The 225,461-nt window shown below is 74.6% G+C and carries 193 protein-coding genes, 6 tRNA genes, 1 pseudogene and 1 riboswitch (2 of these 201 running past the window's edge); of the genes and pseudogenes, 72 read left to right on the forward strand and 128 right to left on the reverse strand.

Annotation, left to right across the window (positions count from 1 at the left end; genetic code table 11):
- Positions 1 to 297, forward strand: partial view of an isoprenyl transferase gene (locus E7744_RS07325; protein WP_137773552.1) — the final stretch only. Its footprint begins 561 nt before the window's first position; only the last 297 of its 858 coding nucleotides appear in the window; the start codon falls outside the window, past its left edge; it ends in the stop codon at positions 295 to 297.
- On the opposite strand, the gene E7744_RS07330 is transcribed toward E7744_RS07325, so the two are convergent.
- Positions 189 to 1,391 carry an alpha/beta hydrolase gene (locus E7744_RS07330; protein ID WP_137773553.1) on the reverse strand — a complete coding sequence of 401 codons (1,203 nt, stop codon included), beginning with the start codon at positions 1,389 to 1,391 and terminating at the stop codon, positions 189 to 191. The genes E7744_RS07325 and E7744_RS07330 overlap by 109 nt on opposite strands.
- Positions 1,392 to 1,549: 158 nt before the next feature.
- Between E7744_RS07330 and E7744_RS07335 the strand changes: the two genes are divergently transcribed.
- Positions 1,550 to 2,689, forward strand: coding sequence for a quinone-dependent dihydroorotate dehydrogenase (locus E7744_RS07335; RefSeq protein WP_137773554.1), 1,140 nt, complete (start codon positions 1,550 to 1,552; stop codon positions 2,687 to 2,689).
- On the opposite strand, the gene E7744_RS07340 is transcribed toward E7744_RS07335, so the two are convergent.
- Positions 2,664 to 3,257 carry a DUF3043 domain-containing protein gene (locus E7744_RS07340; protein ID WP_137773555.1) on the reverse strand — a complete coding sequence of 198 codons (594 nt, stop codon included), beginning with the start codon at positions 3,255 to 3,257 and terminating at the stop codon, positions 2,664 to 2,666. The genes E7744_RS07335 and E7744_RS07340 overlap by 26 nt on opposite strands.
- Positions 3,258 to 3,318: 61 nt before the next feature.
- On the opposite strand from E7744_RS07340, the gene E7744_RS07345 reads away from it, so the two are divergent.
- The 6 genes from E7744_RS07345 (at position 3,319) to E7744_RS07370 (ending at position 9,563) form a co-directional block, all read left to right on the forward strand.
- Positions 3,319 to 4,797, forward strand: coding sequence for a dipeptidase (locus tag E7744_RS07345; RefSeq protein ID WP_137773556.1), 1,479 nt, complete (start codon positions 3,319 to 3,321; stop codon positions 4,795 to 4,797).
- A 124-nt stretch (positions 4,798 to 4,921) separates the two neighbouring features.
- Entirely contained in the window at positions 4,922 to 5,314 is a 393-nt protein-coding gene (locus E7744_RS07350; protein ID WP_137773557.1) for an iron-sulfur cluster assembly accessory protein, read from the forward strand.
- A gap of 324 nt (positions 5,315 to 5,638) precedes the next feature.
- The gene (gene coxB / locus E7744_RS07355; RefSeq protein ID WP_137774919.1) at positions 5,639 to 6,532 is read left to right on the forward strand and encodes a cytochrome c oxidase subunit II; all 894 of its coding nucleotides are present in this window, start codon (positions 5,639 to 5,641) and stop codon (positions 6,530 to 6,532) included.
- On the forward strand, positions 6,532 to 8,238 hold the full coding sequence (ctaD, locus tag E7744_RS07360) for a cytochrome c oxidase subunit I (protein WP_137773558.1): 1,707 nt from the start codon (positions 6,532 to 6,534) through the stop codon (positions 8,236 to 8,238). Before coxB ends, ctaD begins: the two co-directional genes overlap by 1 nt.
- Positions 8,235 to 8,636 (forward strand): cytochrome c oxidase subunit 4, encoded by a 402-nt coding sequence (locus E7744_RS07365; protein WP_137773559.1) that lies wholly within the window; start codon positions 8,235 to 8,237, stop codon positions 8,634 to 8,636. The genes ctaD and E7744_RS07365 overlap by 4 nt, the downstream gene beginning before the upstream one ends.
- A gap of 246 nt (positions 8,637 to 8,882) precedes the next feature.
- Entirely contained in the window at positions 8,883 to 9,563 is a 681-nt protein-coding gene (locus E7744_RS07370) for a dienelactone hydrolase family protein (protein WP_137773560.1), read from the forward strand.
- 258 nt (positions 9,564 to 9,821) lie between these two features.
- Here E7744_RS07370 and E7744_RS07375 read toward each other — a convergent pair whose 3' ends face one another.
- The 4 genes from E7744_RS07375 to E7744_RS07390 form a co-directional block, all read right to left on the reverse strand.
- Entirely contained in the window at positions 9,822 to 11,570 is a 1,749-nt protein-coding gene (locus E7744_RS07375) for a cytochrome b (protein ID WP_137773561.1), read from the reverse strand.
- A 5-nt stretch (positions 11,571 to 11,575) separates the two neighbouring features.
- On the reverse strand, positions 11,576 to 12,655 hold the full coding sequence (locus tag E7744_RS07380; RefSeq protein ID WP_137773562.1) for a ubiquinol-cytochrome c reductase iron-sulfur subunit: 1,080 nt from the start codon (positions 12,653 to 12,655) through the stop codon (positions 11,576 to 11,578).
- Positions 12,656 to 12,723: 68 nt separating this feature from the next.
- Positions 12,724 to 13,527: a c-type cytochrome gene (locus E7744_RS07385; RefSeq protein WP_137773563.1), complete on the reverse strand. Its 804-nt coding sequence runs from the start codon at positions 13,525 to 13,527 to the stop codon at positions 12,724 to 12,726.
- Between the two features lie 96 nt (positions 13,528 to 13,623).
- Entirely contained in the window at positions 13,624 to 14,202 is a 579-nt protein-coding gene (locus E7744_RS07390) for a heme-copper oxidase subunit III (protein WP_210417086.1), read from the reverse strand.
- A gap of 258 nt (positions 14,203 to 14,460) precedes the next feature.
- Here E7744_RS07390 and trpD point away from each other — a divergent pair, with 258 nt between their 5' ends.
- On the forward strand, positions 14,461 to 15,507 hold the full coding sequence (trpD, locus tag E7744_RS07395) for an anthranilate phosphoribosyltransferase (RefSeq protein ID WP_137773565.1): 1,047 nt from the start codon (positions 14,461 to 14,463) through the stop codon (positions 15,505 to 15,507).
- A 76-nt stretch (positions 15,508 to 15,583) separates the two neighbouring features.
- On the opposite strand, the gene E7744_RS07400 is transcribed toward trpD, so the two are convergent.
- Together E7744_RS07400 and E7744_RS07405 are read right to left on the reverse strand one after the other, a co-directional pair.
- Positions 15,584 to 15,874, reverse strand: a complete 291-nt coding sequence (locus tag E7744_RS07400; protein WP_137774920.1) for an Lrp/AsnC family transcriptional regulator — start codon at positions 15,872 to 15,874, stop codon at positions 15,584 to 15,586.
- A gap of 90 nt (positions 15,875 to 15,964) precedes the next feature.
- Entirely contained in the window at positions 15,965 to 16,402 is a 438-nt protein-coding gene (locus E7744_RS07405; RefSeq protein WP_137773566.1) for a DUF3054 domain-containing protein, read from the reverse strand.
- A gap of 99 nt (positions 16,403 to 16,501) precedes the next feature.
- Between E7744_RS07405 and E7744_RS07410 the strand changes: the two genes are divergently transcribed.
- Together E7744_RS07410 and E7744_RS07415 are read left to right on the forward strand one after the other, a co-directional pair.
- Entirely contained in the window at positions 16,502 to 17,233 is a 732-nt protein-coding gene (locus E7744_RS07410; protein ID WP_210417087.1) for a winged helix-turn-helix transcriptional regulator, read from the forward strand.
- Positions 17,230 to 17,811, forward strand: coding sequence for a hypothetical protein (locus E7744_RS07415; protein WP_137773567.1), 582 nt, complete (start codon positions 17,230 to 17,232; stop codon positions 17,809 to 17,811). The genes E7744_RS07410 and E7744_RS07415 overlap by 4 nt, the downstream gene beginning before the upstream one ends.
- A gap of 42 nt (positions 17,812 to 17,853) precedes the next feature.
- Here the strand turns inward: E7744_RS07415 and E7744_RS07420 are convergent, their stop codons facing one another.
- A complete protein-coding gene (locus E7744_RS07420) occupies positions 17,854 to 18,309 on the reverse strand; it encodes a VOC family protein (protein ID WP_137773568.1) in 456 nt (151 codons plus the stop codon).
- A gap of 76 nt (positions 18,310 to 18,385) precedes the next feature.
- Positions 18,386 to 20,023, reverse strand: coding sequence for an AarF/ABC1/UbiB kinase family protein (locus E7744_RS07425; RefSeq protein ID WP_137773569.1), 1,638 nt, complete (start codon positions 20,021 to 20,023; stop codon positions 18,386 to 18,388).
- Positions 20,024 to 20,117: 94 nt separating this feature from the next.
- Between E7744_RS07425 and E7744_RS07430 the strand changes: the two genes are divergently transcribed.
- On the forward strand, positions 20,118 to 21,950 hold the full coding sequence (locus E7744_RS07430) for a SulP family inorganic anion transporter (RefSeq protein ID WP_137773570.1): 1,833 nt from the start codon (positions 20,118 to 20,120) through the stop codon (positions 21,948 to 21,950).
- Here E7744_RS07430 and E7744_RS07435 read toward each other — a convergent pair.
- On the reverse strand, positions 21,947 to 23,227 hold the full coding sequence (locus tag E7744_RS07435) for a CapA family protein (protein ID WP_168199783.1): 1,281 nt from the start codon (positions 23,225 to 23,227) through the stop codon (positions 21,947 to 21,949). The two genes, E7744_RS07430 and E7744_RS07435, sit on opposite strands and share 4 nt — an antisense overlap.
- A 131-nt stretch (positions 23,228 to 23,358) precedes the next feature.
- On the reverse strand, positions 23,359 to 24,084 hold the full coding sequence (locus E7744_RS07440) for a metalloregulator ArsR/SmtB family transcription factor (RefSeq protein WP_137773572.1): 726 nt from the start codon (positions 24,082 to 24,084) through the stop codon (positions 23,359 to 23,361).
- A gap of 77 nt (positions 24,085 to 24,161) precedes the next feature.
- Between E7744_RS07440 and E7744_RS07445 the strand changes: the two genes are divergently transcribed.
- The 3 genes from E7744_RS07445 to E7744_RS07455 are packed head-to-tail and all read left to right on the forward strand — an operon-like array spanning position 24,162 to position 28,840.
- Positions 24,162 to 26,879: a multicopper oxidase domain-containing protein gene (locus tag E7744_RS07445; protein WP_137773573.1), complete on the forward strand. Its 2,718-nt coding sequence runs from the start codon at positions 24,162 to 24,164 to the stop codon at positions 26,877 to 26,879.
- Between the two features lie 28 nt (positions 26,880 to 26,907).
- Positions 26,908 to 27,348 carry a VOC family protein gene (locus tag E7744_RS07450; protein WP_137773574.1) on the forward strand — a complete coding sequence of 147 codons (441 nt, stop codon included), beginning with the start codon at positions 26,908 to 26,910 and terminating at the stop codon, positions 27,346 to 27,348.
- A gap of 52 nt (positions 27,349 to 27,400) precedes the next feature.
- Complete coding sequence (locus E7744_RS07455; RefSeq protein ID WP_137773575.1) at positions 27,401 to 28,840, forward strand: amidase; 1,440 nt, start codon at positions 27,401 to 27,403, stop codon at positions 28,838 to 28,840.
- A gap of 60 nt (positions 28,841 to 28,900) precedes the next feature.
- On the opposite strand, the gene E7744_RS07460 is transcribed toward E7744_RS07455, so the two are convergent.
- Together E7744_RS07460 and E7744_RS07465 are read right to left on the reverse strand one after the other, a co-directional pair.
- On the reverse strand, positions 28,901 to 29,098 hold the full coding sequence (locus E7744_RS07460) for a hypothetical protein (protein ID WP_137773576.1): 198 nt from the start codon (positions 29,096 to 29,098) through the stop codon (positions 28,901 to 28,903).
- A gap of 132 nt (positions 29,099 to 29,230) precedes the next feature.
- On the reverse strand, positions 29,231 to 30,298 hold the full coding sequence (locus tag E7744_RS07465) for a glycosyl hydrolase (RefSeq protein WP_137773577.1): 1,068 nt from the start codon (positions 30,296 to 30,298) through the stop codon (positions 29,231 to 29,233).
- 284 nt (positions 30,299 to 30,582) lie between these two features.
- Here E7744_RS07465 and E7744_RS07470 point away from each other — a divergent pair, with 284 nt between their 5' ends.
- On the forward strand, positions 30,583 to 32,991 hold the full coding sequence (locus E7744_RS07470) for a bifunctional polysaccharide deacetylase/glycosyltransferase family 2 protein (RefSeq protein WP_137773578.1): 2,409 nt from the start codon (positions 30,583 to 30,585) through the stop codon (positions 32,989 to 32,991).
- A 169-nt stretch (positions 32,992 to 33,160) separates the two neighbouring features.
- Here E7744_RS07470 and E7744_RS07475 read toward each other — a convergent pair whose 3' ends face one another.
- From E7744_RS07475 to E7744_RS07485, 3 genes are all read right to left on the reverse strand, one after another.
- On the reverse strand, positions 33,161 to 33,562 hold the full coding sequence (locus E7744_RS07475; RefSeq protein ID WP_137773579.1) for a hypothetical protein: 402 nt from the start codon (positions 33,560 to 33,562) through the stop codon (positions 33,161 to 33,163).
- A 234-nt stretch (positions 33,563 to 33,796) separates the two neighbouring features.
- Positions 33,797 to 34,126 (reverse strand): DUF4190 domain-containing protein, encoded by a 330-nt coding sequence (locus tag E7744_RS07480; protein WP_137773580.1) that lies wholly within the window; start codon positions 34,124 to 34,126, stop codon positions 33,797 to 33,799.
- 428 nt (positions 34,127 to 34,554) lie between these two features.
- Positions 34,555 to 36,954 carry an excinuclease ABC subunit UvrA gene (locus E7744_RS07485; protein ID WP_137773581.1) on the reverse strand — a complete coding sequence of 800 codons (2,400 nt, stop codon included), beginning with the start codon at positions 36,952 to 36,954 and terminating at the stop codon, positions 34,555 to 34,557.
- 88 nt (positions 36,955 to 37,042) lie between these two features.
- Between E7744_RS07485 and E7744_RS07490 the strand changes: the two genes are divergently transcribed.
- A complete protein-coding gene (locus E7744_RS07490; protein WP_137773582.1) occupies positions 37,043 to 37,723 on the forward strand; it encodes a maleylpyruvate isomerase N-terminal domain-containing protein in 681 nt (226 codons plus the stop codon).
- 196 nt (positions 37,724 to 37,919) lie between these two features.
- Positions 37,920 to 38,267, forward strand: coding sequence for a hypothetical protein (locus E7744_RS07495; protein ID WP_137773583.1), 348 nt, complete (start codon positions 37,920 to 37,922; stop codon positions 38,265 to 38,267).
- Between the two features lie 22 nt (positions 38,268 to 38,289).
- On the opposite strand, the gene E7744_RS07500 is transcribed toward E7744_RS07495, so the two are convergent.
- The 3 genes from E7744_RS07500 to E7744_RS07510 form a co-directional block, all read right to left on the reverse strand.
- Positions 38,290 to 38,874: a hypothetical protein gene (locus tag E7744_RS07500; RefSeq protein WP_137773584.1), complete on the reverse strand. Its 585-nt coding sequence runs from the start codon at positions 38,872 to 38,874 to the stop codon at positions 38,290 to 38,292.
- A 20-nt stretch (positions 38,875 to 38,894) separates the two neighbouring features.
- Complete coding sequence (locus E7744_RS07505) at positions 38,895 to 41,036, reverse strand: FAD-dependent oxidoreductase (protein WP_137773585.1); 2,142 nt, start codon at positions 41,034 to 41,036, stop codon at positions 38,895 to 38,897.
- 62 nt (positions 41,037 to 41,098) lie between these two features.
- The gene (locus E7744_RS07510) at positions 41,099 to 43,249 is read right to left on the reverse strand and encodes a S9 family peptidase (protein WP_137774921.1); all 2,151 of its coding nucleotides are present in this window, start codon (positions 43,247 to 43,249) and stop codon (positions 41,099 to 41,101) included.
- A gap of 41 nt (positions 43,250 to 43,290) precedes the next feature.
- Here E7744_RS07510 and E7744_RS07515 point away from each other — a divergent pair, with 41 nt between their 5' ends.
- From E7744_RS07515 to E7744_RS07525, 3 genes are all read left to right on the forward strand, one after another.
- On the forward strand, positions 43,291 to 43,818 hold the full coding sequence (locus E7744_RS07515) for an NfeD family protein (RefSeq protein ID WP_371415327.1): 528 nt from the start codon (positions 43,291 to 43,293) through the stop codon (positions 43,816 to 43,818).
- Positions 43,819 to 43,876: 58 nt separating this feature from the next.
- Entirely contained in the window at positions 43,877 to 45,037 is a 1,161-nt protein-coding gene (locus E7744_RS07520; protein ID WP_137773586.1) for an SPFH domain-containing protein, read from the forward strand.
- Between the two features lie 99 nt (positions 45,038 to 45,136).
- Positions 45,137 to 45,484, forward strand: a complete 348-nt coding sequence (locus E7744_RS07525; RefSeq protein WP_137773587.1) for an RNA polymerase-binding protein RbpA — start codon at positions 45,137 to 45,139, stop codon at positions 45,482 to 45,484.
- A 97-nt stretch (positions 45,485 to 45,581) separates the two neighbouring features.
- On the opposite strand, the gene E7744_RS07530 is transcribed toward E7744_RS07525, so the two are convergent.
- The 15 genes from E7744_RS07530 to E7744_RS07600 all read right to left on the reverse strand — a co-directional run bounded on the left by E7744_RS07530 (position 45,582) and on the right by E7744_RS07600 (position 63,880).
- Positions 45,582 to 46,313: a polyprenol monophosphomannose synthase gene (locus E7744_RS07530; protein WP_137773588.1), complete on the reverse strand. Its 732-nt coding sequence runs from the start codon at positions 46,311 to 46,313 to the stop codon at positions 45,582 to 45,584.
- Between the two features lie 122 nt (positions 46,314 to 46,435).
- Positions 46,436 to 47,593 (reverse strand): amidohydrolase family protein, encoded by a 1,158-nt coding sequence (locus E7744_RS07535; RefSeq protein WP_137773589.1) that lies wholly within the window; start codon positions 47,591 to 47,593, stop codon positions 46,436 to 46,438.
- Positions 47,590 to 50,673: an RNA helicase gene (locus E7744_RS07540; protein ID WP_137773590.1), complete on the reverse strand. Its 3,084-nt coding sequence runs from the start codon at positions 50,671 to 50,673 to the stop codon at positions 47,590 to 47,592. The genes E7744_RS07535 and E7744_RS07540 overlap by 4 nt, the downstream gene beginning before the upstream one ends.
- 86 nt (positions 50,674 to 50,759) lie before the next feature.
- Positions 50,760 to 51,545 (reverse strand): twin-arginine translocase subunit TatC, encoded by a 786-nt coding sequence (gene tatC, locus E7744_RS07545; protein WP_371415394.1) that lies wholly within the window; start codon positions 51,543 to 51,545, stop codon positions 50,760 to 50,762.
- Between the two features lie 90 nt (positions 51,546 to 51,635).
- Positions 51,636 to 51,905 carry a Sec-independent protein translocase subunit TatA gene (tatA, locus tag E7744_RS07550; RefSeq protein WP_137773592.1) on the reverse strand — a complete coding sequence of 90 codons (270 nt, stop codon included), beginning with the start codon at positions 51,903 to 51,905 and terminating at the stop codon, positions 51,636 to 51,638.
- A 31-nt stretch (positions 51,906 to 51,936) separates the two neighbouring features.
- Positions 51,937 to 54,003, reverse strand: a complete 2,067-nt coding sequence (locus tag E7744_RS07555; protein WP_137773593.1) for a YafY family protein — start codon at positions 54,001 to 54,003, stop codon at positions 51,937 to 51,939.
- Between the two features lie 7 nt (positions 54,004 to 54,010).
- Positions 54,011 to 54,406, reverse strand: a complete 396-nt coding sequence (locus E7744_RS07560) for an FKBP-type peptidyl-prolyl cis-trans isomerase (RefSeq protein WP_137773594.1) — start codon at positions 54,404 to 54,406, stop codon at positions 54,011 to 54,013.
- A gap of 71 nt (positions 54,407 to 54,477) precedes the next feature.
- A complete protein-coding gene (locus E7744_RS07565) occupies positions 54,478 to 55,497 on the reverse strand; it encodes an FKBP-type peptidyl-prolyl cis-trans isomerase (RefSeq protein WP_137773595.1) in 1,020 nt (339 codons plus the stop codon).
- A gap of 76 nt (positions 55,498 to 55,573) precedes the next feature.
- Positions 55,574 to 57,028 (reverse strand): Pup--protein ligase, encoded by a 1,455-nt coding sequence (pafA, locus tag E7744_RS07570; protein ID WP_210417088.1) that lies wholly within the window; start codon positions 57,026 to 57,028, stop codon positions 55,574 to 55,576.
- 20 nt (positions 57,029 to 57,048) lie between these two features.
- Positions 57,049 to 57,246 (reverse strand): ubiquitin-like protein Pup, encoded by a 198-nt coding sequence (locus tag E7744_RS07575; RefSeq protein ID WP_137773597.1) that lies wholly within the window; start codon positions 57,244 to 57,246, stop codon positions 57,049 to 57,051.
- Positions 57,247 to 57,279: 33 nt separating this feature from the next.
- Positions 57,280 to 58,830 (reverse strand): depupylase/deamidase Dop, encoded by a 1,551-nt coding sequence (gene dop / locus E7744_RS07580; protein WP_137774923.1) that lies wholly within the window; start codon positions 58,828 to 58,830, stop codon positions 57,280 to 57,282.
- Positions 58,831 to 58,970: 140 nt separating this feature from the next.
- On the reverse strand, positions 58,971 to 60,695 hold the full coding sequence (arc, locus tag E7744_RS07585; protein ID WP_137773598.1) for a proteasome ATPase: 1,725 nt from the start codon (positions 60,693 to 60,695) through the stop codon (positions 58,971 to 58,973).
- Positions 60,696 to 60,802: 107 nt separating this feature from the next.
- Positions 60,803 to 61,876 carry a tRNA (adenine-N1)-methyltransferase gene (locus tag E7744_RS07590; protein WP_210417089.1) on the reverse strand — a complete coding sequence of 358 codons (1,074 nt, stop codon included), beginning with the start codon at positions 61,874 to 61,876 and terminating at the stop codon, positions 60,803 to 60,805.
- A gap of 37 nt (positions 61,877 to 61,913) precedes the next feature.
- The gene (locus E7744_RS07595) at positions 61,914 to 63,071 is read right to left on the reverse strand and encodes a site-2 protease family protein (protein WP_246858347.1); all 1,158 of its coding nucleotides are present in this window, start codon (positions 63,069 to 63,071) and stop codon (positions 61,914 to 61,916) included.
- Positions 63,068 to 63,880 (reverse strand): HAD family phosphatase, encoded by an 813-nt coding sequence (locus tag E7744_RS07600; protein WP_256376007.1) that lies wholly within the window; start codon positions 63,878 to 63,880, stop codon positions 63,068 to 63,070. The genes E7744_RS07595 and E7744_RS07600 overlap by 4 nt, the downstream gene beginning before the upstream one ends.
- A 116-nt stretch (positions 63,881 to 63,996) precedes the next feature.
- Between E7744_RS07600 and E7744_RS07605 the strand changes: the two genes are divergently transcribed.
- On the forward strand, positions 63,997 to 64,878 hold the full coding sequence (locus tag E7744_RS07605; RefSeq protein ID WP_137774926.1) for a PAC2 family protein: 882 nt from the start codon (positions 63,997 to 63,999) through the stop codon (positions 64,876 to 64,878).
- A gap of 29 nt (positions 64,879 to 64,907) precedes the next feature.
- Here the strand turns inward: E7744_RS07605 and mshC are convergent, their stop codons facing one another.
- From mshC to E7744_RS07620, 3 genes are all read right to left on the reverse strand, one after another.
- Entirely contained in the window at positions 64,908 to 66,185 is a 1,278-nt protein-coding gene (gene mshC, locus E7744_RS07610; protein WP_137773600.1) for a cysteine--1-D-myo-inosityl 2-amino-2-deoxy-alpha-D-glucopyranoside ligase, read from the reverse strand.
- A gap of 61 nt (positions 66,186 to 66,246) precedes the next feature.
- A complete protein-coding gene (locus E7744_RS07615; protein ID WP_137773601.1) occupies positions 66,247 to 67,080 on the reverse strand; it encodes an undecaprenyl-diphosphate phosphatase in 834 nt (277 codons plus the stop codon).
- 123 nt (positions 67,081 to 67,203) lie between these two features.
- Positions 67,204 to 67,464: a hypothetical protein gene (locus E7744_RS07620; RefSeq protein ID WP_137773602.1), complete on the reverse strand. Its 261-nt coding sequence runs from the start codon at positions 67,462 to 67,464 to the stop codon at positions 67,204 to 67,206.
- An 81-nt stretch (positions 67,465 to 67,545) separates the two neighbouring features.
- Between E7744_RS07620 and E7744_RS07625 the strand changes: the two genes are divergently transcribed.
- Entirely contained in the window at positions 67,546 to 67,782 is a 237-nt protein-coding gene (locus E7744_RS07625) for a DUF5703 family protein (protein WP_137773603.1), read from the forward strand.
- Here the strand turns inward: E7744_RS07625 and E7744_RS07630 are convergent.
- Positions 67,772 to 68,971 (reverse strand): acyl-CoA dehydrogenase family protein, encoded by a 1,200-nt coding sequence (locus E7744_RS07630; protein WP_137773604.1) that lies wholly within the window; start codon positions 68,969 to 68,971, stop codon positions 67,772 to 67,774. The two genes, E7744_RS07625 and E7744_RS07630, sit on opposite strands and share 11 nt — an antisense overlap.
- Before the next feature lie 32 nt (positions 68,972 to 69,003).
- Positions 69,004 to 70,335 carry a M20/M25/M40 family metallo-hydrolase gene (locus E7744_RS07635; protein WP_137773605.1) on the reverse strand — a complete coding sequence of 444 codons (1,332 nt, stop codon included), beginning with the start codon at positions 70,333 to 70,335 and terminating at the stop codon, positions 69,004 to 69,006.
- A 147-nt stretch (positions 70,336 to 70,482) separates the two neighbouring features.
- Here E7744_RS07635 and E7744_RS07640 point away from each other — a divergent pair.
- The 4 genes from E7744_RS07640 (at position 70,483) to E7744_RS16160 (ending at position 75,228) form a co-directional block, all read left to right on the forward strand.
- A tRNA-Leu gene (locus E7744_RS07640) sits at positions 70,483 to 70,566 on the forward strand.
- 173 nt (positions 70,567 to 70,739) lie between these two features.
- Positions 70,740 to 71,642: a hypothetical protein gene (locus tag E7744_RS07645; RefSeq protein ID WP_137773606.1), complete on the forward strand. Its 903-nt coding sequence runs from the start codon at positions 70,740 to 70,742 to the stop codon at positions 71,640 to 71,642.
- A 105-nt stretch (positions 71,643 to 71,747) separates the two neighbouring features.
- Entirely contained in the window at positions 71,748 to 73,973 is a 2,226-nt protein-coding gene (gene malQ / locus E7744_RS16155) for a 4-alpha-glucanotransferase (RefSeq protein ID WP_246858348.1), read from the forward strand.
- Between the two features lie 10 nt (positions 73,974 to 73,983).
- Positions 73,984 to 75,228 (forward strand): glycosyltransferase, encoded by a 1,245-nt coding sequence (locus E7744_RS16160; RefSeq protein ID WP_246858349.1) that lies wholly within the window; start codon positions 73,984 to 73,986, stop codon positions 75,226 to 75,228.
- Here E7744_RS16160 and E7744_RS07655 read toward each other — a convergent pair.
- The 3 genes from E7744_RS07655 to E7744_RS07665 all read right to left on the reverse strand — a co-directional run bounded on the left by E7744_RS07655 (position 75,213) and on the right by E7744_RS07665 (position 78,924).
- Entirely contained in the window at positions 75,213 to 76,121 is a 909-nt protein-coding gene (locus E7744_RS07655) for a MaoC/PaaZ C-terminal domain-containing protein (protein ID WP_137773607.1), read from the reverse strand. The two genes, E7744_RS16160 and E7744_RS07655, sit on opposite strands and share 16 nt — an antisense overlap.
- A 16-nt stretch (positions 76,122 to 76,137) precedes the next feature.
- Positions 76,138 to 77,484 (reverse strand): 3-oxoacyl-ACP reductase, encoded by a 1,347-nt coding sequence (locus E7744_RS07660; RefSeq protein WP_137773608.1) that lies wholly within the window; start codon positions 77,482 to 77,484, stop codon positions 76,138 to 76,140.
- Positions 77,485 to 77,556: 72 nt separating this feature from the next.
- Positions 77,557 to 78,924 carry an acetyl-CoA C-acetyltransferase gene (locus tag E7744_RS07665; RefSeq protein WP_137773609.1) on the reverse strand — a complete coding sequence of 456 codons (1,368 nt, stop codon included), beginning with the start codon at positions 78,922 to 78,924 and terminating at the stop codon, positions 77,557 to 77,559.
- 97 nt (positions 78,925 to 79,021) lie between these two features.
- Here E7744_RS07665 and E7744_RS07670 point away from each other — a divergent pair, with 97 nt between their 5' ends.
- The 3 genes from E7744_RS07670 (at position 79,022) to E7744_RS15815 (ending at position 83,969) form a co-directional block, all read left to right on the forward strand.
- On the forward strand, positions 79,022 to 79,831 hold the full coding sequence (locus tag E7744_RS07670; protein ID WP_246858350.1) for a TetR/AcrR family transcriptional regulator: 810 nt from the start codon (positions 79,022 to 79,024) through the stop codon (positions 79,829 to 79,831).
- Positions 79,828 to 82,011: an acyl-CoA dehydrogenase gene (locus E7744_RS07675; protein ID WP_137773610.1), complete on the forward strand. Its 2,184-nt coding sequence runs from the start codon at positions 79,828 to 79,830 to the stop codon at positions 82,009 to 82,011. Before E7744_RS07670 ends, E7744_RS07675 begins: the two co-directional genes overlap by 4 nt.
- Before the next feature lie 110 nt (positions 82,012 to 82,121).
- Entirely contained in the window at positions 82,122 to 83,969 is a 1,848-nt protein-coding gene (locus E7744_RS15815; protein WP_168199784.1) for a glycosyltransferase family 2 protein, read from the forward strand.
- A 69-nt stretch (positions 83,970 to 84,038) separates the two neighbouring features.
- On the opposite strand, the gene E7744_RS07690 is transcribed toward E7744_RS15815, so the two are convergent.
- The 9 genes from E7744_RS07690 to glgA form a co-directional block, all read right to left on the reverse strand.
- Positions 84,039 to 85,058, reverse strand: coding sequence for a UDP-glucuronic acid decarboxylase family protein (locus E7744_RS07690; protein ID WP_137773611.1), 1,020 nt, complete (start codon positions 85,056 to 85,058; stop codon positions 84,039 to 84,041).
- A complete protein-coding gene (locus E7744_RS07695) occupies positions 85,048 to 86,139 on the reverse strand; it encodes a glycosyltransferase family 9 protein (RefSeq protein ID WP_137773612.1) in 1,092 nt (363 codons plus the stop codon). Before E7744_RS07695 ends, E7744_RS07690 begins: the two co-directional genes overlap by 11 nt.
- The gene (locus E7744_RS07700) at positions 86,129 to 87,580 is read right to left on the reverse strand and encodes a PfkB family carbohydrate kinase (protein ID WP_137773613.1); all 1,452 of its coding nucleotides are present in this window, start codon (positions 87,578 to 87,580) and stop codon (positions 86,129 to 86,131) included. The genes E7744_RS07695 and E7744_RS07700 overlap by 11 nt, the downstream gene beginning before the upstream one ends.
- A 46-nt stretch (positions 87,581 to 87,626) precedes the next feature.
- A complete protein-coding gene (locus E7744_RS16165; protein ID WP_246858351.1) occupies positions 87,627 to 89,459 on the reverse strand; it encodes a glycosyltransferase in 1,833 nt (610 codons plus the stop codon).
- Complete coding sequence (locus E7744_RS07710; RefSeq protein ID WP_137773614.1) at positions 89,456 to 90,415, reverse strand: glycosyltransferase family 4 protein; 960 nt, start codon at positions 90,413 to 90,415, stop codon at positions 89,456 to 89,458. The genes E7744_RS16165 and E7744_RS07710 overlap by 4 nt, the downstream gene beginning before the upstream one ends.
- Complete coding sequence (locus tag E7744_RS07715) at positions 90,403 to 91,557, reverse strand: glycosyltransferase family 9 protein (RefSeq protein ID WP_137773615.1); 1,155 nt, start codon at positions 91,555 to 91,557, stop codon at positions 90,403 to 90,405. Before E7744_RS07715 ends, E7744_RS07710 begins: the two co-directional genes overlap by 13 nt.
- Complete coding sequence (locus E7744_RS16575; protein WP_137773616.1) at positions 91,554 to 93,182, reverse strand: HAD-IIIA family hydrolase; 1,629 nt, start codon at positions 93,180 to 93,182, stop codon at positions 91,554 to 91,556. Before E7744_RS16575 ends, E7744_RS07715 begins: the two co-directional genes overlap by 4 nt.
- Positions 93,179 to 94,819, reverse strand: coding sequence for a carbamoyltransferase C-terminal domain-containing protein (locus E7744_RS07725; RefSeq protein ID WP_137773617.1), 1,641 nt, complete (start codon positions 94,817 to 94,819; stop codon positions 93,179 to 93,181). The genes E7744_RS16575 and E7744_RS07725 overlap by 4 nt, the downstream gene beginning before the upstream one ends.
- 185 nt (positions 94,820 to 95,004) lie before the next feature.
- Positions 95,005 to 96,201 carry a glycogen synthase gene (gene glgA / locus E7744_RS07730; RefSeq protein WP_137773618.1) on the reverse strand — a complete coding sequence of 399 codons (1,197 nt, stop codon included), beginning with the start codon at positions 96,199 to 96,201 and terminating at the stop codon, positions 95,005 to 95,007.
- A gap of 78 nt (positions 96,202 to 96,279) precedes the next feature.
- Here glgA and glgC point away from each other — a divergent pair, with 78 nt between their 5' ends.
- Positions 96,280 to 97,524, forward strand: a complete 1,245-nt coding sequence (gene glgC / locus E7744_RS07735) for a glucose-1-phosphate adenylyltransferase (RefSeq protein ID WP_137773619.1) — start codon at positions 96,280 to 96,282, stop codon at positions 97,522 to 97,524.
- Positions 97,525 to 97,607: 83 nt separating this feature from the next.
- Here the strand turns inward: glgC and E7744_RS07740 are convergent, their stop codons facing one another.
- The 3 genes from E7744_RS07740 to E7744_RS07750 are packed head-to-tail and all read right to left on the reverse strand — an operon-like array spanning position 97,608 to position 101,007.
- Positions 97,608 to 98,453, reverse strand: a complete 846-nt coding sequence (locus E7744_RS07740) for a transglutaminase family protein (RefSeq protein ID WP_137773620.1) — start codon at positions 98,451 to 98,453, stop codon at positions 97,608 to 97,610.
- Complete coding sequence (locus E7744_RS07745; RefSeq protein ID WP_137773621.1) at positions 98,450 to 99,373, reverse strand: alpha-E domain-containing protein; 924 nt, start codon at positions 99,371 to 99,373, stop codon at positions 98,450 to 98,452. Before E7744_RS07745 ends, E7744_RS07740 begins: the two co-directional genes overlap by 4 nt.
- Positions 99,367 to 101,007 carry a circularly permuted type 2 ATP-grasp protein gene (locus E7744_RS07750; RefSeq protein ID WP_246858352.1) on the reverse strand — a complete coding sequence of 547 codons (1,641 nt, stop codon included), beginning with the start codon at positions 101,005 to 101,007 and terminating at the stop codon, positions 99,367 to 99,369. The genes E7744_RS07745 and E7744_RS07750 overlap by 7 nt, the downstream gene beginning before the upstream one ends.
- 114 nt (positions 101,008 to 101,121) lie before the next feature.
- On the opposite strand from E7744_RS07750, the gene pepN reads away from it, so the two are divergent.
- Complete coding sequence (gene pepN / locus E7744_RS07760; protein ID WP_210417090.1) at positions 101,122 to 103,953, forward strand: aminopeptidase N; 2,832 nt, start codon at positions 101,122 to 101,124, stop codon at positions 103,951 to 103,953.
- 43 nt (positions 103,954 to 103,996) lie between these two features.
- Here the strand turns inward: pepN and E7744_RS07765 are convergent, their stop codons facing one another.
- Positions 103,997 to 105,088, reverse strand: a complete 1,092-nt coding sequence (locus tag E7744_RS07765) for a biotin/lipoate A/B protein ligase family protein (RefSeq protein ID WP_137773622.1) — start codon at positions 105,086 to 105,088, stop codon at positions 103,997 to 103,999.
- A gap of 119 nt (positions 105,089 to 105,207) precedes the next feature.
- On the opposite strand from E7744_RS07765, the gene E7744_RS07770 reads away from it, so the two are divergent.
- The 4 genes from E7744_RS07770 to E7744_RS07785 are packed head-to-tail and all read left to right on the forward strand — an operon-like array spanning position 105,208 to position 107,539.
- Positions 105,208 to 105,717, forward strand: coding sequence for an RNA polymerase sigma factor (locus E7744_RS07770; RefSeq protein WP_371415328.1), 510 nt, complete (start codon positions 105,208 to 105,210; stop codon positions 105,715 to 105,717).
- Positions 105,714 to 106,370 carry a methylated-DNA--[protein]-cysteine S-methyltransferase gene (locus E7744_RS07775; protein WP_137773623.1) on the forward strand — a complete coding sequence of 219 codons (657 nt, stop codon included), beginning with the start codon at positions 105,714 to 105,716 and terminating at the stop codon, positions 106,368 to 106,370. The genes E7744_RS07770 and E7744_RS07775 overlap by 4 nt, the downstream gene beginning before the upstream one ends.
- Positions 106,367 to 107,005 carry a DNA-3-methyladenine glycosylase I gene (locus E7744_RS07780; protein WP_137773624.1) on the forward strand — a complete coding sequence of 213 codons (639 nt, stop codon included), beginning with the start codon at positions 106,367 to 106,369 and terminating at the stop codon, positions 107,003 to 107,005. The genes E7744_RS07775 and E7744_RS07780 overlap by 4 nt, the downstream gene beginning before the upstream one ends.
- Positions 107,006 to 107,014: 9 nt before the next feature.
- Positions 107,015 to 107,539, forward strand: a complete 525-nt coding sequence (locus E7744_RS07785; RefSeq protein ID WP_137773625.1) for a hypothetical protein — start codon at positions 107,015 to 107,017, stop codon at positions 107,537 to 107,539.
- Positions 107,540 to 107,690: 151 nt separating this feature from the next.
- Here E7744_RS07785 and E7744_RS07790 read toward each other — a convergent pair whose 3' ends face one another.
- The 4 genes from E7744_RS07790 to E7744_RS07805 form a co-directional block, all read right to left on the reverse strand.
- Positions 107,691 to 107,948 (reverse strand): type B 50S ribosomal protein L31, encoded by a 258-nt coding sequence (locus E7744_RS07790; RefSeq protein ID WP_137773626.1) that lies wholly within the window; start codon positions 107,946 to 107,948, stop codon positions 107,691 to 107,693.
- A gap of 98 nt (positions 107,949 to 108,046) precedes the next feature.
- Complete coding sequence (locus E7744_RS07795) at positions 108,047 to 108,871, reverse strand: RNA methyltransferase (RefSeq protein ID WP_137774932.1); 825 nt, start codon at positions 108,869 to 108,871, stop codon at positions 108,047 to 108,049.
- A 58-nt stretch (positions 108,872 to 108,929) separates the two neighbouring features.
- A complete protein-coding gene (locus E7744_RS07800; RefSeq protein WP_137773627.1) occupies positions 108,930 to 109,778 on the reverse strand; it encodes a sulfite exporter TauE/SafE family protein in 849 nt (282 codons plus the stop codon).
- A 39-nt stretch (positions 109,779 to 109,817) separates the two neighbouring features.
- Complete coding sequence (locus E7744_RS07805) at positions 109,818 to 110,582, reverse strand: ABC transporter ATP-binding protein (protein ID WP_210417205.1); 765 nt, start codon at positions 110,580 to 110,582, stop codon at positions 109,818 to 109,820.
- Between the two features lie 128 nt (positions 110,583 to 110,710).
- Here E7744_RS07805 and serB point away from each other — a divergent pair, with 128 nt between their 5' ends.
- A complete protein-coding gene (serB, locus tag E7744_RS07810; protein WP_137773629.1) occupies positions 110,711 to 111,673 on the forward strand; it encodes a phosphoserine phosphatase SerB in 963 nt (320 codons plus the stop codon).
- A gap of 102 nt (positions 111,674 to 111,775) precedes the next feature.
- On the opposite strand, the gene E7744_RS07815 is transcribed toward serB, so the two are convergent.
- Positions 111,776 to 112,579: an SDR family oxidoreductase gene (locus tag E7744_RS07815; protein WP_137773630.1), complete on the reverse strand. Its 804-nt coding sequence runs from the start codon at positions 112,577 to 112,579 to the stop codon at positions 111,776 to 111,778.
- A gap of 5 nt (positions 112,580 to 112,584) precedes the next feature.
- A complete protein-coding gene (locus tag E7744_RS07820; RefSeq protein WP_137773631.1) occupies positions 112,585 to 113,319 on the reverse strand; it encodes a beta-ketoacyl-ACP reductase in 735 nt (244 codons plus the stop codon).
- Positions 113,320 to 113,466: 147 nt separating this feature from the next.
- Between E7744_RS07820 and E7744_RS15955 the strand changes: the two genes are divergently transcribed.
- The 3 genes from E7744_RS15955 to E7744_RS07835 are packed head-to-tail and all read left to right on the forward strand — an operon-like array spanning position 113,467 to position 115,131.
- Positions 113,467 to 113,922: a DUF3099 domain-containing protein gene (locus tag E7744_RS15955; protein WP_137773632.1), complete on the forward strand. Its 456-nt coding sequence runs from the start codon at positions 113,467 to 113,469 to the stop codon at positions 113,920 to 113,922.
- Positions 113,919 to 114,206 carry a hypothetical protein gene (locus E7744_RS07830; protein WP_137773633.1) on the forward strand — a complete coding sequence of 96 codons (288 nt, stop codon included), beginning with the start codon at positions 113,919 to 113,921 and terminating at the stop codon, positions 114,204 to 114,206. The genes E7744_RS15955 and E7744_RS07830 overlap by 4 nt, the downstream gene beginning before the upstream one ends.
- A complete protein-coding gene (locus E7744_RS07835) occupies positions 114,199 to 115,131 on the forward strand; it encodes an SURF1 family protein (RefSeq protein ID WP_137773634.1) in 933 nt (310 codons plus the stop codon). The genes E7744_RS07830 and E7744_RS07835 overlap by 8 nt, the downstream gene beginning before the upstream one ends.
- 66 nt (positions 115,132 to 115,197) lie before the next feature.
- On the opposite strand, the gene E7744_RS07840 is transcribed toward E7744_RS07835, so the two are convergent.
- On the reverse strand, positions 115,198 to 116,796 hold the full coding sequence (locus E7744_RS07840) for an ABC-F family ATP-binding cassette domain-containing protein (protein ID WP_137773635.1): 1,599 nt from the start codon (positions 116,794 to 116,796) through the stop codon (positions 115,198 to 115,200).
- A 141-nt stretch (positions 116,797 to 116,937) separates the two neighbouring features.
- On the opposite strand from E7744_RS07840, the gene E7744_RS07845 reads away from it, so the two are divergent.
- From E7744_RS07845 to E7744_RS07860, 4 genes are read left to right on the forward strand one after another with little or no spacing between them, the layout of a single operon-like run.
- The gene (locus E7744_RS07845) at positions 116,938 to 117,534 is read left to right on the forward strand and encodes a biotin transporter BioY (RefSeq protein WP_246858353.1); all 597 of its coding nucleotides are present in this window, start codon (positions 116,938 to 116,940) and stop codon (positions 117,532 to 117,534) included.
- 5 nt (positions 117,535 to 117,539) lie between these two features.
- Positions 117,540 to 118,451, forward strand: a complete 912-nt coding sequence (locus tag E7744_RS07850) for an energy-coupling factor ABC transporter ATP-binding protein (RefSeq protein ID WP_137773637.1) — start codon at positions 117,540 to 117,542, stop codon at positions 118,449 to 118,451.
- Positions 118,448 to 119,140 (forward strand): energy-coupling factor transporter transmembrane component T, encoded by a 693-nt coding sequence (locus E7744_RS07855; protein WP_168199785.1) that lies wholly within the window; start codon positions 118,448 to 118,450, stop codon positions 119,138 to 119,140. The genes E7744_RS07850 and E7744_RS07855 overlap by 4 nt, the downstream gene beginning before the upstream one ends.
- Positions 119,137 to 120,051, forward strand: coding sequence for a neutral zinc metallopeptidase (locus E7744_RS07860; RefSeq protein WP_137773639.1), 915 nt, complete (start codon positions 119,137 to 119,139; stop codon positions 120,049 to 120,051). Before E7744_RS07855 ends, E7744_RS07860 begins: the two co-directional genes overlap by 4 nt.
- A 104-nt stretch (positions 120,052 to 120,155) precedes the next feature.
- Here E7744_RS07860 and E7744_RS07865 read toward each other — a convergent pair whose 3' ends face one another.
- From E7744_RS07865 to E7744_RS07890, 6 genes are all read right to left on the reverse strand, one after another.
- Complete coding sequence (locus tag E7744_RS07865; RefSeq protein WP_137773640.1) at positions 120,156 to 120,482, reverse strand: metal-sulfur cluster assembly factor; 327 nt, start codon at positions 120,480 to 120,482, stop codon at positions 120,156 to 120,158.
- A gap of 8 nt (positions 120,483 to 120,490) precedes the next feature.
- Positions 120,491 to 121,255, reverse strand: coding sequence for a Fe-S cluster assembly ATPase SufC (sufC, locus tag E7744_RS07870; protein WP_137773641.1), 765 nt, complete (start codon positions 121,253 to 121,255; stop codon positions 120,491 to 120,493).
- 75 nt (positions 121,256 to 121,330) lie between these two features.
- Positions 121,331 to 121,666, reverse strand: coding sequence for a non-heme iron oxygenase ferredoxin subunit (locus tag E7744_RS07875; protein ID WP_137773642.1), 336 nt, complete (start codon positions 121,664 to 121,666; stop codon positions 121,331 to 121,333).
- The gene (sufD, locus tag E7744_RS07880) at positions 121,666 to 122,892 is read right to left on the reverse strand and encodes a Fe-S cluster assembly protein SufD (RefSeq protein ID WP_137774933.1); all 1,227 of its coding nucleotides are present in this window, start codon (positions 122,890 to 122,892) and stop codon (positions 121,666 to 121,668) included. Before sufD ends, E7744_RS07875 begins: the two co-directional genes overlap by 1 nt.
- Positions 122,893 to 122,966: 74 nt before the next feature.
- Positions 122,967 to 124,427 carry a Fe-S cluster assembly protein SufB gene (sufB, locus tag E7744_RS07885; protein ID WP_137774934.1) on the reverse strand — a complete coding sequence of 487 codons (1,461 nt, stop codon included), beginning with the start codon at positions 124,425 to 124,427 and terminating at the stop codon, positions 122,967 to 122,969.
- Positions 124,428 to 124,453: 26 nt separating this feature from the next.
- Positions 124,454 to 125,278 (reverse strand): metalloregulator ArsR/SmtB family transcription factor, encoded by an 825-nt coding sequence (locus E7744_RS07890; RefSeq protein ID WP_246858354.1) that lies wholly within the window; start codon positions 125,276 to 125,278, stop codon positions 124,454 to 124,456.
- 189 nt (positions 125,279 to 125,467) lie between these two features.
- Between E7744_RS07890 and E7744_RS07895 the strand changes: the two genes are divergently transcribed.
- The 3 genes from E7744_RS07895 to E7744_RS07905 all read left to right on the forward strand — a co-directional run bounded on the left by E7744_RS07895 (position 125,468) and on the right by E7744_RS07905 (position 128,464).
- On the forward strand, positions 125,468 to 126,526 hold the full coding sequence (locus tag E7744_RS07895; RefSeq protein ID WP_137773643.1) for an ABC transporter ATP-binding protein: 1,059 nt from the start codon (positions 125,468 to 125,470) through the stop codon (positions 126,524 to 126,526).
- A complete protein-coding gene (locus E7744_RS07900) occupies positions 126,523 to 127,329 on the forward strand; it encodes an ABC transporter permease (protein ID WP_137773644.1) in 807 nt (268 codons plus the stop codon). Before E7744_RS07895 ends, E7744_RS07900 begins: the two co-directional genes overlap by 4 nt.
- Positions 127,330 to 127,450: 121 nt before the next feature.
- Complete coding sequence (locus E7744_RS07905; RefSeq protein ID WP_137773645.1) at positions 127,451 to 128,464, forward strand: heme A synthase; 1,014 nt, start codon at positions 127,451 to 127,453, stop codon at positions 128,462 to 128,464.
- Positions 128,465 to 128,778: 314 nt separating this feature from the next.
- Here the strand turns inward: E7744_RS07905 and E7744_RS07910 are convergent, their stop codons facing one another.
- On the reverse strand, positions 128,779 to 129,768 hold the full coding sequence (locus tag E7744_RS07910; RefSeq protein ID WP_137773646.1) for a heme o synthase: 990 nt from the start codon (positions 129,766 to 129,768) through the stop codon (positions 128,779 to 128,781).
- Positions 129,769 to 130,017: 249 nt separating this feature from the next.
- On the opposite strand from E7744_RS07910, the gene tkt reads away from it, so the two are divergent.
- The 6 genes from tkt (at position 130,018) to pgl (ending at position 138,428) form a co-directional block, all read left to right on the forward strand.
- Complete coding sequence (gene tkt / locus E7744_RS07915; RefSeq protein WP_137773647.1) at positions 130,018 to 132,207, forward strand: transketolase; 2,190 nt, start codon at positions 130,018 to 130,020, stop codon at positions 132,205 to 132,207.
- Positions 132,208 to 132,237: 30 nt separating this feature from the next.
- The gene (gene tal / locus E7744_RS07920; RefSeq protein WP_137773648.1) at positions 132,238 to 133,359 is read left to right on the forward strand and encodes a transaldolase; all 1,122 of its coding nucleotides are present in this window, start codon (positions 132,238 to 132,240) and stop codon (positions 133,357 to 133,359) included.
- Between the two features lie 94 nt (positions 133,360 to 133,453).
- Positions 133,454 to 135,076 (forward strand): glucose-6-phosphate isomerase, encoded by a 1,623-nt coding sequence (locus E7744_RS07925; RefSeq protein ID WP_137773649.1) that lies wholly within the window; start codon positions 133,454 to 133,456, stop codon positions 135,074 to 135,076.
- Positions 135,069 to 136,649: a glucose-6-phosphate dehydrogenase gene (gene zwf / locus E7744_RS07930; RefSeq protein ID WP_137773650.1), complete on the forward strand. Its 1,581-nt coding sequence runs from the start codon at positions 135,069 to 135,071 to the stop codon at positions 136,647 to 136,649. The genes E7744_RS07925 and zwf overlap by 8 nt, the downstream gene beginning before the upstream one ends.
- Positions 136,649 to 137,590 carry a glucose-6-phosphate dehydrogenase assembly protein OpcA gene (locus E7744_RS07935; protein WP_137773651.1) on the forward strand — a complete coding sequence of 314 codons (942 nt, stop codon included), beginning with the start codon at positions 136,649 to 136,651 and terminating at the stop codon, positions 137,588 to 137,590. Before zwf ends, E7744_RS07935 begins: the two co-directional genes overlap by 1 nt.
- Positions 137,580 to 138,428, forward strand: a complete 849-nt coding sequence (gene pgl, locus E7744_RS07940) for a 6-phosphogluconolactonase (RefSeq protein ID WP_137773652.1) — start codon at positions 137,580 to 137,582, stop codon at positions 138,426 to 138,428. The genes E7744_RS07935 and pgl overlap by 11 nt, the downstream gene beginning before the upstream one ends.
- 77 nt (positions 138,429 to 138,505) lie before the next feature.
- On the opposite strand, the gene secG is transcribed toward pgl, so the two are convergent.
- The 12 genes from secG to uvrA all read right to left on the reverse strand — a co-directional run bounded on the left by secG (position 138,506) and on the right by uvrA (position 152,446).
- The gene (gene secG, locus E7744_RS07945) at positions 138,506 to 138,757 is read right to left on the reverse strand and encodes a preprotein translocase subunit SecG (RefSeq protein ID WP_137773653.1); all 252 of its coding nucleotides are present in this window, start codon (positions 138,755 to 138,757) and stop codon (positions 138,506 to 138,508) included.
- A 68-nt stretch (positions 138,758 to 138,825) separates the two neighbouring features.
- Entirely contained in the window at positions 138,826 to 139,641 is an 816-nt protein-coding gene (gene tpiA / locus E7744_RS07950) for a triose-phosphate isomerase (protein WP_137773654.1), read from the reverse strand.
- The gene (gene pgk, locus E7744_RS07955) at positions 139,638 to 140,903 is read right to left on the reverse strand and encodes a phosphoglycerate kinase (RefSeq protein WP_137773655.1); all 1,266 of its coding nucleotides are present in this window, start codon (positions 140,901 to 140,903) and stop codon (positions 139,638 to 139,640) included. The genes tpiA and pgk overlap by 4 nt, the downstream gene beginning before the upstream one ends.
- A 47-nt stretch (positions 140,904 to 140,950) precedes the next feature.
- Positions 140,951 to 141,961 (reverse strand): type I glyceraldehyde-3-phosphate dehydrogenase, encoded by a 1,011-nt coding sequence (gene gap / locus E7744_RS07960; RefSeq protein WP_137773656.1) that lies wholly within the window; start codon positions 141,959 to 141,961, stop codon positions 140,951 to 140,953.
- 108 nt (positions 141,962 to 142,069) lie between these two features.
- On the reverse strand, positions 142,070 to 142,693 hold the full coding sequence (locus tag E7744_RS07965) for a superoxide dismutase (protein ID WP_137773657.1): 624 nt from the start codon (positions 142,691 to 142,693) through the stop codon (positions 142,070 to 142,072).
- A 137-nt stretch (positions 142,694 to 142,830) separates the two neighbouring features.
- The gene (gene whiA, locus E7744_RS07970; RefSeq protein ID WP_137773658.1) at positions 142,831 to 143,820 is read right to left on the reverse strand and encodes a DNA-binding protein WhiA; all 990 of its coding nucleotides are present in this window, start codon (positions 143,818 to 143,820) and stop codon (positions 142,831 to 142,833) included.
- A 90-nt stretch (positions 143,821 to 143,910) separates the two neighbouring features.
- The gene (yvcK, locus tag E7744_RS07975) at positions 143,911 to 144,951 is read right to left on the reverse strand and encodes a uridine diphosphate-N-acetylglucosamine-binding protein YvcK (protein WP_137773659.1); all 1,041 of its coding nucleotides are present in this window, start codon (positions 144,949 to 144,951) and stop codon (positions 143,911 to 143,913) included.
- Positions 144,948 to 145,841 (reverse strand): RNase adapter RapZ, encoded by an 894-nt coding sequence (gene rapZ, locus E7744_RS07980; RefSeq protein ID WP_137773660.1) that lies wholly within the window; start codon positions 145,839 to 145,841, stop codon positions 144,948 to 144,950. The genes yvcK and rapZ overlap by 4 nt, the downstream gene beginning before the upstream one ends.
- A gap of 19 nt (positions 145,842 to 145,860) precedes the next feature.
- The gene (uvrC, locus tag E7744_RS07985; protein WP_137773661.1) at positions 145,861 to 147,942 is read right to left on the reverse strand and encodes an excinuclease ABC subunit UvrC; all 2,082 of its coding nucleotides are present in this window, start codon (positions 147,940 to 147,942) and stop codon (positions 145,861 to 145,863) included.
- Between the two features lie 17 nt (positions 147,943 to 147,959).
- Positions 147,960 to 148,634: a 1-acyl-sn-glycerol-3-phosphate acyltransferase gene (locus tag E7744_RS07990; RefSeq protein ID WP_137773662.1), complete on the reverse strand. Its 675-nt coding sequence runs from the start codon at positions 148,632 to 148,634 to the stop codon at positions 147,960 to 147,962.
- A gap of 69 nt (positions 148,635 to 148,703) precedes the next feature.
- A complete protein-coding gene (locus E7744_RS07995; RefSeq protein WP_137773663.1) occupies positions 148,704 to 149,462 on the reverse strand; it encodes an HAD hydrolase-like protein in 759 nt (252 codons plus the stop codon).
- Positions 149,459 to 152,446 (reverse strand): excinuclease ABC subunit UvrA, encoded by a 2,988-nt coding sequence (gene uvrA / locus E7744_RS08000; RefSeq protein ID WP_371415329.1) that lies wholly within the window; start codon positions 152,444 to 152,446, stop codon positions 149,459 to 149,461. Before uvrA ends, E7744_RS07995 begins: the two co-directional genes overlap by 4 nt.
- Before the next feature lie 145 nt (positions 152,447 to 152,591).
- Here uvrA and E7744_RS08005 point away from each other — a divergent pair, with 145 nt between their 5' ends.
- Positions 152,592 to 153,440 (forward strand): alpha/beta fold hydrolase, encoded by an 849-nt coding sequence (locus tag E7744_RS08005; protein WP_137773664.1) that lies wholly within the window; start codon positions 152,592 to 152,594, stop codon positions 153,438 to 153,440.
- Positions 153,441 to 153,475: 35 nt separating this feature from the next.
- On the opposite strand, the gene E7744_RS08010 is transcribed toward E7744_RS08005, so the two are convergent.
- Positions 153,476 to 153,889 carry a GntR family transcriptional regulator gene (locus E7744_RS08010; RefSeq protein ID WP_371415330.1) on the reverse strand — a complete coding sequence of 138 codons (414 nt, stop codon included), beginning with the start codon at positions 153,887 to 153,889 and terminating at the stop codon, positions 153,476 to 153,478.
- Between the two features lie 123 nt (positions 153,890 to 154,012).
- Here E7744_RS08010 and E7744_RS08015 point away from each other — a divergent pair, with 123 nt between their 5' ends.
- Positions 154,013 to 154,693: an MBL fold metallo-hydrolase gene (locus tag E7744_RS08015; protein ID WP_137773665.1), complete on the forward strand. Its 681-nt coding sequence runs from the start codon at positions 154,013 to 154,015 to the stop codon at positions 154,691 to 154,693.
- A 28-nt stretch (positions 154,694 to 154,721) separates the two neighbouring features.
- On the opposite strand, the gene E7744_RS08020 is transcribed toward E7744_RS08015, so the two are convergent.
- Entirely contained in the window at positions 154,722 to 155,567 is an 846-nt protein-coding gene (locus E7744_RS08020) for a methyltransferase domain-containing protein (protein WP_137773666.1), read from the reverse strand.
- A 103-nt stretch (positions 155,568 to 155,670) separates the two neighbouring features.
- Here E7744_RS08020 and E7744_RS08025 point away from each other — a divergent pair, with 103 nt between their 5' ends.
- The 3 genes from E7744_RS08025 to E7744_RS08035 are packed head-to-tail and all read left to right on the forward strand — an operon-like array spanning position 155,671 to position 160,314.
- Entirely contained in the window at positions 155,671 to 158,307 is a 2,637-nt protein-coding gene (locus E7744_RS08025; protein WP_137774937.1) for an RNA helicase, read from the forward strand.
- A gap of 43 nt (positions 158,308 to 158,350) precedes the next feature.
- On the forward strand, positions 158,351 to 158,935 hold the full coding sequence (locus E7744_RS08030; RefSeq protein WP_137773667.1) for a GNAT family N-acetyltransferase: 585 nt from the start codon (positions 158,351 to 158,353) through the stop codon (positions 158,933 to 158,935).
- Entirely contained in the window at positions 158,932 to 160,314 is a 1,383-nt protein-coding gene (locus E7744_RS08035) for an alpha/beta fold hydrolase (protein ID WP_137773668.1), read from the forward strand. The genes E7744_RS08030 and E7744_RS08035 overlap by 4 nt, the downstream gene beginning before the upstream one ends.
- 33 nt (positions 160,315 to 160,347) lie before the next feature.
- Here the strand turns inward: E7744_RS08035 and E7744_RS08040 are convergent, their stop codons facing one another.
- From E7744_RS08040 to coaE, 4 genes are all read right to left on the reverse strand, one after another.
- On the reverse strand, positions 160,348 to 161,562 hold the full coding sequence (locus E7744_RS08040; RefSeq protein ID WP_137773669.1) for a globin domain-containing protein: 1,215 nt from the start codon (positions 161,560 to 161,562) through the stop codon (positions 160,348 to 160,350).
- Between the two features lie 161 nt (positions 161,563 to 161,723).
- Entirely contained in the window at positions 161,724 to 162,986 is a 1,263-nt protein-coding gene (locus E7744_RS08045) for a TerC family protein (RefSeq protein ID WP_137773670.1), read from the reverse strand.
- Positions 162,987 to 163,249: 263 nt separating this feature from the next.
- Positions 163,250 to 165,424, reverse strand: a complete 2,175-nt coding sequence (gene uvrB, locus E7744_RS08050) for an excinuclease ABC subunit UvrB (protein ID WP_137773671.1) — start codon at positions 165,422 to 165,424, stop codon at positions 163,250 to 163,252.
- Positions 165,425 to 165,511: 87 nt separating this feature from the next.
- Positions 165,512 to 166,228 carry a dephospho-CoA kinase gene (gene coaE, locus E7744_RS08055; protein WP_246858355.1) on the reverse strand — a complete coding sequence of 239 codons (717 nt, stop codon included), beginning with the start codon at positions 166,226 to 166,228 and terminating at the stop codon, positions 165,512 to 165,514.
- 96 nt (positions 166,229 to 166,324) lie between these two features.
- Here coaE and E7744_RS08060 point away from each other — a divergent pair, with 96 nt between their 5' ends.
- Complete coding sequence (locus E7744_RS08060) at positions 166,325 to 167,023, forward strand: YigZ family protein (protein ID WP_137773672.1); 699 nt, start codon at positions 166,325 to 166,327, stop codon at positions 167,021 to 167,023.
- The gene (locus tag E7744_RS08065) at positions 167,020 to 168,366 is read left to right on the forward strand and encodes a class I SAM-dependent methyltransferase (RefSeq protein ID WP_246858356.1); all 1,347 of its coding nucleotides are present in this window, start codon (positions 167,020 to 167,022) and stop codon (positions 168,364 to 168,366) included. The genes E7744_RS08060 and E7744_RS08065 overlap by 4 nt, the downstream gene beginning before the upstream one ends.
- A gap of 166 nt (positions 168,367 to 168,532) precedes the next feature.
- Here E7744_RS08065 and rpsA read toward each other — a convergent pair whose 3' ends face one another.
- From rpsA to polA, 3 genes are all read right to left on the reverse strand, one after another.
- A complete protein-coding gene (rpsA, locus tag E7744_RS08070; protein WP_137773673.1) occupies positions 168,533 to 169,987 on the reverse strand; it encodes a 30S ribosomal protein S1 in 1,455 nt (484 codons plus the stop codon).
- Between the two features lie 157 nt (positions 169,988 to 170,144).
- Positions 170,145 to 171,482 carry a GNAT family N-acetyltransferase gene (locus tag E7744_RS08075; protein WP_137773674.1) on the reverse strand — a complete coding sequence of 446 codons (1,338 nt, stop codon included), beginning with the start codon at positions 171,480 to 171,482 and terminating at the stop codon, positions 170,145 to 170,147.
- Complete coding sequence (polA, locus tag E7744_RS08080) at positions 171,469 to 174,339, reverse strand: DNA polymerase I (protein ID WP_371415331.1); 2,871 nt, start codon at positions 174,337 to 174,339, stop codon at positions 171,469 to 171,471. Before polA ends, E7744_RS08075 begins: the two co-directional genes overlap by 14 nt.
- On the opposite strand from polA, the gene E7744_RS08085 reads away from it, so the two are divergent.
- Positions 174,338 to 174,889 (forward strand): hotdog fold thioesterase, encoded by a 552-nt coding sequence (locus E7744_RS08085; RefSeq protein WP_246858357.1) that lies wholly within the window; start codon positions 174,338 to 174,340, stop codon positions 174,887 to 174,889. The two genes, polA and E7744_RS08085, sit on opposite strands and share 2 nt — an antisense overlap.
- A gap of 11 nt (positions 174,890 to 174,900) precedes the next feature.
- On the opposite strand, the gene E7744_RS08090 is transcribed toward E7744_RS08085, so the two are convergent.
- Positions 174,901 to 174,982, reverse strand: a tRNA-Leu gene (locus E7744_RS08090).
- A 142-nt stretch (positions 174,983 to 175,124) separates the two neighbouring features.
- Here E7744_RS08090 and E7744_RS08095 point away from each other — a divergent pair.
- Positions 175,125 to 175,802, forward strand: a complete 678-nt coding sequence (locus tag E7744_RS08095) for an ANTAR domain-containing response regulator (protein WP_246858358.1) — start codon at positions 175,125 to 175,127, stop codon at positions 175,800 to 175,802.
- A gap of 9 nt (positions 175,803 to 175,811) precedes the next feature.
- On the opposite strand, the gene pyk is transcribed toward E7744_RS08095, so the two are convergent.
- From pyk to hisI, 11 genes and pseudogenes are all read right to left on the reverse strand, one after another.
- On the reverse strand, positions 175,812 to 177,305 hold the full coding sequence (pyk, locus tag E7744_RS08100; protein ID WP_137773677.1) for a pyruvate kinase: 1,494 nt from the start codon (positions 177,303 to 177,305) through the stop codon (positions 175,812 to 175,814).
- Between the two features lie 154 nt (positions 177,306 to 177,459).
- Positions 177,460 to 178,923 (reverse strand): annotated as a pseudogene (locus E7744_RS08105) (glutamate synthase subunit beta); the annotation flags it as partial.
- Complete coding sequence (gene gltB / locus E7744_RS08110; protein ID WP_137773679.1) at positions 178,916 to 183,760, reverse strand: glutamate synthase large subunit; 4,845 nt, start codon at positions 183,758 to 183,760, stop codon at positions 178,916 to 178,918. The gene gltB and the pseudogene E7744_RS08105, both read right to left, overlap by 8 nt.
- A 141-nt stretch (positions 183,761 to 183,901) precedes the next feature.
- Positions 183,902 to 185,029: a prolipoprotein diacylglyceryl transferase gene (gene lgt, locus E7744_RS08115; RefSeq protein WP_137773680.1), complete on the reverse strand. Its 1,128-nt coding sequence runs from the start codon at positions 185,027 to 185,029 to the stop codon at positions 183,902 to 183,904.
- On the reverse strand, positions 185,026 to 185,928 hold the full coding sequence (gene trpA, locus E7744_RS08120; protein ID WP_137773681.1) for a tryptophan synthase subunit alpha: 903 nt from the start codon (positions 185,926 to 185,928) through the stop codon (positions 185,026 to 185,028). Before trpA ends, lgt begins: the two co-directional genes overlap by 4 nt.
- A complete protein-coding gene (gene trpB, locus E7744_RS08125; protein WP_137773682.1) occupies positions 185,928 to 187,238 on the reverse strand; it encodes a tryptophan synthase subunit beta in 1,311 nt (436 codons plus the stop codon). The genes trpA and trpB overlap by 1 nt, the downstream gene beginning before the upstream one ends.
- Positions 187,239 to 187,309: 71 nt before the next feature.
- On the reverse strand, positions 187,310 to 188,134 hold the full coding sequence (gene trpC / locus E7744_RS08130) for an indole-3-glycerol phosphate synthase TrpC (protein WP_137773683.1): 825 nt from the start codon (positions 188,132 to 188,134) through the stop codon (positions 187,310 to 187,312).
- Positions 188,134 to 188,415 (reverse strand): HGxxPAAW family protein, encoded by a 282-nt coding sequence (locus E7744_RS08135; protein WP_137773684.1) that lies wholly within the window; start codon positions 188,413 to 188,415, stop codon positions 188,134 to 188,136. The genes trpC and E7744_RS08135 overlap by 1 nt, the downstream gene beginning before the upstream one ends.
- 107 nt (positions 188,416 to 188,522) lie before the next feature.
- Positions 188,523 to 189,116 carry a Trp biosynthesis-associated membrane protein gene (locus E7744_RS08140; RefSeq protein ID WP_246858359.1) on the reverse strand — a complete coding sequence of 198 codons (594 nt, stop codon included), beginning with the start codon at positions 189,114 to 189,116 and terminating at the stop codon, positions 188,523 to 188,525.
- Entirely contained in the window at positions 189,113 to 190,708 is a 1,596-nt protein-coding gene (locus E7744_RS08145) for an anthranilate synthase component I (protein ID WP_137773685.1), read from the reverse strand. Before E7744_RS08145 ends, E7744_RS08140 begins: the two co-directional genes overlap by 4 nt.
- A complete protein-coding gene (gene hisI, locus E7744_RS08150) occupies positions 190,701 to 191,135 on the reverse strand; it encodes a phosphoribosyl-AMP cyclohydrolase (protein ID WP_137773686.1) in 435 nt (144 codons plus the stop codon). Before hisI ends, E7744_RS08145 begins: the two co-directional genes overlap by 8 nt.
- A 39-nt stretch (positions 191,136 to 191,174) precedes the next feature.
- Here hisI and E7744_RS08155 point away from each other — a divergent pair, with 39 nt between their 5' ends.
- Positions 191,175 to 191,840 carry a TIGR03085 family metal-binding protein gene (locus tag E7744_RS08155; RefSeq protein ID WP_137773687.1) on the forward strand — a complete coding sequence of 222 codons (666 nt, stop codon included), beginning with the start codon at positions 191,175 to 191,177 and terminating at the stop codon, positions 191,838 to 191,840.
- Positions 191,841 to 191,896: 56 nt separating this feature from the next.
- On the opposite strand, the gene E7744_RS08160 is transcribed toward E7744_RS08155, so the two are convergent.
- From E7744_RS08160 to E7744_RS08230, 15 genes are all read right to left on the reverse strand, one after another.
- Entirely contained in the window at positions 191,897 to 192,208 is a 312-nt protein-coding gene (locus E7744_RS08160) for a dsRBD fold-containing protein (protein ID WP_137773688.1), read from the reverse strand.
- A 188-nt stretch (positions 192,209 to 192,396) separates the two neighbouring features.
- The gene (locus tag E7744_RS08165) at positions 192,397 to 193,152 is read right to left on the reverse strand and encodes an N-acetyltransferase (protein ID WP_137773689.1); all 756 of its coding nucleotides are present in this window, start codon (positions 193,150 to 193,152) and stop codon (positions 192,397 to 192,399) included.
- Positions 193,153 to 193,240: 88 nt separating this feature from the next.
- Positions 193,241 to 194,011: an imidazole glycerol phosphate synthase subunit HisF gene (gene hisF / locus E7744_RS08170; protein ID WP_137773690.1), complete on the reverse strand. Its 771-nt coding sequence runs from the start codon at positions 194,009 to 194,011 to the stop codon at positions 193,241 to 193,243.
- Between the two features lie 59 nt (positions 194,012 to 194,070).
- Positions 194,071 to 194,922 carry an ATP phosphoribosyltransferase gene (gene hisG / locus E7744_RS08175; RefSeq protein ID WP_137773691.1) on the reverse strand — a complete coding sequence of 284 codons (852 nt, stop codon included), beginning with the start codon at positions 194,920 to 194,922 and terminating at the stop codon, positions 194,071 to 194,073.
- Positions 194,923 to 195,008: 86 nt separating this feature from the next.
- A complete protein-coding gene (locus E7744_RS08180) occupies positions 195,009 to 195,272 on the reverse strand; it encodes a phosphoribosyl-ATP diphosphatase (protein WP_137773692.1) in 264 nt (87 codons plus the stop codon).
- 134 nt (positions 195,273 to 195,406) lie between these two features.
- A complete protein-coding gene (gene ribH / locus E7744_RS08185; protein ID WP_137773693.1) occupies positions 195,407 to 195,874 on the reverse strand; it encodes a 6,7-dimethyl-8-ribityllumazine synthase in 468 nt (155 codons plus the stop codon).
- Entirely contained in the window at positions 195,871 to 197,214 is a 1,344-nt protein-coding gene (ribB, locus tag E7744_RS08190) for a 3,4-dihydroxy-2-butanone-4-phosphate synthase (RefSeq protein WP_137773694.1), read from the reverse strand. Before ribB ends, ribH begins: the two co-directional genes overlap by 4 nt.
- Positions 197,211 to 197,909 (reverse strand): riboflavin synthase, encoded by a 699-nt coding sequence (locus tag E7744_RS08195; RefSeq protein ID WP_137773695.1) that lies wholly within the window; start codon positions 197,907 to 197,909, stop codon positions 197,211 to 197,213. Before E7744_RS08195 ends, ribB begins: the two co-directional genes overlap by 4 nt.
- A 48-nt stretch (positions 197,910 to 197,957) precedes the next feature.
- Positions 197,958 to 199,046 (reverse strand): bifunctional diaminohydroxyphosphoribosylaminopyrimidine deaminase/5-amino-6-(5-phosphoribosylamino)uracil reductase RibD, encoded by a 1,089-nt coding sequence (ribD, locus tag E7744_RS08200; RefSeq protein ID WP_137773696.1) that lies wholly within the window; start codon positions 199,044 to 199,046, stop codon positions 197,958 to 197,960.
- Positions 199,043 to 199,786, reverse strand: coding sequence for a nicotinamide riboside transporter PnuC (gene pnuC, locus E7744_RS08205; protein WP_210417091.1), 744 nt, complete (start codon positions 199,784 to 199,786; stop codon positions 199,043 to 199,045). The genes ribD and pnuC overlap by 4 nt, the downstream gene beginning before the upstream one ends.
- 107 nt (positions 199,787 to 199,893) lie before the next feature.
- Positions 199,894 to 200,037: riboswitch (FMN riboswitch) on the reverse strand.
- 131 nt (positions 200,038 to 200,168) lie between these two features.
- Positions 200,169 to 200,846: a ribulose-phosphate 3-epimerase gene (gene rpe / locus E7744_RS08210; RefSeq protein WP_137774943.1), complete on the reverse strand. Its 678-nt coding sequence runs from the start codon at positions 200,844 to 200,846 to the stop codon at positions 200,169 to 200,171.
- An 8-nt stretch (positions 200,847 to 200,854) separates the two neighbouring features.
- Positions 200,855 to 202,537 carry an RsmB/NOP family class I SAM-dependent RNA methyltransferase gene (locus E7744_RS08215; RefSeq protein ID WP_137773697.1) on the reverse strand — a complete coding sequence of 561 codons (1,683 nt, stop codon included), beginning with the start codon at positions 202,535 to 202,537 and terminating at the stop codon, positions 200,855 to 200,857.
- A complete protein-coding gene (locus tag E7744_RS08220; RefSeq protein WP_137773698.1) occupies positions 202,534 to 203,652 on the reverse strand; it encodes a methionyl-tRNA formyltransferase in 1,119 nt (372 codons plus the stop codon). The genes E7744_RS08215 and E7744_RS08220 overlap by 4 nt, the downstream gene beginning before the upstream one ends.
- A complete protein-coding gene (def, locus tag E7744_RS08225) occupies positions 203,649 to 204,206 on the reverse strand; it encodes a peptide deformylase (RefSeq protein WP_137773699.1) in 558 nt (185 codons plus the stop codon). The genes E7744_RS08220 and def overlap by 4 nt, the downstream gene beginning before the upstream one ends.
- Positions 204,203 to 205,150, reverse strand: coding sequence for a cytochrome (locus E7744_RS08230; protein WP_246858360.1), 948 nt, complete (start codon positions 205,148 to 205,150; stop codon positions 204,203 to 204,205). Before E7744_RS08230 ends, def begins: the two co-directional genes overlap by 4 nt.
- A 177-nt stretch (positions 205,151 to 205,327) precedes the next feature.
- Here E7744_RS08230 and E7744_RS08235 point away from each other — a divergent pair.
- From E7744_RS08235 to E7744_RS08250, 4 genes are all read left to right on the forward strand, one after another.
- A tRNA-Gly gene (locus tag E7744_RS08235) sits at positions 205,328 to 205,401 on the forward strand.
- 18 nt (positions 205,402 to 205,419) lie between these two features.
- Positions 205,420 to 205,490 (forward strand) — tRNA-Cys (locus E7744_RS08240).
- A gap of 68 nt (positions 205,491 to 205,558) precedes the next feature.
- Positions 205,559 to 205,630 (forward strand) — tRNA-Val (locus tag E7744_RS08245).
- A gap of 31 nt (positions 205,631 to 205,661) precedes the next feature.
- Positions 205,662 to 205,738 (forward strand) — tRNA-Gly (locus E7744_RS08250).
- Positions 205,739 to 205,813: 75 nt separating this feature from the next.
- On the opposite strand, the gene zapE is transcribed toward E7744_RS08250, so the two are convergent.
- On the reverse strand, positions 205,814 to 206,920 hold the full coding sequence (zapE, locus tag E7744_RS08255) for a cell division protein ZapE (RefSeq protein WP_137773700.1): 1,107 nt from the start codon (positions 206,918 to 206,920) through the stop codon (positions 205,814 to 205,816).
- Positions 206,921 to 207,240: 320 nt separating this feature from the next.
- Between zapE and E7744_RS08260 the strand changes: the two genes are divergently transcribed.
- From E7744_RS08260 to E7744_RS08270, 3 genes are all read left to right on the forward strand, one after another.
- On the forward strand, positions 207,241 to 208,140 hold the full coding sequence (locus tag E7744_RS08260) for a sulfurtransferase (RefSeq protein WP_137773701.1): 900 nt from the start codon (positions 207,241 to 207,243) through the stop codon (positions 208,138 to 208,140).
- Between the two features lie 101 nt (positions 208,141 to 208,241).
- A complete protein-coding gene (locus E7744_RS08265; protein ID WP_137773702.1) occupies positions 208,242 to 208,748 on the forward strand; it encodes a SufE family protein in 507 nt (168 codons plus the stop codon).
- Between the two features lie 5 nt (positions 208,749 to 208,753).
- Positions 208,754 to 209,275: an aminoacyl-tRNA deacylase gene (locus E7744_RS08270; RefSeq protein WP_246858361.1), complete on the forward strand. Its 522-nt coding sequence runs from the start codon at positions 208,754 to 208,756 to the stop codon at positions 209,273 to 209,275.
- Between the two features lie 8 nt (positions 209,276 to 209,283).
- Here the strand turns inward: E7744_RS08270 and E7744_RS08275 are convergent, their stop codons facing one another.
- From E7744_RS08275 to E7744_RS08295, 5 genes are all read right to left on the reverse strand, one after another.
- Positions 209,284 to 210,039, reverse strand: coding sequence for a GPP34 family phosphoprotein (locus tag E7744_RS08275; RefSeq protein WP_137773704.1), 756 nt, complete (start codon positions 210,037 to 210,039; stop codon positions 209,284 to 209,286).
- The gene (gene pgsA / locus E7744_RS08280; RefSeq protein ID WP_137773705.1) at positions 210,011 to 210,661 is read right to left on the reverse strand and encodes a phosphatidylinositol phosphate synthase; all 651 of its coding nucleotides are present in this window, start codon (positions 210,659 to 210,661) and stop codon (positions 210,011 to 210,013) included. The genes E7744_RS08275 and pgsA overlap by 29 nt, the downstream gene beginning before the upstream one ends.
- Entirely contained in the window at positions 210,661 to 211,350 is a 690-nt protein-coding gene (locus tag E7744_RS08285) for an HIT domain-containing protein (protein ID WP_137773706.1), read from the reverse strand. Before E7744_RS08285 ends, pgsA begins: the two co-directional genes overlap by 1 nt.
- The gene (thrS, locus tag E7744_RS08290) at positions 211,347 to 213,371 is read right to left on the reverse strand and encodes a threonine--tRNA ligase (protein WP_137773707.1); all 2,025 of its coding nucleotides are present in this window, start codon (positions 213,369 to 213,371) and stop codon (positions 211,347 to 211,349) included. The genes E7744_RS08285 and thrS overlap by 4 nt, the downstream gene beginning before the upstream one ends.
- A gap of 106 nt (positions 213,372 to 213,477) precedes the next feature.
- On the reverse strand, positions 213,478 to 214,128 hold the full coding sequence (locus E7744_RS08295) for an HNH endonuclease signature motif containing protein (RefSeq protein ID WP_137773708.1): 651 nt from the start codon (positions 214,126 to 214,128) through the stop codon (positions 213,478 to 213,480).
- 936 nt (positions 214,129 to 215,064) lie between these two features.
- Between E7744_RS08295 and E7744_RS08300 the strand changes: the two genes are divergently transcribed.
- Complete coding sequence (locus E7744_RS08300; protein WP_137773709.1) at positions 215,065 to 215,727, forward strand: dihydrofolate reductase family protein; 663 nt, start codon at positions 215,065 to 215,067, stop codon at positions 215,725 to 215,727.
- Positions 215,728 to 215,769: 42 nt separating this feature from the next.
- On the opposite strand, the gene E7744_RS08305 is transcribed toward E7744_RS08300, so the two are convergent.
- The 3 genes from E7744_RS08305 to E7744_RS08315 form a co-directional block, all read right to left on the reverse strand.
- Entirely contained in the window at positions 215,770 to 219,672 is a 3,903-nt protein-coding gene (locus tag E7744_RS08305) for a DNA polymerase III subunit alpha (RefSeq protein ID WP_137773710.1), read from the reverse strand.
- Positions 219,672 to 220,001: a DUF6504 family protein gene (locus E7744_RS08310; protein ID WP_137773711.1), complete on the reverse strand. Its 330-nt coding sequence runs from the start codon at positions 219,999 to 220,001 to the stop codon at positions 219,672 to 219,674. The genes E7744_RS08305 and E7744_RS08310 overlap by 1 nt, the downstream gene beginning before the upstream one ends.
- Before the next feature lie 466 nt (positions 220,002 to 220,467).
- Positions 220,468 to 221,166, reverse strand: a complete 699-nt coding sequence (locus tag E7744_RS08315) for a maleylpyruvate isomerase family mycothiol-dependent enzyme (protein ID WP_137773712.1) — start codon at positions 221,164 to 221,166, stop codon at positions 220,468 to 220,470.
- Between the two features lie 266 nt (positions 221,167 to 221,432).
- Between E7744_RS08315 and E7744_RS08320 the strand changes: the two genes are divergently transcribed.
- The gene (locus E7744_RS08320) at positions 221,433 to 222,854 is read left to right on the forward strand and encodes an aromatic acid/H+ symport family MFS transporter (RefSeq protein ID WP_137773713.1); all 1,422 of its coding nucleotides are present in this window, start codon (positions 221,433 to 221,435) and stop codon (positions 222,852 to 222,854) included.
- 141 nt (positions 222,855 to 222,995) lie between these two features.
- Here E7744_RS08320 and E7744_RS08325 read toward each other — a convergent pair whose 3' ends face one another.
- Positions 222,996 to 225,461, reverse strand: partial view of a LuxR family transcriptional regulator gene (locus tag E7744_RS08325; RefSeq protein WP_137773714.1) — the 3' portion only. 366 nt of this gene lie beyond the right edge of the window; the window shows 2,466 of its 2,832 coding nt (coding positions 367–2,832); the start codon falls outside the window, past its right edge — the gene reads right to left on this strand; it ends in the stop codon at positions 222,996 to 222,998.

Below are 225,461 nucleotides of genomic sequence, written 5' to 3' on the forward strand. Positions count from 1 at the left end.
CGGGAGGACACCATCACCCGCCACCTCGACGAGCCCGACGTCCCGGACGTGGACCTGTTCCTGCGCACCTCCGGGGAGCAGCGGCTGTCCAACTTCCTGCTGTGGCAGTCCGCCTACGCCGAACTGGTCTTCCTGGACACCCTGTGGCCGGACGTGGACCGCACCACGCTGTGGGACGCGGTGGAGGCCTACGCCCGGCGAGACCGCAGGTACGGGGGAGCGGTGGACCGCTCCACGCCCGTCCCGGCCGCGTCCCCGGCGGCCGCCGTGGAGAGGCCGGCCGGCTCCCCGGCATAGGCGTCCAGCCACGTGAGCATCTCCGCGGCCGCCGCCTCGCGGATCGGCCGGGGGGAGGCCATGACGTCGTGCAGCGCCCCCGCGTGCCGCACCACGGTGACGTGGCGTCCCAGCCGCACGGCGCGCTGGGCCAGCACGTCCACGTCCAGCACGATGTCCGCCGCCGTCATGTCCTCCGACCACCGCGTGCCGAAGACCGTCCGGTCCGAGAGCATCACGTAGATGGGCTCGGCCAGGCCCAGGCCGGCCGCCACCTGCGCGTGACCGGCCATGACCGCCTGGAGCCAGCCGCCGGGCACCTCGAACGAGAGCTGCGGCCGCCACAGCGGGTGCAGCGACCACTCCCCGTCCGCGGCGTCCGAGATCGAGCGCCAGTAGTGGTCCACCCGCGGCAGCTTCAGGAAGGTCTTGGGCTGCACCCGGGCCACCGGGTCGAGGACGGCCTGCGCCATCAGGCGCACGAGCGTGGAGCCCTGCATCTCGAGCCAAGGGCTGTTCAGGACGAGGGCCCGGGCCCGGCCCGGGTGGCGGGCCGCCCACAGGGACAGGGTGAGGCCCCCCGTGGAGTGGCCCATGAGGACCGGCGGGGCCGGGTGGTCCTGCGCGATGGTCCGCAGGGCGGAGCCGATCTCGTCGTCGTACACCTGCAGGCTCTCGACCCACCCCGGCGTCTGCCCCGGACGCAGCGAGCGGCCGTACTTGCGCAGGTCCAGGGCGTGGAAGGCGAAGCCGTGGTCCTCCAGCAACCGGGCCAGCGGGGCGTTGTAGAAGTAGTCGGACCAGCCGTGGACGTACAGCAGCGGGACCCGGCCCGTGCCCCGGACCACCTCGGCGTCCGGACCCGGGCGCACCGGCCGGACGAGGGTCGCCGCGTTGGGCCCCTCCTCGTCCACCTCGAGCGGGATCGTCATCCGCTCGAACCCGGGCAGGATGTCCGGCACCCACTCGCCGGGTGGCGAGTCCGTGAGCAGCTCGCCGGACGGCCCGGGGAGCACCTCCTGCGCCGGGCGCGGGTCGTCCGGGTGCTGCGCGGCCTCCCGCCCGTCGAGGGCATCGCCCGCGGGCGGCTCGGCGGGGACGGCATCGGCGGGCATGCCGCCAGACTACGCGTCCGGGTGCGCCCCGGGCGGCGGACCGCCGGGCGCCTCCCCGCCCGGGGCGGACCGCCGGGCCGCGCCCGTCGCCGGGGCCGGCCGGCGTCGCGGCGGCGCACGTGGCCACGGAGCGCCCGCGGCCGTGGTTCGATGGAGTCATGCCGACGCACGATGCCCCGACCGTTCCCCCCGCCCGCCCGCAGTCGCGCCTGCCCCGCGTCTACCCGGCGTTCTTCGACGCCGTCTTCTCCGGCATGGACGCCGAGCGGGCCCACCACATCGGCTTCGGCATGATCCGCGCCACCGAGGCCACCGGCGTCTCGGCGGGGCTGCGCCGGGCCACCCGCCCGGCAGCCGCGCTGTCCACCCGCGTCATGGGACTGGACTTCCCCTCCCCGTTCGGCCTGGCCGCGGGATTCGACAAGCAGGGCCTCGGCACGGCCGCCCTCGCGGACCTCGGCTTCGGCCACATCGAGGTCGGCACCATCACGGGCCAGGCCCAGCCGGGCAACCCGGCCCCGCGGCTGTTCCGCCTCGTCGAGGACCGCGCCCTCATCAACCGCATGGGGTTCAACAACGACGGGGCGGCCGCCGTCGCCCCCCGTCTCCGGGCCACCCGGAAGGCGCTCACCCGGCGGTTCGGCCGGCGGCGGCCCATCCTCGGGGTGAACATCGGCAAGACCAAGGCGGTGCCGCTCGAGGAGGCCACGGACGACTACCTCGTCTCCACCGCGGCCCTGGCCCGGCACGCCGACTACCTCGTGGTGAACGTGTCCTCGCCCAACACGCCGGGGCTGCGCCAGCTGCAGGACATCGAGGCGCTGGCCCCGCTGCTGGCGGCCGTGCGGGCCGAGGCGGACCGCACGACCGGGCGGCACGTCCCGCTGGCCGTGAAGATCGCCCCGGACCTGGCGGACGAGGACGTGGACGCCGTCGCCGCGATGGCCGTCGAGCTCGGGCTGGACGGGGTCATCGCCACCAACACCACGATCGGGCGGGAGGGCCTGCGCACGCCCGCGGCCGAGGTGGAGGCGATGGGCGCCGGGGGGCTGTCCGGGGCGCCGCTCGCCCGCCGCTCGATCGAGGTGCTCACCCGCCTGCGGGCGGCCCTGCCGGGCTCGGTGGCGCTCGTCTCCGTGGGCGGCGTGACGACCGGCGAGGACGTCCGGGAGCGGCTCGAGCTCGGCGCCGACCTCGTGCAGGGCTACACGGCGTTCCTCTACGAGGGGCCGTTCTGGGCCGCCCGGATCAACCGCGAGCTCGCGCGGGGGATCAGGCGGGGTACTGCCCGCGCTTGACCTGGGGCTTGGGCAGGCGCAGGCGGCGCAGCTGCATGGCGCGCATGACGCCGTACCAGAGCACGCCGCGCTCCACCGCGCCGAACTTCGCGGTGAGCCGCCGCTTGAGCTGGAGGGCCACGAGGATGCCCTCGAGGACGACCAGCAGCACGAGCGCCCAGAGCGAGAACGTCAGCCACAGCTGGACGGAGGAGCTCGGCAGGAACGCCAGGAAGACGTAGACGAGGACGATGACCATGAGCCACTCGCCGAGGCCGAGGCGCGCGTCCACGAAGTCGCGGGCGTAGCGCTTCTGCGGGCCGCGGTCGCGCAGGGGCATGTGCCGCTCGTCGCCGGTCTCCATGGCGACGCGCATCCGGTGGCGCTCGGCGGCCTCGGCCTCGCGCTGGGCGGCCCGGGCGGCCTTGCGGTCGTCCGGCACGAGCGGGCGGCGACGGGCGGCCTCGCGCTCGGCGCGGGTGGGCGTGGGGCCCTTCTTCTGGCGGTCGGCGGCGCGGACCTCCTCGGCGGTCACGGCGGGGGCGGCCTCGGGGGCGGGGGTCTCGGAGGTCTTCTTGCGTCCAAACACCCGTCCATTCTAGGGTGCCCGGCTCCTGCCACGGCGCAGGCCGGTGGCTAGGCTGGGGCGCATGCCACAGCCGCAGTCCTCCCCGCAGCCGTCCTCGCAGCAGTCCCCGCAGCAGTCCCCGCAGGCCGCGCCCGCCGACCCCGCCCTGGTGGCCCGCCTCGCGGCCGCGGTCGACGAGCGGATGCCCCAGACCATCTCCACCCTGGAGGACCTCGTCGCCATCCCGGGCATCGCGTGGGACGCGTTCGACCGCGAGCCGCTGGAGCGCTCCGCCGAGGCCGTGGCGGAACTGGTGCGCGGCCTCGGCCTCGAGGACGTCGAGGTCCTCACCGAGCCCCGGCCGTCCGCGGACGGGACGGAGCGGCCCGGGGGACCGGCCGTCGTCGGGCGCCGCCCCGCGGCCCCCGGGCAGCCGACCGTCCTGCTCTACGCGCACCACGACGTCCAGCCCGTGGGGGACCCGGAGCTGTGGCGGACCCCGCCGTTCACCGCGGTCGAGCGCGGGGGCCGCCTGTACGGCCGCGGCGCGGCCGACGACAAGGCGGGCATCATGGTGCATCTGGCCGCCCTGCGGGCGGTGCTCGACGCCGGCGCGGACCCGGGCGTGGGCGTCACCTTCTTCATCGAGGGGGAGGAGGAGGCGGGCTCGCCGACCTTCCGGCGGTTCCTCGAGCGGCACCGCGAGCGGCTGGCCGCCGACGTGATCGTGGTGGCCGACTCGGGGAACTGGCGGGTCGGCGTGCCGGCCCTGACCACCTCGCTGCGCGGGCTGGTGGACGGCGTCATCGGGGTGCGCGTGCTCGAGCACGCCGTGCACTCCGGGATGTACGGCGGGCCGGTGCTGGACGCCCCGACCCTGCTCGCGCGGCTCATCGCGACCCTGCACGACGACGACGGCGCCGTGGCCATCGCCGGCCTGGACCAGCACCGCCACGCCGCCATCGAGTACCCCGAGGCGGACTACCGGGCCGATGCCTCGGTCCTGGAGCCGGTGCGGCTGGCCGGGCGCGGCCCGCTGGCCGACCGGTTGTGGAACCAGCCCGCGCTGAGCATCATCGGCACGGACGTCCCGCGCATCGAGGTGGCCTCGAACACCCTCCAGCCCGAGGCCCGCGCCAAGTTCAGCCTCCGGCTGGGGCCCGGGACGGATCCCCAGCAGGCCCTCGAGGCGGTCCGGCGGCACGTGCACGCGGTGGCCGAGACGGCGCTGTTCGGCGCCGAGGTCATCTTCGAGCCGGGGGAGACGGGGCAGCCCTTCGCCACGGACACGGACGCCCCGGCCGCCCGGGCCATGCTCGGGGCGCTGCGGGACGCGTGGGGCGTGGAGCCCGTGGAGACGGGGATCGGGGGGTCCATCCCGTTCACCGCGGACCTGCTCGAGGTGTTCCCCGGCGCCACCCTGCTCATCACGGGCGTCGAGGACCCGGACTCCCGGGCGCACTCGGCCAACGAGTCCCTGCACCTGGGGGACTTCCGCAACGCCGTGCTTGCCGAGGCCCTCCTGCTGGCGCGCCTCGGCGGCACGGCCGCGACTCGCTAGACTCGACGGACCCGCCGGGAATGATCCGGACCCCCCGGACGTTGGCACGGGGGACGGCGGCACGCCCCGCCGACCCCCGGCCGACCCCGCAGGGGAGAGCACACGCGCAGACCTAGGAGCGATCATGAGCGTTTCCGCAGAATCCACCGGGACCGAGATCCCCGCCGCCCAGCCCGCCGACGGCCTGGACGCCCACGAGGTGACCCTCACGGACGTGGCCGCCACCAAGGTCCGCACCCTGCTGGAGCAGGAGGGCCGCACCGACCTGCGCCTGCGCGTCGCCGTCCAGCCGGGCGGCTGCTCCGGCCTGATCTACCAGCTGTACTTCGACGAGCGGGTGCTCGACGGGGACACCCTGCGGGACTTCGACGGCGTCGAGGTCATCGTGGACAAGATGAGCGTCCCGTACCTCACCGGTGCCACGATCGACTTCGAGGACACCATCTCGAAGCAGGGCTTCACCATCGACAACCCGAACGCCGGCGGCTCCTGCGCGTGCGGCGACTCCTTCCACTGATCCTTCCGCTGAGTCGCTGACGCGGCGCCCGGGACCACCCCGGAGCCGCCCGGAACCACGGACCGCGCCGAATGCCCGGACCCCCTCGGGGGTCCGGGCATTCGGCGTCCGTGCGTGTCATGGGGCAGACGATCCGGGCGGTAAGCTCTACAGTAGGTAGTAAACCTAGGGGTCCCCCTGTGGCGTCGCCGTCCCAGCCCACGCGCTGGCGCGATCGGTCCGGCCACGGGAGGCATTCGCACTCAAGATGAAGAGGAAGGGCCGTCTGTGAGATCGCAGAATCAAGCCGGCAGCCGTGGCAGGCGTCTCCTGAAGGGGGGAGCGCTGGCCGTCGTGGCAGCCCTCGTGCTGTCCGGTTGCTCGGAGCAGGTCCAGCGCGGCTGGCTGCCCGGCACGCGGGAGACCACCAACCAGTCCGCCCAGTTGACCGACCTGTGGGTCAACTCCTGGATCGCCGCCCTGGTCGTGGGGCTCGCGGCCTGGGCGATGATGCTGTGGTGCATGGTCGCCTACCGCCGCCGCAAGAACGACAAGGGCTACCCGCGCCAGCTGGCCTACAACGTGCCGCTGGAGACGCTGTTCACCGTCATCCCGATCATCATGGTGCTGACCCTGTGGGGCTTCACCGATCGCGTGCAGCGCTCGGTGGACACGCCGGTCGAGGACTCGCCGCTGACCGTGGAGGTCTACGGCAAGCAGTGGGCGTGGGACTTCAACTACACCTACGAGGGCCAGGAGAAGCACCTGGCCGGCGTCCAGGCGCAGCTCACCGGTGAGCCGGGCGTGGAGGAGAAGCTCCCCACCCTGTACCTGCCCGAGGACGTGCCGGTGGAGTTCGAGCTGAAGTCGCGCGACGTCATCCACTCGTTCTGGATCCCGGCGTTCCTGCGCAAGCTGGACATGGTTCCCGGCAAGACCAACTACATGTACCTGACGCCCCAGGAGGCCGGGACCTTCCAGGGCAAGTGCGCCGAGCTCTGCGGCGAGTACCACTCCGAGATGCTGTTCAACGTGGAGGTCGTCCCCGAGGACGAGTTCCGCCAGCAGCTGTCCCGGATGGAGGACGGCCACCTCGGTGCCGAGTACAACCGCAACCCCAACCAGAACCCTGACGGACAGCGCGACCAGGAGGTCCAGCTGCAGGGTGATGGCACCACGCGCCACGACGCGGGTGGACCGACCGGCGGCGAAGAGACCACGGGTGAGGGAGACAACTGATGACCACCTATGAGTACGCCACGGACGAGGTTGCCGCGCAGCCTCGCGTGGTGCCTGTCTCGAAGGGCAGGATCGTCGTCAACTGGCTGACGACCACCGACCACAAGACGATCGGGTACATGTACCTGATCACCTCGTTCATCTTCTTCTGCGTCGGCGGCGTCATGGCGCTGCTGATCCGGGCCGAGCTCTTCGAGCCGGGCATGCAGCTGCTGCAGACGAAGGAGCAGTACAACCAGCTGTTCACCATGCACGGCACGATCATGCTGCTGATGTTCGCGACGCCGCTGTTCGTCGGCTTCGCGAACGTGATCATGCCCCTGCAGATCGGCGCGCCGGACGTGTCGTTCCCGCGACTGAACGCCCTGGCGTTCTGGTTCTTCCTGTTCGGCTCGATCATCGCCGTGGCCGGCTTCCTCACCCCGCAGGGCGCGGCCTCCTTCGGCTGGTTCGCCTACGCGCCGCTGTCCAACACGACGTACTCGCCGGGCGTGGGCGGTGACCTCTGGGTCTTCGGCCTGGGCCTGCAGGGCTTCGGCACCATCATGGGTGGCGTCAACTTCATCACCACCATCCTGACCATGCGCGCCCCGGGCATGACCATGTGGCGCATGCCGATCTTCACCTGGAACACGCTGATCACGGGCATCCTGATCCTGATGGCGTTCCCGCCCCTGGCCTCCGCGCTCTTCGCGCTCGGCATGGACCGGCGCTTCGGCGGCCACATCTTCGACCCGGAGAACGGCGGCGCCATCCTGTGGCAGCACCTGTTCTGGTTCTTCGGCCACCCCGAGGTGTACATCATCGCGCTGCCGTTCTTCGGCATCGTCTCGGAGATCATCCCGGTCTTCAGCCGCAAGCCGATCTTCGGCTACAAGTCCCTCGTGTTCGCGACCACGGCCATCGCGGCCCTGTCCGTGACCGTGTGGGCGCACCACATGTACGTGACCGGCTCCGTCCTGCTGCCGTTCTTCTCGCTGATGACGATGCTCATCGCGGTCCCGACCGGCGTGAAGTTCGTGAACTGGATCGGCACCATGTGGCGCGGCTCGATCACCTTCGAGACCCCGATGCTGTGGGCCCTGGGCTTCATGGTCACCTTCCTCTTCGGCGGCCTGACCGGCGTCATCCTGGCGGCCCCGCCGCTGGACTTCCACGTCTCGGACACCTACTTCGTGGTGGCGCACTTCCACTACGTCGTGTTCGGCACCGTGGTGTTCGCGATGTTCGCGGGCTTCTACTTCTGGTGGCCCAAGTTCACCGGCAAGATGCTCAACGAGCGCCTGGGCAAGATCCAGTTCTGGATGCTGTTCGTCGGCTTCCACGGTACGTTCCTCATCCAGCACTGGCTGGGCGTCATGGGCATGCCGCGCCGCTACGCGGACTACCTGGTCGAGGACGGCTTCACCGTCATGAACCAGTTCTCCACCGTGTTCTCCTTCCTCCTGGGCGCCTCCCTGATCCCGTTCTTCTGGAACGTGTACATCACGGCGCGCAAGAGCCGGAAGGTCACCGTGGACGATCCGTGGGGCTTCGGCGGTTCGCTGGAGTGGGCCACCTCGTGCCCGCCGCCGCGCCACAACTTCCACTCGCTGCCGCGCATCCGCTCGGAGCGTCCGGCGCTGGACCTGCACCACCCTGAGCTGCTGCCGACCTCGCCGCAGCACGAGCCCGAGGTCTTCGGAGAGATGGCGGCTGCCAAATGAGAACCAGTGTCAAGCTGTTCACCATCATCGCCACCTTCTTCGTGATCGTGGGCACCGTGTACGCCTTCTGGGTGCGCTGGAGCGAGTGGGCGGGCATCCCCGCGATCTACGCCCTCGCCGGCCTGGGCTACATGATCGCCCTCTACCTGTGGCTCACCGAGCGCCGCTTCGGGCTGGGCCCGGACGACGACGAGAACGGGGAGATCTCCGCCTACGCCGGCACCTATGGGAACTTCGCCCCGTGGAGCTGGTGGCCGCTGGGCCTCGGCATCGCCTGCGCCGCCCTGGTGCTCGGCCTCGCCGTCGGCTGGTGGATCTTCTTCGTCGGCGTCGGCCTGGGGCTGTACTTCCTGGTCGGCTGGGTCTTCGAGTACTCGAAGGGCCAGCACGCCCACTGACTCCCTCCGCGGCAGTCCGTCCGCGACGGCCCGGGCCGGAACCCTCTGGGGTTCCGGCCCGGGCCGTCTCGCGTCTCCGGGAGCCTCCCGCCGCCGTCGTCGCGGACGCATCCCGGTCCTTCCCCCAACGGTGCCCGACGCCTACCCTGACGGCGTCGGGCACCCCGCCCGGGAGTCCGGATCCGGGAGTCCGGACCCGGGCCGGGGACGTGGCCGGGCCGGCGTCCCACGGAAGGGGAGGCAGCGATGCAGGACGGCGAGGTCCCGGGGACCAGCCTCATCCGGGCGGGGACCGTGCGGATGGAGGGCGTCCTCCGGATGCCGGCGGACGGCGCCCCGGTGGTCGTCTTCGCCCACGGCAGCGGCAGCGGACGGCACAGTCCCCGCAACCGACTGGTGGCGTCCGTCCTGCAGGAGGCCGGGCTCGGCACCCTGCTCCTGGACCTGCTGACGCCGCGGGAGGCGGAGGACCGGCGCGCCGTGTTCGACATCCCCCTGCTGGCGCGGCGGCTCGCGGCGGCGGAGGAGTGGATCCGCCGGCAGCCCGCGAGCCGGTCGTCTCCCGTGGGGTACTTCGGCGCGAGCACGGGAGCGGGCGCGGCCCTGTGGGCGGCCGCGGAGCCCGGCGCGCGGGTGCGGGCCGTCGTCTCGCGCGGGGGACGGCCGGACCTGGCCGGGCCGCGGCTCGGGGCCGTGCAGGCACCCACGCTGTTGATCGTGGGTGGAGCGGACCACCGCGTGCTGGAGCTGAACCGGGAGGCCCTGGTCCACCTGCGCTGCGAGACCCGGCTCGAGGTCGTGGAGGGCGCGACCCACCTGTTCGAGGAGGCCGGCACGCTCGAGCGCGCCGCCGGCCTGGCGCGTGACTGGTTCCTCCAGCACCTGCCGGGGCACGACGGCGAGGGCGCCACGACGGGGAGGGCGTAGGCCCGCGCGGCGTCCGCGGCCGGGGCGGCACGTCCCTCGGTGGCCCCCTCCTCTCCCAGCGGTGCGTGCCCTCCCAGCCCCGCCGGGGCGCCCTCGGCGGCCGTGCGGACCCGTGCACTGCGGGAGTCCCGTGGGCGGGACTCGCGGCCCCAGCGGCCCGTGAGCGGCGTGCGCCCGGACCGCCGTGGTGTTCCCCGCAACGCAGGAAGGGCCCCGCCGAAGCGGGGCCCTTCCTGGGATGTCAGTCCGTGCGCCGGCTCAGTGGCCGATGGAGGACTGGCTGGAGCCGGCACCGACCGGCGCCGGGACGTCGTGGTGGTCGTGGGTCTTCGCCTCGACCAGCTCCTCGCGCGTCACGGGCTCCACGCGGTCCTCGTAGAACCAGCGGCTGATCTTCGCGCGGCGCTTCTCGCCCGCGGAGACCTTGCCGTCCGCACCGGGCTGGGCCGGCAGCGGCTTGCGGGACTCGAAGCCGATCAGCTTGTAGAGGTGGAAGTCGTCCAGGCGCTCGTGGCGCTCACGGAACTCACCGTCCGGGGTCATCTCGATGACACCGGCCTCACGGCCGTGGAGGACGATCTCGCGGTCCTTGCGCTGCAGGGACAGGCAGACACGCTTCGTGATGATGAAGCCGATGAACGGCCCGAAGACGAAGATCGCGCGCAGCCAGTACGTCACGTCGTTGAGGGACACCATGAAGTGCGTGGCGATGAGGTCCGACGACGCCGCCGCCCACATGGTGCAGTACCAGACGATGCCGGCCACGCCGATCGCGGTGCGGGTGGGGGCGTTGCGCGGGCGGTCCAGGATGTGGTGCTCGCGGTCGTCCTTGCTGATCCAGCGCTCGATCCACGGCCAGGCGATCATCGTGCCGATGAGGATGGCGGCCGGGAGCATCGGCAGGAGCACGTTCCACACGATGGTGTTGGTGCCGCCCGGGAACAGGTTCCAGACGTTGGCGACCTCGGAGTGCGGGGTGAAGCGGTCCTCGCCGAGGAACGGCAGCGGGATCTGCCACTCGAACGGGAAGGCCCACAGGAAGCCCGGCATGAGGCGCAGCGCGCCATCCACCCAGCCGATGTACCAGTCGGGCTGGGTACCGGCGGAGACGGGGGAGGGGTCGTACGGACCGTAGTTCCAGATCGGGTTGATCGTGAACAGGGCGGAGATCAGGGCGATGATGCCGAAGACGATGAAGAAGAAGCCACCGGCCTTCGCCGCGTACACCGGGCCGATCGGGTAGCCGACGACGTTGTTCTCCGTCCGGCCGGGGCCGGGGTACTGGGTGTGCTTGTGCACGACGACCATGAACAGGTGGGCGACCACCATGAGCAGGATCAGGGCCGGCACGATCAGCACGTGCAGGATGTACAGGCGCCCGATGATCGCGTCGCCCGGGAACTCGCCGCCGAACAGGAAGAACGAGATGTAGGAGCCGACGATTGGCAGGGCCTTGATGACGCCGTCGATGATGCGCAGGCCGTTGCCGGAGAGCAGGTCGTCCGGCAGGGAGTAGCCGGTGAAGCCGGCGGCCAGGCCCAGGATGAGCAGGACGCAGCCGACGACCCAGTTGAGCTCGCGCGGACGGCGGAACGCGCCGGTGAAGAACACGCGGAGCATGTGCACGGACATCGCGGCCACGAACAGCAGGGCCGACCAGTGGTGCACCTGGCGCATGAACAGGCCGCCGCGGACGTCGAAGGAGATGTCCAGGGACGAGGCGTACGCGGTGGACATCTCCACCCCGTACAGCGGGCGGTAGGAGCCCTCGTAGGTGGTGTGCGCCATCGAGGGGTCGAAGAAGAAGGTCAGGAAGGTTCCCGACAGCAGCAGGATGACGAACGTGTAGAGCGCCACCTCGCCGAACATGAACGACCAGTGGTCGGGGAAGATCTTCCGGCCGAACTCCCGGACGACGGGGGACAGGCCCACCCGGGTGTCGACGAAGTTGGCGATCTTCCCCGTGGAGGTCGATGCCCTGTACTCAGTGGTGGTCGAGGTACTCATGGGTATCAGCCACGCTCCCAGTAGGCCGGTCCGACGGGCTCGTGGAAGTCGCTCTGCGCGACCAGGAAGCCCTCTTCATTGACGGTGATCGGCAGCTGCGGCAGGGCGTGGCCCGCCGGGCCGAAGACCACCTTGCACTCCTGCGTCAGGTCGAAGGTCGACTGGTGGCAGGGGCACAGCAGGTGATGGGTGTGCTGCTCGTACAGCGCGACGGGGCACCCGACGTGCGTGCAGATCTTGGAGTAGGCCACGATGCCGTCGACGTGCCAGTCCTCGCGTCCGGGCGAGATCTGCAGGTCGTCGGGATCGAGGCGCATGACGAGCACGACGGCCTTGGCCTTCTGGTTCAGCATGTCGTGCGGATCGAGCTCGTTGAGCCCCTCGGGGATCACGTGGAAGGCCGAGCCGATGGTGACGTCCGAGGCCTTGATCGGGGTGCCGGTGGGGTCGCGGACGAGGCGGACGTCCGTGTCCCACATGGTGTGGCTCAGCCGCTCGACGCCGAAGTTCTCGGTGGCCAGCTCGCTGCGGTTGTCCGTGTCGTCCAGGTCGCGGAAGATCGCGATGGCCGGCAGGGGGGCGAGGGCGACGGCGCCGATGAGGGTGTTGCGGATCAGCGGGCGGCGCTTGATCTGCGACTCCTCGAGGATGTCGTCGATCATGCCGGTGGCGACCTGTCGGTCATCGTCCGTGCGCACCTCGTGGCGGAGCTCCGAGACCTCGTGGTCCGGCATGAGCGTCTTGGCCCAGTGGACGATGCCGACGCCGATGCCGAGCATCGCGAAGGCGGTGCCCAGGCCCAGCAGCAGGTTCTGCAGGCGCACGGTGGAGATCGGGGTGTCCGGACCGATCTGTCCGACGGCGAAGTAGCCGATGAAGAACACGAGCGTGCCGATGATGGACAGTCCGAAGAGGAAGGCCACCTGGCGCTCGGCGCGCCGGGCGGCGCGCGGGTCCTCGTCTGCCAGCCGGGGCCGGTGCGGCGGGAGGCCGGGGTTGTCGATGGCGTACTTGCCCGACTCCTCCACACCGGCGTGCTCAACGGTGCCCGAGTGTCCCGGGCCTCCGTGGCTTAGCTCAGACATAGATCTGAATCCTTTGCTTGAGTGATGGTGACGTTGTGTGTGGCCGGCGCCCCCACGGCGCCGTCAGGTCAGGAGGACCGGGAGGTCAGCCAGACCATGAAGCCGATGATCAGCGCCAGACCCGCCGTCCAGACGAAGAGGCCCTCGGAGACCGGGCCGAGCGAGCCGAGCGTCGCGCCGCCCGGGGAGCCCTGGTCCTCGATCTGCTTGAGGAACGCGATGATGTCCCGCTTGTCCTCCGGCTTGAGGTTGGCGTCGGAGAAGACCGGCATGTTCTGCGGGCCCGTGGCCATGGCCTCGTAGATGTGCTTCTCCGAGACCTCGGCGAGCGACGGGGCGTACTTGCCGCGGGTCAGGGCGCCGCCGGCCGCGGCGGCGTTGTGGCACATGGCGCAGTTGACGCGGAACAGGGTGCCACCGTTGCCGAGGTCGACGTCCTCGTGGTCGGTGTCGAGGTACTCGTCCCCGGGGATGGCCGGACCGGCGCCGAGGGAGGAGACGTAGGCGGCCAGCTGCATGGTCTGCTCGTCGTTGAACTGCTGCGGCTTGGTCTGGGCCTGGGGACCCTGCATCTGCATGGGCATGCGGCCCGTGCCGACCTGGAAGTCGACGGAGGCGGCGCCCACGCCGACCAGGCTGGGGCCGTTCTCCGTGCCCACGGCCTCGTAGCCGTGGCAGGTGGCGCAGTTCGCGTTGAAGAGCTTCTCGCCCGCGGTGACGTCCTCGGCGCTGTAGCCGGAACCCGTGGTGGCAGCCTGGGCCTGGTTCATGGTGCTGGCGACCGAGTACAGGCCGCCGGTGATCAGAAGTCCCAGAAGCAGCAGCGCGAGCCCGGCGATCGGGTGGCGCCGTTTCTGTGAGAGTGCCTTCACGGTTGGTTCCTAACGTTTCTCATGTGACCGGAGGAGGGTGACGGTCCGTCTCCGGTCGACCTCGGGGTGGTGCGGGTGTGCCGGTGACGGCGGGGCCTATTTCAGGAAGTAGACGATCGCGAACAGGGCGATCCAGACGACGTCCACGAAGTGCCAGTAGTAGGACACGACGATGGCCGAGGTGGCCTCGTGGTGGCCGAAGCGCTTGGCGAGGTAGGCGCGTCCGATGATGAACAGGAAGGCGATCAGGCCGCCGGTCACGTGCAGGGCGTGGAAGCCGGTGGTGATGTAGAACGCGGAGCCGTAGGCGCTGGCGTCGATGGTGACGCCCTCGGAGGTGAGCACGGCGTACTCGTAGGCCTGCACGGACACGAAGAAGGCGCCCATGACGAAGGTCAGGATGAACCACTCGACCATGCCCCAGCGCTTGAGCGAGAACAGCCCGCCGGTGCGGCGCGGCTGCAGCCGCTCGGCGGCGAACACGCCGGCCTGGGCGGTGAAGGAGCTCGCCACGAGCACGAGGGTGTTGATGAACGCCAGCGGGACGTTGAGGATCTCCGTGTTCTCGGCCCACAGCTCCGGGGAGGTGGAGCGCAGGGTGAAGTACATGGCGAAGAGGCCGCCGAAGAACATCAGCTCGCTGGAGAGCCAGACCATGGTGCCCACTTGCACCATATTGGGTCGGCTGGGGAGCCCGGTCGCGGGCCTGGGGAGGGCATGGGTTGCAGTCGTCACCCGTTCATTATGGCCCTAAAACAGGGAGGGGCTCCAATGCGACGAACGTTTCGGCGTTTCGCCCTGTTCCCGCTCCCGGGCGGTTCACACGGCATTGCTGGATTCCACCCAGCAAGCTCGGAGGAACGCAGGTCACGGCCCGTGCAACAGTCCGTCGTGCGCCCGGTCCCGGCGCGGGGTGGGGACTAGCATGTGCGCGTGAGCACTCCCACCGATTCCCTGTCCTGGCCGTCCGTCTTCAGCCTGCTGCTGGGCCGTGAGGACCTGACCACCGCCCAGGCCATGTGGGCGATGCGCGAGATCATGTCGGGCAACGCCACGGACGCCCAGATCGCCGGGTTCCTCGTGGCCCTGTCCGCGAAGGGCGAGACGGTCCAGGAGCTGCTCGGCCTCACGCAGGTGATGCTCGAGAACGCCGTGCACCTCGAGATCCCGGGGGAGACCCTGGACATCGTCGGCACGGGCGGGGACAAGCTGGGCACGGTGAACATCTCGACGATGTCCTCCCTCGTGGCCGTGGGCGCGGGGGCCACCGTGGTGAAGCACGGCAACCGCGGCGCCTCGTCCACGGCCGGCGCCGCGGACGTGATCGAGGCCCTCGGCGTGGACCTCGGGATGCCCCTGGACAAGGTCGTGGAGTGCGCGCGCACGGCCGGCATCACCTTCCTCTTCGCCCAGGGCTACCACCCCTCGATGAAGTACGTGGCGCCGGCGCGCAAGCAGCTCGGCGTGCCGACCGTGTTCAACTACCTGGGCCCGCTGACCAACCCCGCCGGGGTGCGCGCCCAGGCGCTCGGCTGCGCGAGCGCCCGCATGGCGCCGTTGCTCGCCGGGGTGCTCGCCGACCGGGGCCTGCGCGGCCTCGTGTTCCGCGGCAGCGACGGCCGGGACAAGATCACGACGTCGGGGCCCTCCACGATCTTCGAGGTGCGGGACGGCGCGGTGCAGGAGCACGAGCTGCAGCCCCAGGACTTCGGCATCCCCCTCGCACCCGTGGAGGCCCTCGCCGGCCGGGACGGTGCGTACAACGCCGGGATCGTGCGTGAGCTGCTGGAGGGGCGGCCGGGCCCGGTGCGCGATGCCGTGGTGCTGAACGCCGCGGCGGGCCTGACGGCCTTCGACACCTCGGCGGAGGGGCACCTGTTCGAGCGGATCCAGGCCAACATGGCCCGTGCCGTCGAGTCCATCGACTCCGGTGCCGCCCAGTCCGTGCTCGACGCCTGGGTGCGGGTCTCCCACTCCTGACGGGCCGGGCACGCGGCGTGCCGGGCGCTGGGTCCCGGTACCGCCGCGGCGCGCCCGTCCCGGGGCCTCCCCGTGCTCAGCGCTCGGTGTTCTCGAACCCCAGGGCGAAGCCCTCCTCGAGGTCGTGGCGGGAGTACGCGCGGAAGGCCAGCATGGTCTCCGTGTCCCGCACGCCCTCGACCTTGGACAGGTGGTCGGCGATGACGTCGGCGAGGTCGTCGAACCGGCGCAGGCGGACCATCGCGATGAGGTCCCACTCGCCCGTCACGGAGTACACGGCCGTCACCCCGTCCAGGTCGGCCAGCTCGGCGGCGCACTCCGGGATGCGGGTGGGGTCGGTCTTGATCATGACGAAAGCGGTGACCATCACGGTTCCTCCTGGCTCGGTGGCGTTCGGCGGGACGCCGGGACCGCCGCAGGTCAGCGCGGGCGGGGCCGGTCGCCCCCACGGCTCATCCTAGGTCCGCGAGCCGCGCCGCGGCCGCGTGAGGAGCGCCGTGACGCCGCGGCGGCCGAGCAGGAAGGCGCCCAGCACCGCGGCCGTGACCAGCTGGAACGAGGGAGCGGCGGTCTCGCCCAGGAGCACGCGCAGCACCAGGCCGCCGGCCACCGTCCCCAGCCAGACGACGACGCCGGCCGGCCACGGCCGTGCCCAGGTCCGCCGGGGGCGCGTCAGCGCGGTGGTGGCGGCCCAGGCGAGGAGGAAGGGCAGGGCCGTCCACAGGATGCCGGCGAGGTCGAGCCCGGAGGCGTGCGCGCGCCGGCCCAGGGCGGCGAAGAGGACGATGAGCAGGGCATCGGCCGCCAGGGCCGGGACGACGGAGCGGGCACCCCGGGACGCGTCATCCGTCCCGGAGCGGTCGGCCGGCGGTCGGACGGTGCGGGGGGAGGCCATGGTGTGATCCTAGGCGACCGGGCCCGGGGAAGCGCTTCGGCCAAGTTCCACAAGTCGGAGTCCTTGTGATTCCATCCACAATGCCCTAGGTTTGTCGTCATGATCGTGATGACCATGGACCAGCGCGGGTCCACCACGGGCCCCGACCGGGTGGGCACCCTCCTGGAGGGGCTCACCGCGCACGGCCCCGAGCGGGGGATCGTCCGCCCGTTCCAGCGCACGGCGGGCGACGAGGTGCAGGGCCTGCTGGACCGGCCCGAGGCCGTGGTGGGCATCGCCCTGTCCGCGGCGCGGTCCGGCCACTGGAGCGTCGGGATCGGGGTCGGGGAGGTGCGCGAACCGATGCCCCGCGAGACGCGGGCCGGCGCCGGTCCCGCGTTCGAGCACGCCCGCGAGGCGGTCGAACGCGCCAAGCACTCGCCCGGGCGGGTGGCCGTGGCGGCGGGGCAGGGGCCGGACACCCCGGAGGCGGGCCTCGTCGAGGCCGTCGAGGCGGGCCTGCAGCTGCTCGCCGAGCTCGAGCAGCGGCGCAGCGAGGAAGGCCAGGCGGCCGGCCGGCTGGTGGACGCCGGGATGACCCAGCAGGAGGCGGCCCGCGAGCTGGGGATCAGCCAGCAGGCCGTGAGCGCCCGGCTGCGCTCCGGGCTGTGGCACGAGAGCCGGCGGCTGGCGTCCGTGGTGTCCGCCATGCTGGAGGACCTGGACGCCCGGTCGGCACGGAGCCCGCGCGGGGACCACCCCGGAGGAGGCACCCGCGACCCGGAGGGCGGCCAGCGCCGAGACCCCCGGGGCGACCGGGAGCCTCGAGAGCACGGAGGAGACGCATCGTGAACGCCCCATCCCTGGCGGCCCTGGTCCTGCTCGTCCTGGCCGGGCTGCTCGCCGTCCCGCAGTACTTCGACCGGCACCGCGGACCGGGTGCGTCCCACCGCGTCCTCTACGCCACCGCGGGGCTGCAGCTGGTGCTCGTCGGCGCCGCGGCGGTCACCGCCCTGGCCTCGGGCGGGGGACAGGGCTGGGCCCTCGCCGCCCCGATCGCCGCCGCCGCCGCGACCCTGGGCGGCGGTGCACCCACCCGGTCGGTGCTGCAGCTGTCCTTCAACGCCTCCCATCCCGAGCACCAGCCGACGCTGACCGGCGCCGACGGCGAGGTGGTCTTCAACGAGGAGGCCGATGTGCAGCCGGTGCTGCGCGGGGGCGCGTGGATCGGGGTGCTGGAGCGACTGGCCGTGTCCTCCGCGCTGCTGATGGGCTGGCCCGAGGGCCTGGCGATCATCCTCGCGGTCAAGGCCCTGGGGCGGTACTCCGAACTGGGCAAGTCCGGTGCCGCGGAGCGGTTCATCCTCGGGACCTTCGCGAGCCAGCTCTGGGCCTGTGCCTGCGTGGGCGTGGCCGTGCTCGTGGCCTGAGCGTCCTGCGGGTCTCCGGGCCTCCGGGTCGCGGACCCGGGGCTAGAGGCAGAACTCGTTGCCCTCCGGGTCCTGCAGCACCGTCCAGGCCCACGGCCCCTGCCGTCCGGCCCCGACCCTCCGGGCGCCCAGTGCGAGGAGGCGCTCGAGCTCGGCGGCCCGCCGGCCGTCGTCGGCCCCGGGCTCCCGCAGGTCCCAGTGCACCCGGTTCTTCACCGACTTGGCCTCCGGGACGGTCTGGAACAGGATCCGGGGCCGGTCCGGGGCGCCGCCGTCGCCCGGGGGCGGGATGATCGCCGCCCCTGCCCGCCAGACGAGGCGCCCCCGGTGCGTGGTGGTCTCCGCCTCGGTGGCCTGCCCCTCGGCGACCATCCGCCGGATGAACGCCTCGTCCTGGACCTCCACGTCCCAGCGCAGCGCCTCGGCCCACCAGTCGGCGAGCTCGTGGGGCCGGGCGCAGTCGACGCAGAGCTGGATGCCGTACGGGGGAGGGGCCATGGCGACACCGTAGGCGGTGGGGGGCCGCGCCGGAAGCGCCGGCGGGCGCACGGGACGGCGGACCTGGCCCGCGGGGTCAGCGCCGCCGTCGCCGGGCGGTCCGCAGCAGGTAGCCGCCCAGCAGTCCCGCCGCGCCGGCGGAGGCCGTCGCCACCGGTCCGCGCAGCACCGCCGCCCGGCCCGTGGTGGTGGCCACGACCCCGCCGGCCACGTTGATGAAGGCGGCCGTCAGCATCCCGGCCACGAGCCGGTTGGCGGTCTGCTGGTCCCGGGAGCGCTGCCGCTCGGTCTCGGCCGGGTCCAGGGTGAGCTGCGGGCCGCCGCGCTCGATGAGGTCCAGCAGGCCCTGCACGAGCCGGGGTGCGTCCGTGCCCGCCTGCCGCAGTTCCTGGGCGATCCGGCCGAGGCGGCGGCGCAGGGCCTCGGGGGAGTAGCGCTGGAGCACCAGCCGCCGGGTGAACGGCGCCAGGACGGAGGCCAGCTGGAAGTCGGGGTCGAGGGCCTTGCCCAGCCCCTCGGCCATGAGCAGCATCTTGAACAGCATCGCCAGGTCGTTGGGCAGGTGCAGCCGGTGCCGCCGCAGGGTGCCGAGGATGTCGTTGATGAGGGCGGAGACGGGGAAGTCGGCCAGGGTGTGGCCGCTGAACCGCTCGATCAACACGGACACGTCCTGCTTGAGCGCGGCGCGGTTGACGGGGCCCGAGGACTGGTTCAGGCGCAGCAGGGCGTCGGTCGCGTGCGAGGTGTCCCCGGCGACGATGGCCACGAGGATGTCCCCGAGGCGCTCCTTGAGGTCCTCGTCGAGCGTGCCCACCATGCCGAAGTCGATGACCCCCAGGGCGCCGTCCTCCTCCACGAAGAAGTTCCCGGGGTGGGGGTCCGCGTGGAAGAAGCCGTGCTCGAAGACCATGGTGCACAGCACCGCCCCGGCGCGCCGGGCCAGTTCCGCGCGGTCGATCCCCGCCGCGGCGAGGGCGTCCACGTCGTCGATCTTGATGCCCCGGATCCGCTCGAGCGTGAGCACCCGCGAGGTGGTCGTCTCCCAGTGCACGACGGGGATGTGCACGTCCGGGTGGCCGGCGAAGTTCGCGGCGAACCGCTCGGCGTTGCGCGCCTCTGCGAGGTAGTCCAGCTCCTGCCGCAGCGTCTGGGCGAACTCCCGGACCAGCCCCGTGGCGTCGTTGTCCCGGGCGAAGTCCCAGCGGCGCGTGGCCATCTCGGCCAGGTTCTCGAGGATCTCCAGGTCCTCGTTGACGGTCTCCACCACCCCCGGCCGGCGCACCTTGACCACCACGTCCTGCCCGTCGAGCACGGCGGCGTGGGCCTGGCCGATCGAGGCGCTGGCCAGCGGCTGGGACTCGAGCCGGTCGAAGACCGCCGTGGACCCGAGCTCCTCGGCGATCGCGGCCATCACCTGCGCGGCGGGGATCGGCTCCACCCGGTCCTGCAGCGCCTTGAGCTCGCGCACGTAGGGCGGGGGCAGCAGGTCCGGGCGGGTGGAGAGGATCTGGCCCAGCTTCACGAAGGCGGGGCCGAGCTGCTCGAGGGCGCGGCGGACCAGCTCGGGCCGGGTGTAGGCCCGGCCGTCCTCGCGCCGCGGCATGCGCCGGAACGGGAACCGGCCCGAGAGCCCCAGCGCGCTGACGACGAAGCCGAGGCCGTTGACCGAGAGGACCTCGGCGATCTCCCGGTAGCGCTCCCGCCTGGAGCCCATGGCCGTCCACCTCCTGTCACGCCCGGTCCATGGTGAGTGTGCCACACCCGCGCGGGGGCGGGTCAGCGGGGTCCCGGCGCGGTAGCCTGCACGCATGTCCTCCCGCGGCTCGCTGGACCGGGTGGCGCGCTGGGCGCCCGGGATCGGGGTGGCGGCCCGCTACGACCGCCGCTGGCTGTGGCCCGATGTCCGCGCCGGCCTGGTGCTCTCGGCCGTGCTCATCCCGGTCGGGATGGGGTACGCGCAGGCCTCGGGGCTGCCGGCCCACACGGGGCTGTACGCCACGATCGTGCCGATGCTCGCGTACGCCGTCCTCGGCCCGTCCCGGCTGCTGGTGCTGGCCCCGGACTCGGCGCTGGCGCCGGTCCTGCTGGCCGCCGTGGTGCCCCTCGCCGGGGGCGCGGAGCACCGCGCCGTCGCCCTCGCCGGGCTCCTGTCCGTCCTGGTGGGGCTGCTGCTGCTGCTCGCCGGGGTGCTGCGCCTGGGCTTCGTCACGGACCTGCTGTCCCTGCCGATCCGCACCGGCTTCCTCAACGCCCTGGCCCTGCTCGTGCTCGCCTCCCAGCTGCCGGGCCTGGTGGGGGCCGACGTCGGCGCCGGCGACCCGGTGGGCCAGGTCACCGGCACCGTGGCCGCGATCGCGGCGGGCGGGGCCTCGCCCACCGCGGCCGGGCTCGGCGGTGGCGCCCTGGCGCTCATCGTCCTGGGCCGGCTGCTGCCCCTCGGGAAGGCGGCGGGGCTGGTCGTGGCCGTCGTGGCCGCCTCGGCGGTCACCGCGGCCCTGGGGCTGCAGGACACCGTGCCCGTGGTCGGGGAGATGCCCCGCGGGCTGCCGGCGCCCGCGCTCGGCGGGCTGGGCTGGGCGGACGTGGGGACCCTGGCCGGGCCCGCGGTGGCCGTGGCGCTGATCTCCTTCGCGGACACCGCGGCCCTGTCCCGGGCGTTCGCCGGCCGGCACGGCGAGGCGGTGGACGCCAACCGGGAGATGACCGGCCTGGGCCTGGCCAACCTCGCCGCCGGGGCGCTCGGCGGCTTCGCGGTGTCCGCCTCGGGCTCGCGCACGCCCGTCGCGGAGCAGGCCGGGGCCCGGTCCCAGCTGGCGCACGTGGTGGCGGCGGCGCTGATCCTGGTCTTCATGCAGGCCCTGCCCGGGGTGACCCGGTACCTGCCGGAATCGGTGCTGGCGGCGGTGGTCATGGTGGCGGCCCTGAGCCTGCTGGACGTGCGCGGCCTCGTCCGGCTGTGGCGCATGGACCGGACGGACGCCGTGCTGGGCACGGCGGCCCTGCTGGGCGTGCTGCTGGTGGGCGTGCTGGAGGGGCTGGCGGTGGCGGTGGGGCTCGCGCTCGTGGCCGTGGTGGTGCGGGGCTGGCGGCCGTACCGCACGGAGCTGGGACTGGTGAGGGGCCGGCGCGGCTACCACGACCGCCGTCGCCACCCCGAGGCGGAGCGGGTCCCCGGGGTGCTGATCCTGCGGTTCGACGCCCCGCTGTCCTTCCTCAACGGCGCCCTGTTCAACCAGTGGGTGCGCCGCGCCGTCGGGCACGCCCTGCGCCAGGTCGAGGCGGCCGGCGGCGAGCGCCCGGGCACGCTCGTGCTGGCGGCCGAGCCGGTCACGGACGTGGACACCACCGCCGCGGAGGAGCTGGCGGACGTGGACGACTGGCTGGCGGGCCGGGGGCTCACCCTCGTGTTCGCGGAGCTGAAGGGACCGGTGAAGGACACCCTCGAGCGGTACGGGCTCGCCGAGCGCTTCGGGCCGGAGCGGTTCGCCCCCACGGTGGGGGCCGCCGTGGACGCGGTCACGGGCGCGCTGCGCGAGGACATCGCCGAGGGCCCGGGGGACCGGACGGACATCGCCGGGCCGCCGGGACTGCCCGAACCGGGGCCGGCCGACGGGCCGTCCGGTCCGCGCGGTCCCGCCTAGGACCCGGCCCGGGGGCCGGACGCGGTGCGCTCGGCCAGCCCCTCGACGTCGAGCGAGCGGATGGCCTGGCGCGTCCTGGCGGCCGAGGCGTCCATCCGCCCGGCCAGCCCGGGGTGGTCCGCGCGCTCGAAGGGGATGACGAGGACGCGGGCGGGGCGGTCGCCGTCGAGCGGGGTGATGAGCGTCGGCGCGTACTCCGCGCCCCTCACCGCGAAGCGGCCGTCCCGTCCCTCGGTGAAGGTCAGCTCGACCATGGCGCCGTCATAGCTGTGCGGCGCGCCCAGCTCCTGGTGGGCCAGCAGGTTGCCGGTGCCGTAGACCACCCAGACGCCGTTGACCACGTCCACGGGCTGCACGGAGTGGGCGTGCTGGCCGAAGACCACGTCCACGGCGCCGGAGGCGGTGACCTCCTCCACGAACGCCACCTGCTCGGCGTTCGGGGCGGTGACGTACTCGCTGCCGGCGTGCAGGTGCACGGCCACGATCTCCGCCCCCGCCGCGCGCGCGGCCCGGGCGTCCGCGATCGCGGCCTCGGCGTCCAGCAGCGGCACGGACCACTCGCGGCCGGCCGGGTGCGGGATGCCGTTGAGGGCGTAGGTCTGCGAGACGATCCCCACGCGCGTGCCGTCCTCGGCCACGTGGACGAAGGGGGCCTCGGCCTCGCGGGCGGAGCGGTAGCTGCCCACCGCGCCGATCCCGGCCTCCTCGTGCACGTCGAGGGTGCGCACGAGCCCCTGCCAGCCGGCGTCGAGGGCGTGGTTGGACGCGGTGGTGCACACGTCGAACCCCGCGGCCGCCACCGCCCGGGCGGCCTGCGGGGGCGCCGCGAAGGACGGATAGGCCCGGTAGGGTCCGCCCTCCGGGGCGAACGGCACCTCGGCATGGCACACGGCCAGGTCGGCCGCCGCGGCGTACTGCCGCACCGACTCCAGCTGCGGGAGGAAGTCCATGGTCCCGCGGCCCGTGCGCGCCGCGTCGAGCTCGGCGCTCTCCCACAGCTCGTCGTGCCAGAGCAGGTCCCCGGAGACGTTCAGCGTGAACGTGCGCGGCCCCTGCCCGGGACCGGGATCCGTCCCGGCGTCCGGTCCCGACGGCGGCGCCCCGGGCGCGGGGCCCGGCCCGCCCGGCGACCCGGCGGGGAGCTCGGCCTCCGGCGCGGCGGCGCAGGCCGGGAGGGCGAGGACCCCCGCGGCGAGCAGGGAGGTGGCGAGCAGGCGCGCGGGGCGGCGACGCGGGGACGGCACCCGGCCGGTCGCGCGGGGACGGGGGCGGGTCATGGGCCCATCGTGGCATGCCGCCGCGGGGCGGGCGTGTCGACGGGCGACACGGACCGTCATCGCGGTCGCCGGGGCCCGTGGCGGGTCCTCCCGCGGCGTCCGATGCCGTCCGGGCCCGGGCCGGCGGGCGCTCAGTCCGTGGCGCCGCGCACGACGACGCGGCAGGCGTGGGGCAGAGCGAAGGGCTCGAGTTCGGCCCGCCCGGGCACGTTCCAGGCGTCCAGCACGCCCTGCAGCATCGCCTCGTGGATCCCGCAGACCGCCCGGAGGTGCTCGCGCGCCTCGGCCACGAGCGGGCACGTGCGCAACTCGAGGCCGCCCCCGGCATCCTCGGCCGCGGCGAAGCCCTGCGCGTCGAGGATCCCGGCCAGTCCCTGCCGGACGGACGCGGCGGGGGCCCCGGCCGGGGGCGCCGGATGCCGTGCGGCGACCTGCGCCCCCCAGTGCCGCCCGGCCTCCCGGACCAGGCCGGGGTGTTCCGGGGCCACGGCGACGAGCGCGGCGGCCAGCTCCCGGTACCCGGCGGCCTCCGGGGCCCCGGCACCGGTGCCGTCCGCCCCCGGCGCCACGCGGAACACGCGCGCCGGGCGCCCGCGGCCGGCCGGGGGCGCGGCGGCTTCCTCGACGAGCCCGGCGGCGACGAGGGCTGCCAGGTGATGCCGGACGGTGTTGGCATGCCCGCCCAGGACCCGGGCCAGGCCGGCGATCGTCGCGCCGGCCGGGCCGGCGTCGGTGACGGCCTCGAGCACGCGCCGGCGCGCGGCGCCGAGGGCGGCAGGCTCCGGCGTGGGCGCGGGGCCCGGAGGCATGTCCGGGCCGTCGGCGGGACGCCCGGCGCGGGCGAGGGGAGAGGACATGACGCCATCCTACGCAATATTCACCATGGCCTTGTATAAAATGGCCGTACCCGCCGCCGGCGTGAAGGAGAGCACCCATGGAGTCCCCTGCCGTCCGCGGCCCACGCCCCGCCGGCGACGCCGCCCGGCCCACGCGGGGTCGGCGGTCCCGGTTGCGCGACTACCCGGCCGTGCTGTGGCTGGTGACCGCCGTCGTCCTCGCCGTCGTCCACCGAGCGGTCCCCGAGGCCGAGTGGCTGCTCGTGCACCTGGTGCTGCTCGGCGCCCTCGGCCACTCGATCCTCGTCTGGAGCCTCTACTTCGCGCAGGCGATCCTGCGCGTGCCGGTCAGGGACCGCGAGCGCCGGCACCAGGACCGGCGGATCGGCCTGGTGTTCGGCGGCACGCTCGCGGTGGTCGTCGGCGTCCCCGGCGGGTGGTGGTGGCTCGTGCTCGCCGGTGCCGCGGTCGTGACCGCGGCCGTGGCGTGGCACGGGGCCACGCTGTGGGGCATGCTGCGGACGGCGCTGACCGCCCGGTTCCGCATCACCATCCGCTACTACGTCGTGGCCAGCGCGTGGCTGGCCGTGGGGGCCACCGGCGGGGTGCTGCTCGCCCGCGCCCCCGAGGACCCGTGGCACGGCCAGTTGCTGCTGGCCCACACCATGGCCAACCTGCTCGGCTGGGTGGGGATGACGGTGACGGGGACCCTCGTGACCTTCTGGCCCACCCTGCTGCGGACGCGGATGGACGACCGCGCCGCGCGGCTGGCCACCCAGGCCCTGCCCGTGCTCACGGGCGGACTCGTGCTGCTGGTGGCCGGCGCGCTCGTGGGGCAGCGGGAGCCCGCGCTGGCGGGACTGGCCGCCTACGCGGCCGGCCTGGCCTGGTGGGGGCGGGCCCTGGTGCGTCCGGCGCTTACGCGGCCGCCGCGGGAGTTCGCCGCCGCCTCGGTGGCCTGCGCGCTGTCCTGGGGCGTGCTGGGCCTCCTGGCGGTGGCCTACCTGCTGGCCACCGGCACCGGCTGGGCCGACCTCGGCGCCCGGTACTCGACGGTCGCCGGGATCTTCGCGGCCGGCTTCGGCGCCCAGCTGCTGCTCGGGGCGCTGAGCCACCTGGTCCCCACCGTCCTGGGCGGCGGACCGCGCGCGGTGCGCGCCGCCGTCGGGCGGTTCAACACCTGGACCACGGCCCGGCTGGTGGTCGTCAACGGCGGGCTGGTCCTGTACCTGCTGCCCGTGCCGAGCTGGGTGCGCGTGTTCGTCTCCGTCACCGTGGTCCTCGCCCTGGCCCTGTTCATCCCGCTGATGTTCCGGGCCATCCGGGACAGCATCGCCGTCCGCCGCCGGGAGGCGGCCGCGGCGGGGGGTCCGCGGGCGGACGGGTCCGCCCGTGCCGCGGCACCCGCCGGCGTGTCCCACCCGGCCGTCCGGCCCGCGTGGTCGGTCCGCCAGCTGCTCGCCGGGCTCGCCGTGCTGGGCCTGGCCGTCTCGGTCGGCATCGGGCTGGACCCCGCGGCGGCGGGGCTCGCGGTCCCGACGGCGGCCGGCGGGCCGGGCGGCACCGGCACGGGGGCCGGCGCCCCGGTGGAGCCGACGGGCCGGACCGTGCGCGTGGAGGTCTCGGCGCGCCACATGGCGTTCGTCCCGGCCCGGATCAGCGTGGCCTCGGGCGACCGGCTGGTGGTGGCGGTGACGAACGACGACACCACCACGCACGACCTGGCCCTGGGCGGCCAGCGGACGCCGCGGCTGGCCCCCGGGCAGGGCGCCGAGCTGGACCTCGGCGTCGTCTCCGGCCCCCTGGAGGGCCGGTGCACGATCGCCGGGCACGCCGCGCAGGGGATGGTCCTCGCCGTGGACGTCGAGGGCGCCCCGGCGGACGCCCCCGCCACCGGCGCGGGGCCGGCGTCGCCCGTGCCGCCGCGGGCCGGGGCCCGGCTGCAGGACACGGTGGACCCGGTCCTGCCGCCGCTGACGCCGGACCGGGTCCGCGCGGTGACCCTCACGGTGACCGAGGAGCCCCTCGAGGTGGCCCCGGGGCAGTGGCAGACGCGGTGGACCTTCAACGGCGGGTCGGTGGGGCCGGTCCTGCACGGGCGGGTGGGGGACGTCTTCGAGGTCACTCTGGTCAACGACGGCACGATGGGGCACTCCGTCGACTTCCACGCCGGGGCGCTGGCACCGGACCGGCCCATGCGCACGATCCAACCCGGCGAGCGGCTCACCTACCGGTTCACCGCCGAGCGCGCGGGGGTGTGGGCGTACCACTGCTCCACCATGCCGATGAGCGCGCACATCGCCGCCGGGATGCACGGGGCCGTGGTGATCGAGCCCGAGGGCCTGCCCGCGGTGGACCGCAGCTACCTGCTCGTCCAGTCCGAGGTGTACCTGGCCAACGACGCCGCCTCGGCGGCCCGGGCGCGCGAGCCCGACGGGGACAAGCTCGCCGCCCAGGCTCCGGACCGGGTGGTGTTCAACGGGATCGCCCAGCAGTACGACCAGGCGCCGCTGCGGGCGCGGGCGGGGGAGCGCGTGCGCTTCTGGGTGCTGGACGCCGGGCCCAACCGGCCCAGCAGCTTCCACGTGGTCGGCGGACAGTTCGACACCGTCTACCTCGAGGGTGCGTACCGGCTCGAGCACGGCGTGGACGCGTTCGGCCACCCCGGCAACGGCGCGCAGGCCCTCGGGCTGCAGCCGGCCCAGGGCGGGTTCGTGGAGCTGGAGTTCCCGGAGGCCGGGCACTACCCGGTGGTCTCGCACGTCATGGGCGACGCGGAGAAGGGCGCCCACGGCGTCGTGGAGGTCTCGCCGTGAGCGGCCCGCGCCGCTAGCCTCGGGGCGCATGGGCGTCCAACGGCTCGAGAACGTGGGCATCGTGGTGGAGGACCTGGAGGCGGTGCGCGACTTCTTCGTGGGCCTGGGCCTGGCGGTCGAGGCGGAGACCTCCGTGGCGGGCGACTGGGTGGACCGGACCCTCGGGCTGGAGGGCGTGCGCGCGGACATCGTCATGCTCCTGACCCCGGACGGCGCGGGCCGCCTGGAGCTCTCGCGCTACCGCCACCCGCCGCTGGCGCCGGCCGACCGGCGCCGGGCGCCGAACACGCACGGCTTCTGCCGCGTGGCGTTCGGGGTGGACGACCTCACCGCGACGCTGGCCACCGCCCGCGCGGCCGGCGCGGAGCTGCTCGGCGAGGTCGTCGACTACGCCGACGCCTACCGGATCTGCTACCTGCGCGGGCCGGAGGGGATCGTGGTCATGCTGGCGCAGCGGCTGGCGCCCTAGGCTGGTCCACGCCGGCCGCCTGCCGGCCCCGTGACCGATCGAGGGAGCCGCGATGACCGACCTGCTGGAGACGGGCGCCGTCGGCCTGGTGGCGATGCTGCGCTCCCGGGAGCTGTCCTCCCGGGAACTCGTCGAGGCGCACCTGCGCCGCATCGAGGAGGTCAACCCGGTGGTCAACGCCGTGGTGACCCTGGACCCCGAGGGCGCGCTGGCGGCCGCGAAGCGCGCCGACGCGGCCGCGGCCGCCGGGCGGCTCCTGGGCCCGTTGCACGGGCTGCCGATGACCCACAAGGACACCCACCGCACGCGGGGGATGCGGACCACGCAGGGGTCCACCGTCCTCCGGGACCAGGTCCCGCGCCAGGACGACCTGGTCATCGCCCGCCTGCGGGCAGCCGGCGTCGTGACGACCGGCAAGAACAACGTCCCGGAGTTCGCCGCCGGCTCCCACACCTTCAACGACGTCTTCGGGACCACCACGAACCCCTACGCCCCCGACCGCAGCGCGGGCGGCTCCAGCGGGGGACTCGCCGCGGCCCTGGCCGCGCGCATCCAGCCGCTGGGCGACGGCAGCGACATGGGCGGGTCCGTGCGGATCCCCGCCTCGTTCTGCAACGTGGTCGGCTTCCGCCCCTCGTACGGGGTGATCCCCGCGCCGTCTCCCCTCGACGCCTGGCAGTGGCTCGGCCGCACCGGGCCGATGGCCCGGACGGTGGAGGACGTCGCGCTGTTCATGGCCGCCGTCGCCGGGCCCGTCCCGGAGGTGTCCCCGGCCGCGCCGCTGACGGCGGAGTCGTTCGCCGGGCTGCCGGGGCAGGAGCCCGACGGCGCCCCACTGGGCGGCGTTCGCATCGGCTGGTCCCCGGACCTGGGGATCGGGATCCCGGTCGAGCCCGCCGTGCTGGCCGTGCTCGAGGCCCGCCTGCGGGTGTTCGAGGACCTCTGCGCCGTCGTCGAGGAGGCGGCCATCGACCTGCGCGAGGCCGACCGGGTGTTCGCCGCGACGCGGGCGATGCACTTCGCGGCGCACCTGGGGGACGTCGTGGACGCCCACCCGGACCGGGTCAAGCCGGAGATCGCCTGGAACGTGGAGCAGGGACGGCGGCTCACGGCCCGGGACTGGATCGCCGTGACCGCCGCCCGGACCCGGCTGCAGCGCCGCGTCCGGGACTTCTTCGCCCGGTACGACCTGTTCCTGACGCCCACGGCGCAGGTCCTGCCCTTCGACGCCACGCTGCGGTACCCGGCCTCCGTGGCCGGGGTGGGCTGCGAGACCTACCTGGACTGGATGCGCTCGGCGTGCGTGGTCTCCGCCACCGGGCTGCCGGCCCTCGGCGTGCCGGGAGGGTTCACGCCCGGGGGGCTGCCGGTGGGGTTCCAGTTCGTCGCCGACCACTTCGACGACGTGCGGCTGTTGCGCTGGGGGCGGGCGTTCGAGGGGGCGACGGAGGTCTTCCGCCGGCGTCCGGCCCTGTTGGAGCCGGCCGCCTGAGCGGCGGTCCAGCAGGTCCCGTCGGGGTGCTCGACGCCGTGCCGGTCGCTCCGGCGGCGGCTACCGCGCGTGCCGTGCCAGCAGCTCCTCGACCGCGTCCGGCCCGGCCTGCCGGAGGTCCCACGAGCCGGTGGTCTCGTGGAAGTCGGTCGCCGCAGCGGTGAGGTTGAACGCCGCGGCGTCCCGCGGGGGAGTGGAGGTCTCCAGCACGTGGACCAGGTAGGTCTCGGCCTCGGCCAGGGCGTGGGGATCGTGCATGGCGGCTCCTTCGGTGGACGGGGGCACGGTTTGCCCCTCGGCGTGCCCCGACCCTAGGACAGGCGGCGGGCCCGTGTCAGGGGGAGCGGGCCGACGGGGCCACCGTGCCGCCGGGGACCCGGCGGGCGCGGTTCAGGGCGCTGCGCGGGGCGGGACCGGGGCCAGCTCGGCACCGAGGGCCTCGGCGAAGTCCCCGGGACGCTGGTCCACCCCGCTGCAGTCGTGCACGGGCGGATGGCCGCCGTCCCCGGGAGGGCAGGGCCGGTCGCGGTCCCGCGACCAGTACGAGACCCGGCCCACGCCCTGGTCCCGCGCGAACCGGTTCACCTCGCGGGCCGCGTCCAGGTCCAGGACCTCGCCGTCGATGTCGTTCTGCCCGATCATCGGCGTGAGGCCGATGCGGTGCCAGGCCCGGTCGTCCGCGAGGGACTGGCCCGCCTCGGCGTACAGCGAGCCCACCTGGGGCACCGCGGCGCGGGCGGCGGCCTCCGCCTGGGCGGCCACGTCCGGGGCGCCCTGGCCGAAGTTCATCGTCATGAGGTTGACCCCCGTCACGTCCACGCCGGCCGCGAGGGTGTCGGCGACGAGCGCACGGGCGTCCTCCTCCAGCCCCTCCACGCCGACCGGGACGGTGAGCCACACCTGGAGGGGCCGGTCGGCGGGACGCTGCCGCTGCAGGCGCGCGAGGGCCTCGCCGCGCCGCGCATTGGCCTCGGAGCGGCCCAGGTCGTCCGCCTCGACGTCCAGGTCCACGACGTCCACCCCGTACCGCTCCACCACCGCCGCGTACGCGGCGGCCAGGCGGCCGGCGTCCTCGCACACGGTGGCCAGTTCCTGGTGGTGGGCGCCGCCGAACGAGACGGCGACCTCGTCCCCGCCCGCCCGCAGGTCCCGGACGCGGTCCTCGAGGCCGAGCGTGGCCGCGGCGTCGTCCAGGTCGTGGGCGGCCCCCCACGAGGGGGCGCACGGGTCCTCCGGATCGGCCACCACGAAGGAGAGCACGGTCGTCTGGGAGGGCGTGCCGGGCGAGTCCTCGGTCACCTGGACGTCGTCGTAGCCGCCGAACCACGGCGGAGCCGGGTCGGCGGAGCGGCCCGGAGCGGCGCACCCCACCAGGAGCGCGGCCGCCAGCGCGACGACACCGGCGCGGGCCGGCCACCGGGTTCGGCGGCGCCGAGGGCACGGGCGAGCACCTGTCATGGGGCCAGCGTGCCCGAGGACGCCCGGCCTGTCCATCGGGCCCGCGGGCGGCGTGGCTCGCCGACCGCAGGCCAGGGCCCGGAGCGTGCCACGTCGCCCGCGGGCAGGTACCGGACGAGTACGGACCACGCTGTCCGGCCCCTCCGGGCAGCCCTACGTTCCTACTGGAGCACCCCGCGGTACGGGGCCCGCGGGCGGTCCGTTCCCACAGGGAGGAGTGTCCGGTGACACAGGGTCATGCCGGGAGACGCCAGGATCCACCAGGAGGGGGCAGGGGAGGGGCGATGGCCCGTCGCGCGTCCGCGCGGACGGGGAGCACGGCCCTGCCGCCCGTGTTCTTCGATCCCACGGGCAAGCGCTGGCGCCGGATCCTCACGGTCCTGCTGCTGGGCATGGCGCTGGTCAGCGGCCTCGGCGCCTGGCTCGTGGCCCAGGCCATGACCCCTCCCGCCGGGTCCACGCCGGTGGTCAACCAGGACGCGGACTACCCGCGGGACGTGCTCGCCACGGGCGACGCGGAGCACATCCCGATCCTGGGCACGGAGGCCAATCCCTTCTCCCGCATCGGGCTGGTCCGGGAGGTGGGAGGACGGACGGTCCTGCAGGACCCGTTCGGCGACGGGGTCCTCCGGACCCTGACGGCGGAGGAGGAGCGGACCGTGGGGGACAGCCCCTACGCCATGGAACGCTTCGGGGAGGTGCCGGACAAGACCCTCGTGCTGACCTTCGACGACGGCCCCGCCGAGCCCTACACGAGCCAGATCCTCGACATCCTGTCCGCCGAGGGCGTGCCGGCCACGTTCTTCACGACCGGCAACAGCATCGTCGAGCAACAGGCCCTGTTCCGGCGGATCCTCCGGGAGGGCCACGCGGTCGGCAACCACACCACCACGCACACGCTCTGGGACGACTGGACGGTCCTGGACCGGGAGGAACTGATCGCCACCGACCGGACCATGCGTTCCGTGGCCCGCTACGAGTCGCGCCTGTGGCGCCTGCCCTACGGCGACCCCGACCGCCACCCCCGGCAGCTCCTCGAGGCCCAGCAGCTGGGGTACCTCCACGTGGACTTCGACCTCGACACCCTGGACTGGCGCGTCCACGGCGACGAGTCCGTGACCGTCCCCGAGCTCGACGGCGCCGGCCATGTGGTGCTGATGCACGACGGCGGCGGGGACCGCAGCCCGACCGTGGCCGCCGTCCAGGAGCTGGTCGACGAGGCCAAGGCCGCCGGGTACACGTTCACCACCGTGGACGCCATCGTCCCGGACGACGACCCGTCGGCCGCGCCGGTGGAGTCCGAGCTGGCCGACCACACGACCCAGGTGACGCTCTTCGGCCTGACGGTGGCCCCGGACGTGGTCATGTCCTGGCTGTTCTGGTTCGGCATCGGGTCCCTGACGCTGATGTCCGCGCTGTACGTGGTCCTGGCTCTGGTGGGGCACCGCCGGCAGCGGAGGCGGGCGTGGCGGCGGATCCCGGAGGAGGAGCTTCCCCTCGTCTCGGTGATCCTGCCCGTGTTCAACGAGGAGCCCGTGGTCGCCCGCACCCTGGACGCCCTGGCCGCGAGCGACTACCCGCACCTGGAGGTCATCGCCGTGGACGACGGCTCCACGGACCGCACCCTGGAGATCCTGCGCGACGTGGCGCGGCAGTGGCCGCAGCTGCGGGTGCTCACCCAGGCCAACGGGGGCAAGTCCACCGCCATCAACCACGGGCTCATGGTCGCCGCCGGGCAGATCATCGTCACCCTGGACGGGGACACGCTGTTCGAGCCCCAGGCCATCCGGATGCTCGCCCGCCACTTCCACGAGCCCGCGGGCGACCGCCCCGTCGGGGCGGTGGCCGGGCACATCAAGGTGGGCAACCGCACCGGCGTGCTCACGATGTGGCAGTCCCTGGAGTACATCTCCGGCATCTGCGTGACCCGGATGGGGGAGGGGGTCGCCGGGGCGATCACCATCGTCCCGGGTGCCTGCGGGGCCTGGAACGCCGAGGCCATCCGCGCCGCGGGCGGCTACTCCCACGACACCCTGGCCGAGGACGCCGACCTGACCATGACCCTGCAGGAGCTCGGCTGGGCCGTGGTGCAGGAGAACGAGGCGGTGGCGTACACCGAGGCGCCGGTGACGGCCCGGGGACTGGCCAGGCAGAGGCTGCGCTGGACCTACGGCAACCTCCAGGCGCTGTGGAAGCACGCCGGGATGCTGTTCCGGCCACGCTACGGCTTCCTCGGCCTGGTCGCCCTGCCCTACGCCATGCTGGCCACGGTGATCCCGCTGCTGTTCCTGCCCCTGACCATCCTGATGGCCGTCCTCAACCTCGCCGCGGGGAACTGGCAGCCCCTCGCGGCCTTCGGCGCCCTCGTGGTGGGCATCCACGCGGTCATCTGCGTCATCGCGATCTGGATGGTCCGCGAGTCGTGGACGCACCTGCTCATCGTGCCCCTGTACCGGGTCATCTACGAGCCGTTGCGCGCCTGGCTGCTCTACGCCTCGCTGCTGCAGGCGCTCCGGGGACGGACGGTCGGCTGGTACAAGCCGCCGCGGACCAACACGGTCCTGGACCTGCGCAGCATGGGCGGCGCCGGCGGCTCCGGGGCCGCGGAGCCCACCGGTCCGTCGCCCTCGGTGGCCGCCTCCGGGGCGCGGAAGCCCGCCCGCGGGGACGGACGCCGGCGGACGGAGCCCTGAGCGCGGCCCCGGAGGAGGGGCCGCTCGATGCTACTTGACATAATGCAGCTTATCGGCGCTCTGGCCAAGGGTCCGGAGGGGGCGCGGGAACCGTGGGGTCCGGGCGCACCCCACCCGCCCGACGCGTCCACCGGTCGGCCCGCGAGGTGCCGGCACGGACCAGCCCCGCTCAGTACGTGCTGCTGCCCGTGGCCGCGGCGAAGACCACGACCAGGACGACCAAGATGTACAGGATGGCCAGCACGCCGAACCCGGTGCCGATCCACCCGAGGACCCGGCCCACGGTGGCATCGGCCCCGGCCCGGCGGGCCTTGTTGGCGTAGTGGATGGCCATCGGTCCGAACACGATGCCGATGGTCACCAGGGCCAGGATGCCGAACAGCATGGCGTACTGGGCGTCCTTCGCCCCGGGAGCCGGCTGCAGGGCCGGTGCATAGTAGCCGGGTGCGTACCCGGGGGTCGCCGTCTGGCCAGACTGGAGGGGCGGGTACTGGCCGCCCTGGGCGTACGGCGGCGGGGCGGGGTACGGGTACTGCTGCCCCGGGTGGGGCTCGGGGATGTCCTGGCTCATCACGGTGCTCCGTTCTCGTGGGCCCACGTGGGCCGGTCGCAGGCTACCATGCGCCCGAGGCCCCCGGATCCCCCTCCCACGTGGGAGGATGCTCGTGTCTGGCCCCCGCGCGGCCCCTCTCCGGGCGCATGCGCGGTCCCAGGCGGTCCGGCCGTCCCCGAGGCCCGGACATGCCGGGGGCGGCCGGCCCGGGACGGTGCGTCCCCGGACACGGCCGCCCCCGCGCGGTGAGGCCTAGTAGCCGCTCATGGCGAGGATGCTGCCCATCATGAGGAAGAAGATGACGATGGCCAGCAGCCCCCAGATCGTGTCGATCCAGCCCAGCACCTTGCCGGCCGTGGCCGCCTTGCCCAGCTTCTCGGCCTTGTTGGCCTGGATGATGGCGATGGGTCCGAGGACGAGGCCGAAGAAGAACAGGCCGAGGATGCCCAGGATGAGGGACATCTGTGCGGCCTTCTCCGCCTCCACCTGCTGGGCGGACTGGGTCATGTAGAACCCGCCGGGCTGCTCGGACGGGAACTGCTGGGCGGGAGGCTGCTGGAAGGACTGGTCGGAATGGCTCATGGAATCCCCTACGGTGTCGAGTGGCCGCCGAGTGCGGTCGTTCGACAGCGTACCCGCGCGGCCTCGCCCGGACCCCGTATTTCTCCTCGTCAGACCGCGTTTGACGGGCCGGGCCGCTTCTCCTCTAGCTGCGGGCCCATGGGCTGTGGGGACGATCGCTGCCGGCGCCGACCGTCACCGGTCCGGGCCTCGCGGATCGTCCCGACCGCCACCAGCTTGGCCGCCTCGAGCCCCGACTGCTCGGAGGCGTACTCCCCCGCCGCCCGGCACGGACGGTAGCTGTCCCCGCCGCCTGCCGACTCCCCCGGCTCGCCGCTGCCCGCGCGGACCCCGAGGGCCAGGAACGCGGGGTCCGGCGCGGCCAGGTGCTTCCCCAGGGCGGTGCCTCCCGGGCGCAGTGCCGTTCCGGTCCTGTCCTCCGGAGCCGCTCAGGCCCCCACGTACGCGGCGAGGTGGCGGCCGGTGAGGGTCTCCCCCGCCGTCCCGGACCGGGCCACCAGCTCGGCCGGCGTGCCCTCGAAGACGACCCGGCCGCCGTCGTGCCCGGCCCCCGGGCCCAGGTCCACGATCCAGTCCGCGTGGGCCATGACGGCCTGGTGGTGCTCGATGACGACCACGGTCCGCCCGGAGTCCACCAGCCGGTCCAGCAGTCCCAGCAGGTTCTCGACGTCGGCCAGGTGCAGCCCCGTGGTCGGCTCGTCCAGCACGTAGACCTCGCCGGCGGCGCCCATCTCGTTGGCGAGCTTCAGGCGCTGGCGCTCCCCGCCGGAGAGGGTGGTGAGCGGCTGGCCGAGGGTGAGGTACCCGAGCCCGACGTCGGCCAGGCGCAGCAGGACCTTGTGGGCGGCGGGGACGCGGGCCTCGCCCTCGGCCAGGAACCGCTCGGCCTCGTCGACCGACATCTCCAGCACCTCGGCGATGTTGCGCCCGCCGAGGGTGAACTCCAGCACCGCGGACTGGTAGCGGCGGCCCTCGCAGTCCTGGCACGTGGAGGCCACCGTGGACAGGAAGCCGAGCTCGGTGTAGATCACCCCGGCACCCTTGCACGTGGGACAGGCGCCCTCGGAGTTCGCGCTGAACAGGGCGGGCTTGACGCCGTTGGCCTTGGCGAAGGCCTTGCGGACGGGTTCGAGCAGTCCGGTGTAGGTGGCCGGGTTGGACCGGCGGGAGCCCTTGATGGCCGTCTGGTCCACCACCACCACGCCCTCGCGGCCGGCGACCGAGCCGTTCACCAGCGAGCTCTTGCCGGACCCGGCCACGCCGGTGACGGCCACCAGCACGCCCAGCGGGATGTCGACGTCCACCCCGCGCAGGTTGTTCGTGTCCGCCCCGCGCACCTCGAGGGCCCCGGTGGGCCGGCGGACCGCGTCCTTGAGCCGGGCCCGGTCGTCCAGGTGCCGTCCCGTCAGGGTGTCCGAGGCGCGCAGCCCGGCGAGGTCGCCCTGGTAGGTGACCCGTCCGCCCCCCGCGCCGGCGCCGGGGCCGAGGTCCACCACGTGGTCCGCGATCGCGATCGTCTCGGGCTTGTGCTCGACGACCAGCACGGTGTTGCCCTTGTCCCGCAGCTCCAGCAGGAGCCGGTTCATCTTCTCGATGTCGTGCGGGTGCAGGCCGATGGTGGGCTCGTCGAAGACGTAGGTGACGTCCGTGAGGGACGAGCCCAGGTGCCGGATCATCTTGGTGCGCTGGGCCTCGCCGCCGGAGAGCGTCCCGGCCGGCCGGTCCAGGCTCAGGTAGCCCAGGCCGATCTCCACGAAGCCGTCCAGGGTGTCCACGAGGGCCTGCCGCAGCGGGGCCACCGAGGGCTCGTCGAGCTCCCGGACCCACTGCGCGAGGTCGGAGACCTGCATCGCGCACACGTCCGCGATGTTCTTCCCCCGGATCAGCGAGGACCGCGCCTCGGGCGCCAGCCGCGTGCCCCCGCACTCCGGGCAGGTGGCGAACGTGACCGCCCGGTCCACGAACCGGCCGATGTGCGGCTGCATGGCCTCGCGGTCCTTGCTCAGCATGGAGCGCTGGATGGACGGGATGAGCCCGAGGTAGGTGAGGTTGATGCCGTCGACCGAGATCTTCGTGGCCTCCCGGTAGAGCAGGTCGTGGCGCTGGCGCTTGGTGAACCGCTTCACCGGCTTGTCCAGCGGGAAGTAGCCGGCCCCGCCGTAGATGCGCCCGTACCAGCCGTCCATGCTGTAGCCGGGCACCAGGATGGCGCCCTCGGCCAGGGTGCGCTCCTCGTCCACGATCGCGGTGAGGTCGAAGTCCGTCACCGCCCCGCGGCCCTCGCAGTGCGGGCACATCCCGCCGAGCCGGTTGAAGGTCGCCTTCTCCGCGATCGTCCTCCCGCCGCGCTCCACGGTGATGGCACCGGAGGCGGAGACCGAGGGGACGTTGAAGGAGTACGCGTTGGGCGGGCCGATGTGCGGCTCCCCCAGCCGGCTGAACAGGATCCGCAGCTGGGCGTTGACGTCCGTGGCCGTGCCCAGGGTGGACCGCGGGTCCGAGCCCATCCGCTCCTGGTCCACGATGATCGTGGTCGTCAGGCCCTCGAGCACGTCCACGTCCGGGCGGTCCATGGTGGGCATGAACCCCTGGACGAAGCTCGAGTACGTCTCGTTGATCAGCCGCTGCGACTCCGCCGCGATCGTGCCGAAGACGAGCGAGCTCTTGCCGGACCCGGAGACGCCCGTGAACACGGTGAGCCGGCGCTTGGGCAGGTCCAGGGCGAGGTCCTTGAGGTTGTTCTGCCGCGCCCCGACCACGCGCAGGGTGTCGTGGCGGTCGGCCGGGTGGACGGGGGCGGACGGTGGGGTGCTGCTCACCCGGCTCATCCTGCCACGGCCCGGGCCCGGACCGCAGTCCCGGGACCTGGCGGGACGACTCTGGCCAACGGCACGGGCCCGTGTGATCCTGTGGACCATGGAGACGGATACCGCTGCCAGCTTCGACCAGACCACCGAACGCCTCCCGGCCCACCAGGAGGGGCCCCCGCCCCGGCCGCACGTGGAGGCCTACCGGGCCGCCTCGAACGCGCTGGCCCGCGTCTGCTCCCGGATCACCGACTGGGAGGCCCCGGGGCTCGGTGAGTGGACCGTCCGCGACCTGGCCGGGCACGTGGACCGGGCGCTCGTCAACGTCACCGCCTACCTCGAGGCCGGCACGGAGCCGGGGGCGCCGTTCGTGGAGGGGCCCGTGGCGTACTACCGAGCCTTCTGGGGCCGGCACGACGACGAGGGCGTCGCCGAGCGCGGCCGCCTCGCCGGGCAGGCCCTCGGCGAGGAGCCGGCCATCACGATCGAGCGCGACCGCGTGCTGGCCCAGGCCGTGGTGGACCGCACCCCGGACGACGCCCGGCTGCGCACGCCCGTGGGCACCATGACCCTGGCGGGGTACCTGCCGACCCGCACGTTCGAGCTGGCCGTGCACACCGCCGACCTGGCCCGCGCCACGGGGCAGGAGGTCCCCTCGTCCCTGGACGCGGCGTGGCCGGAGGTCATCCGCCTGGCCGCCGAGCTGGCGATCGAGAACGGGCAGGCGGTCGACCTCGTCATGGCCATCACCGGCCGCGGCACGCTGCCCGAGGGGTTCACGGTCCTCTAGTCCGGGCCGGTCGTGGCGTAGCCTGCGGCAGGGACCGGCCGGCGCCCCCACGGGCGCCGGGGACGCCGACCGAAGGAGCACCGTCATCACCGCCGCACACTTCCGGGTCGGGGACCGGGTCGCCGTCCTCGCGGGCCACCGGCGCTTCCCCCGGGCCTCGTACGCGACCGTCGAGCGGGAGACCCGGCACCACTGGGTGGTCGACGGCGTCCGCTACCTCAAGTCCACCGGACTGGAGGCCGATCCCCCGGCGTCGATGCCGCCCGCGCGGCTCGTGGGGGCCGACGACCGGTGGGCGGCCGAGCTCGTCGCGCGGCAGTCCCGCAGCGCCCTGCTCACCCGGCTCGAGGACGCCACCGAGCACCTGGGCGGCCACCCCGCCGACCGGGAGGCGGCGCTCGCCGTCCTGGAGGCGGCCCGGTCCTACCTCGCCGCGCTCGACGGGGAGCCGGCGCCGGAGGCCCGGCCGGTGCCCCGGGAGGCCCGGGCCACGGGGGTGCCGGACGCCGCGACGGCCCCCGAGGAGCACGGGCGCCGTCCCTGAGGACGGCCTGGGCCGTCCGGAGTCAGCCCTCGGTGTGCAGGGAGAAGATGATGCCGTGCCCGCCCGGCCAGGTGGCCGTGAGCCGGCGCGCCTCGGCGAGGTGCTCCGATCCGGGGTCCTCTGGGCTGGCCACCACGCGGTGCACCTGCACGCGACCGGCCCGCTCGGGCGCCGGTCCCAGCACCGTCACGCTCACCTCGTTCGGCTCGTGGCCGATGTACTGGCCGTCCTCGGCGTACAGGTGGGTCTCGGCCTGCTGCTGCTCCCCCTCCAGGGCGCGCAGGAAGCAGGCGGTCGCCACGGGGTCGGCCATGGCGTCGTACACCCAGCGCCGGCCGAGCACGGAGTGGTCCACGGTGCCCAGCAGGTAGGGCTCGGCGCCCTCGAGGGGCGCGGCGCGGTAGGACAGCGGGACGTGGAGCACCGCCTCCTGGCCGGCCCGCCGGAGCAGGTGCGCCTCGATGCCGACCTCGCCCTCGGGGTCGTCGAAGCGGTAGGCCCCGACCTTCTCGAGCTCACCCTCCCCGGACCAGGGCTGCTGGGACAGCCAGGAGCCGAGCAGGTCCATCTTGGAGGGAACGAGGGTCGCTTGGTAGACGGTCGCCATGCGGGCCAGTCTACGGGCGGCTAGATCCGGGCCGCGAGGCGGGTGGCCTGCTCGATCGCCCGGCGAGCGTCCAGCTCGGCGGCCACGTCGGCCCCGCCCACGAGGACGACGTCGGCCCCGGCGGCCACGAGCGGGGCGTGCAGGTCCCGCCGGGAGACCTGGCCCGCGCACACGACGACGTCGTCCACCGCCAGCACGCGCGGGACCCCGTCCACCTCGAGGTGCAGGCCGGCGTCGTCGATCCGCACGTAGCGGGCGCCCGTGACGAACTCGACGCCGCGGGCGCGCAGCGTGGCCCGGTGCACCCAGCCGGTGGTGCGCCCCAGGCCCGCGCCCATCGGCGTCGCCCTGCGCTGCACCAGGTGCACCCGCCGGGGCGGCGGTGCCGGGCGCGGCGTGGTGAGCCCGCCCCGGCCGGCGAAGTCCGGGTCCACGCCCCACTGCGCCTGCCAGTCCGCCAGCGCCGGTCCCCGGCCGCCGTCGCCGGGCTCGGACAGCAGCCCGGCCACGTCGAAGCCGATGCCCCCGGCCCCGATCACGGCCACGCGCTCGCCGCAGCGCACCCGCCCGGCCACGACATCCGGATAGGCGTGCACTTCCGGCCGGTCGATGCCGGGCAGGTCCGGCTCGCGCGGCACCACGCCGGTGGCCAGGACGACCCGGTCGTAGCCGCCCGCGAGCAGCTCCGCCGCGTCCACGGCGTGGCCGAGCCGCACGTGCACGCCCGTCTCCCCCAGGCGGACGGCGAAGTAGCGCAGGGTCTCGGCGAACTCCTCCTTGCCCGGGATCTCCCGGGCCAGGCGGAATTGCCCGCCGATCTCCGCCCCGGCCTCGAAGAGGTCCACGCGGTGACCACGGGCTGCCGCCTCGGTGGCGGCGGCCAGGCCCGCCGGGCCGGCGCCCACGACGGCGATGCGGCGCCCCGCCGCCGGCGCCGCCCGGTGCGCCCGTGGCAGTGCGGGCGCGGCGGGAGCCGGGGCGAGGGGCAGCAGCGGACGGTCCGGCAGGGGCGGGAACGCCGGGTCCGTCTCGCGGCCGGCCCGGGGGTTGACGAGGCACGTCGCGGGCCGGCCCTGGAAGGCGTGGTCGAGGCAGGCCTGGTTGCAGGCGATGCACGTGTTGATGCGCTCCGGGGTCCCGGCGGCGGCCTTCGCCACCCACTGCGGGTCGGCCAGCAGGGGCCGGGCCATCATGACGAGGTCGGCGTGCCCGGCCGCCAGGACCCGCTCGGCGGTGTCCGGCATGTTGATGCGGTTCGCGGCGGCCACGGGGATGGTCACCACCTCGCGGACGCGGCGGGTGAAGTCGGTGAAGGCGGCCCGCGGCACGGACGTGGCGATGGTCGGCACCCGGGACTCGTGCCAGCCGATCCCGGTGTCCAGCAGGTCCGCCCCGGCGGCCTCGAGCTCGCGGGCGAGGTCGAGGACCTCGGCGAGGGTCTGGCCCTCGGGGACCAGGTCCACCACGGACAGCCGGAAGGCGATGAGGAAGTCCGGGCCGGCCGCCGCGCGGATCCTCCGGACGACCTCGGTGGCCACGCGCCGGCGCCGCCGGGCGGACCCACCCCAGGCATCGGTGCGGTGGTTGGTGCGCGGGGCCAGGAACTCGTTGACGAGGTAGCCCTCGGAGCCCATGACCTCCACCCCGTCGTAGCCGGCCGCCCGCGCGAACCCCGCGGCGCGCACCACGTGGCGCACCGTGCGCTCCACGGCACCGGACGAGAGCCGGCGCGCCGTGAACGGGGTGATCGGCGCCCGTGACCGGTCCGGCCCGGCGGCCAGCGGGTGGTATGCGTAGCGGCCGGCGTGCAGCAGCTGGAGGGCGATCCGCCCGCCCTCGGCGTGCACCGCCTCGGTGACCATCCGGTGCGCGCGGGCCTCGCGCCACGAGGACAGGGTGCCGGCCCCCGGGGTGAGCCGGCCGGTCCGGTCCGGCGCGACGCCGCCGGTGATGATGAGGCCCACTCCCCCGTGTGCCCGTTCGGCGTAGAAGGCCGCCAGCCGGGGCGCGTCCCGGGGCTCGTCCTCCAGGCCCACATGCATCGAGCCCATGACCACCCGGTTGGCCAGGCGCAGCGGGCCGACCGTGACGGGCCGGAACAGGTGGGGGTAGGCGGTGGCGGGGCGGTCCGGGACGGGACGGCCGGCGGTCGGAGCGGTCATGCCCGGAATACTACTCGCGGGTAACTTCCGTGTCCGCCCCCGGCTCCGCCCCCGCCGGTTCCTCAGCCGCGCCGCCGGTCCACCGGAAGGTGCCGGTCCCACCAGCGCAGCACGTGCTCGAAGCGCGCCCGGCGGTGCCACGGGGTCCCGGAACGGGACAGCTCGTGGTCCTCGCCCGGGAAGACGAGCAGCTCGGCCTCCACCCCGCGCGCCCACAGCCCCTGGTAGTACCGCTGGGCGTGCTCGATCGGGCAGCGCAGGTCCTGTTCCGAGTGGATGACCAGGGTGGGGGTGCGCACGCCGTCCACGTGCCGCATCGGGTTCTGCGCGCGCACCTGCTCCGGGTCGGTGCCGAAGTACTGCGGCGTGAAGAACCAGCCGATGTCGCTCGAGCCCAGGGCCGAGTCCGGGTCCAGGAAGCCGCGCTCGACGATCGCCGCGGTGAAGCGGTGGTCGTGGGCGGTGATCCAGGCGCTCATGTAGCCCCCGTAGGACCCGCCCATGATGCCCAGCCGCTGTCCGTCCAGCTCGCCGGTGCCGGCGGCGCCGAACTCCGCCAGCGCGCCGTCGAGGAAGCCCAGCAGGTCCTCGCGGTCCACGGTGCCCAGCCGGCCGCGGATCGCGGCCCCGTGCGCCGCCCCGTAGCCGTTCGAGCCGCGGGGGTTGCACATGACCACGGCGTACCCGGCCGCCACGAGCACCTGCGTCTCGTCGAACCAGGACCACGTGTACTGCGCGTAGGGGCCGCCGTGGACGGTCAGCAGCACCGGGTGCGGGCCCGGGCCCGGCGGCACGAAGACCCAGCCGTGCACGGCGCCGCCGTCCACGGGGTACTCCCGTTCCCGGCCGGCCACGGGCGCCAGCTCCTCGCGCCAGGAGGCGTTGGGGTCGAACAGCGCGGTCAGCCCCGTGCCCCGGTGCTGGAGGCCGACGACGCCCGGGGACTGCTCCGTCGTGTAGGACACCGCCAGCGTGCCCCCGGCCTCCGACGCCCCCCGCACCTCGCCGCGGCCGTCCACGAGGACCTCGGGGTGGCCGTGGTGGGACATCCACACCAGCACGGTGCGGCCGCGGTGCTCGGCCAGCGCCAGCACGTTGTCCTGCCCGGAGGGCTGCAGCGGGCCGGCGGAGCAGTCCATCGACTCCGGGTCCGTGAGCAGGCGGGGCTCGAGGGTGGGCGCCGGGCGCTCCCAGCCCGTGGTCGCGTCCCGCACGGCGGTGGGCGCCGGCACGGCGTGGACTCCCGTGTTGGCGGCCACGAACTCCAGCCCGGTCGCGCCCAGGCGCACCCCCTGCAGGTACAGCCACTCGCCGTTGCGGGACACGCACGGCGCCGAGAAGGACACCTCCGCGGCGGTGCCGCCGGCCACGAGGCGGACCGCGCCGTCGTCGGGGTGCGCCGGGTCCGCGGTCCGGGCGTCCACCATCGCGACGGCGGTGCGCAGGTCCAGTCCGGACCCGGCCGCCGGGGTGGTGGTGAAGAAGACGTGGCGGCAGTCCGCGGCGTACACCGGGTCGGTGGCCTCCCGCTCGCCGCCGGTGAGCTGCCGGGCGGGCGGCACGGCCGCGTCGTGCCGGGCCGTGCTGCCGGCGCGGCCGACGTCCTCGCCGGCCGGCGCCACGGCACGGCCGCGCGGGGCGAACACGGGCTCGGCGTCGGCGTCCGGCACCGGGAGCTCGAACAGCTGGGCGCGCTGGTCCACGGTGTAGCCGCGGCCGTTGACGCGGTGGTCCGGGCCCGTGAGCAGCCGCGGGTCCTCCTGCCCGGGCCCCACGTCGGCCAGGGTGCCGTAGCGGCCCGGCTCCGGGACGGGGGCGCTGAACACGATCCAGGCCGAGTCCGGCGACCAGTTGAACTGCCTGACGCCGAGGGGGCGGTCGGTGACCACGCGCGCCTCGCCACCGGCCAGGGGCAGGATCGCGAGCTGGGGCGCCGAGTCCGCCGGGGAGCCGCCGTCGCCGGAGCCGGGGGCCGGCGCGCGCAGGAAGGCCACGAGGCGTCCGTCCGGGGAGACGCGGGGGGACGAGTCCCGGTAGCCGCGGGTGAGCCGCCGCGGCGGCGCGGAACGGTCCGTGGCGACGAGCCACAGCTGGCCGGTGTAGCCGTCCGTGGCGAAGTCCGGCCTCGTGGTGGCCACCACGAGGCGGCGCCCGTCCGGGGTGAGGGTGGGCACGCCGGTCGTCGTGATGAGGTCGAGCTGCTCTGGTCGCATGTCCATAACCTACGTTGTCGGATGCGGGGTGAGGAGGCAGGATGGGGGCAGGACGCAGCCGGCGGGAGGCCACGATGCTCGAGTGGGTGGGGGACAACCTCTGGGCCCTGTGGCTGGCCCTGGCCGTCGTCTTCGCGGTGGTCGAGGTCTTCGTCCTGGACCTCGTGTTCCTCATGCTCGCCGCCGGGGCGGCCGCCGCCCTCGCCGCCGCCCTCGCCGGCGGGGAGACCTGGCTGCAGATCACCCTGTTCTCCGCCGTCTCCCTGCTCATGCTCGCGGCCGTGCGCCCCACGGCCCTGCGGCACCTGCGGAAGGGACCACCGGACCAGCTGACCAACGTCGACACCCTGCCCGGCCGGACGGCGATCGTCCTCGAGGACACCGGCGCGACCGCCGGACTCGCCAAGGTGGACGGCGAGACGTGGACCGCCCGCTCGGCCACGGGGGCCGTGATCCCGGCCGGGGCCGAGGCGGAGGTCGACCGCGTGGAGGGGGCCACGCTCGTCATCCACCCGCGGCCGGTCATCGACTGGGAGTCCGGCGCCCCCGGACTGCCCGGCGGCGCCTGAGCCGCCCGCAGCATCCACACCAGCAGGCGGCCGCAGGCCGCAGGAGGGAGCACCGTCCGTGGAAACCATCATCGTGCTCGCCGTGGTCGCCGTCCTGGTGGCCATCGTGCTCATCCGGGCCGTCCGGATCGTCCCCCAGGCGCGGGCCGGCATCGTGGAGCGGCTCGGCAAGTACCAGCGCACCCAGGGGGCCGGGCTCACGCTCATGGTGCCGTTCATCGACCGGATGCGCCCGCTCATGGACATGCGCGAGCAGGTCGTGTCCTTCCCGCCGCAGCCGGTCATCACGGAGGACAACCTCGTGGTGTCCATCGACACGGTGGTCTACTTCCAGGTCACCGACGCGAAGGCCGCGACCTACGAGATCAACAACTACATCCACGCCGTGGAGCAGCTCACCACCACCACCCTGCGCAACGTGGTGGGCGGCATGAACCTCGAGGCGGCCCTGACCAGCCGCGACTCGATCAACAACCAGCTGCGCGGCGTCCTGGACGAGGCCACCGGCAAGTGGGGGCTGCGGGTCTCCCGCGTGGAGCTCAAGGCGATCGACCCGCCCCACTCGATCCAGGACTCGATGGAGAAGCAGATGCGCGCCGAGCGCGACCGCCGCGCTGCCATCCTCACCGCCGAGGGCACCAAGCAGGCCGAGATCCTCACGGCCGAGGGCGAGCGGCAGGCGGCGATCCTCGCGGCGGAGGGTGACGCGCAGGCGCGGATCCTGCGCGCCAACGCCGAGGCGGAGGCGATCCACGTGGTGTTCGAAGCCATCCACGAGGGACGCCCGGACCCGGAGCTGCTCGCCTACCAGTACCTGCAGGTGCTCCCGAGGATCGCCGAGGGCGAGGCGAACAAGCTGTGGGTGATCCCCGCGGAGTTCACGGAGGCGCTGGGACGGATGGGCGCGGCCTTCGCCGGGCCGTCCGGGGGTCCCGGCGCGGGGGCGGACGACGGCGGCCGGGACCGCGGAGGCACGGACCCCGCCGGCCCGGGCCGGCCGCGACCGGAGCGCGATCCCCTGCCCACGACCGCCGCCGCGCTGGGCGAGTCCGGCCGGGGCGTTCCCCTGGCCGACACCCCCCTCGAGGAGGCCCTCGCGCCGCCTCCCCTGCCCGGCGAGGAGCCGTCCGAGACCGCCGAGCGGGCCCTGAGGGCCGCCACGGAGCCGGCCGCGGACCCGGCCCCCGGCGCGGCCGGCGGGAACAAAGACGCTCCCTGAGGCGTTGGCATCCCCGGAGCAGGACCCCCACCCCCGGCCGACCGGTAGACTGGTGGGTCGACGTCGTACCGCCCCACGAGGGGGCCGGAAGGAGACCGAATGAGCGATCGCAGCCTGCGGGGCATGCGCTTGGGCGCCCAGTCCATGGAGTCCGAGGCGGGAGTGGAGCCCGCTCCGCGCCAGCGGGTGGAGTACCGCACCGAGGACGGCGAGCAGGTCTTCGTGATCTTCGCCACCGACGCGGAGATCCCCCCGACCTGGACCTCGAAGACCGGCAAGGAGGCGTTCCTGGTCGACGGCGAGAAGCCGGACGAGAGCGACGCCAAGCCGGTCCGCACCCACTGGGACATGCTGCTGGAGCGCCGCAGCATCGAGGAGCTCGAGGAGACCCTCGAGGGCCAGCTCAACAAGCTGCGCGAACGCCGCGGCGAGAAGACGGGCGGCTGACCCGGCCGCTCCGCACCCCCCGACGCACGAGACGCCCGCATCCGACCGGATGCGGGCGTCTCGTGCGTCCGGGCGGGGACGCCGGGGGCGAGGTGGGTCAGAGGCCCAGCCGGCCCTTCAGGATCGACCAGCGGGCGGCCAGGCCCCAGCGCGTCACGGAGGCGACCGCCTCGGTGACGATGTTCCCGCTCATCTTGGACTCCCCGTACTCGCGCTCCACGAAGGTGATCGGCACCTCCACGATGCGCTTGCCGAGCCGGGCGGTGCGGAAGGTCATGTCCACCTGGAAGCCGTACCCCTTGGACTGGACGTCGTCGAGGTCGATCGCGCGGAGGGTGTCCGCGCGGTAGGCGCGGTAGCCCGCCGTGACGTCGGTGAGCTTCAGGCCGAGCATGATGCGCGGGTACAGCGAGCCGCACGCGGAGATCAGCTTGCGGTGGGCCGGCCAGTTGACCATCTTGCCCCCGGGCACCCGGCGGGAGCCGATGACGAGGTCGGCCCCGTCCACGGCCTCGAGCAGGCGCGGCAGCTGCTCGGGCTGGTGCGAGCCGTCCGCGTCCATCTCCACGAGCACGTCGTAGCCGCGCTCGAGCCCCCAGTGGAACCCGGCGATGTACGCCCCGCCGAGGCCGTTCTTCTGGGTCCGGTGCAGCACGTGGACCTGGGGGTCGGAGGCGGCCGCGCGGTCGGCCCACTCCCCCGTGTCGTCCGGCGAGGCGTCGTCCACCACGAGCACGTCGGACTCCGGCACGGCCACGCGCAGCCGGTCGAGCGTGCGGGGCAGGGACTCGATCTCGTTGTACGTGGGGATGATCGTGAGCGTGCGCATGCTGGGGTGGTTCCTCCGGGTCGTCCGTGGGCATCGGCGGTCAGGTAGCAGTCAAGTATAGGGGGGCGCTCCGGTCCGGCCCGGGCGCCCGCGGTCGGGTCGCGCGGGGCCGGACCGGCGGGTCAGGGGCGCTCCAGCGGGGCGTCGGCGGAGCGGTACAGCACCTCGCCGTCCACCACGGTGGCCAGGCAACGCGGGGCGGCGGTGCCCTCCTCGAGCACGGGCAGGAGGGGCGTGCCGGCCCGGGCGTCGGTGCTCCAGGCGGCCACGCGGCCGTCCGGGGCCTGCACGCTGAGGGCCTCGGTGGCCCACAGCGCGAAGGTGGCCGGGGCCGAGGGCGCGAGGCGGCCGGCCGCGGCGTGGGCGCCCGCGGCGGCCGCGGGCAGGGCGCGCAGCCCGGCGCGCGTGGCCGCGGCGAAGCCGGCCCGCGCGGAGATCCGCTGGGCGGGGTCCTCGTGCTCGAGGCAGGCGCGGATGCCCGCCCACGGGTCCGCCCCGTCGGCGCCGGTGCCGCTGCCCAGCGCCACCGGCACGCCCGCCGCGAGCAGGGAGGCCACGGGGGACGCAACGCGCCCGCCGGGAGCGGGGGCCACCGTGACGGAGGCGCTGGTGCGGGCGAGCACCGCCACGGCCTCCGGGTCCACCGGGCCGTTCCACGCCACGCGGTGGCGGGCCCGGCCGGTCGCGGCAGGGCCCTGCGCCTCCTCGGCGGCCTTCAGGGCGGAGACGACGGCGGCGAGGGCGTCGCCGTCCCGCGGGAGCAGGTAGGCCTGGACTCCCGCCGCGGTGGCGGCGGCGAGGAAGCCGGTGGTCCGCGCCGCGTCCAGCCCCTCCGGCCCCACGACGGCGGCCAGGCCGGCCATCGGCCCGGCTCCCCCGGCGTCCCGCGGGGACGGCACGACGGCGGCGGCCGCCTCCTCGGCCGAGGACGGCACGCGGTCCGGTCCCACGGCCGGGTAGCACACCGTGCGGTCGCCCGCGCGGTGCGCACCGGCCAGCGCGTCGTCCGGACCGGGGCCGCCGACGGTGGCGGACAGGAACACGCCATGGGCCGCGGGGGCGCCCGGGCCGGCGCCCGGGGCCAGGGAGTCCACGAAGGCCGGGGCCACGAGGGCGCCGTCGAGGTCCACGACCTCCCAGCCCGCCCCGGAGCGGGAAAGCATCTGCGCGGCCGTGTCATCGGCCCCCACCCAGGCGATCGACCCGCCGTCCACGAGCATCGCCGTGGCGTAGGGATCGGCCGTGGAGTGGAGGGTGCCGTTGACGTAGAGGGTGCTCATCCGTCCAGCGTATCCACACTGGAGTACGCCACCACGCCGCGCCGGACGAGATCCACGGCACGCTGGCACTGCCGCGGCAGCCCGGGGTGCCCCGGGACCTTGGAGAGCTGGTCGAGCAGGTCGATGACCTGCCGGGCCCAGCGCACGAAGTCCCCGGGGGCCAGGTCGGTGCCCTTGAGCGCGTCCCGCAGGTTCCGGCCCCGCGCCCAGCGGTGGATCGGCCAGACGAGGCCCGGATCGGGCTCGGGGGTCGGCTCGAGCTGGGCTGCGCGCTCGGCCAGCTGCAGCTCGTACCAGTGCCCGGCGGCCTGCTCCAGCACGTGCTGCAGCCGGGCGCTGGGCATCTGCGGCACGCCGACGGACTCGTCCCCCTTCGCCTGGTAGACGAGCAGGGCGGCCAGGCCCGCGAGCTCCTCCGGGTCCAAGTCGCGCGCGAGCCCGTCCTCCAGCAGCAGCGAGGTCAGCAGGTCCCGCTCGCCGTAGATGCGCCGCAGGGTCTGCCCCGCGGGCGTCACGCCCGGTGCCGCGTCCGTCCCGGACACCGCGCCGGCCTCCGCCGCGGCGGCGTCCACGTAGCCGTACGTGGCCAGCAGCCCGACGAGGCGGTCGAAGGCGCGGGCGATGGTGTTCGTCCGCCCGGCGATGCGAGCCGAGAGCTGGTCCACCTCCCGGCGCAGCCGCCACCACCGCTCCGCCCAGCGGGCGTGCTCCTCGCGGTCCTTGCACCCGTGGCAGGGGTGGCGCTCCAGCTGCCGGCGCAGCTCCTCCACCCGCTCGGCGGAGCCCTCGTCCCGGAACCGGAACCCCGCCGGCGTGCGCCCCCCGGGGGCCGGCCGGTGCTCCCGCACCGCCGCGCGCATGGCGGCGGCGATGTCCTTGCGCTGCGTGGGCGTCTTGACCTGGATGTTCTGGGGCAACCGGGCCCCGGCCACCGGGTCCACGGGCTCGTCCACGTCCTCCGCGCTGATCCGGCGCAGCTGGGCCTGCTCGGTGATCACGCCCACGCGGGGATTGGCGGGGTTGCCGGCCGGGAACACCACGACGGCGGTGCCCAGCCGGCGCGGTCCGCGCACCTCGATGACGTCCCCGGGCTGCAGGCCCGCGAGCGACTCGCGCACCGCGCGCTGCCGGGCGCGGTGGCGTCCTTTCGAGGAGTCCTTCTCCGCCTCGGAGAGCTCCTTGCGCAGCCGCGCGTATTCCGTGAAGTCCCCGAGGTGGCACGTCATCGACCGCTCGTAGCCGGCGAGGGACTCCTCGCGGCTGCGCACCTCGCGGGCGAGGCCCACGACCGAGCGGTCGGCCTGGAACTGCGCGAAGGAGGACTCGAGGATGGACCGGGACCGCTCGAGCCCGAACTGCGCGATGAGGTTGACGGACATGTTGTACGTCGGCCGGAAGGAGGAGTTGAGCGGGTAGGTGCGGCGCGAGGCCAGGCCGGCGACGGCGGCCGGGTCCAGCCCCGGGCGCCACAGGACCACGGCGTGTCCCTCAACGTCGATGCCGCGCCGGCCGGCGCGGCCCGTGAGCTGGGTGTACTCCCCCGCCGTGATGTTCACGTGCGCCTCGCCGTTGAACTTCTCGAGCTTCTCGATGACCACGGTGCGCGCGGGCATGTTCACCCCGAGCGCCAGGGTCTCGGTGGCGAACACGACCTTGACGAGGCCGGCGCCGAAGAGCTGTTCCACGACCTCCTTGAACGGCGGCAGCATCCCGGCGTGGTGCGCGGCGAAGCCGCGGGACAGCCCGTCCCGCCAGCCCCAGAACCCCAGCACGTCCAGGTCCTCGGGCGGCAGGGACTGCGCGGCCTCGTCCACCACGGCCTGGATGCGCTGCTTCTCCCCCGGCGTGGTGAGGTCGAGCCCGGCCCACAGGCACTGCTCGACCGCGCCGTCGCAGCCGGCCCGGGAGAACACGAAGGTGATGCACGGCAGCAGGCCCTCGCGCTCCAGCGACCTGACCATGCCCGGGCGCGAGACGCGCAGGTCCCGCCCCGCGCCCACGCCCGGTGCCTCGTGCCGGCCCCCGGCCGGTCCGGGACCGCCGGAACCGCCGCCGCCGTACCGGGTGGTGGTCGCCTCCTCCCGGCGCCCCGCGGCCGGGGCGCCGGCGCCACGCCCGCCCCGGCCACCCGAGCGGGGGCCACCGCGGCCCCGGCCCCGGGGCCCGCCGCCGCGCCCGCCGCGGGCCGGGCCGCGGCCCGGTCGGCCCCAGTCGCTGCGCTCCTCGCGGCGGCGCTGGTCCTCGGCGAGCCGGGCGAGCTCGGGGTTGAGCACGAGCTGGCCGGACCCGGGCGCGGGGCCGCCGTCGGGCCCCTCCGGCTCCCCGGGGTCCCGCACGGGGGTGTCCGGGCCGATCTCGTCGAAGGCCACCTCCGTGGCGAACAGGTCGTACAGCTGCGTCCCGGCCATCACGTACTGCCACAGGGGCACGGGCCGGTGCTCGGAGACCACCACGGCGGTGGACCCGCGCACCGTGTCCAGCCAGGCGCCGAACTCCTCGGCGTTGGACACGGTGGCCGAGAGGGAGACCAGCTGCACGTGCTCGGGCAGGTGGATGATGACCTCCTCCCACACGGCGCCGCGAAAGCGGTCGGCGAGGTAGTGCACCTCGTCCATCACCACGTAGCCGAGGTTCGCGAGCGTGTCCGAGTCGGCGTAGAGCATGTTGCGCAGCACCTCGGTGGTCATCACGACGACCTCGGCATGGGAGTTGACGGCCGTGTCCCCGGTGAGCAGCCCCACCCGCTCCGCGCCGTAGGTGGCCACGAGGTCCTGGTACTTCTGGTTGCTCAGGGCCTTGATGGGGGTCGTGTAGAACGCCTTCTGACCGGCCGCCAGGGCCAGGTGGATGGCGAACTCGCCCACCACGGTCTTGCCCGCGCCGGTGGGGGCGGCCACGAGCACGCCGTTGCCGGCCTCCAGCTCGCGGCACGCCTCGAGCTGGAAGGGGTCCAGGGGGAAGCCGAGGGTCGCGGTGAAGCGCCCCAGCTCCGTCCTCGCCTCGGCCGCGCGGCGCCGGGCGGCGGCGTAGCGCTCCGCGGGGCTCGGCTGGCCGGTGGTGTCGTCCGCGGTAGGTGCCATGGGGTCAGCCTAGGACATCGTGCCGCGGCCCGGACGGGCGGCGTACCCGGGGGCGCGCCGCGGCACCGCCCGGCGCGGCGGCCGGCTCAGAGCTCGGACAGCGGGGTGGGCCCGGAGCCCAGGTAGTCCTCGGTCTCGCGGTCCTCGCGCGCCCGCCGCCGCGCGCGGCGCCGGTCGTTGAGCAGGCAGACCACGATCGCCACGCCGAACAGCAGCACGAGCGGGACGGCGAGGTAGAACATCGTCATCGCGTCGGAGCCCGGCGCGGCGAGGGCCGCGACCAGGGCGATGAGGAACACCGTGATGCGCCAGTGGCGGATGATCTGCCGGCCCGGCAGCACGCCGAGCAGGTTGAGCCCCACCAGCACGACCGGCAGCACGAGCGCCGCCCCGAAGGCGAGGAACAGGCGCAGCACGAAGGGGATGTAGACGTCCGCGGTGATGACGTTGGCCGTGCCCTCCGGGGAGAGCCCGACGAAGAACTGGACGGCCTCCGGCAGCACGAGCCAGCCGAGCGCCACGCCGAGGACGAACAGCGGGACGGCGGCGGCGATGAAGCCCAGCGCGTACCGCTTCTCCTGCTTCCTCAGGCCGGGCACCACGAAGGCCCACAGCTGGTAGAGCCAGACGGGGCTGGAGATCACCAGGCCGATGAACAGGGCCACCTGCAGCATGATGTCGAAGGGCTGGCCGACGGCGCTGAAGGAGACGGTGACGATCCGCCCGCCCTGCGAGAGCCGGTGGACCGGGTCGATGAGGGCGGAGAAGAACGGCTGGTAGACGAGGAAGCCGGCGACGGTGCCGAGCAGGAGCCCGACCCCGGCGATGATGAGCCGGTTGCGCAGCTCCCGCAGGTGGTCCTTGAGGGGCATCTGCCCGTCCGGGTTCGCCTTGCGGGCGGCCCGGGCGCGCGGTCGGCGGCCGGCCTGGGGGGCGGTCGACATGGAGGCGGCGCCGCCCGGCTACTGCTGGTCGGTGGTGCCGGTCGTCCGGCCCTTGCGCGGGGTGTCGGCCGCGTCGTCGACGACGCGGCCCTCGACGGCCCCGGAGCCGTCGCGGGGGGTGCCCTGGGCGTTGGCGCCCTCGTCCTTCATCTGCTTGACCTCGGACTTGAAGATGCGCATCGACTGGCCGAGGTTGCGCGCCATGGCGGGCAGCTTCGGGGCGGCGAAGAGCAGCACCACGAGGGCGATGATGATGACGAGCTGCCATCCCTGGAGTCCGGCGAACATGGGGACGTCCTTTCGATTGACCGGTAGAAGTCTACGGCATCCCGGCGGCCGGCTCCGCGTCCGCGACGCCGTGGCCGGCCCGGGCCTCGGCCACCCAGGCGGTCACCGAGTCCACGAGCCAGTCCGGGGACAGCACGCGGAACTCCCCGCCGTGGCGGGCCGCCTGCGCGCGGGCGTAGTCGGCCGAGGCCAGGCGCACCTCGGCCACCACCGAGCCGTCCGCCAGCACCGCGGTCCGCTCGGGACGGAAGCCCTCGGCCAGGTCGCGGATGCGGTGGGCGAAGAGCACGTGCGCGGTCAGCTCGGTGCCGCGGGGCATGAACAGGGGCCCGTCGAGGGCCACCGCCCGGCCGGAGTGGACCTCCCCCGTCTCGCGCACGGCGGCGATGCGGTCGATGCGGAAGTTGCGCAGGCCGTCCTGCTGGCGGCACCACGCCTGGAGGTAGCCGTGGCCGCCCTCGGTGGTGATCCGCAGCGGCTCGACCTCCCGGACGGACTGCTCGTCCCGGCCCGCGGCGTGGTAGGTGATCTCCAGCACCCGCCGGTCGCGGGCCGCGGAGTGCAGGCGGCCGGCGAGGGCGGCGTGCGGGCCGAAGTCGAAGCGGGCGACGATCCCGTCGGCCGCGCGGGCGACCTCCGGTCCGGAGGCGGCCACGATCTTCTCCAGCGCGGTCCGGGCGGCCGACCGCTCGGACTCCGCCAGCCCGGGGATGCCCGCCGAGGCGCGCAGCCCCACCACCAGCGCGCCGGCCTCCGGCACGCTCAGCCGCAGCGGTCCGGAGAGGTCCTCGGCCTGCGTGATGCGCACCAGGCCGTCCTCGTCCAGGACGTCGAACTGCTCGCCGGCGAAGTAGCGCTCCGGCATGCCGCAGAAGCGCAGCTCGTCCAGGACCTGGTCGAGCTCCCGCGAGGAGACCTCCAGCCGGTCCGCCAGCTCGGCGCGGCTCATGGCCCCGCGCTGGTTGATCAGGCCGATGACGTCCACCATGGTGGCCACGCGGTCCCGGTCGCTGCGGCGGTTGCGGGTGCGCCGTGGTTCGGTGAGCTCGTACTCGGGCACCGGGAGCCGATGGGCCGCCAGGGCGCCGTCGAGCAGGCGCACGACGGCGTCCAGCACCCCGGGCGAGGAGTCCGGGACGCGGGCGGCGGGGCCGGCCGCGGCGACGGTCCCGGCCAGCTCCGCCGGCCGCGTGTACTCCAGGACGACGCGGTCCCAGCCGTCCGGGGTCCGCCCGGCGGGCTCGGCGCCCAGGCGCAGCGGGACCGCGCGGCCGGGGCGGAGGTGGAGGGTCACGGTGGCCGGTTCCCGCTCCCCGGAGACCAGGGCGTGCACGGGCCCCAGGTCCAGGTCCGCGGGGCGCGCCGGTGCCGGACGGCCGCCCGCGGCCACGGCCTGGGGCTCGGACTCCATCCGGGTCAGCCGGAACGTGCGCTGGTCCTGCCGGTCCAGGTCCCAGCCGATGAGGTACCAGACCCCCGTCGGGTTGGTCAGCGCCCAGGCCCGTACGGTGCGCCGTTCGGGGTGCCGGGCGCCGGCGGTGCGGTAGCGGAAGGCGACGACGGACTGGGCCCGCACCGCGTCCCCGAGGGCCGTCAGGGTGCGGTCCGCGTCCGCCAGCCGGGCCCCGAAGGACTCGTGGTCGGAGGCCGAGGTGGCGGCGAGCCAGTCCTCGCCGGCGTCGAGCCGGGCGAGGGCCCGGACCACGGCCCGGTCGACGTCCGAGCCCTGCCACGCAGAGCGGGCGCGCATGAGCGCCAGCCGCTCGGCGTTCGTGAAGTCGACGTGTGGCAGGTACATCCCGTCCTGGTCGATGCGGTAGCGCACCTCGTCCGGCTGCTCCGTCCGGTCGGCGCCCTCGGCCGGGGCCGCGGAGGTCTCCAGCGGGATCCCGATGTCCTTGAGCACCTCCTTGTCCCGCGAGAACATGCGCTCGAAGGCCTGCTCGGACGGCGCGGCGGCGTAGCCGTCCACGTAGCGGCGCAGGTAGTCCCGCGTCACGCCCGTGCGGCGGTGGGTGAGCAGCAGCCAGAGCAGGGAGACGATGCGTTCCGGGGCGGGCACCCTCGCGCCCGCCCCGGTCCCGGGCGACTCCGTCACGGCCCGGTCAGCGGACGTCGACGAGGTCCACGACGAAGATCAGGGTCTCCCCCGGGCCGATCTCGGCCCCGGCCCCGCGGTCGCCGTAGGCCAGGTGCGGCGGGATCTCCAGGCGGCGCCGGCCGCCCGGCCTCATGCCGATCAGCCCGTCGTCCCAGCCCTTGATGACCTGGCCCACGCCCACGGTGAACGGCAGCGGCTGGCCGCGGTTCCACGAGGCGTCGAACTCGGCGCCCGTGGACCAGGCGACGCCGACGTAGTGGCACTCGACGTTGTCGCCGGGCTGGACGGCCGGGCCGGAGCCCTCGATCAGGTCCTCGACGACGAGGTCCTGGGGCGGGTTCTCCCCCGGGAACTCGATCTCGGGACGGGAGCGGTCGTAGTTGCGCTGTCCGAAGGACATGGGCGAGTTCCTTCCATCTGGGGTGCCGTGCGGGGTGGTCGTCCGGCCATCCTACTGAAGGCCGGGGGCGCCTACTCGGAGGCGGCCGGGGACGGCTCGGCGGGGGCCTCGGCGGACCCGGAGGGCTCGGGCTGCTGGGCGGGCGGCATCGCGTGGAGGATGTCCACCACGAACACCATGGTCTCCTCCTGCAGCTCGTGGCCCTTCGAGTCGCCGTAGCCCAGCTCCGGCGGGACCACGAGCATGACCTGGGACCCGACCTTCTGCCCCTCGAGGCCCTGGGACCAGCCCTTGACGACCTGGTCGAGGGTGGTCCCGAACAGCTGGTCACGCGACCACGAGGAGTCGAACTCCTTGCCGTCCGACCACTTCACGCCCTTGTACTGGAGGGTGACGTAGTCCTGCGCGCCGACCTCCGGCCCGTCGCCCTGCCGCAGCGGCTGGACGACGAGCTTCCCGGGGGCCTGGCCCTCCGGCGTGGCGATCGAGGGCTCGCCCGTCTCCTCGTCGAGGGTCACGGCCGGCAGCGCGGGGTCGACGTCCTCGACCGGCTCGCCGGTGGCGCGCGCCGGCGTCGTCCCGGCGATGCGGAAGACCATGAGCTGGTCGGTGGCGCCCTGCCCGAGCTTCTCGGACGGCATGAAGAAGGCGACCTCGGCGCCGACGCGGTTCTGGTCGATCATGTTGTACAGGACGTCGTTGCCCTGCTTGAGGGAGTCGGTGAGGTGGACGGCCTCGGAGCCCTGCGTGAAGTTGTCGGCCGTGACCTCGCCCGTGGCCGGGTCCACCACGGCGGTCTGCACGAGCGCCACCTCCCCCGGCTCGATCTCCTCGCCCTCGCCCTCCTTCAGGACGCGGGCGGAGACCTCGGTGGCCTCGATCTCCCCGTCCACGGACACCTCGGGCGAGCCGTCCTCGGCCACGGTCAGGGACACCGGGGCCAGGGCCTCCTTGTCCCCGGCGCCGCGGGCCTCGGGCTGGGCGCAGCCGGCCAGCAGGAGGGCGCCGGCCAGGGCCAGGCCGAGGGGCGCCAGGGCGCGGCTGCGGCGCGGGGCGGGACGGGACGGGACGCGGGGGGTGAAGCCGGGCATGGGATCCTTCGGTAGTGCCGGGGGGGCCGTGGCGGGGGCGCGCGCGGGCCGGGGGCCGGGTGGCGACCCGGCCACCCTACCGTGCCACGTCGGGCTGGACGGACGCTGGACGACCGGCCGCCGGATCGTCCGCCGGACCGGTCTCCGGGCCCAGGGTGGCGAGGAGGGCGTCGAGCCGGTCCGAGGACGTCTGGAAGGGGTCCTTGGTGGTGACGGTCAGCAGCGGACGGTCGTTGAGCTTCAGGTGCGTCCAGTCCACCGAGTAGGCCTGGCCGGCCTCGCGGGCGGCCCGGATGAAGCGCCCCCGCAGCGCCGCCCGCGTGCTCGGCGGCGGGACGTCCACGGCGGCGCGGACGGCGTCGTCGTCGAGGAACCGGGCCGCGGCGCCGCGGGACTGCAGGAGCGAGAACAGGCCCCGCCCCGGGGTGATGTCGTGGTAGGACAGGTCCAGCTGGGCGAGCCGCGCGGCGTCCCAGCCGAGCCCGTGCCGCTCGCGGTACCGGGAGAGGAACCGCAGCTTGATGGCCCAGTCGATCTCCGTGTCGATCCCGGAGGGGTCCTGCCGCTCGACCGCGTCCAGGGCCCGCTCCCACAGGTCGAGCACGGCCGGGATCCGGTCGTGGTGGGCGCCGTGGCGCTGGACGAAGGCGGTCGCCCGCTCCAGGTAGTGGCGCTGCAGCTCCAGGGCCGAGCGCCGGCCGCCCGAGCGCAGGCCCAGGGCGGCGGTGCCGGTGGGGTCGTGGGAGACCTGGCGGATGGCGCGGATGGGGTTCTCCAGCTGGTGGTCGCCGAGGGCGGCTCCCGCCTCGATCATCCGCAGCATCAGGTCGGTGGCCCCGAAGCGCACGAGCTGGGTGGTCTCGGACATGTTCGAGTCGCCCACGATGACGTGCAGCCGGCGGTACTCCGCGGCGTCGGCGTGCGGCTCGTCGCGCGTGTTGATGATCGGCCGCGACCGCGTGGTGGCCGAGGAGATGCCCTCCATGACGTGGTCGGCGCGCTGGGAGAAGGCGAAGTGCGCCGCGGCCGGTCGGTCGCGGTCCACGCCCTCGGCGTCCGCCGCGGCGGCCGGGACCACGCGGCCGGCGCCGGCGAAGAGCTGGCGGGTGATGAGGAAGGGGATGAGCGCCTCGGAGAGCCGCCGGAACTCGGTGCGCCGGTTCAGCAGGTAGTTCTCGTGCGAACCGTAGGAGTGCCCCGCCGAGTCGGCATTGTTCTTGTACAGGTAGACGGTCCCGGTGAAGCCGTCCGCGGCCATCCGCCGCGAGGCCTGGTCGATGAGGTCCTGCATCATCAGCTCGCCGGCCTTGTCCACGGCCACGAGCTCGTCGAGGGTGGAGCACTCCGCGGTGGCGTACTCGGGGTGCGAGCCGACGTCCAGGTAGAGCCGCGAGCCGTTGGCGACGAACACGTTCGAGGACCGCCCCCACTCCACGACGGGGCGGAACAGGTAGCGCGCGACCTCCTCGGGCGTCAGCGGCCGGGTGCCGGGGTGCGAGTAGTGCACCCCGAACTCGGTCTCCACCCCCATGATCCTGCGGTCCACGGGGGCTACTGGCCGCCCTTCTGGACGAAGCCGCGCACGAACTCCTCGGCGTTGGTCTCCAGCACCGAGTCGATCTCGTCCAGCAGGCTGTCGAGGTCGGCCGCGCCGGACTGGGCGGTCCCGGACGAGGCGGCGGGCGTCGGCTCGGGCGCCGGGAGGTCCTCCTCGCGCTCGGAGCCGGACCCGCTGTACTGCTGTGGCATCGTTCCTCCTGGTGGTGTCGGGCTGGTCCCAGCCTACGCCCGCCCGTCGCGCTCGGCCGCGCCCAGCGCGGCCACCAGCCGGCCGAACGCGCCGGGGGCGGCGCCGTCGTCGAACACCCCGGCCGTCTGCCGCGCGGTGCCGGACAGGGGCTCGCGCTGGTGGAACCGGTGGAGCGGCCCCTGGCCGTCCTCGCGCAGCAGCAGGGTGTCCCAGCTGGCCCCGACCACGTGCCGCCCGAAGACGTCCACGGTCCGGCCCCGGGCCCAGGCCCGGGTGTCCGACGGCGGGGTGTCCACCGCCCGCAGGACGGTCTCCTCGGGCACGAGGGTCCGCATGGACCCTCGGCGCACCAGCGCGTGGTGCAGTCCCCGCTCCGGGCGCAGGTCCGCGTACTGCAGGTCCATCATCCCGAGCCGGGGGTCGTCCCAGGACAGCCCGTGGCGCTGCCGGTAGCCCTCCAGGAGCTGGTGCTTGGCCACCCAGTCCAGCCGGTCCGCCAGCGCCGCCGGGTCCGTCCGGAGCAGGTCCAGGACCCGCCGCCACGCCGCGAGGACGTCGGTCGTGGCCGGGTCGTCCATGCCGAACCGGGCCACGTGCGCCCCGGCCGCCTCGAGGTGGACCTCCATCAGGTCGACGCCCGTCAGCCGGCGCCCGTCTGCCAGCTCGACGGTGGCCCGCAGGGTGGGGTCGTGGCTGATCGCCTGGAGCGCCGCCACGGGGTCGCGCAGCTCCAGCACCGGGCAGGTGCCCAGCTCGATCATGGACAGCACGAGGGCGGTGGTGCCGCAGCGCAGCCACGTGGAGTACTGCGAGAGGTTGGCATCCCCGATGATGACGTGCAGTCGGCGGTAGCGCTCCTGGTCGGCGTGGGGCTCGTCGCGCGTGTTGACGATCGGGCGCCGGATGGTGGTCTCCAGCCCCACCTGCTCCTCGAAGAAGTCGGCGCGCTGGCTCACTTGGAATCCCGGGGTGCGGCCCGTCACGCCCAGGCCCACGCGCCCGGCACCGCACACGACCTGGCGGGCGGTGAAGAACGGCAGCAGGCGCGCGGCGAGCTCGTCGAAGTCGAGGGACCGGGCCACGAGGTAGTTCTCGTGGGCGCCGTAGGAGACGGACTTGTTGTCCGTGTTGTTCTTGTACAGCAGCACCTGCGGGGCGCCGGGGGCCTCGGCGATCCGCCGCGAGGCGGCCAGGGCCACGCGGTCCCCCGCCTGGTCCCACACCATGGCGTCCAGGGGGTTCGTGGTCTCGGGGGCCGAGTACTCGGGGTGGGCGTGGTCCACGTAGAACCGGGCGCCGTTGGGCAGCACGAGGTTCATCACGAGGTGCACGGGGTGGCCGTCGTCGTCGGTCAGGGGCCGGTCCGTGAGCTGGGTGGGGTGGGCCGCCGAGCGCGGCAGCTGCCAGCCGCGCGCGTCCACGAGCGGGGACTCCTCCCCGTAGTCCCATTCGGTGCCGGCCACCGAGCCGCCGGCGGCGGTGACGACGTCCGCGTAGGCGTTGACGACCTCCACCGAGAGCACGGAGTGGCCGGTGCCGGGGTTGTCCGGGGCGTGCACCCCGTACTCGGTCTCCATCCCCATCACCCGGTGCACGCCCCAGCCGGCGGTGTCCCGGTCGGGCGGCAGCTCGGCGCCCTCGGGCACCAGCGCGGACTGGCCCCGGCGGGCGCCGCCGGGGGCGGCCGGCGCGGGGTCCTGCCCGGTCCCGGGCGGCACGCCGGTCACCGGCCCGCCCCCGCGTCCCGCGACGAGGGCAGCCGGTCGCGCAGGAGCATCCGCAGCCCGGCCACGCGCCCGCCCCGGTGCCCGGAGATGCGGGCCCACTCCTCCGGGGAGGCGTTGTTGGGCAGGTCCTCCTGCTCGGCGAACTCCTCGTCCACGGCCCGCAGCAGGTGGGCGGTGGTGAGCCCCTTGGCGTCCTGGGCCTGCCCGGCGGCGAGGTAGTCCTTGATGGCGTGCTTCTTCGCCCGGTCCACGATCGAGGCGATCACGGCGCCGGAGGTGAAGTCGGCGAAGTGCAGGGTCCGGGTGCTGCCGTCCGCGTACGTGACCTCCACGTACTCGGTCGCCGGCCCGCGGCCGTACAGGTGCCCGGTCGCCGCGCGGATCATGGCCTCCACCGCGGCCTCGGCGCCCCCGGCCCGCTCGATCTCCGTGGGGTGCAGCGGCAGGCGGGACGTGAGGTACTTGCCGAAGATGTCCGCGGCGCCGGCGGCGTCGGGCCGCGAGACGTGGATCTTCACGTCCAGCCGCCCGGGGCGCAGGATGGCCGGGTCCAGCATGTCCTCGCGGTTGGACGCGCCGATGACGATGACGTTGTCCAGGCGCTCCACGCCGTCGATCTCGGCCAGCAGCTGCGGGACGATCGTGGTCTCCACGTCCGAGGACAGCCCCGAGCCGCGGGTGCGGAACAGGGACTCCATCTCGTCGAAGAACACCACCACGGGGTAGCCGTCCGAGGCCTTCTCCCGGGCGCGGGCGAAGATCGTGCGGATGTGCCGCTCGGTCTCGCCCACGTACTTGTTCAGCAGCTCGGGGCCCTTGATGTTCAGGAAGTAGGACCGCGCCTCCTCCGTGGAGCGCGCCGCGAGGGAGGAGGCCACGGCCTTGGCGATGAGGGTCTTGCCGGTGCCGGGCGGGCCGTAGAGCAGGATGCCCTTGGGCGCCTTCAGCCCGTGCTCGCGGTACAGCCCCGGGTGCAGGAACGGCAGCTCGATCGAGTCCCGGATCTGCTCGATCTGCTCGGCCAGCCCGCCGATGTCCTCGTAGCTGACGTCCGGGACCTCCTCGAGCACGACGTCCTGGACCTCGGTCAACGGGACCAGGTCCAGGGCGTAGCCGGTGCGCGCGTCCAGCGTCACGGCGTCCCCCACGCGGATGCGCTCGGCGGCCAGCCGCTCGGCCCGGCGGACCACGCGCTCCTCGTCCCCGCGGCCGACCACCACGAGCAGCCCGTCCCCGAGGGTCTCCTTCACGCGCACCAGCTCCCCGGTGCGCTCCCCCTCCACGATCGCCACGATGACGAGCGAGTCGTTGAGCAGCACGTCGGTGCCCTGGGTGATGCGGGCCTCGTCCAGCAGCGGGGACAGGGCGACGCGGATGCGCCGGCCGTTGTGCAGCACGTCCACGCCGCCCTGGACCGTGGCGGCGATCTCCACGCCCTCCACGGCCTCGCGCGCGGGGTGCACCTGCAGCACGGTGGCGAAGCTGAACGGGGCCTCCCCGTCCATCTCGAGGGCCTTCTTCAGGACGGTGATCTCGTCCCGGGTGCTCTCCAGCAGGTCCACCATGCGGCGGTTGTTCCGCGCCGCGGCCTCCAGCTGGTACTCCAGGGTCCGGTTCTTCTCCACGAGGGTGGCGGTCCGGCGACGCGCGGAGTCCAGCTGGCGCGCCAGCGTGGAGTCCACCGGCTGGTCGCCGCCGGTGCCGGGCAGGGAGTCGCTCACGTCAACCTTTCCGGCCGACCCGCGGGACGGTGTGCCGGTCGGCCTTGCCCGTCCATCCTAGGTGCACCCGGCCGCTGGGCCGGGACGGCCCCCGGCCGTGGGGCGCCTCAGAGGTCCTCGAGGTGGCGCAGGGCGCCCTTCTGCTCCATCGAGGCCGCCTCCCTGGCCGCCTTGCGGGCCTTCTTGTCCGTGACCGGGCGCTCCCCGAGGGCCTGCGGGGTCCAGCGGGCCTCGTCCGCCGGGTGCCACGCCTCGATGTCCTCGGCGGAGAACTCCGAGACCTTGGAGCGCTTCTTCAGCTGCAGGGCCTCCTCGCCGGTGGCCAGCCGCCGGGTGAGCAGCAGGAAACCGGTGTGCGCCACCATCCGGTGGTCCGGGCGGACGGCCAGCCCGTCCAGGTGCCAGCCGCGGACCAGTGTCTCGGAGGCCTCCACCTGGGTGAACCGGCCGTCCTCGCGGATCGCCTCGGCCACCCGGGAGAGCTGGGTCGCGGTCGCCACGTAGCTGATCCAGGCGCCGCCGGGGGCCAGCACGGTGGCCACCGCGTCGAGGCACTCCCACGGCGCGAGCATGTCCAGGACCACGCGGTCCACGGAGCCGGGCCCGTGCAGCCGCGTCATCTCCTCCTGCGCGTCGCCCAGGTGGATGCTCCAGGCCGGGTGCTCACCGCCGAAGAAGGTCTGCACGTTGGCCCGGGCCACGTCCGCGAACTCGGGGCGGCGCTCATAGGAATGCACCTCGCCCAGGTCGCCGACGGCGCGCAGCAGGGAGATGGACAGCCCGCCGGAGCCCACGCCGGCCTCCACGACCCGGGCGCCCGGGAAGATGTCCGCCATCTGGACGATCTGCCCGGCGTCCTTGGGGTAGACGACCGTCGCCCCGCGCGGCATGGACAGCACGAAGTCGCTCAGCAGCGGGCGGAGCACCTGGTAGTCATGCCCGGCGGAGTTCTGCACCACCACGCCCTCCGGGCCGCCGATCAGGTCGTCGTGGCGCAGCACGCCCTGGTAGCTGTGGAACTGCCCGCCGGGGGTCAGGGTGATGGTGTTCAGCCGGCCCTTGGCGTCCTTGAGCTGGACGCGCTGGCCCGGGCGCAGGGGGCCGCGGCGCTCGGAGGCGCCGACGGGCTCCGGGCGGACGGCGGTGTCGGTGGCGGTGGCGGGGGTCGTGGGCTCGGTCATGCGGTGCGGGTCTTCCTGGTGGGAGGCGGCCGCGGCGTCAGCGCCGGCGGCCCGTGGTGAGCCACTCGACGACGTCGGGCTGGCGCAGGACGCCGCACACGGTGCCGTCGGGGGCCAGTACAGCGTATTCGGCCCCGTCCACGGCCGCGAGCCGGTCCACGAGCGGGCGGCCGGCGTCCCCGGCCCGGACCACCGCCCCGGCCGGCAGGGCGCGCGCGGCCGCCGCGGCGGGGACCGCGCGGGCGTCCTGGGCGGGGACGGCGGCCAGGGCGTCCTCGTCCACGACCGCCTCCGGGACGCCGGCGGGCGAGACGAGCACCACGAGCGTGCCGGCGGGGCGGGCCAGGACGTCGGCGACGGTGGCGTCCGCCGGCAGCCCGACGGCCGGGCGCATGAGCCGCGCCGCGGCCAGGTCGGGCACCCGCAGCCGCAGCCGGCCGCCGCGGATGGACTCGGAGGCCCCGGCCCACAGGAAGTAGCCGACCATGACCAGGATGAGGATCATCGGGATGTCCGGGCGGTGGCCCTGGAGCCAGGGCACCACCACCACGGCGGCCACGAGGGCCACCACGATCCCCCGGCCGGCCCAGCCGGCCGCGATCGTCCCCCGGTCCTGGTTGCCGGTGAGGGCCCACACGGCGGACTCCACGATGCGCCCGCCGTCCAGCGGCAGCCCGGGCAGGGCGTTGAAGGCGGCGACGAGCCAGTTCGCGTAGGTGAAGATCCCCAGCAGCAGTCCCGCGACTCCGCCGGGGGCGGCGGTGGCCAGCAGCAGCTGCCCCCCGAGGGCGAGCACCACGTTGGCGGCGGGCCCGGACAGCGCGGTGACGAGGGACCGCCCGGGCGAGGCCTGGAAGGAGCCGAACTGGGTGTGGCCACCCCACAGGTTCAGGACGATCCGGGTGGTCGGCCAGCCGAACAGCCGGGCGCTGGCGGCGTGGGCGAGCTCGTGGACGAGCACGGACAGCAGCAGCAGGACGGCGTAGAGGAAGGCGACTCCGTACGCCCCCCAGCCGAGGCCGGGGAACAGCACGTGCACCTGCGGGCCGAACATCGCCACGATCACCAGGGCGATGACGGACCACGTCCAGGACAGGTCCACGGGGACCCCGAGCACCCGGCCCAGGCGGACCATGCCGCGGCGGTCCGCCTCCGCCGGCGCCGTGGCGGCCGGGGGGTCGGTGGGCGCGCTCACGGGGTCCGTCCGCCCGCGCCGCCGGACAGCGCCGCGGGCGCGCGCCCCGTCCCGGCGCCCAGCCGCCGTGCGGCCCGGGCCAGGTCCGCGGGCGTCCGGCCGGCCAGGGTGGGCCAGGTCTCCCACCGCGGGTCGGCGGGCAGGGGCATGACGTGCGGGACCGCCACCACGGGCACCCCGGCCGCGGCGGCCGACTCCAGCCCCGGCAGGGAGTCCTCGACGGCCACGCAGTCGGCCGCGGTGAGACCCGGCACGCGCCGGGCCATCACCTCCACGGCCGTGGCGTAGGGCTCGGGGTGGGGCTTGCCGTGCACCACCATGTCCCCCGTGACGAGGAAGGCCAGGGAACCGGCGGGCACGCACTCGGCCACCACGCGCGCCAGCGGGGCGTGGGACATGGTCACGAGGGCGCCGGGCACCCCCGCGGCCTGCAGGGCGGCCAGCAGCTCGCGCGCGCCGGGGCGCCACGGCACGGACCGGCGGACGCCGGCGACGACGTCCGCCATCGTGTGCTCGATGATCTCGCCCACGCCGAGGCGCACGCCCGCCTCCTGCAGCAGCCGCGCGCCGTGGTCCAGGGCCTGGCCGACGAGCGAGTGCGCGAGCCCGGTCGTCCACCGGCCGCCGGCGTCCTCCACGAGGCGGCGCTGGCTCGCGTTCCACAGTGGCTCGGTGTCCACGACGGTGCCGTCCATGTCCCACAGGACGGCGGCGGGCAGGTCCCGCGCCCCCGCGGCGGCGGGACCGTCGCCGGTGGGCTCGGGACCGACGGGGGTGCCGGGACCGCCGGCGCGCGAGGGGGTGGGCATGCCACCCAGTCTAGGGCGGCGGCCCCGGGGTCACGTCTGGCACCGGCTCGCGGCACCGGTCTAGGGTGGCGTCCATGGCAGACACGGACGACAGCACCGCCGGGACGGAGGGGCCGATGGACGGGACGGCGCCGCGGCCACGCGGGCTCCCGGACCACCTGGCCCGCTCGGTGCCGGGCCGCCGGCCGGTGGTCCTCGTCGCGGCGTTCGAGGGCTGGAACGACGCCGGCGAGGCCGCCACCGACGCGGTCGACCTGCTGCGCCGCCAGCTCGGGGCGACCGCCGCGGGGTCCCTGACGGACGGCGACTACTACGACTACCAGTTCACCCGGCCCACGGTCGTGCGGGACGCCGACGGCCTCGGCACGCTGTCCTGGCCGCAGACCCGGCTGTACCGCGCGAGCACCGGGGAGGACGGCGTGGACCTGCTGCTGGTCAGCGGCGCCGAGCCGAGCTACCGCTGGCAGGCGTTCACCGCCGAGCTGCTGACGCACGCCGCGGAGCAGAACGTGGACGCCGTGGTGATGCTGGGCGCACTGCTGGCGGACGTGCCGCACACCCGGCCGCTGCCGGCGAGCCCCTCCAGCGCCGATCCGGAGCTGCGGGAGCTGCTCGGGGCCCGACGGCCGACCTACGAGGGTCCCACCGGCATCGTCGGGGTCATCACGGACACCGCCGCCCGGGCCGGGCTGCCCACGGTGTCCCTGTGGGCCACGGTCCCCCACTACGTGGCCCAGGCTCCCTCCCCCAAGGCCGAGCTGTCCCTGCTGCGCCGGCTGGAGGACCTGCTGCAGGTCACCCTCGACCTCAAGGCCCTCGCCGAGGACGCGGAGGCGTGGGAGCGCGGCGTCAACGAGCTGGCCGCCGAGGACCCGGACGTGGCCGCCTACGTGCAGCAGCTGGAGCGGGCCCGTGACACGGAGGACCTGCCCGAGGCCTCCGGCGAGGCGATCGCCCGCGAGTTCGAGCGCTACCTGCGCCGGCGGGGCCGGGAGTAGCCGCCGCGGCGGTCCCGGCCCCGCCCGGCTCAGAGCGCGATGCCCAGCAGGCCCCCGACGACGGTGCGCACGGCCGGGGCGTCCGGCCCGGGCTCGGGGACGGCCTCGACGGCCGGGCGCGCCGCGGCCCGCTCCGCCCACCGGTCGAGCTCCTCCAGCGCCGCGGGCGCGTCGAGGTCCGCCGAGAGCGCCCGGTGCACGGCGCCGAGCACCGCCACGCCGTCGCCGGCCTCCTCGGTGGCCAGGGCCTGGCGCCAGCGGGCCAGCCGCCGCGCGGAGCGCTCCAGCAGGGCGGGGGTCCACTCCCAGTCGCTGCGGTAGTGGTTGGACAGCAGGGCGGTCCGGATCGCCGCCGCCTCGGCGCCCTGGCGCAGCAGGTTCGAGACGAGCACGAGGTTGCCCAGGGACTTGGACATCTTCTCCCCGTCCAGCCCGACCATCCCGGCGTGCACGAAGGCGCGGGCCAGGGGCTTGCCGTCGCCCGCGGTGGCGTGGGCGGCGCTGAACTCGTGGTGCGGGAAGCGCAGGTCCGAGCCGCCGCCCTGCACGGTGAACGGCGCGGGCAGCAGCCGGCGGGCGATGGCCGAGCACTCGATGTGCCAGCCGGGGCGTCCGGCGCCGAGGGTGCCGCCGTCCCACGTGGGCTCGCCGGGCCGGGCCACGCGCCACAGCAGCGGGTCGAGCGGGTTGCGCTTGCCCGGACGGTCCGGGTCGCCGCCGCGCTCGGGGAACACCTCGCCCATCTCGGCGGCGCTGAGCCGGCCGATGCTGCCCAGGGTCCAGTCGGTGGCGCCCTCGGCGGCGTCGATGGAGAAGTAGACGTCGCCGTCGGGCTCGCCGTCCGTGCCGGGAACGGGGTAGGCGGTGCCGTTGGCCACGAGGGCCTCCACGCTCTCCACCACCCAGTCCACCGTCTCGGTGGCCCCCACGTAGTGGTCGGGCGCCAGGACGTTGAGGGCCTCCATGTCCGAGCGGAACAGCTCGGTCTGGCCCGCGGCCAGCTCCCGCCAGTCCACCCCGGTGGCCGCCGCGCGCTCCAGCAGCGGGTCGTCCACGTCCGTGACGTTCTGGACGTAGGTCACCGGCAGGCCGCAGCTGCGCCAGTACCGGTTCAGCAGGTCGAAGGTGACGTAGGTGTTGGCGTGCCCCAGGTGCGTGGCGTCGTAGGGGGTGATCCCGCACACGTACAGCGAGGCCTCGGCGAGGTTGCCCGGGTGGCGGGTGGACTGCGTGGCCGTGTCGTGGACCTTCAGCCGGTCCGGCTGGACGGGCAGCAGGGCCGGCAGCGGGGTGTTCCAGGATTCCATGGGGCGCTCAGTCGTCCTCGGCTTCTCGGTGGTGTGGGGGGTGCGGGGGAGGATTCGGGGGTCAGGCATGGATCACGCCCAGGCCGAGCAGCACGTACAGCGCCACGCCGAGCCCCAGGCGGTACCAGACGAAGGGCTTGAACGAGTTGGTGGAGATGAACCGCATGAGCCAGCCGATGACGACGTAGCCGACGACGAAGGCCACGATGGTGGCCACGACCGTCTCGACCATCCCGTAGGCGCCCTGCTGGCCGGGTTCGGCCAGGGCCTTGAACAGCTTGTAGAACCCGGAGGCGAACACGGCCGGCACCGCCAGCAGGAAGGCGTACCGCGTGGCGGCCTCGCGGGTGTACCCGAGGGCCAGGCCCATGGTGATGGTCCCGCCCGAGCGGGACACCCCCGGGATCAGCGCCATCATCTGGGCGAGACCGTAGAGGATGCCGTCGCGCACGGTGAGCTTCTCCAGCGGCTTGGCCTGGCGCCCCAGGGAATCGGCCACGGCCAGCAGCAGCCCGAAGACGATGAGCATGGTGGCCACGATCCACAGGGAGCGGAACGTGGTGTCGATGTACTCCTCGAACAGCAGGCCGGCCACGCCGATCGGCACGGAGCCGACGATGATGAGCCAGCCCATCCGGGCGTCGGGGTCGTTGCGGGGCACCGAGCCGGTGAGGGAGCGGAACCACCGGGAGACGATCCGGACGATGTCCCGCCAGAAGAAGATCAGCACGGCCAGCTCGGTGCCGATCTGGGTGATGGCGGTGAAGGCGGCCCCGGGGTCGGCGGCTCCGGGGAGGAACTCCCCGACGATCCGCAGGTGGGCGGACGAGGAGATGGGGAGGAATTCCGTCAGCCCCTGGACGAGGCCCAGGATGATCGCTTCTAACCAGTTCACATCAGAGAACCCTACGTCACCGGCGCGGGCCGCCCCGGACAGCGACCCTCCCGCCGGCCGGGGCCTGCGGGAGGGTCGTGGGGGTGCTGCGGGGCGGCGGGAGGTCCTCCCGGCCGGTGCGGGTCAGGTGATGGGCTCGAGGTCGTCCTCGTCGTCCATCTCCTCGTCCGCGTCGTCGTCCTCGTCGTCGTAGACGTCGAGCGGGGTGAACTCGCCCGTGGCCGCGTACAGGGCGTCCTCGTAGGCCTCGAAGGCGTCGGCCACGCCGAAGAACGCGGCCTCGACGGCCGGGTCGTCATCGTCCCGCTTGCTCGTCGCGGCGGCCAGGTGTTCATGAAATGCGGAAACCAGGGCCTCCAGGGCCACGCGCGGATCGATGCTCATGGGCACCACGGTAGCCGCTCCGCCGAGGTCTGGCATAGGGTCTTCAACGTCACGCCCGCACGTGTCCTGCGAAGGAGCCCCATGCGCCACGAGGAGACCACCAGCGGCCTCGAGTCCCTGCACCGGCGGGACAACTGGGAGTACCTCGTCATGACGGTGGCTCCCCGGGACTCGCTCGCCGCGGCCCGCCGCCGCGTGGTGGAGCACGCCGAGTACGGCAAGTGGGAGCTGCAGCGCTCGATCCTCTACCGGGGCGGGGCGCGCCGGTACTGGATGCGCCGCCGCGTGATGCGCGTGGAGTCGACGCTCACCGGCTAGCCGGCCCGCCCGCCTCCGGGTCGGGCGGCCCGAGCAGGAACGTCGCCAGGGTCCGGTGCGCGGACTCGTCGTCCGAGGGGTGGTAGAGCCCGGCCAGCACGTCGCGGGACAGCCGGGAGAGCTCGTGGCCACGGTGGTAGGCGGCCCCGCCGGAGGCCTCGAGGGCGAAGTCGGCCTGCGCCCGCGCCGTGCGCACCGCCTGGGTCTTGGCGGCCACCAGCCGGGGGAACCACTCCGCGCCCAGGTCCGCGCCGGCGTCGAGGTCCTGGGCCACCGAGCGCAGCTGGGCGTGCACCGCCTGCTGGCGCAGGGCGGCCTCCCCCGCCTTGTGCCGCAGCACCGGGTCCTGGGACCGGGGCCGCCCCGTCACCCGCGAGGTCCGGCGGGCGAGGCCCTCCGCGGCCAGTTCCACCGCCCGGTCGCCGATGCCCGTGTAGACCGCGGCCACGAGCGTCAGGAACCCGGCGAAGATGCCGAAGGTCAGCGGGTCCGCGTTCGGCCCCGCCGGCACGTGGCGGACGATCCGCTCCGCCGGGACCACGGCTCCCTCGAGCCGCGTCGTGTGCGAGTGGGTGGCGCGCATGCCCAGCATGTCCCAGCCGGAGGAGTCGGCGGACCACCCCCCGGCCGAGCGCTCGAGGAACCCGAAGACCAGTTGCTCGCCGTCCGGGGTGGCGCCGAACAGGCCCAGCCGCGTCCACGCCGGGGACAGGCTGGTGAAGACCTTCGTCCCGGTGAAGCGGTAGGAGCCGTCCCCGAGGGGCTCGGCCACCGTGGCGGAGTCGAACAGCACCGCGTCGTTGCCGGGCTCCGAGATGCCGAACGCGAACACCTCCCCGGCGGCGGACTCCCGGTGGATGAACGCCAGCGAGTCGTCGCCCCGGCCGGCGAGCACGGTCGCCACGGCGTTCCAGACCAGGTGCATGTTGACGGCCAGGGCGGTGGCGGGGGCGTGCATGGCCAGCACCCGCTGCGCGGCGACGACGGTGCCCAGGTCCCAGCCCAGGCCCCCCACCCCGCGCGGTGCCAGGGCGCCGAGGTAGCCGACGGCGGCGAGTTCCTCGAGGTCCTGCCGCGGGAAGGCGTTGGACTCGTCGTAGCCGGCGGCCCGGGCGCGGACTCCGGCCAGCAGTTCCGGCGCCAGGACGGAGCCGACGGCGGCCATCCGGGGATCGTGCGGGAGGGGCATGGCGCTCCTTCGGTCGGGGCCGGGGCGGGGTCTCAGCGGGGCTCGAGCAGGCGCAGCAGGACGCGGCAGCCGAACTCGAGGGAGTCCACCGGGACGCGTTCGTCGATCCCGTGGAACAGGCCGGTGAAGTCGAGGTCAGCGGGCAGCCGCAGCGGGGCGAAGCCGTAGCCGGCGATCCCCAGCCGGGACAGGGACTTGTTGTCCGTGCCGCCGGACATCATGAACGGCAGCACCGGCGCGCCGGGGTCCTCGGCCTGCACGCACGCCACCATGAGGTCCACGAGGTCCCCGGAGAACGGGACCTCGAGGGAGATGTCCCGGTGCTCGGACGAGAACGTCACCCCGTCCCCGGCCAGGGCGCGCAGCGTCGCCATGACCTCCTCCTCCTGCCCCGGCAGGAAGCGCACGTCCACCGTGGCCCGGGCCCGACCCGGGATCACGTTGTGCTTGTACCCGGCCGTGAGGCCCGTGGGGTTGGAGCTGTTGCGCAGCGTGGAGCCCACGAACCGGGCGGCGGTGCCGAGGGCCTCCAGCTGGGGGGCGGGGTCGGCCTCGTCGAAGTCCACCCCGCAGATCTCGGCGACCTGCTCGAGCAGCGCCCGGGTGGTCTTGGTGTACTCCACCGGCCACTCGTGGCGGCCGATGCGCTCGACGGCGCCCGCGAGCCGGGTGACCGCGTTGTCCGGGTGCACCCCGGAGCCGTGGCCCGGGGTCCCCACCGCGCTGAGGTTGAGCCAGGCCAGGCCCTTCTCCGCGGTCTGCAGCAGGTAGGCGCGGCGGCCGCGGATCTCGGTGGAGAAGCCGCCGACCTCGCTCACGGCCTCGGTGGCCCCCGCGAACACCTCGGGGTGCTCGTCGACCATCCACTGGGCGCCGTGGACGCCACCGGCCTCCTCGTCCGCGAAGAAGGCGACGACGATGTCACGGCGGGGACTGCGTCCGCCGCGGTGCAGCTCGCGCAGGACGGTGAGGATCATGGCGTCCATGCCCTTCATGTCCACGGCCCCGCGGCCCCAGACCATGCCGTCGCGCAGCTCGGCGGCGAACGGGTCGACGCTCCACTCCGAGGCCTCGGCGGGCACCACGTCCAGGTGCCCGTGGAGCACGAGGGCGGGGGCGTCCGGATCCCAGCCGGCCATCCGGGCCACGACCGTGGCGCGCCCCGGAGAGGACTCGTAGATCCGCGGCTCGAGCCCGGCCTCGCGCAGCGCCGCCGCGCAGTACTCGGCGGCCTCGCGCTCACCCCGGGCGTCGTTGCCCCCGTAGTTGGTGGTGTCGATCCGGATGAGGTCCCGGCACGTCTCCACCACCTCCTCGCGCAGGGCGGACGGACGGTCGGCGGCGGGCCGGGATCCAGGGCTCATGCCCCCACTGTAGTCAGGGCCCCCTCCCCGGCCGGGGTCCCCGGGCCGTCTCCCGGCACCCGCCACCGGCCCGTCGGGCCGGATGGTCACGAGCACCCCGGGAACCGTGCTAGGCTGTTCGTCGTTGCCTTTCGAGGCAGGCAGTGCGCGCGAGTGGCGGAATTGGCAGACGCGCAGCGTTGAGGTCGCTGTGCCCGCAAGGGCGTGGGGGTTCAAGTCCCCCCTCGCGCACTGGTGATGACCCGGTTCGACCGGGGCCCGTGGGGCCGGTCTTCGAGACCGGCCCCACGGTCGTCTCACCACGGGGCCGGCGTCCGGGAGGCTACCGGCAGCCGGTACTCGATCTCCACGTGGACGGATCTCCTCCCTCGTCAGCGGTCCGATCCGTCACTACCGTTCGGTCCATGACCACCTCGCTCACCAGCGCCTCCGCCCTGGGGCGCGCCGCCAACCGCGCCAAGCGCCAGTTCCTCTCCCGGTTCCCGCCCGCCCGGTGGGCCGCCGACGGCCGGCACGAGGAGCGCCGGCGGCGGTGGGCTCCGCACCTGCCCCCGCTGGACCCCGAGCAGGCCTCCCTCGTGTCCGCCCTCCACCGGGACGCCATCAGGGTGGGCCCGCTCGAGGACCTGGCGGTCCCGGGCACGACCGGCCTCCTGGCCGCCCTCGAGGGCCTGACGCAGTCGCTCGCCGCGGTCCCGCCCCGAGGGGCCAGCACCGTGCGCCCCACCCCGGACGACCTCCTCGCGGACCTCTCCGTCTGGCACTGGGGACTGCAGGACCGGTTGCTGGACGTGGTGGAGAACTACCTCGGCGTCCCGGCCCGGTACTACGGGGCAGACGTGCGGCGCGAGGTGGGCGACAGCCGGGCCGAGGGGGTCCGGCAGTGGCACCGCGACGCCGAGGACCGACGCACCGTCAAGGTCCTGGTCTGGCTCAACGACGTCGACGAGGCGGGCGGGCCCTACGCCTACCTCCCCCTGGCCGCCAGCCTGGACGCGGTGGACCGGCTCGGGTACGTGGCCGGCTTCGTGGACGACCGGCGGCTCGGGGCCGCCGTCCCGGAGGCCACCGCCCGGCTGGTCACCGGGCCGCGGTGGACCGCGATCGTGGCGGACAACTGCCGGCTGCTGCACCGGGCCACTCCCCCGGTGGCCCGGGACCGGTTCTCGGTCACCTACACGTGGTCCTCCCGCACCCCTGTCAAGACGGAGCCCGCGCCGGCCTACACGCCCGCGCAGCGGCGCCGGATCCGCTCCGGCCTCAGCCGGCGGCAGCTGGAGTGCCTTCCCCCCGCCCTGCGGCACTGACCCCGCGGCGGGCGGCCCGGCCCCGGGCGTCCTGCAATAATCGGGACAGCGGGGCCACGCGTCGGTGGTCCCGAGCCCCCGGACGTGAGAAGAGGCCCACTCGCCATGACCGAAGCCCGTGACCTGCTCGAACGGCTCGCGCGCGCCCACGGCGTCCAGCCGTCCTACCAGGGCCACGACGGCCGGCGGCACGCCGTGGCCGACCACACCCTCGTCGCGGTGCTGGCCGCCCTGGGCTGCCACGTCGAGGCCGACGGCACGGCCGGGCTGCAGGCGGCCCTCGAGCGGCGCCGCCTCGCCCCCTGGCGCCGGGTGCTGCCGCCCACCACCGTGTGCCACGCCGGTTCGGGCGGGTCGGTGGCCGTGCACGTCCCGCACGGCAGCGCGGTCACCGTGGAGGCCGCCCTGGAGGACGGCAGCCGGCGTCGCCTCGACCAGCTCGAGGACTTCACCGAGCCGCAGCTCGTGGCCGGCCGGCAGGTCGGCCAGGCCACCTTCCGGCTGCCCGCCGACCTCCCCCTGGGCTGGCACCGCCTCGTGGCGCACCTGGCCGCGGGCGAGGACGCGGAGGCCGCGCTGGTCGTGGTCCCGGACCGCCTGGGGACGGCCGACGCCTTCGCCGAGAGGCGCGGCTGGGGCCTGGCGGTCCAGCTGTACTCGACCCGGTCCTCCCGTTCCTGGGGTCTGGGCGACCTGCACGACCTTGCCGACCTGGCGGTGCAGACGGCCGCGCACGGGGGTGACTACGTCCTGTCCAACCCGCTGCACGCCTCCGCCCCGCAGCCGCCGGTCGTCTCCTCCCCCTACTCCCCGTCCACGCGCCGGTACCTGCACCCGATGTACCTGCGCATCGAGGACGTGCCCGAGTACGCCGCGCTCGGGCCCCGTCGCCGCGCCCGCGTCGAGGACCTCGCGGCGCAGCGGCGCCGGGACAACGCCGACCCGGACGCCCTGGACCGCGACGCGGCCTACGGCGCCAAGCTGCAGGCCCTGCGCTGGATGCACCAAGTCACCCCCACGCCGGAGCGCGCGGCGGCGTACGCCGCCTACCGCGAGGCGGAGGGCCGGGGCCTGGAGGACTTCGCCCTGTGGTGCGCCCTGCGTTCGGCGTATCCCCACGACGACCCGGTGTGGCGGGATCCCGGCCTGGTCCCCGGCGGGCCGCGGGCCGAGCGGCTGCGCGAGGAGCTCGCCGAGGACGTGGACTTCCACCGCTGGCTGCAGTGGCTGTGCGACACCCAGCTCGCCGCCGCCCAGTCCGCCGCCCGCGGCGCCGGCATGCGCCTGGGCATCATGCAGGACCTCGCCGTCGGGGCGGACCGCGACAACGCGGACTCGTGGATGCTGCAGGACCTGCTCGTCCCCTCGATGTCCGTGGGCGCCCCGCCGGACATGTACAACCAGCTGGGCCAGGACTGGTCGCAGTCCCCGTGGCATCCGGAGCGGCTGGCCGAGACCGGCTACCGGGCCTACCGGGACATGCTGCGCTCGATCCTGCGCCACGCCGGGGGGATCCGCGTGGACCACGTCCTGGGCCTGTTCCGCCTGTGGTGGGTCCCGGTCGGGGGCTCCCCCACGGAGGGCGCCTACGTCACCTACGACCACGAGGCGATGGTGGGCATCCTGGCCCTCGAGGCCCACCGGGCCGGCGCCGTCGTCGTCGGCGAGGACCTGGGCACCTTCGAGCCGTGGGTCCAGGACTACCTGGCCCGCCGGGGACTGCTGGGCACCTCGATCCTGTGGTTCGAGCAGCGCGACGGCCGGCCGCGTCCGCCGCGGGAGTACCGCTCGCGCTGCCTGTCCTCCGTGAACACGCACGACCTGCCCCCGACCGCGGGCTACCTCGCCGGGCTGCACCTGGACCTGCGCGAGCGGCTCGGACTGCTCGCCGGGGACGCCGCGGACGAGCGACGGCGCGCCGCGGCCGAGCGCGACGCGTTCCTGCACGCCCTCGTCGAGGACGGGTTCCTGCCGACCGGGCCGGCACCGGACCTCACCGACCCGGCGGCCGTGGCCGACGTCGTGGTGGCCCTGCACCGCTACCTCGCCCGCGCCCCCTCCCTGCTGCACGGCGTCGCGCTCGTGGACGCGGTGGGCGAGCGGCGCATCCAGAACCAGCCCGGCACGGGACAGGACGAGTACCCCAACTGGGAGATCCCGCTGGCCGACGCCACGGGCCGGCCCGTGCTCATCGACCGGCTCGACGACGTCCCCGGCTTCGCGCGGCTGCTGGACGCCGTGGACGCCGAGCTGCGGGGCGAGCCCTCCGCGGCGGGAGCGGCCGGTGGCACGCGCGCGGCCCGGGACGAGTCCGTGCACGGCCGGCCGTGAGCGGCCGGCCATGAGCGCTCCGGCCCCGGAGCCCTTCGGCATCGTGATGGTGTCCCTGCACACCTCTCCCCTGGCGCAGCCGGGGCAGGGCGACGCCGGGGGCCTCAACGTCTACGTGCGCCACCTCGCCATCCGGCTGGCCGCCACGGGCCACCGGGTGTGGGTGCTGACCCGGCGCGACCGTGCGGGCCAGCGCGCCGAGGACCTGCCGGTGCCCGCCGCTGCGGGCGCGGCGCGGGCCACCGTGCTGCCCGTCCCCGCCGGACCCGCCGGCCCCGTGGCCAAGGAGGACCTGCCCCGCTGGGTGGACGACTTCGCCGCCGCCGCGCCGGGCGTGCTGGCCGCCGCCGGGGGGTGCCAGGGCGAGGACTGCCGGTGGATCGTCCACTCCCACTACTGGCTCTCCGGGCTGGCCGGGCTGGCCGTGTCCCGTTCCCTGCGCGCCCCGCTGGTGCACACGATGCACACGATGGCCGCGGTGAAGAACGCCCGGGACCGGCGGTCCGCCGAGCCGGAGGAGCGGGAGGCCGCCGAGCAGCAGATCGCCTCCGCCGCGGACCTGCTCGTGGCGAACACCCCCGCCGAGCGCGAGGAACTGGTGGACCACTACGGCGCGGACGCCGACCGCATCACCGTCATCCCGCCCGGGGTGGACACCACGGTCTTCACCGAGCACGGCCCCGTCCGCTGGCCGGGCCGGCCCGCCCCGCTGAACGTCCTGTTCGCCGGCCGGATCCAGGGCCACAAGGGACCGCAGGTGCTCCTGCGCGCGCTCGGGCTGCTGCGGCGCCGCCACGGCGGACCGCCGCCGCTGGCCCTGCACCTGACCGGGGCGGCCTCGGGCCGGCACGAGCTGGACCTGGACGCGATCGTGGCCCAGGAGGGCCTCGGGGACGTGGTGAGCACCTCGGGGCCGGTCAGTGCGCCGGACCTGGCGGCCGCCTTCCGCGCCGCCCACGTCGTGGCGGTGCCCAGCTTCTCGGAGTCCTTCGGGCTCGTGGCCCTCGAGGCCCAGGCCTGCGGGACCCCCGTCCTCGCCCACCGGGTGGGCGGACTCGTGCACGCCGTGGCCGACGGCGTGACCGGCCGGCTCGTGGACTCCCTCGACCCGGCGGACTGGGCCGACGCGTTCGAGGCCGTCCTCGCGGATCCCGCGGCGTGGCGTGCCCTCGGCCCGGCCGCCGCCCGGAGGGCGCGGGGCTTCAGCTGGGACGCGATGGCCGACCGCATGACGCGGGCCTACGCGGCACTCTGACCGTCCCGCGGACCCGGCAGCGCGATCCGCCCGGTGAAGTGCGGCCGGAGGCGGCGCGGATCCCACGCCGTGACCTCCGTGAGCCCGTCCGCGGGGTGGCGGACGGACACGTCCACCGTCCCCGGCAGCCGCACCGGCGTCGCGAAGTCGATCTCCCAGCGGTGTCCGGCACCCGCCGGCTCCCGGCCCGCCAGCATGCGCCCGGCCAGGTACATGCCGTGGGCGATCATGCCGGGCTGGCCGAGGGCGCGGGCGGCCAGGGGGTTCAGGTGGATGGGGTTGTAGTCGCCGGAGAGGGCGGCGTACCGGCGCCCCGTCGCGGCGGGCAGCCGCCACCGCGCCGTCAGCGGCGGCGCCTCGAAGCCCGGTCGTGCGGGCCGTTCCGGCCTCTCGTGGCCGTCCAGCCGGACACCCCGGGCCAGGTAGGTCGAGGTCCCCTCCCAGAGCGGTTCCGCGGCCGGGGCGCCGGGGCCGTCCGGTCCGTGCACGGTCACCACGAGGTCCACGGCGGTCCCGGCCGGGTGCGGCGCGAGGCCCGTGGCCGTGGCGGCGACCTGCAGGGGAACGCCCGCCGGGACGGGCCGCCGGTGGTGCACGCGGTTGCGCAGGTGCACGAGGCCCAGCAGCGGCAGCGGGAAGTCCGGCGCGGACACCAGGGCCATCGCTGCCGGGAAGGCGGCGACGTGGACGAGCACCGAGGGCAGGTCGCCGCGAGAGGACCGGCCCGTGTGCGGGTACAGCGCCGCATGGGAGCGGACGAGGTCCTCCCCGATGACGTGGTCGCGGACCACCACGGTGCGCGCGGGCAGCCGCTGCGGGCGACGGCGCCGCAGCACGGCGTCGCCGGCGGCGGCGGACAGCGCCGCACGGTAGCCGGCGGCCAGGGAGGGCATGGTCTCTCGCTCCACCTCAGGCCCCCATGAAGCCCTGGCCGCACACCCGCAGGGTGGTCCCCGTGGTGCCGCCGGCGGAGTCGGACACCAGGAAGGCCACGGCCTCCGCGACGTCCTCCGGCCGTCCGCCCTGTGCCAGGGAGTTCAGCCGGCGGCCGGCCTCCCGCCGGGCGAGGGGCATCCGGGCCGTCATCTCCGTCTCGATTAACCCAGGGGCCACCGCGTTGACCGTCCCCCGGCCCTGGAGCAGGGGCGCCGTGGCGGCGACCATCCCCATCACGCCGGCCTTCGAGGCGGCGTAGTTGGCCTGGCCGGCGTTCCCGGCGATGCCGGAGGTGGAGGCCAGGGCGGCGATGCGCAGCGGCCCCGGCACCACGTCCGGACCGGCGGCCAGCAGCACGCGGTTGATCGCCAGCTGCGCCTCGATGTTGACGGCGATCACGGGGTCCCACTGCCCGGCGTCCATGTTCGCGAGCTTGCGGTCGCGGGTGATGCCGGCGTTGTGCACCATGATGTCGAGCCGCCCGTGGCGGTCCCGGCAGTGGGCCAGGAGGCGTTCCCCGGCGTCCGGGGCGGTGATGTCCAGCTGCAGCGCCGTGCCGCGGACCTCGTTGGCCACGTCCGCCAGGGCCTGGCCGGCCGCCGGGACGTCCACCCCGACCACGGTGGCGCCGTCCCGGTGCAGGGTCCGGGCGATCGCCGCCCCGATGCCGCGGGCCGCCCCGGTGACCACGGCCACCCGGCCGGACAGGGGCTGCGCCCAGTCCCGGGGCAGCGCGCCCGCCGGCGAGCCCACGGCCAGGAACTGCCCGGAGACGAAGGCGCTGCGGGCCGAGAGCAGGAAGCGCAGGGCGCCCACCGCGCCCGGCGCCCCGGCGGCGACCTCCTCGCCGAGGACGAGGCCGTTGGCCGTGGCCCCGCGGCGCATCTCGTGGGCCAGCGAGCGGGTGAGCCCCTCGACGCCCTGGCGGGCCGCCCGGACCGCGGGGTCCGCGGCGGCGGCCGGGTCCCGCAGGACGGTCACCACCCGCGCGCTGGGCCCCAGTTGCCGCTGCACGGAGCCGAGCACCAGGGCGGTGGCGGAGAGGTCGGCCGGGGTGGCGACGTCGTCGAAGCACGCGACGACGGCCCCGTACCGGTCGCCGGGGGCCGGGTGGCGCCGCACGTCCTGGTCCCAGTCCAGCAGGACGGTGGCGGCCGCCTCGGCCACCGGGCCGCGGCCGAGGACGAGGACGGAGCCCTCCACGAGCTCCTGTCCCGGCCGGTACCGGCGCAGCAGGGCCGGCTGCGGCAGGCCGAGGGAGGCGGCCAGCCTCCGGCCCAGGGGCTGGTTGACGAGGGCGGTGTAGGTATCGGTGCTCACGGGCGCGCTGCTCCTGGGCTGTCGGGCTGCTGGGTCGGGCGGGCTGGCGGAACGGGGCGGGGCCGCGGGGGCTCAGCGACCGCGGAGGATGGCGACGACGCCCTGGCCTCCGGCGGCGCACACGGACACGAGCCCGAGCGAGCCCGGCCCCTTCTCGTGCAGCAGCTTCGCCAGGGTGGCCGTGATGCGCCCGCCGGTGGCCGCGAACGGGTGTCCCGCCGCGAGGGAGGAACCGGTGACGTTGAGCCGGGACCGGTCGATCGCACCGAGCGGGGCGTCGAGGCCGAGCCGCTCGCGGCAGAACTCCTCCGACTCCCAGGCCGCGAGCGTGGCCAGCACGGTGCCGGCGAAGGCCTCGTGGACCTCGTAGAAGTCGAAGTCCTGCAGCGCCAGGCCCTGGCGCCGGAGCAGCCGCGGGGCGGCGTAGGCCGGGGCCATGAGCAGGCCCTCGTCCCCGTCCACGAAGTCGACGGCCGCCGTCTCGTAGTCCACGAACTCGGCCAGCACGGGCAGGCCGCGGGCCGCCGCCCACTCCTCCGAGCCGAGCAGCACGGCCGACGCGCCGTCCGTGAGCGGCGTGGAGTTGCCGGCCGTCATGGTCGCCTCCTCGCCCAGGTCGCGGCCGAAGACGGGCTTGAGCGAGGCCAGCTTCTCGGCCGTGGTGTCCGGACGCAGGTTGTCGTCCCGCGTGAGGGGGCCGAAGGGCGTGAGCAGGTCGTCGAGGAAGCCCCGGTCGTAGGCCGCGGCCAGGTGGTGGTGGCTGGCCAGGGCCAGGTCGTCCTGGGCCCTGCGCGTGATCCCCCACCGCTGCGTGGTGCGCGCCTGGTGCTCGCCCATGGACAGTCCGGTCCGGGGCTCCTCGGTGCCCGGGGCCTCGGGCACGAGGTGGCCGGGCCGGAGGCGCAGGACCGCCCGCAGCCGCTGCTGGAGCGTGCGGGCGCGGTGGAGCTCCATCACCACCGAGCGGGCTGCGTCGTTGATGACCAGCGGGGCGTCCGAGATGCTGTCCACTCCCCCGCCGATGCCCGAGTCGACCTGTCCGAGGCGGATCTTGTCCGCCAGCGAGCCGATGGCCTCCATGCCGGTGGCGCACGCGACCTGCACCTCGCGTGCCGGGGTGGCGTGGTCCAGCGCCGTCCCCAGCACGGCCTCGCGCGTGAGGTTGAAGTCGCGGCTGTGCTTGAGCACCGCGCCGGCGGCCACCTCCCCGAGCCGTTCCCCCTGCAGCCCGAAGCGGGCCACGAGGCCGTCCAGCGCGGCCGTGAGCAGCTCCCGGTTGCCCGCCCGGGCGTAGGCGCCGTGGGACCGGGCGAACGGGGTGCGGTTGCCGCCGATCACCAGGGCCGGGCGAACCGGGCCGCCGGCGACCGCGGCCGGGGCGGGTCCGGCGGCGGGGCCGGGGGTGGGCGCGGGGGCGTTCCGGGGGGTGCTGTCGGTCATGGTGGTCCCTTCGGGAGCGGTGGGAGCCGGCCGCGACGGACCGGCGCGGTTGTGACGCGGGTTACTGCGACCCACAGTACCTGATACGCTCGGTATCGTGAACACCAGCATCCGGGGCGTCCGCCGCGGGCGGGCCGCGGCCCCCTCCCACGGCGGCGAGGCCCCCACCACCCCGCCACCCGCCGGCCCGCCGGCCTCCCTGGACGGGCGCAGCACCCGATGGGACCGGCACCGCCAGCAGCGCCGGAGCGAACTCATCCGCTCCGCCCGCCGGGCCGTCCACGACCTCGGCCCGCAGGCCTCCATGGAGGAGATCGCCGCCCACGCGGGCACGTCCAAGAGCGTGTTCTACCGCTACTTCGGGGACAAGAACGGCCTGCAGGCCGCCGTCGGCGAGCGGGCCATCGGGTTCATGGAGCGCGAGCTGCTCGCCGCGGCCGCCACCTCGGACCACGCCCTCGAGGGGCTGCACGCCATGGTCTCGATCTACCTGACGCTCGCCGAGTCGTCCCCGAACGTCTACGCCTTCTCGACGCGGCTGCCCCCGGAGGCCGCCGAGGCCGGCGGTGGTGCCGCGCCCGGTGGGCAGCCGGCCGCCATGGCGGGGTTCTTCGAGCGGATCGCCGCCGTGATGGACGTGCACTTCCGCGACTACCTGCGCCAGCAGGGCCGCGAGCCCTCGCCGACCTCCCCCACGTGGTACTGGCCGCGCGCCGCGATCGGCATGGTGCGTTCCGCCGGCGAGACCTGGCTGGCCACCCCGGCGGCCGAGCGCCCCCCGGCGGACCGCCTGGCCCGGACCCTCACCGCCTGGCTGACGACCGGACTGGCCGGCACGTACCCGGCACCCTCCCCGCCCGCGGCGGCGGAACCCGCCGCCCCGACCGATCGACAGGACCTGCCATGAGCACCACCTCCGCCTCCTCCGCCCGACCCGGCACGCCCGTGCCGGACGCGACCGGGCCCGACGCCGCCGTCGACCACGCCGCCGCCACGGCCCCGGACGGGACCGCGTCCCCCGCGGGCCGGACGCCCGCGGCGCCCTCGAGCGCCGCCACCCCGGCCGAGCCGGGCGGACTGGACACGGACCGCCTGCAGGAGCTGCTGCTGGGGCGCTGGGCCGCCGTCCGGCGCGAGGCGCGCGAGAACGTCAAGGACCCGGCCCTGCACCGCATCGAGGGCCTGTCCCTCGCCGAGCACCGCGACCGCGTGCTGGGTCAGTTGCAGCTGCTCGTGGACCTCGGCGCGGTGCAGCGGGCCTATCCCGCGGCCCTGGGCGGGGCCGACGACCACGGGGGCAACATCGCCGCCTTCGTGGAGCTGGTCACCGCCGATCCCTCCCTGCAGATCAAGTCCGGTGTCCAGTGGGGCCTGTTCGGGGCCGCGATCCTGCACCTGGGCACCCGCCGCCACCACGAGGCCTGGCTGCCGCAGGCGATGAGCCTCGAGCTGCCCGGCGTGTTCGCCATGACGGAGATCGGCCACGGCTCGGACGTGGCCTCGCTCGGCACCACCGCCACCTACGTCCCGGAGACGGACGAGTTCGAGATCCACACGCCGTTCAAGGCCGCGTGGAAGGACTACCTCGGCAACGCCGCCCTGCACGGCCGGGCGGCCGTGGTGTTCGCCCAGCTCATCACGCGCGGCGTCAACCACGGGGTGCACGCCTTCTTCGTCCCGCTGCGGGACGCCACCGGGGCCTTCCTGCCCGGCGTGGGCGGGGAGGACGACGGGCTCAAGGGCGGGCTCAACGGCATCGACAACGGCCGGTTGCACTTCGACCACGTGCGCGTGCCCCGGACCCACCTGCTGGACCGGTACGGCAGCGTGGACGCGGAGGGTGCCTACTCCTCCCCCATCGACTCCCCCGGGCGCCGCTTCTTCACCATGATCGGCACCCTCGTCCAGGGCCGCGTCTCGCTGGCCCTGTCCGGGGCCGCCGCCTCGGCGCTGGCGCTGAAGGGCGCGATCACCTACGGCAACGAGCGCCGCCAGTTCAACGCGTCCTCGGAGACGCACGAGGAGGTGCTGCTGGACTACCAACTGCACCAGCGGCGGCTGATCGACCGGCTGGCGCGGACCTATGCCGACGCCCTCGCCGCCAACGAGCTGCTGGAGAAGTTCGACGCCGTCTTCTCCGGGGAGGCGGACACGGACGACGACCGGCAGGAGCTGGAGACCCTCGCCGCGGCCATCAAGCCGCTCGCGACGTGGAACGCCCTCGACACCCTGCAGGAGTGCCGGGAGGCGTGCGGCGGCGCCGGGTTCATGGCGCGGAACCGGTTCACCTCGCTGCGCGCGGACCTGGACGTGTTCGTCACCTTCGAGGGGGACAACAACGTCCTGCTCCAGCTCGTGGGCAAGCGGCTGCTCGCGGACTACTCCCGGGAGCTCTCCGGCTTCTCGGTGGGCGCGCTCTCGCGGTTCGTGGTCGCCCACGCCACGAACGCCGTGGTCCACCGCTCCGGGCTGCGCCGCGTGGCCCAGTCGGTCCACGACGCCGGTTCCGAGCGCAAGAGCGCCAACTGGTTCAAGGAGACGGACGTGCAGCGGGCCCTGCTCGAGGACCGGGTGCGCACCAAGACCGGCGCGGTGGCCCAGGCCCTGCTGCCGGTGGCCCGCAGGTCCCGTGCCGAGCAGGCGGCCACGTTCAACCGCCACCAGACCGAGCTGATCGACGCCGCGCGCAACCACGCCGAGCTGCTGGAGTGGGAGGCGTTCACCCGGGCGCTGGAGTCGGTGGAGGACCCGCACACCCGCCAGGTCCTGACGTGGCTGCGCGACCTCTTCGCGCTGCGCGTGATCGAGGACGACCTCGGGTGGTTCCTGGAGAACGGCCGGATCTCCCCCCAGCGGGCCCGGACCCTGCGGCAGTACATCAACCGGCTGGCCTACCGCCTGCGCCCGCACGCCCAGGACCTCGTGGACGCCTGGGGCTACGAGCCGGAGCACGTCCGGATGGACGTGGCCACCGGCGAGGAGGCGCGGCGGCAGACGGAGGCCGCCGAGTACCACCGGAGGCAGCGGGCCAGCGGGGACGCGCCGGTGCCCGAGCGCTCGCTCCGCACCGCGTCCCCGCGGCGCTGAGCCGCACCCCCGCCGGGTGACGGGCGCCCGGCACCGGGGTCGATCCCGTCCCCACCGATCCCCTAGGGTCGGAGGGAGCACGGGACCGTCCACGACAGGGGGAACGCACGATGGCGACGACCACGCAGGACACCACGCCGGACACCACGCCGCCCGCGGGACCCGGCCGGGATCCCGGCCGTCCGGGACGGACGACCGTGGTGATCGCCACGCGCAACCGGCGCGAGGAGCTGCTCGCGAACCTGGGCCGGCACGAGGCGCCCGTGATCGTGGTGGACAACGCCTCCACGGACGGCACGGCCGAGGCCGTCGAGGCCGCCCACCCGGAGGTCCGCGTGGTGCGGCTGCGGCGCAACCGCGGGGCGGTGGCCCGCACGGTGGGCGCCCGCCTGGCGGACACCGAGTTCGTCGCCTTCGCCGACGACGACTCGTGGTGGGCACCCGGCTCCCTCGCGGCCGCCGAGCGGGTCTTCGACGACCACCCGGGAATCGGCCTGCTCGCCGCCTCCATCGCCGTGGGCGCCGAGGAGCGGCCCGACCCGATCAACGCGGTGCTCGCGGAGTCCTCGCTGGGTCGCTCGGCCACCGGGGCGGGGACGAGGCTGCTGGGCTTCGTCGCGTGCGCCGCCGTCGTGCGCCGGCAGGCCTTCCTCGCCGTCGGCGGCTTCGACCCGGTGGTCCGCTTCCCCGGCGAGGAGGAGCGCCTGGCCCTGGACCTGGCGGACGCCGGCTGGGAGCTCGTGCACGCGACCGGGCTGTGGGTGCACCACCACCCCTCCCCGCAGCGCGAGCCCGGCGAGACCCGACAACGGGAGCTGGTGCGCAGCGGGCTGCTGACCACGCTGCTGCGCCGGGACTGGGACGACGTCGGGCAGCGCGTGCGCTCGGCCTGGGCGTCCGGGCCGCGCGGCCGACGCGCCCTGGCCGGCGCCCTGCCCCGGGTCCCGGCGGCGCTGGCCGCCCGCAGGGTCGTCTCCGAGCGGCTGCAGCGCGACCTCGACCGGCTCCGGGGCGAGACCGTGGTGGACGTCCCGGCCGGCGCGCCGGGGGCGACGGCGGACGACCGGGTCTCGGTCGTGATGATCACCCACGACCGCCGGCCCGAGGCACTGCGCGCGATCGAGCGCGTGCTGGCCCTGCCCGAGCGCCCGGCGCTCTACGTGGTGGACAACGGCTCCACCGACGGCACGGCCCAGGCGGTCCGGGAACGGTTCGGCGCCGAGCCACGGCTCACCCTCGTGACCAGCCGCCGCAACCTCGGCGCGGTGGGGCGCAACGTGGGCGTGGACCTGGTGCCGACCGAGTTCGTGGCCTTCTGCGACGACGACACGTGGTGGGAGCCGGGCGCCCTGCGGGCGGCCGTGGACGCCCTGTCCGCCCATCCCCGCCTCGGCGTGGTGACGGCCCGGATCCTCGTGGAGCCGGGCGCCCGGGAGGACCCGATCAACGACGAGCTGCTGCACTCCCCCGTGCGGGGCCCGGACTGGTTGCCGGGTCCGGCCCTCGGCAGCTTCCTGGCCGGGGCCTCCGTGCTGCGCACCGAGGCCTTCCGCGAGGTCGGCGGGTTCAGCCGCCGGCTGTGGCTCGGCGGCGAGGAGGAGCTGATGGCCGCCGACCTCGCGGCGGCGGGCTGGGAGCTGTGCCACCTGCCGGACGTGGTGGTCCACCACCAGGCCTCGACGTCCCGGGACCCCCACCTGCGCCGCCGCCACGGGCTGCGCAACACCCTGTGGTTCACGTGGCTGCGCCGGCCACTGCCCACGGCCCTGCGCCGCAGCTGGCACGTGCTCTCGGGCGCCCCGCACGACCGGGTCACCGCCGCGGCCGTCGGGGACGCCCTGCGCGGCGCCGCCTGGGTCGCCCGGGAACGGCGCGTGCTGCCGGAGCACGTGGAGGAGCGCTTCCTCGCCCTCGAGGAGTCCCAGCGCACGAGCGCCGCCCGCCAGTACGTCAGCTGACGCACCCGCGGGCGGCGCCCGGGCCCCCTGCGCACGGCGCCGGGGCCGGCGGCCCGGCGTCCCGGCGGCTCAGCCCAGGCCGGGGCCGACGAGGTCCTCGCGCTCCACGGCGGTGCGGAACCACTCCACCGTCCGGGCCAGTCCCTCGGTCCACGGCACCTCGGGCTGCCAGCCCAGGGCCGCGCGGGCCTGCGCGGTGTCCGGCTGGCGCACGGTGGGGTCGTCCACCGGCCGGTCGATGAACTCGATGGGCGCGTCCGAGCCCGTGGCCGCCAGCACGTCCCGGGCGATCTGCAGGACGGAGAGCTCGTGCGGGTTCCCGATGTTCATCGGCCCCGTCTCGTCGCTCCAGGCCAGTGCGAGGATGCCCCGCACGAGGTCCGAGACGAAGCACACGGAGCGGGTCTGGCTGCCGTCCCCCGTGACCGTCAGCGGCTCCCCCGCCAGTGCCTGGCGGATGAAGGTCGGGATGGCCCGGCCGTCGCGCGGGCGCATCCGCGGCCCGTAGGTGTTGAAGATGCGCACGATCGCGGTGTCCACCTCGTGCTGGCCGCGGTAGGCCACCGTGAGCGCCTCGGCGAAGCGCTTGGCCTCGTCGTAGACGCCGCGCGGGCCGACCGGGTTGACGTGTCCCCAGTAGTGCTCCGGCTGCGGGTGGACCTGCGGGTCCCCGTACACCTCCGAGGTGGACGCCAGCAGGAAGCGCGCCCCCTTCTCCTTGGCGAGCCCGAGCGCGTGCAGGGTGCCGATCGAGCCCACCTTCAGGGTGTGGATCGGCAGGTTGAGGTAGTCGATCGGCGAGGCCGGGGAGGCGAAGTGCAGCACGAGGTCCACGTCCCCGGGCACGTGCAGGTAGTCGGTGACGTCGCACTGCACGAGCCGGAAACCGGGGTCCCCGATGAGGTGCTCGATGTTCACGGCCGAGCCGGTGAGGAAGTTGTCCAGGCACACGACCTCGACCTCGCGGCGGCGCAGCTCGGTGCACAGGTGGCTGCCGAGGAAGCCGGCGCCGCCCGTGACGACGGCCCGCCGGATGGTCCTCGCGGAATGCTGGGGGGCGGCCTGCGCCCGGTGGTCCTCAGGATGCACGATGGGTCCTTCCACGGTGGGTGTCGGTGGTCAGCTGGCGGACCGCGGCCGCCAGGACCTCCTCGGCGGAGATCCTGCCCAGCAGCGGGTCCAGGGCGGTGCCGTGGGGGTCGCCCCACGGCCCGGCGTCGGGATCGCCGTGCCACAGCACGGCGTGCAGGTCCTCGTCCACGGCCGGCCCCCACGCGGCGGGCGGCACCGGGCCGAAGAGCACCACGGACGGCACGCACCAGGCCGTGGCCAGGTGGGCGATGCCGGTGTCCGCGCTCAGCACCAGGCCCGCGTCCCGGACCGCGGCCGAGAGCCCGGCCAGGTCGTGGCGGCCCGTGTGGTCGTGGACGCCCTCGAGCCCCTCGGCCACGACGCGGCCCAGGGGTGCCTCCGCGGCCGAGCCGGTGACGACCACGCGGTGGCCCCGTCCCGCCAGGCCGGCGGCCACCGCGCGCCAGCGGCGCGCCGGCCAGTGCCGGGAGGCGGAGGCGGCCCCGGGGTGGAGCACGACGTCGGCCGGGCCGGGGCGCCGGCGCGCCTCGGCCCGGGGCCGCAGCCGCAGGTCCTCGGGCCCGCAGTCCGCGCCGGCGTGCGTGACGAGGCGGCACCAGCGCAGCACCTCGTGCTCCTCCTCGCGCCACGCGGGGCCGGCATGGCCGGCGTCGGCGGAACCGAAGGCGATGAGCCGCTCCGGCCGGGCGGCGGCGAGGAGCCGGTGGCTCGCCGGCCCGCGGCCGTGCAGGTTCACGGCGACGAGCCCGGCCGGGACGTCCGGCAGCGGCACGAGGCCCGGCAGCGGCAGCACGTCGTCGACGACGCCCTCCCGGGCGAGCAGGCCCGCCGGCCCCGGGGGGCCGGCGAGCACGATCCTGCGGTCCGGGACCAGCCGACGCAGCCCGCGCAACGCGGCCACCGCCGTCAGCGCGTCGCCGAGGCCCAGGGCGCGCAGGACGAGCACGTCCCCGGGGCGCAGCGTCCCGGGCGGCCGGCCCGGGGCGGTGTCCGCCCCGCGCGCGGCCAGCCAGTCCGCCGTGTACGGTTCCGGTCCCGTGCCGCGGTCCCCGGCGCCGGCCACGTCCTCAGCGGGCATCCACGTTCCCCGCGGCGATCCGCTCGACGATGCCCGTGGTGGAGCGCCCGGGCAGGTAGGGGAGCACCTCGACACGGCCGCCCCAGCCCCGCACGAGCGGGGCCTCCGGCAGGTCCTCGGCGCGGTAGTCCCCGCCCTTGGCCCAGACGTCGGGGCGCAGCCGGTCCAGGGCGGCCCGGGGGTCGTCCTCCTCGAAGACGATCACCCCGTCCACGTCCCGCAGGCCCATGAGCACGGCCGCGCGGTCCTCCTGGCCCACGACCGGCCGCGCGGGGCCCTTGAGCCGGCGCACGGAGTCGTCGGCGTTGAGCAGCACCACGAGCACGTCCCCGAGGTCGCGTGCCCGGCGCAGGGTCTCGAGGTGCCCCGGGTGGAGGACGTCGAAGCAACCGCCCGTGGCCACGACCGTCCCCCCGCGGGCGCGCGTGGCGGCCACGGCGCGCAGCGCGGCCTCGGCGGGGTCCTCGGTGCTGGGCCGGTCGGCGCCGTCCCGCACGGCGGCGGTGCCGTCGGGCCCGATCCGGCCGTCGCGGAAGGCGGCGGCCCCGCCCGCGCCGACCCACCGGGCCGCGGCCGTCACGGCCCGGCCGACCGCGCCGTGCACCGAGGTGCCCTCCGCGAGGTGGGTGGCCACGGCGGCGGCGAAGCGGTCCCCCGCCCCGCAGGGGTCGCTCGAGTCCACGGGCAATGCCGGCACCAGCTCGGCGGCGCCCTCGGAGGCGACGAACGCGCCGCGTGCCCCCGCGGTGACGGACACGGCGCCCGCCCGCCAGCCGATCCGCAGGGCCTCCGCGAGGTCCTCGTCGGCGACCTCGGCGGGCACCGTGACGGCGTCCCGCAGGGAGGCCAGCGCGGCGCGGGCCTCGGCGAGGTTGGGGGTGACCACGGCGCAGCCGGGCACGGGGTCGCACCCGCGCGGGTGCGGGTCCCACACGACGGGCACCCGCTCGGCGGCCGCGGCCAGGGCCGTGCGCACGGTCGCGTCCCGCGTGACCCCGCCCCCGTAGTCGGAGACGAGCACGACGTCGGCGCCCTCGAGCACCCGGGCCAGCCGGCCGGCGTCGAGGTCCCGGGGCGTCCCGGGCCCGCCCTCGTCCACCCGGACGAGGGTCTGTCCCGCGCTGCGGATGCGGGTCTTGGTGCGCGTCCCGCCGGCATGGCCGAGGGCCTCCAGCTCGATGCCGGCCAGGCCCTCGCGCAGCTCCGCGGCCGCCGCGTCCGCGGCCAGCGGGGCGACCAGCACGACGTGCGGGGCGGGCCCGGGCAGCCCGCCGGCGCGGCCGGCGCACAGCAGGGCCGCCAGCCCGGCGCCGCCGGGGCTGGCGTGGACGTCGCGGACGTCCACCACGGGGACGGGGGCGTCCGGGCTGAGCCGTTCGGACGTCCCCGTGACGTCCCGGTCCAGCAGCACGTCCCCGACGATGACGATCCGTGCGCTCATGGTGTCCCCTTCCTCCCTGGTCCGGCGCCGTGCACCGGACCGGCCTCTAGTCCTCGGTGAATCCCTGGTCCATCACAGCACACACCGCGTGCAGGAGGACCAGGTGCGCCTCCTGCACCACCGAGGTGGACTCGGCGGGCACGCACAGGGTCTCGTCGGCGAGCTCGGCGAGGGCGTTGGGCCCCCGGCCGGTCAGCGCCCACACCTGCAGGCCCGTCTCGCGCGCGCGGCGGGCGGCCGCGAGCACGTTGGGACTGGACCCGGACGTGGACAGCAGCACGAGGATGTCCCCCGGCCGGCCGTGGGCCTGCACCTGACGGGCGAACACCTCCTCGCCGCCGTAGTCGTTGACGATCGCCGTGAGCGAGGAGGTCTCGGCGGACAGGCACACGGCCGCCAGCGGGCGGCGTTCACCCTGGAAGCGCCCGACGAGCTCGGCCGTGAAGTGCTGGGCCTCGGCGGCGCTGCCGCCGTTGCCCGCGGCGAGCACGCGGCCGCCGTCGCGCACGTGCTCGAACAGCCGCCGGCCCCAGGACTCGACCATCTCGGCCTCCTCCTCGAGGGACGCCAGGGCGCGGTCGAGCTGCCCGCGGTGCTCGGCGAGCATGCTGCGGGTCTGGGCGGGCCGGTGCGGGTTGGCGCACCGGTAGGCCTCGAGGGCCTCGCGGTAGGCCTGTTCCGTCAGGCCGGCCACGCGCTCCCAGGAGAACAGGCGCGTGACCCGGTCCCGGCCCGCCGCGCCCATCCGCTCGGCCAGCCCGGGGTCGTCGGCGAGCCGGCGCAGCGCCGCCGCCGTGGCGTCCGCGTCCCGCGCGGGCACCAGCAGCCCCGTCACCCCGTCCTCCACGCTGTCCAGCAGCCCGCCCACGGCGGAGCCGACCACCGGACGGCCGCACGCCATCGCCTCCAGCGGCACGATCCCGAAGGGCTCGTACCACGGGGTGCAGGTGACCACGTCCGCCGAGGCCAGCAGCGCCGCGGCCTCCTCGCGGCCGAGCCGGCCGGTCAGGGTGAGCCGGTCGGCCACCCCGAGCTCCCCGGCCAGTGCGGTCAGCCGGCGCGCCTCCGGGTCCGTGGCGAGCCCCGCCGCGTCCGGGCCGCCGGCCACGGTCAGGTGTGCCTCGGGGACCTGCGCGAGGGCCCGCACGGCGAGGTCCACGCCCTTGCGCTCGACCAGCCGGCCCAGCGCCACGACCCTGAGGGGGTCGCCGGCGGCGCGCCGGGCACGGCCGTCGGCCGGGTGGGGAGCCGGCGTGAAGGCGTGGGCGTCCACGCCGCACGGGACGACCCGGACGCGGTCGGGATCGGCGCCCAGGCCCATGAGCTCCTGCACCTCGTCCCGGCACGTGGCCAGGACCAGCTGGGTGCGCGCCACCAGCCGGGCCTCGGTGCCGAGCCGGCAGGCCGGGCTCGTGTCCGCGGTGCCCTGGTGGCGGCGCTTCACCGAGCCCAGGGCGTGGAACGTCTGCACCACGGGGATCCGCACGGCGGCGGCCGCCGCGGTGGCGGCCATCCCGGACATCCAGAAGTGGGCGTGCACGAGGTCCGGCACCCCGTCCCGGCGCCAGTGCGCCGTCATCCACCGCGCGAAGCCGTCCATGAACGGGACGAGCTCGTCCTTGGGCAGCACGGCGGCCGGCCCGGCGGGCACGTGGACCACGGTCACGCCCTCGGCGGCGGGGACCTCCTCCGGCAGGTCCGGGTCGTCGCGGCGCGTGTAGACGCGCACGCGGTGGCCGCACCGGCCGAGCTCGGCGGCGAGGGCCGCCACGAAGACGTTCTGGCCACCCGCGTCCACGCCGCCGAGGGCGGCCAGCGGCGAGGCGTGCTCGGAGACCATGGCGATGTCCAGCCGGTCCCCCACGGCGATCCCGGTCACGCGACCACCCCCTCGATCAACACGTCCCAGTCGGCCAGGAACCGCTCCAGCCCGTAGTGCTCGAGGGCGTGCGCGCGGGCGGCGGCGCCGGCCTCGGCGGCCACGTCCGGCTCGCGCAGCCACTGGCCGCCGCGCGCGCACAGCTCCGCCGGGTCGTTGCTGAGCAGCCCCGCGGCGGCCGGCACGGCGCGCGGGCCCTCGGTCGTGGAGAGGCCGAGCACCGGCAGGCCCAGCGTCATGGCCTCGATCATCGCCAGGCCCAGGCTGGTCCACCGGTAGGGGTGCAGGTAGGCCCGGTGCGCGCCCAGGGCCCGGTGCAGCTCCGACTGCCGGTAGTCCTCGTGGACGCAGCCCTCCAGCCACGGCGCTCGACCGACGAGCTGGTCCATCCCCATGCCGTAGACCTCGACCGGCAGGTCCCGGGCGAGGTCGAGCATGAGGTCGGTGCCGGCCACGCGCGTGCGGCGCACGGGCTCGTTCACGACGACGGCGAGCGACTCGCGCTCGCCCGTGTAGAGGTGCCCCGGGTCCGGGATGCCGTGCTCGAGCACCGTGGTGCGCGCGGTGCCGTTGTCCCACATGACGCGGTTGAAGTGGGTGACGTGGACGACCGGCACGGCGTCCTGGTCCGCGTACGGGTGGCGGGTGGCCACCGCGGGACCGGTCGGGGCGTTGTGCTCGAGGTACACCGCCGGCACGTCGATCCCGGCGCGCAGCCCCGTCCAGGCCTCCAGCAGCCCCGCCTCGTGGGGGCGCTGCAGCACCACGAGGTCCACCCGCTCGCCGGCGAGCTCCTCGGAGGTGCGCTCGACCGCGCTGGCCGGCCAGTCCCACGTCCGGGCGCGGCCGCGGCCGTCGGGGCCGCGCTCCGCGTCGACCGGCAGCAGGTAGTCGTGGCGGCCCTGGACGAACGAGGTCATCCAGGAGCCGTGCACGTGCCAGATCAGGATGCGCATGGATCTCCTTCTCGGGGGGACGGGGTTCGGGGGGCCGGGAGGTTCCCGGGGCCGGCGCCGGGCGCCGGGACGGGGCCGCCGTCGGGAGGCTCCGCGGCCGGGGCTGCGACGAGGGCCGCGACCGCCTCGGCCACCTGGTCGCCGGTGACGCCGCCCAGGCACGGGTGCCCGGGCACCGGGCACTCCCGCGCCCGGCTGTCCCGGCAGGGGGCGTGCTGGTCGCCCAGCAGCCGGACCGGCACGCCCCAGGGCGCCCACCGCTCGGCGGGCACCACCGGGGAGAACAGCGAGACCACCGGGGTGCCGACGGCGGCGGACAGGTGGGCCGGGCCGGTGTTACCCACCACGGTGCAGCAGGCCGCCTCGAGCACCGCGGCGAGACCGGCGAGGTCCGTGGCGGCGGCGAGGTCGACGACGGTGCCCGCCGGCTGCCGCCGCAGGGCCCCGGCCACCGTGGCGGCCGCCAGCTCCCGCTCGGCCGGCCCGCCGGTGACGACGACGGCGTGCCCGGCCTCCGCGAGGGCCGCGGCGAGGCCGGCGGCGTGCTCGGCGCGCAACCCGCGCGCCGGCACGGAGGCGCCGGGGTGCAGCACCACGTAGCCACCGGAGCGCAGGTCCGCGGGCAGCCGGTCGGTCAGCGGCGGCAGCGGCCGGCGCACGGCCAGCCGGGGATCGCGGGGGCGCGGGGCCCCGGCGGCGACGGCGACCTCGAGGGCCGCCTCGACCTCGTGCCCGCCGCCCGGCGGGTCCTCGCGCCGCAGGCGCACGTCGAGCAGGGAGCCGGGATAGTCCACGCTCGTGCCCACGACGTGGCCGATGCCGGCCATCCGGGCCAGCAGGGCCATGGGCAGCGGACTCTGGTGGAAGGAGGTGAAGATCGCCGCCCGCCCGTAGCCGCCGCGCCGCAGCCGCTCGACGAGCCGGAGCGTGGCCGGGGCGTTCACCGGCGGGGGGCGGAAGCCGGACCAGGGCGCGTCGTACTCCAGGACCGTGTCCACGCCGGGCAGCAGCCTGGCCGCGGCCGCGCCGGAGGGCGAGGCGAGCAGGTCGACCGGCCCGAGGGCGGACAGGGCGCGGATGGCCGGTCCGGTCAGCAGGACGTCGCCGTCGGAGTCGAGTCGTACCGCGAGGATGCGCGTCATGGGGTGGGCCGGTCCCCCGTCCCGGCGGGGGCGCCGTCGGCGACCAGGGCGAGCACGAGGTCAACGGCGGCGGCCAGGTCCGGGGCCGTGACCGGCGCGTCGGCGACCTCCTCGGCGCGGGTCACCGGGGTGGGCACGAGGACGGATCGGGCGCCGGCGGCCTGGGCGGCCTCGACGTCCGCGCCGATGTCCCCGATGAGCACGCACTCCTCCGGCCGCACGCCGAGCGCCCGGGCGGCGGCGAGGACCATGCCGGGGCGGGGCTTGCGGCAGGCGCAGCCGTCCCCCGGGCCGTGTGGGCAGACCTGCCACGCGCCGAACGGACCGAGCAGCTCCTCCACGCGGGCGTTGACGGCGTCCACCTGGTCCCGGGAGACGAGCCCCCGCGCCACCCCCGACTGGTTGGACACCACGGCGGTGGCCAGCCCGGCGGCCCGCACGCGGTCGAGGGCCTCGCGGGCGCCGTCCACGGGACGGACGAGGGCCGGATCGCCGTTGTAGGGGACGTCGTGCACGAGCGTGCCGTCGCGGTCGAACAGCACGGCGCGCGGGCGCACCGGCCACGCGCCGGTCCCGCGGTGCCGCGCCCAGCCGGCGAGGCGGTGGCGCACCGCGGCCGGCGGGATCGTGGCACTGGTCAGGACCATGCGGCGCAGCTCCGCGCCGAAGCCGGGCTCGCCGGGGCGGGGTCCGGGGCCCAGGCGCCGGACGAGGAACCGCCGGTACAGGCCCGCCCAGGCGGCGGTGCCGGCCCCGGCCACCCAGCCCGCGCCGTGCACGCCGGCCAGCCGGGCGAGGCTGCCGCCGGCCGCCGCGGCGAGGGCCGCCGTCGTGGCCACGTGCCAGCCGAACGTCCCGGCGGGGGCCTCGGCGTGCCGGCGCCACCGGGGGCCGTGCAGCCGGCGCATGAGCGCGTTGTCGGCGTTGCCGGCCTGCACCCGGTGGCTCACCCAGTCGTCGGCCGGACGGACGGGGTGCAGGATGCCGCGGCGCCCGCGCACGAGCCGGTACCCGGCGCGGCGCACGCGCAGCGCCAGGTCGGCGTCCTCGCGGTAGGCGCGCGGGAAGCGCTCGTCGAAGCCGTGCACGCGCTCGAGCACGTCGCGGCGGTAGGCCATGTCCGCGGTGGCCCAGTCGGCGTCCTCGAGCGAGGCCGTGTTCCGCTCCCAGTCGGTGGGGCGCCGGTCCGCTGGCAGGGGCACGGTGATCCGGCCCTGCGTGGCGCCGACGTCCGGGCCGCACGCCGCGAGGTCCTCGGCCAGCCGTCGGGCCCAGTCCGCCGGGACCTCGACGTCGTCGTCCAGGAAGGCGATCCACTCGACCGCCGGGTCCACGGCGCGCCAGCCGCGGTTGCGGGCGGCGGCCGGTCCGCGGCCGTGGCCGCGGACCACCCGCACCGGCCGGCCGGCCACGGCGGGCGCCAGCGGCTCCGGCGGGACAGCGGGCGGCGCGGGGTCGCGGCGGTCGTCCACCACCACGACCTCGACGGGACCCGGATGCCGGTCGTCCGTCTCGAGGGCCGCGACGGTCTCGAGCAGCCGGTCCAGGGACGGCCGGCCGACCGAGGGGATGACGAGCGCGTAGGAGGGCGCGGGGGGCGTGGCGTGGGAGGCGGCGTGGGTCATCGGGCGAAGAACCCCGCGCGGCGGACGAGGTGCGGGCCCAGGACGAGGGCGGCCACGGGCGCCGAGCCGAAGAGCTCGAGTGCGTCCCGGGGGTCGTCCACCATGGGCCGGCCGGCCGTGTTGAGGCTCGTGTTGACGACCACCGGAACCCCCGTGCGCTCGTCGACGGCACGCAGCAGGGCGGCGATGCCCGGGTTGTCCCGGTCGCTGACCGTCTGGATGCGCGCGGAGCCGTCCACGTGGGTCACCGTGGGGATGCGGTCCCGCCACTCCGGCGCGACCCGGTGGGTGAAGAGCATGTACGGGCTGGGGATCGGCCCGCCGCTGAAGATCTCGGCGGCGCGCTCCTCGAGCACCATGGGGGCCACGGGGCGGAACTGCTCGCGCCCCTTGACGTCGTTGAGCCGCTCGAGGTTCTCCGCGTGCATGGGGTTGGCGAGCAGGGAGCGGCGCCCCAGCGCACGCGGGCCGAACTCGCTGCGCCCGTCGAACCAGGCGATGACCCCGTTGTCCGCGAGGATGTCCGCCACCTCGGCGGCCAGGGCCTCGCGGGAGCCGGGGGTGGTGAACGGCACCTGGGCGGTGGTGAGCCACCGGGCCAGCTCCTCGTCGCTCCAGCTGCGGCCCAGCGCCGCGGTCGGCTCGGGCTCGGCCAGTTCGCCGGCCTGCTGGGCCAGGACGAGGGCCGCGCCGAGGGCCGTGCCCGAGTCGCCCGAGGCCGGCTGGACCCAGACGTCCTCGAACCCGGCCTCGCGCCACACGCGGGAGTTGGCCACGCAGTTCAGGGCGGTGCCCCCGGCCATGGTCAGCACGGTCTCGCCGGTGCGCCCGCGCAGCCAGCGGGCCAGGTCCACGAGGGTCTCCTCGACGACCAGCTGGACCGAGGCGGCGAGGTCCGCGTGGTCCCCGCCCCACGTGCCGTCGTCGATCCGGCGGGGGGCGAACCGCTCCCACTCCGGGGCCCGCGCGGTGAAGCCGCCGTCCCCGGTGGCGTGCACGCACTCGCGCAGCGCGTCGGCGAAGCGGGGCGTGCCGTAGGAGGCCAGGGCCATGACCTTGAACTCGTCCGAGGAGCGCAGGAAGCCCAGGTGGTCGGTGAGGGACTCGTACACGAGGCCGAGGGAGTCCGGCAAGGCCTGGCGGGCCAGGATCGTCAGCTCCCCGTCGCGGTACTGCCCGGCCAGGTGGGAGTGGGCCTCGCCGCGGCCGTCCGTGACCAGGACGGCGCCGCTGCGGTAGGGCCCGGCGAGCCCGGAGGAGGCAGCGTGGGCCACGTGGTGCGGGACGAAGGTGACCTTGTCCCGGTCCAGGCCGGGCAGTGCCTCGGCGAGGAAGCCCGGGGCGCGGCGCACGTAGTCGATCCGCACGTGGTCGTACGGGTCGTCCGGGACCTCGGCCGCCATCTCCGGGTCGAACGAGTAGCCGACGCCGTCGAGCTCCCCCGGCGTGATGCCCGCGTGCTCGAGGACCCAGCGCATGGACTGCTCGGGCAGTTCCCACGCCGAGAACGGGACGGGACGCTTGCCGTGCTTGCGGCGGGAGAAGCGCTCCTCCTCCGCGGCCGCCACGACCTTGCCGTCGACCACCAGCGCAGCGGCGGGGTCGTGGAACGTTGCATTCACTCCGAGGTATCGCACCTCTGCAGTGTTGCACACCCCTGCCGGGAGAGGGGTTCCGGCGTGTCACCGCCCCGGTCCGGGGAGCATTGCCGCAGGTCAGGACGCGGTTGGGGGCCCGTGGACCTCGTCCACGGGCTTCCGGACGCCGACGGCGGCGAGCCCGCCGTCCGCCGCCGGGCCCCGGGCCGCCGCAGTGGCCCCGCTCAGGCCAGGACGGAGCGGTAGACCTCGAGGGTCCGGTCGGCGATCGAGTCCCACGAGAAGTGCTCGATGGCCCGCTGGCGTCCGGCCCGGCCCATCCGCGCGGCGCCCTCGGGGTCCTCGAGGACCTCGGTCAGCGCCGCGGCGAAGTCGGCCACGAAGCGCTCCTCGTCCAGGGGCGTGCCGGTGCCGTCGGTGGCCTGCTCGAGGGGCACGAGCCGCCCGGTGATCCCGTCCTGGACCACCTCGGGGATGCCGCCGACCGCGGAGGCCACGACGGCCGTGCCGCAGGCCATGGCCTCGAGGTTCACGATGCCCAGGGGCTCGTAGATCGAGGGACAGGCGAAGACCGTGGCCGCGGAGAGCACCTGCATGACCTCGGCGCGCGGGAGCATGCCCTCGATCACCACGACCCCGTCCCGGGTGGCCTGCAGGTCCCGGACGAGGCCGTTGACCTCGGCGGCGAGCTCCGGGGTGTCGGCCGCCCCGGCGCACAGCACGAGCTGGACCGAGGGGTCCAGGCGCGCGGCGGCGCGCAGCAGGTAGGGCACGCCCTTCTGGCGGGTGACCCGGCCGACGAAGGCCACGGTGGGGCGAGCGGGGTCCACGCCGTGGCGCTCGAGGGCGTCGGTGTCCTCCCGCGGGGTCCACAGGGCGGTGTCGATCCCGTTGTGCACCACCCGGACGCGCCCGGGGTCCACGTCGGGGTAGGCCGAGAGGATGTCCCGGCGCATCCCCTCGGACACCGCGATCACCGCGGCGGCGGAATGGTAGGCCGTGGCCTCGGCCCAGGACGAGAGCCGGTAGCCGCCCCCGAGCTGCTCCGCCTTCCACGGCCGCAGGGGCTCGAGGGAATGGGCCGAGAGGACGTGCGGGACGCCGTGGAGCAGCCCGCCGAGGTGGCCGGCCAGGTTGGCGTACCACGTGTGGGTGTGGACCAGGTCCGTGCCGGCCAGGTCGCCGAGGATCGCCAGGTCGGTGCCGAGGGTCTGCACGGCGGCGTTGGCGTCCTCGAGCCCGCCCGGCACGCCGTAGCCGGACACCTCGGCGCCGTGGTAGTCGGGCTCGCGGCCCTCCCCGAAGGCGTGCACGTGGAGCTCGGTGCGTGCGGCGAGCACGCGCGAGAGTTCGGCGACATGGACGCCGGCACCGCCATAGATGGTCGGGGGGAATTCCTTGGTCACAATGTCGATCCGCACGACACCAACGTAGTCCAGCGCTGACGACTGACGTTACTGTGAAGGAACGGACACTCCTCGACGGAACGGGTTGCGAAGATGCCACAGAAGAAGGTGCTGGCCGTCGTGCTGGCGGGCGGCGAGGGCAAGCGGCTGATGCCGTTGACGGCGGACCGGGCGAAGCCTGCGGTCCCCTTCGCGGGGAGCTACCGGCTCATCGACTTCGCGCTGTCCAACCTCGCGAACTCGGGGTACCTGAAGATCGTGGTGCTCACGCAGTACAAGTCCCACTCGCTGGACCGGCACATCTCCGAGACGTGGCGGCTGTCCACGCTGCTGCAGAACTACGTGGCCTCCGTGCCCGCCCAGCAGCGCCGCGGCAAGGACTGGTTCCTCGGCAGCGCCAACGCCATCTACCAGTCCATGAACCTGATCCACGACGCCCGCCCGGACATCGTGGTGGTCATCGGCGCGGACCACGTCTACCGGATGGACTTCCAGCAGATGGTGGACCACCACGTCGCCTCGGGGGCCTCCGCCACGGTCGCCGCCGTGCGCCAGCCCCTCGAGCTGGCCCCGTCCTTCGGGGTGATCGAGACCAAGGCGGACCAGCCCGGGCGGATCGAGCGCTTCGTCGAGAAGCCGGCCACCACGCAGGGGCTGGCGGACGACCCCACGCAGTTCCTGGCCTCGATGGGCAACTACGTCTTCACCGCCGACGCCCTGGTCAACGCCCTCAACGAGGACGCGCGGATGGAGGGCACGAACCACGACATGGGCGGGGACATCGTGCCCTGGTTCGTGGACCGGGACGACTGCGGGGTCTACGACTTCACCACCAACGTGGTCCCGGGCGAGACCGGGGAACCGCACTACTGGCGCGACGTCGGCACCCTCGACTCCTACTACGACGCCCACATGGACCTGGTGAAGCCCTGGCCGGACTTCAACCTCTACAACTCCGACTGGGCGATCTTCACCCACCAGTCGGTGTCCCCGCCGGCCAAGCTGGTCCGCTCGGCCACGAAGCGGCCGGGCACCGCGGTGGACTCGATCCTGTCCCAGGGCGTGGTCGTCTCCGGTGGCACCGTGGCCCAGTCGGTGCTCTCCACGGACGTCCGGGTCCACAACGAGGCGTGGGTGGAGCAGTCGGTGCTGCTGGACGGCGTCGTCATCGGCAAGGGCGCGAAGGTGCGCAACGCCATCATCGACAAGAACGTGGTGGTGCCGGAGGGCGTCCAGATCGGCTTCGACCGTGCCGAGGACGAGGCGCGCGGCTTCACCGTCACGGAGTCCGGGCTCACGGTGACGTCCAAGGGCCAGTTCGTGCCGCCGTTGAGCTGACCGGGGCCGGCCAACAAGCCCCCCCCTCTTGTACCTACCGATACAAGGCGGAGGGCTTGTTCGTTTGCCGGGCTCTTGTCGGCCTAGGCGACCCGGGTGATGAGCACCTCCACCGCGAGGCGCGAGCCGCCGCCGCCGGAGACGATGCCCTTGAGCGGCGTGACATCCCGGTAGTCCCGTCCCCGGCCCACCAGCACGTGCAGGTCCCCGGCGGGTTGGGAGTTGGTGGGGTCCCAGGCGTGCCAGGACCCGTCCCACCACTCCAGCCACGCGTGCGACTGCCCGGCCACCTCGGTGCCGAGGGCCGCGCCGGGGCGGGGATGGATGTACCCGGAGACGTAGCGGGCCGGGATGCCGAGGGCCCGCATCATCCCGATGCCCACGTGGGCGAGGTCCTGGCACACGCCGCGGCCGCTGGCGAGGGCCTCCTCCGCGCCGAAGTGCACGGCGGTGACCCCGGGCTGGTAGGCCATGGCGCCGTCGAGCCACTCCAGCACGTTCAGGACCGTCTCGTGCGGGCGGGCCGCCCGCAGCCCCCGGGCCTGCCCGCGCGCCTCGGCCCCGGGGTCCGAGAGGCGCGTCTGCGGGAGGAAGTCGGAGAACTCGTGCACCGTGGCCGGGGACTCCAGGCGGGCCCAGTCCGTGGACTCGTCCGTCCCCGCGGAGGCGGAGCGGTGGACCTCCACGGTGGCCGAGGCGAGCACCTCCAGGGCCTCGTGCGGGACGTGGACGTCGAAGGCGGTGACGCGGGTGCCCCAGTAGTCCCGGTAGGTCGTGGCCACGGCCTGGCGCGGGGTGATGGCGATCGCCGACTCGAGCGTGGTCTGCTGGGCGTCGGTCACCGGGGTCATCCGTGCCTCGTTGTACGAGGTCGTCGCCCGGCGGTTGTACTCGTAGCTGGTGCGGTGCGTGACGTGCAGGCGGCTCATGAGACCTCCCCGACCCACGACAGTTCCTGGCCGCGGGAGAAGTACTTGGCGCTGATCGCCTCGGAGGCCCGGGCGCAGCTGAGTTGGACACGGTGCAGGAAGATCGGCAGGGAGGTCTCCAGCTGGTCCGGCGTGGAGTACTCCAGCGTGGAGCGCATGTCGCCCACGATGCGGCGGGCGTCGTCCATGAACCCGACGCGGTTCGAGGCCGGGTCCAGGGACACCAGGCACTGCTCGGCGTCCTGGAGGGCGCGCAGCACGGAGCGGGGGAAGAGGCGGTCCAGCAGGAGGAACTCCCCGGCGTGCTCCTCCCCCATGGTGGCGCGCTGGGTGCGCAGGAACGACTCGTAGGCCCCGGCACAGCGCAGCATGGTCACCCAGGACAGCCCCAGCGCCTCCGACTCGCGGGTGGCGAGCATGCGGGCGGTCATGTCCGCCCGCTCGAGGGACCGGCCGAGCTCCAGGAACAGCCAGGCCTCGTCGTGGCTCATGGTGGAGTCCGCGAGGCCGCGGATCATGGCGGTGCGCTCGAGCACCCAGTGGCAGAAGCGGTAGGTGCCCACCACGTCCCGGCGGTGCTGGCCCAGCCCGTACCACGTGGTGTTGAGCGCCTCCCACAGCGAGGAGGACACGGTCTCGCGCGCCCGGCGGGCGTTCTCCCGCGCCGCCCCGAGGGCACCGGAGACGGAGTGCGTGCTCGACCGGGTGAAGGCGAGCGTGTTGAGCAGCGAGCCGAGGGTGTACTCCTCCGGCTGGGGAACGCCCATGATGGTCAGCAGCTCGCGCGTGACCGTCTCCTGCTCCTCCGCCCCGGCGCCGTTGAGGCGCTCCAGGTGCACGTCGAGGATGCGCGCGGTGCCGTCGGCGCGCTCGACGTAGCGGCCGATCCAGAACAGCGACTCGGCGATGCGGCTCAGCATGACTCCTCCTCCCGGCCCGCGCCGCCGGGCGCGGGATCGGCGTCGGCGCACTGCCGGGCCTGTTGCTGCTGCTCGGGCATCAGCCCGATCTCCTCGAGCGGGCTGGGGGCCTGCTCCTCGGGCCAGTCGTCGCCCACCACGTGCACCTGCGGTTCCGGGCCGGCGTCGTCCGCGGGGCGCGCCGCGGCCCCGGTGCGGGCCATCACCCACGTGTCCTTCGAGCCGCCGCCCTGGGAGGAGTTCACGATCAGGGACCCCTCCTGCAGCGCCACGCGGGTCAGGCCGCCGGGCAGCACCCACACGTCCTCGCCGTCGTTCACCGCGAAGGGCCGCAGGTCCACGTGCCGGGGGCCGAACCGGCCGCCGGCGAGGGTGGGCACGGTGGACAGCTGCAGCACCGGCTGGGCGATCCACCCGCGGGGGGACTCCAGCAGCTTGCGGCGCAGCTCCTCGAGCTCCGCCGGCGAGGCGTCCGGGCCGATGACGAGCCCCTTGCCGCCCGAGCCGTCCACCGGCTTGACGACGAGCTCGTCGAGCCGGTCCATGACCTCCTCGCGCGCCGCGGGCTCCTCGAGGCGGAAGGTGTCCACGTTGGGCACGATCGGGTCCTCCCCGAGGTAGTACCGGGTCAGGTCCGGCATGTACGTGTAGACGAGCTTGTCGTCCGCCACCCCGTTGCCCACGGCGTTGGCGATGGTCACGTTGCCGGCCCGGGCCGCGTTGACGATGCCCGGGACGCCGAGCATCGAGTCAGAGCGGAAGTGCAGCGGGTCCAGGAAGTCGTCGTCGATGCGCTTGTAGATCACGTCCACGCGCCGCTCGCCGTCCGTGGTGCGCATGTAGACCTTGTTGGCGCGCGTGACGAGGTCCCGGCCCTCCACGAGCTCGACGCCCATCATCCCGGCCAGCAGGGTGTGCTCGAAGTAGGCCGAGTTGTACACGCCGGGGGTCAGGACCACCACGACGGGGTCCTCGATGTCCGTCGGCGCCGTCCGGCGCAGGGCGGCCAGCAGCCGGCGGGGGTACTCCTCCACGGGCCGGACGTTGACGGAGCCGATGGCCTCGGGCAGGCCCTTGGACATGGCGCGCCGGTTCTCGATGACGTAGGAGACCCCGGAGGGCACCCGGACGTTGTCCTCGAGGACCCGGAAGGTGCCGGAGGCGTCCCGGACGACGTCGATGCCGGAGACGTGCACGCGCACCCCGCCGGCGGGACGGAAGCCGTGGACGGCGCGGTGGAAGTGGGCGCTGGTGGTGATGAGCGAGCGCGGGACGACCCCGTCCCGCACCACGGACATCGTCGAGTACACGTCGTCCAGGAAGGCCTCGAGCACGCGGACGCGCTGGGCCACGCCGGCCTCGAGCACGTCCCAGTCGTCGGCGGGGATGACACGCGGGACGATGTCGAGCGGCCACGCGCGCTCCTCCCCGGCGTAGTCGAAGGTCACGCCGCGGTCCAGGAACGTCCGGGCCATCGACTCGGCGCGCGCGGTCACGTCGTCGAGCGAGAGGGCCTCGAGGGCGCGCTCGACCGGTCGGTAGTCACGGCGCAGGCTGAACCCCGGGGCGAACATCTCGTCCCACGCGGGGCTGCGCTGGAGCGCCTCGGCATAGCCGGTGAACAGGTCGGACATGCCTCCAGCATTCCACGACGGCGGCCCCGGCCCGGTCACCGCCACGGGCGGCTGGCCCCCGGGGCCGCCCCGGCGATCGTGAAGGCGATCGTGAAGGGGTGATTGAATACCTCCATGGTGACCGTCCCCTCCGCCTCCCCCTCCCCCGCCGCCGGCCCTCCCGGTGCCCCCGGCACCGCCTGCTCCTCCGGGCTGCCCGGCGCCGGCTCCCCGCACCCCGTGCCGGAGCCGGGCCCGCTGGACCGGGCGAACCTCACGCGCGAGGAGGCCGGCCGGCGCGCCGCGCTGCTCACCGTCCACGCGTACGACGTGCACGTGGACGTGCGCGACGCCGCCGACCCCGGGACGGCGACGTTCGGCACGCGGACCACGGTGACCTTCTCCTGTGCCGAGCCCGGGTCCTCCACGGTCCTGGACTTCCTCCACGCCGGCGTCGAGACGGTCGAATTCAACGGCCGCGCCCTGGACCCCGCCCGCGTGGCCGGCCGTGCCCGGATCCTGCTGGAGGACCTGGCGGCCGAGAACGAGGTCACGGTGACCGGCGCGGCGTCCTACTCCACCTCGGGCGAGGGGCTGCACCGCTTCGTCGACCCCGTCGACGGCAGGGTCTACCTCTACACGCAGTTCGAGCCCGCGGACGCCCGCCGGGTGTTCGCCTGCTTCGAGCAGCCGGACCTCAAGGGCCGGTTCACCCTGCACCTGACCGGGCCCGCGGACTGGGTGCTGGCCTCGAACCAGCCCGAGGCCGCGCGCCGGGACGCCGGGGACGGCCTGGTGACGGTGGACTTCTCCCCCACCCCGCCGCTGTCCACCTACGTCACCACCCTGCTCGCCGGCCCGTACGCCACGTGGGAGGACCGCTGGCCCGGGCACCCGGCCTCCGGGGCCGGGGAGGTGCCCCTGGCGCTGTACTGCCGCCGATCCCTCGCCGGATCGCTGGACCCCGAGGAGCTCTTCGCCACCACGCGGGCGGGCCTGGACTTCTTCCACGACCTGTTCGGCGTCCCCTACCCGTGGGGCCGGTACGGCCAGGCGTTCGTGCCGGAGTACAACCTCGGGGCCATGGAGAACCCGGGGCTCGTGACGTTCACGGAGCAGTACGTCTTCACCTCCCGGGCCACGAGGTCGCAGTACGAGGCGCGGGCCACCACGCTGCTGCACGAGATGGCGCACATGTGGTTCGGCGACCTCGTCACCATGCGGTGGTGGGACGACCTGTGGCTCAAGGAGTCCTTCGCGGACTACATGGGCACCCTCGCGACCGCCGAGGCCACGGGGTTCACGGAGGCCTGGACCACCTTCGCCCACCGCCGCAAGGGCTGGGCCTACGTCCAGGACGCCTACCCGACCACCCACCCCGTGGTCGCGGACGTCCCCGACCTCGAGGCCGCGCGCCAGAACTTCGACGGCATCACGTACGCCAAGGGCGCGTCCGTGCTCAAGCAGCTCGTCGCCTTCGTGGGCCGCGAGGCGTTCGTGGCCGCCGCCCGCGAGTACTTCTCCCGGCACGCGTGGGGCAACGCCACGCTGCGCGACCTCCTGGCGGTCCTCGAGGAGGCGTCCGGCCGCGACCTGGCGGACTGGCCCGGGCGCTGGCTGCTGACCTCGGGGGCGCCGGAGCTGTGGCTCGGCGACGGGCCGTCCCCCGTGCTGCACCAGGCCGCGGTGGACCCCGTCACCGGACGGGAGGCGCTGCGCCCGCACGTGCTCCGGGTGGGCCGGTACGAGCCCGACGGCGAGGGCCGGCTCGTGCGCGTGGGCTCGGCGGCCGTGGAGGTGGCGGCCGGGCCCGCCGGGGCGCGCACCGCCGTCGGCCCCTGGGAGCCGGACGACGTCCGCCCCGGGGCGGCCGCGGCGGACGGCCCGCGCCTGCTGCTGCCCAACGACGACGACCTCACCTACGCCCGCATCCGGCTCGACGAGGCCTCGGTGGACGCGGTGCTGCGGTACCCCGTGGCGGACGGCCTCACCGCCGCCACCGTGTGGGCGGCGCTGTGGACCATGACCCGGGACGGCCGGCTGGCGGCGGCGCGGTTCGTGGAGGCCTGCTGCCGGCTCTCGCACGCGATCGGGGACGTGGGCCTCTACGCCCAGGTGCTGGGCCAGGCGGAGACCGCCGTCCGTCGCTACGCTCCCGCCGGGGAGCGCGAGGCGCTGCGCGCGCAGCTCGGCACCGCGCTGCGGGAGGCCCTGCGGGGCCTGGAGCCCGGCGGGGACCGCCAGCGGGCCGCGCTGCGCGCCCTCGCCCTGCTGGCCCGCGGCGCCGGAGCGGACCGGGCGGCGTTCGTGCCGGTCCTGGAGGCGGTGCTGGCCGGCTGGCCGGCCGACGCCGGGGGCCGGGGACCCGGGCCCGCCGCGGGGGCGCCCGCGGCCGGGGAGGTCGCCCCCGGCCTGGCCGTGGATGCCGAGGTGCGCTGGGCGGCGCTGCAGGCGCTGGCCGCGCTGGGGGTCGCGGGCCAGGCCCGGTTGGACGCCGCCCTCGCCGCGGACCGGACGGCGCAGGCGGCGGTGTGGCACCGCACCGCCTCGGCGGCGCGTCCGGACCCGGAGGTGCGCGCCGCCGCCTGGCACGCGGTCATGGCTGGCCGGACGGCCGAGGGCGAGGTGCTCTCCAACGACCACCTGTCCGCCGTGGCGGCCGGCTTCACCGCCTCCCGGCCGGACCTCGCCGCGCCCTTCGCGGAGCGCTTCTGGGCCGGGCTCACCGGCGTGTGGGACGACCGCTCCAACGGCCTGGCCACCCGCACGGTCGGCGGGCTCTTCCCGGCGGCGCAGGACGCGGTGCCCGGCGGGCCGGAGGCCCAGGAACGGCACCCCGTGGTGCTCGCGGCCCGGCGGTGGCTGGCGGAGAACGCGGCCGCGCCCCGGGCGCTGCGCCGGATCGTGGTCGAGGAGACGGACGACCTCGTGCGGTCCCTGCGGGCGCAGGCCGCCGGGCGGGCCTGAGCGGTCGCCGCCCGGCCGGTGCCCGGGCCGTACCGGGCAGCCGTCAGGGCACGCGGGCCGTCCATTCCGGGGAGGAGAAGCGGCGGGCGGCGAGCTCCTCGGCCCGGCCGATCTCGTCCTCGGTCAGCCGGGTCCGCGTGGCGCCGTGGCGCTCGGCGAACGTGTCCATCATGGCCTCCCAGATCTCCGGCCGGGACAGCCCGGTCTGGCGCCGGAGCGGGTCCACGCGCTTGGCCGCCGAGCGGATGCCCTTGTCCCGCAGCTTCTCCCGGCCGATCCGCAGCACCTCGGTCATCTTCCGCGCGTCGATGTCGTAGCTCATCGTCACGTGGTGCAGCAGCCCGCCGCCGCCGATCCGCTTCTGGGCGGCCCCGCCGATCTTGCCCTGCGGCGTGGCGATGTCGTTGAGCGGCTGGTAGAAGGCCTCCACGCCGATGCGCCGCAGGGCCTCCATGGCCCAGGCGTCCAGGAACGGGTAGGAGTCGGCGACGGCCATGCCGTCCACGAGGGACTGCGGCAGGTAGAGCGAGTAGGTGACGCAGTTGTCCGCCTCCATGAACATCGCCCCGCCCCCGGAGACCCGCCGGACCACGGTGATGCCGTGCCGCTCCACCCCGGCCGGGTCCACCTCGTTGGCCAGCGACTGGAAGGAGCCGATGACCACCGCCGGCTCCGTCCACTGCCACAGGCGCAGGGCAGGGCGCCGGCGCCCGGCGGCCACGTCCTCGGCGAGGACCTGGTCCAGCGCCACCTGCGTGGTGATCGGCAGCGGCTGCGGGACGAGGACCTCCCAGTCGTGGTCCTCCCACCGGGTCGCGTGGCCCAGGGCCCGGCGCACGGCCGTGGCCACCGCCGGCGGGTCGAAGCCGAACATCACGGTCCCGGGCCCGACGGCGGCGCGCACCGCCTCGGCGATGGTCCCGTGCGGCGCGTCCCGGGAGAGCCCGACGAGGGACCGGTTGATGTCCTCCAGCGCCTCGTCCGGCTCGAGGAAGAAGTCGCCGTTGACGCTCGCGGCGGTGATGACGCCGGGACCGCCGCCGGTCGCCTCCCCCACCGCCAGGTCCGCGATGACCAGCTTGCCGCCGGGCACCTTGTACTCGCCGTGCCGGGATCCGCCGTGCTGAACGCTCATCGTCCCATCCTAGGAGTCCCGGGAGTCCCGGAAGTCCCAGGAGTCCTCGGAGCCGCGTCCCCCGCAGGAGTCCGGGGCGGGGACCTCACGGTCGGGGCGCGGGCGGCGACTACGGTGTGATGACGATGATGCAGCCCTTCGACCTGGCCGTCCGCACGCACGGTGCCACCGTGCTGCGGGTGTGCCGCGCGGTGCTCGGCCCCGGCCCGGACGCCGAGGACGCGTGGCAGGAGACGTTCCTGTCCGCGCTGCGGTCCTGGCCGGACCTCGAGGACGGCACCAACCTGGAGGCCTGGCTCGTCCGCGTGGCCGGACGGCGGTGCGTGGACGTCCTGCGGGCCCGGGGACGCCAGCCCGTGCCGGTCGAGCAGCTGCCGGAGCCGGTCGTGGCCGCGACCGCCGAGCGGCTCGGGGACGCGGAGGTGTGGGCCGCCGTCGCGGCCCTGCCGGAGCGCCAGCGGCTGGCCATCGCCTATCACTACCTCGGCGGCCTGCCGCACGTGCAGACCGCGCGGCTCATCGGCGGGACGCCGGAGGCCGTCCGGCGCTCGGCCGCCGACGGCCTGAGGACCCTGCGGCGCACCTACGGCGCCGAGGACGGACACGGCAGGACGGACGGGAGCACATGAACACGATCACGGACCCCGGGGATCTCCCCACCCCCGCCGAGGCCCCCGGCGGGCTGCCGGGCTGGCCGGACGAGGGAACGGAACGCGTCTCCCTCGCGGCCCTGCGGCGCCGGCTGGCCCGCGGCGCCGAGGCGGAGGGACTGCTCGGCGTCGCCTACCGCGAGGTGGACAGCCCCGTGGGCCGGCTCCTGCTGGCGGCCACCGAGCGCGGCCTCGTCCGCGTGGCCTTCGAGCGAGAGGGCTTCGAGGCGGTCCTGGCCGCCCTCGCCCAGCGGATCACCCCCCGGGTCCTGGAGGCCCCGGACCGGCTGGACGCGGCGGCCCGCGAGCTCGAGGAGTACTTCGCCGGCCGGCGCCGCGCCTTCACGCTCCCCCTGGACCTCGCCCTGTCCACGGGCTTCCGGCGCTCCGTGCAGCAGCGGCTGCCGGAGATCGGCTACGGGCGGACGATGTCCTACCGCCGGCTGGCCGAGCTGCTGGACCGGCCCACGGCGGTGCGGGCCGTGGGCACCGCGTGCGCCACCAACCCCCTGCCCCTCGTGGTCCCGTGCCACCGCGTCGTGCGGTCGGACGGCGGCCTCGGCGGCTACCTCGGCGGCGTGGAGGCCAAGGGCCTGCTGCTGGAGCTCGAGCAGCACCGGGAGGCGGCATGAGCCCGGTCCCGCCGGAGGGGCTCGTGGTGGGCGGGGACGGGCTGGCCCGTCCGGCCTGGGCCGCGACCGATCCGCTGCTGCGCGAGTACTACGACACCGAGTGGGGCCTGCCCGTGCGGGACGAGCGCGGGGTCTTCGAGCGGCTCTCGCTCGAGGCCTTCCAGTCCGGCCTGTCCTGGCGGACCATCCTCGCCAAGCGACCGGCGTTCCGGGCCGCGTTCGACGGCTTCGACCCCGAGGCCGTCGCCGGCTACGGCGAGGCCGACGTCGAGCGGCTGCTGGGTGATGCCGGGATCGTGCGCAACCGGGCCAAGGTCCGGGCGACCATCGCCAATGCCCGGGCCACCGTGGACCTGCGCCCGGACGGCGGGCTCGCGGCCCTCGTGTGGTCGTTCCGGCCCGCGGCCGCCCCGGCCCCGCGGACCGCGGCGGAGGTGCCGAGCCAGTCCGCGGAGTCGGTGGCACTCGCGCGGGCCCTGCGCTCGCGTGGCTTCCGCTTCGTCGGTCCCACCACGATGTTCGCGCTCATGGAGGCCATCGGGGTGGTGGACACGCACCTCGTGGGCGCGCACCGCCGGGGCAGCTCGGGGGTGTGGCCCGCGGCGGAGGGACCGGCGGCGGCCGCCGCTGGCTAGGCTGGAGCCATGATGCGTGGCGAAGCGGGGACCGAGGTGGCGGCCTGGCGGCGGTGGGGCACGGCGATCGGCTGGGTCCTCGCCGTGGCGGTGCCCCTGTGGATGGCGGGCGGACGGGTCCTGGCCGGCAGCGCCGGCGCGCTGACCCCGGTCTACGCCCTGACCCTGGCCCCGCTGCTGCTCGTGCTCTCCGTCGTGGCCCTCGCCGTCCCCCGCCGCCGGCCGGGCCGCCTGCCCTCCGGGCGCGCCCTGGGCGTGCTGTCCCTGGCCTGGGCCTGCGGGATCGGCCTGGGGTTCACGCTGCCGGACACCGGGGAGGGGGCGTCCTCGGTGCTCGGCGTCCTGGCCGGTCCCGGCGCCGAGGGGGCCGCCGCCGCGCTGAGCAACCCGCTGGGGATCATCATGGCCTTCATGGCCGTCGCCGGCTGCGTGCTCGCCGTGCGGGACAGTGCCCGGCCGGACGGGGCGCGCCGCTCCCCCGCCGACGAGGACGACCACCAGGGCACCGGCTTCTTCCCGGTCCTGGACGTCTAGCCGGGAACGACGGCCGGGCGGCGAGTCCGCACGGCCGGAGGGATGGCCCAGAACGACGGGACCGGGGCCGTCCTCGGCCCGTCCCCGCGAGGGGACGGACCGGGTCGGCCCCGGTCCTGTCGATGACGTGGGTCGCCCTGGGGGCGGAAGACTACTTCTTGCCGCCGAAGCCCTTGAAGCGGGCGTTGAAGCGCTCGACGCGGCCGGCGGTGTCCATGATCCGCTGCTTGCCGGTGTAGAACGGGTGCGAGGCGGCGGAGATCTCGACGTCGATCACCGGGTAGGTGTTGCCGTCCTCCCACTCCATCGTCTTGTTCGAGGACGTGGTGGACCGGGTGAGGACCTTCTCGCCGGAGGCCAGGTCGTTGAAGATCACCAGCTGGTAATCGGGGTGGATGTCAGTCTTCATGGGAATCCTTCGTCGGCGCCACTGGATTTTGCCAGCGACTTGAGGAATGTTCAGGTCGGCCGGGAGTCGGCCGACCATCCACTATAGCGCATGGGCGCTCAGCCCCGCGGACGCAGCTCCCAGAACGCCACCGCACTCGCGGCGGCCACGTTGAGCGAGTCCACCCCCGCGGCCATGGGGATCGCCACGGTCAGGTCGCAGGCCGCCAGGGTCTCGGGGGTCACCCCGGGCCCCTCGGCCCCGAGCACGAGGGCGAGCCGTTCGTGCCCGCGCAGGGCGGGGTCGTCGAGGGGCACCGAGTCCTGGGCCAGCTCGAGGGCGGCCACCGTGAACCCCGCCGCCCGCAACCGCTCGAGCTCCCCCGGCCACGCGGCCCGGCCGCGGCCGTCGGCCTCGCCGACCCGCGCCCACGGGACGGAGAACACCGTGCCCATCGAGACGCGGATGCTGCGCCGGTACAGCGGGTCCGCGGACTCTGGGCTGACCAGGACGGCGTCCACGCCCAGGGCTGCCGCGGAACGGAAGATCGCCCCCAGGTTCGTGTGGTCGGACACGTTCTCCAGCACCGCGACGCGGCGGGCCCCGGCGAGCACCTCGTCGACGGAGCGGGGCGCGGGCCGGTCCATCGCGGCCAGCGCGCCCCGGTGGAGGTGGAAGCCGGTGACCTGCTGGAGCAGGTCGTCCGGACCCGTGAACACCGGGACCCCGGGGTGCGCGGCGAACACGTCCGCCAGCGAGTCCAGGTACCGGTGGGCCAGGAAGAAGGACCGGGGCGCGTGGCCCGCGGCGAGGGCCCGGCGCACCACCTGTGAGGACTCGGCCAGGAAGATGCCGTGCTCCGTGTCCTGGCGTCGGCGCAGGGCGGCGTCGGTCAGGCGGCTGTAGACCTCGACCCGCGGATCGGCGGGGTCCGTCAGCTCGATGGGGGCGGGGCGCCCGGCCTGCCTCGCCGCGACGCCGCTGACGGAATCGGCGGCCGGCTCACCCACCGGCGACCAGCCGCCAGACCATGTTCACCAGCCCGGCCAGGCCCACCGCCACGATCACCGCGCGCAGCCACACCGGCCGGATCCGCCGGCCGATCCGTGCGCCCAGGCTGGCGCCGAGCATGGAGGACACGGCGATGAGCAGCACCGCGCGCCAGTCGATGCGGTCCAGGGCGAACAACAGGTAGGACACCGCCGCGATGAGGTTCACGGCCAGGGACAGGTAGGTCTTCACGGCGTTGGCGTGCACCAGGGTGCCCGCCATGAACACCCCGAGGATGCCCATCAGCAGGACCCCCTGGGCGGCCACGAAGTAGCCGCCGTAGACGCCCGCGCCGAACACGAGCAGCCACAGCGCCGGGGACACCGGGCGGGACGGGACCTCGGGCTCGGCGGCCGCGAGGGCCGGCGTCGGGGTCCCCTCCGCCTCCTGGCGCCGCGCCTTGCGCCGGCGCACCCAGGCGGACATGCGGGGCTGGAAGACGACGAAGCACAGCGCCACCACGATGAGGATGGGGGCGGCCACCCCGAAGACCTCCTCGGGCAGCACCAAGAGCAGGAACGCCCCGAGCAGGCCACCGGACAGGGAGGCCAGGGTCAGGGCCGGCAGCACCGCCCGCGACTCGGCGAGCTCACGCCGGTACCCGAACACCCCCGAGACGCCGGCGGCCACGAGGCCCATGGCATTGGAGATCTGCGCCGTGACCGGCGGGAAGCCCATCGCCACGAGCACCGGGAACGTCACGAGCGTCCCCGACCCCACGACGGTGTTGATGGTGCCGGCCCAGAATCCGGCGAGCAGGATGACGACGACCTGCCATGGCTCGAGGCCCAGGATCTCCACGCGGTACTCCTCCGGTTCCGTCGGTGCTGGACGGACCGGTCAGCGGGCGACGGCCGCGTAGCGGCCGGCATCGCGCGTCACCCTCAGGGGCAGGCCGAACGCCGTGGAGAGGTTGTCCTCCGTGAGGGTCTCCTCCAGCGGGCCCGCGGCCACCACGCGTCCGCGCCGCATCAGCAGGGCGTGCGTGAAGCCTGGCGGGACCTCCTCGACGTGGTGGGTGACGAGCACGAGGGCCGGGGCCGCGGGGTCCTCGGCCAGCCGGGTGAGCGCGCGCACGAGCGTCTCGCGGCCGGCCAGGTCCAGGCCGGCGGCGGGCTCGTCCAGCAGCAGCAGCTCCGGATCGGACATCAGGGCCCGGGCCACCAGGACGCGCTTGCGCTCGCCCTCCGAGAGGGTGCCGAAGCGCCGGTCCTCGAAGCCGCTCAGCCCCCACTGCCACAGCAGCCGGCGCGCACGGTCCTCGTCCTGGGCGTCGTAGCCCTCCCGCCAGCGGCCCATCACGCCCCACGAGGCGGTCAGCACCGCGTCCAGCACGGTCTCCCGGCCGGGCAGCTGCTGGGCGAGCCCGGCGGAGGACAGGCCGATCCGCGGGCGCAGCTCGAAGACGTCGACGGCGCCGAGCACCTCGTCGAGGATGCCCACCATGCCGGTGGTCGGGTGCATGCGGGTGGAGGCGACCTGCAGCAGCGTGGACTTGCCGGCCCCGTTCGGGCCCATGACGATCCAGCGCTCCCCCTCGCGCACCTGCCAGTCCACGCCGTCGAGCAGCTCCTTGGAGCCGCGGCGCACCCCGACCCCGGACATCTCCACGACGGCCTCCCCGGACGGGAGGACGGTGGGGGCCTGGTGGGCGCGCTCGGAGACGGCGGAAGGGATGGTCATGCCACAAACACTAGGCTAGGAGGAGCCCCCGAAGCACGAAAGGCCACGGCATGCCGCGCATTGACCCCTTCCCCGAGGCTGTCCCAGCCCCCCTCGCCGCGCCCGGCACGGACGCCGCCGGCGCCGCCGGGACGGGTGCCGGGGGTGGGGACCTCGTCCTCGTCTACGCGCCGGGGACGGTCGATCCCGTCACCGGCGAGGCCGGGTCGCCCGAGGTCGGCCCACCCGCACCGGAGGGGGTGCCGGGATCCGCCGAGCCGGTGGCCGGCGTCGGCTTCCACGGCTGGCGCTGGACCGCGTCTGCCGGGACCCCGGCCCCGGATCCCGCGCGGCTGCCGGGCGGCACCGCCCTGGCGGTCGTCCCGGCCGCCGCCGCCGCGGCCACGCCGCGGATGCTCGTGATGGACGTGGACTCCACGCTGATCCGCCAGGAGGTCATCGAGCTGCTGGCCGCCCACGCCGGCCGCGAGGCCGAGGTCGCCACCGTCACCGAGGCCGCCATGCGCGGCGAACTCGACTTCGCCCAGTCGCTGCACCACCGCGTGCAGGCCCTCGCCGGACTGGACGCCGCCGTGGTGGACCGGGTGGTGGCCGCCGTGGAGCCGCAGCACGGCGCGCGGGAGGTGATCGCGGCGTTCCGCGCGGCGGGCTGGCAGGTGTGCGCCGTCTCCGGCGGCTTCACCCAGGTGCTGGCGCCCCTCGCGGCGGACCTGGGCCTGGACCGCTACCGCGCCAACGACCTCGAGATCGTGGACGGCCGGCTCACCGGCCGGGTGACGGGCACGGTCGTGGACCGGGCGGTGAAGGCCCGCATGCTGCGCCAGTGGGCCGCGGAGGCCGGCGTGGAGGAGGCGGGCGTGATCGCCGCCGGGGACGGCGCGAACGACATCGACATGCTGGAGGCGGCCGGGCTGGCGGTGGCGTTCTGCGCCAAGCCGGCCCTGCGCGAGCACGCGGACGTGGAGCTGGACCTGCCGACGCTGGACGTCATCCGCGCCCTCGCCGGCCTCTGAGCCGCCGGGCCGCCACACGCCCCCGAACCCGACCGGGAACGCCCTCGACGGGCCGGGAGGGGACCCGGCCCGTCGAGGGGTGGTCGGCGCCGGGACGCCGGGTCAGCGGTGGTCCGGGTCTCCCCCGGCCGCGGCGAGGAAGTCCTGCGCCCCGCCCACGTACTCGGTGTGGCCGGCCGGCAGGTCCCGGCCGACGAGCGCGTCCACCTCGGCGGCGAACTCCTCCACGGAGTACAGCCGCCCGGCGGCCTCGCGGCGGGCCTCCAGGGCGCCCGGCTCGGCGCGGTTGAGCATGGTGGCGGTGATGGTGCCCTCGATCATGTCCCCGGAGACCACCACGAAGCCGATGCCCTTCTCCTGCAGGGCCGGGATCCGCTCGCGCAGGGCGGTCTCGCCGGCGCGCTTCGAGCGGGCCACGGGCTCGTAGGCGTCCATGGTGGGGACCACGTCGATGAAGTGCGCCTGGTGGCTCGTGACGAACACGACCTGCGAGCCGGGGGCCATGACCTCGGCGGCGGCCTCCAGCATGGCGAGCTGGGCGTCGCGGTTGAGCACGGTGGCGTAGTCCTCGCCCATGGACGTCTCCATGCCGCCGGAGGCGTTGAGCACGAGCACGTCCAGGGAGCCGAAGGACTGCACGGCGGCGTCCACCATGGCCTTGCGGCCCTCGGCGGTGGTGATGTCCGCGCCCACGGCCACGGCCCGGCCACCGGCCTCCTCGATCGAGGCGACCACCTTGTTCGCCCGGGGCGCCTTCTGCCGGTAGTTGACGACCACGCCGGCGCCGCGGGCGGCGAGCAGGCGGGCCGTCTCGGCGCCGACGCCGCGGCTCGAACCGGTGACGATGGCGCCCTTGCCGGCGAGGTCCTGGGCGGGGCGGGTGTCCTGGGTGTTCTCGGAAGTCATGGGGATCAGTGTCCCATCCCGAGGCCGCCGTCCACGGGGATGACGGCCCCGGAGATGTACGCGGCCTCGTCCGAGGCGATCCAGCGCACCACGCCGGCCACCTCGGAGGGGTCGGCGAACCGCCCGGCGGGGATCTGCGCCCTGTACTGCTTCTGCAGGTCCTCGCCGAGCCCCTGGGTCATCTCCGTGTCGATGTAGCCCGGTGCCACCACGTTGGCGGTGATGTTGCGCGAGCCCAGCTCGCGGGTCAGCGAGCGGGCCATGCCCACGAGCCCGGCCTTCGAGGAGGCGTAGTTGATCTGGCCCGGGGAGCCGTAGAGGCCCACCACCGAGGAGATCAGCACCACGCGGCCGCGCTTGAGCCGGATCATGCCCTTGGAGGCGCGCTTGAGCACGCGGAAGGCCCCCGTGAGGTTGGTGTCGATGACCGAGGTGAAGTCCTCCTCGCTCATCCGCAGCAGCAGCTGGTCCTGGGTGATCCCGGCGTTGGCCACGAGCACCTCCACGGGGCCGTGCGCCTCCTCCACCTGCGTGAAGGCGCGGTCCACCGAGGCGGCGTCCGTGACGTCGGCCTGCACGGCGAACAGCCCGTCCGGGGCCTCGCCGGAGCGGGAGGTGACCGCGACGCGGTCCCCGTTCGCCCGGAACGCCTGCGCGATGGCCAGGCCGATCCCGCGATTGCCGCCGGTGACGAGGACGCTGCGTCCGGGGGTCGGTTCCTGCGTGGTGGCCTCGGCCATGGGTGTCCTCCTGGGGAGCGATCGGGAACGGGTGACGACCGGGTCGCCCCGGTCTCCGGTGCCCCACTCTAGGGCGGATGGTGGGACAATGGATGGAGCCCGGAGCCGTCCCCCGCCGCTCCCCGACCCATCCAGCAGGAGTCCGCCATGTCGATCCGTCCCGCCGAGACCGGCCGCCACCCGGGCCGTCCACGGCGCGACCACGCCGACGAGGTGTACCGGATCACGAGCGCCCCGGCGCCGGGGCACGAGGACCGGGACGCCCGCTTCGTGCGCTACGCGTGGCAGATGGGCATCCGCACCGCCTGCTTCGTCGCGGCGTTCTTCACCCACGGCTGGCTGCAGATCGTCTTCTTCATCCTGGCCATCGTGCTGCCGTACCTCGCCGTGGTGCTGGCGAACAACGGGGCCGTGTCCAACGGCGAGGTCCTCGACGCCGTCCAGCCGGCCGACCGGCCGGAGGCGCCCGTCCGGCTGGCGCTGGAGGGCACCCCGGAGACGGTCGTCGGCACCACGGTCGACGACGGCGCCCCCGCCCTGCCCGGTGGCGCCGGCGCCGGCCCCGACGGGGCCCGGGACGACCGGGACGACCGCGCCGCATGACCGGGGAGGACCTGCTCGGTGCCCTCGACGGCACCGCCGCCCGGCCGCGCGCCGGACGGCCGGCGTCGGGAGCGGACGCCCCGGAGGCGGCGGGCCCGCACCGGCGCGAGTGCTCCCGGAAGGGCTGCCGGCAGGACGCGGCGTGGCGGCTGGAGTGGAACAACCCGCGCGTGCACGCCCCCGAGCGGCGCAAGACCTGGCTGTCCTGTGACGAGCACCGGGACTGGCTCACCGACTACCTGCGGTCCCGCGGACTGCTGAAGGACGTACTGCCCCTTGACTGAGACGACCCCCGAGACCGCCACGGACCGGCCCGGCGAGCCGAGGCGGGCCCGCCTCGACTACCGCTTCCTGATCTCCCCGCAGTGGCTCGGGGGGCTGGCCTTCTGCGCCCTGTTCGCCGTCGCGTGCGCCCTGCTGGGCCAGTGGCAGATGGACCGGCGCATGGAGGCGGTCGCCGAGATCAACAAGGTGCTGTCCAACTACGACGAGCCGGCCGTCCCGCTGGCCGGCCACGCCGCGCTGTTCACGGACGTGCGCCCGGAGCAGGAGTGGACCCCGGTCGAGATGCGCGGGCGGTACCTCGTGGAGGACACCCGCATCGTCCGCAACCGGCCGCTGGCCGGCCGGCCCGGCTACGAGGTGCTCGTGCCGTTCCGCGCGGACACCGGGGACGTGGTGGTCGTGGACCGCGGCTGGCTGCCGATCGGGGACACCCCCGGCCGACCGGACGTCGTCCCGGCGCCGCCCGCGGGCGAGGTCACCGTGGTGGCCCGCGTGCGGCCCGGCGAGCCGGACCTGGGGCGGGACGCCCCGGCCGGCCAGCTCGCCTCCATCGACCTCGCCGCGTTCGAGGACAGCGTGGGCTACGACGTGGCGGACACCGCCTACGGCCAGCTCGCCGAGGAGACCCCCGCCCCGGCGGTGGCCCTGCAGCAGCCGCCGAAGCCGCCGCTGGACGAGGGGCCGCACCTGTCCTACTCGCTGCAGTGGTTCATGTTCGGGCTGATGAGCTTCATCGTGTGGGGCTACCTGGCCCGGCAGCGCGCGGTCAACGACCGCGACGACCGGGAGCACGGGCTCACCGAGGACGACGGCTACCTCTCGGCCCACCGCGCCCCGCGGGCCCGGCCCGTGCGGCGCCGCGGCGGGCGGCCCACCGACGAGGAGGTCGAGGACGCGATGCTCGACGCCGCGTCCCGCCGCTGACCGGCACGGACCACCTGCGGCTGCCGACCCTGATCGCGGGCCGGGCCGATCGGGCCGAGCGCGGCGTCAGGCCAGGGTGATGAGGTCCTGGTAGGAGCTGTTCCACAGGTCCTCGACGCCGTCCGGCAGCAGCACCACGCGCTCGGGCGCGAGGGCCTCGACGGCGCCCTCGTCGTGCGTCACGAGCACGACCGCGCCCTCGTAGGTCCGCAGGGCGTTGAGGATCTCCTGGCGCGAGGCCGGGTCCAGGTTGTTGGTCGGCTCGTCCAGCAGCAGCACGTTCGCGCTCGAGGCCACGAGCGTGGCCAGCGCCAGGCGCGTCTTCTCGCCGCCGGAGAGCACGCCGGCGGGCTTGGCCACGTCGTCCCCGGAGAACAGGAACGAGCCGAGGATGTTGCGCACCTCGGTGTCCCCCAGGTCCGGGGCCGCGGTGCGCATGTTCTCCAGGACGCTGCGGTCGCCGTCGAGGGTCTCGTGCTCCTGCGCGTAGTAGCCGAGCTTGAGTCCGTGCCCGGCGATGACCTCGCCCGTGTCCGGGGCGTCGATGCCGGCCAGCATGCGCAGCAGGGTGGTCTTGCCGGCGCCGTTGAAGCCGAGGATGACCACGCGCGAGCCGCGGTCGATGGCCAGGTCCACCCCGGCGAAGATCTCCAGCGAGCCGTAGGACTTGGACAGGTCCTCGGCCTTGAGCGGGGTCTTGCCGCAGGGGGCGGGGTCCGGGAAGCGGATCGCGGCCACCTTGTCGTCCGCCCGCTCGCCCTCGAGGCCCTTCATCATCCGCTCGGCGCGCTTGATCATGCTCTGGGCGGCCACGGCCTTGCTGGCCTTCGCCCGCATCCGGTTGGCCTGGTCCATCAGCTGGCCGGCCTTCTTCTCCGCGTTCTGGAACTCGCGCCGGCGCCGGGCCTGGTCCTGCTCGCGCTGGAGCAGGTAGGCCTTCCAGCCCATGTTGTACTGGTCGATCACCTGGCGGTTGGCGTCCAGGTACAGCACCTTGTTGACCGTCATCTCCATCAGGGCCACGTCGTGGCTGATCACGATGAACCCGCCCGGATAGCCCTTGAGGAAGTCGCGCAGCCACACGATCGAATCGTGGTCGAGGTGGTTGGTGGGCTCGTCCAGGAGCAGGATGTCGGCGTCCGAGAACAGGATCCGGGCCAGCTCCACGCGGCGGCGCTGGCCGCCGGAGAGGGTGTGCAGCGGCTGGTCCAGCACGCGGTCCGGCAGGGCCAGGTTGGCACAGATCGTGGCGGCCTCGGACTCCGCGGCGTACCCGCCGGAGGTGGTGAACTCGGCCTCGAGCCGGCCGTAGCGGTTCATCGCCCGCTCGCGGATCGCGTCGTCCGGGTTGGCCATGTCGTCCTCGGCCTGGCGCATGCGGCGGATGATCTGGTCCAGCGAGCGGGCCGAGAGGATGCGGTCCCGCGCCGTCTGGTCCATGTCCTCGACCTTGGGGTCCTGGGGCAGGTAGCCGATCGACCCGCGCCGGGTCACGTGCCCGTCGGCGGGCAGGGCCTGGCCGGCGAGCACCTTGGTCAGGGTGGTCTTGCCGGCGCCGTTGCGGCCCACCAGCCCGACCTTGTCCCCCTTGTCCACCCGGAAGGAGACGCCCTCCATCAGCAGCCGGGCCCCCGCACGCAGTTCGAGGTCTGTGACGGATAGCACGGGGTGACTCCTTGGAACGCCTAGACTGTCCGCCGAGGCTGGCGGAACCCGTCAAGTCTACCGTCGCGCGCGGCCGGCCCCGTCCGGCAGGTGAAGGAGCATGAGTTGAGCCAGGCAGTCCCCAGCGTCCACCGTCGGTCCATGACGGTCCCCACCCAGGTGGCCCTCGCGGGCGTGTTCGCCGCCCTCATCGCCGTGTGCGCCATGCTGCCCCCCATCCCGGTCGGGGGCTTCGGCGTGCCCATCACCCTGCAGACCTTCGCCGTGATGCTCACCGGGCTCGTGCTCGGGGCGCGGCTGGGGTTCCTGTCCGTGCTGCTCTACGTGGTGGTCGGCCTCGCCGGGCTGCCCGTGTTCTCCGGCTTCAACGCCGGCCTCGGCGTGCTGGCCGGGCCCTCGGCCGGCTACCTGCTGGCCTTCCCCCTGGCCGCCGGGCTGGCCGGCGCCCTGTCCACGCTGGTGCTGCGCCGGGGGCAGGCCGCCGCGGCCCGCGGCGCCGGCCGGATGGGCGCGGGCCGGTGGGTGCTCGTGTGGCTGTGCGCCATGGCCGGGTCCTTCGTCTTCGTCCACCCGATGGGCATCGCCGGCATGATGCTGTCCCTCGACCTGGACCTGGGCACCGCCCTCGGCGCGGACATCGTGTTCTGGCCGGGTGACGTCATCAAGAACGTGCTGGCCACCGCCGTGGCGGCCACCGTCATCCGGGCCTTCCCGGCGCTGGCCCTGCGCCGGTTCTGAGCCGCATGCCCACCGCCCGCCCCACCGGCCCGGCGCCGGCCCCCGGGACGATCCCCCGGGGGGTGGCGACGACGGCCCCGGCCGCCGGGCACCGCCGGGGCACGGAGCGTCCGGCCGGCCGCGCCCCCGGGGCGGCGGCCGGGATCGAACTGCGCGGCGCCGTCGTCGACGTCCCGGGAGCCGCCCCGGCCCCGGGCCAGTCCCCCGGCGCGGTGCCCGGAACCCTCCGGGTGCTCGGCCCGGTGGATGCCACGCTGACGGAACCGGTGGTCGCGGTGATCGGCGCCAACGGCTCCGGCAAGTCCACCCTGGTGCGCCTGCTGGACGGGCTCGTGCAGCCGGCGGCGGGCACCGTCCGGGTCCACGGCCGGGACACCGTGGCGGAGACGGCCGCCGTCCGCGCCCGGACCGGCTTCGTCTTCACCGACCCGCTCGTCCAGCTCGTCATGCCGACCGCCGGCGAGGACGTGGAGCTGTCCCTGCGGCGGACCCACCGTGACCGCCGGGCGCGCCGCCGGGCGGCCGAGGAGGTGCTGGCCGCGCACGGGCTGGCCGGCCTGGCCGACCGCAGCATCTACGACCTCTCGGGCGGCCAGCGCCAGCGGCTGGCCCTGGCCACCGTGCTCGCGACCGACCCCGTGCTGCTGGTCGCCGACGAGCCGACGACGCTGCTGGACCTGGACTGGACCCTCGAGGTGCAGGAGCTGCTGCTGTCCCGGCCCGGCACGGGACGGTGCCGCCAGCTCGTCTACACGACGCACGACCTGGACTTCGCCGCCCGCGCCGACCGCGGGCTCGTGGTCGCCGGCGGCCGCGTGGTGCACGACGCCCCGGGTCCCGAGGCGGTCGAGTGGTACCGGCGGGACGTGCACGACCGGCGCGCCCGGCGCGGGGCCACGGGGCGGGACCGGCGGTGAACCTGCTGGAGCACCGGCCCGGGGACTCCCCCGTGCACCGCGCTCCGCTGGGGCTGAAGTACCTCGTGCTGCTGGCGGTCTCGGTCACCCTGGTGCTGTGGCGCGAACCGGTCGTGGTCGCCCCGGTGCTCGCGCTCGTGGCCGGGCTCCACGTGCTGGCCGGGCTGCCGCGGGAGCTCCTCGCGCCGTGGCGGCGCGGCTGGCCGCTGCTCGTCTTCGCCGGCCTGGCGCGCTGGGCCTCGGGGGCCTGGGGACCGGCGGGCCTGCCCCCGCTGGAGGCCGTCGGCCCGGCGCTCGTGGTGGTCGCCGCGGTGTTCGGCGCGCTGGCCGCCGCCCGGCTGCTCGTCATCACCACGCCCGGCACGGAGCTGCTGGACGGGCTGGCGCGGTTCTTCGGGGCCTTCCGCCGGCTCGGGGTGGACCCCGAGGCCGCCGCGCTGGCCGTCAACGTCATGCTCCGCTCCATCCCGTGGGTGGGCGCCGCGGTGCGGGCCCAGTCCGAGGCGCTGGCCGCCCGGGGGCTGCGCCGGGGCCCGGTCCGGCTGATGGGCCCCGTGCTCGTGGCGACCGTGGGCCACGCCCGGGCCACGGGCGAGGCGCTGGCGGCCAGGGGCCTGCCCGCCGCGCCGGAGACCGGCGCCCGGCACCACCCGGGCGCGGAGGCCGGGGACTACACTCGGGCTCCATGAGCTTCAACGACAACGTCCGGCTGGATCCGGGCCGGGTGCGGGACTCCCGGGGAGCCGGCGGGGGGCGCGGGGGCACCGTGGCGATCGGCGGCGGGACGGGGTTGCTGGTGCTGCTGCTCGCGATCTTCGCCCCGGGCCTGGCCGAGCAGCTGGGGCTGACCGGCGGCACGGGGACCTCGCAACAGCAGCCGGCCGGGCCCGCCGCCTCGGAGGCGTGCCGGACGGGCGCGGACGCGAACGAGCGGACCGACTGCCGGATCATCGCCACCGTGGAGTCCGCGGACGCGTTCTGGGACCCGTACCTCGCGGACTACAACGTGACCTGGCGGGCCCCCGGCGTGGAGCTGTTCTCCGGCCGCGTGGACACGGCCTGCGGGGCCGCCACCTCAGAGGTCGGGCCCTTCTACTGCCCGGCGGACGAGGCCGCCTACTTCGACACCGACTTCTTCGGGCTGCTGGAGTCCCGCTTCGGGGCGTCCGGCGGGCCCCTCGCCGAGGAGTACGTGGTGGCCCACGAGTACGGGCACCACGTCCAGAACATCATCGGCTACCTGCAGTACTCGCAGTCCGGCGGCACCGGGCCCGAGTCCGGGGCGGTGCGCGTGGAGCTGCAGGCCGACTGCTACGCCGGGATGTGGGCCGGCCACGCGGCGCGCACCGAGGACCCCGAATCGGGCGTGCCGTTCCTGGAGCCCGTCACCCGGCAGGACCTGGACGACGCGCTGTCCGCGGCCGCCGCCGTCGGGGACGACCGCATCCAGCGCTCCACCCAGGGCCGGGTGATCCCCGAGGCGTTCACCCACGGCACCTCGGAGCAGCGCATGGCGTGGTTCCTGCACGGCTACGAGACCGGGGACATCAACCAGTGCAACACCCTGGACCACCCCGACCTGGACGATCCGACGGCCTGAGACACCCCACGGCGGCGCCCGGCGCCCGGACACGGCACGGCGGCACCGCCCCGGAGGTCCGGGACGGTGCCGCCGTGCCGTCGGTGGACGCGTGACCGGTCCGGTCAGATGTTGAAGCCCAGGGCCCGCATCTGCTCACGGCCGTCGTCGGTGATCCGCTCGGGACCCCACGGCGGCATCCAGACCCAGTTCAGCCGCCACTCGTCGACCATGGTGCCGATCTCCTTGCCGATCTGCTCCTCGAGCACGTCGGTCAGGGGGCACGCCGCGGTGGTCAGCGTCATGTCGATGACCAGGGCGCCGTCCTCGGCGTAGTGCATGCCGTACAGCAGGCCCAGGTCCACGACGTTCACGCCCAGCTCGGGGTCGATGACCTCGTGCAGGGCCTCCCGGATGTCGTCCAGGGACGTCTGTGACTGCTCGGTGGTCATGGTGCTCCTCAGGCGCCCGCGGCCGCGGTCTCGAAGCGCTCGTAGCCCTCGGACTCGAGGCGGTCGGCGAGGTCGGCGCCGCCGGACTCGGCGACCTTGCCGTCCACGAAGACGTGCACGAACTCGGGCTTGATGTACTTCAGGATCCGGGTGTAGTGGGTGATGAGCAGGGTGCCCATCTCGTTGGTCGACTGGGCGCGGTTGACGCCCTCGGAGACCACGCGCAGCGCGTCCACGTCCAGGCCGGAGTCGGTCTCGTCCAGGACGGCGAACTTCGGCTTGAACAGCTCGAGCTGCAGGATCTCCACGCGCTTCTTCTCGCCGCCGGAGAAGCCCTCGTTGACGTTGCGGGAGGCGAACGCCGGATCGATCTTCAGGTTCTCCATGGCCGCCTTGACGTCCTTGGTCCAGTGGCGCAGCGAGGGCGCCTCGCCGTCGATCGCGGTCTTGGCGGTGCGCAGGAAGTTGGTCATGGTGACCCCGGGGATCTCCACCGGGTACTGCATGGCCAGGAACAGGCCCGCGCGGGCCCGCTCGTCCACGGACATGGCCAGCACGTCCTCGCCGTCCAGGGTGATGGAGCCGCCGGTGACCTCGTAGCGCGGGTGCCCGGCGATGGTGGAGGCCAGGGTCGACTTGCCGGAGCCGTTGGGGCCCATGATGGCGTGGACCTCACCGGTGTTGATGGTCAGGCTGACGCCCTTGAGGATCTCCTTCGGGCCGTTCTCGGTCTCGATCGAGACGTGCAGGTCCTTGATTTCCAGGGTAGACATTCGTGTTCTCCTTGCGGTTCCGCCGGCGGGCCGGCGGGAAGTGTGTGTGGATGGGTGGGGGGACGGTCGGCCGGCTCAGGCGTCCCGGTTGAGGACGGTGGAGGTGTCCACCCAGACGCCGTCGTCCTCCACGGCCAGGGCGTAGACGTTGACGGGCTCGGTGGCGGGCAGCACGTTCGGACGCCCGGTGACGAGGTCGAACGCCGAGCCGTGGCCGATGCACTCGAGGGCGCAGCCCTCCACGAAGCCGTCGGACAGGGACACCTCCTCGTGCGAGCAGGTGTCGTCCAGGGCGTGCAGCGAGCCGTCGGAGGCGCGGGCCACCGCGACGGGCGTGCCGTCCACGATGAACCGCCGCGCCTCCTCGGGGCCGATCTCCTCCGGCCCGCACACGCGCACTCCGGCGGCCATCAGAGGCTGGCCACCTGCAGCTCGGTCTCCATGACCTCGATGAGCCCGGCCTCGACGTCCTCGATCCCCACCTTCTGGATGATCTCGTGGAGGAAGCCGCGCACCACCAGCTCGCGGGCCTCCTTCTCCGGGATGCCGCGGGCCATGAGGTAGAACAGCTGCTCGTCGTCGAACCGCGCGGTGGACGAGGCGTGGCCGGCGCCCTCGATCAGGCCGGTCTCGATCTCGAGGTTCGGCACGGAGTCGGCGCGGGTGCCGTCCGAGAGGACCAGGTTCTGGTTCTTCTCGTAGCTGTCGGTGCCCTCGGCATCCTTGCGGATCAGCACGTCGCCCACCCACACGGTGCGCGCGTCCCGGCCCTGCAGGGCGCCCTTGTAGAGCACGTTGGAGGTGCAGTTCGGCACGGCGTGGTCCACGAACAGGCGCTGTTCGAGGTGCTGGCCGGCGTCGGCGAAGTACAGGCCGTACAGCTCGGCCTCGCCGCCGGGGCCGGCGAACCGGGCGGTCGGCGTCAGGCGCACGAGCGAGCCGCCGTAGGTGACGGTGACGTGCTTGAACGCCGCGTCCTTGGCCACCTTCGCCTGCTGCGCGGAGGCGTGCACCGTGGTGCCGTCCCAGGCCTGGATGGAGGTGACGTTGAGCCCGGCACCCTCGCGGACGTCGAACTCGACGTTCTGGGACACCACGGCCTCGCCGCGGTGGGTGATCACGACGTCGGCGCGCGAGTTGGGCTCGGCGACGACCAGCAGGTGCTGGGCGGCGGGCTCCGCGCCGGAGCCGGTGACCTCGATGCGCACCGGGGCGTCGGCCTCCACGCCGGAGCCGATCGTCACGACGGTCGCCTCGGCGAAGGAGGCCCACGCGGCCGCGGAGACTCGGTCGTCCGGGGTCAGCGCGGCGCCCAGCCGGGCGTCGTCGCGGGACACGGTCTCCACGGTGACGCCGTCCACGGCGCCCACCGCGACGGCCGGCGCGGCACCGGTCAGCCGGGCGGCGTCGCCGGCGGGCAGGTGCAGCCCCGCCAGGCGGTCCAGCGGGGTGAACCGCCAGTCCTCCTCGCGGCCGGTCAGCACGGCGAAGTCGGCCAGCTCGAAGCTGGACCGGCGGTCCGCCCGCGAGGAGCCGGCCTTGGCCTGCTCCCCCGCGGCCGGCACGGCGTGGCGGGCGTGGCCCGCCTCGCTGGCCTGGGCCACGGTGGTGGAGAGCGTCTCGCCCTCCTCGCCCATCCCGGGGATGACGGGCACGCCGGCCCCGTCGGCGTCGATTTCTTCCGGTGCGGTGTTGACAGTCTGCGACACGCTCAGCCCACCGATCCTTCCATCTGCAGTTCGATCAGCTTGTTCAGTTCCAGGGCGTACTCCATTGGCAGCTCGCGCGAGATCGGCTCCACGAAGCCGCGCACGATCATCGCCATCGCCTCGGTCTCGGACATGCCGCGGCTCATCAGGTAGAAGAGCTGCTCCTCGGAGACCTTGGAGACGGTGGCCTCGTGGCCCAGCGTCACGTCGTCCTCGCGGATGTCGATGTACGGGTACGTGTCCGAGCGGGAGATGGTGTCCACCAGCAGCGCGTCGCACACGACCGAGTTGGCCGAGCCCTTGGCGCCGTCCATGACCTGGACGAGGCCGCGGTAGGCGGCGCGGCCACCACCGCGGGCCACCGACTTGGAGACGATCGAGCTGGACGTGTTGGGGGCCAGGTGGACCATCTTGGAGCCGGTGTCCTGGTGCTGCCCGGCGCCGGCGAAGGCGATGGACAGGGTCTCGCCCTTGGCGTGCTCCCCCGTGAGGTACACGGCCGGGTACTTCTGGGTGACCTTGGAGCCGATGTTGCCGTCGATCCACTCCATGGTCGCGCCCTCCTCGGCCACGGCCCGCTTGGTCACCAGGTTGTACACGTTGGTGGACCAGTTCTGGATGGTCGTGTAGCGCACGCGGGCGTTCTTCTTCACGACGATCTCCACGACCGCCGAGTGCAGCGAGTCGGAGTTGTAGATCGGCGCGGTGCAGCCCTCGATGTAGTGCACGTAGGAGTCCTCGTCCGCGATGATCAGCGTCCGCTCGAACTGGCCCATGTTCTCCGTGTTGATGCGGAAGTAGGCCTGCAGCGGGATCTCCACGTGGACGCCCTTGGGCACGTACACGAAGGAGCCGCCGGACCACGTGGCGGTGTTCAGCGCGGCGAACTTGTTGTCGCCCACCGGGATGACGGAGCCGAAGTACTCCTTGAAGATCTCCGGGTGCTCCTTCAGGCCCGTGTCCGTGTCGAGGAAGATGACGCCCTGCGCCTCGAGGTCCTCGCGGATCTGGTGGTACACCACCTCGGACTCGTACTGCGCGGCGACGCCGGCCACGAGCCGCTCACGCTCGGCCTCCGGGATGCCGAGGCGCTCGTAGGTGTTGCGGATGTCCTCCGGCAGGTCCTCCCAGGTCTTGGCCTGGCCCTCGGTGGAGCGCACGAAGTACTTGATGTTGTCGAAGTCGATGCCGGAGAGGTCGGCGCCCCAGGTCGGCATCGGCTTGCGCTCGAAGTACTTCAGGCCCTTGAGCCGCAGGTTGAGCATCCACTCGGGCTCGTCCTTCTTCGCCGAGATGTCGCGCACCACGCTCTCGTCGATGCCGCGGCGCGCGTTGGCGCCGGCCACGTCCTGGTCCGACCAGCCGAACTGGTAGGCGCCAATGGCCTGGAGCTCCGGGTTCTTCTCGAGGACCTCGGAGATCACGCCCGGATCGGCGTTCTCCTTGGTGATCTGATCGGTCATCTGCAGCCTCTCTTCGTGGTCGGTGGTCATCGGTCAGTCGGCAGTGGGCGCCCGGGGGCGCCGGCACCGCCGCTGTCGGTCTGGTCGGGGGCGGTTCCCTGCGGGGCGGCCGTGGAGCCCACGCCGGACGGGACGTCCGGCTCGCGGCCCAGCGGGACGTGGGTGGTGCACACGTGGCCGCCCGTGGGCAGCGTGGCCAGCCGCCGGACGTCCACGCCGAGCAGCCGGGCGAACAGCTCGGTCTCCTCCTCGCAGAACTCCGGGAAGTCGGCGGCGATCTCCTGCAGGGGGCAGTGGCCCTGGCAGATCTGGGCCGCGCGCAGGGAGGGATGGCGGGTGGCCGCGCCGGGCTGGCCGACGAGGCGGACGCTGGCGTGGAAGCCCTCCTCGTCCAGCACGCGGGCCAGGGCGGCGGCCCGGTCGCGCAGGGTGGCGGTGGTGCCGATGGCCTCGCGATAGCGGTCCTCGACGGCGGCGAAGCGCTCGCGCGCGACGTTCCGGACGGCGTCGGGCCCGCCCACCTCCGCGAGGTGGCCGAGGGCGCGGGAGGCCACCTCGAGGTAGTCGTTGCCGAGCCGGCTCTGGCCGACGTGGCTCACCACGTAGCGGCGGGAGGGGCGGCCGGCGCCGCGGTTGCCCGCGACCAGCTTCACCTCGACGGCCCCCTCCTCGGACAGGGCGTCCAGGTGGCGGCGGACCGCGGCGGCGGTCAGGCCCAGCAGCTCGCCCACGCGGGCGGCGCTGACCGGCCCGTGGCCCAGGACCGCCTGGAGCACCCGGTCCCGGGTGCCCTCGCGGGGTCCCTCGACGCCGTCCTCGGCGGGCACGTCGACGTCAGTGGCGGAATACACAACTCACAGTTTACCTAATTGCGGCTCGGGTGAAAGTAAGGGGAGCCTTGCCCTCGGCGCCGCCGGACGGCCGGCCGCGCGGCGCACCGGACGCCCCGGGATCCGCGATCGCCCCGCCCGCCGGCCGCTCCCCCGGCCGGCGGTTCTACGCTCCGTAGAAGTGGCGGGCCCCACGGGTACCATGGATGGGTGCCGTTACCCTCCCCCCAGCCCCCGCGCGAGCCCGGGCGTCCCGCCGACGTCGCCGTGGCCGAGCCGGTGCCCGCCCCCGCCGTGCCCCCACGCCCCGCCCCGGCCCCCGGGCCGGTCCTGGTGTCCCTGCGCGGGGTCCACCGCACCGTCCGCAACCGGCGCCGCGGCGACGTGCACATCCTGCGCGGCGTGGACTTCGAGGCCCGCGCCGGCCAGGTGACCGCGCTGCTCGGGCCCAACGGGGCCGGCAAGACGACCACGCTCACCCTGGCCCAGGGCCTCGACCGGCCCGACGCCGGCACCGTCGAGCTGCTGGGGCGGGATCCCTGGCGCGCCGGGTCGGCGCTGCGCAGCCGCGTGGGCGTGATGCTGCAGGACGGCGGGCTGCCGCCCTCGGCGACGCCCGCCCGGCTGCTGTCCCACGTCGCCTCGCTCTACCGCGAGCCCGCCGACATGCCGGCCCTCACCGCACGGCTCGGGATCGACGAGTTCGCCGGCCGGGACATCCGCCGGCTCTCCGGCGGCCAGCGCCAGCGCGTGGCCCTGGCCGCGGCGCTGGCCGGCCGGCCGCGCGTCGTGTTCCTCGACGAGCCGAGCGCCGGCCTGGACCCGGTCTCCCGGCAGCTCGTCTTCGACCTGGTCACCGAGCTCAAGCAGGCCGGCCTCGCGGTGGTGCTGACCACCCACCTGCTCGACGACGCCGAGCGCCTCGCCGACCGGATCGTGCTGTTGCGCCGCGGGCTCGTGGAACGCGCCGGGACCGTGGCGGAGCTGACCGCGCGGACCGGTCCGGCCCCGCTGTCCTTCACCGTGGCCGCTCCCCTGTCCCCCGGCGCGCTCGGCTCCCTGCCCGCGGGCCTGGCCCTCACCGCCGAGGGCGTGGCGCCGGAGACGGCGGACGCCCCGGGCGGCTGCACCTACCGCGTGGACGGCGTCGCCGACCCCGCCCACTGGGCCGCCCTCGGCGCCTGGTGGCGGGACGCCGGGGTGATGCCGACCGATGTCCGCCTGCTCCACCGGTCCCTCGAGGACGTCTTCCTGGAGGTCGCCCCGTGACGGTCCACCCTTCCCCCGCGGCGCCGTCGCCGCGCCCGCTCGCCCCCACGGCCCACGAGGGCCCGTCCAACGCCCGGTCGCTCGCCCGCCGCGTGGCCGCCCAGGGCCGCTACGAGACCGTCACCGCGCTGCGCAACGGCGAGCAGCTGCTGATCTCCCTGATCCTGCCGGTCATGGCGCTGTTCGGCGTCGTCTGGGCGGGGCTGCTGGACCGCCCGGGCGTGGCCGGGGTGGACGTGGCCGTGCCCGGCGTGCTGGCCCTCGCGGTCCTGAGCTCCGCGCTGACCGGCCAGGGCATCGCCACCGGCTTCGACCGCCGGTACGGGGTCCTCGCCTACCTGTCCACCACTCCCCTCGGCCCCGCCGGGCTCGTCCTGGGCAAGGCCGTGGCGGTGCTCGGCGTCCTGGCCCTGCAGGTGGTCGTGATCGGCGGGGCCGGGCTCGTGCTCGGCTGGCGCCCGGAGCCCTCGGGGCTGGCGTGGACCGCCCTGTTCCTGCTCGCCGGGGCCGCCGCGTTCACGGCCCTGGGCCTGCTGATCGCGGGCACCGCCCGGCCGGAGGCCACGCTCGCGCTGACCAACCTGCTGTGGGTCGTGCTCGGCGCCGTGGGCGGGGTCGTGTTCCCCCTGCCGTCCTCGGGCTGGCTCGCCGCCGGCGCCCAGTTCCTGCCCTCCGCGGCCCTCGGCGACGGCCTGCGGGCCGCCTCCGTCTCCGGGACCGGCGACGTCGTGGCCCTGCTGACGCTCGCGGCCTGGGCCGTCCTGGCCACCGCCGGCGCCCTGAGGTGGTTCCGGTGGCGCTGAGCCGGACCGCGGCCCCGCCGCGGCCTCCCGCCGCCGACGCCCCGCCCGCGGGGCCCGTCACCGGCTCCACGCCCCCCGCCGTCCGAACGCCCGCCCGATCCGCCGTCCCGAGGAACCCATCGTGAGCACCCCCACCCAGTCGCCGTCCCCCCGCACCGCCGCCGGGGCCGGCACCCCCGCGTCCCGCCGCCGGGGCCTGCCGCGGGACATCACCCGCACCACGTACTGGCTCGCCGTCGTCTCGCTCGTGACGGAGATCGGCATCATCGTCACGGGCGGCGCCGTGCGGCTGACCAAGTCGGGCCTGGGCTGCCCCACGTGGCCGCGGTGCACCCCCGAGTCGCTGACGAACACCCCCGAGATGGGCATCCACGGGTACATCGAGTTCGGCAACCGCACCCTGACGTTCGTGGTCGGCCTCGCGGCGCTGGCCGTGCTGCTGTGGGTCTGGAACCTGCGCCGGACGCACCCGGGCATCTTCTGGATCTCCGTGGGCATGCTCGCCTGTATCCCGGCGCAGGCCGTGGTCGGCGGCATCACGGTCCTCACCGGGCTCAACCCCTGGGTGGTGGCCGTGCACTTCCTCGTCTCCTCGGTCATGGTCAGCTTCGCCACGCTGCTGGTGAACCGGGTGGCCGCGGAGTGGCGGCACCGCGAGGACCCCTCCCGGCCGGTCACCCTCGTGGACGGCGAGACCACGCGGCTGTCCCGGGCGATGGGCTGGGTCGTCTTCGGGGCCGGCTGGGCCGTCCTGTACCTGGGCACCGTGGTCACGGGCACGGGGCCGCACGGCGGGGACGCCGACGCGCCCCGGCACGCCTTCGACCCGCTCGTCGTCACCCGGATCCACGCCCTGCCCGTGTACCTCATGACGGCCGCCGCCGTGGTGCTGCTGGTGGCGGTGCTGCGCCAGCGCTCCTCGCGGCTGCAGCGCGTCTCCGCCTGGACGCTCCTGGCCGCGATCGTCTACCAGGCCGGCATCGGCTACACGCAGCACTTCACCGGCCTGCCGATCGGGCTCGTGCTGCTGCACATGCTCGGCACCGGCCTCGTCGTGTGGGCCATGACCACGGCGTGGGACCGCCAGGTGTCCCGCTACCGGGTGCGGCCCGCCGCGGTCGCCACCGCCGGCTGACGCAGGCGTCTCGCGGGAGGCCGCCGGCCGGGGCGAGGGCCGGCAGGGGGACGAGGTTCCACGCCGGGCCCTGCGCCGGCCGCGGCGGTTACTGCGACGACTCCGGCACGGGCACCGACAGCGAGGAGGCGGCCCGGCCCGGCGGCCCGGCCCAGGAGGGACCCGACGACGGCGCCCATCGCCGCGTCCGGCCACGCGCGCCGACCGCGCGGGTCACCGCCTGCCGGCCGCCGGCCGGGGCGCGTCGTGCCCGCCGGTTCGGGACCGGCAGGGCCGGGACCGTCCGGGATGCCGGGTCAGGCCGGGACGCCGGGTCAGGCCGGGATGCCGGGGACCGGCATGAGCGGCTCGCCCACGAAGGGGTCCACCGCCAGCGCCACGAAGACGAGCGTCAAGTACGTGATGGAGAGGTGGAAGACCTTCATGGCCTTCTTGTCGTCGTAGTCCGGGCGCTGCGCCCGCGCGTAGAGCACGTGGCACTCGTACACGAACCAGCCGCCGGCCACCACGGCGACCGCCGTGTAGACGATGCCGGCCCAGCCGAGCGGGACGAGCAGCAGCGAGCACGCCACGGTCGCCCAGGCGTAGAGGACCACCTGGCTGGACACCACGCGGGCCGAGGCCACGGCCCCGAGCATGGGCACCTCGGCCTGCTGGTAGTCCTTCTTGTACTTCAGGGACAGCGGCCAGTAGTGCGGCGGGGTCCACAGGAAGATGATGAGGAACAGTACGATCGCGGGCCACTCCACGGTCCCGCGCACGGCCGCCCAGGCGATGAGCACGGGGAAGCAGCCGGCGATCCCGCCCCACACGATGTTCTGCTCGGTGCGGCGCTTGAGCACGAGACTGTAGACCACCACGTAGAAGAAGATCGCGGCCACGCCGAGGCCGGCGGCCAGCAGGTTCGTCCCGAGCCCGAGGATGAGGATCGAGACCACGCCGATCGTCCAGGAGAAGACGAGGGCCTCCCGCGGGGTCAGCTCGCCCGTGACGAGCGGCCGGTTCTCGGTACGCTTCATGACCTTGTCGATGTCGCGGTCGATGTAGCAGTTGAAGGCCGCGGAGGACCCGGCGGCCAGGGCCCCGCCCACCATGGTGGCGACCATGGTCAGCAGGTCCGGGAAGCCCCGCTGGGCGAAGATCATGGTGGGCAGCGTGGTGACCAGCAGCAGCTCCATGACGCGCGGCTTGGTCAGGGCCACGTAGGCCGCGGCCTTCCGCCCGAAGCCCAGCTTCCGGGTCTCGGAACGGACGCCGGACGGCGTGGTGGTCCCGGCGGACTGGGCATCAAGGGTGCTGGGCATCTACTTCTCACGGTGCAGGAGGACGGGGACGGCGTTCGGCCACGGCCCGCGCTCCTCCGACAGCGTCGGACGGCGGGCCCGGGGAACACCCCTCCCAGTGTACCCGTCCGCGACCGGGGCGGTCGGCCCCGCGGCGACTGGCGCCCGTGGCCCTCCCCACGTCGCCGCCGGGCTCACCGGGCCGCATTCGGGATAAGCTGGCCCGAGGCCGGCACCGGCCGCAGGACCATCCCACCAGGAGCAGCTTTCGTGACCTCAGTCCCGGCATCCACCACCGGAACCGCCACGCAGGGGCAGTCCCCCCTGCGGCGACAGTCCCCCGCCCGCGAGTACACGTACTCCGACCTGGACCGCGCGGCCGTGGACACGCTGCGCGTCCTCGCCGCCGACGCCGTGGAGAAGGTCGGCAACGGCCACCCCGGCACGGCGATCTCGCTGGCCCCGGTCGCCTGGCAGCTGTACCAGAACGTCATGCACCTGGACCCGTCCGACCCCACGTGGGCCGGCCGCGACCGCTTCATCCTCTCCGCCGGCCACACCTCCCTGACCCAGTACCTGCAGCTGTTCGCCGCCGGCGCCGGGATCGAGCTGGAGGACCTGCAGTCCCTGCGCACGTGGGGCTCCAAGACCCCGGGGCACCCGGAGTACGGCCACACCGACGGCGTCGAGATCACCACCGGGCCGCTGGGCCAGGGGCTCGCCTCCGCCGTGGGCTTCGCCTACGCGCAGCGCCGCCTGCGCGGCCTGCTGGACCCGGAGGCGCCCGTGGGCACCAGCCCGTTCGACCACCACGTCTTCGTCATCGCCTCGGACGGCGACATGCAGGAGGGCGTCACCTCGGAGGCCTCCTCCCTCGCGGGGCACCAGGAGCTCGGCAGCCTCGTGGTGATCTACGACGACAACGAGATCTCCATCGAGGACGACACGGACGTCGCCTTCAGCGAGGACGTGGCCGCCCGCTACCGCGCCTACGGCTGGCACGTGCAGACCGTGGACTGGCTGTCCACGGGCGAGTACGCCGAGGACACCCGCGCCCTGTACGACGCGATCGCCGCGGCCAAGGCGGAGACGGGCGCCCCCTCCCTCATCTGCCTGCGGACCGTGATCGGCTGGCCTTCCCCGGGCAAGAAGGACACGGGGGCCATCCACGGCTCCAAGCTCGGCGACGACGAGCTGCGGGCGCTCAAGGAGGTCCTCGGCTTCGACCCGGAGCACTCCTTCGCCGTCGACGACGCCGTCCTGGCCCACGCGCGCGGGCTCGGGGACCGCTCGGCCGCCTACCGCGAGACGTGGGAGGCCGCCTACCGCGCCTGGCGCGAGGACAACCCGGACCGGGCGGCCCTGTACGACCGCCTCTCCGCCGGCCGCCTGCCGGAGGGCTTCGCCGAGGCCTTCCCGTCCTTCGAGGCGGACTTCGACGCGAGGTTCGGCGGCGGGGCCAAGGGCCTGGCCACCCGGGCCGCCTCGGGCACGGTGCTCTCCGCGCTCGCCCCGGTGATGCCGGAACTGTGGGGCGGCTCGGCCGACCTGGCCGGGTCCAACAACACCACGATGGACGGCGCGGACTCCTTCATCCCCGCCTCCCGGCAGACGAGCACGTGGAAGGGCGGGCCCTACGGCCGGACCCTGCACTTCGGGGTCCGCGAGCACGCCGCCGGCGCCATCGTCAACGGCATCTCGCTGGGCTCGCTGCTGCGCGCCTACTCGGGCACGTTCCTGATCTTCTCCGACTACCAGCGCCCCGCCATCCGCATCGGCGCGCTCATGGGCACCCCGGCGATCTACGTGTGGACGCACGACTCGATCGGCCTGGGCGAGGACGGCCCGACCCACCAGCCGGTCGAGCAGCTCGCGAGCCTGCGGGCCATCCCGGGTCTGGCCGTCGTCCGCCCGGCGGACGCCAACGAGGTCTCGTGGGCCTGGCGCACCATCCTCGAGCGCACCGACGGCCCGGCGGGCATCGTCCTGTCCCGCCAGAACCTGCCCGTGTTCCCCCGCGGGGAGCAGGGCTTCTCCGCCGCGGAGGGCACGGCCCGGGGCGCCTACGTGCTCCTCGAGGCCACGGACGCCGCCGGCGAGGCCGTGGAGCCGCGGGCCATCCTCATCGGCACCGGCTCGGAGGTCCAGCTGGCGGTCGAGGCCCGGCACGCCCTGCAGGCCGAGGGCATCCCCACGCGCGTGGTGTCCGCCCCCTGCCTCGAGTGGTTCGACGCCCAGGACGAGGCGTACCGCACCGAGGTGCTCCCGGACAACGGTGCCGTGCGCGTCTCCGTGGAGGCCGGCATCGCCCAGGGCTGGGCGAAGTACATCGGCGTGCGCGGCGCGCACGTCTCGCTCGAGCACTTCGGCGCCTCGGCCGACTACCAGACCCTGTACCGCGAGTTCGGGATCACGGCCGGGGCCGTGGCCGCCGCGGCGCGGGACCTGCTCGAGAACTGACCTGGACCACCGGACACGGGAGCGCACGAGATGACCGAACAGAACCCCAACACCCGGGCACTGGCCGAGGCCGGCGTCTCCATCTGGCTGGACGACCTGTCCCGGGACCGCATCGACTCGGGGAACCTCCGCGAGCTGATCGGGACCCGCAACGTCACGGGCGTGACCACGAACCCGTCCATCTTCGCGAACGCCCTCCGGGACGGCGGCCCCTACGCCGAGCAGCTGGCCGGGCTGGCAGCCCAGGGCGCGGACGTGGACCGGGCCGTCTTCGAGCTCACCACCCGTGACGTCCAGGCCGCCTGCGACGTGTTCGCCCCGGTCCACGAGGCGACCGGCGGCGTGGACGGGCGGGTCTCCATCGAGGTGGACCCCCGCTCCGCCCGCGACGCGGGCGCGACGGTGGCGGAGGCCCGCGAGCTGGCCGCGGCGGTGGACCGGCCCAACGTGCTCGTGAAGATCCCGGCCACCGTGGAGGGGCTCGAGGCCATCACGGCCACCCTCGCGGCGGGCATCAGCGTCAACGTGACCCTGATCTTCTCCCTGGCGCGCTACCGCGAGGTCCTCAACGCGTGGCTGCTCGGCCTCGAGCAGGCCCGCGCGGCCGGCCACGACCTGTCCAGCCTCCACTCGGTGGCCAGCTTCTTCGTGTCGCGCGTGGACACCGAGGTGGACCGCCGGCTGCGCGAGTCCGGCGCCGAGGGCGTGGAGGAGCTCACCGGCAGGGCGGGACTGGCGAACGCCCGGCTCGCCCACCGCATCTTCACCGAGACGCTGGACACGGAGCGCTGGCGGCTGCTCGAGTCCGCCGGGGCCCGTCCCCAGCGGCCGCTGTGGGCCTCCACGGGCACCAAGGACCCCGCACTGCCGGACACCCTCTACGTCACGGGCCTCGTGGCCCCGGGCACGGTCAACACCATGCCGGAGAAGACCCTGGAGGCCCTCGCCGAGCACGGCGAGGTTACCGGGGACACGGTCACGGGCACCGGCGAGGAGTCCGACCGCGTCCTGGACGCGATCGGGCACGCGGGCGTCGACTACGACGACGTCGTCCGGGTCCTCGAGGAGGAGGGCCTCGAGAAGTTCGTCACCAGCTGGAACGAGCTGCTCGCCACCGTCCGCGCCGCCCTGCAGCACGCCGCCACCCACTAGGGGCCCGGGCCCGGCCGGGTGGTCCCGCCCACCGGCCGGCCGTGACCCGGACCGCCCCACCGCACCCCGCAGGCAACGACCCCAGGAGACCCCCATGAGTTCGCTCGGACTGCAGGCCACCGGCGCCGCGCTCGAGGCCATCGACCGCCACGTGCCCGGACTGGTCGAGGACCGCGTCGCCAGCCGGCTGGCCGCGCAGGACGCGACCCTGTGGGGCCCGGAGGCCGAGCAGGAGGCCTCGAGGCGGCTGGGCTGGATGGACCCGTTCGCCGCCGCGCGGGAGCTGCTGCCCCGCCTCGGGGCGCTGCGGGCCGAGCTGGCCGCCGGCGGCATCACCCGCGTGGTGCTCGCCGGCATGGGCGGGTCCTCGCTCGCGCCCGAGGTCATCGCGGCCTCGGCCGGGGTGCCGCTGACCGTGCTGGACTCGACCGACCCGGAGATGGTGGGCAACGTCCTGGCCGCCGGCGTCAAGGACACCGTGCTCGTGGTCTCCTCCAAGTCGGGCTCCACCGTGGAGACCGACTCCCAGCGCCGCGTGTTCGAGCAGGCGTTCCGGGACGCCGGGGTGGACCCCGCGGCGCACGTGGTGGTCGTGACGGACCCGGGCTCCCCCCTCGAGCAGTCCGCCCGAGAGGCCGGCTACCGCGTGTTCACGGCCGACCCCACGGTCGGCGGGCGGTACTCCGCACTCACCGCGTTCGGCGTGGTCCCCACGGCGCTGGCCGGGGTGGACGTGGCCCGGCTGCTGGACGAGGCCGAGGAGACCCTCGAGGTCCTGGCCGCGGACGACGAGGACAACCCCGGACTGCAGCTGGGCGCCGCGATGGCCGGCACCGAGCCGCTGCGGGACAAGCTCGTGTTCTCCGACGAGGGCTCCGGGCTGGTCGGCCTCGCCGACTGGGCCGAGCAGCTCATCGCCGAGTCCACGGGCAAGCAGGGCACCGGCGTGCTCCCCGTGGTGGTGGACGCGGGCGACCCCGAGACGGCCTCCGCCGCGGACGACCTGCTGCAGGTGCGCCTCGTGCCGGATCCCGACGACGGCGTGGACCCCGGGGCGGACGACGGCCCGGCCCCGCACGCCGTGGCGGTCTTCGGCTCCCTCGGCGCTCAACTGCTGCTGTGGGAGGTCGCCACGGCGGTCGCCGGCCGCATCCTCGGCATCAACCCCTTCGACCAGCCCGACGTCGAGGCCGCCAAGGCGGCCGCCCGCGGGCTGCTCGACGCCACCCCGGAGCCCGCAGCGCCCGACGCGGTGCTGGACTGCGTGGAGGTCACCGGACCGGCCGCCGTCGTGGCCGCCGGGGACGCGCCCGGGGTGCTGGCCGCCGTCGCCGGCCTGGTCCCGGAGCACGGGTACCTGGCGGTCCAGGCCTACCTCGACCGCCTCGGCTACCCCGAGCTCGAGACCCTGCGCCCGGTGCTGGCCCGGCTGTCCGGCCGCCCCGTGACCTTCGGCTGGGGTCCGCGCTTCCTGCACTCCACGGGCCAGTACCACAAGGGCGGCCCGGAGGCGGCCGTGTTCCTGCAGGTCACGGCCGACTCGGACGTGGACCTGGCCATCCCCGGACGGCCGTACACCTTCGGCCAGCTCATCGCCGCCCAGGCGGCGGGCGACGCGGCCGTGCTCCGCGAGCACGGGCTGACGGTGGTGCGCCTGCACCTGACCGAGCGGGGCCAGGGCATCGCCCAGCTGCTCAACGGGTTCCGCGGTGCCTGACTCCCTGCGCCGCAATCCCCTCCGCGACCCCCGCGACCGCCGCCTGACCCGGATCGCCGGGCCCTCCGCGCTCGTGCTCTTCGGCGTCACCGGTGACCTGGCGCGCAAGAAGCTGCTGCCGGCCATCTACGACCTGGCCAACCGCGGCCTGCTGCCGCCCGGGTTCTCGCTCGTGGGCTTCGGCCGCCGCGACTGGGACGACGAGGAGTTCACGGCCTACGTGCGCGCCTCGGTGGAGGCCTCCTCCCGCACCGGCTGGAACGACAGCGTCTGGGACCAGCTGCGCGGCGGCTTCCGGTTCGTCTCGGGCGGCTTCGACGACCAGGCCGCCTACGAGCGGCTCGGCGAGACGCTCACCGCCCTGGAGGCCTCCCGGGGCACGGGCGGCAACACGGTGTTCTACCTGTCCATCCCGCCGGACTGGTTCGAGGAGGTCAGCCAGCAGTTGGCCGACCACGGACTGGCCGGGCGGCACCACGACTCGGGGACCCGGCCCTCCCCTGCCCGGTCCGGGTCCACCGGCCGGCCGTGGCGACGCGTGGTCATCGAGAAGCCCTTCGGGCATGACCTGGCCAGCGCCCGCGAGCTCAACGAGGTGATCGAGCAGGTGTTCGTGCCGGACGCCGTGTTCCGGATCGACCACTACCTGGGCAAGGAGACCGTCCAGAACATCCTGGCCCTGCGGTTCGCCAACCGCCTGTTCGAGCCGCTGTGGAACTCCAACCACGTGGACCACGTGCAGATCACCATGGCCGAGGACATCGGCATCGGCGGCCGCGCCGGGTACTACGACGGCGTGGGCGCGGCGCGCGACGTCATCCAGAACCACCTGTTGCAGCTGCTGGCCCTGACCGCGATGGAGGAGCCCATCTCCTTCGACGCGGACCACCTGCGCGCCGAGAAGGAGAAGGTGCTCGCCGCCGTCGAGGTGCCCTCGGACCTGGGCGCCGCCTCGGCCCGCGGGCAGTACACGGGCGGCTGGCAGGGCGGCGAGCGGGTCACCGGGTTCCTCGAGGAGGAGGGCTTCAACCCCGGCTCCACGACCGAGACGTACGCGGCCCTGCGGCTGGGCATCCGCACGCGCCGCTGGGACGGCGTGCCGTTCTACCTGCGGGCGGGCAAGCGCCTGGGCCGCCGGGTCACGGAGATCGCCGTCGTCTTCAAGCGCGCCCCCAACCTGCTGTTCCCCGGGCACGGGGAGGACGAGTTCGGCCAGAACACGATCGTGGTGCGCGTCCAGCCGGACGAGGGCGTCACGATCCGCTTCGCCTCGAAGGTGCCCGGCACCCAGGCGGAGGTGCGGGACGTGACCATGGACTTCGGCTACGGGCACGCCTTCACGGAGGACAGCCCCGAGGCCTACGAGCGGCTCATCCTGGACGTGCTGCTCGGGGAGCCGCCGCTGTTCCCCCGCCAGGAGGAGGTGGAGCTCTCCTGGGCCATCCTCGACCCGTTCGAGGAGTTCTGGGCCTCGCTGCCCGGCCAGCCCGAGCCCTACGACCCCGGCAGCTGGGGGCCGCGGTCGGCCGACGAGCTGATGGCGCGCGACGGCCGCGCGTGGAGGAGGCCCTGATGATCATCGACCTCAAGGACACCACCACCTCGAGGGTGGCCAAGGAGATGAACCGGTTGCGCGAGGCCGGCGGCGTCGTCGCCCTGGGCCGCGTGCTGACCCTGATCATCTCCACCTCCGGGGACTACGTGGAGCACTCGATCCGCGCCGCCAACCTCGCCAGCCGCGAGCACCCGTGCCGCATCATCGTCATCGCGGCCGGCGACCCGGACGCGCCGACGGCCCTCGACGCCCAGATCCGCGTGGGCGGCGACGCCGGCGCCTCGGACGTGGTGGTGCTGCACGGCTCCGGCTCGAACGCCGTGGAGTCCGAGTCCCTCATCGGGGCGCTGCTGCTGCCGGACGCGCCGATCGTGGTGTGGTGGCCGCACGACGCCCCGGCGGTCCCCGCCGACTCCTCCCTCGGCCGGATCGCCCACCGCCGGATCACGGACACCGCCACCGCGGACGTGCCCCGGCAGGCGCTCATGCGGCTGCGCCAGACCTACCGCGCCGGGGACACGGACCTGTCCTGGACCCGGCTCACCGGCTGGCGCATCCAGCTGGCCGCGATCCTCGACACCCTCGACCCCGCCGAGGTCCGCTCGGTCACGGTGGACGGCGCCGAGGACTCCCCGTCCACGCTGCTGCTCGCGGCCTGGCTCACCCGCTGCCTCGCCGTGCCCGTGACGATGGCGCACGCCGACGCCGGCCGGGGCATGCGCTCCGTGCGGCTGCGCCGGGACGCCGGGGACATCGTGCTCTCCCGCCCCGTGGGGGACATCGCCTCGCTCTACCAGCAGGGCCGCCCGATCCAGCACATCCCCCTGCCCCGGCGCAGCGACCAGGACTGCCTGGCCGAGGAGCTGCGGCGCCTGGACCCGGACGAGGTGTTCGGCGACGTGGTGACCAACGGCCTGCCCCTGACCGACCTGAAGGCGGTGCTGCCCAGTGACCGGTGACCACGGGCGCGAGCCCGGTGCCGGGAGGGCGACCACGGACCCCGGCGGGGACCGGGTCCTCGTCCACCCCGACCGCGGGGCGCTGTGCCGCGCGGCCGCCCGCGCGCTGCTGGGCGTCCTGGCCGCGGCGGTGGCCGAGCGGGGCACCGCCTCCGCCGTGCTGACCGGCGGGGGCACCGGCACCGGGATCCTCGCCGCGGTCGCGGAGCTGGTGGAGGCGCCCGACGCCGGCGTGGCCGTCCCGGACTGGGCCCGGGTCCACCTGTGGTGGGGCGACGAGCGCCACCTGCCGGCCGGGGACCCGGAGCGCAACGAGGTCCAGGCCCGCGCCGCCCTCGTGGGCGCGCTGGTGTCCCGGCACGGCCTGCGGGCGGGGAACGTGCACCCCGTCCCGGCGGCCGGCGGTGAGGGCCCCGACGAGGGCCCCCACCGGGCCGCGCTCGACTACGCCGCGGAGCTGCAGCGGGCCGCCGCCGCGGACCCGGGACCGGACCCGCGGCTGCCCGTGTTCGACGTGGTGATGCTCGGCGTGGGCCCGGACGCCCACGTGGCCAGCCTGTTCCCCGGGCTGCCCGGCCCGCTGGCCACGGGCGCGACGGTCATCGGGGTGGAGGACTCCCCCAAGCCCCCGCCGCGGCGCGTCTCGCTCACGGTCGAGGCGATCGACACCGCCCGCGAGCTCTGGTTCGTGGTGGCGGGGGCGGACAAGCGCGAGGCGGTCGCCGCGGTGCGCGGGGCCCGGAACGCGAAGACCACCGACGCGGGCCGCTGGCCCGCCTCGGTGGTCTCCGGCCGGTCCGCCACCACGTGGTGGCTGGACGACGCGGCGGCCGGCTGAGCGCTGACGGCTGGATGCCGCCCCCCGCGCCCGCCGTCGGCGGTCCGGGGCGTGGGCGGCGGCCGCCGCGTGGCGGCTCAGAAGTCCTGCGAGAACCGCATGATGAGCCCGAGGGCCACCACGATCGAGCCCCAGATGACGCCCAGCGTCACCGTGAGCCGGTTGAGGTTCTTCTCCGCGACGCCCGAGGCGCCGAGCGAGGAGGTCACGCCGCCGCCGAACATGTCCGACATGCCCCCGCCGCGGCCCTTGTGCAGCAGGATCAGCAGGACCAGCAGGACGCTGATCAGCGCCAGGGCGATCTGCAGGATGAGGGTCAGGACGTCCACGTCACTCTTTCCATCGGCGGTGTGCCGCTCGGTCGGTCGACCGGTCGGCGGGTCGGTCGGCGGGTGTGTCAGTCGGTGAGCAGGTGGCTCTCGAACCTGACAATGCTAGCAAACTCGGCCTCGTCGAGGCTGGCGCCGCCGACGAGCACGCCGTCCACGTCCCGCTCGCGCAGGATCGAGGCGACGTTGGAGGACTTCACCGAGCCGCCGTACAGCAGGCGGACGGCGCGGGCCGTCGCCTCGTCGTACCGGGCGGCGACCTCGGCGCGCAGGGCGGCGCACATCTCCTGCGCCTCCCGGGGCCCGGCCACCTCCCCGGTGCCGATCGCCCACACGGGCTCGTAGGCGATGACGATCCCGGCGACGGCCTCCGCCGACAGTCCCGCCAGCCCAGCGCGCAGCTGGGCCACGGTGTGCTCCACGTGCCCGCCGGACTGCCGGACCTCGAGGCCCTCGCCGACGCAGAACACCGGCGTGAGCCCGTGGCGCAGGGCCGCGGCGAGCTTGCGGTTCAGCAGGGCGTCGTCCTCCCCGTGCACGGTGCGCCGCTCGGAGTGGCCCACGATCGCGTACCGGCACCCCAGCTTGGCCAGGAACCGGCCGGAGACGTCCCCCGTGTAGGCGCCCTCGTCCTCCGCGGAGAGGTCCTGCGCGCCGTAGGCGAGCGGCAGCCGGTCCCCGGCCACGAGGGTCTGGACGCTGCGCAGGTCCGTGAACGGCGGGAACACCGCCACCTCGACCCGCTCGAAGTCGTGGTCGGCGTCCGCCAGGGTCCACGAGAGCTTCTGCACGAGGGTCACGGCCTGGAGGTGGTCCAGGTTCATCTTCCAGTTCCCCGCGATGAGCGGGGTGCGGTCATAGACGCCGTTGGTCTGCGAGGTCACGCGCCGGCACCCGCCTGCGGGGCCGGGGCGGACGGGGACTGCTCGAGGGCGGCCACGCCCGGCAGCTCCTTGCCCTCGAGGTACTCCAGGGAGGCGCCGCCGCCGGTGGAGATGTGCCCGAACTGGGCGTCCTCGAAGCCGAGGCGGCGCACGGCGGCCGCGGAGTCGCCCCCGCCGACCACGGTGAGCCCGGAGGACTCGGTCAGGGCCTCGGCGACCGCGCGGGTGCCGTGCGAGAAGGCCTCGAACTCGAACACGCCCATCGGCCCGTTCCAGAACACGGTGCGCGCGCCGCGGATCTCCTCGGCGAACGCCCGGCTGGTCTCGGGGCCGATGTCCAGGCCCAGGGCCTGGGCCCCGTGCGCGCCACTGGTCAGCGCGTCCACGGGCAGCACCTCGTGCTCGGCGTCGGCGGCGAAGGCGGAGGCCATGACGATGTCCGTGGGCAGCACGATCCGGCACCCGCCGGCCTCGGCGCGCCGCAGGTACTCGGTGACGACCGGCAGCTGGTCCTCCTCGAGCAGGGAGGCCCCGACCTCGTGGCCCCGGGCCTTGAGGAAGGTGAACAGCATGCCGCCGCCGATCAGCAGGGTGTCGGCGCGCTGCATGAGGTTGTCGATCACGGCCAGCTTGTCCGAGACCTTCGAGCCGCCGAGCACCACCACGTAGGGACGCTCGGGCTCGCCGGTCAGCCGGGAGAGCACGTCCAGCTCGCGGGCCACGAGCGTGCCCTGGTAGGACGGCAGCAGGGCCGCGATGTCGTAGACCGAGGCGTGCCGGCGGTGCACGGCGCCGAACGCGTCGTCCACGTACGCCCCGTCCCCGCCGGTGAGGGCCGCCAGCTCGGCGGCCAGGGCGGCGCGCTCGGACTCGTCCTTGGAGGTCTCGCGCGCGTCGAACCGGACGTTCTCCAGCACCAGGATGCCGCCGTCGGCCAGCGCCGCGGCCTCCCGCCGCGCCGACTCCCCCGCCACGTCCCCGGCGAGGCGCACCTCGCGGCCGGCCAGCTCCGCCATCCGCTCCGCCGCCGGCCGCAGCGAGAACCGCGGGTCCGGCTCGCCCTTGGGCCGCCCGAGGTGGGCCATGACGACCACGCGCGCACCGGCGTCGGCCAGGGCCGTGATCACCGGCAGCGAGGCGCGGATGCGCCCGTCGTCGGTCACCGTGCCGTCGTCCAGGGGGACGTTCAGGTCGGAGCGGACCAGGACGTGGCGTCCGGCCACTCCGGCCTGCAGCAGGTCGTCGAGGGTCTTGGCGGTCATGCGTGGTGCCTTTCGGAAGTGCTTCGGTGGTGCGAGGGGGCCGGCCGTCAGGCCCGGGCCGCGACGAGCGCGACCAGGTCGATGAGCTGGCACGTGTAGCCCCACTCATTGTCATACCAGCCCACGACCTTCACGGTGCGCCCGATCGACTTCGTCAGGGGGGCGTCGAACGTGCAGGCCGCGTCGGAGGTGATGATGTCCGTGGAGGTGAGGGGGTCCTCGGAGTAGACGAGGCGGCCGCCGGCGAGCGGGCCGGAGGAGGCGGCGGCGCGGAACGCGGCGTTGACCTGCTCCACGGAGGCCTCGCGCTCGAGCTCCACGGTGAGGTCCGTCATCGACCCGGTGATCACCGGCACGCGGACGGCGAAGCCGTCGAGCTTGCCCTTCAGGCCGGGGATGACCTCGCCGATGGCCTTGGCGGCGCCGGTGGAGGTGGGCACGAGGTTCTGGGCGGCGGCGCGCGCGCGGCGGCGGTCCTTGGCGTGCGGGGCGTCGTGGAGGTTCTGGTCGCCCGTGTAGGCGTGGATGGTGGTCATGATGCCGTCCACGATCCCGAAGGCGTCGTCGAGGACCTTCACGAGCGGGGCGAGGCAGTTGGTGGTGCACGAGGCGGCGGAGACGATGTCCATCGTGGCCGGGTCGTACTTGCCGTCGTTGATGCCCATCACGAAGGTGCCGTCCACGCCCTTGCCCGGCGCGGAGAGCACGACCTTGCGCGCCCCCGCCTCCAGGTGCTTGCGGGCGCCCTCGGCCTTGGTGAAGTGCCCGGTGCACTCGATGACGATGTCCACGTCCAGCTCGCCCCACGGCAGCTTGGCCGGGTCCTTCTCGGAGAAGACGCGGATGATGCGCCCGTTGGCCACCAGGTTGCCGTCCTCCAGGCGCAGCTCGTGCGGATAGCGGCCCAGGATCGTGTCGTACTTGGTCAGGAAGTACAGGTCCTCGGGCGCGGTGAGGTCGTTGACGGCGACGAGCTCGAGGTCCAGCCCGCGGGCCTCGAGGACGCGCAGGGCGTTGCGGCCGATGCGGCCGAATCCGTTGATGGCGATCCTGGTCACGGTCGTGCCTTTCTGGTGGACGGGTCCTGCAGGGCGGTCCGGGGCCGGCGCGCCGACGGGCCGGCCGTGCCCCTGGGGGGCCGGCCGGCCCGTCCGCCGGTCACCGGATCAGGGGGTGACGAGCTTGGAGGCGCCGGTGCGGGCGGCCTCGAACCGGGCGGCGACGTCGGCCCAGTTGACGATGTTCCACACGGCCTTGACGTAGTCGGCCTTGACGTTCTGGTAGTCGAGGTAGAAGGCGTGCTCCCACATGTCCAGCTGGAACAGCGGGATGGTGGCGACCGGCACGCCGTTCTGCTGGTCGTAGAACTGCTCGATGACCAGGTTGCCGCCGATCGGCTCGTAGGCCAGCACGGCCCAGCCGGAGCCCTGGATGCCCAGCGCGGCGGCGGTGAAGTGGGCCTGGAACTTGTCGAACGAGCCGAAGAACTCGTCGATCGCGGCGGCGAGCTCGCCCTCCGGGCGGTCCCCGCCGTTCGGGGAGAGGTTCTTCCAGAAGATCGAGTGGTTGGTGTGGCCGCCGAGGTTGAAGGCCAGGTCCTTGGAGAACTGGTTGACGGCGGCGAAGTCGCCGGACTCGCGGGCGCCGGCCAGCTTCTCCAGGGCCGTGTTGGCGCCCTTCACGTAGGTGGCGTGGTGCTTGGAGTGGTGCAGCTCCATGATCTTCGCCGAGATGTGCGGCTCGAGCGCGGCGTAGTCGTAGTCCAGCTCCGGCAGCGTGAATTCAGCCATGGTTCCTCCTTGGTGGACGTGTGTCCGGGACCCGGCGACGGGTCCCGCGGGTCATGGCCCCGTCAGGGAGCCATCTCCCTCATCCTAGACATGCCGCGGACCGGCCTGGCCAGCGATTCCGCTGTCAGCCGGAATGTTCAGTCCCCACCGGCGGCGGGCGCCTCGCTGGGCAGGGCCGCATCGGTGCCGGGCAGTCCCTCCTCGGCGGCCCGCTTGTCCGCCATCGCCAGCAGGCGGCGGATCCGCCCGGCGATCGCGTCCTTGGTCATCGGCGGGTCGGCGAGCCGGCCGAGCTCGTCGAGCGAGGCCTGCTTGTGCTCCACGCGCAGCCGTCCGGCGTAGCGCAGGTGCTCCGGGACGTCGTCGCCGAGGATGTCCAGGGCGCGCTCCACGCGGGCCCCGGCGGCGACGGCGGCCTGGGCCGAGCGCCGCAGGTTCGCGTCGTCGAAGTTGGCCAGCCGGTTCGCGGTGGCGCGGACCTCCTTGCGGGTCCGGCGCTCCTCCCACACCAGCACCGTGTCGTGGGCGCCCATCCGGGTCAACAGCGCGGCGATCGCGTCCCCGTCGCGCAGCACCACGCGGTCCACGCCGCGCACCTCCCGGGCCTTGGCCGTGATCCCCAGCCGGCGGGCGGCGCCCACGAGGGCCAGCGCGGCCTCGGGCCCCGGGCACGTGACCTCGAGCGCGGAGGAGCGGCCCGGCTCGGTGAGCGAGCCGTGGGCGAGGAACGCCCCCCGCCAGACGGCCTCGGCATCCGCGACGGACCCGTTGACGATCATCGGCGGCAGCCCGCGCACGGGCCGACCGCGGACGTCCAGCAGGCCCGTCTGCCGCGCGAGGGACTCCCCGTCCCGGACCACCCGGATGACGTAGCGGTTCCCGCGGCGCAGGTTGCCGCCGGAGACCACGATGATCTCGCTGCCGTGGCCGTAGACCTCGGCGATCGCCGTGCGCAGCCGGCGGGCCGCGGCGGCCTGGTCCAGCTCGGCCTCGATGACGATGCGGCCGGAGATGATGTGCAGTCCCCCGGCGAAGCGGAGCATGGCCGAGACCTCGGCCTTCCGCTCCGAGGAACTCCTGACCTCGTGGTGGGTCAACTCCTCTTTCACCGCCGCCGTCAGGGCCATGGGTGATCGCCTCAGATCTCTCGCTCGGACTCGTGGACCCGGTCGCGGCCGGGTCGGGGGGGTGGGGTCGGGGGCACGCCGGTCGCCGGCTCAGGGGCGCTTGAAGGCCTCCTGGAACGCCAGGGCCAGTCGCAGGGGGTCGTGGACGCCGGTCCCGTGACCGGCCCCCACTGTACTAAACAGCACGGAGGCGCCCAGCCTCGCGGCGGCCTCCTCGAAGCCGACCCGGTCCTGGACCGCGGCCGGGTCGGCGATCACGACGTCGAGGCGCAGGTCGGGCGCGTGGTGGTGGACCACCTCGAGGTGGTCCGCGGCGCTCATCCCCGAGGTCTCGGCGGTGTCCGTGGTGAGGTTCATCACCAGGGCGCGCCGGGCGGCGGTCCGTTCCAGGGCCCGGCGCATCTCCGGCAGCAGCAGGTGCGGCAGCACCGAGGTGTACCAGGATCCGGGACCGAGCACGATCCAGTCGGAGAGCTCGATCGCCTCGAGGGACTCGGGGCACGCGGGGGCGTCCGCGGGCTCGAGCCGCACCTGGGAGACCCGGCAGTCCCGGCCGACCGCCGCGAGCGAGGACTGCCCCACGATGGTCCGCCGGACCAGTCCGCCCCCGGCTCCCTCCGCCAGGACGACACCGGAGATCGTCAGCGGGACGGTGGACATGGGCAGCACCTGCCCGCGCGCACCGAGCAGGGCCCCGGCCCACCGCAGCCCGCCCACGGCGTCCCCCAGCAGCTCCCACAGGGCCACGATGAGCAGGTTGCCCAGGGCGTGGTTGTCCAGCGTGCCGTCCACGCCCTCGCGGGAGCGGAACCGGTGCTGCATCACGTCGCGCCACGTGCGGCCCCAGTCGGTGTCGTCGCACAGCGCCGCCAGGGCCATCCGCAGGTCGCCCGGCGGCAGTACGTCCATCTCCTGGCGGATGCGGCCGGAGGAGCCGCCGTCGTCCGCGACGGTGACCACGGCGGTGATCTCCCCGGCGATCAGCCGCAGCGCCCGCAGGGTGGCGGAGAGCCCGTGCCCGCCGCCGAGGGCCGTGACGCGCAGGGCGGGGTCGTAGGTCCCGGCGGACGGGGACGCCGGGGCCTGGGTGCTCGGCGCCAGGGGCAGCTGGCCCGTGATGAACGCGCTCATTCCCGGCCCAGGTCCCGGTGCTGGACGGTGACCGTGACGCGCGGCTGCTGGCCGAGCCGGCGGGCCAGCTCCTCGGCGACCGCCACGGAGCGGTGCTTGCCGCCCGTGCAGCCGACCGCGAAGGTGGCGTAGTGCTTGTTCTCCCGGCGGTAGCCCTCCAGCACGGGCAGCAGGGCCTGGACGTAGCGGTCCACGAACTCCCCGGCACCCTCCTGGCCGAGCACGAAGCCCGAGACCTGGCCGTCCTGGCCGGTGTACGGACGCAGCTCGGGGATCCAGTGCGGGTTCGGCAGGAACCGGGCGTCCGCCACGAAGTTCGCGTCCTGGGGCAGGCCGTACTTGAACCCGAAGCTCATCACGTTCAGCCGCAGCACGATCGGCCCGGACTCCGTGAACAGCCCGGTGATGGTCGTGGCCAGCGAGTGCACGTTCATGCTGGTCGTGTCCAGCACCACCTCCGCCTGGTCCTTGAGGTCCTTGAGCAGCAGCCGCTCGGCGGCGATCCCGTCCACGATCCGCCCCGAGCCCTGGAGCGGGTGGGGCCGGCGGGCCGACTCGAAGCGCCGCACCAGCAGGTCGTCCGCGGCGTCCAGGAACAGGACGCGGTAGTCGACGCCCTGGGCGCGCAGCTGCTCGAGGGCCTCGCGGATGTCCTTGAACAGCTCCTTGGAGCGCACGTCCACCACGAGGGCCAGCCGCGGGATGGCCTCGGGCGAGCGGCCCACGAGGTCCGTGAGGGTGCCGAACAGCTGCGGGGGGATGTTCTCGACGACGTACCACCCGTGGTCCTCCAGGGCGTGCGCCGCGGTGGTCCGGCCGGCGCCGGACATGCCCGTGACGATGAGGACCTCGGAGGTGGCGGGCTTCACGGGGGTCAGGCCGTCGATCATGGCTCCAGACTACCCAGTCTCAGTCGAGGACCTCGCCGGTCGTCAGGTTCACGCCGCCCGTCCCCGGGCCGGCCGCCTCCGCGCCCCCGTCCCCGTCGGCGCCGTCACCGGCCGGGTGCAGCGCGGCGTGCACGGTGGCCGCGAGGGCCGGCCCGATGCCCGGCACGGCCACGAGGTCCTCGGCCGCGGCGGCGCGCAGGCGCTTGACCGAGCCGAAGTGCTTGAGCAGGGCCTTCTGCTTGGCCGGCCCGAGCCCCGGGATGCCGTCCAGCGCGGAGGCCGTCATGGACCTGCCCCGCTTCTGCCGGTGGAAGGTGATCGCGAAGCGGTGCGACTCGTCGCGGATGCGCTGGAGCAGGTACAGCCCCTGGGAGGCGCGCGGCAGCACCACGGGGAACTCCTCCCCCGGCAGCCACAGCTCCTCGAGCCGCTTGGCCAGGCCGACCACGGGCAGGTCGGTGATCCCGAGGTCGGCCAGGGCCTGGGCGGCGGAGGCCACCTGGGCCGGGCCGCCGTCGACGACCACGAGCGAGGGCGGGTAGGCGAACCGGCGCGAGCCCGGCTCGGGGGCCGCGCCGCCGTCGGACCCGCCGGCCGCGGGCTCCCCGCCGACCGCGTCCGTGCCGGCCGCACCCCCGGCGGCCGCGCCGCCGTCGGGACCGGCGGGCACCTCCCCCGTGACGAACGTGCCGCGGCGCTCCTGGTCCTCCAGGTAGTGCCGGAACCGGCGGGTCAGCACGTTGTGCATCGCCGCGGTGTCGTCCCGGGCGGCCTCGCCCGTGACGGCGAACTTGCGGTAGTCCGACTTCTTGGGCAGCCCGTCCTCGACGACGACCATGGACCCGACCACGTTGGTGCCGGAGACGTGCGAGATGTCGTAGCACTCGATGCGCAGCAGCGGCTCGTCCAGCTCGAGGGCCTCCTGCAGCTCGCGCAGCGCCGCGGAGCGGGTGGTCAGGTCCCCCGAGCGGCGGGTCTTGTGCAGTCGCAGGGCCATCTCGGCGTTCTCCCGCACCGTGTCCAGCAGCGCCCGCTTGTCCCCGCGCCGGGGCACCCGCAGGTCCACGCGGGCCCCGCGCAGCCCCGCGAGCAGCGTGGCCACCTGCTCGGCGTCCTCCGGCAGCTCGGGCACGAGGACCTCACGGGGGATCCGGCTGGTGTCCTCCAGGGCGCCGTAGACCTGCTCGAGCAGCTGCTCCACGAGCTTCGGGCCGGAGACGTCCTCGACCTTCTCCACCACCCAGCCGCGCTGGCCCCGGATGCGGCCCTCGCGCACGTGGAACACCTGCGCGGCGGCCTCGAGCTCGTCCTCGGCGAAGGCGAAGACGTCCGCCTCCGTGGACTCCGGGAGCACCACGGCGTTGCGCTCGAACACCCGCCGCAGGGCCGCGATGTCGTCCCGGTACCGCGCCGCGTCCTCGTAGCGCAGCTCCCCGACCGCCTCGCGCATCCGCTCCTCGAGCCGCCGGATGTAGCGGTCGGCGTCCCCGGCCATGAAGTCGCAGAAGTCCTGGGCGAGCTGGCGGTGGTCCTCGGGGCTGACCCGGCCCACGCACGGGGCGGCGCACTTGTCGATGTAGCCCATCAGGCACGGCCGCCCGGACAGCTCGGCGCGCCGGAACACGCCGGAGGAGCAGGTGCGCACGGGGAACACCCGCAGCATCAGGTCCACCGTCTCCCGGATCGCCTTGGCGGGGTGGAAGGGGCCGAAGTACTTCACGCCCTTGCGCTTGTCCCCGCGCATCACCTGCACGCGCGGGTACTTCTCGTTCATCGTCACGGCCAGGTACGGGTAGGACTTGTCGTCCCGGTACATGATGTTGAACCGCGGGGTGTACTGCTTGATCCACGTGTACTCGAGCTGCAGGGCCTCCAGCTCGGAGCCCACGACCGTCCACTCCACGGAGGCGGCCGTGAAGACCATGGTCCGCGTCTTGGGGTGCAGCCCCGCGGGGTCCTGGAAGTAGGAGGCGAGCCGGGACCGCAGGTTCTTGGCCTTGCCCACGTAGAGGACGCGGCCGTCCGGGTCGCGGAAGCGGTAGACGCCCGGGGACGTGGGGACCTCCCCGGGGCGGGGCCGGTAGCCGGCCGGATCAGCCATGGCGCATCAGCCCCGCGTCAGTCCCGCGCGTCGCCCAGGGGGGCGTTGTAGTGGTTCACGCGCTCCTGGCCGGTCAGCCCGGCGATGGCGTCCATGATCCGGGCGGTGGCCTCGCGCCGCGGCGGCAGCGGATGGCGGCGTCCGAGGTGCTCGAAGCACAGGGGCTCGCCCACGGTGAGGGAGAAGTGGTGCGGGGTGATCCGGCTCGACCCCGGCGGCTGCAGGCGGTCGGTGCCCGCGAGGCCCACGGGCACCACGGGGACGCCGGTGGCCAGCGCGAGCCAGCCGACCCCGGTGCGTCCCTTGTAGAGCCGGCCGTCCCGGCTGCGGGTGCCCTCGGGATAGATGCCGACGCCGTGGCCCTGCTCCACGAGTTCCACCAGCTGGTCCAGGGCGGCCACCGAGGCCGCCTTCTCGTCCCGCTGGACGGGGATGGACCCGACCGACTCGAAGAACCCCTTCATGACCCGGCCCTTGAGCCCGGGCTGGGAGAAGTACTCGGCCTTGGCGAAGAAGTGCACCATCCGGGGCATCAGGGCCTGCAGGATGACCGAGTCCAGGAACGAGAGGTGGTTGCTGGCGACGATGAACCCGCCCGTGGCCGGGACGTGCTCCAGGCCGGTGACGGTGGGCCGGCAGGAGACCCTCACGGCGGTGCGGAATCCCCAGCGCACGGCCTCATTGGTCGCCATGTCCATCCTCTCCGACGCCGGGGGTGCCCCCGGTCCCTTCCGTCCCCCCGGCCGGGCAGACCGGATCCATCATAGTGCGCGCCGCGCACCGGCCAGCGCCCCGTCCGCACCGTCCGGGCGGCGCGGGCCGGCGGACGGGCCGGGCGCGGGCATGAGCCGGCGGCACAGCGCGGGCAGCGCGGCGGCGTCCGCGCACAGGGCGTCCGCCCCCGCGGCCGTCAGCTCGGCCCGGTCCCCGAACCCCCACAGCACGCCGATGCCCGGCAGGCCGTGGTGGGCGGCGCCGTCGAGGTCGAAGTGCCGGTCCCCCACCATCACCGCGCGCCGCGGCCGGTCCCCGGCCATCCCGACGGCGGCCAGCGCCTCGGCCATGGCGTGCACCTTGGTGCCCCCGGGCGGCACGGGCAGCGTCTCGTCGTCGCTGGACCCGCACACGGCCACGAAGTGCCCGGCGAGCCCCTGGACCTCGAGCAGCCGCCGCGCCGTGGCCGTGGGCTTGGAGGTGGCCACCACGAGGTCGTGGTCGCGGCCCAGGTCCTCCAGGGCCTCGCGGACACCGGGGTAGACGACGCTGGCCGCCATGCCGTGCTCCCGGTAGCGCGCACGGTAGTCGCGGACGAGCGCGGGCAGCAGCTGCTCGGTCACCCCCTCGAGGGAGCGCAGGCCCTCGCGCAGCGGCGGGCCGACGAGCCGGTCCAGGACCTCGGGGGGCGGCACGGGCAGCCCGTGGTCCCGGAGCGTGGCGGCGATCCCGCCCGTGATGGACCCGGCCGGGTCCACGAGCGTGCCGTCCAGGTCCAGGAGCACCGCCGGGCGGGCGGCGCTCACAGCACCTCGGCGAGGAAGCGCCCGGTGTGGCTCTCCGGGTGCGTCGCCAGCTGCTCGGGGGTCCCGGTCGCGACGACCGTCCCGCCGCCGGAGCCGCCCTCCGGCCCGAGGTCGATCACGTGGTCGGCGGACTTGATGACGTCGAGGTTGTGCTCGATCGTGATCACGGTGTTGCCCTTGTCCACGAGCGACTGCAGCACGCCGAGCAGCTTGCGGATGTCCTCGAAGTGCAGGCCCGTGGTGGGCTCGTCCAGCACGTAGATGGACCGGCCGTTCGAGCGCTTCTGCAGCTCCGCGGCCAGCTTGACGCGCTGCGCCTCGCCTCCGGAGAGGGTGGTCGCGGGCTGGCCGAGCTTCACGTAGCCCAGGCCCACGTCCACCATCGTGGTGAGGTAGCGGGAGATCTTGGTGTAGGCGGAGAAGAACTCCGCCGCCTCCTCGATCGGCATGTCCAGCACCTCGGCGATGTTCTTGCCCTTGTAGTGCACCTCGAGCGTCTCCCGGTTGTACCGGGCGCCGTGGCACACCTCGCAGGGCACGTAGACGTCCGGCAGGAAGTTCATCTCGATCTTCAGCGTGCCGTCCCCGGAGCAGGCCTCGCAGCGACCGCCCTTGATGTTGAAGGAGAACCGGCCCGGCTGGTAGCCGCGCACCTTCGCCTCCTGGGTGTCGGCGAACAGCTTGCGGATCGTGTCGAACACGCCCGTGTAGGTGGCGGGGTTCGAGCGCGGCGTCCGGCCGATCGGGCTCTGGTCCACGTGCACCACCTTGTCCAGGTGCTCGAGGCCGTCCACCCGCTTGTGCCGGCCCGGCACGTGCCGGGCGTTGTTGAGCTGGTTGGCCAGGACCTTGTAGAGGATCTCGTTGACGAGGGTCGACTTCCCCGAGCCGGACACCCCGGTGACGGCCGTCAGCACGCCGAGCGGGAAGTCCACGGTGACGTCCCGCAGGTTGTTCTCGCGCGCCCCGCGCAGGGTCAGCCTCCGCGCGGGGTCCACCGGGCGGCGCTCGGCCGGGACCGTGATCGCCCGGCGGCCGGCCAGGTAGTCGCCCGTGATGGAGCGCTCGTTGGCCTTGAGCTCCTCGAGGGAGCCGGAGTGCACCACCTCGCCGCCGTGCTCCCCGGCCCGCGGGCCGATGTCCACGATCCAGTCGGCCTCGGCGATGGTGTCCTCGTCGTGCTCCACCACGATCAGGGTGTTGCCCAGGTCCCGCAGCCGGTTGAGCGTCTCGATCAGCCGGCGGTTGTCCCGCTGGTGCAGGCCGATGGACGGCTCGTCCAGGACGTAGAGCACCCCGACGAGGCCCGAGCCGATCTGCGTGGCCAGGCGGATGCGCTGGGCCTCCCCGCCGGACAGCGTGCCGGCCGGGCGCTCGAGGTTGAGGTAGTCCAGGCCCACGTCCAGCATGAACCGGAGCCGGGCCAGGATCTCCTTGAGCACCTGGTCGGCGATCTGCCGGTCGCGCTCGGACAGCTCGAGGGACTCGAGGAAGGCGATGGCGTCCCGCATGGGCAGCGTGGAGGCCTCCGCGATGGACTTCCCGCCCACGAGCACGGACAGCGAGGTCGGGTTCAGCCGGGTGCCGTGGCACGCCGCGCACGGGATCTCGCGCATGTAGGACTCGTACCGGTCGCGGGCGTTGTCCGACTCCGTCTCGAGGTGCTTGCGCTGGATGTAGTCGATGACGCCCTCGAAGCCGGTGGTGTACCGCCGCTCGCGGCCGAACCGGTTGCGGTACTGGACCACCACCTTGAAGTCCTTGCCGTGCAGCACCGCCCGGCGCGCCGCGGCGGGCAGGTCCTTCCACGGCACGTCCATGGAGAACCCGGCCTCCTCGGCGAGCCCGGACAGCAGCCGCTGCCAGTACTCGGAGGTGGACTTGCCCAGGGACCACGGCGCGATCGCGCCCTCGGCGAGCGAGAGGTCCGGGTCCGGGACCACGAGGTCCTCGTCCACCTCCAGCCGGGTGCCGATGCCGGTGCACACCGAGCAGGCGCCGAAGGGGTTGTTGAAGGAGAACGAGCGCGGCTCGATCTCGTCGATCGAGAGCTCGTGGCCGTTGGGGCAGGACAGCTTCTCCGAGAAGGAGCGGTACTTCCGCCGCCCCTCGGCGTCCGCGGCGTCCCACTCCCCCGAGTTGGCCCTGTCCGGGTCCACGGCGGCGTCCACGTCCACGAAGTCCACGACCACCAGGCCGTCCGCGAGGGCCAGGGCGGTCTCGACCGAGTCCGTGAGGCGCTGCCGGATGCCCTCCTTCATGGCGAGCCGGTCCACCACCACGGCGATCGTGTGCTTGACCTGCTTCTTCAGCTTCGGCGGGTCCGAGAGCTGGATGAGCTCCCCGTCCACGATGGCCCGCGCGTAGCCCTGGGTGGCCAGCGCGGAGAACACGTCCACGAACTCGCCCTTGCGGCCGCGGGCCACGGGGGCGAGGACCTGGAACCGGGTCCGCTCCGGCAGCTCGGAGAGCTGGTCCACGATCTGCTGCGGGGACTGCCGCGAGGCGGGCTCGCCGCACTCCGGGCAGTGCGGCACCCCGATGCGCGCCCAGAGCAGGCGCATGTAGTCGTACACCTCGGTGATGGTGCCGACGGTGGAGCGGGGGTTGCGGTTGGTCGACTTCTGGTCGATCGACACGGCCGGGGACAGTCCCTCGATGAAGTCCACGGAGGGCTTGTCCACGCGCCCGAGGAACATGCGGGCGTAGGAGGACAGGGACTCGACGTAGCGGCGCTGGCCCTCGGCGAAGATCGTGTCGAACGCGAGGGAGGACTTCCCCGAGCCGGACAGTCCCGTGAAGACGACGAGCGCGTCGCGCGGGATGTCCAGGTCCACGTTCTTCAGGTTGTGCTCCCGCGCGCCCTTGACCACGATGCGGTCGGGGTCGTGCCGGTGGCCGTCGCCTCCCGGGCCGGCCGCCAGGCCCCGCGCGGTGGTCGGCGGGATGGTCTCGTCAGTGATCGTGGGGGGGTTCTCGGGCACGGATTCCACTGTATTCCAGTCGCGTCTCGAAGACATCTTCGAACCGAGGGGACCCCCGGGAATCCGGGCCCGGCTTCGCCGACGGCGTAGCCGGGCGTGCGAGGATCGGTCCGGACAGGAACGCGATCGGGGTCGGGGGAGACACATGGTGCCGGAACGGCGCGAGCTCACGGTGGACGGCGGGCGGATCAGCTACCTCGTGGCGGGGTCCGGGCCCGCCCTGCTGCTGCTGCACGCGGTCGGCGAGCACTCGGGCAGCTGGCGGGGCGTCATCCCGGCGCTCGCCGAGCGGCACACGGTGTACGCGCCGGACCTGCCCGGGTTCGGGGCCAGCGCCCCGGACGCGGTGGGGCCGCCCGGACCGGCGCGGTTCGCGGACGTGATGGCCTCCTTCCTCGGGGCCGTGGCCGGGCCTGCCGCCGGACCGGCCGGCGTGGCCGGCAACTCCCTGGGCGGCAGCGTCGCCCTCGAGCTGGCCCTGCGCCACCCGCACCTCGTCCGGCGGCTCGTGCTGGAGGACTCGGCGGGACTCGGATGGTCCGTCCATCCCGCGCTGCGCGCCCTCGCCCTGCCCGGCCACGGCGAGCTCGCGGTGGGCGTCGGCCGGACCGTCCCCGGCGCCGTGCGGCGCGCGTGGCTGCGCGTCCCGCTCCTGTTCGCCCGCCCGTGGCTGGCCCCGCCGCGCTGGGTGTCCGAGCAGGTCCGCCTGGGGACCCTGCCCCACCACCTGGCCACGTCGGTGGCCGCGCTGCGCGAGCAGGTCGGTCCCCTCGGCCAGCGGCACGTGCTGCTCGACGCGCTGCCGGGGATCCGGGTGCCGGCCCTCGTGCTGTGGGGCGCCCAGGACATGGTGCTCCCCCTCGCCCACGGCCGGGCGGCTGCGGAGGCGCTGCCCCACGGCCGGCTCGTGGTCGTCCCCCGGTGCGGGCACGTGCCCCACCTGGAACGGCCGGACCGCTTCCTCGCGGAGGTCGTCGCCTTCGCCGCCGACTGATCCCGGCCGCGCGCCCCGCCGCCCTGCCGTGTCTCCTACCGCTCCGGGAAGAGCGCCTCGAGCTGCCGGACCGCCTCGCGCCGGCCGAAGCCCAGGGACCGGGCCGCCTCGGCGTACTCCGCGGCCGCGGCCGCGAGCCCGGCCTCGGCGTCGTCGCCGCCCCGGGCCACCACGGTGCCCAGGCGCGGGCGCGCCGTGACGACGCCGGCCTGCTCGAGCTCCTTGTAGGCGCGGGCCACCGTGTTGGCGGCGACGCCGAGGGACGCGGCGAGCCCGCGCACCGTGGGCAGCCGCGTGCCCACCGGCAGCCGGCCGCGGAGGACCAGGTCCAGCAACCCCGTGCGGACCTGCTCGTAGGGCGGGACGGTCGAGGAGGTGCGGATCGCCAGGGCCTCCACGAGCCACGCGGGGACCGAGGCCCCGTCCTTCTCCGCCGCCACCGCGACCACCGCCCCTCATCGTCCGCACGAGCCTCGCCGATCGGACCCCAGCGTAGCGAACGCGCAGGCCGGCCGGGTCCCGCCGGGTCCCACCTTGCCGTGGGAGCGGTCCTGCTCCCTAGACTGTGCCCCATGCCTTCTTCCACCTCACCGATCCGGCTGCTGCACGACCTGCCCCGGGTGACGGTCCGCCAACGCTCGGTCTCCGAGATGGCGAACAACGTCTACGTCCTGACGTCGAAGACCTCCGGGACCCAGGTGCTGATCGACGCGGCGGACGACGTGGACGCGGTCCGCGAGCTGCTGGAGTCGGCGCGGGCGGACACCCCGTGCGAGCTGCGGCTCGCGGTCATCATCACCACGCACCAGCACTGGGACCACGTCCGGGCGCTCGCCGGCGTGGTGGAGGCCACCGGCGTGCCCACCGCGGCGGGCACCGAGGACGCCGCGGCCATCGAGGCCGGGACGGGCGTGGCGGCCAAGGTCCTGCTCAACCACGGGGACACGGCGACCTTCGACGGGATCTCCCTGGCCGTCGTCGGGCTCCGGGGCCACACCCCGGGCTCGGTGGCGCTCGTCTACGAGCCCGAGGACGGCCCGCCGCTGTGCTTCAGCGGCGACTCCCTGTTCCCGGGCGGCGTGGGCAACACCCAGCAGGACCCCGCACGGTTCGACTCGCTGTTCACGGACGTGGTGGAGCGGCTCTTCGACCGGTACCCGGACGACATGATCGTCCACCCCGGCCACGGGGACTCCACGACCCTCGGCGCCGAGCGCCCGCACCTGGCCGAGTGGCGCGAGCGCGGCTGGTGACCCGCCGCCCCCGGTCCGGGGCCCCGGCTCAGATGCTGGGCGCCAGGTCGTTCTTCACGCCGACGACGAAGATGCGGCGGAACGGGTAGTCGGTCAGCCGCACCCCGTCCGGGGTGACGTAGGTGGGGTAGGACGCGCGCATGATGCGCTTGTACTCCTGGACGTAGCGCTCCAGCAGGTTCGTGCCGTCGCGGCGGTCGGCCTCCTCGAGCCGCTGCAGCGAGGGGCGCAGGGCCGCCCCGCGCACCCAGTCGTAGACGGGGTCCTCGCCCGTGAGCGGCTGGGAGTAGGTGGTCTCCCAGACGTCGGCCTCGAAGCCGGCCGCGATGAGGGTCTCCAGGTACTCCTGGGGGGTGTAGACCGACTCCCGCTCCATGACCCCCTCGAGCACCGCCGCGTACTCCGGCCGGCGGGACAGCTCGGCCATCGTGGCGTGGGAGGGCGCCTCGAAGTTGCCGGGCACCTGGACCGCGAACCAGGCCCCGGGCCGCAGCCCGTCCAGCCAGCCGGCCACGAGCCGGCGGTGGTCCGGGATCCACTGCAGCATCGCGTTGGACACCACCACGTCCACCTCGGGGCCGGGCGCCCAGCGCTGGGCGTCGACCTGCTCGAAGTGCAGGTTCTCCGGCGCCCCGGGGGCGCTCGCGCGCTCCCGGGCGGAGGCGACCATGTCCGCGGAGGAGTCCAGGCCCGTCACGCGGGCCCCGGGCCACCGCTCGGCGAGGGTGGCGGTCATGTTCCCGGGGCCGCAGCCGAGGTCCACGACGACCTTCGGGTCGGTGGCGCGGACCCGGCCCACCAGGTCCCGGAAGGGACGGGCCCGGCGGTCGGCGAAGACGCTGTACTGCTCGGGATCCCACGTGAAGTCGCGCATGGCACCACGCTAGCGCGCGCGGCGCGGGCGCGGACCGGCCGGCGGACACCGGAGGACACACGCCGTGCGCCCGCCGACCCGCGCGGCCACTAGGCTGGACGGGATGCAGCTCACCGACCTGATCCCCGCCCCGGACGCGCCCCGGCCGTCCCCCGACGCCGTCTACGAGGCCTTCCTGGACTGGGCCGGATCGCGGGGCATCTCGCTCTACCCCGCCCAGGACGAGGCGGTCATGGCACTGGTCCAGGGCCACAACGTCGTCCTGGCCACCCCCACCGGCTCCGGGAAGTCGCTCGTGGCGGTCGCGGCGCACCTGCACGCCCTGGCCACCGGTCAGCGCACCTACTACACCGCCCCCATCAAGGCCCTCGTCTCGGAGAAGTTCTTCGCGCTCGTGGACCTGTTCGGCGCGGAGAACGTCGGCATGGTCACCGGCGACTCCTCCGTCAACGGGGACGCGCCCATCATCTGCTGCACGGCCGAGATCCTGGCCAACCTGGCCCTGCGGGAGGGCTCCGGGCTGGACGTCGGCCCCGTCGTCATGGACGAGTTCCACTTCTACGCCGACCCGCAGCGCGGCTGGGCGTGGCAGGTCCCCCTGCTCGAGCTGCCCCAGGCGCAGTTCCTGCTGATGAGCGCCACCCTGGGGGACACGAGCCGCTTCGAGGAGGACCTCACCGAGCGGACGGGGCGGACCACCACCACGGTGGCGCACGCCGAGCGTCCCATCCCGCTGGCCTACGAGTGGTCCGAGGACCCCGTGCAGGACAAGGTCGCCGAGCTCGTGGAGACCCGCCAGTCCCCCGTGTACATCGTCCACTTCTCCCAGCTCGACGCGGTGGAGCGGGCCCAGTCGCTGTCCTCGGTGTCCGTGGCCAGCCGCGAGGAGAAGGACGCGATCGCCGAGCGGATCGCCGGGTTCTCCTTCTCGGCCGGCTTCGGCCGCACCCTCAACCGCCTCGTGCGCGCCGGCATCGGCGTGCACCACGCCGGCATGCTGCCGAAGTACCGCCGGCTCGTGGAGCGCCTCGCCCAGGAGGGCCTGCTGAAGGTCATCTGCGGCACGGACACGCTCGGCGTGGGGATCAACGTGCCGATCCGCACCGTGCTCATCACGGCGCTGAGCAAGTTCGACGGCGAACGCACCCGCATCCTCAACGCCCGCGAGTTCCACCAGATCGCCGGGCGGGCCGGGCGGGCCGGCTACGACACCTCCGGGCTCGTGGTGGTCCAGGCCCCCGAGCACGTGATCGAGAACGCCAAGGCGCAGGCCAAGGCCGCGGCCAGGTTCGCCGGGGTCAAGGACGAGGCCGAGCGGGCCAAGCGGATGAAGCAGTCCACGAGGTCCTCGCCGAGGAAGACCCCGCCGAAGGGCTTCGTGTCCTGGGGCCGGGCCACCTTCGAGCGGCTCGTGGCCGCCGAGCCGGAGGCCATGTCCAGCCACCTGCGGATCAGCCACTCCATGCTGCTGAACATCCTCGACCGGCCGGGCGACCCCGTCATCGCCGTGCGCCGGATGATCCGCACCAGCCACGAGACGCCGGCGCGCCAGGCCGCCCTGATGCGCCGGGCGCTGGGGATCTTCCGCGAGCTGCTGGCCACCGGCGTGGTGGAGAGGCTGGAGGAGCCGGACGCCGAGGGCCGCACGGTGGACCTCACGGTGGACCTGCAGCCGAACTTCGCCCTCAACCAGCCGCTGTCCCCCTTCGCGCTGGCCGCCTTCGAGCTGCTGGACCCGGCCGACCCGGGCTACGCCCTGGACATGGTCTCGATCGTGGAGGCCACCCTCGAGCCACCCCGGCAGGTGCTCTCGGCGCAGGCGAAGAAGGCCCGGGGCGAGGCGGTCGCCGCCATGAAGGCCGAGGGCATGGACTACACCGACCGGATGAACGCCCTCGACGAGGTGACGTACCCCCAGCCGCTCGCCGAGCTGCTGGAGCAGCAGTTCGAGACCTACCGCGCCTCCGCCCCGTGGCTGCACGACTTCGAGTTGACCCCGAAGTCCGTGGTGCGGGACATGTACGAGCGCGCCATGGGCTTCACGGACTACGTGAACTTCTACGGGCTGTCCCGCTCCGAGGGCGTGTTGCTGCGCTACCTCACGGACGCCGTCAAGGCCCTGCGCCAGACGATCCCGCAGGACGCCCGGGACGAGGAGCTCGACGTGCTGCTGGCGTGGCTCGAGGAGATCGTGAAGCAGACCGACTCCTCGCTCATCGAGGAGTGGGAGGACCTGCTGGCCGGGGACGTCGAGGAGCTGCGGCGGGACCACGAGCAGCTGGCCCCGCCCGAGCCGCCGCGGTTGACGGCCAACCGCCCCGTGTTCACGGTCATGGTCCGCAACGCCATGTTCCGGCGCGTCCGGCTGTTCGGCGACGAGCAGGACCGCGCGCTCGGCGAGCTCGGGGCCGCGGCCGGGGACGGGTTCACCGCGGACGACTGGGCGGACGCCCTGGACGGCTACTTCGGGGAGTACGAGGACATCGACGACGGCGCCGCCGCCCGCGGCCCCCAGTACTTCCGGGTGGACACGGGCCCGCGGCCCGGGCCCGACGGCGGCGCCCCGGCCGGGGTGTCCGGCTCCCGGTGGTGGACGGTCCGCCAGGTCCTGGTGGACCCCGAGCAGAACCTGGACTGGGGCATCAACGCGCTCGTGGACCTCGACGCCTCGGACGAGGCCGGACACCCGGTGATCCGGGTGGTGTCCGTGGGAGCGCCCGAGCCGGGCTGGGGCGTGTGAGGCGCGAGGACGCGGAGACGGACGTGGACGAGAGGACGAGACCATGAGCAGCACCGGGACCACCGAGGGAACCGTGAGCACTGAGGGAACCGTGAGCACTGAGGGCACCGGCACCACCGGCGTCACCCGCGCCGCGCGCCCCGGGGACGTGCCGGACATCCTCCGGCTCATCCGGGACCTCGCCGCCTACGAGCGCGAGCCGGACGCGGTGCGCAACACCGAGGAGGGGCTGCACCGCCACCTGTTCGCGGAGCACCCCGCCGTGTACTGCCACGTCGTGGAGGACGACCCGGACGGCGCCGGACCGCGCGTGGTCGGCCTGGCCCTGTGGTTCCTGAACTACTCCACGTGGGAGGGCACCCACGGCATCTGGCTCGAGGACCTCTACGTGGACCCGGCGTGCCGGGGCCGCGGGCACGGCCGGCGGCTGCTGCTGCACCTGGCGGGGCTGTGCGCCGAGCGCGGCTACGCCCGGCTGGAGTGGACCGTGCTGGACTGGAACGAGCCCTCCATCGGCTTCTACCGCTCCCTCGGCGCCGTCCCGATGGACGAGTGGACCACCTACCGGCTCTCCGGCGGCGCCCTGGACGCCGCGGCCTCCGCGGCCGCACCCGGACAGCGCGGGTGAGCGCCGGCGTCGCGGGCGATCCCCGCCGGTTCGCCCCCCCGGCGCCCGCCGCGCACCGGCCCGGGACCGAGGCCACGCTGCTGGACGGCACGCTCATCGCCGACCACTGGTTCGGGGTGCCGCTGGACCACGCCGACCCCGCCGGCCGGCGGATCACGGTGTTCGCCCGGGAGTACGTGGCGGCCGCCCACCGGGAGCACCGCCACGACCTGCCGTGGCTGCTGTTCCTGCAGGGCGGCCCGGGCGGGAAGGGACTGCGGCAGTCGCGCCTGTCCGGGTGGATGAAGGAGGCGGCCAAGGACTTCCGCATCCTCATGCTGGACCAGCGCGGCACCGGGCTGTCCACCCCGGCCACGCGGCACTCGATCCCCACGGAGGGCGACGCGCGGGACCAGGCCGAGTACCTCGTGCACCTGCGCGCCCCGTCCATCGTCCAGGACGCCGAGATGATCCGCCGGGCCCTCGGCTCGGGGCCGTGGACCGTGTTCGGCCAGAGCTTCGGCGGGTTCTGCGTCCTGTCCTACCTGTCCTGGCACCCCGCGGGCGTGGCCCGCGCCCTCGTCACCGGCGGGCTGGCCCCGCTCGAGGGACACGCGGAGGACGTGTACCGGGCCACCTACGAGCGGATGCGCCACCGCAACGAGGAGTTCCTCGCGCGCTTCCCCGAGGACCGCGAGGGCCTGGCCCGCGTGTACGCCCTGGCCCGCAGCGGGGACGCGCGGCTGCCGGACGGTTCCCCGCTCACCCCGGGGCGGGTGCAGGCGCTGGGCATGTACCTGGGCGGCAACACCCGGATGGACCAGCTGCACTACCTGCTGCAGGAGGCGTTCGAGGGACCGGACCGGCTCTCCGACGCGTTCCTGCACGGGGTGTACCAGCAGGTATCGCGCGCCGCGAACCCCCTCTACCTCGTCCTGCACGAGTCGATCTACGCCCAGCCCGCGGAGCTGGGCGCCGTGCGCTCGGACACCGGCGGGACGGACACGGGCTGGGCCGCCCAGCGCGTGCTGGCGGACTCGCCGGGGCTGGCCGGCTTCGACCCCGAGCGCAGCACCGCCCCCCTGCTCACCGGCGAGATGGTGTTCGACTGGTACCCCCGGCTGGACCCCGCGCTGCGCCCGCTGGCCGGAGTGACGGAGGAGCTGGCCCGGCGCACCGCGTGGGGCCCGCTCTACGACCCCGCGGTGCTCGCGGCGAACACGGTGCCGGTCGCCGCGGCCGTGTACGCGCACGACGTGTACGTGGACCGCGACCTGTCCCTGCGCACCGCGGCCGGCGTGCGGGGCCTGGCGGTGTGGGAGACCGACGCCTTCCACCACGACGGGATCGGCGACGACGGCCCCGGCATCCTGCGCCGGCTGCTGTCCCTCACCGCCTGAGTCACCGCCCGGGCCGTCGACCGCGCCGGCGCCTCAGCGCAGCAGCCAGTCGTTGGGGCTGAACAGCTCGAAGTGCACCTCCACGGGGAACAGCGTGGTCTTGTGCGCCTCCAGCTGGTCCCGGACGTCCTGCAGGAACGCGTTGCCGCCGCACAGGTACCACTGGGCACCCACGGGCAGCGTGCCGGCCCCGGCCAGGGCCCCGAGGTCCAGGCGCTCGCCCCGGTCGCGGAAGGCCGTGACGAGCGGGGCGTGCAGCCGCGAGGTGACCTCCTCGGCCAGGTCCCGGAAGGCGTAGTCGTCCTCGGAGGCGTCGGCGTGCAGCACGGTGATCGGGTGCTCCGGCCGCGACCCGGCACCCTGCTCGGTGTCCAGGCGCCGGATGAGCGCCATGAGCATGCCGGCCATCGGGGTCGAGCCGATCCCCTGGCTGACCGTGACGATCGGCGAGGTGAACTGGTGCAGCACGAGGTGGCCGGCGGGCAGGGTCGCGTCGATCGTGTCCCCCTCGCGCACGTGGTCCTGCAGGTGGGAGCTGACCTCGCCGTCGCGCTGGACGGCCACGGAGAATCCCGCCTCGTCCCACTCCACGAGGGAGTACTGCCGCAACTGGCGCGCCCCGTCCGGCAGGCGCACGCCCAGGGAGGTGTACTGCCCCGGCCGGGTGGCGGCGAAGCCCTCCGCGGCGAAGGAGTACCGCATGACGGAGCCGGTCAGCCGGCGCCGCTCCGTCAGCCGCGCCGGGACGAAGACGTCCCCGGCGTCCACCCCGGCGGAGTCGTAGAGGCCCTGCTCGAAGCCGGTGAGCACGTCCGCCATGATCCAGTAGACCCGGTCCCAGGCCTCGGCGACCGGGGGCGTCACGGCCTCGCCGAGGACCTCGGCGATGGCGTGGAAGAGGTTGTCGTGCACCACCTGGTACTGGTCGCGGGTGATGCCCAGGGAGACGTGCTTGTGCCCGATGCGGGTCAGCAGGTCCACGGGGCTCGGCGCGGACTCGTCCACGAGCATGGCCGCGAACGTGGCCACCGAGGCCGCCAGGGCCTTCTGCTGCTCGCCGCTGCGCTGGTTGCCCCGGTTGAAGGTGTCCGCCAGCAACTCCGGGTGCCGGGAGAACATGGTCCGGTAGAACAGCTGGGCGATCTCGGTGATGTGCGCGCCCACGGCCGGGAGGGTGGCGCGGATGGTCTCCGCGTGCTCGGCGCTCAGGGCGTGGCGGTCCGCCTGGGGTGCGGTGTCGGTGTACATGGGCACACTCTAGGTCGGGGGCCCCGGGGGGCTGTCCAGACCTCGGCGACGCCGGCCCGCCCCCTCCCCGCGCTCCCCGCGGCCCCGGACGCGGCACGGCCCGCCCCGGCGGGTGCCGGGACGGGCCGTGGGGGCGGGCCCGGTGGCCGGGCCGGGCGGGCTCAGACGGTCGGGCCCTGGTTCTCCACGATGGTGTTGGAGATGGTCGGGACCTCGCGGCCCTCCGCCAGGGCCGTGGACACCCGGGTCTCGTGCGCCGTGCGGAGGATCTGCGAGTAGCTGTCCTTGTGCTCGATCAGCTCGTCCCGGTACCGCGCGGGCACCGCCTCGGCGGCGTGGGTCCACTTGTCCATGAGCTCCTCGGCGCGGCGGCGCTCCTCCTCGGAGGCGGTCTCGTCCAGCCGCGTGTAGCGGTAGGCGTACTTCTCCGCGTTCTGCAGGGCGACCAGCGCCCGGCCCTTGGGGCTGGCGAGGGAGACCACCACGGTCACGATGAGCACGCCGACGATCACGAGCAGCGAGGTGGAGGTCTCGATCTCGACGACCGCGACGTTCTCGCCGCCGTTGATGAACGGCAGGTTGTTCTCGTGCAGGGCGTGCAGGATCAGCTTCACGCCGATGAAGCCGAGGATCGCGGCGAGGCCGTAGGACAGGTACACGAGGCGGTCCAGCAGCCCGTCGATGAGGAAGAACAGCTGGCGCAGGCCCATGAGCGAGAACGCCGTGGCCGTGAACACGATGTACGGGTCCTGGGTCAGGCCGTAGATGGCGGGGATGGAGTCGAAGGCGAACAGCACGTCCGTCAGGCCGATGGCGACCATGACGAGCAGCATGGGCGTCATGAGGCGCTTGCCGTTCTCGAACGTGAACAGCCGGTCGCCGTCGTAGTTCTCCGAGGCCGGCAGCACGCGCTTGGCCAGGCGGACCATGAAGTTGTCCGCCTCGTCCTTGTCCTCCTCGTCCCCCGTGAGCTCGCCCTTGAGCTGGCCGCCCGCGATGAGCAGCAGCGCCAGGCCGAAGAGGTAGAACACGTCCGACCAGGCCGAGATGAGGGCCGCGCCGAGGAGGATGAACACGGTGCGCGAGATGAGCGCGAAGGTGATGCCGAACAGCAGGACCTTCTGCTGGTACTCGCGCGGCACCTTGAACGAGGCCATGATGACCAGGAAGACGAAGAGGTTGTCGACGCTGAGCGCCTTCTCCGTGATGTAGCCCGCGTAGTACTCGACCGCGTGCTGCGTGTCCCCGAACGCGAAGAACACCAGGCCGAACACGAGCGCGATGCCGATGTAGATGGCCGACCAGACGGCCGCCTCGCGGATCGTGGGGGTGTGTGCCTTGCGCACGTGGAAGATGTAGTCGAACAGCAGCAGGGCGATGATCACGGCGATCGTGATCGTCCAGGTCAGCGCATTGATCTCCATGCGGTCCCTTTCCGTCGTCGGTCCGGTGCCCACGAACCGGACCGCTCCGGGACGGAGGGTCGGCGAGGGGACACCCTGTCAGGTGTGTGCCGCAAGTCTCTCCGCCCCCGCCTCCCCGGCCGGCTCGCGCCGGCGGTGGAGGTGGTGGGCCGCTGCGTCCGGCTGGCGAGTCCAGCGTGCTGACGTCCGCAGTGTTCGGGATACTCCCCTACGCCGGGGACCAGTGTACCGTGCCGGCCCGCGCGGCCGCGCGGGCCGGCGGATCAGGCGTGCCCCGCCCGCTGCATCTGGCGCAGTTCCTTCTTCAGTTCCGAGACCTCGTCGCGGATCCGCGCGGCGAGCTCGAACTGCAGGTCCACGGCGGCCTGGTGCATCTGCGCGCTCATCTGGTCGATGAGGTCCGCCAGGTCCTTGGCCGGCAGCTTGGCGAAGTCCGGGGCGCCGCCGTCGTGCGCCACCAGGTCCTCGTCCCCCCCGGCCACCGCGTGCGCGGCCGCGGCGCGCTGCTCGTCGGTGATGGTCGCGGTGTACCCGCGCTTGCCCTTGCCGTAGCCGAAGCCGGCCTTGATCCCGCCCATGCCGGCCAGGAAGTCTGCCGAGTCGGCGTCCTCGCGGGCCAGCTGGTCGGTGATGTCCGCGATCCGCTTGCGCAGCGGCGTGGGGTCGATCCCGTGCTCGCGGTTGTACGCCTGCTGGACCTCGCGGCGGCGGTTGGTCTCGTCGATCGCGTACCGCATGGAGTCGGTGATCCGGTCCGCGTACATGTGCACCTGGCCGGAGACGTTGCGGGCGGCACGGCCGATCGTCTGGATCAGCGAGGTGGACGAGCGCAGGAAGCCCTCCTTGTCCGCGTCCAGGATGGACACGAGGGACACCTCGGGCAGGTCGAGCCCCTCGCGCAGCAGGTTGATGCCCACGAGCACGTCGAAGGTGCCCTTGCGCAGTTCGCGCAGCAGCTCCACGCGGCGCAGGGTGTCCACGTCCGAGTGCAGGTACTCCACCTTGACCCCGTGCTCGAGCAGGTACTCGGTGAGGTCCTCGGCCATGCGCTTGGTCAGGGTGGTCACCAGCACGCGCTCGTCGCGCTCGGTGCGCACCCGGATCTCCTCGAGCAGGTCGTCGATCTGCCCCTTGGTCGGCTTGACCACGAGCTCGGGGTCCACGAGCCCCGTGGGGCGGATGATCTGCTCCACCACGCCGTCGGCCTGGGCCAGCTCGTACTTGCCGGGGGTCGCGGAGAGGTAGACGGTCTGGCCGATCCGCTCGAGGAACTCGTCCCACTTCAGCGGCCGGTTGTCCATGGCCGAGGGCAGCCGGAAGCCGTGCTCCACGAGGGTGCGCTTCCGGGACATGTCCCCCTCGTACATGGCGCCGATCTGCGGGATCGTCACGTGGGACTCGTCCACCACGAGCAGGAAGTCGTCCGGGAAGTAGTCCAGCAGGCAGTGCGGGGCGGAGCCGGCGGGCCGGCCGTCGATGTGCCGGGAGTAGTTCTCGATGCCGTTGCAGTAGCCCATCTGCTGCATCATCTCGAGGTCGTAGGTGGTGCGCATCCGCAGCCGCTGCGCCTCGAGCAGCTTGCCCTGGGCCTCGAACTCCTGGAGCCGCTCGCGCAGCTCGTCCTCGATCGAGGTGACCGCCTGGTGCATCCGCTCGTCGCCGGCCACGTAGTGCGAGGCCGGGAAGATGTACATCTCCTCCTCCTCGCGGATGACGTGGCCCGTGAGCGGGTGCAGGGTCTGGATGGACTCCACCTCGTCGCCGAAGAACTCGATGCGGATCGCCAGCTCCTCGTACATCGGGATGATCTCCACGGTGTCCCCGCGCACCCGGAAGGTGCCGCGGTGGAAGTCCTGGTCGTTGCGCACGTACTGCATCCCCACGAACCGGCGCAGCAGCTGGTCCCGGTCCATCTCCTGGCCGCGGCGCAGGGTGACCATCTGCCGGATGTACTCCTCCGGGGTGCCGAGGCCGTAGATGCAGGACACCGTGGCCACCACCACCACGTCCCGCCGCGTCAGCAGGGCGTTCGTGGCGGAGTGGCGCAGCCGCTCGACCTCCTCGTTGATCGAGGAGTCCTTCTCGATGAAGGTGTCCGACTGCGGGACGTAGGCCTCGGGCTGGTAGTAGTCGTAGTAGGAGACGAAGTACTCGACCGCGTTGTGGGGCAGCAGCTCGCGGAACTCGTTCGCCAACTGCGCGGCCAGGGTCTTGTTCTGCACCATGACCAGGGTGGGGCGCTGGACCTTCTCGATCAGCCACGCGGTCGTCGCGGACTTGCCGGTGCCGGTGGCGCCGAGCAGCACGACGTCCTTCTCCCCCGCCTGGACGCGCTCGGCGAGCTCGGCGATCGCCTTGGGCTGGTCACCCGAGGGCCGGTACTCCGAGATCACCTCGAAGGGGGCCACCTGCCGGTTGATCTTCTGCGCGAGGCTCATGGTCCCACCGTACAACTGTTCGAGCCGGCAGGGGACGGCGGTTCACCACCGGCGGAGCGCCGTCGGGGGTCGGCCGGCGGCCGGCGGTCAGGAGTGCGGCCGGTCCGCGTCCAGCACCGGGACCACGTACTCGTCCCAGAACCGCCGCGTGGCCCGGCGCAGGTCCTCCAGGCCCGCGTCGTTGACGAGGACGACGTCGGCCGCCGCCCGCCGCTGGGCGTCCGTGGCCTGCGCGGCCATCCGCGCCCGGGCGGCCTCCTCGGTCATCCCCCGGTCCCGCACCATGCGCGCGACCCGCTCCGCGGGGTCCGCCTCCACCACGAGCACGAGGTCGTAGGCGTCCGCCTGGCCCGTCTCCACCAGCAGGGGCACGTCCTGCACCACGACGGCGTCCGGGCCGGCCTCGCGGACCAGCCGCCGGCCCTCGGCGCGCACGAGGGGGTGGACGATCCCGTTCAACCGCTCGCGCGCGCCCGGGTCCCCGAACACGATCGAAGCGACGGCGGCGCGGTCCATGGTCCCGTCGGGGGCCACCGCGCCGGGGCCGAACGCCTCCCGCACGAGCCGCAGCCCCTCGGAGCCGGGGGCGACGACGGAGCGTGCGAGGGCGTCCGAGTCCACCACGACGGCGCCCAGGGCGGCCAGCTCGGCGGCCACCGTGGACTTGCCCGAGGCGATGCCGCCCGTCAGGCCGATGTGCAGGCGCGGCCGGTCCACGGGCGCCGGGTCGACCGGCTCCCGCGCGGTGGCGGCCGGCGTCGCCGGCGCCTGCGCCGCGCCGGTCCCCGGAGTGCTCTCGGTCATCGTGCTCGTCCGTCCGTCCATCCGACCTGTGCTCATCCCCGATCCTCCCAGATCCGGCGGCCGCCTGCAGGGCGGCGGCCCCGTAGACTGGCGGCCATGCCCGAGGAGTCCCGCGCCGCCCGCTACACGGTGCTCCCCGCCGCCGCGGCCACCGTCCCCGTGGTCCACGAGCTCGAGGTGCGGCGCTCCCGGTTCATCGCCTGCCTGCTGCGCGTGGAGTCCGAGGAGGCCGCCCGCGGCTTCCTGGCCCGGCTGCGCCGCGAGCACCACGAGGCCCGGCACGTGTGCAGCGCCTTCGTCCTGGGCCCGGACCGTGACGTCATGCGCTCCTCCGACGACGGCGAGCCGGCCGGGACCGCGGGCGTGCCCATGCTCGAGGCCCTGGCGCTGCGGGAGACGGGCACCGGGGACGGGCCGGTGCGCGACCTGTCCGACGTGTGCGCCGCCGTCGTCCGGTACTTCGGGGGCGTCAAGCTCGGCGCCGGCGGCCTCGTCCGCGCCTACTCCGAGGCCGTCTCGGCCGCCCTGGACACCACGGCCACGGTGACCCGGCAGCGCATGGAGCTCCTCGGCGTCGAGGCCCCGCACGCCGAGGCCGGGCGCTGGGAGAACGAGCTCCGGGCCGCCGGGTTCGTGGTCCGGGACACCGCCTACGGCACCGCCGGGGCCACCGTCACGGTGGCCCTGCCCGACGATGGCCGGTCCCGGGAGTCGTTCGCCGCCCGGCTGGCGGCGGTCACCGCGGGGGCCGGCACCGCCCGGACGCTCGGCGCCGAGTGGGTGGACCTGCCGTGACGGACTCCTCCGCACCGCCGCCGTGGGGCGTGACGCCCCCGGTCGGCCGTTCCCCCCTCACGGAGGGCTTCGGGTTCGAGGCGCTCTCGCGCTGGCCGTACCCGGAGGCGCCGGAGCTGCTGGCCCACGACGCCGCGGACGTGCTGCTGCTGGACACCCTGCACGCGTGGTGGGGGGCCGGGCACCCCGGCGGCAGCGTGCACGGGATCGACGACGCGAGCGACGACGGGGGCCCCGGCGGCGGCGCCGCGGACCCGGGGCACGCCGTCGTCGTCCTCGAGGACCGGCACGGGGCGCTGACGCTGCCCCTGCTGGCCGCCGGGCACCCCGTGCGCGTGGGCCAGGACGCCCTCGCCCAGGAACGGTCGCTGGAGGCCAACCTCGGCCGGTGGCGGGCGGCGGACCCGGACGCCGCCGCCCGGGCCGGGGCCCTGCACCGGGGGCCGATCGACGCGGACCTCGTGGCCGGTGCCCGGACCGTCCTGCTCGTGCTGCCGCGCTCGCTCGACGCGCTCGAGCAGTGGACGCGCCTCGTGGCCGAGCACGCCGCCGAGGACGTGGTCCTGCTCGCCGGCGGCCGGGACAAGCACATGACGCCGCGGCAGAACGCCGTGCTCGAGCGCCACTTCGCCTCCGTGGTCCCCGGCCGCGGGCGGTCCAAGTCGCGGGTGCTCACCGCCCGCGGGCCGCTCCGCGGCCGGCCGGACCCGTTCCCGCGCACGGCCGTGCGGGAGCTGCCCGGCGTGGGGGCGGTGACCCTGGCCGCGTACGGGGCGACCTTCGGCGGTGCGGCCCTGGACCCCGGGACGGCACTGCTGCTGGGCCCGCTCGCGGCCGCGCTCGCGGCGGGGGGCCCGAAGGGCGCCGTGGGCGCCCCGGCCCGGGCCGTGGACGTCGGCTGCGGCAACGGCACGATCGCGGTCCACCTCGCCCTGCTGGCCGCGCGGGCGGGGGCCACCGGGGCACCGGGGCGGGAGGGCGTCGCCGTGGTGGCGACGGACCAGTCCGCGGACGCGTGCCGGTCCACCGCGCTGACGGCCCGGCTCAACGGCGTGGCGGAGCTCGTGGAGGTGCGCCGGGACGACGCCCTGGCCTCGTTCCCCGACGCGAGCGAGGACCTGCTCGTGCTCAACCCCCCGTTCCACGCCGGCGGCACGGTGGACCCGCGCGTGGCCCTGCGCCTGGTCGAGGCGTGCGCGCGCGTCCTGCGCCCGGGTGGCGAGCTGTGGTGCGTGTGGAACTCGCACCTGCGCTACCGCCGGGACCTCGAGCGGCTCGTGGGCCCCACCCGGCAGGTGGAGCGCGACCGCACGTTCACGGTGACCGTCTCCACGCGCCGCTGAGCGCGGCCCGCGGCGTCCCGCCGCCCCTCCCCCGCAGCCCCTCCCCGCCGTACCCCCCTCCGTACCCCCGTCGGACCGCCGCGGCAGGGCCACGGACGCGGAAGGACCCCGCACCGTGCGGTGCGGGGTCCTTCCGTGGCAGTCGAGCGGCCGGGCGGCCGTCGGCTCAGTTGCCGGTGAGCTTCTCGCGCAGGGCGGCGAGGGCCTCGTCGGAGGCCAGGGTGCCCTGGTCCGAGTCGCCCCGGTCCTCGGAGGAGTACGAGGCGGCGCCGGACTCGGCGGCAGAGGCGCCCTCGGCGTCCTCGGCCAGGTGGCGGGCCACCTGCTCCTTGTGGGCCTCCCAGCGGGCCTGGGCGTCGGCGTACTGCTGCTCCCAGGCGGCGCGCTGGGTCTCGAAGCCCTCGAGCCACTCGTTCGCCTCCGGGTCGAAGCCCTCGGGGTACTTGTAGTTGCCCTCGTCGTCGTACTCGGCGGCCATGCCGTACAGGGCCGGGTCGAACTCGGTGCCCTCCGGGTCCACGCCCTCGTTGGCCTGCTTGAGGGACAGCGAGATGCGGCGGCGCTCCAGGTCGATGTCGATGACCTTGACGAACAGCTCGTCGTTGACCGACACGACCTGCTCGGCGGTGTCGATGTGGCGCGAGGCCAGCTCGGAGATGTGCACCAGGCCCTCGATGCCGTCCTCGACGCGCACGAACGCGCCGAACGGCACCAGCTTGGTGACCTTGCCCGGCACGACCTGGCCCAGGGCGTGGGTGCGGGCGAACAGCTGCCACGGGTCTTCCTGGGTGGCCTTCAGGGACAGCGAGACACGCTCGCGGTCCATGTCCACCTCGAGCACCTCGACGGTGACCTCCTGGCCGACCTCGACGACCTCGGACGGGTGGTCGATGTGCTTCCAGGACAGCTCGGAGACGTGCACCAGGCCGTCGACGCCGCCCAGGTCCACGAAGGCACCGAAGTTGACGATGGAGGAGACGGTGCCGGTGCGGACCTGGCCCTTCTCCAGCTTGTGCAGGAAGTTGGAGCGGACCTCGGACTGGGTCTGCTCGAGCCACGCCCGGCGGGACAGGACCACGTTGTTGCGGTTCTTGTCCAGCTCGATGATCTTGGCCTCCAGCTGCTGGCCGATGTACGGGGCCAGGTCGCGGACGCGGCGCATCTCGACGAGGGAGGCCGGCAGGAAGCCGCGCAGGCCGATGTCGAGGATGAGGCCGCCCTTGACGACCTCGATGACGGTGCCGGTGACGACGCCGTCCTCTTCCTTGATCTTCTCGATGTCGCCCCAGGCGCGCTCGTACTGGGCGCGCTTCTTGGACAGGATCAGGCGGCCTTCCTTGTCCTCCTTGGTGAGGACCAGGGCCTCCACGGAATCGCCCACGGCGACGACCTCGTCCGGGTCCACGTCATGCTTGATGGAGAGTTCCCGGGACGGGATGACGCCCTCGGTCTTGTAGCCGATGTCGAGCAGCACTTCGTCGCGGTCGACCTTGACGACGGTGCCTTCGACCAGGTCGCCGTCATTGAAGTACTTGATCGTCGCATCAATGGCCGCGAGGAAGTCCTCAGAGGTGCCGATGTCGTTGATGGCAACCTGCGGGGCGGTGGAGGTGATGGTCATGTAGTAGGGGCTCCGATGTGGATTGTTCACTCGGCCGGGAACCGCGGACACGAGGGGGCCGCCGAACCCGGATAGTGGGTTGATGTGGTTTGTGGGTGCACAGAAAGTGCTCGTCCAGTCTAACCGGGTGGCCAAGCCCGGGTCAAAGCCGGGACGGTCAGAACCCGGTCATGCAGTGCACCGGCCGGTCCGGCGCGAGCAGCCCGGACAGCTCGGCGGCCGCGCCGCGGCGGTGCTCCGCGACCCGCCCCGCCTGGCGCAGCACCTCGGCGGGGACCCCGCCGAGGTAGGCGGCGGACAGGTCCGCGACGTCCAGCTCGAGGTCCGGCGCCGCGGCGCCCGCGCCCGCCGCCGCGCGCCCGACGGCGGCCGCCCCGCCCGCCACGGACAGGCGCCAGTCCCCCGCGGCGTGGCCGAGGCGGTCGTGGACCCGCAGCGTCACCTCGCCGTCGTGGGCGTAGGGACGCGCGCCGAGGGCGGCGGGCACGTCCAGCAGCCGCAGCCACAGGTGGTCCTCCCGGTGGGTGGTGCGCACGCGCCGGTGGTCGGCGAAGAGGTGCTCCAGCACCCCGTCGTCCGGGGCCGAGCGCCACGCGATGCGCTCGACGAGGTCGAGGCTCGCCAGGAAGGCCCACAGGGCCCGGGTGCCGGCCGCGGTGCTCGCGTAGAGCTGGGAGACCCGGACGGTGGCCGGTTCGGTGTCCCACCCGGCGAAGCGGTACGTGACGTAGCCGCGCGGGGTGCCGCCGTCGTCGTGGTGCACGGCGGCGTACAGCCCGCCCCGCCCCGCCCGGTCGCCCGCGACCGTGTCCGTCTCGTGGGCGGCGTAGGAGGCCATCCGCTCCACCGAGCCGGGCACCTGGCGCCGCGTGCGCTCGAACACCTCGGGGCCGATGGCGGCGAGCTCCGCCGGCTCCACGAGCCGCACCGTCCCGGACACGGGGCCGGCGAGGGCCGCGTCCCCGCGGACGTCGACCTCCACCCGGCGCAGCGCCGTGGCGGCGCCGAAGCCGAACCGCCGGTAGATCGTCGCCTCGGAGGCGGTCAGCGCCGCCAGCGGCGTCCCGGCGGCCGCGGCGAGGGCCAGCTCGGACTCCATGAGGGCGCGCAGGATGCCGCGGCGGCGGTGGCTCGGCGCCACGGTGACCGCGCTGACGAGCAGGGCGTCCACGTCCCGGCCCCCGCCGACGTGCAGGCGCTTGCCGAACCCCGCGAACGTGCCCACCGGCCGGTCCACCGCCGGATCGGCCCCGGCCTCGTACACGCCGGTGTAGGTCCGGCCGTCCGCGTGCTCGTGGCCCAGCAGCTGGTCGAGGGCCTCGCCGGTGGGCTCGGGCTCGTAGAACCCGCGCTCCACCGTGCGCACGAAGAGCGCGGCCCGCGCGTCCTCGGCGGCGGGCCGGCCCGTGGGGGCGAAGCGGTGCACCACGAGCCCGCCGGGCAGGGGGCGCCCCGGGGCCGGCGGGGCCGGCGAACCGGGCTCAGTGGGCGGCATCGTGCCAGCTCCGCCCGGCGCCGATGTGCACGTCGAGCGGCACGGACAGCTGCGCGGCGGCGCCCATCCGCTCCCGCACCAGGGCGGTCGCGGCCTCCAGCTCCTCGTCCGGGACCTCGAGGACGAGCTCGTCGTGCACCTGTAGCAGGAGCCGGGAGCGCAGCCCCTGCTCCACGAGCCCGGCCTGCACCCCGAGCATCGCCTGCTTGATGATGTCCGCGGCCGAGCCCTGGATCGGGGCGTTGAGCGCGGCCCGCTCGGCCATGTCCCGCAGCTGCCGGTTGTCGCTGTTGAGGTCCGGCAGGTAGCGCCGCCGGCCCAGGATGGTGGCCGTGAACCCGTCATTGCGGGCCTGGGCCACCACGTCCCGCAGGTAGTCGCGCACGGCGCCGAAGCGGTCGAAGTAGCCCTTCATGAGGGACCGGGCCTCGTCCACGGGGATCTGCAGCTGCTTGGACAGGCCGAACGAGCTCAGCCCGTACGCCAGTCCGTAGCTCATGGCCTTGACCTTGGCGCGCATCTCCGCGGAGACGTCCTCGGGGGCCACGCCGAACACCTGGGCGCCCACGAAGCGGTGCAGGTCCTCCCCCTCGCGGAAGGCCTGGATGAGCGCCTCGTCCTCGGACAGGTGCGCCATGATGCGCATCTCGATCTGCGAGTAGTCCGCGGTCAGCAGGGTGCCGTGGCCCTCCCCCACCACGAACACCTCGCGGATCCGCCGGCCCGCCTCGGTGCGCACGGGGATGTTCTGCAGGTTCGGGTGCAGGCTGGACAGGCGGCCGGTGGCCGCGGCGGTCTGCGAGTAGGTGGTGTGGATGCGCCCGTCCGGGGCGACCGTGTCCAGCAGGCCCTCGACCGTCTGGCGCAGCTTGGTGGCGTCCCGGTGGAGCATGAGGTTCTCCAGGAACGGGTGCTGGGTCTGCGCGAGCAGGTCCGTCAGGGAGTCCACGTCCGTGGAGTAGCCGGTCTTGGTCTTGCGCGTGCGGGGCATGTCCAGCGTGTCGAACAGCAGCGCCTGCAGCTGCTTGGGCGAGCCGAGGTTGACCCTCTCCCCGCCCGTCTGCTCGGCCACGGAGGCCCACGCCGACTCCTGGGCGGCCTCCATGCGCTCCGTGAAGTCGGCGTACAGCCCGTCCAGCACGGCGCGGTCCACGGCGATGCCGGCCAGCTCCATGTCCACGAGCACGCCCGCCAGCGGGATCTCCAGGTCCTGCAGCAGCTGCTGGGCCCCGCGCTCGATGAGCTGGGGCAGGAACACCCCGGAGAGCCGGCGCACCATCCACGCCGCGCGCACCGTGGCCGCGGCGCGGGCCTGCAGCAGCGCGGCCCCGGCGTCCTCCCCCTCGGCGGCGTCCAGGTCGAGCTCGAGCTGGGCCCCGGCCTGCGTGGGGTCGTCCTCCATCTCCAGGGTGGACTGCAGGTAGGTCTGGACCAGCGCGTCCAGCCCGTAGCCGCGGCGGTCGGGCTGGATCAGGTAGGCCGAGAGCAGGACGTCGTCCTCGACGCCGGCCAGGGTCACCTCCCGGCCCAGGGCCGTCCGCGCCCCGGCGGCCCGGAGGGCCTTGGCGGCGGCCTTGAGGTCGTACACGGCCTTCCGCCGGCCCGGATCGGCCAGGTACCCCGCCAGCACGGGGCCCGCGCCGCCGTCGGGCGCCCCGTCCCCGTCCAGCGGGACGTAGACCGCGGCGTCCTCCCCCACGAGCGCCGCGCCGAGGGGCACGCCGTAGTCGCCGGGGGCCGGGATCTTGCGCTTGGGCAGGATGGCCGGCCCGTCCAGGACCACGTGCACGCCCACGAGGTGCGCCCCGTGCTCGCCGAGGAACGCCTCGAGCGCGGCGGCGGTCGTGGCGACCGTGAACGCCGGCGTCTCCTCCACCGGGACCTCCTCGGGCTCGCCGCCGAGCCGCTCGGCGAGGGTGTCGAAGAGGCGCTGGCGCACCGCGTTGAACTGCAGGGCGTCGAAGAGCTCCACGACCTGGTCGTGGTCCGGGTGCTCGAGCTCGGTGGCCTCGAGCGTGACGGGCAGGTCCATGTCCCGCAGCAGGTGGTTCAGCCGCCGGTTGCGCCGCACGGCCTCGGCGTGGTCCCGCAGGGACTGCCCGGCCTTGCCCTTGATCTCCTCCGCGTGCTCCAGGACCTCCTCCACGGAGCCGTAGAGGCCGATCCACTTCGCGGCCGTCTTGGGGCCCACGCCCGGCACGCCGGGCAGGTTGTCCGCGGTCTCGCCCACGAGCGCCGCCAGGTCCGGGTACCGGTGGGGCGGGACGCCGTACTTCTCCTCGATCGCGGCGGCGTCCATCGGCGGGATGTCCGAGACGCCCTTCTTCGGGTACAGCACGAGGGTGCGGTCGGTGATGAGCTGGAAGGCGTCCCGGTCGCCCGAGACCACGCGGGTCTCCCAGCCGGCCTCCTCGGCGCGCGCGGCCATGGTGGCCACGATGTCGTCGGCCTCGTAGCCGTCCACCGAGACGGTGGGGATGTTCATCGCCTCCATCACCTTGCGGATCAGGTCCACCTGCCCGTGGAACTCCTCGGGGGTCTTGGACCGGCCGGCCTTGTACTCCCCGTACTCCTCGGAGCGGAAGGTCGGGGTGTCGAGGTCGAAGGCCACCGCCACGTGGGTGGGGCGCTGCTGGCGGATCATCGTCAGCAGCATGTTCGTGAAGCCGTAGACGGCGTTGGTGTGCTGACCCGTGTCCGTCACGAAGTTGTCCACCGGCAGGGCGTAGAAGGCCCGGAAGGCCATGGAGTGGCCGTCGATCACGAGCAGTCGCCGGGGGGCGCCCTCGGCGGGTGGTGCGGCGGTGTCAGGGGCGGAATTGCTCGAATCAGTCACGGGTGCCAGCCTAGTGCGCATGGACGAGACCGTGACAGCCGGCCCCCCGGCACCCGACGCCGGCCCCGGGCAGGGCTACCTGCCCGGCGTGACCCCGGAGCTGCCGGAGGACCCGGCGGCCCGCCGGCGGTTCCTGGAGCTCACGGGCGTGCCGGCCGAGATGCAGGACCGGATGGGGCCGCTGGGGTTCAGCCCGCTCGCGGCGAAGATGGGACTGCGCTTCACCCACCTGTCCGTCGACCTCGTGACGGCCACCGTGCCGGTGGCCGGCAACGAGCAGAACATGGGGCTGTTCCACGGGGGCGCTCACCTGGTCATCGCGGAGACCCTCGGCTCGATCGCGGCGATGCTGCACGCGGACGGCCGGCCCGTCGTCGGGATCGAGATCGGCGCCACGCACCACCGCGCCGCGCGCTCGGGCACCGTCACCGGCACGTGCCGGCCGGTGCACCTGGGCGGGACGCTCACCACCCACGAGGTCGTCATGACGGACGACGAGGACCGGCGGCTCTCCACGGCCCGGATCACCAACATGATCCTGGACCCCGGGCGCCGCGACCGACGCCCCTGAGACCCGGCGAGTGCCCGACGTGGGACTCGAACCCACACACCTCTCGATACCGCATTTTGAGTGCGGCGCGTCTGCCAATTCCGCCAGTCGGGCAACCCGACAAGGATACACGGGCCCCGCCCCGGCACGCCCGGCCCGGCGGCGGCGCCGGGGACCCGGCTACGCTGGAACCGCGTCCGCGCCCCGGCCCGGACCGCCGACCCGAGCCGCCCGTCCCGATCCGCGAGGAGCCGCCATGCCGACCGAGAGCACCGACCGCACCGCCGACCGCACCGGGGACGGGGCGCTGCCGGAGGACCGCGCGGAGGACCGCGCCGCCGATCGGGCGGAGGACGGCGGTCGCCGGACGCTGCGGGTCGTCGTCGCCGAGGACGAGACGCTGATCCGCCTGGACATCGTGGAGATCCTCACCGCGCAGGGCTACGCGGTGGTGGGCGAGGCGGACAACGGACAGCGCGCCGTGGAGCTGGCCGCCGAGCACCGCCCGGACGTGGTGCTCCTGGACGTGAAGATGCCCATCATGGACGGCATCACCGCCGCCGAGCAGATCGCCCGCGACCGCGTGGCCCCCGTCGTCCTGCTGACCGCCTTCAGCCAGCGCGAGCTCGTGGAGCGCGCCCGCGAGGCCGGGGCGATGGCCTACGTGGTCAAGCCGTTCAGCGAGAACGACCTCGTGCCGGCGATCGAGCTCGCCGTGGCCCGGTTCGACGAGCTGCGCGCCCTCGAGGCGGAGGTCTCCGACCTGGCCGAGCGGTTCGCCACCCGCAAGCTCGTGGACCGCGCGAAGTCCCTGCTGACGACCACGATGGACCTGTCCGAGCCGGAGGCCTTCCGGTGGATCCAGAAGACCTCCATGGACCGCCGGCTCACCATGCGCGAGGTGGCCCAGACGGTCATCGACCAGATGGGCTGACCCCGCCGGTCAGTGCGGCGAGCGGGCCGGCCACATCCCCACCCGCTCGCGGGAGGGGCGCTGGTAGCCCTGCAGCAGCCCGCCCGAGTCGGCGAGGTCCCCGATCCGGTGCACCTTCACGGTGTTGGTGGATCCCGCCTGCCCGGGGGGCGAGCCGGCCGCGATCACCACGAGGTCGTTGACGCCGGCGATCCCCTCCTGCAGCAGCGAGCGGTCCACCTGCGCCGTCATCTCGTCCGTGGAGGAGGCGAAGGGCACCATGCGCGGGGTCACGCCCCAGGACAGGCACAGGATGTTGTGCGTGTGCTCCACGTGGGTGAAGGCGTAGACCATCTGGTGCGGACGCAGCCGCGAGAGCCGGCGGGCCGAGTCCCCCGACTGGGTGAACGTGGCGAGGTAGCGCACGTCCAGCTGGTTGGCGATCTCCACCGCGGCCCGGGTGATCGCCCCGCCGCGCGTCTTCGGCCGGGAGCCCAACGGCAGGATCCGGTCCAGGCCGTGGGTCTCGGTGGACTCGATGATCCGGGCCATCGTCTCCACCGTGACCACGGGGTACCGGCCCACCGAGGTCTCCCCCGAGAGCATCACGGCGTCCGCGCCGTCCAGCACCGCGTTGGCGCAGTCGGAGGCCTCGGCGCGCGTGGGCCGGGGGTTGTCGATCATCGACTCGAGCACCTGGGTGGCCACGATGACCGGCTTGGCCCAGCGGCGGGCGAGCTCGATGGCCCGCTTCTGCACCACCGGGACGTCCTCGAGCGGCAGCTCCACGCCCAGGTCCCCGCGCGCCACCATGATCGCGTCGAACGCGTCCACGATCCCGTGCAGGGCCTCCACGGCCTGGGGCTTCTCGATCTTGGCGATCACGGGCACGCGCCGGCCCTGCTCGTCCATGATCTCGTGCACCCGCTCGATGTCCCGGGCCGAGCGCACGAAGGACAGCGCCACCATGTCCACGCCCAGGTCCAGGGCCCAGCGCAGGTCCGCCTCGTCCTTCTCGGACAGCGCCGGGACGTTGACCGCCACCCCCGGCAGGTTGATGCCCTTGTTGTTGGACACGGCCCCGGGCACGGTGACCTCCGTGACCACGTCCGTGTCCGTGACCTCGACCGCCCGCAGGGCGACCTTGCCGTCGTCGATGAGCAGCGTGTCCCCCGGGCGCACGTCCTGGGGCAGCCCCGCGAACGTGGTGCCGCACCGCTCGCGCGTGCCCTCCTCCTCGCGGGTGGTGATGGTGAACCGGTCCCCGACGGCCAGCTCGTGGGGGCCGTCGGCGAACCGCCCGAGGCGGATCTTGGGCCCCTGGAGGTCGGCGAAGACGGCGACCGGGCGGCCGAGGTCGGCGGCCGCCCGGCGGATGTCCGCGTACGTGCGCTCGTGCACCTCGTAGGAGCCGTGGCTCATGTTCATCCGGGCGACGTCCACGCCGGCCGCGATCACGGCACGGGTGTTCTCGTAGCCCTCGGTGGCCGGACCGAAGGTGGCGACGATCTTCGCGTGTCTCATGGGTCCAGCCTAGCGAGGACTGCGCCGGGGGCGGGGCTGACCCGGGACGATGACTCCCCGGGCCGGCCCCGCGGGCTCAGCCGTGCAGCCGCCCCTCGGCCGCGATGGAGGCGTACTCGGGCCGCCGGGGCCGCACCGCGCCGGCGTCGGTCCGGACCGCGATCGGCCGGTCGGTGGGCTCCACCGGCGAGGGCAGGCGCGTCCAGCTCTCGAGCGACTCGTCGACGGCCCGGGCGCACGCCCGGCCCTCCGCGATGGCCCACACGACCAGGGAGGCGCCCCGGCCGGCGTCGCCGCACGCGAACACCCCGGGGGTGTCCGTCTCGTACGTGTGGCCGCGCCGGATGACCCCGCGCTCCACGACGACGCCGGCGTGGCCCTCGCCCTCGCTGAGCCCGTCCTCCTGGACCCCGGTGAAGCCCAGGGCCAGCAGCACGAGGTCCGCGGGGATCTCCCGCTCGGTGCCCGGGCGCGGCACGCGGCGGCCGTCCGGCAGGTACTCGGTCTCGGCGACCCGCAGGGCGCGCACGTGCCCGTGCTCGTCGCCCACGAACTCCACCGTGGAGGCGAGGTACTCGCGCGTGCCGCCCTCGGCGTCGGCGCTCGTGACCTCGAAGACCTTCGGCATGGTCGGCCACGGCTGGTCCGCCGGGCGCGCCGTCGGCAGCTCCCGCCCGATGGCCAGGGTGGTGACGGAGGCGGCCCCGTGGCGGTGGGCGGTGCCGATGCAGTCCGCGCCGGTGTCCCCGCCGCCGAGGACGACGACGTGCTTGCCGTCCGCGCGGATCTGGTCCGGGACGACCTCGCCGGCCACGGCGCGGTTGGACTGCACGAGGTAGTCCATGGCCACGTGGATGCCGTCCAGGTGGCGGCCCGGCACGGGCAGGTCCCGCGGCACGGGCGCGCCCGTGGCGACGATGACCGCGTCGTAGCGCTCGCGCAGCTCGGCCCACGTCATGTCCGTGCCGATGGCGATGCCGGTGCGGAACCGGGTGCCCTCGGCCTCCATCTGCTCGATGCGCCGGTCCAGGATGTCCTTCTCCATCTTGAAGTCCGGGATCCCGTAGCGCAGCAGGCCGCCGACCTTGTCGTCCTTCTCGTAGACGGCCACGGTGAACCCGGCCCGGGTCAGCTGCTGCGCGGCCGCCAGCCCGGCCGGGCCGGAGCCGACCACGGCGACGGTGTGCCCGTTGAGCCGCTGCGGGATGACGGGGTCGAGCCAGTCGTTGTCGAAGGCGGCGTCCGCGATGGACACCTCGGTCTGCTTGATCGTCACGGCCGGCTGGTTGATCCCCAGCACGCACGAGGACTCGCACGGGGCCGGGCAGATGCGGCCGGTGACCTCGGGGAAGTTGTTGGTGGCGTGCAGCCGGGCCGCCGCCTCCTCCATCCGCCCCTGGCGCACGAGGTCGTTCCACTCGGGGATGAGGTTCCCCAGCGGGCAGCCCTGGTGGCAGAACGGCACGCCGCAGTCCATGCAGCGCCCCGCCTGCTGGTGCACGACCTCGGGGTCCTGCCGGGCATAGACGTCCTTGAAGTCCATGATGCGCACGGGCACCGGGCGCGAGGGACGGTCGCGGCGGTCGCGGGTGGTCAGGAATCCGCGGGGATCAGCCATGGGTAGCCTCCAGAATCCGGCCCCAGGCGGTGTCGCCGTCGGGGTCAAGTCCTTCGTCGATGACGGCCGCGCGGGTCCTCAGCACGGCGTCGTAGGTTGCCGGCAGCACGGTCGTGAAGCGGCGCAGGGAGTCGTCCAGCGTGGACAGCAGGTGGGCCGCCACGGGCGACCCGGTCTCGGCGTGGTGCCGGGTGAGCAGCACGGTGATGGCCTCCCGGTCCTCGGGCCGGGGATCGAGCAGCAGCAGGTCGCCGTTGGCCACCGCGAGCGGGTTCAGCGCGGTGCGGTCCAGGTCCAGGACCCAGGCCGTGCCGCCGGACATCCCGGCCCCGAGGTTGCGGCCCGTGCGGCCGAGCACGAGGGCCCGGCCCCCGGTCATGTACTCCAGGCCGTGGTCGCCGATGCCCTCGACGACGGCGCTCGCGCCGGAGTTGCGCACGAGGAACCGCTCGCCGACCCGGCCGCGGAGGTACATCTCCCCCGAGGTCGCGCCGTAGCCGATGACGTTGCCGGCCACGACGTTGTCCTCGGCGGCGAAGCCGGCGCCCTCGTGGGGACGGACGATGATGCGCCCGCCGGACAGGCCCTTGCCGACGTAGTCGTTGGCGTCGCCCTCCAGCCGCAGCGTCACCCCGGCCGGCAGGAACGCCCCGAGGGACTGCCCCGCCTCGCCGGCCAGGTCCACCGTGATGGTGTCCGCCGGCAGCTCGTCCAGCAGCCGCGCGTGGGTCACGTGGTAGCCCAGCATGGTGCCGGCCGCGCGGTCGGTGTTGACGATCGCCTTGGACAGCCGCACCGGGCGGCCGGTCGCGATGGCCGGCTCGGCCGCCGCGATGAGGTCGTTGTCGAAGTGCTGGTCGAGCTCGTGGTTCTGGCCCGTGTGGTGGCTGAGCTGGCGCGCCGTGTCCGGGGCCGCCGGGTCGTAGCCGGCCAGGATCCCGGACAGGTCCAGGCCCCCGGTCTTCCAGTGCCCGGCGGACTCGTCCCGGCCGAGCACCTCGATGTGGCCGATGGCCTCCTCGAGCGAGCGGAAGCCGAGCTCGGCGAGGTACTCGCGCACCTCCTGGGCGATGTACTCGAAGAACGTCACCACGAACTCCGGCTTGCCCGTGTAGCGGGAGCGCAGCTCGGGGTTCTGGGTGGCCACGCCCACCGGGCACGTGTCGAGGTGGCACACGCGCATCATGATGCAGCCGGAGACCACGAGCGGGGCGGTGGCGAAGCCGTACTCCTCGGCCCCGAGCAGCGCCGCGATCACGACGTCCCGGCCCGTCTTGAGCTGGCCGTCCACCTGCACGACCACGCGGTCGCGCAGCCCGTTGAGCATGAGCGTCTGCTGGGCCTCGGCCAGGCCCAGCTCCCACGGGGCGCCGGCGTGCTTGAGCGAGTTCAGCGGGGAGGCGCCGGTGCCGCCGTCGTGCCCGGAGATCAGCACGACGTCGGCCTTCGCCTTGGTCACGCCCGCCGCCACGGTGCCCACCCCGGACTCCGAGACGAGCTTGACGTGGACGCGGGCGGCCGGGTTGGCGCGCTTGAGGTCGTGGATGAGCTCCGCGAGGTCCTCGATCGAGTAGATGTCGTGGTGCGGCGGCGGCGAGACCAGGGACACGCCCGGGGTCGAGTGCCGCGTGGAGGCCACCCACGGGTACACCTTGGTGCCCATGAGCTGGCCGCCCTCGCCGGGCTTGGCACCCTGGGCCATCTTGATCTGCAGGTCGTCCGCGGTGGCCAGGTACAGGCTCGTCACGCCGAAGCGCCCGGAGGCGATCTGCTTGATGGCCGAGCGCCGCTCGGGGTCCAGCAGCCGCTCGGGATCCTCGCCGCCCTCGCCCGTGTTGGACTTCCCGCCCAGCCGGTTCATCGCGACGGCGAGCGTCTCGTGGGCCTCCTGGGAGATCGACCCGTAGCTCATCGCCCCGGTGGAGAACCGCTTGACGATCTCGGAGACCGGCTCGACCTCCTCGATCGGCACGGCCGGCCGCACCCCCGGCTTCAGGGACAGCAGCCCGCGCAGGGTCATCAGGTCGCGGGACTGCTCGTCCACCCGGCGCGTGTAGTCCTTGAAGATGTCGTACTGCCGTGTCCGGGTGGAGTGCTGCAGGCGGAAGACCGTCTCAGGGTTGAACAGGTGCGGGGGCCCGTCCCGGCGCCACTGGTACTCGCCGCCGGTCTCGAGCTCGCGGTACGGGTCGATGTCGTTGCCGTCCGGCGGGTACGCCGCCCAGTGCCGCTGCTGGTTCTCGGCGGCGATGACCTCCAGGCCCACCCCGCCCATCGGGGTGTGGGTGCCCGCGAAGTACCGGTCCACGAGGCTGCGGGAGAGCCCGATCGCCTCGAAGGTCTGGGCGCCGCAGTAGGAGGCGACCGTGGAGATGCCCATCTTGGACATGATCTTCTGGACGCCCTTGCCGAGCGCCTTGATGAGGTTGGCCACGGCCTGCTCGGCGGTCACGGTGGTGATCGCCCCGGTGCGCACGAGCTCCTCGGCCGACTCCATGGCGAGGTAGGGGTTCACGGCGGAGGCGCCGTAGCCGATCAGCACGGCCACGTGGTGCACCTCGCGCACGTCCCCGGCCTCCACGAGCAGCGAGGCCCGGGTGCGGTTGGCCGAGGCCAGCAGGTGGTGGTGCACGGCCGAGAGCAGCAGCAGCGAGGGGATCGGCGCCCACTGGGCGTTGGAGTCGCGGTCCGAGAGGATGATGAACTGCACCCCGCGGTTGACGGCGGCCGAGACCTGCTCGCAGATCTCGGTGAGCCGGGCGCGCAGCCCGGCCGCGCCGGCGTCGACCCGGTACAGGCCACGGACCTTGAGGGAGACCTTGGCGCCGCGGCCCTCGGGGCCGGCATCGGCGCCGGTCCCGCGCAGGTGGGCGATCTTGGCCAGCTGGTCGTTGTCGATCACCGGGAACTCGAGGTTCACGTGCCGGGCGCTGACCCGCTCGCCGGAGAGCAGGTTGCCGTCCGGGCCGATCGAGGTGCGCATCGAGGTGACGAGCTCCTCGCGGATCGAGTCCAGCGGCGGGTTCGTGACCTGCGCGAAGGACTGCGTGAAGTAGTCGAACAGCAGCCGGGGGCGCTGGGACAGCACGGCGATCGGGGTGTCCGTGCCCATGGCGCCCAGCGGCTCGGCGCCGGTGGCGGCCATCGGCTTGATGAGCACGCGCAACTCCTCGGTGGTGTAGCCGAAGGTGCGCTGGCGGTGGGCCACGGACTGCGCCGAGTAGCGCACGTGCTCGCGGTCCGGCAGCTGGTCCAGGTCGACGAGGTTCTCGTCCACCCACTGCTGCCACGGGTTCGCGGCGGCGACCTCGGCCTTGACCTCGTCGTCCTCGATGATGCGGCCGGCCACGGTGTCCACGAGGAACATCCGGCCCGGGGCCACCCGTCCCTTGCGCACGATCGCGCCCGGGTCCAGCGGCAGCACGCCGACCTCCGAGGCCAGCACCACGAGGCCGTCGTCCGTGACCCAGTAGCGGGCCGGGCGCAGGCCGTTGCGGTCCAGCACGGCGCCGACCTGGCGGCCGTCGGTGAAGGACACGGCGGCGGGACCGTCCCACGGCTCCATGAGCATGGAGTGGTACTGGTAGAACGCCCGGCGCTCGGGGTCCATCGACTCGTGGTTCTCCCACGCCTCCGGGATCATCATCATGATCGCGTGGCTCAGCGGGCGCCCGCCGAGCATCAGCAGCTCCGCCACCTCGTCGAAGGACTGGGAGTCCGAGGCGCCCGGGGTGCAGATGGGGTACAGCTTCTCCGGCTCCTCGCCGAGCACCGGGGAGTCCAGCATGGACTGCCGGGCGCGCATCCAGTTGCGGTTGCCCTTGACGGTGTTGATCTCCCCGTTGTGCGCGATCGTGCGGAACGGCTGAGCCAGCGGCCAGGAGGGGAACGTGTTGGTGGAGAACCGGGAGTGCACGATGCCCAGGCAGGTGGCGAACCGGGGGTCCGCGAGGTCCGGGTAGAACGGCTGGAGCTGGCCGGTGGAGAGCATGCCCTTGTAGACGATCGTGCGCGAGGACAGCGAGGGGAAGTACACCCCGAAGCGGTTCTGCGCGCGCTTGCGCACGCGCCAGGCGCGCACGTCCAGGGAGTCGCCCTCGCCCTCCGGGGCGGCGGGGTCCACGCCGAGGAACAGCTGCGCGAAGTGCGGCATGACGGAGCGGGCGGACTCGCCGATGACCGACTCGTCCACCGGCACCTCGCGCCAGCCCAGCACGGTGAGCCCCTCGCCCGCGGCGAGTTCCTCGACCCCGGCCACGGTCTCGGCGCGCTCGCCCTCCGGCTGGGGCAGGAAGGCGGTGCCGACCGCGTACCGGCCGGCCTCCGGCAGCGTGAAGTCCACGACGGCGCGCAGGAACTCGTCCGGGACCTGCACCAGCAGTCCGGCGCCGTCGCCGGTGCCGTCGTCGCCGCCGACGCCGCCGCGGTGCTCGAGGTTGCGCAGCGCCACGAGGGCGTGCTCGACGATGTCGTGGCCCGGGGTGCCGCGCAGGGTGGCGATCACGGCGAGGCCGCAGTTCTCGGTCTCGTTGTCCGGGCTGTAGAGGCCCTGGGCCGGCGGGATCGCCGAGAACCGGTTGAAGGGGTTCTGCGGGTCGCGGGCCAGGACGGCCGTGGCGGAGTCGTCCGGCAGGTTCTCCGGGGCCTCGGCGTGCGCCTCCTCGGAGCCGTCGTCCGCGACGGCCGCGTCCTCGCGGCCCTCCTCCTCGGGGGCGAGGGCGGCGGTGGGGCGGCCCTCCGGGGCGTCGTCCAGGCCACGCGGGTCGTGCCGGGGCGCGTCCTGCTCCGGGGTGGTCTCCTCCGGGGTGGTGTTGCCGTCTTCTGGGCGCAGCGTCATGCGGATCCTTCCAGGGTGCCGAGGGGTCTCGTGCAGGGAAGGGGACGCCGTTGGCCCCACGGCCGCGGGTGGTCCGGACGTCGCCGTCGGAACCACCCGTTGCCAATGCAGTGGAGTCGATCTTACCGACCCCGGGGGGCGTCAGTCGCCGTTCGGGCCCGGATCGGCCGACTTTTTTGTTTCGTGCGCGTTAATTCTCCGTTCGGCAGGGGACGGGACCTTGTGCGCCCCGGCGTCCTGCGGCAGGTCACCGGCGGGATCCGCCGGGGTGGCCTCGCCGTCCCCGCCGGCGGTGGAGGCACCGTCCGCCTCGCCGTCCCCGCCGGCGGTGGAGGCACCGTCCGCCTCGCCGTCCGCCTCGCCGTCCCCACTCGCGGGGACGGCGGCGGGCTCGCGCCCGGGCAGCCACAGCGAGTCGGCGCGCTCCCGGCCCGCCGCCGTGCGCGGACGGGTGGCCCACAGGCCCACGAGGAACGCCACGGCGATGACGAACACCAGCAGCGAGGTCCACACGTTGAGCCGCTGCGTGGTGCCGAACAGCGTGACCATCTCGGCGTCGTCGATGCGCAGCATCTCGATCCACGTGCGTCCGGCGGTGTACCAGGCCACGTAGGACCAGGCCATCATCCCGCGCCGCAGGTGCAGCCGCCGGTCCAGCAGCAGCAGCAGGGCCACGCCGGCCAGGTTCCACAGCATCTCGTAGAGGAAGGTGGGGTGGAACAGGGTCCCCTCGAGGGTGCCCGCGGGCCAGTTGGGGCTGTCCGGGCTCACCTGCAGCCCCCACGGCAGCGTGGTGGGCCCGCCGAAGAGCTCCTGGTTGAAGTAGTTGCCCAGCCGGCCGATGGCCTGGGCCAGCAGCACGCCCGGGGCCACCACGTCCGCGTAGGCCGAGAGCCGGACGCCGTAGCGGCGGCAGGCGATCCAGGCGCCCACGGCCCCGAGGGCCACGGCGCCCCAGATGCCCAGGCCGCCCTCCCAGACCCGCCAGATGCGGCCCAGGTCCCCGGTGCCGTCGAAGCCCGGGCCGAAGTAGGCGTCCGGCGAGGAGACCACGTGGTACAGCCGGGCGCCGACGAGCCCGAAGAGGATCGCCCAGATCGAGATGTCGATGACGCGGCCCTCGGGCCCGCCCCGGTCGTGCCAGCGCCGCGAGCCCAGCCACAGCGCCACGATGATCCCGGCGATGATGCACAGCGCGTAGGCGTGGATCGTGACCGGCCCCAGGTCGAAGCCGTCCCAGGCCGGCGCGGGGATCGCCGCCCGGATCACGCGCCGGTCCCCTCGGCCGGGACCTCGCCCACGACGCCGGTGGCCCCGGTGGCCGGTGCGCCGCCGTCGCGCACGGCGCCCGTGGCGAGCTCGGCGGCGAGCCGCCCGACCGCCTCGGGGCCGCCGTCGCGCAGGGCCACCACGAGGGCGGTGCCCACGATCGCCCCGTCCGCGTAGCGGCCGATCTCGCGGATGTGCTCGGGGCGGGAGATGCCGAGCCCGACGGCCACGCGCGGCGCGCCGGCGGCGTGGGCGCGGGCCACGACCTGCTCGGCCGCCGAGGAGACCTCGGTCCGGGCGCCCGTGACGCCCATGACGGAGACGCCGTAGACGAAGCCGCGGCTGGACTCGGTGATCAGCCGGACACGCTCGTCCGTGGAGCTCGGCGCGGTGAGGAAGATCCGGTCCAGGCCGTGGCGGTCCGAGGCCTCGAACCATGACCCGGCCTCCTCGGGGACGAGGTCCGGGGTGATGATGCCCGCGCCGCCGGCCTCGGCGAGCCGCCGGGCGAAGGTGTCCACGCCCATCCGGTCCACGACGTTCCAGTAGGTCATCACCAGCACCACGGCGTCGGTGCGCTCGGACACGGCCCGGACGATCTCGAAGACGGAGTCGATCCGGAAGCCCGCGGCGAGCACGCGGCTCGTGGCCTCCTGGATGACCGGTCCGTCCATCACGGGGTCCGAGTAGGGGATGCCGATCTCGATGACGTCCGCCCCGTTGTTGCCGAGGGCGACGGCGGCCTCGATCGACTCCTCGACGCTCGGGTAGCCGGCCGGCAGGTAGCCGATGAGGGCCGTGCGCCCCGCGGCGCGGGCGGCCTCGATGGCCTCGGCGGTGCGGGAGCGGACGGTCGATCCCGTCGCGTCGGTGGGGGTGGCGGCGCTCGTCTCGCGCATCAGTCCTGTGCTCCTTCCGGCCGGGCGGCCACGGCCTCGGCGTCGCCGCCGGCGGGGGTCTCGGTGTCCGGCAGCATGCCGAAGTACTTGGCGGCGCTGGCGACGTCCTTGTCACCGCGCCCGGACAGGCTCACGACGATGATCCGCCGCTCCGCCTCCGGGGTGTCCGGGCCGACGAGGCCCTCGTCCGCCCAGCGGCGGGCCAGCCGCAGCGCGCCGGCCAGGGCGTGGGAGGACTCGATGGCCGGGACGATGCCCTCGGTGCGGCACAGCCGCTGGAAGGCGTCCATCGTGTCGGCGTCGGTGACGGGCTCGTAGGTGGCCCGGCCGGTGTCGTGCAGCCACGCGTGCTCCGGTCCCACCGCCGGGTAGTCGAGCCCGGCGGAGATGGAGTGGGAGTCGATGGTCTGCCCGTCCTCGTCCTGCATGAGGTAGGTGCGGGCCCCGTGCAGCACGCCGGTGCGGCCGAGGTTGATGGACGCGGCGTGCCGGCCGGTCTCCATGCCCTCGCCGCCGGCCTCGAGGCCGTAGAGCTCCACGCCGGCGTCGTCCAGGAAGGCGTGGAAGATGCCGATGGCGTTGGATCCGCCGCCCACGCACGCGCACACGGCGTCCGGCAGCCGTCCGGCCTGGGCCAGCACCTGCTCGCGGGCCTCGTCGCCGATGACGGAGTGGAAGTAGCGCACCATGGCCGGGAACGGCGCGGGGCCGGTGACGGTGCCGAGCAGGTAGTGCGTGGTCTCCACGGAGGCCACCCAGTCGCGCAGCGCCTCGTTGATGGCGTCCTTGAGGGTCCGCGCGCCGGTCTTCACGGCCACGACCGTGGCCCCGAGCATCTCCATGCGGGCCACGTTCAGGGCCTGGCGCTGGGTGTCCACCTCGCCCATGTAGACCGTGCACTCCATGCCGAACAGGGCGGCGGCCGTGGCGGTGGCCACGCCGTGCTGGCCCGCGCCGGTCTCCGCGATCAGCCGCGTCTTGCCCATGCGCCGCGCCAGCAGCGCCTGGCCGATCACGTTGTTGATCTTGTGCGAGCCGGTGTGGTTGAGGTCCTCGCGCTTGAGGAAGATCCGCACGCCCGGCGAGTCCGCCGCGAACCGTGGCACCTCGGTGAGCAGGGACGGCCGGTTCACGTAGTTGGTGAACAGCTCCTGCAGTTCCGCGGCGAAGGCCGGGTCCTCGCGCGCCTCGGCGAAGGTCCGGTCGACCTCCTCGAGGGCGGCGATCAGGGATTCGGGCATCCAGCGGCCCCCGTACGGGCCGAAGTACGGCCCGGGCTGGTGCTGGAAGCTGCCGGTGTGCTCAATCATGTGGAGAAGTCCAGTCTCTGTGTCGGTACCAGTGGGTCGCCGCCCGGCCGGGCCCGGGGCCCGGACCGGGGTCAGCGGGTCCGCGCGGCGAGGGAGGCGGCGCGGAAGTCGCGGATCGCCTGCGCGGGGTCGCCGTGGCGGACGAGGGCCTCGCCCACGAGGACGGCGTCGGCGCCGTCCCGGGCGTACTCGGCCACCTGCTCCGGGCCCTGCACCCCGGACTCCGCCACGCGCACGACGTCGGCGGGCAACTGGGGGGCGAGGTTCCGGTAGTTCTCCGGGTCGACCTCGAGGGTCTTGAGGTTGCGCACGTTGACGCCCACGATGCGGGCGTCCACGGCCACGGCGCGCTCGACCTCCCCGGGGGTGTGGGCCTCGACGAGGGCGTTCATGCCCAGCTCGTGGGTGAGCTGCAGGAACCCGGCCAGCTCGGCGTCGTCCAGGGCGGCGACGATGAGCAGCACGAGGTCGGCGCCGTGGGCCCGAGCCTCGTAGAGCATGTACTCGTCCACCGTGAAGTCCTTGCGCAGCACCGGGATGCCCACCGCGGCGCGCACGGCGTCCAGGTCGGCGAGCGAGCCGCCGAAGCGCCGCCGCTCGGTCAGCACCGAGATGGCGGCCGCTCCCCCGGCCTCGTACCGCCGGGCCAGCTCGGCCGGCGAGGCGATCTCGGCCAACGCGCCCTTGGACGGGCTGGAGCGCTTGACCTCCGAGAGGATGCGGATGCCGGCCGCGTCGTCCCGGCCGCCGGCGAGGGCGGCGTGGGCGTCCAGCGCCGGCCGCGAGCGGGTGGCCTCCTCGGCCAGCTCGCGCATGGCGTGCAGGGGCACGGCGGCGCGACGGGCCTCGAGGTCCTCCCGGACGCCGACGATGATCTCGTCGAGGACCGTGGCCATCAGTGCCGCGAGGAGCCGTGGGCCTTCGCGCCCAGGCCGGCCTTGCCCATGATGAACCCGGCCACCACGCCGGCGACCGCGGAGACGATGCCCGCGATGGTGACGACCACCAGGCCCGCGAGCATGCCGATCATCACGAGGACCGCCCCGAGCAGCACCAGCAGCACGAGCGTCCAGGCGGCCGGCGAGTTGCCGTGGCCCAGCGGCTCGGCGTGCGTCGGGTCGTTCAGGACGAGGTCGTCGTCGAGGGACGCGCGGGCGGAGGAGCGAGTGGAGGACATGGACCGTCCCTTTCGTGGAGGCCGGCACGCCAACGGTGCGGCTGCTGATCAGGTCTGGTGCTCATTCTGCCACGGAACGCCCCGCGGCCCCGGCACGTCTCGCCGCATCACGTCGGGTCCTCGCCCCGCGTCAGCTCGTCCCACGCGTCGATCTCGTCGACCGTCCCGGCACCGGTGCCGGCACCCGCCGCACCGGCTGCGGTGGCGCCCGCGGCGGGGCGGGACGCGGCGTCGTGGCGGCGGCTGGAGCGCCAGCCCCGGCCCAGGGCCAGCACGGCCAGCCCGCACAGGGCCAGCCCGGCCCCCGCGGCCAGGGTCACCCACGGCCAGGCGGTCACGGCGTAGGCCCCCGCCGCGGCGGTGGTGCCCGTGGCGGCCGAGACCTGCGTGGCGGCGGCGCCGGCCGGGTCCAGGACCGCCGCCAGGGCCGCGGCCACGGTCGCCCCGCCGGCCAGGACGAGCAGCAGCGCGGTCACGATCCGCCCGGCCCGCCGCGCCATGGACAGGGCGACGCCCGAGGCCATCCCGACGAGCGCCATGGCCGGCACGACGGCGGCGGCCTGGTTGCCCGTGGTGGCCACCGCATCGCCGGGCACGCCGGTGAGCCGGGTGGCCTCGACCCACGGCTGGGCGCCGGCGCCCAGCACGGCGGCCCCGGCCACGATCGCCCACAGCACCGCGGTGCGCCGCTTGAGGATCACGACCCGGCCCCCGGCTCGAGCTGCAGGGCGCGCAGCCGCCCGGCCGCGAGCACGGCCCGCATCGGGGCGCTGGACTTCGCCACGGTCTCCGCGGCCTCGGCGGCCGGGACCGAGTCGGCCACGATCCCGGCGCCGGCCTGCACGTACGCGGTGCCGTCCACGAGCAGTGCGGAGCGGATGTTGATGGCCATGTCCATGTTCCCGGCGAGGTCGAAGTAGCCGACCACTCCCCCGTAGGGACCGCGCTCCTGCGGCTCCCACGCGTCGAGCAGCTGCAGGGCCCGCGGCTTCGGCGCCCCGGACAGGGTTCCCGCGGGGAAGGCCGCGGCGAGCACGTCCAGGGCGGTCCGTCCGGCGTCCAGCCGGCCCTCCACGTGCGAGACGAGGTGCATGATGTGGCTGAAGCGCTCGACCTCCATGAACTGCGTGACCGCCACGGACCCGGGCACGCACACGCGCGAGAGGTCGTTGCGGGACAGGTCCACGAGCATGAGGTGCTCGGCCCGCTCCTTCTGGTCGTTGACGAGGTCCTTCTCGTGCAGGTGGTCCTCGGCCACGGTGGCCCCCCGCGGCCGGGAGCCGGCGATGGGGTGCGTGACGACGGAGCCGTCGTTCACGGTGACCAGCGCCTCCGGCGAGGAGCCCACGACCTGGTACCGGCCGCCGTCGGGCCGCTCGAAGGTGAACAGGTACATGTACGGGCTCGGGTTCATGGCCCGCAGGACGCGGTAGACGTCCAGGCCCTCGGCGTCCGTGGCGGCGGAGAACCGGCGCGAGACCACGATCTGGAAGACCTCGCCGTCGGTGATGGCCTGCTGGGCCTTCGCCACGGCGTCGAGGAAGCCCTCCTCCGTCCACGAGTCCCGCACCGCGGCGGACAGCTCCTCCGCGGGCACGTCCAGCCAGCCGGCCGGGGCCATCGAGACCGGGTCGTGCGTGGGGGCGGAGAGCCGCCGGGCCATCGACTCCAGGCGCTCGACGGCGTCCGCCCAGGCCCGCTGCGCGCCCTCGGCGCGGCCGTCCCGGTTGATCGCGTTGGCCACGAGGGTCACCGTGCCGTCCACGGTGTCGTGCACGGCGAGGTCGGTGATGAGGTTCAGCGCCAGCTCCGGCAGGCCGAGGTCGTCCGGCGGCGGGGAGGGCAGCCGCTCCCAGCGGCGCACGGTGGGCCAGCCCAGGAAGCCGGCCATCCCGGACAGCAGGTTCGGCCGGTCGGCGCCCGCGCCCGCGGGGACGTCGGTGGCCAGGAAGTCGAGGGTGGCGCGCAGCACCTCCACGGGGTCGCCCTCGGTGGGCACGCCGGCGGGCGGGGTGCCCATCCAGTGGGCGGTGGCGGCGCCGGCGCCCTCGCGCCGGGTCGTCAGGGTTGCCGCGCTGCCGGCCCCGATGAAGGAGTAGCGCGACCAGACCCCGCCCTGGGCCGCCGACTCCATGAGGAAGGTGCCCGGCGCGTCGGCCGCGAGCCGGCGGTAGATGCCCACCGGGGTCAGGCCGTCCGCGAGCAGGGTCATCGTCACGGGGATGACGCGGTGGTCCCGGGCCAGGGCCGCGAAGTCCTCCGCCGAGGGGGTGACGGTGCCGGCCTCACGCACGGGCGTCCCCCGGGACGGGCCACGTGGTGGGGCCGGGGGCGGGGACCGCGTCCATCGGCAGCCGGCGGCCGTCGAAGCACGTGCGGGTGCCGGTGTGGCACGCCGCCCCGGTCTGGTCCACGCGCACCAGCAGGGCGTCGCCGTCGCAGTCGAGGGACACGGAGACCACCGCCTGGGTGTGGCCGGAGGTGTCCCCCTTGCGCCAGTACTCCCGGCGCGACCGCGAGTAGTAGGTGGCCCGGCCCGAGGCGAGGGTCCGGCGCAGCGCCTCCTCGTCCATCCAGCCGAGCATCAGCACCTCGCCGGTGTCGTGCTGCTGGGCGATGGCGGCGACGAGGCCGTCCGCGGTCTTCTTCAGCAGCCGGGAGATGGCGGGATCGAGCACGTCAGGCGCGGGGGTGCCGTCGGGCGGGGCGGTGTGGTCCATGGTGGTCCAGTCTAGGCGCCGTGTAGCGTGGGGACCGTCATGCCGAAGAACTCCCCCCAGGCCTCGCCCGAGGCCCCGCCGCGCGACTTCACCGCGGCGTCCCGCGACGCCCTCGTGGAGGCGCTGCTCGCCGCCGGACCGGGACAGCCGACGCTGTGCGAGGGCTGGCAGACCCAGCACCTGGCGGCGCACGTGGTGCTGCGGGAGGGCTCCCCGCTCGTCGCGGGCCTGGTGGTGCCGCCGCTGGCCTCCCGGCTGGAGCGGCGCACGCGGGAGCTCGGGGACGCGGCGGCGAGCCCCGAGGCCTACCAGCGGCTCGTCGAGCGCATCGCCGCCGGGCCGCGGCCCGGCCGGTTCGCGGGCCGGCTGCGGCACGCCGCCCCGGTCCGCCGTGCCGCCCAGGCCGCGAACCTGCTCGAGTTCTACGTGCACACCGAGGACGTGCGGCGGGCCCAGCACCGCTGGGCCCCGCGCCGGCTGGCGGCCCCGTACGCGGACGCCCTGTTCACGGAACTGCTCCGCACGGCACGGCTGCACTACCGTACCGAGCCCACCGGGGTCATCCTGGCCCGCAGCACGGGACAGCGCGTCGTCGCGCGCCGCCCGGGCCCCGGCGAGGCGTCCCGCACGATCGCCGGGCCCGCCGGCGAGCTCGTCCTGCACGCCTTCGGCCGCCGGGACAGCGCCCTCGTCGTCGTCGACTGAGCGCGGCCGCTGGGGTCGCCCCGGGCGCCGCGGCGAGCCGGTCTGGGGTGCGCCGCTCAGCCGGCGAGGTGGATCCGGGTGTGCTCCACGGCGGAGAGGTCGTCCGAGGTGGCGTTGAGCAGCCGGTCCGCGAGGTCCCGCAGCGCCCGCGCGGCCGCCAGCTCCTCCCCGATCTCCGGCACCTCCCGGTCGATCGGGTTGCGCCGCGCCCGGCCGAAGCCCTCCAGCGTGGTGCCGTCGGCCATGGTGAGCCGGGCGTGCGCCGTGCTCAGGCGGTCCTCGGCGTCACGGTCGTCGATGCCACGGTTCACGTCACCGCCGTCCTCGGTGGAGAACAGCTCCACGGTGACCGTCCAGGTGTGCGTCATCTCGCCCTCCTCGGGGCCGTCGTCGCGGGCCGGCCGCGACCGGATGGGGGTCCCCTCCATCCTCGCCGGGCCGCGCCGCCGCGTACAGGGCCGCCGGACGGTGCCGAGCGGGCAGCCGACCCCGCACGCGCCGTCCCGGGGCGGCGCCGGGAGGGCCGCGTCAGGAGAGGCGCGTCAGGAGAGGCGCGTCAGGTGGGCCGCGTCAGGTAGCGGTACCGCGCCGCCGTCGCGAACCCCAGCTCGGCGCTCAGCGCCAGGGCGCGCTCCGAGCGCTCCTCGACCTGGATCCACACCCCGTCCAGGCCCATCCGCACGGCGTGGTGGAACATCGCCTCGATGATGCGGCGCACGAGGCCCGCGCCGCGGCGGTCCGGGCGCACCTTGAGGCCGTACACCCCGCCGAAGGTCGCGTCCCCGTCCTGCACGAGCGAGACCTTGGCGATCGCCGCGGGCACCCCCTGGCCGTCCTGGTAGCTGTAGAAGCGGCTGCTGCCGCCGGTGAGCAGCCGGCGGTACACGAGCCGGCTGGCCGGGTCCACGCCGCCCGCGGAGGGTCCCATGTGGGCGTCCAGCCACGTGTCCGAGAGCGTCTCGGAGACGATCACGCGCGGGTCCCACTGGGTGTCCCGCGGGATGCCCTCCCGGCCCATCCACAGCACGCGCGTGGGCGCGACGGTGGTGTAGCCGCGGGCCTCGAGCAGGGCGGCGAGGCGGCGCTGGCCCTCGAGGAACCCGGCGTCCTCGGCGCCGGCCCGCCCCGCGGCGTCGGCGGTGCCCGCGCTGCCGGGCGCCGGTTCCCAGACCTGGAAGGTGGGGGCGAGCCACCGCTCGGCGCTGCGCCGCTCGACCTCGTCGACGGCGGCCGCCACCGCGGCCGGGTCCCCGGGCACCACGGTGGACAGCACGCTGTTGGCCCGCCGCGTGATGCCGGAGGAGAAGCGCACGGACCAGCCCTCGACCCGCTGGACCTCGATGGCCGGCCAGCCGCGCGCGGTCAGCCGCTGCAGGGCCAGCGGCGAGATCCCCGGGTGCTCAGCGGACAGGATGGCCGGCCTCCCGGATCGCCTGCTTGACCCGGGCGATCATGTCCACGGGACCGAAGTGGAAGATGGACGCGGCCAGCACCGCGTCGGCGCCGGCCTCGATGGCCGGCGGGAAGTGCTCGGGGGCGCCCGCGCCGCCCGAGGCGATGAGCGGCACCGTGGTCGCGGCGCGCACGGCCCGGATCATCTCGAGGTCGAAGCCCTCCTTCGTGCCGTCGGCATCGATGGAGTTGAGCAGGATCTCGCCCACGCCCCGCTCGGCCGCCTCCCGGCACCACTGCACGGCGTCGATGCCGGTGCCCTGCCGGCCGCCGTGCGTGGTGACCTCGAAGCCCGAGGCCACGGACGGGTCGTCGGTGCGTCGGGCATCGAGGGACAGGGTCAGCACCTGCGAGCCGAACCGCCGGGTGATCTCGTCGATCACCCCGGGGCGGGCCACCGCGGCGGTGTTGATGGACACCTTGTCCGCGCCCGAGCGCAGCAGCCGGTCCACGTCCTCGACCGTGCGCACGCCGCCGCCGACGGTCAGCGGGATGAAGACCTCCTCGGCGGTCTGCGCCACCACGTCATAGGTGGTGGAGCGGTCCGCCGTGGAGGCGGTGACGTCGAGGAAGGTCAGCTCGTCGGCGCCGGCCTCGTTGTACCGGCGCGCCAACTCCACGGGGTCGCCGGCGTCGCGCAGGTCCTCGAACCTCACGCCCTTGACGACCCGCCCGGCATCGACGTCCAGGCACGGGATCACGCGTACGGCAACGGTCATTCTCGGGTTCCCTTCTGCGGTCCGGCCGGAGGGCCGGACGGACGACGTCTCGGGGGCGGTCAGATGCGGATCGCGTGGATGGCGGACACCAGGATGGCGCGGGCGCCGAGGTCGTAGAGCTCGTCCATGACCTTGTTGGTGTCCTCCTTCCGCACCATCGAGCGCACGGCCACCCAGCCCTCGTCGCGCAGCGGCGAGATGGTGGGCGACTCCAGGCCGGGGGTCACGGCGGAGGCCCGCTCGAGGTTCTCCCGGCTCACGTCGTAGTCGATCATCACGTAGCGGCGGGCCACCAGGACGCCCTGCAGGCGGCGCAGCAGCACGTCCAGGCCCTCCGGGCGCTTGCCGGTCTGGCCGATGATGATGGCCTCGGAGCGCATGATCGGCTCCCCGAAGGTCTCCATCCCGGCCGCCTTGAGGGTGCTGCCGGTCTCCACGACGTCCGCGATGGCGTCCGCCACCCCGAGGTTCACCGAGGACTCGACGGCGCCGTCGAGGTGCACGATCTTCTCCGGCTTGACCGACTGGGTGGCCAGGTAGTCCTCGAGCAGCCCGTCGTAGCTCGTGGCGATGCGCTTGCCGGCGAGGTCCGCCAGCGAGGAGAACCGGCCCACGGGGGCGGCGAAGCGGAAGGTGGAGCGGCCGAAGCCCAGGGCCATGATCTCCTCGGCGGAGTCGCCCACCTGCGCGTCCTGGAACAGGTCACGCCCGGTCAGGCCGATGTCCAGGGTGCCCTGGCCCACGTAGACGGCGATGTCCCGCGGGCGCAGGTAGAAGAACTCCACCTGGTTCTCCGGGTCCATCATGACCAGCTCGCGGTTGTCGCGCCGCTGCAGGTAGCCGGCCTCCTTGAGCATGTCGCGGGCGGCGTCGGACAGGGCTCCCTTGTTGGGAACGGCGATGCGCAGCATGGGTGCTGGGTCTCCTGGGCTGGTGGCGAGGGCGAGCGGGGTGGTGCGGGGGTGGTGCGGGGCGGGCCGGACGGGCCCGGCCGGTCCTAGAGGTGCCGGTACACGTCCTGAAGGCTCAGGCCCTTGGCGATCATCATCACCTGCAGGTGGTACAGCAGCTGCGAGATCTCCTCGGCGGCCTCGGCGTCGGACTCGTGCTCCGCGGCCATCCAGACCTCGGCCGCCTCCTCCACGATCTTCTTGCCGATGCCGTGGATCCCGGAGTCCAGTTCCCGGACGGTGCCGGATCCCTCCGGCCGGGTCTCGGCCTTGTGGCTCAGCTCGGCGAAGAGTTCATCGAAGGTTTTCACCCTCCAAGGGTAGCGACCGCGCGGCAGTGCCCCGGACCGTGCCCGTCGTTTGTGAAGCGCGGGCACCGTCCGGGCACCGTCCGGGCGGGGTGGACGGACGGCGCCCGACGGCGTGCGGACCGGGGCCCCGCCCGTCAGCGCAGGGCCAGCTCGGCCAGCACGGCCGCCTGGAAGGCCTCGTAGCCCTTGTCCTCGCTCGAGCCCTCGAGCCCGGCCCGGTCCAGCGCCTGCTCCTCGGTGTCGCACGTCAGCACGCCGAAGCCCACGGGGGTCCCGGTGCGCACGGAGACGTCCACGAGTCCCGTGGTGGCCCCGGAGCACACGTACTCGAAGTGCGGGGTCCCGCCCCGGACCACGACGCCGAGCGCCACCACCGCGTCCACGCGCGGGGCCAGCCGGGCCGCCGCCACGGGCAGCTCGAAGGTCCCCGGGACGCGGACCACGACCGGCTCGATGCCCGCTTCGGCGGCGGCCCGGCGCGCGCCGGCCAGCAGGCCGTCCATCACCTGCTCGTGCCACTGGGCGGCGACGATCGCCACCCGCAGCCCGGCGCCGCGCGCCGCCGTCGTGTCGAGTCCTGCCGGTGCGCCGTGTCCGCTCATGGGTGTCCTCCGGGGGTCGTGGTGGTGGGGATGCGGGATGCGGGGGCCGTCGGCCGGGTGCCGGCGGTGCCCGCGGTGGTGCTGCTGTGCGCCGGGACGAGCTCCCCGGCGAGCCGGTGGGCCATGCGGTCGCGCTTGGTGGTGAGGTAGCCGCGGTTGTGCTCGGTGACGATGGCCGGGCTGGGCACGATCTCCTCGACGTGGATGCCCGCCCGGGTCAGCTGGGCCGCCTTGTCCGGGTTGTTGGTGACGAGCCGGATCCGGAACAGGCCCATGCGGCGCAGGATGGCGGCCGCGGAGCGGTAGCTGCGCGCGTCAGCCGGCAGGCCCAGGTGCTCGTTGGCCGCCACGGTGTCCATGCCCGCGTCCTGGAGGGCGTAGGTCATGATCTTGTTGGCCAGGCCGATGCCGCGGCCCTCGTGGCCGCGCAGGTAGATCACGGTCCCGCCCTCGGCGGCGCTCTGGCGCAGGGCCCGGTCCAGCTGCTCGCCGCAGTCGCAGCGCTCGGAGCCGAACACGTCCCCCGTGAGGCACTCGGAGTGCAGCCGCACGAGCGGGGCCCGGTCCGGGGCCTCCACGCCCGCGGGCACGGGGGCCGTCAGCACGAGGTGTTCCGCCCCCGTCTCGTGGTCGGGGTGCACGGAGACCTCGAAGGTGCCGTAGCGCGTGGGCAGGCTCACGGTGGGCACCGCGGTGGAGCCGGGCCGCTCGCCGGCCGGGTCGCCGCCGCGCTCGAGGTAGGCCACGAGGTCCTCGATCGAGACGAGGGGCATGCCGTGCCGGTCGGCGAAGCGCCGCAACGCGGGCAGGCGCATCATGGTGCCGTCGTCGTTGACCAGCTCGGCGATCGCCCCCACGGGGGCCCGCCCGGCGAGCCGGGCGAGCTCCACCGAGGCCTCCGTGTGGCCCCGGCGCTCGGCGACCCCGCCGTCCGCGGCGATGAGGGGGAACACGTGGCCGGGGCGGCTGACGAGGTCGGCCGTGGAGGAGGGGTCCGCGAGGACCTTGAGCGTCGTCGCCCGGTCGGCGGCGGAGATGCCGGTCGTGGTGCCGGCGATCGCGTCGCACGAGACCGTGTACGCGGTGCCCTTGGGGTCCTCGTTGCGGTCCGTCATGGGCGGCAGGTCGAGCCGGCGGGCGACGTCGGCCGGCATCGGCACGCACAGCACGCCCGAGGTGTGGCGGACGGTCAGGGCCACGATCTCCGGGGTGGCGGCGTCGGCCGCGAAGACGATGTCGCCCTCGTTCTCGCGGTCCTCGTCGTCCACCACGATGACGGCCCGGCCGGCGGCGATGGCGGCGACGGCCGCGCCGATGGGGTCCAGCACGATCGCGCTCATGCCCGCGCCCCCGTCCCGACGGTCCCGGCGGCTGCGGCGGCGGTGGCGACGGCCTCGCCGGCGGCGCGGTCGTAGTCGAGCAGCCGCGCCGCGTACTTCGCCAGCACGTCGACCTCGAGGTTCACCGCGTCCCCCACCACGCGCGAGCCCAGGGTGGTCTCGGCGAGGGTGGCGGGGATGACGCCCACCTCGAACCAGTCCCCGGCGCCGGAGGCCGCGGCGGACGGCTCGCTCACCGTGGTCACGGTCAGGGACACGCCGTCGACGGCGATGGAGCCCTTCTCGGCGACGTAGCGGCCCAGCCCCGGCGGCAGGGCGATCCGGACCTGGCGCCAGTCGCCGTGGACCTGGATGCGGGCGATCGTGCCGGTGCCGTCGACGTGGCCCTGCACGACGTGGCCGTCGAGCCGGCCGGCGGCCGGCACGCAGCGCTCGAGGTTGACGCGGTCCCCGGCGCGCAGGGACCCGGTGGTGGTGCGGCGAAGGGTCTCGCCCATGACGTCGACGGTGACGGTGCCGGCCGTGGGGTCGATCGTCGTGGCCGTCAGGCAGGTGCCGTTGACGGCGATCGAGCCGCCCAGGCCGAGGTCGCCCACGGATCCGGGGGCCTGCACGGAGAGCCGTGCGGCGTCCAGGTCCGGCAGCGGCTCGACGGCCGTGACCGTGCCGAGTTCGGTGATGATTCCGGTGAACATGCGGGGTGCTTCCTTCGGGAACGGGTCGGGTGCTGCGGCGCGGGGGCGTCAGGCAGCGAGGTGGATGAGGATGTCGTCGCCGAGCCGGCGTGGACCGCCGGTCTCGGCGTCGTCCAGGACGAGGGTCCGGGACTGGCTGAGGGTCGTGTGGGCGGGCCAGTGCAGGCCGGAGGGCCCGTGGCCGATGACGAGGGGGGCCTGGTAGACGAACACCTCGTCCACGAGGTCCGCCTCGAGCCAGGCCGAGAGCACGGTCGGGCCGCCCTCGATGAGCACGTGGCCGGGACGGCGCCCGCCGTGGGGCCACGGCCCGTCCAGGGCCGCGAGCCGGTCCAGGAGGGCCGCGGGGTCGTGCTCGGGCACGTGCACCCAGCTGCCGGCGGCACCGGCGGCATCGTCGTCCCGGCCGCGGCGCAGGGCGGCCGCGGCGGGCACCGGGCGGCGGCCCTGGACGACGGGGACCGGCTGGACCGGGTGGTCGGTGCCGTCGTCGCGCCGCGCGGTGAGCCGCGGGTCGTCGGCCAGCACGGTGCCGGTGCCGACGACGATCGCGTCCACGCGCGAGCGGACCTCGTGGGCGTGGCGGCGCGAGGCGGCGCCGGTGATCCACTGGCTCGTCCCGTCGGCGGCCGCGACCCGTCCGTCGAGGGACTGCGCGAGGTGGCCGGTGACGAAGGGCCGGCCGGCGTCGCGGGCCCGCAGCCAGCGGCGGTTGAGCGCGTGCGCGGCACCGTCGTCGGGGACCTGGGCCACGTCGAGGCCGGCGGCGGACAGCCGGGCCGCCCCGCCGCCGTCGGGACCCGTGGGGTCGGCGACGGCGTAGCGCACCCGGCGCACGCCGGAGGCGAGGACGGCCTCGCTGCATGGGCCGGTCGTGCCGTGGTGGTCGCAGGGCTCGAGCGTCACCCACAGGGTGGCGTCCGCCGGGACGGGGCCGCCGTCGAGCGTCCGGGCCAGCGCCGCCAGGGCGTCCACCTCGGCGTGGGCGGTGCCCCGGCCGCGGTGGTGGCCGGTGGCGAGGATCCGCGGGGCGTCGTCCGGCCCGGCGGTGACGACGGCGCCGACCAGCGGGTTGGCGCCGCGCGGGCCCCGCAGGGCCTCGGCGACCGCGACGTCGAGCGGCCGGCCGGCGCTCACGGTGCCACCCCGGCGGTCGCGGCCGGCTGCAGCATCGGGTCCGGCAGGACGGTCTCCACGCGCGGCTTCTCCGTGGCCCGCGCCCGGGCCCACACGAAGAAGCCGACGAGGGTGAAGCCCCCGTAGAACAGGTACATGACCGCGCTGGCGTAGTAGCCGGCGCTGAAGAGCAAGGGCACCCCCACCACGTCGACCGCGACCCAGACGAGCCAGAACTCGACCCAGCCACGGGCCATCCCGTAGGTGGCGATGAGGGAGCCGACGAAGGTCCACGCATCCGCCCAGACCGGCTCGTAGGAGCCGAGCTCGCGGAACAGCGGGGTGAGCGCGGCGGTGCCGCCCACGAGGGCGAGCACGATGCCGGTGCGCACGCGCCAGCCGGCCCAGCGCGGGGCGATCGCCGCGCCGTCGGCCCCGCCGGGGGATCCGGACCGGGCGGCACGGGCGCCGCGCCAGCGCGTCCAGCCGTAGACGGACACGGCGATGAACATGAGCTGGCGGCCGGCCTGGCCGAGCAGGGTCGCGGTGTCCGCCCCGCCGAACAGGCTGGAGAGGAACACCGTGAGCAGGATCAGGTTGCTGGCGATGCCGACCGGCCACGCCCACACCCGGCGGCGCATGCCGCCCAGGGCCGAGGCCAGGCCGAAGACGTTGCCGACCACCTCGCGCACCAGCAGTCCCCCGCCGGCGACGGGGATGTACCAGGTGAACAGGTCGACGAGCCACCGCATGAGGTCCATGAGTCTCCCTTCGGAACGCGGCGGCTCCGGGGGGTCATGCTGCGGTCACGCCCCTCCCTCCGGGTACGGCCCATGTCGGGCCGTGCCCGCCGGGAACGGCGGTGCTGCACGTGCTTCTCCCATCCAGACTGTGACTGTCGGTACCGGAATTCCACCGGTTCAACCGCTGGCCGGTCCCACGGGCGTGGGCCGACGCGCGGGTCGCGGACTTTGACCGCCGGTTCGGATTTCCACCGACCCCGGAGCACGTTGGTCCCCATTGTGCCACGCGGCGCAGCGGTTCAGCCGTCAGCGGAGTGTCGTGCGTCTCAGGCCGTCACACGCGCGTCACACGGGGCTGTCGCGGGCCGGACGGCGGGCCGGCGCAGCCGGGGGCGGCCGCTCAGCCCAGGGCGGCCCGGCGCAGCGCGTCGATCGCGGCATCCGGGTCCGCGGCCCCGTACACGGCCGAGCCGGCCACGAACACGTCGGCGCCGGCCTCGGCGGCGCGCAGGATCGTGTCCGCGGTGACGCCGCCGTCCACCTGCAGCGCCACTGGCACCCCGGCGCCGTCCAGCGCCTCGCGCGCCCGGCGGATCTTCGGCAGCACCACCTCGAGGAACGGCTGGCCGCCGAAGCCGGGCTCCACCGTCATCAGCAGCAACAGGTCCAGTTCGGGGAGCATGTCCAGGTAGGGCCCGACGTCGGTCGCCGGCTTGAGCGCCATGCCCGCCCGGGAGCCCCGCGCGCGCAGTTCCCGGGCCAGCCGGATGGGTGCCCCGGAGGCCTCGGCGTGGAAGGTGACGGACTCCGCGCCGGCCGAGGCGTAGTCCGGCGCCCAGCGGTCGGCGTCCTCGATCATCAGGTGCACGTCCAGCGGCAGGTCCGTGGCGCCGCGGATGGCCTGCACCACGGGCAGGCCCAGGGTCAGGTTGGGCACGAAGTGGTTGTCCATGACGTCCACGTGCACGGCGTCCGCGCTGCCGATCCGCCCCAGTTCCTCGGCGAGCCGGGCGAAGTCGGCCGAGAGGATCGAGGGGTGGATGTGGATGCCGCGGGTGTGCTCGGCGTGGTGGGGCATCGCGTGGGTCACGAGTCCGTCGTCCTCTCGGCGGTGGTCCGGTCGTCGGCTGCCGCGGCGTCCGCGGGGTCGGCCTTGCGGAACAGGGCCATGAACATGGCGTCGGTGGCGTGCAGGTGGGGCCACAGCTGGCTGGTCCCCGGGGCACCGGGGGTCCCCGCGTCCTCCAGCGCGGCACGCGGGCCCTCGCCGGTCTCGCCGCCGGCCGGTGCACCGGCCCGCTCCAGGTAGGCGGTCGTGTCCAGCAGCTCCAGGTCGGGGTGGCGCTTCTGCACGTCCTGGACCTGCAGCACGGTCTCGGCCGGGTGCGGGGAGCACGTCACGTAGCCGAGCACTCCCCCGGGCCGCAGGGCCTCGACGGCGGAGTCCAACAGCTGGCGCTGCAGCTCGGTCAGGGGGCCGAGGTCGGCCGGGGTGCGCCGCCACCGCGACTCCGGACGCCGGCGCAGCGCGCCCAGTCCCGTGCACGGGGCGTCGACGAGGATCCGGTCGAACGCCTCGCGGCGGCCGGCGGCGACCTCGGGACCGAGCTCGCGGCCGTCGCCGCAGCGCACGCTCCACCCCTCGCCCGGGACGGCGGACAGGGCCTGCTCCACGAGGCGGGCCCGGTGCTCGGCCGGCTCGTTGGCCAGCAGGGACGCGCCCCGCTGCCGGGCCAGGGCGGCCAGCAGCGTGGCCTTGCCCCCGGGCCCGGCGCACAGGTCGAGCCAGCGCTCCCCGGCGGCCGCGCCGCGCGGGGCGAGGGGGACCTCGGCGAGGGCCCGGGCCGTGAGCTGGGACCCCACGTCCTGGACGCGCACGCTGCCCTCGCGCACCCCGGGCAGCCGGCCGGCGTCGCCGCCGTGGTAGAGGGCGGAGCCGGGTGCCAGCGGGCCCGGCTCGGCGCCGGCCTCGAGCACCGGGCCGATCTCCCCGAGTCCCGGGAGGGCGACGAGGTTCACGACGGGCGCGGCGTTGTCCGCGGCGAGCAGCTCCTCGAGCTCGCCGGCGGGGCGGCCGTGGTTGACGAGGGACTGCCGCAGGGCCCGCACGATCCACCGCGGGTGCGAATGGCGGATGGCCAGCGCGTCGTCGGTCTCGGCCGCCGAGGTGAGCCGCTCGAGCCAGGACTCGCGGTCGTGGGCGCTGACCTTGCGCAGCACCGCGTTGACGAGGCCCGAGGGGCCCGCCCCGACCTGGTCGCGCACGAGGGCCACGGTGGCGTCGAGGGCCGCGTGGGCGGGAACGCGCATGCCCAGCAGCTGGTGCGCGCCCAGGCGCAGCGCGTCCAGGACCGGCCGGTCGAGGCGGTCGAGCGGCCGGTCCACGCACTCGGCCAGGACCGCGTCGTAGAGGCCCTGGCCGCGCAGGGCGCCGTAGGCCAGCTCGGTCGCGAAGGCCGCGTCCCGGCGGTCGAGCCGGTGCGCCGCGATCCGGGCCGGCAGCACGAGGTTCGCGTACGCGTCGTCCCGGCTCACCGCGGCCAGGGTCTCGAAGGCGGCCAGCCGCGCCGGGTCCGCCGTGCGCCGGCGCTGCGAGGGCGCGGACGCCGAGAACTGGCGGGGCCCGCCGGAGGTCCCGCGGTTGCGCGTGCGGCCCCGCTCGTTGCGGCGCGGCCCGTTCCCGCCGGACCCGCCGCGGCCCCCGCGGCCGTCACGTCCACCGCCCCGCGGGGCGTCGCCGCCGCGGCCGGCGCCCTGGGATCCACTCATCGTTCCGCCTCCATTCCCGTGAGGAACCGGGCCCCGGCGGGCAGCCCGCGTGCCCAGTCCGCGGCCGCCATCGCCTTCTTGCCGGCCGGCTGCACGCGGTCGAGCCGGACCGCCCCGTCCGCGCACCGCACGTGCACCGTGCGCCGGCCCCGCACGAGCGTCCCGGCCCGGCGGGCCGACGCCCCGGGGGTGCCCGCCGCGTCCGCCGCGTCCGCAGCGTCGATCGCGGCCGTTCCCCCGGGACCGTCCGGCAGGGCCGGGTCCTCCGCGACGGCGCCGAGCAGCTTGACGCGCACCGCGCCGTCCGTGCCGGCGGGCGCGGCGTCCGCCGTCTCCGCGTCCGGGTCCCCGAGGGCGAGCAGCGCCCACGCCCCCGGCTCCGGCGTGGTGCCGTTGATGCGCGCGGCCACCTCCGCCGCCGGGCGTGCGGGGTCGATGCGTCCGTCCTGCTGGCCCAGCTTGGGCGCGAGGCTCGGCTCGCCCGACTGCGGCTCGGCCACCGCCGTGCCGTCCTGCAGTCCGGCGAGGGTCTGGGCGAGCAGTGCCGCCCCGGACCGGGCGAGGTCCGCGAGCACGGCGCCCGCCGTCTCCCCGGGCGCCAGGTCGCGCGTGAGGCGGGAGAACACCGGCCCGGTGTCCAGGCCCTCCTCCAGCCGGAAGACGCAGGCCCCGGTCACCGGCTCGCCGGCGATGACGGCGTGCTGGACGGGGGCGGCGCCGCGATAGGCGGGCAGCAGCGAGAAGTGCAGGTTCACCCAGCCGTGGCGCGGCACGGCCAGGCCGGCGGCGGGGACGAGGGCGCCGTAGGCCACGACGGCGGCCGCGTCCAGGTCCAGGGCGGCGATCCGGTCCAGGACCTCCCGGCCGGCCTCGCCCGAGAGGCGGTCGGCGTGCAGGACCGGCAGGCCGAGCTCGGCGGCACGGGCGGCCACGGGCGAGGGCGTCAGGGTGCGCTTGCGGCCCACCGGGGCGTCCGGCCGGGTCAGGACGGCCGCGACGGTGAACCCGGCGTCCACGAGGGCGTCCAGCGAGGGCACGGCGGTCTCCGGCGTCCCGGCGAACAGCACGCGGAACGTGGAGCGGTCCGGAGCGGCGGCGCCGGTCGCCGCGGTCATCGCAGCACCCCGAAGCTCGAGCTCACGGTGCGGGCGCGGTCGGCCTGCGTGGTGCCGGCCACGCGGCCGTAGCCGGCGTCCCGGAGCCGGCGGCGGGAGTCCCGGCGGTCCTCGCCGGTGAGCCGGTCGATGTAGAGCAGTCCCTCCAGGTGGTCCACCTCGTGCTGGAAGCAGCGGGCCGTGAGCCCCTCGCCGCGGTACTCGACGGGCGCACCGTCCACGTCGACGCCCGTGACGGTCGCGCGGGCGTGGCGCTCCGGCCGGTAGTGCAGCCCGGGCACGGACAGGCAGCCCTCCCCCGGCTCGGTCACGAGCTCGCCCTCGGTGTGCAGGACCGGGTCCACGACGTGGCCGCGCCGGCCCTCGACATCGAAGGTGAAGACCCGCAGGCCGACGCCGACCTGCGGGGCGGCGAGGCCGACCCCGCCGACGTCGTCCATGGTCTCGAACATGTCCTGCACGAGGCGGTGCAGGTCCCGGCGGCCCGTCCCGACGGCGGCGGCCGGGGTGCGCAGGACGGGATCGGGGAAGGTGCGGATGGGAAGGACGCTCACGCGCCCAGCCTAGTGGCGTGCGAGCCAGCCGGGCCCGGCGCGGCCCCGGAGCCGGCGTCCTGGGCCGGGGCGGCAGCGACGTCCCGCGGTGCCGTCGGCGTGGTCACCGGCGGCGGGCCGATGGGCCGCAGGGCGGGCCCGGCGCTGTCCGCCACCTGTGAGTATCCCCACACCTGGCGCAGGGCCCAGAACTTCCGCCAGTGGTCCGGCAGCACCGCCGGGTTGGCCTGGTGCGCCACCACCTCGGTCTCGCCCAGGGCCACCCCGAGCAGCACCGGGGCGTCCCCGTAGCGCCACGGTTCCCACGTGCCGGCGGCGGCGTCCACGAGGGACTCCTCGGCGCGCAGGCCCGCCACGAGCTGCATGACCACCTTGGCGTCGAGGGACTTCACCCGCCCGTCCCGGGTGGTGCCCTTCGTCTTGAAGTCGATGATGCACGTGCGCCCGCCGATGCTCGCGACGAGGTCGAGCGTCCCGGCGTAGCCCACCGTGCCGTTCCACACGGTCAGCTCGGTGGCCAGTGGGCGGACGTCGTACAGGTCCCACCACTCGTCGAACCGGTCCGCGAACGCGCCCTCCCCGTGCTCGGCCAGCACCGCCCGGGCCTCGGCCATGCGGTGGGGCCGGCCCAGGGCGCGCAGCCCCACCTGCTCGGCGTAGTCGTGCACCCGGTCCCCGCGGGCCGCGGCCTCGTCCCGGAACCGCTCGGCCGCGCTGGAGGCCTGCCGGGCCACCTGCTTGAGCTGCGGCCGCGAGCCGACGACCTGCGGCAGGCGCGGGTCCTCGATCACGGCCGTGGCCGCCATGTGGCCGGCCCAGCCGCTGAGGTCCGCCGCCTGCTGGGCGATCACCGTGGTGATGGACGGGACCTCGGGCACGCCGTCCAGGCTGCGGGCGTACATGCGTCCGTATTCGGTCTGGTGGGCGAGTCGGGGCTGCGTCATGGTCATCCATTCTCCCATCCGCCCGGACGCGATAGGGCCCGTGGAGCCCAGGGCCCTCGAAGAACCCCGGAAACACGCGGGTCCGGGGCTCGATTGGACGAGCGGCGCGGATGTGCAGTAGAGTCATCTCTCGTTGGAAATCACGGTGACTGGTTCTTCCGGTCACCGGTTTTCTGTGCGGATGTAGCTCAGTTGGCTAGAGCGCCACCTTGCCAAGGTGGAGGTCGCGAGTTCGAATCTCGTCATCCGCTCGCAAGTCTCCATACCCTGGTGGGGTGGCCGAGAGGCGAGGCAACGGCCTGCAAAGCCGTGTACGCGGGTTCGAATCCCGTCCCCACCTCGCATCGGTCACCATCCGGTAGGATGGGGTCCTGCACCTCAGGGGAACCGGTTCACCGGGACCCATGGGCGCGATTAGCGCAGCGGTAGCGCGCTTCCCTGACACGGAAGAGGTCACTGGTTCGATCCCAGTATCGCGCACGGACGGACGGCCCCCGGGCTGGACGGTCCTGCGGATGTAGCTCAGTTGGCTAGAGCGCCACCTTGCCAAGGTGGAGGTCGCGAGTTCGAATCTCGTCATCCGCTCCACGAGACGAAGGCCCTCCCTCCGGGGAGGGCCTTCGTCGTTGACGCACGCCGGGCCGCCCCGGAGGGGGCGCCGGGCTAGAGGCCCGTCTCCCCCATCTGTCCCTCGCGGACCAGGGCGGTCATGCGGGAGACGGTGCGGAAGTACTTCTTGAGGTACCCGCCGTTCATCATCTCCTCGGTGAACAGCCGGTCGAAGGGCACCCCGGAGGCGATGACGGGCACGTCCTTGTCGTAGAGCCGGTCGGCCAGCACGACGAAGCGCAGCGCCATGGCCTGCTCCGTGATGGTCTCCACGTTGTGCAGCACCATCACGTCGATGTCCCCCACCAGGGCGCGGTACCGGCTGGGGTGCACGCGGGAGAGGTTGGCCGTCAGGGCGGCGAAGTCGTCCCGGGACACCACGCCGGCCTCGGGGAACCGGTCCGCGGCGACCGTCATCAGCTGCTCGTCGTCCAGCGGCTCCGGGGCGGCGGCCAGGCCGCGGTGGCGGTAGTCCTCGCCGTCGATCCGGACCACGTCGAACTGGTCGGCCAGCACCTGGATCTCGCGCTTGAAGTCCTGGGCGGCGAACCGCCCCTCGCCCAGGGAGCCCGGGAGCGTGTTGGAGGTGGCCACGAGGCGCACCCCGGCGTCCGCGAGCTCGCGCATCAGCCGGGACATCAGCACGGTGTCGCCCGGGTCGTCCAGCTCGAACTCGTCGATGCACACGAGCGTGTACTCCTTGAGCACGTCCACCGTCTTGCGGAAGGACAGGGCGCCCACGAGATTGGTGTACTCCACGAAGGTGCCGAACGCCTTGGGACCGGGCGCCGCGTGCCACAGGGAGGCGAGCAGGTGGGTCTTGCCGACGCCGAAGCCGCCGTCCAGGTAGAGCCCGCTGGCCGTCGCGGCCCCCCGGCCCCCGCGCCCGTTCCGGGCGCCCCGGTCCCTCCCCCGGAACAGGCCGAGGAAGCCACCGCCGGACTCGCCCGCGGCGCGCCCGCCCCGCCCGCCCGCGCCGTCCATGGACGCGGCGAAGTGCCGCAGCCGCTGCACGGCCTCCGCCTGCGAGGGATGTGCGGGATCGGGGATGTAGGTGTCGAAGGAGACCTCGCCGAACCGGTACGACGGGTGGAAGCCGGCCAGCAGGTCCTCCGCGGACACGTGCGGGGTACGGTCGGCAAGGCTGACGATCTCGGCCACGGGCGGCTCCGTCCTGAGGGGTGTGGTGCAGGGTGACGGGCGCCCCGGGGCCGGCCGGTGGATCACCGGCGCCTCGCCTGCCGGCGCCCGGCGGTGGGGCGACCCGAAGGTCACGGCAACTCTACCGCCCGCCGGCCGGCACCCCGCGTGGCCCACCGCGTGGCCCACCGTGTGGCCCACTGTGACCGCCACCGGCCGCCCGCACGCGCCATGGCCCCACACGTCGATAGGCTGGACCCTGACCGTGACCGCCCCCGTCACGGTGCACCGGCACGGTGCGCCGGCGCCGGGGACATGCGAAGCGAAAGGCCGTGCCGAGGATGACCACCACCGCAGAGACCGCAGAGTTCAGCGAGTACGCCCACCCCGAGAAGCTCGTCTCCACCCAGTGGGTCGCCGACCACGTGGGCGACGACGACGTGGTCGTGCTCGAGTCGGACGAGGACACGCTGCTGTACAGCACCGGGCACGTCCCCGGCGCCCTCAAGATCGACTGGCACACCGAGCTCAACGACCCGGTCACCCGGGACTTCATCGGCCCCGAGGAGTTCGCCCGCGTCCTGGGCGCCAAGGGCATCACCCGGGACACCACCGTGGTGTTCTACGGCGACAAGTCCAATTGGTGGGCCGCCTACGCCCTGTGGGTCTTCACCCTGTACGGCCACCCGGACACGCGGCTGATGGACGGCGGCCGGGACAAGTGGCTCGCCGAGGGCCGGGAGACCACCCGCGAGGTCCCCGAGGTCACGCCCGTGGAGTACCCGGTGACCCCGCGCGACGACAGCACCGAGCGGGCCTCCCGGGACGAGGTGCTCCAGCACCTCGGCAAGCCGCTGGTGGACGTCCGCTCCCCCCTGGAGTACACGGGCGAGACCACCCACATGGAGGGCTACCCGCAGGAGGGCACCCTGCGCGGGGGGCACATCCCCACCGCCGCCTCCGTGCCGTGGGCCCGCGCCGCCAACGAGGACGGCACGTTCAGGTCGCGCGAGGAGCTCGAGCGGATCTACCGCGACGAGGCGGGCCTCGGGACCTCCGACGACGTCGTGGCCTACTGCCGCATCGGCGAGCGGTCCTCCCACACCTGGTTCGTGCTGCGCCACCTGCTCGGCTACGAGAAGGTCCGCAACTACGACGGCTCCTGGACCGAGTGGGGCAACTCGGTCCGCCTGCCGATCGCCGTGGGCGAGGAGCGGGGCGAGGCGCCGGCGTCGCGCTGAGCCCACCGCTGAATCCCGCACTCGCGGGGCCCCGGGGAACTAGGCTGGGGGTGCGGCGCAGGCCGCGCCCCCAGCCGTCCGTCCGGAAGGATCCCCGCCCCATGACCACCACCGAACTCCCCGAGAAGCTCCAGGGCATCATCGAGGACTTCCAGTCGGTGCCGGACCCGGAGCGACTGGAACTGCTGCTCGAGTTCTCCGAGGAGCTGCCGGCCCTGCCCGAGCGCTATGCCGGGCACGAGGACGAGATGGAGCAGGTCATCGAGTGCCAGTCCCCCCTGTTCCTGGCCATCGAGCTCGAGGACCCGGCGGACGGTGCGGGCCTGGGGGGCGACGGCGGCTCCCCCGCCCCCGCGGGCTCCCCCACGCCGGACTCGGTGGTGCGGATCTTCGTCTCCGCCCCGCCGGAGGCACCGACCTCGCGCGGCTTCGCCTCGGTGCTGGCCCAGGGCCTCGACGGGCTGCCCGCCGGGCAGGTGCTCGGGGTCCCCGAGGACATCTCCTCCCGGCTGGGCCTGCAGAAGGCCCTGACCCCGCTGCGCCTGCGCGGGATGTCGGCCATGCTGGGCCGGATCAAGCGGAACATCGCCGACCAGCTCGCGGGGTGACCCCGGTGCGGGCGACGCCGGCCCTGGCCGTCCTCGAGCGGGCCGGCGTCGAGCACGAGGTGCTGGGCTTCGACCGGTCCGGCTCCGCGTCCGGGCCCGGACGCGCGGGGGCACCCTCGCGTCCGTCCTACGGGGCGGAGGCCGCCGAGCGCCTCGGCCTGGATCCGGCGCTCGTGTTCAAGACCCTCATGGTGCAGTGCCCGGACGCGTCCCTGGCCGCCGCCGTCGTCCCGGTCTCCGGCTCGCTGGACCTGCGCGCCACCGCCGCGGCCCTCGGCGTCAAGCGGGTCGGCCTGGCCGATCCGGCCGCGGCCGAGCGGCGCACCGGCTACGTGGTGGGCGGCATCTCCCCGCTCGGACAGCGCCGGCCGGCGCGCACGGTGCTCGACGCCTCCGCGCTCGGCCACCCGCGGGTGTACGTGTCCGCGGGCCAGCGGGGCCTGGACGTGGGCCTGGCCCCCGCCGACCTCGCGGCGCTGACGGGGGCGGTCGTCGCGCCGATCGCCGCGGCGGGCCCGCCCCGCTGAGGCGCCGGTCAGTCCAGGGCGGACGCCCCGCCGGTGGTGGCCGTGAGGGACTCGGCGATGGCGTTCTCCGTGGCCTGGAGCGCCTCGGCCACCGAGGACTGCGTGGCCGGGCTGCCCACGGGGGTGAGGGCGGCGGCGCGGGCGTGGTGCTTGTCCGCGTCCGGGAACAGCCGGTGGAGCAGCCGCGTGCTGCGCATGAGCGAGATGAGCGGCCACGTCAGCTCGTCGGCCGGCCGGCGGCCCTGCAACACGTCCGCCAGGGCGTCCTTGAGCTCCTGCTCGACGTGCACGTCCCGCTCGATGTACCGCGTGCGGTGGAAGACCCACAGCACGATGCTCTCGTCCTCCTCCAGGATCCCGCGCTTGACGAGGGCCGCGGCCACGGCGTCCCGCAGGGACTGGCGCGAGAAGCGGTTGATCCACTGCTCGGCGTCCCGGTGCCGGGTGAAGGCGCGGATGATGTCCCAGACCTGCTCGAGCGGCCACTCCAGGTCGGTGGTCCCGGCCCACCGCGGCGGCGCGGGGTCGGCGGCGAACACCGGGCCCGGCTGCTCGATCGTGCGCACGGTGGTCCGGGTGACCTCGAGGCGGCCGCGCCGGGCGAGGTCCGCGAGGGCCGCCCCGGCCAGGCCGAGGCCGACGGTCGGCCCGTCGAGCAGCAGCCTGCCGCGTTCGTCGTCGAGGCACAGGAGCAGGAAGTACTCCGGCAGGTTCAGGGGACGGTCGACGACAGGCTCAGGGCTGTCCGGGATGGCCTCGCTCATGCCCCCATTGTGCCGCACCGGACCGTGACTGGCGCCGTACGGCGGCCACCCGCTGGCCCACCGTGACCAGCGAGGCCGCCGCGAGCAGGAACAGCACCACGGTCAGGGCCCAGGGCGTAAGCCCGAGGCCCGTGAGCCCGGCGAACACGAGGGTCACGATGAGCCGCTCGGCGCGCTCGGCGATCCCGGTGTTGGCCTCGAAGCCGAGCGACTCCGCCTTGGCCCGGGCGTAGGACACGAGCATGCCGAGGACCAGGCTCGAGGCCGCGCCCACCCCGGCGAGCGGGAGGTCGCCGGGGCCGAAGAACCAGAGCATGAGCCCCAGGAACACGGCCGCGTCCTGCACCCGGTCCAGGGTCGAGTCGAGGAACGCGCCCCACGCCCCGGCGCGGCCGGCCAACCGGGCCATCACGCCGTCCAGCACGTCCGAGAAGACGAACAGGGTGATCACCACCGTGCCCCAGAACAGCTCGCCGAGGGGGTAGAGCACGAGCGCGCCGAGCACCACGCCGACCGTCCCGGTCACCGTCACCGCGTCCGGGGTGACGCCCCGGGCCAGCAGGAACCGCGCGAGCGGGGTGAAGGCCTCGGTGGACAGGGCGCGCGCGTGCCGGTTGAGCATCACTCCCGGGTCCCCGGTCCCGGCCCGTCCGGCGCAGCGGCGGGCTGGCGCGACTGGTGCGCGGCGAACTCGGCCTCCGCGTCCGCCCAGGCCCCGGCCACCGCGGAGCGCACCGTGTCCAGGGTGACCGTGATGTTCTTGGTCTGGGCGATGATCGGCAGGAAGTTCCCGTCCCCGCCCCAGCGGGGCACGATGTGCTGGTGCAGGTGCGCGGCGATGCCCGCTCCCCCGGTCATCCCCTGGTTCATGCCCAGGTTGAACCCGGTGGCGCTGGAGGTGCGGCGCAGGGCGGTCATGGCCACCTGCGCCAGGCGCGCCAGCTCCGCCGTCTCCTCCACCGTCAGGTCGGTGTAGTCGGGCACGTGGCGGTACGGGCAGACGAGCAGGTGCCCGGCGTTGTACGGGTAGAGGTTGCACAGCACGTAGGCCGTGGTCCCGCGGGCGACGATCAGCGACTCCTCGTCGCTGCGCGCCGGGGCGGCGCAGAACGGGCAGGTCGACTCGTCGGTGACCTGCTCCTGGCCCTTGCTGACGTAGGCCATCCGGTGCGGGTTCCACAGGCGCCCGAAGCCGTCCGGCGTCCCGGCGAGCTGGAAGCCGTCGGTGACGGAGCCGTCGTCGGGCCCCTCGTGCGGGCCGCCCGGGGATCCCGGGCCCGGCCCGCCCTGCTGCCCCGGCGCGCCGGTCACTGCGTCTCCCGGTTCCTCACGGCGCCCACGATCCGCTCGATGGCCTCGTCCACGGGCACGCCGTTGTCCTGGCTGCCGTCGCGGAAGCGGAAGGAGACCGCCCCGGCCTCGGCGTCCTCGCCACCGGCGATGAGCACGAACGGCACCTTCTCCTTCGAGGCGGTGCGGATCTTCTTCGGGAACCGGTCCGAGCCGTCGTCGAGCCGCGCCCGGATGCCCGCGGCCCGCAGCTTCCCGACGACGTCCGCCAGGTAGTCGTTGAAGGCCTCGGCCACCGGGATGGCCACGACCTGCTCCGGCGCGAGCCACGCGGGGAAGGCGCCGGCGTAGTGCTCGGTGAGCACGCCCAGGAACCGCTCGATCGAGCCGAACAGCGCGCGGTGGATCATCACCGGGCGCTGGCGCGTGCCGTCGGCGGCCTGGTACTCGAGGTCGAAGCGCTCGGGCAGGTTGAAGTCGAGCTGGATCGTGGACATCTGCCACGTCCGGCCGATCGCGTCCTTGGCCTGCACCGAGATCTTCGGGCCGTAGAAGGCGGCGCCGCCCGGGTCCGGCACAAGGTCCAGCCCCGAGGCGGTGGCGACCTCCTCGAGGGTGCGGGTGGCCTCCTCCCACGCGGCGTCGTCGCCGACGAACTTCTCCGGGTCCTTCGTGGAGAGCTCGAGGTAGAAGTCGTTCAGGCCGTAGTCCTTGAGCAGGTCCAGGACGAAGGTGAGCGTGGTGGTCAGCTCGTCCTTCATCTGCTCGCGGGTGCAGTAGATGTGGGCGTCGTCCTGGGTCATGCCGCGCACGCGGGTCAGGCCGTGGACCACGCCCGACTTCTCGTAGCGGTACACCGCCCCGAACTCGAACAGGCGCAGCGGCAGTTCGCGGTAGGACCGGCCGCGCGAGGCGAAGATCAGGTTGTGCATGGGGCAGTTCATCGGCTTGAGGTAGTAGTTCTGCCCCTGCCGCGTGACCTCCCCGGTGACGGGGTCGCGCTGCTCGTCGATGTGCATGGGCGGGAACATCCCGTCCGCGTACCAGTCCAGGTGTCCGGAGACCTCGTAGAGGTGCTGCTTGGTGATGTGCGGGGTGTAGACGAACTCGTAGCCGGCCTCGGTGTGGCGGCGGCGGGAGTAGTCCTCCATCTCCTTGCGGATGATGCCGCCGCGCGGGTGGAAGACCGGCAGCCCGGAGCCCAGCTCGTCCGGGAACGAGAACAGGTCCAGCTCGGCGCCGAGCTTGCGGTGGTCGCGGCGCTCGGCCTCGGCCAGCCGCTCCTGGTAGGCCTTCAGGTCATCCTTGGTGGGCCAGGCGGTGCCGTAGATGCGCTGGAGCTGCTTGTTCTTCTCGTTGCCGAGCCAGTACGCGGCGGCCGAGCGGGTCAGCGCGAAGGCGTTGGAGATGAGCTTGGTGTTCGGCAGGTGCGGGCCGCGGCACAGGTCGCACCAGACGGTCTCGCCGGACTTGCGGTCGACGTTGTCGTAGATGGTGATCTCGCCGGCGCCCACCTCGATGTTGGCGCCCTCGCCCACGGTGTCCGCGTCATCCTGCTTGCCCAGCAGCTCGAGCTTATACGGCTCGTCGGCCATCGCCTCGCGGGCCTCGTCCTCGGTGACGACCCGGCGCGCGAAGGACTGGTTCGCGTTGACGATCTTCTGCATGAGCTTCTCGATCGCCTTGAGGTCCTCCGGCGTGAAGGGCTCGTCGACGTCGAAGTCGAAGTAGAAGCCGTCCGTGATGTAGGGGCCGATGCCGAGCTTGGCCCCCGGGCGCAGCTGCTGCACGGCCTGCGCCATGACATGGGCGGTGGAGTGGCGCAGGACGTCCAGCCCGTCCTGCTCCGAGATGTCCACGCCCACGACGTCCGCGCCCGCCGGCACCGTCCGGCTGAGGTCCTGCAGCTCGCCGTCCACGCGCATCACGACGATGGTCCGCTGCTCGGCGAACAGCTCCGTGCCGGTGGTGCCCGAGGTCACCTCCCGCGGTTCCGCGTCGACGGTGATGGTGATCTGCTCGCTCTGTGGCGCCTCGGACACGGGCCATTCCTCCTTGGTTGGGGCTTCACGGCTGGTGGCATACGGGGGCCACCGCCAGCCACCGGTCATTCTAGGGCAGGGCCGCAGGTCGGGCCGCCGGTGCCCGTCACGGGCGGGCGCCGGCCGGGAGTAGGCGGCGGGGCGGTGGCGAGGAGGCGGCTAGGAGGCGGCTAGGAGTCCACGGGGCGGCGGTGCGCCCCGCACCACCACCCCCACCGCGAGCGCGGGGGCGAGCGCATCCGGCGGCCGACGGGGCCGGGCCGGGACGCCAGTACCCGTTGCGCCGCGGCACCTGGCACGGGTCCTGGTAGGCGGCGGCGATGAACCACGGCACGCCGTGGCGCATCGAGATCCCCCACGAGCCGGCGTGGACGGCATGGTGGTGGTGCGAACAGGGCAGGACGCCGTTGTCCACGGACGTGGGGCCTCCGTGCTCCCCGTGCTCGACGTGGTGCGCCTCGCACCACGGAGCGGGGATGGTGCATCCGGGGGCGGCGCAGCCGCCGTCGCGGGCGACGAGGGCGCGCCGGAGGGTGCGGGTGAGCAGCCGGCGCGACCGGCCGACGTCGAGCACCTCGCCCTCGCCGCCCAGCACCACGGGGACCAGGTCGGCGTCCCCAGCCCCGGACCCCTGCCACGACGGGCCGCCGGGGATGGCGCCGGGCGTCGGCATGCCGGCCGCCCCCTCTCCGCGGCGGGGGTTCGAGGCCGTGGACACGATGGTCTTGAGGATCTCGTGCTGGCCGTCGGTCGCCATGAGGGACCAGCGGTGCAACCCGGCTGAGCGGCCCTTGTAGAACAACCCCTGGGCGGCCTGTGGCCGCCCGTCGGTCGGTTCCGCACCGTCGGGTCCACGACCGCCCCGAAGCGTGCCCGCCAGTGACCGCAGACCGTGCGCAGGTGTCCGGGTCGCACTCGCGGGCGGACGCCACCAGCAACCGCTCGCCCTCGCGGAGCATCTCGTCCACGGTCCCGGGCGCCGCGGGGAACCGGTAGGGCCACCGGGGTCTGCTCGTAGGCCTCGTCGACGAGATCTCCTCGACCTCGTCGACGTAGAGCCCCCACTCGTCAGCGGCGGCGGGGCTGGGCTGCCTTGGGAAGGCGGGCACGTGGACCACGAGGTCTGGTGTCGTCACCCGTCCGCACGGCTCGGCCAGGAGGACACGGCAGGCCTCGACGAGGTCGGCGGTATCCCCGGAGGACACGTCGTCCGGCACTGCGAGCGCCATGGCCCTCCCCTCCCCTGCTCGTCCGTTCGGCACCTGCCGTCCTGGTCCGGCGCCTGCGCCGATCCCGAATGACCTAGTACACATATTCGAACACGGACCGGGGACGCCCACGGAGGCTCCCTTCCCCTGGGGGAGCAGATCGAGGCGGCGGCCCGGTGTGGAGGAGCCACCGCGGGCGCAGGGCCGGTGGACGGAGCCGGAGGCGGAGCCAAGGGACGGAGCGCCCGGCATCCCTAGTGGCCCGCGGAGGGGTACGCCTACGCTGGGCCTCGCCGCGTGGCGGAGCCCGTCCCCGCCCGGGCAGGCCGGCGGCCTCGCGGTAGAGCCGGTCCAGCCGGGCAGACCCGCGCGGCACGCCCGTCCATCCCGCAGGCCGGCGCGATCGCCCCCCCCCCCCCCCCACACACACACGGCACCGCACGACGCCAGTCCCCTCGTCCCCCTCCTCCCGTCAGGATCCCGCCATGACCGCCCCTCGCCCGCCCCGTCCTCCCCGCGTCCGCGTGCACAACTTCGCGGTCTCCCTCGACGGGGTGGGCGCCGGCCGGAACCAGACCCTCGAGCGGCCGTTCGGTGACCCGGACCCCAGCCTGCTCATGTCCTGGGCCGGGGCGACGGACAGCTGGCCGAACCGCACCGAGCCGGGAGGCAGCCGCGGCCTCGACGACCACATCGTGCGGGACTTCACGCACAACATCGGTGCCGAGATCATGGGGCGGAACAAGTTCGGCCCCGTCCGCGGCCCCTGGCCGGACGAGGACTGGAAGGGCTGGTGGGGCGACGACCCGCCGTTCCGCACCCCGGTGTTCGTGCTGACGCACCACCCGCGCCCCTCGTTCTCGCTCAGCGACACCACGTTCCACTTCCTCGACGCCGCCCCGCGGGACGCGCTCGCGGTGGCCCTGGAGGCCGCCGGCGGGAAGGACGTGCGCATCGGCGGCGGCGTGTCCACGGTGCGTCAGTTCCTGGACGCCGACCTCATCGACGAGATGCACGTCGCCGTCGCCCCGCACCAGTTCGGCGACGGCCTGCGGCTGTGGGACTCGCCCACGGAGCTGGAGGACCGGTTCCGGCACGAGAGCGTCCCCAGCCCGAGCGGCGTGGTGCACCACTTCTTCTGGCGCTAGGCGCCCGCGGTCGGGCAGGGTCGGGGTCGGGCAGGGGACCGCTCAGTCCTCCGGCGTCGGCAACAGCTCCCACGTGTCCGGGTGCGGCACCGGCACGGGCCGGTGCCGGTCCCGATCGCCTGGGCGATCGTCCCGGCGATCGTCCCGCCGGACGCGGGGCACCGGGGCCATGCCGTTCCCGTCCCGGCCGCTCCCCGGACCGGGGCTCCCCCTCCGGTCGCCCCCGGTCGCCGAGCTCTCCGGCGGGAGCCCGACGGCGCCGCGCACCTTCACCGGCCAGTCGCCGGTGTCGTGGTGGGGGACGTCGGCCGGCCCCCGGGAGGGGGCACCGCCACCGGCCCCACCGCCACCCCCGGACCCTCCCGCCCTGCCGGCCCAGGCCGATGCGCGGTCACGCCGCAGCCAGGCCCGCCACTGCTCGCGGCTGTCGTCCAGGTAGTCGGGGTCCGGCAGCGTCTCGGGACGGTGCAGGTCCCACGCCCGGACGGCCTGCAGGCTGATCGCCCGGGGGCCGGTCCGGCGCGTGGTGCCCTCGATCAGCAGGAGCCGGGCGGAGAAGAGCATCTCCCCCGTCTCGTGCTGGGCCTCCGTGAAGAACGAGGCGTCCACGCACCCCGTGCCGTCGTCCACGGAGATGAAGACCACGCGCTTGCCGCTGCGCATGGGCGGCGTCTGCGTGGCCACGCGCACCCCGGCGACCAGGACCCGTGACTGCGAGCGCAGGCGCAGCAGGTCCTCCGCCGCCGTCACCCCGAGCGCGTCCAGGTAGGGCCGGTGCGACTCCATCAGGTGGGCGGTGGTGTCCATCGCCGTCAGGTCCAGCTCGGTGCGCACCCGCTGGTCCCGGCTCGGGGCGGGGAACATCGGCACGATCGCCGCGGCCTCCGTGTCCGGCAGGTCCAGGGACAGCTGGCCCTCGACCTGCCGTCGCGCGGCGGTGCGCCGGCGTCCGGTGGGGGTCTCGCCCAGGACCCCCGCCGAGCCGCCGGCGTGCTGCAGCTCGAGGTGGTGCACCAGGTCGGTCCGCGAGGCCCCGCCCGGGGGCAGCAGGCAGTCGAGCGCCCCGAGCTGGGCCAGCCGCTCGAGGTTGCGGCGGGTGGGCCGGGCGCGGTCGCGCACGTCGGCCAGCGAGGCGTACGGCTGCCCCGCCACGATCCGCCGCACCTCCGCCTCGCTCAGCCCGGACATGGCGGTCAGCGCCAGCCGGATCCCCCACCGGCCGGGGGGACGGTCGCCCCCGCCGGCCTCGGGACGTTCGGGGGCCCAGCGGGTGCCGGGCACCTCGGGATGCGCCGGCACCCACTCCATCCGGAAGTGCTCGGTGGAGGCGTTGACGTCCACGGGCAGCACCGGGATGCCCATCCGGCGGGCCTCGGCGATCATCAGCCGGCGCGGGTACATGCCGGGATCGTGCTCCAGGACCCCGGCCAGGAACGCCTCGGGGTGGTGGGTCTTGAGCCAGGCCGAGTGGTAGGTGGGCACGGCGAAGGCGGCGCCGTGGGCCTTGCAGAAGCCGAAGGAGCCGAAGGCGTGCAGGGTGCCCCAGACCTCGTCGATGACCTCCAGCGGGTACCCCCGCTCCAGCGCCGCGGCCCGGAAGCAGGCCTCCACCGCCTGCTCCTGGGGTCCGCCGATCTGCCGGCGGAACTCGTCGGCCCTCGCCAGCCCGCAGCCGGTCATCACGTCCAGCGTCCGCAGCACCTGCTCGTGGAAGACGGTGACCCCGTGGGTCTCGGCCAGCACCGGCTCCAGGTCCGGGTGCGGGTAGCGGGCCCGCGCGAAGCCGTGCCGCTGCTCGAGGAAGGGCCGGACCATGTCCGACTGCATGGGCCCGGGCCGGAACAGGGAGATGTCGATGATCAGGTCGTTGAACTCGACCGGGGCCAGCTTCCCGATCAGCTCCCGCTGCCCGGGCGACTCGATCTGGAACACGCCCAGGGTGTGGGTGGTGCGGATCATCCCGAAGGTGGCGTCGTCGTCCAGCGGCACCTCCTCCAGGTCCACCCGCCGGCCGGTGGTGCGCTCGATCTCCTCCAGGGTGTAGGCGATGGTGGACTGCATGCGCACCCCGAGCACGTCCAGCTTGAGCATGCCCATCGGGTCCATGTCGTGCTTGTCGAACTGGCTCATCGGCAGCCCGATCCCCGAGGGCTGCACGGGGGTGCGGTCCAGCAGGGTCGCGTCCCCCAGGATCACCCCGCACGGGTGCATGGCGATGTGCCGGGGCAGGCGGTCCAGCCGCTCGGTGAGGTCCACCAGCAGGTCGAGCTGCTGCTGGCCGGCGGCGCGGCCGGACTCGATCCGCTCGGCGAACCCGCGCAGCTCCGGCATCCGCTCCAGGGCCTCCCGGAAGCTGGAGGCGGAGAACCGCCACAGCTGCTTGGCGATCCCGTCCACCTGCTCCGGCTCCATCCCCAGCGCCATCCCGGCGTCCCGGACCGCCCCGCGCGCGCGGTAGCCGTTCTGCATGCTCATCAGGGTGGTGCGCTCGGCGCCGAACCGGGCGAAGACCGCCTCGTAGACGTCGTGCCGGCGGGCGGACTCCACGTCCACGTCGATGTCCGGCAGGGTGGAGCGGTCGTGCGAGAGGAACCGCTCGAAGACCAGGTCGTGCCGCATCGGGTCCACGTTCGAGATCCGCAGCAGGTGGTTGACCAGGGACGAGGCCCCCGAGCCGCGCGCCGAGACCCGGACCCCCATCCCCTCGATCATCCGCACGACCTCCGCCACGGTGAGGAAGTAGCTGGCGAAGCCGAGCCGGGTGATGATCCCCAGCTCGTGCTCCAGCCGGTGCTCCAGCTCCCGGCCGGCCCGCGAGGACGAGAACCGGCCGCCCCGGCAGAGGTCCGGGAAGCGGGCGCCGGCCCCGGCGAGGGCACGCTCGCGCAGGACGGCGACCGGGTCCCCCTCGATCCCGATCACCGAGGCCTCGGGCACCGTGGGCCGGCCCCAGCCCAGGTCCGGGCCGGGGTCCAGCCGGCACGCCTCGGCCAGGGCGTGGGTGGCCCCGAGCAGCGCCCGTGCCCCCTCGGCGCCGGTCCCGGCCTCGCGGCAGACCTCGCGGGCGACCTGGTGCAGCGGGCCGGACGGCTTCAGCCAGCCCTGGCCGTTGGGCTGCAGGTCGGTGACGGCCTCCAGGGAGCTCAGCGCCCGGACGGCGTCGAGCACGTCCGCGGTGGCGGCCCCGTCCGGGGTGGCGTAGCGCACCGCGTTGGTCAGCACCGCCGGCACGCGGACGTCCCCGGCGGCCCGGAGCATCCGCACGGCGTGCGCGGCGGAGAGCCGCTCCCCGGGCGGGGAGAGGTGGCAGACCACCTCCACCCGCAGCGACCCGGCGGGCAGGGCCGCCCTCCAGCGGCGCAGCAGGGCGCGGCCGGCGGTGTACTTGCGCGCGGCCATCAGGCGCCCGACGTCGGAGCCCGGTCCCAGCAGCACGAACAGTTCCGGCGCGGCGCCGTGGTGGGACCCGGCGGCGCAGGCCGCCAGCTCGGCCATCGTGACGTACGGGGTGCCCCCGGCGGAGCCGCCCGTGGTGTGGGCGTGGGCCGCCGAGACCAGCCGGACCAGGGCCCGGTAGCCGCTGCCGCCGCACCCGCCGCGGGCGAGCACGACGATGCGGCCGGCACGCGCGCCGGGACCGCCGGGCGCCGGAGGGAGGCCGGGGACCGCGGGAGCGCCCGGGGCCGGGGGGCCGGCCGGACCGGGCCGGCCGGCGTCGGCAGGTCCCCACCGCACCGCCAGGTCCACCCCGGCCACCGGGGCCAGGCCGTGCTCCAGGCAGGCGCCGACGTGCTTGGCGGTGCCGTACAGCCCGTCCCGGTCGGTGCAGGCCAGGACCTCGGCACCGTCCGCGGCCGCGGCGGCGGCCAGCTCCGCCGGCCAGGACACCCCGTGGTGGGCGCTGAAGGCGCTGGCCACGTGCAGGTGCGGGAAGCCCGCACCCATCAGGCGCTCTCCCGCAGCCGCACACCGGCGCCGTCGTGGATCCGGACGAGGCGCCAGCGGCCCGAGTCCAGGTGGTGGGAGACGTCCAGGGTGAGCAGGGGCGCGTTGCGGGCCCGCTCGAGGCGGACCTGGACGCGCCAGACCTCGTGGTCCACCAGCCCGGCGCCCCGGCCCCGCTCGGCCCGGCGCTCCTCGGTCCACCAGCGGCGCCGCTCGTACCAGCGCACCGGATCGGCCGCCAGGACGTACGTCCGCCCGTTCCATTCCAGGCGCCGGGGCACCCCTGCGGTGGTGCACTCGACCCTGACCGATTGCGTGAAGATTCCCATGGGACCTGGTTCCTGCCCTGTTCTCGTCGTGCCTTCTCGTGCCGTGGGGTCACCACCGGCGTGGGCCGGCGGTGCGTCCGGGTGCCCCGGGGCTCCGGGACCGGCCGTCTGGGAAGGAACGGTCGGTCCGGGGCCGGGACGGCCGGACTGGCGGTAGGAGGTAGACGGCCTGGGGGAAGGCGGGCCGTACTCCACCATGGTATTAGAACTCATGTTCTAGTACCAAGGGGGAGGCTACGGACCGCGCCTGACACGATAAGAGCGCAGGTCACGGCCCCCTCGGCGGCGGGGCGGGCCGCAGGGCGGGCCGCGGGGCAGGGGGGGGACCAGGGGACGCGGGAGGCCGGCGCCGCCCCACGCACGAGGCCGCGGCCCCGTGGGGGCCGCGGCCTCGGATCGGCCCGGGGGTCAGCGCCCCCGGGCCGGGGTCGTCACCGGGAGGACGGAGCCCCCGGGACGGCCGGCGTCACCAGGACGGCAGGGCGGGCAGCGGACCGTCGGCCTCCACGTTCTCGGCCTCGCCGCGGGCCAGCCAGGCCAGTAGGCCCTCCCGGTCCGACTCCACGCGCAGGGCGCCGTCCCCGACGACCCACTCGTCGCGCTCCTCGGTCACGAGCGTCATCCCCGGGGCTCCCTTGGCCCGCATGGTCCGCACGGCCGCCTCGACCGCGTTGAGCAGCGAGTCCGGGTCCGCCTCCTCGATGGTCCAGGCGGTGTCCAGGTCGTGGTGGTGCACCACGACCTCGGCGATCCGCAGGGCGACGATGGAGGTCACCGGGATCTCCTTGCCGTGCAGGTCCACCGACTCGACCGCCAGGTCCCCGCTCAGCCGCTCGGACTGGGCCGCGAAGTACTCGCCGGCCTCGCGCAGCCGCGCCACGAGCTCCTCGCGCGGCAGGGCGGCCAGCTCGTCGATCTCCGCGTCCCGGGCCTCCCGGGAGGGGTACGGCTGCTGCTCCTCGCCGGTCGTGGCCCAGTCGATGAGCCGCACGAGGGCCCGGCCGTTGGAGGCCAGGTGCGCCACGACGTGGGCCCGGCTCCACCCCTCGCACAGCGACGGGGCCCGGAGCTCCTCCTCCGACAGGGAGGCGACGGTGGCCTCGAGCATGGCGGTCTCCCGGCCGAGGCGGGACAGGTCGGAATGCAGTCGCGCAGGGTTGATCATGCACGCCACCCTATCCGTGGGACCGGTCACGGGCCACGACCCCCACCGGACCGTCCAGACGCATTCCGTCACCATCGAGAGCGTGGGGATCTCAACGATTCCGACCCCGGGCCGGCACCCCCCACCCCCCGGCGGATCACCGGGGAAAACCCTCATATGACGCCGCTCACATCTCTGGAACCGTAGTCGACAGTCCCGGGACGACTGCCGTCCCGCCACCGATCCGGCCACCCGGCCGTGACCCCGACCAGAGAGGAACCCCGGGAATGCCACAGGCTCATCACTCCGTCTCCCCGGACCCCGCCAAGGAGCGACGCACCGCCAACTGGGTCGCCGCCATCGTCTGCCTCGCGCTGCTGTTCGACGGCTACGACCTGACCGTGTACGGCACCGTGCTCTCCACCCTCATGGACGACCCCGGCCACATCGGCGCCGTGGACCCGGCCACCGCTGGCGCCCTGGGCTCCTACGCCCTGCTCGGGGTCCTCGTCGGCTCGCTGACCTGCGGCTTCCTGGGCGACCACTTCGGCCGCCGCCGCCTGGTCCTGGGCGGCATCGCCTGGTTCTCGATCGGCATGTTCCTCACCGCGCTGAGCACCTCCGTGATGATGTTCGGCCTGTTGCGCTTCCTGACCGGCCTGGGGCTCGGCGTGCTGCTGGCCACGGCCGGCGCGACGATCGCCGAGTTCGCCCCGGCCGGGCGCCGCAACTTCTACAACGCCGTCGTCTACTCGGGCATCCCGGCCGGCGGCGTCATCGCCGCCCTGCTCGGCATGGGCCTGCTCGAGCCGCTCGGCTGGCGCGGGCTGTTCCTCATCGGGGCCACCCCGATCCTGTTCCTGCTGCCCCTGGCCTGGTTCAAGCTGCCGGAGTCCCCGCGCTGGCTGCACTCGCGCGGCCGCGTCGAGGACGCCCGCCGGGTCAGCGAGCGCACCGGCGTCCCGCTCGTCGAGGAGGTCGTCGTCCAGCAGGCCGGCGCCGCCCCCGCCCGCCGCGGCTTCGCCGCGGCCTTCTCCCGCACCTTCTTCCTGCCCACGGTCCTGCTCGGCTTCATGTCCTTCTCCGGGCTGCTGCTGACCTACGGCCTGAACACCTGGCTGCCGCGCATCATGGAGGGCTACGGCTTCGACAAGAGCTACTCCCTGTCCTTCCTGCTGATCCTCAACGGCGGAGCCGTCCTCGGGGGGATCGTCGCCTCGATGGCCGCCGACCGCCTCGGCGCGCAGCGGCTCGTCGCCACCACCTTCGTGCTGGCCGCGATCACCCTCGTGCTGATGACCTTCCAGTTCCCCGCCCCGGTCCTGTTCCTCTACATCGCGATCGCCGGCGTGGGCACCCTGGGCACCCAGGTGTTGATCTACGGCTTCAGCTCGAACTACTACACCACCAACGCCCGCGCGGCCGGGGTGTCCTGGGTCGCCGGCTTCGGCCGGATCGGCGGCGTCCTCGGCCCGCTCGTGGGCGGCTGGCTCGCCGCGGCCGGCATCACCGGCGGCACCGCCTTCTACATCTTCGGCGGGGTCGCCCTCTTCGGCGCCCTCGTCACCATCCTGGTGCCCCGCCAGCGCCGGCTCGAGGCGGCCGAGGAGCGGGCCGAGGAGCTCGCCGCCGGCTCCTCCGGTGACCTCGCCGGCCCGGGCACCGGCCAGGGCGCACCCACCGTGGACACCGCGGGCACGCGGGCCTGAGGCCCTTCCCCGGTCCCGCACCGCGCGGGACCGGGGTCCCCCCACCACCGGGCGGGCCGGCGTCGACGACGCCGGCCCGCCCGTGGCATGTCCGGGGCCGCCCCCGACGGCGCGCGGGCCGGCAACGCGGTCCCGGGGAGCTCACTCCCCGCGGCGGTAGCGGGCGGCGAGCTCGCTGCGGGAGCGGATCCCGAGCTTCCGGTAGATCCGCGTCAGGTGGTACTGCACCGTCTTCTCGGCCAGGAACAGGGACCGGGCGGCCTCCTTGTTGGTGGCCCCGGCCGCCACGAGCTCGGCCACGGCCAGTTCCTGGGCGGTCAGCTCGCTCTCGGCCCGGCCGACGACGGCCAGCACCGGATCGGCGGGGTCCTCCACGCCGGAGGTGTCCATGCCGGTCGCCTTGAGCTCGCGGTCGCAGCGGTCCACGTAGGTCGTCGCGCCGAGGGCGTCGTACAGGTCCCGGGCGACCTGCAGCACGGAGGAGGCCAGGCGCCGCTTGCCCGCCCGGCGCATGCTCTGCCCGAAGGCGAAGCTGATGCGGGCGCGCAGGTAGGGCCGGTGCAGCCCGCGCAGGTGCAGCAGCGCCCGCTCGAAGTGCTCGCGGGCCGAGTCCGGGTCGCCCTGGGCGGCCACCAGCCGGCCGCGGGCCCACGCCAGCCGGGCCTCGTCGGTGGGGATCGCCCGTTCGCGCGGCACGGCCTCGAGGTCCCGCAGGAACGCGGCGGCCCGGTCGAGCCGGTTCGTCATGACGAGCGCGTTGACGTAGGTGTCCTGCCACGGCCAGAACGAGACGCGCTCGGGGGTCCAGGGGTCGATCTCGGTGAGCGGCTCGAGGGCCTCGAGCGCGCTCTCGTAGTCGGCCCGGGCCTCGTGGAAGCGGGCCCGCGCCAGGTGCGAGGGGACCTGCATGGCCGCGTAGGAGCCCGGGTGCACGGCGGCGCGCGAGACGTACTGCCGGGCCCGCGCCCAGTCCCCGCGCATGGACCACAGCTCGGCGGCGGTCCAGTACAGCAGCGGCCCCACGAGGGGCATGCGCGAGGCCTCCAGCCGGGACGAGGCCCGGGAGACCGTGATCGCGGCCGCGTCCCAGTCACCGAGGATCAGCTGGGTCCGGGCCAGCCACGCCTCGGCCCACAGCGAGATCCGCAGGGACCCCCCGCGCGGCTCGGTGGGGGTGGCGGCCTCGAAGTTGACGAGGGCGTGCTCCACGTCGTCGGCGCGCAGCGCGAGCCAGGCCGCGCCCATCTGCAGCCGCTGCTTCTGGGCCGTCTCCCCCGCGAGCCCGAGCGCCTCCTCGTAGGCCGCCTCGGCCTCGTGCAGGCGGCCCTGGGCGTAGAGGCCGAGCCCGTAGATCGCGGCCGACTCGACGTGCGCCGGCGCACCCGCCGGGGTGAGGGACATGGCCGTCTCCGCCCACCGGGTCATGGCCGGACCGTCCCAGGACGCCAGTCCGTGCAGCACGAGCCGCTGGGCCACCTGCGCCGCGGCCTCGGGGTCCGTGGCGGGATCGCTGGCCTCCCAGGCCTGGGTGAGCTGGGTCCGGGCGCTGTGGTTCTGGCCGGAGGCGGTGGAGAGGTAGCCGAGCACGGAGGAGCGCAGCGGCGAGGCGGGCATCGACTCGACGGCCGCGGTCCACACCTGCGCCTCGGCGATGCTGCCCGAGCCGACGAGCGCGTCCACGGCGCGCAGCACGCGGTCCCCGCGGTCGGTGCCGTCGGGCGAGAGCCGCGCGGCGGCGAACAGGGCGTTGGACACGTCGTGCCAGGCCCCGCGCCGGGCCTGGCGCCGGGCGAACTCCTCCAGTTCCCGGGCGAGGTCCTCGTCCGCGCCGAGCGTCGCCGCCACCCGGTGCGCCAGCCGCTGGCCCTCGTCCGCGACCACCTCGGCGGCCCGGCGGTGCAGGGCGAGCCGGCGGCTCGGCGGCACCAGGTCGTACACGGCCTCGGCGGCGCCGGGCTCCACGAAGTCCACCACCGACCGGGCCTCGTCGCTGCGCAGCCGCACGAGGCCCGCGCGGTGCGCCTCGTCGAGCGCCTGCATGACGGAGCCCACCCCGCTGACCCGGCCGGTCTCCTCCGGTCCGGCCTGGTCGCCCAGCACGGCCACGGCCTCGACGACGGCCGTCAGCTCCGGCGAACCGGCGGCCAGCAGGCCCGAGACCTGGGCGACCATCCGCGAGCTCGCCGGCAGCGACGGGAACCAGCTCTGCCACGTCTCGGGGGGCAGCTCGCCCAGCAGCTCCACGATCGGCTGGGGCCAGCCGCGGGTGTGCGCGACGAGCCGCTGGGCCGCCGTCGTGCCCAGGTCCAGCCCGAAGTCGCGCCGGGCGAGGTCCTGGACCTCGCCCGCGGTCAGCGGGTCCAGCTGCAGCCGGCCGGCCCGGTGGCCGTTGAGCGCGCCGAGCAGCCCGGCGGGCAGGCCCTGCGCGCCGGCGGAGTCCAGCGTCAGGACGAACAGCACGCGCTTGCCGCGCAGCCGGCGCAGCACGAAGACGAGGATCCGCAGGGTCTCCTCGTCGAGGTGGTGGACGTCGTCGATCGCGACGACGACGGTCGCCTTGGCCTGGAGGGCCTCCAGGTGCGTCATGAAGGTGGCCGCGTGCGCGGC

Origin of the sequence: Citricoccus sp. SGAir0253, from assembly GCF_005877055.1 — a bacterium.
Lineage (GTDB): Bacteria > Actinomycetota > Actinomycetes > Actinomycetales > Micrococcaceae > Citricoccus.

Excerpts from the sequence above, each read along its gene's own strand:
- E7744_RS07330 (WP_137773553.1), bottom strand. The coding sequence starts at position 1,391 with ATGCCCGCCGATGCCGTCCCCGCCGAGCCGCCCGCGGGCGATGCCCTC.
- E7744_RS07335 (WP_137773554.1), top strand. The coding sequence starts at position 1,550 with ATGCCGACGCACGATGCCCCGACCGTTCCCCCCGCCCGCCCGCAGTCG.
- E7744_RS07345 (WP_137773556.1), top strand. The coding sequence starts at position 3,319 with ATGCCACAGCCGCAGTCCTCCCCGCAGCCGTCCTCGCAGCAGTCCCCG.
- E7744_RS07350 (WP_137773557.1), top strand. The coding sequence starts at position 4,922 with ATGAGCGTTTCCGCAGAATCCACCGGGACCGAGATCCCCGCCGCCCAG.
- ctaD (WP_137773558.1), top strand. The coding sequence starts at position 6,532 with ATGACCACCTATGAGTACGCCACGGACGAGGTTGCCGCGCAGCCTCGC.
- E7744_RS07365 (WP_137773559.1), top strand. The coding sequence starts at position 8,235 with ATGAGAACCAGTGTCAAGCTGTTCACCATCATCGCCACCTTCTTCGTG.
- E7744_RS07370 (WP_137773560.1), top strand. The coding sequence starts at position 8,883 with ATGCAGGACGGCGAGGTCCCGGGGACCAGCCTCATCCGGGCGGGGACC.
- E7744_RS07375 (WP_137773561.1), bottom strand. The coding sequence starts at position 11,570 with ATGAGTACCTCGACCACCACTGAGTACAGGGCATCGACCTCCACGGGG.
- E7744_RS07380 (WP_137773562.1), bottom strand. The coding sequence starts at position 12,655 with ATGTCTGAGCTAAGCCACGGAGGCCCGGGACACTCGGGCACCGTTGAG.
- E7744_RS07390 (WP_210417086.1), bottom strand. The coding sequence starts at position 14,202 with ATGGTGCAAGTGGGCACCATGGTCTGGCTCTCCAGCGAGCTGATGTTC.
- E7744_RS07400 (WP_137774920.1), bottom strand. The coding sequence starts at position 15,874 with ATGGTCACCGCTTTCGTCATGATCAAGACCGACCCCACCCGCATCCCG.
- E7744_RS07405 (WP_137773566.1), bottom strand. The coding sequence starts at position 16,402 with ATGGCCTCCCCCCGCACCGTCCGACCGCCGGCCGACCGCTCCGGGACG.
- E7744_RS07410 (WP_210417087.1), top strand. The coding sequence starts at position 16,502 with ATGATCGTGATGACCATGGACCAGCGCGGGTCCACCACGGGCCCCGAC.
- E7744_RS07420 (WP_137773568.1), bottom strand. The coding sequence starts at position 18,309 with ATGGCCCCTCCCCCGTACGGCATCCAGCTCTGCGTCGACTGCGCCCGG.
- E7744_RS07425 (WP_137773569.1), bottom strand. The coding sequence starts at position 20,023 with ATGGGCTCCAGGCGGGAGCGCTACCGGGAGATCGCCGAGGTCCTCTCG.
- E7744_RS07430 (WP_137773570.1), top strand. The coding sequence starts at position 20,118 with ATGTCCTCCCGCGGCTCGCTGGACCGGGTGGCGCGCTGGGCGCCCGGG.
- E7744_RS07435 (WP_168199783.1), bottom strand. The coding sequence starts at position 23,227 with ATGACCCGCCCCCGTCCCCGCGCGACCGGCCGGGTGCCGTCCCCGCGT.
- E7744_RS07440 (WP_137773572.1), bottom strand. The coding sequence starts at position 24,084 with ATGTCCTCTCCCCTCGCCCGCGCCGGGCGTCCCGCCGACGGCCCGGAC.
- E7744_RS07445 (WP_137773573.1), top strand. The coding sequence starts at position 24,162 with ATGGAGTCCCCTGCCGTCCGCGGCCCACGCCCCGCCGGCGACGCCGCC.
- E7744_RS07450 (WP_137773574.1), top strand. The coding sequence starts at position 26,908 with ATGGGCGTCCAACGGCTCGAGAACGTGGGCATCGTGGTGGAGGACCTG.
- E7744_RS07455 (WP_137773575.1), top strand. The coding sequence starts at position 27,401 with ATGACCGACCTGCTGGAGACGGGCGCCGTCGGCCTGGTGGCGATGCTG.
- E7744_RS07460 (WP_137773576.1), bottom strand. The coding sequence starts at position 29,098 with ATGCACGATCCCCACGCCCTGGCCGAGGCCGAGACCTACCTGGTCCAC.
- E7744_RS07465 (WP_137773577.1), bottom strand. The coding sequence starts at position 30,298 with ATGACAGGTGCTCGCCCGTGCCCTCGGCGCCGCCGAACCCGGTGGCCG.
- E7744_RS07470 (WP_137773578.1), top strand. The coding sequence starts at position 30,583 with ATGGCCCGTCGCGCGTCCGCGCGGACGGGGAGCACGGCCCTGCCGCCC.
- E7744_RS07475 (WP_137773579.1), bottom strand. The coding sequence starts at position 33,562 with ATGAGCCAGGACATCCCCGAGCCCCACCCGGGGCAGCAGTACCCGTAC.
- E7744_RS07480 (WP_137773580.1), bottom strand. The coding sequence starts at position 34,126 with ATGAGCCATTCCGACCAGTCCTTCCAGCAGCCTCCCGCCCAGCAGTTC.
- E7744_RS07485 (WP_137773581.1), bottom strand. The coding sequence starts at position 36,954 with ATGAGCCGGGTGAGCAGCACCCCACCGTCCGCCCCCGTCCACCCGGCC.
- E7744_RS07490 (WP_137773582.1), top strand. The coding sequence starts at position 37,043 with ATGGAGACGGATACCGCTGCCAGCTTCGACCAGACCACCGAACGCCTC.
- E7744_RS07500 (WP_137773584.1), bottom strand. The coding sequence starts at position 38,874 with ATGGCGACCGTCTACCAAGCGACCCTCGTTCCCTCCAAGATGGACCTG.
- E7744_RS07505 (WP_137773585.1), bottom strand. The coding sequence starts at position 41,036 with ATGACCGCTCCGACCGCCGGCCGTCCCGTCCCGGACCGCCCCGCCACC.
- E7744_RS07510 (WP_137774921.1), bottom strand. The coding sequence starts at position 43,249 with ATGCGACCAGAGCAGCTCGACCTCATCACGACGACCGGCGTGCCCACC.
- E7744_RS07515 (WP_371415327.1), top strand. The coding sequence starts at position 43,291 with ATGGGGGCAGGACGCAGCCGGCGGGAGGCCACGATGCTCGAGTGGGTG.
- E7744_RS07525 (WP_137773587.1), top strand. The coding sequence starts at position 45,137 with ATGAGCGATCGCAGCCTGCGGGGCATGCGCTTGGGCGCCCAGTCCATG.
- E7744_RS07530 (WP_137773588.1), bottom strand. The coding sequence starts at position 46,313 with ATGCGCACGCTCACGATCATCCCCACGTACAACGAGATCGAGTCCCTG.
- E7744_RS07535 (WP_137773589.1), bottom strand. The coding sequence starts at position 47,593 with ATGAGCACCCTCTACGTCAACGGCACCCTCCACTCCACGGCCGATCCC.
- E7744_RS07540 (WP_137773590.1), bottom strand. The coding sequence starts at position 50,673 with ATGGCACCTACCGCGGACGACACCACCGGCCAGCCGAGCCCCGCGGAG.
- tatC (WP_371415394.1), bottom strand. The coding sequence starts at position 51,545 with ATGCCCCTCAAGGACCACCTGCGGGAGCTGCGCAACCGGCTCATCATC.
- tatA (WP_137773592.1), bottom strand. The coding sequence starts at position 51,905 with ATGTTCGCCGGACTCCAGGGATGGCAGCTCGTCATCATCATCGCCCTC.
- E7744_RS07560 (WP_137773594.1), bottom strand. The coding sequence starts at position 54,406 with ATGTCCTTCGGACAGCGCAACTACGACCGCTCCCGTCCCGAGATCGAG.
- E7744_RS07565 (WP_137773595.1), bottom strand. The coding sequence starts at position 55,497 with ATGCCCGGCTTCACCCCCCGCGTCCCGTCCCGTCCCGCCCCGCGCCGC.
- pafA (WP_210417088.1), bottom strand. The coding sequence starts at position 57,028 with ATGGGGGTGGAGACCGAGTTCGGGGTGCACTACTCGCACCCCGGCACC.
- E7744_RS07575 (WP_137773597.1), bottom strand. The coding sequence starts at position 57,246 with ATGCCACAGCAGTACAGCGGGTCCGGCTCCGAGCGCGAGGAGGACCTC.
- dop (WP_137774923.1), bottom strand. The coding sequence starts at position 58,830 with ATGGGGATGGAGACCGAGTACGGGGTGCACGCCCCGGACAACCCCGGC.
- E7744_RS07590 (WP_210417089.1), bottom strand. The coding sequence starts at position 61,876 with ATGACCGAGCCCACGACCCCCGCCACCGCCACCGACACCGCCGTCCGC.
- E7744_RS07600 (WP_256376007.1), bottom strand. The coding sequence starts at position 63,880 with ATGCCCACCCCCTCGCGCGCCGGCGGTCCCGGCACCCCCGTCGGTCCC.
- E7744_RS07605 (WP_137774926.1), top strand. The coding sequence starts at position 63,997 with ATGGACGGGACGGCGCCGCGGCCACGCGGGCTCCCGGACCACCTGGCC.
- mshC (WP_137773600.1), bottom strand. The coding sequence starts at position 66,185 with ATGGAATCCTGGAACACCCCGCTGCCGGCCCTGCTGCCCGTCCAGCCG.
- E7744_RS07620 (WP_137773602.1), bottom strand. The coding sequence starts at position 67,464 with ATGAGCATCGATCCGCGCGTGGCCCTGGAGGCCCTGGTTTCCGCATTT.
- E7744_RS07625 (WP_137773603.1), top strand. The coding sequence starts at position 67,546 with ATGCGCCACGAGGAGACCACCAGCGGCCTCGAGTCCCTGCACCGGCGG.
- E7744_RS07630 (WP_137773604.1), bottom strand. The coding sequence starts at position 68,971 with ATGCCCCTCCCGCACGATCCCCGGATGGCCGCCGTCGGCTCCGTCCTG.
- E7744_RS07635 (WP_137773605.1), bottom strand. The coding sequence starts at position 70,335 with ATGAGCCCTGGATCCCGGCCCGCCGCCGACCGTCCGTCCGCCCTGCGC.
- E7744_RS07645 (WP_137773606.1), top strand. The coding sequence starts at position 70,740 with ATGACCACCTCGCTCACCAGCGCCTCCGCCCTGGGGCGCGCCGCCAAC.
- malQ (WP_246858348.1), top strand. The coding sequence starts at position 71,748 with ATGACCGAAGCCCGTGACCTGCTCGAACGGCTCGCGCGCGCCCACGGC.
- E7744_RS16160 (WP_246858349.1), top strand. The coding sequence starts at position 73,984 with ATGAGCGCTCCGGCCCCGGAGCCCTTCGGCATCGTGATGGTGTCCCTG.
- E7744_RS07655 (WP_137773607.1), bottom strand. The coding sequence starts at position 76,121 with ATGCCCTCCCTGGCCGCCGGCTACCGTGCGGCGCTGTCCGCCGCCGCC.
- E7744_RS07665 (WP_137773609.1), bottom strand. The coding sequence starts at position 78,924 with ATGACCGACAGCACCCCCCGGAACGCCCCCGCGCCCACCCCCGGCCCC.
- E7744_RS07675 (WP_137773610.1), top strand. The coding sequence starts at position 79,828 with ATGAGCACCACCTCCGCCTCCTCCGCCCGACCCGGCACGCCCGTGCCG.
- E7744_RS15815 (WP_168199784.1), top strand. The coding sequence starts at position 82,122 with ATGGCGACGACCACGCAGGACACCACGCCGGACACCACGCCGCCCGCG.
- E7744_RS07695 (WP_137773612.1), bottom strand. The coding sequence starts at position 86,139 with ATGCCCGCTGAGGACGTGGCCGGCGCCGGGGACCGCGGCACGGGACCG.
- E7744_RS07700 (WP_137773613.1), bottom strand. The coding sequence starts at position 87,580 with ATGAGCGCACGGATCGTCATCGTCGGGGACGTGCTGCTGGACCGGGAC.
- E7744_RS07710 (WP_137773614.1), bottom strand. The coding sequence starts at position 90,415 with ATGCGCATCCTGATCTGGCACGTGCACGGCTCCTGGATGACCTCGTTC.
- E7744_RS07715 (WP_137773615.1), bottom strand. The coding sequence starts at position 91,557 with ATGACGCGCATCCTCGCGGTACGACTCGACTCCGACGGCGACGTCCTG.
- E7744_RS16575 (WP_137773616.1), bottom strand. The coding sequence starts at position 93,182 with ATGACCCACGCCGCCTCCCACGCCACGCCCCCCGCGCCCTCCTACGCG.
- glgC (WP_137773619.1), top strand. The coding sequence starts at position 96,280 with ATGCCACAGAAGAAGGTGCTGGCCGTCGTGCTGGCGGGCGGCGAGGGC.
- E7744_RS07740 (WP_137773620.1), bottom strand. The coding sequence starts at position 98,453 with ATGAGCCGCCTGCACGTCACGCACCGCACCAGCTACGAGTACAACCGC.
- E7744_RS07745 (WP_137773621.1), bottom strand. The coding sequence starts at position 99,373 with ATGCTGAGCCGCATCGCCGAGTCGCTGTTCTGGATCGGCCGCTACGTC.
- E7744_RS07750 (WP_246858352.1), bottom strand. The coding sequence starts at position 101,007 with ATGTCCGACCTGTTCACCGGCTATGCCGAGGCGCTCCAGCGCAGCCCC.
- pepN (WP_210417090.1), top strand. The coding sequence starts at position 101,122 with ATGGTGACCGTCCCCTCCGCCTCCCCCTCCCCCGCCGCCGGCCCTCCC.
- E7744_RS07765 (WP_137773622.1), bottom strand. The coding sequence starts at position 105,088 with ATGAGCGTTCAGCACGGCGGATCCCGGCACGGCGAGTACAAGGTGCCC.
- E7744_RS07770 (WP_371415328.1), top strand. The coding sequence starts at position 105,208 with ATGACGATGATGCAGCCCTTCGACCTGGCCGTCCGCACGCACGGTGCC.
- E7744_RS07775 (WP_137773623.1), top strand. The coding sequence starts at position 105,714 with ATGAACACGATCACGGACCCCGGGGATCTCCCCACCCCCGCCGAGGCC.
- E7744_RS07780 (WP_137773624.1), top strand. The coding sequence starts at position 106,367 with ATGAGCCCGGTCCCGCCGGAGGGGCTCGTGGTGGGCGGGGACGGGCTG.
- E7744_RS07785 (WP_137773625.1), top strand. The coding sequence starts at position 107,015 with ATGATGCGTGGCGAAGCGGGGACCGAGGTGGCGGCCTGGCGGCGGTGG.
- E7744_RS07790 (WP_137773626.1), bottom strand. The coding sequence starts at position 107,948 with ATGAAGACTGACATCCACCCCGATTACCAGCTGGTGATCTTCAACGAC.
- E7744_RS07805 (WP_210417205.1), bottom strand. The coding sequence starts at position 110,582 with ATGTCCGGGGTCGGGGTGCGCCGCGGCTCCAAGGAGCTGCTCGACGGC.
- serB (WP_137773629.1), top strand. The coding sequence starts at position 110,711 with ATGCCGCGCATTGACCCCTTCCCCGAGGCTGTCCCAGCCCCCCTCGCC.
- E7744_RS07815 (WP_137773630.1), bottom strand. The coding sequence starts at position 112,579 with ATGACTTCCGAGAACACCCAGGACACCCGCCCCGCCCAGGACCTCGCC.
- E7744_RS07820 (WP_137773631.1), bottom strand. The coding sequence starts at position 113,319 with ATGGCCGAGGCCACCACGCAGGAACCGACCCCCGGACGCAGCGTCCTC.
- E7744_RS15955 (WP_137773632.1), top strand. The coding sequence starts at position 113,467 with ATGTCGATCCGTCCCGCCGAGACCGGCCGCCACCCGGGCCGTCCACGG.
- E7744_RS07830 (WP_137773633.1), top strand. The coding sequence starts at position 113,919 with ATGACCGGGGAGGACCTGCTCGGTGCCCTCGACGGCACCGCCGCCCGG.
- E7744_RS07845 (WP_246858353.1), top strand. The coding sequence starts at position 116,938 with ATGACGGTCCCCACCCAGGTGGCCCTCGCGGGCGTGTTCGCCGCCCTC.
- E7744_RS07850 (WP_137773637.1), top strand. The coding sequence starts at position 117,540 with ATGCCCACCGCCCGCCCCACCGGCCCGGCGCCGGCCCCCGGGACGATC.
- E7744_RS07860 (WP_137773639.1), top strand. The coding sequence starts at position 119,137 with ATGAGCTTCAACGACAACGTCCGGCTGGATCCGGGCCGGGTGCGGGAC.
- E7744_RS07865 (WP_137773640.1), bottom strand. The coding sequence starts at position 120,482 with ATGACCACCGAGCAGTCACAGACGTCCCTGGACGACATCCGGGAGGCC.
- sufC (WP_137773641.1), bottom strand. The coding sequence starts at position 121,255 with ATGTCTACCCTGGAAATCAAGGACCTGCACGTCTCGATCGAGACCGAG.
- E7744_RS07875 (WP_137773642.1), bottom strand. The coding sequence starts at position 121,666 with ATGGCCGCCGGAGTGCGCGTGTGCGGGCCGGAGGAGATCGGCCCCGAG.
- sufD (WP_137774933.1), bottom strand. The coding sequence starts at position 122,892 with ATGGGCGAGGAGGGCGAGACGCTCTCCACCACCGTGGCCCAGGCCAGC.
- sufB (WP_137774934.1), bottom strand. The coding sequence starts at position 124,427 with ATGACCGATCAGATCACCAAGGAGAACGCCGATCCGGGCGTGATCTCC.
- E7744_RS07910 (WP_137773646.1), bottom strand. The coding sequence starts at position 129,768 with ATGCCCAGCACCCTTGATGCCCAGTCCGCCGGGACCACCACGCCGTCC.
- tal (WP_137773648.1), top strand. The coding sequence starts at position 132,238 with ATGACCGAACAGAACCCCAACACCCGGGCACTGGCCGAGGCCGGCGTC.
- E7744_RS07925 (WP_137773649.1), top strand. The coding sequence starts at position 133,454 with ATGAGTTCGCTCGGACTGCAGGCCACCGGCGCCGCGCTCGAGGCCATC.
- E7744_RS07935 (WP_137773651.1), top strand. The coding sequence starts at position 136,649 with ATGATCATCGACCTCAAGGACACCACCACCTCGAGGGTGGCCAAGGAG.
- pgk (WP_137773655.1), bottom strand. The coding sequence starts at position 140,903 with ATGACCGCCAAGACCCTCGACGACCTGCTGCAGGCCGGAGTGGCCGGA.
- E7744_RS07965 (WP_137773657.1), bottom strand. The coding sequence starts at position 142,693 with ATGGCTGAATTCACGCTGCCGGAGCTGGACTACGACTACGCCGCGCTC.
- whiA (WP_137773658.1), bottom strand. The coding sequence starts at position 143,820 with ATGGCCCTGACGGCGGCGGTGAAAGAGGAGTTGACCCACCACGAGGTC.
- yvcK (WP_137773659.1), bottom strand. The coding sequence starts at position 144,951 with ATGAGCGCGTTCATCACGGGCCAGCTGCCCCTGGCGCCGAGCACCCAG.
- rapZ (WP_137773660.1), bottom strand. The coding sequence starts at position 145,841 with ATGATCGACGGCCTGACCCCCGTGAAGCCCGCCACCTCCGAGGTCCTC.
- uvrC (WP_137773661.1), bottom strand. The coding sequence starts at position 147,942 with ATGGCTGATCCGGCCGGCTACCGGCCCCGCCCCGGGGAGGTCCCCACG.
- E7744_RS07990 (WP_137773662.1), bottom strand. The coding sequence starts at position 148,634 with ATGGCGACCAATGAGGCCGTGCGCTGGGGATTCCGCACCGCCGTGAGG.
- E7744_RS08005 (WP_137773664.1), top strand. The coding sequence starts at position 152,592 with ATGGTGCCGGAACGGCGCGAGCTCACGGTGGACGGCGGGCGGATCAGC.
- E7744_RS08015 (WP_137773665.1), top strand. The coding sequence starts at position 154,013 with ATGCCTTCTTCCACCTCACCGATCCGGCTGCTGCACGACCTGCCCCGG.
- E7744_RS08020 (WP_137773666.1), bottom strand. The coding sequence starts at position 155,567 with ATGCGCGACTTCACGTGGGATCCCGAGCAGTACAGCGTCTTCGCCGAC.
- E7744_RS08025 (WP_137774937.1), top strand. The coding sequence starts at position 155,671 with ATGCAGCTCACCGACCTGATCCCCGCCCCGGACGCGCCCCGGCCGTCC.
- E7744_RS08030 (WP_137773667.1), top strand. The coding sequence starts at position 158,351 with ATGAGCAGCACCGGGACCACCGAGGGAACCGTGAGCACTGAGGGAACC.
- E7744_RS08040 (WP_137773669.1), bottom strand. The coding sequence starts at position 161,562 with ATGTACACCGACACCGCACCCCAGGCGGACCGCCACGCCCTGAGCGCC.
- E7744_RS08045 (WP_137773670.1), bottom strand. The coding sequence starts at position 162,986 with ATGGAGATCAATGCGCTGACCTGGACGATCACGATCGCCGTGATCATC.
- uvrB (WP_137773671.1), bottom strand. The coding sequence starts at position 165,424 with ATGAGCCTCGCGCAGAAGATCAACCGGCAGGTGGCCCCCTTCGAGGTG.
- coaE (WP_246858355.1), bottom strand. The coding sequence starts at position 166,228 with ATGACCGAGAGCACTCCGGGGACCGGCGCGGCGCAGGCGCCGGCGACG.
- E7744_RS08060 (WP_137773672.1), top strand. The coding sequence starts at position 166,325 with ATGCCCGAGGAGTCCCGCGCCGCCCGCTACACGGTGCTCCCCGCCGCC.
- rpsA (WP_137773673.1), bottom strand. The coding sequence starts at position 169,987 with ATGACCATCACCTCCACCGCCCCGCAGGTTGCCATCAACGACATCGGC.
- E7744_RS08075 (WP_137773674.1), bottom strand. The coding sequence starts at position 171,482 with ATGCCGCCCACTGAGCCCGGTTCGCCGGCCCCGCCGGCCCCGGGGCGC.
- E7744_RS08085 (WP_246858357.1), top strand. The coding sequence starts at position 174,338 with ATGGACGAGACCGTGACAGCCGGCCCCCCGGCACCCGACGCCGGCCCC.
- polA (WP_371415331.1), bottom strand. The coding sequence starts at position 174,339 with ATGCGCACTAGGCTGGCACCCGTGACTGATTCGAGCAATTCCGCCCCT.
- E7744_RS08095 (WP_246858358.1), top strand. The coding sequence starts at position 175,125 with ATGCCGACCGAGAGCACCGACCGCACCGCCGACCGCACCGGGGACGGG.
- pyk (WP_137773677.1), bottom strand. The coding sequence starts at position 177,305 with ATGAGACACGCGAAGATCGTCGCCACCTTCGGTCCGGCCACCGAGGGC.
- gltB (WP_137773679.1), bottom strand. The coding sequence starts at position 183,760 with ATGACGCTGCGCCCAGAAGACGGCAACACCACCCCGGAGGAGACCACC.
- trpA (WP_137773681.1), bottom strand. The coding sequence starts at position 185,928 with ATGCGCGAGACGAGCGCCGCCACCCCCACCGACGCGACGGGATCGACC.
- trpB (WP_137773682.1), bottom strand. The coding sequence starts at position 187,238 with ATGATTGAGCACACCGGCAGCTTCCAGCACCAGCCCGGGCCGTACTTC.
- trpC (WP_137773683.1), bottom strand. The coding sequence starts at position 188,134 with ATGGCCACGGTCCTCGACGAGATCATCGTCGGCGTCCGGGAGGACCTC.
- E7744_RS08135 (WP_137773684.1), bottom strand. The coding sequence starts at position 188,415 with ATGTCCTCCACTCGCTCCTCCGCCCGCGCGTCCCTCGACGACGACCTC.
- hisI (WP_137773686.1), bottom strand. The coding sequence starts at position 191,135 with ATGGACCACACCGCCCCGCCCGACGGCACCCCCGCGCCTGACGTGCTC.
- E7744_RS08155 (WP_137773687.1), top strand. The coding sequence starts at position 191,175 with ATGCCGAAGAACTCCCCCCAGGCCTCGCCCGAGGCCCCGCCGCGCGAC.
- E7744_RS08160 (WP_137773688.1), bottom strand. The coding sequence starts at position 192,208 with ATGACGCACACCTGGACGGTCACCGTGGAGCTGTTCTCCACCGAGGAC.
- hisF (WP_137773690.1), bottom strand. The coding sequence starts at position 194,011 with ATGACCGTTGCCGTACGCGTGATCCCGTGCCTGGACGTCGATGCCGGG.
- hisG (WP_137773691.1), bottom strand. The coding sequence starts at position 194,922 with ATGCTGCGCATCGCCGTTCCCAACAAGGGAGCCCTGTCCGACGCCGCC.
- ribH (WP_137773693.1), bottom strand. The coding sequence starts at position 195,874 with ATGAGCGGACACGGCGCACCGGCAGGACTCGACACGACGGCGGCGCGC.
- ribB (WP_137773694.1), bottom strand. The coding sequence starts at position 197,214 with ATGAGCGCGATCGTGCTGGACCCCATCGGCGCGGCCGTCGCCGCCATC.
- E7744_RS08195 (WP_137773695.1), bottom strand. The coding sequence starts at position 197,909 with ATGTTCACCGGAATCATCACCGAACTCGGCACGGTCACGGCCGTCGAG.
- pnuC (WP_210417091.1), bottom strand. The coding sequence starts at position 199,786 with ATGGACCTCATGCGGTGGCTCGTCGACCTGTTCACCTGGTACATCCCC.
- rpe (WP_137774943.1), bottom strand. The coding sequence starts at position 200,846 with ATGCCCCACCACGCCGAGCACACCCGCGGCATCCACATCCACCCCTCG.
- E7744_RS08215 (WP_137773697.1), bottom strand. The coding sequence starts at position 202,537 with ATGAGTGGATCCCAGGGCGCCGGCCGCGGCGGCGACGCCCCGCGGGGC.
- E7744_RS08220 (WP_137773698.1), bottom strand. The coding sequence starts at position 203,652 with ATGACCGCGGCGACCGGCGCCGCCGCTCCGGACCGCTCCACGTTCCGC.
- E7744_RS08230 (WP_246858360.1), bottom strand. The coding sequence starts at position 205,150 with ATGACGCAGCCCCGACTCGCCCACCAGACCGAATACGGACGCATGTAC.
- E7744_RS08260 (WP_137773701.1), top strand. The coding sequence starts at position 207,241 with ATGACCACCACCGCAGAGACCGCAGAGTTCAGCGAGTACGCCCACCCC.
- E7744_RS08265 (WP_137773702.1), top strand. The coding sequence starts at position 208,242 with ATGACCACCACCGAACTCCCCGAGAAGCTCCAGGGCATCATCGAGGAC.
- E7744_RS08275 (WP_137773704.1), bottom strand. The coding sequence starts at position 210,039 with ATGAGCGAGGCCATCCCGGACAGCCCTGAGCCTGTCGTCGACCGTCCC.
- pgsA (WP_137773705.1), bottom strand. The coding sequence starts at position 210,661 with ATGCTCAACCGGCACGCGCGCGCCCTGTCCACCGAGGCCTTCACCCCG.
- E7744_RS08295 (WP_137773708.1), bottom strand. The coding sequence starts at position 214,128 with ATGGCGACCGACGGCCAGCACGAGATCCTCAAGACCATCGTGTCCACG.
- E7744_RS08300 (WP_137773709.1), top strand. The coding sequence starts at position 215,065 with ATGACCGCCCCTCGCCCGCCCCGTCCTCCCCGCGTCCGCGTGCACAAC.
- E7744_RS08305 (WP_137773710.1), bottom strand. The coding sequence starts at position 219,672 with ATGGGTGCGGGCTTCCCGCACCTGCACGTGGCCAGCGCCTTCAGCGCC.
- E7744_RS08310 (WP_137773711.1), bottom strand. The coding sequence starts at position 220,001 with ATGGGAATCTTCACGCAATCGGTCAGGGTCGAGTGCACCACCGCAGGG.
- E7744_RS08315 (WP_137773712.1), bottom strand. The coding sequence starts at position 221,166 with ATGATCAACCCTGCGCGACTGCATTCCGACCTGTCCCGCCTCGGCCGG.
- E7744_RS08320 (WP_137773713.1), top strand. The coding sequence starts at position 221,433 with ATGCCACAGGCTCATCACTCCGTCTCCCCGGACCCCGCCAAGGAGCGA.